The organism is Vibrio sp. R78045, assembly GCF_042466085.1.
GTDB lineage: Bacteria > Pseudomonadota > Gammaproteobacteria > Enterobacterales > Vibrionaceae > Vibrio > Vibrio cyclitrophicus.
Map to the genome: position 1 here is coordinate 1 of NZ_JAXHBS010000013.1, position 230,686 is coordinate 230,686.

Annotated in this window: 175 protein-coding genes, 2 pseudogenes and 1 riboswitch (1 of these 178 cut by a window edge); of the genes and pseudogenes, 76 read left to right on the top strand and 101 right to left on the bottom strand. The window is 42.7% G+C overall.

Features of this window, described 5'->3' with window-relative positions; genetic code table 11:
* Positions 1 to 974 precede the first annotated feature (974 nt).
* A complete protein-coding gene (locus SJY39_RS10660; protein ID WP_390241962.1) occupies positions 975 to 1,478 on the bottom strand; it encodes a helix-turn-helix domain-containing protein in 504 nt (167 codons plus the stop codon).
* A 121-nt stretch (positions 1,479 to 1,599) separates the two neighbouring features.
* Here SJY39_RS10660 and SJY39_RS10665 point away from each other — a divergent pair, with 121 nt between their 5' ends.
* Together SJY39_RS10665 and SJY39_RS10670 are read left to right on the top strand one after the other, a co-directional pair.
* Complete coding sequence (locus SJY39_RS10665; protein WP_371966335.1) at positions 1,600 to 2,898, top strand: phage/plasmid replication protein, II/X family; 1,299 nt, start codon at positions 1,600 to 1,602, stop codon at positions 2,896 to 2,898.
* An 83-nt stretch (positions 2,899 to 2,981) separates the two neighbouring features.
* A complete protein-coding gene (locus tag SJY39_RS10670) occupies positions 2,982 to 3,260 on the top strand; it encodes a single-stranded DNA-binding protein (RefSeq protein WP_371966334.1) in 279 nt (92 codons plus the stop codon).
* 1,021 nt (positions 3,261 to 4,281) lie between these two features.
* Here SJY39_RS10670 and SJY39_RS10675 read toward each other — a convergent pair.
* Positions 4,282 to 4,785, bottom strand: a complete 504-nt coding sequence (locus tag SJY39_RS10675) for a helix-turn-helix domain-containing protein (RefSeq protein ID WP_371966336.1) — start codon at positions 4,783 to 4,785, stop codon at positions 4,282 to 4,284.
* Positions 4,786 to 4,906: 121 nt separating this feature from the next.
* Here SJY39_RS10675 and SJY39_RS10680 point away from each other — a divergent pair, with 121 nt between their 5' ends.
* Both SJY39_RS10680 and SJY39_RS10685 read left to right on the top strand, forming a co-directional pair.
* Positions 4,907 to 6,205: a phage/plasmid replication protein, II/X family gene (locus SJY39_RS10680; RefSeq protein ID WP_371966335.1), complete on the top strand. Its 1,299-nt coding sequence runs from the start codon at positions 4,907 to 4,909 to the stop codon at positions 6,203 to 6,205.
* Between the two features lie 83 nt (positions 6,206 to 6,288).
* Complete coding sequence (locus tag SJY39_RS10685) at positions 6,289 to 6,567, top strand: single-stranded DNA-binding protein (RefSeq protein WP_371966334.1); 279 nt, start codon at positions 6,289 to 6,291, stop codon at positions 6,565 to 6,567.
* A gap of 242 nt (positions 6,568 to 6,809) precedes the next feature.
* Here the strand turns inward: SJY39_RS10685 and yciH are convergent, their stop codons facing one another.
* Both yciH and SJY39_RS10695 read right to left on the bottom strand, forming a co-directional pair.
* The gene (gene yciH / locus SJY39_RS10690) at positions 6,810 to 7,121 is read right to left on the bottom strand and encodes a stress response translation initiation inhibitor YciH (protein ID WP_008221404.1); all 312 of its coding nucleotides are present in this window, start codon (positions 7,119 to 7,121) and stop codon (positions 6,810 to 6,812) included.
* A 3-nt stretch (positions 7,122 to 7,124) separates the two neighbouring features.
* Positions 7,125 to 7,493, bottom strand: coding sequence for a DUF3319 domain-containing protein (locus SJY39_RS10695; protein WP_010429671.1), 369 nt, complete (start codon positions 7,491 to 7,493; stop codon positions 7,125 to 7,127).
* Between the two features lie 100 nt (positions 7,494 to 7,593).
* Between SJY39_RS10695 and SJY39_RS10700 the strand changes: the two genes are divergently transcribed.
* On the top strand, positions 7,594 to 8,562 hold the full coding sequence (locus SJY39_RS10700) for a tyrosine-type recombinase/integrase (protein WP_010429669.1): 969 nt from the start codon (positions 7,594 to 7,596) through the stop codon (positions 8,560 to 8,562).
* Positions 8,563 to 8,726: 164 nt separating this feature from the next.
* On the opposite strand, the gene SJY39_RS10705 is transcribed toward SJY39_RS10700, so the two are convergent.
* Positions 8,727 to 9,722 carry a D-alanine--D-alanine ligase gene (locus SJY39_RS10705; RefSeq protein ID WP_010429666.1) on the bottom strand — a complete coding sequence of 332 codons (996 nt, stop codon included), beginning with the start codon at positions 9,720 to 9,722 and terminating at the stop codon, positions 8,727 to 8,729.
* Positions 9,723 to 9,901: 179 nt separating this feature from the next.
* A complete protein-coding gene (locus SJY39_RS10710) occupies positions 9,902 to 10,465 on the bottom strand; it encodes an SPOR domain-containing protein (RefSeq protein WP_010429664.1) in 564 nt (187 codons plus the stop codon).
* A gap of 216 nt (positions 10,466 to 10,681) precedes the next feature.
* Here SJY39_RS10710 and SJY39_RS10715 point away from each other — a divergent pair, with 216 nt between their 5' ends.
* Positions 10,682 to 13,366 (top strand): bifunctional acetate--CoA ligase family protein/GNAT family N-acetyltransferase, encoded by a 2,685-nt coding sequence (locus tag SJY39_RS10715; RefSeq protein ID WP_010429661.1) that lies wholly within the window; start codon positions 10,682 to 10,684, stop codon positions 13,364 to 13,366.
* Here the strand turns inward: SJY39_RS10715 and SJY39_RS10720 are convergent.
* The gene (locus tag SJY39_RS10720) at positions 13,355 to 14,242 is read right to left on the bottom strand and encodes a LysR family transcriptional regulator (protein ID WP_010429659.1); all 888 of its coding nucleotides are present in this window, start codon (positions 14,240 to 14,242) and stop codon (positions 13,355 to 13,357) included. The genes SJY39_RS10715 and SJY39_RS10720 overlap by 12 nt on opposite strands.
* A 223-nt stretch (positions 14,243 to 14,465) precedes the next feature.
* Here SJY39_RS10720 and SJY39_RS10725 point away from each other — a divergent pair, with 223 nt between their 5' ends.
* On the top strand, positions 14,466 to 16,613 hold the full coding sequence (locus SJY39_RS10725; protein WP_016793698.1) for a TonB-dependent hemoglobin/transferrin/lactoferrin family receptor: 2,148 nt from the start codon (positions 14,466 to 14,468) through the stop codon (positions 16,611 to 16,613).
* 358 nt (positions 16,614 to 16,971) lie between these two features.
* On the opposite strand, the gene galE is transcribed toward SJY39_RS10725, so the two are convergent.
* Positions 16,972 to 17,985: a UDP-glucose 4-epimerase GalE gene (gene galE / locus SJY39_RS10730; protein WP_010429653.1), complete on the bottom strand. Its 1,014-nt coding sequence runs from the start codon at positions 17,983 to 17,985 to the stop codon at positions 16,972 to 16,974.
* Positions 17,986 to 18,317: 332 nt separating this feature from the next.
* Between galE and SJY39_RS10735 the strand changes: the two genes are divergently transcribed.
* The 3 genes from SJY39_RS10735 (at position 18,318) to SJY39_RS10745 (ending at position 20,902) form a co-directional block, all read left to right on the top strand.
* On the top strand, positions 18,318 to 19,061 hold the full coding sequence (locus tag SJY39_RS10735; protein ID WP_010429651.1) for a 5-oxoprolinase subunit PxpA: 744 nt from the start codon (positions 18,318 to 18,320) through the stop codon (positions 19,059 to 19,061).
* Between the two features lie 130 nt (positions 19,062 to 19,191).
* Positions 19,192 to 19,959, top strand: a complete 768-nt coding sequence (locus SJY39_RS10740) for an allophanate hydrolase subunit 1 (RefSeq protein WP_010429648.1) — start codon at positions 19,192 to 19,194, stop codon at positions 19,957 to 19,959.
* Positions 19,952 to 20,902: a biotin-dependent carboxyltransferase family protein gene (locus SJY39_RS10745; RefSeq protein ID WP_010429646.1), complete on the top strand. Its 951-nt coding sequence runs from the start codon at positions 19,952 to 19,954 to the stop codon at positions 20,900 to 20,902. Before SJY39_RS10740 ends, SJY39_RS10745 begins: the two co-directional genes overlap by 8 nt.
* Before the next feature lie 151 nt (positions 20,903 to 21,053).
* Here SJY39_RS10745 and SJY39_RS10750 read toward each other — a convergent pair whose 3' ends face one another.
* The 3 genes from SJY39_RS10750 to SJY39_RS10760 form a co-directional block, all read right to left on the bottom strand.
* Positions 21,054 to 22,508, bottom strand: a complete 1,455-nt coding sequence (locus tag SJY39_RS10750; protein ID WP_010429644.1) for an FAD-dependent oxidoreductase — start codon at positions 22,506 to 22,508, stop codon at positions 21,054 to 21,056.
* Between the two features lie 549 nt (positions 22,509 to 23,057).
* A complete protein-coding gene (locus tag SJY39_RS10755) occupies positions 23,058 to 25,496 on the bottom strand; it encodes an ABC transporter permease (protein ID WP_029203065.1) in 2,439 nt (812 codons plus the stop codon).
* Between the two features lies 1 nt (position 25,497).
* On the bottom strand, positions 25,498 to 26,172 hold the full coding sequence (locus SJY39_RS10760; protein WP_010429639.1) for an ABC transporter ATP-binding protein: 675 nt from the start codon (positions 26,170 to 26,172) through the stop codon (positions 25,498 to 25,500).
* On the opposite strand from SJY39_RS10760, the gene SJY39_RS10765 reads away from it, so the two are divergent.
* The 5 genes from SJY39_RS10765 (at position 26,171) to mrdA (ending at position 34,086) form a co-directional block, all read left to right on the top strand.
* On the top strand, positions 26,171 to 26,812 hold the full coding sequence (locus SJY39_RS10765; protein WP_010429638.1) for an arylesterase: 642 nt from the start codon (positions 26,171 to 26,173) through the stop codon (positions 26,810 to 26,812). The two genes, SJY39_RS10760 and SJY39_RS10765, sit on opposite strands and share 2 nt — an antisense overlap.
* Positions 26,813 to 26,893: 81 nt before the next feature.
* On the top strand, positions 26,894 to 28,093 hold the full coding sequence (fabV, locus tag SJY39_RS10770) for an enoyl-ACP reductase FabV (protein ID WP_010429635.1): 1,200 nt from the start codon (positions 26,894 to 26,896) through the stop codon (positions 28,091 to 28,093).
* 176 nt (positions 28,094 to 28,269) lie between these two features.
* Positions 28,270 to 30,177 carry a GGDEF and EAL domain-containing protein gene (locus SJY39_RS10775; protein ID WP_016792038.1) on the top strand — a complete coding sequence of 636 codons (1,908 nt, stop codon included), beginning with the start codon at positions 28,270 to 28,272 and terminating at the stop codon, positions 30,175 to 30,177.
* Between the two features lie 119 nt (positions 30,178 to 30,296).
* The gene (locus SJY39_RS10780) at positions 30,297 to 31,952 is read left to right on the top strand and encodes an ABC-ATPase domain-containing protein (protein WP_010429631.1); all 1,656 of its coding nucleotides are present in this window, start codon (positions 30,297 to 30,299) and stop codon (positions 31,950 to 31,952) included.
* 235 nt (positions 31,953 to 32,187) lie between these two features.
* Complete coding sequence (mrdA, locus tag SJY39_RS10785; RefSeq protein ID WP_010429629.1) at positions 32,188 to 34,086, top strand: penicillin-binding protein 2; 1,899 nt, start codon at positions 32,188 to 32,190, stop codon at positions 34,084 to 34,086.
* Positions 34,087 to 34,231: 145 nt separating this feature from the next.
* On the opposite strand, the gene SJY39_RS10790 is transcribed toward mrdA, so the two are convergent.
* A complete protein-coding gene (locus SJY39_RS10790) occupies positions 34,232 to 34,870 on the bottom strand; it encodes a DNA-J related domain-containing protein (protein WP_016767430.1) in 639 nt (212 codons plus the stop codon).
* Between the two features lie 157 nt (positions 34,871 to 35,027).
* Positions 35,028 to 35,867 carry an isopenicillin N synthase family oxygenase gene (locus SJY39_RS10795; protein WP_016785231.1) on the bottom strand — a complete coding sequence of 280 codons (840 nt, stop codon included), beginning with the start codon at positions 35,865 to 35,867 and terminating at the stop codon, positions 35,028 to 35,030.
* Positions 35,868 to 36,066: 199 nt separating this feature from the next.
* Between SJY39_RS10795 and SJY39_RS10800 the strand changes: the two genes are divergently transcribed.
* Positions 36,067 to 36,675, top strand: coding sequence for a DUF2238 domain-containing protein (locus SJY39_RS10800; RefSeq protein ID WP_016793694.1), 609 nt, complete (start codon positions 36,067 to 36,069; stop codon positions 36,673 to 36,675).
* A 107-nt stretch (positions 36,676 to 36,782) separates the two neighbouring features.
* Here SJY39_RS10800 and SJY39_RS10805 read toward each other — a convergent pair whose 3' ends face one another.
* The 5 genes from SJY39_RS10805 to SJY39_RS10825 all read right to left on the bottom strand — a co-directional run bounded on the left by SJY39_RS10805 (position 36,783) and on the right by SJY39_RS10825 (position 40,607).
* On the bottom strand, positions 36,783 to 37,034 hold the full coding sequence (locus SJY39_RS10805; RefSeq protein WP_016788247.1) for a hypothetical protein: 252 nt from the start codon (positions 37,032 to 37,034) through the stop codon (positions 36,783 to 36,785).
* Positions 37,035 to 37,055: 21 nt separating this feature from the next.
* Entirely contained in the window at positions 37,056 to 37,976 is a 921-nt protein-coding gene (locus tag SJY39_RS10810) for a DMT family transporter (RefSeq protein WP_016788246.1), read from the bottom strand.
* A 30-nt stretch (positions 37,977 to 38,006) separates the two neighbouring features.
* A complete protein-coding gene (locus tag SJY39_RS10815; protein ID WP_016793693.1) occupies positions 38,007 to 39,698 on the bottom strand; it encodes an SgrR family transcriptional regulator in 1,692 nt (563 codons plus the stop codon).
* Positions 39,699 to 39,861: 163 nt separating this feature from the next.
* The gene (locus SJY39_RS10820; protein WP_010429612.1) at positions 39,862 to 40,095 is read right to left on the bottom strand and encodes a DUF3389 domain-containing protein; all 234 of its coding nucleotides are present in this window, start codon (positions 40,093 to 40,095) and stop codon (positions 39,862 to 39,864) included.
* Between the two features lie 86 nt (positions 40,096 to 40,181).
* Entirely contained in the window at positions 40,182 to 40,607 is a 426-nt protein-coding gene (locus tag SJY39_RS10825) for a hotdog fold thioesterase (protein WP_010429610.1), read from the bottom strand.
* A gap of 138 nt (positions 40,608 to 40,745) precedes the next feature.
* Here SJY39_RS10825 and SJY39_RS10830 point away from each other — a divergent pair, with 138 nt between their 5' ends.
* On the top strand, positions 40,746 to 41,534 hold the full coding sequence (locus tag SJY39_RS10830) for a M48 family metallopeptidase (RefSeq protein WP_016792035.1): 789 nt from the start codon (positions 40,746 to 40,748) through the stop codon (positions 41,532 to 41,534).
* Positions 41,535 to 41,637: 103 nt separating this feature from the next.
* On the opposite strand, the gene SJY39_RS10835 is transcribed toward SJY39_RS10830, so the two are convergent.
* The gene (locus SJY39_RS10835) at positions 41,638 to 42,720 is read right to left on the bottom strand and encodes a site-2 protease family protein (RefSeq protein WP_016793692.1); all 1,083 of its coding nucleotides are present in this window, start codon (positions 42,718 to 42,720) and stop codon (positions 41,638 to 41,640) included.
* Between the two features lie 356 nt (positions 42,721 to 43,076).
* Here SJY39_RS10835 and SJY39_RS10840 point away from each other — a divergent pair, with 356 nt between their 5' ends.
* From SJY39_RS10840 to SJY39_RS10850, 3 genes and pseudogenes are all read left to right on the top strand, one after another.
* Positions 43,077 to 44,330 (top strand): outer membrane protein transport protein, encoded by a 1,254-nt coding sequence (locus SJY39_RS10840; RefSeq protein ID WP_010429604.1) that lies wholly within the window; start codon positions 43,077 to 43,079, stop codon positions 44,328 to 44,330.
* Between the two features lie 18 nt (positions 44,331 to 44,348).
* A pseudogene (locus SJY39_RS10845) lies at positions 44,349 to 46,869 on the top strand (VolA/Pla-1 family phospholipase).
* 227 nt (positions 46,870 to 47,096) lie between these two features.
* On the top strand, positions 47,097 to 47,654 hold the full coding sequence (locus SJY39_RS10850) for a PhnA domain-containing protein (protein ID WP_004730927.1): 558 nt from the start codon (positions 47,097 to 47,099) through the stop codon (positions 47,652 to 47,654).
* Positions 47,655 to 47,743: 89 nt separating this feature from the next.
* Here SJY39_RS10850 and SJY39_RS10855 read toward each other — a convergent pair whose 3' ends face one another.
* The 7 genes from SJY39_RS10855 to aspT form a co-directional block, all read right to left on the bottom strand.
* On the bottom strand, positions 47,744 to 48,904 hold the full coding sequence (locus tag SJY39_RS10855) for a BamA/TamA family outer membrane protein (protein WP_016793690.1): 1,161 nt from the start codon (positions 48,902 to 48,904) through the stop codon (positions 47,744 to 47,746).
* A 259-nt stretch (positions 48,905 to 49,163) separates the two neighbouring features.
* Complete coding sequence (locus tag SJY39_RS10860; RefSeq protein ID WP_016767437.1) at positions 49,164 to 50,069, bottom strand: LysR family transcriptional regulator; 906 nt, start codon at positions 50,067 to 50,069, stop codon at positions 49,164 to 49,166.
* A gap of 155 nt (positions 50,070 to 50,224) precedes the next feature.
* The gene (locus SJY39_RS10865; protein ID WP_029203009.1) at positions 50,225 to 50,650 is read right to left on the bottom strand and encodes a hypothetical protein; all 426 of its coding nucleotides are present in this window, start codon (positions 50,648 to 50,650) and stop codon (positions 50,225 to 50,227) included.
* Positions 50,651 to 50,666: 16 nt separating this feature from the next.
* Positions 50,667 to 51,839, bottom strand: a complete 1,173-nt coding sequence (locus tag SJY39_RS10870; protein WP_016793688.1) for a patatin-like phospholipase family protein — start codon at positions 51,837 to 51,839, stop codon at positions 50,667 to 50,669.
* 218 nt (positions 51,840 to 52,057) lie between these two features.
* Positions 52,058 to 52,915 carry a pyridoxal kinase PdxY gene (pdxY, locus tag SJY39_RS10875; protein ID WP_010429583.1) on the bottom strand — a complete coding sequence of 286 codons (858 nt, stop codon included), beginning with the start codon at positions 52,913 to 52,915 and terminating at the stop codon, positions 52,058 to 52,060.
* Positions 52,916 to 53,133: 218 nt separating this feature from the next.
* Complete coding sequence (locus SJY39_RS10880) at positions 53,134 to 54,732, bottom strand: bifunctional aspartate transaminase/aspartate 4-decarboxylase (RefSeq protein ID WP_016793687.1); 1,599 nt, start codon at positions 54,730 to 54,732, stop codon at positions 53,134 to 53,136.
* Between the two features lie 163 nt (positions 54,733 to 54,895).
* Positions 54,896 to 56,611, bottom strand: a complete 1,716-nt coding sequence (gene aspT / locus SJY39_RS10885) for an aspartate-alanine antiporter (RefSeq protein ID WP_016792029.1) — start codon at positions 56,609 to 56,611, stop codon at positions 54,896 to 54,898.
* Between the two features lie 472 nt (positions 56,612 to 57,083).
* Between aspT and SJY39_RS10890 the strand changes: the two genes are divergently transcribed.
* From SJY39_RS10890 to SJY39_RS10915, 6 genes are all read left to right on the top strand, one after another.
* Entirely contained in the window at positions 57,084 to 57,296 is a 213-nt protein-coding gene (locus SJY39_RS10890; protein ID WP_010429574.1) for a DUF1656 domain-containing protein, read from the top strand.
* A 10-nt stretch (positions 57,297 to 57,306) separates the two neighbouring features.
* Positions 57,307 to 58,173: an HlyD family secretion protein gene (locus SJY39_RS10895; RefSeq protein ID WP_016785222.1), complete on the top strand. Its 867-nt coding sequence runs from the start codon at positions 57,307 to 57,309 to the stop codon at positions 58,171 to 58,173.
* Positions 58,174 to 58,182: 9 nt separating this feature from the next.
* A complete protein-coding gene (locus SJY39_RS10900) occupies positions 58,183 to 59,538 on the top strand; it encodes an FUSC family protein (protein WP_016796778.1) in 1,356 nt (451 codons plus the stop codon).
* A gap of 321 nt (positions 59,539 to 59,859) precedes the next feature.
* Positions 59,860 to 61,518, top strand: a complete 1,659-nt coding sequence (locus SJY39_RS10905) for a hypothetical protein (RefSeq protein ID WP_010429568.1) — start codon at positions 59,860 to 59,862, stop codon at positions 61,516 to 61,518.
* Positions 61,519 to 61,647: 129 nt separating this feature from the next.
* On the top strand, positions 61,648 to 63,744 hold the full coding sequence (locus tag SJY39_RS10910; RefSeq protein ID WP_016796777.1) for a carboxylesterase family protein: 2,097 nt from the start codon (positions 61,648 to 61,650) through the stop codon (positions 63,742 to 63,744).
* A gap of 81 nt (positions 63,745 to 63,825) precedes the next feature.
* Positions 63,826 to 65,277, top strand: a complete 1,452-nt coding sequence (locus SJY39_RS10915; protein ID WP_016796513.1) for a phospholipase D family protein — start codon at positions 63,826 to 63,828, stop codon at positions 65,275 to 65,277.
* A 300-nt stretch (positions 65,278 to 65,577) separates the two neighbouring features.
* Here SJY39_RS10915 and SJY39_RS10920 read toward each other — a convergent pair whose 3' ends face one another.
* The 6 genes from SJY39_RS10920 to SJY39_RS10945 all read right to left on the bottom strand — a co-directional run bounded on the left by SJY39_RS10920 (position 65,578) and on the right by SJY39_RS10945 (position 73,726).
* A complete protein-coding gene (locus SJY39_RS10920; RefSeq protein WP_016796776.1) occupies positions 65,578 to 67,296 on the bottom strand; it encodes an autotransporter assembly complex family protein in 1,719 nt (572 codons plus the stop codon).
* Positions 67,297 to 67,482: 186 nt separating this feature from the next.
* On the bottom strand, positions 67,483 to 68,769 hold the full coding sequence (locus SJY39_RS10925; RefSeq protein ID WP_016785217.1) for a DEAD/DEAH box helicase: 1,287 nt from the start codon (positions 68,767 to 68,769) through the stop codon (positions 67,483 to 67,485).
* A 143-nt stretch (positions 68,770 to 68,912) separates the two neighbouring features.
* Positions 68,913 to 69,653: a DUF1223 domain-containing protein gene (locus SJY39_RS10930; RefSeq protein WP_016793681.1), complete on the bottom strand. Its 741-nt coding sequence runs from the start codon at positions 69,651 to 69,653 to the stop codon at positions 68,913 to 68,915.
* Positions 69,654 to 69,835: 182 nt separating this feature from the next.
* Positions 69,836 to 70,024 (bottom strand): hypothetical protein, encoded by a 189-nt coding sequence (locus SJY39_RS10935; RefSeq protein WP_010429554.1) that lies wholly within the window; start codon positions 70,022 to 70,024, stop codon positions 69,836 to 69,838.
* Between the two features lie 312 nt (positions 70,025 to 70,336).
* Complete coding sequence (locus SJY39_RS10940) at positions 70,337 to 71,338, bottom strand: TerC/Alx family metal homeostasis membrane protein (RefSeq protein ID WP_016793680.1); 1,002 nt, start codon at positions 71,336 to 71,338, stop codon at positions 70,337 to 70,339.
* 648 nt (positions 71,339 to 71,986) lie between these two features.
* A complete protein-coding gene (locus tag SJY39_RS10945; RefSeq protein ID WP_016767452.1) occupies positions 71,987 to 73,726 on the bottom strand; it encodes a bifunctional UDP-sugar hydrolase/5'-nucleotidase in 1,740 nt (579 codons plus the stop codon).
* 238 nt (positions 73,727 to 73,964) lie between these two features.
* On the opposite strand from SJY39_RS10945, the gene SJY39_RS10950 reads away from it, so the two are divergent.
* Positions 73,965 to 75,710 (top strand): ATP-dependent endonuclease, encoded by a 1,746-nt coding sequence (locus tag SJY39_RS10950; protein WP_010429541.1) that lies wholly within the window; start codon positions 73,965 to 73,967, stop codon positions 75,708 to 75,710.
* 229 nt (positions 75,711 to 75,939) lie between these two features.
* Here SJY39_RS10950 and SJY39_RS10955 read toward each other — a convergent pair whose 3' ends face one another.
* Positions 75,940 to 76,434, bottom strand: coding sequence for a DUF1097 domain-containing protein (locus SJY39_RS10955; protein ID WP_016793679.1), 495 nt, complete (start codon positions 76,432 to 76,434; stop codon positions 75,940 to 75,942).
* A 203-nt stretch (positions 76,435 to 76,637) separates the two neighbouring features.
* A complete protein-coding gene (locus tag SJY39_RS10960; protein ID WP_010429535.1) occupies positions 76,638 to 77,543 on the bottom strand; it encodes a LysR substrate-binding domain-containing protein in 906 nt (301 codons plus the stop codon).
* A gap of 259 nt (positions 77,544 to 77,802) precedes the next feature.
* Here SJY39_RS10960 and focA point away from each other — a divergent pair, with 259 nt between their 5' ends.
* Positions 77,803 to 79,254, top strand: a complete 1,452-nt coding sequence (gene focA, locus SJY39_RS10965) for a formate transporter FocA (RefSeq protein ID WP_016768772.1) — start codon at positions 77,803 to 77,805, stop codon at positions 79,252 to 79,254.
* A 307-nt stretch (positions 79,255 to 79,561) separates the two neighbouring features.
* On the opposite strand, the gene SJY39_RS10970 is transcribed toward focA, so the two are convergent.
* The 3 genes from SJY39_RS10970 to SJY39_RS10980 all read right to left on the bottom strand — a co-directional run bounded on the left by SJY39_RS10970 (position 79,562) and on the right by SJY39_RS10980 (position 81,105).
* Entirely contained in the window at positions 79,562 to 80,131 is a 570-nt protein-coding gene (locus SJY39_RS10970) for a YceI family protein (RefSeq protein ID WP_010429532.1), read from the bottom strand.
* Positions 80,128 to 80,667 (bottom strand): cytochrome b, encoded by a 540-nt coding sequence (locus tag SJY39_RS10975; protein WP_010429530.1) that lies wholly within the window; start codon positions 80,665 to 80,667, stop codon positions 80,128 to 80,130. The genes SJY39_RS10970 and SJY39_RS10975 overlap by 4 nt, the downstream gene beginning before the upstream one ends.
* 192 nt (positions 80,668 to 80,859) lie before the next feature.
* The gene (locus tag SJY39_RS10980) at positions 80,860 to 81,105 is read right to left on the bottom strand and encodes a DUF2164 domain-containing protein (protein WP_010429527.1); all 246 of its coding nucleotides are present in this window, start codon (positions 81,103 to 81,105) and stop codon (positions 80,860 to 80,862) included.
* 307 nt (positions 81,106 to 81,412) lie between these two features.
* Here SJY39_RS10980 and SJY39_RS10985 point away from each other — a divergent pair, with 307 nt between their 5' ends.
* Both SJY39_RS10985 and SJY39_RS10990 read left to right on the top strand, forming a co-directional pair.
* Complete coding sequence (locus SJY39_RS10985) at positions 81,413 to 82,048, top strand: hypothetical protein (RefSeq protein ID WP_010429523.1); 636 nt, start codon at positions 81,413 to 81,415, stop codon at positions 82,046 to 82,048.
* A 574-nt stretch (positions 82,049 to 82,622) separates the two neighbouring features.
* A complete protein-coding gene (locus SJY39_RS10990) occupies positions 82,623 to 83,360 on the top strand; it encodes an EAL domain-containing protein (protein WP_016793678.1) in 738 nt (245 codons plus the stop codon).
* A gap of 160 nt (positions 83,361 to 83,520) precedes the next feature.
* Here the strand turns inward: SJY39_RS10990 and SJY39_RS10995 are convergent, their stop codons facing one another.
* The 3 genes from SJY39_RS10995 to SJY39_RS11005 are packed head-to-tail and all read right to left on the bottom strand — an operon-like array spanning position 83,521 to position 88,720.
* Complete coding sequence (locus SJY39_RS10995) at positions 83,521 to 86,580, bottom strand: efflux RND transporter permease subunit (protein ID WP_016793677.1); 3,060 nt, start codon at positions 86,578 to 86,580, stop codon at positions 83,521 to 83,523.
* Positions 86,577 to 87,632, bottom strand: coding sequence for an efflux RND transporter periplasmic adaptor subunit (locus SJY39_RS11000; RefSeq protein WP_010429514.1), 1,056 nt, complete (start codon positions 87,630 to 87,632; stop codon positions 86,577 to 86,579). Before SJY39_RS11000 ends, SJY39_RS10995 begins: the two co-directional genes overlap by 4 nt.
* Positions 87,632 to 88,720 carry an efflux RND transporter periplasmic adaptor subunit gene (locus SJY39_RS11005; protein WP_016768768.1) on the bottom strand — a complete coding sequence of 363 codons (1,089 nt, stop codon included), beginning with the start codon at positions 88,718 to 88,720 and terminating at the stop codon, positions 87,632 to 87,634. Before SJY39_RS11005 ends, SJY39_RS11000 begins: the two co-directional genes overlap by 1 nt.
* Positions 88,721 to 88,876: 156 nt before the next feature.
* Here SJY39_RS11005 and SJY39_RS11010 point away from each other — a divergent pair, with 156 nt between their 5' ends.
* On the top strand, positions 88,877 to 89,605 hold the full coding sequence (locus SJY39_RS11010) for a TetR/AcrR family transcriptional regulator (RefSeq protein ID WP_016785211.1): 729 nt from the start codon (positions 88,877 to 88,879) through the stop codon (positions 89,603 to 89,605).
* 146 nt (positions 89,606 to 89,751) lie between these two features.
* Here SJY39_RS11010 and SJY39_RS11015 read toward each other — a convergent pair whose 3' ends face one another.
* The 3 genes from SJY39_RS11015 to SJY39_RS11025 form a co-directional block, all read right to left on the bottom strand.
* Positions 89,752 to 91,023: a DEAD/DEAH box helicase gene (locus SJY39_RS11015; RefSeq protein ID WP_010429504.1), complete on the bottom strand. Its 1,272-nt coding sequence runs from the start codon at positions 91,021 to 91,023 to the stop codon at positions 89,752 to 89,754.
* A gap of 57 nt (positions 91,024 to 91,080) precedes the next feature.
* On the bottom strand, positions 91,081 to 91,692 hold the full coding sequence (locus SJY39_RS11020) for an ACP phosphodiesterase (protein ID WP_010429502.1): 612 nt from the start codon (positions 91,690 to 91,692) through the stop codon (positions 91,081 to 91,083).
* A gap of 191 nt (positions 91,693 to 91,883) precedes the next feature.
* Positions 91,884 to 92,012, bottom strand: a complete 129-nt coding sequence (locus SJY39_RS11025; RefSeq protein ID WP_010429500.1) for a hypothetical protein — start codon at positions 92,010 to 92,012, stop codon at positions 91,884 to 91,886.
* 447 nt (positions 92,013 to 92,459) lie between these two features.
* Here SJY39_RS11025 and SJY39_RS11030 point away from each other — a divergent pair, with 447 nt between their 5' ends.
* Complete coding sequence (locus SJY39_RS11030; protein WP_016793676.1) at positions 92,460 to 93,683, top strand: aromatic amino acid transport family protein; 1,224 nt, start codon at positions 92,460 to 92,462, stop codon at positions 93,681 to 93,683.
* Between the two features lie 148 nt (positions 93,684 to 93,831).
* A complete protein-coding gene (locus tag SJY39_RS11035; RefSeq protein ID WP_010429493.1) occupies positions 93,832 to 95,256 on the top strand; it encodes a methyl-accepting chemotaxis protein in 1,425 nt (474 codons plus the stop codon).
* A 596-nt stretch (positions 95,257 to 95,852) separates the two neighbouring features.
* On the opposite strand, the gene SJY39_RS11040 is transcribed toward SJY39_RS11035, so the two are convergent.
* The 3 genes from SJY39_RS11040 to SJY39_RS11050 form a co-directional block, all read right to left on the bottom strand.
* On the bottom strand, positions 95,853 to 96,578 hold the full coding sequence (locus tag SJY39_RS11040; RefSeq protein ID WP_016768765.1) for an HAD-IA family hydrolase: 726 nt from the start codon (positions 96,576 to 96,578) through the stop codon (positions 95,853 to 95,855).
* A 325-nt stretch (positions 96,579 to 96,903) separates the two neighbouring features.
* Positions 96,904 to 98,748: an HD domain-containing phosphohydrolase gene (locus SJY39_RS11045; protein WP_372275372.1), complete on the bottom strand. Its 1,845-nt coding sequence runs from the start codon at positions 98,746 to 98,748 to the stop codon at positions 96,904 to 96,906.
* Between the two features lie 60 nt (positions 98,749 to 98,808).
* The gene (locus SJY39_RS11050) at positions 98,809 to 99,303 is read right to left on the bottom strand and encodes a hypothetical protein (RefSeq protein ID WP_010429480.1); all 495 of its coding nucleotides are present in this window, start codon (positions 99,301 to 99,303) and stop codon (positions 98,809 to 98,811) included.
* Positions 99,304 to 99,551: 248 nt separating this feature from the next.
* Here SJY39_RS11050 and SJY39_RS11055 point away from each other — a divergent pair, with 248 nt between their 5' ends.
* The 4 genes from SJY39_RS11055 to SJY39_RS11070 all read left to right on the top strand — a co-directional run bounded on the left by SJY39_RS11055 (position 99,552) and on the right by SJY39_RS11070 (position 105,684).
* Positions 99,552 to 100,028, top strand: coding sequence for a CreA family protein (locus SJY39_RS11055; protein ID WP_010429477.1), 477 nt, complete (start codon positions 99,552 to 99,554; stop codon positions 100,026 to 100,028).
* A gap of 143 nt (positions 100,029 to 100,171) precedes the next feature.
* Positions 100,172 to 101,476, top strand: coding sequence for an inosine/guanosine kinase (locus SJY39_RS11060; protein WP_010429474.1), 1,305 nt, complete (start codon positions 100,172 to 100,174; stop codon positions 101,474 to 101,476).
* Between the two features lie 300 nt (positions 101,477 to 101,776).
* On the top strand, positions 101,777 to 103,525 hold the full coding sequence (locus SJY39_RS11065) for a formate--tetrahydrofolate ligase (protein ID WP_010429472.1): 1,749 nt from the start codon (positions 101,777 to 101,779) through the stop codon (positions 103,523 to 103,525).
* Between the two features lie 254 nt (positions 103,526 to 103,779).
* Complete coding sequence (locus SJY39_RS11070) at positions 103,780 to 105,684, top strand: diguanylate cyclase (RefSeq protein ID WP_010429468.1); 1,905 nt, start codon at positions 103,780 to 103,782, stop codon at positions 105,682 to 105,684.
* 65 nt (positions 105,685 to 105,749) lie between these two features.
* Here the strand turns inward: SJY39_RS11070 and SJY39_RS11075 are convergent, their stop codons facing one another.
* Complete coding sequence (locus SJY39_RS11075; protein WP_016793674.1) at positions 105,750 to 106,355, bottom strand: beta-phosphoglucomutase family hydrolase; 606 nt, start codon at positions 106,353 to 106,355, stop codon at positions 105,750 to 105,752.
* Between the two features lie 87 nt (positions 106,356 to 106,442).
* On the opposite strand from SJY39_RS11075, the gene arfB reads away from it, so the two are divergent.
* Positions 106,443 to 106,853: an alternative ribosome rescue aminoacyl-tRNA hydrolase ArfB gene (gene arfB / locus SJY39_RS11080; protein ID WP_016768716.1), complete on the top strand. Its 411-nt coding sequence runs from the start codon at positions 106,443 to 106,445 to the stop codon at positions 106,851 to 106,853.
* 142 nt (positions 106,854 to 106,995) lie between these two features.
* Here the strand turns inward: arfB and SJY39_RS11085 are convergent, their stop codons facing one another.
* Positions 106,996 to 107,313: a helix-turn-helix transcriptional regulator gene (locus SJY39_RS11085; RefSeq protein ID WP_010429462.1), complete on the bottom strand. Its 318-nt coding sequence runs from the start codon at positions 107,311 to 107,313 to the stop codon at positions 106,996 to 106,998.
* Positions 107,314 to 107,512: 199 nt separating this feature from the next.
* On the opposite strand from SJY39_RS11085, the gene SJY39_RS11090 reads away from it, so the two are divergent.
* Complete coding sequence (locus SJY39_RS11090; protein ID WP_016768715.1) at positions 107,513 to 107,836, top strand: hypothetical protein; 324 nt, start codon at positions 107,513 to 107,515, stop codon at positions 107,834 to 107,836.
* A 108-nt stretch (positions 107,837 to 107,944) separates the two neighbouring features.
* Here SJY39_RS11090 and SJY39_RS11095 read toward each other — a convergent pair whose 3' ends face one another.
* The 3 genes from SJY39_RS11095 to SJY39_RS11105 form a co-directional block, all read right to left on the bottom strand.
* Positions 107,945 to 109,009 (bottom strand): trypsin-like serine protease, encoded by a 1,065-nt coding sequence (locus tag SJY39_RS11095; RefSeq protein WP_016788233.1) that lies wholly within the window; start codon positions 109,007 to 109,009, stop codon positions 107,945 to 107,947.
* Between the two features lie 251 nt (positions 109,010 to 109,260).
* Positions 109,261 to 110,394, bottom strand: coding sequence for a glycine cleavage system aminomethyltransferase GcvT (gene gcvT, locus SJY39_RS11100; RefSeq protein WP_010429454.1), 1,134 nt, complete (start codon positions 110,392 to 110,394; stop codon positions 109,261 to 109,263).
* 447 nt (positions 110,395 to 110,841) lie between these two features.
* Positions 110,842 to 111,465 carry a helix-turn-helix domain-containing protein gene (locus tag SJY39_RS11105; protein WP_010429452.1) on the bottom strand — a complete coding sequence of 208 codons (624 nt, stop codon included), beginning with the start codon at positions 111,463 to 111,465 and terminating at the stop codon, positions 110,842 to 110,844.
* 441 nt (positions 111,466 to 111,906) lie between these two features.
* Here SJY39_RS11105 and SJY39_RS11110 point away from each other — a divergent pair, with 441 nt between their 5' ends.
* The 3 genes from SJY39_RS11110 (at position 111,907) to gcvP (ending at position 116,600) form a co-directional block, all read left to right on the top strand.
* Complete coding sequence (locus SJY39_RS11110) at positions 111,907 to 113,199, top strand: serine hydroxymethyltransferase (RefSeq protein ID WP_010429450.1); 1,293 nt, start codon at positions 111,907 to 111,909, stop codon at positions 113,197 to 113,199.
* Positions 113,200 to 113,250: 51 nt separating this feature from the next.
* Complete coding sequence (gcvH, locus tag SJY39_RS11115) at positions 113,251 to 113,631, top strand: glycine cleavage system protein GcvH (protein WP_004730871.1); 381 nt, start codon at positions 113,251 to 113,253, stop codon at positions 113,629 to 113,631.
* Positions 113,632 to 113,720: 89 nt separating this feature from the next.
* A complete protein-coding gene (gene gcvP / locus SJY39_RS11120) occupies positions 113,721 to 116,600 on the top strand; it encodes an aminomethyl-transferring glycine dehydrogenase (protein ID WP_016793673.1) in 2,880 nt (959 codons plus the stop codon).
* 365 nt (positions 116,601 to 116,965) lie between these two features.
* Here gcvP and SJY39_RS11125 read toward each other — a convergent pair whose 3' ends face one another.
* The 3 genes from SJY39_RS11125 to SJY39_RS11135 form a co-directional block, all read right to left on the bottom strand.
* On the bottom strand, positions 116,966 to 117,583 hold the full coding sequence (locus SJY39_RS11125; RefSeq protein WP_372264111.1) for a hypothetical protein: 618 nt from the start codon (positions 117,581 to 117,583) through the stop codon (positions 116,966 to 116,968).
* Between the two features lie 138 nt (positions 117,584 to 117,721).
* Positions 117,722 to 118,159 carry a hypothetical protein gene (locus tag SJY39_RS11130; RefSeq protein ID WP_010429440.1) on the bottom strand — a complete coding sequence of 146 codons (438 nt, stop codon included), beginning with the start codon at positions 118,157 to 118,159 and terminating at the stop codon, positions 117,722 to 117,724.
* 146 nt (positions 118,160 to 118,305) lie between these two features.
* A complete protein-coding gene (locus SJY39_RS11135; protein WP_016793671.1) occupies positions 118,306 to 118,902 on the bottom strand; it encodes a DJ-1/PfpI family protein in 597 nt (198 codons plus the stop codon).
* Between the two features lie 392 nt (positions 118,903 to 119,294).
* Here SJY39_RS11135 and SJY39_RS11140 point away from each other — a divergent pair, with 392 nt between their 5' ends.
* Positions 119,295 to 120,677 carry an MATE family efflux transporter gene (locus SJY39_RS11140; RefSeq protein WP_016793670.1) on the top strand — a complete coding sequence of 461 codons (1,383 nt, stop codon included), beginning with the start codon at positions 119,295 to 119,297 and terminating at the stop codon, positions 120,675 to 120,677.
* Positions 120,678 to 120,774: 97 nt separating this feature from the next.
* Here the strand turns inward: SJY39_RS11140 and SJY39_RS11145 are convergent.
* From SJY39_RS11145 to SJY39_RS11155, 3 genes and pseudogenes are all read right to left on the bottom strand, one after another.
* Positions 120,775 to 121,321, bottom strand: a pseudogene (locus SJY39_RS11145) (type II secretion system protein).
* 385 nt (positions 121,322 to 121,706) lie between these two features.
* Complete coding sequence (locus SJY39_RS11150) at positions 121,707 to 123,233, bottom strand: methyl-accepting chemotaxis protein (protein WP_016768838.1); 1,527 nt, start codon at positions 123,231 to 123,233, stop codon at positions 121,707 to 121,709.
* Between the two features lie 411 nt (positions 123,234 to 123,644).
* Positions 123,645 to 124,529: a LysR family transcriptional regulator gene (locus tag SJY39_RS11155; RefSeq protein WP_016793666.1), complete on the bottom strand. Its 885-nt coding sequence runs from the start codon at positions 124,527 to 124,529 to the stop codon at positions 123,645 to 123,647.
* Positions 124,530 to 124,682: 153 nt separating this feature from the next.
* Here SJY39_RS11155 and SJY39_RS11160 point away from each other — a divergent pair, with 153 nt between their 5' ends.
* Positions 124,683 to 125,288, top strand: a complete 606-nt coding sequence (locus tag SJY39_RS11160) for a short chain dehydrogenase (protein WP_010429409.1) — start codon at positions 124,683 to 124,685, stop codon at positions 125,286 to 125,288.
* 141 nt (positions 125,289 to 125,429) lie between these two features.
* Here SJY39_RS11160 and SJY39_RS11165 read toward each other — a convergent pair whose 3' ends face one another.
* The 7 genes from SJY39_RS11165 to SJY39_RS11195 form a co-directional block, all read right to left on the bottom strand.
* The gene (locus tag SJY39_RS11165) at positions 125,430 to 126,056 is read right to left on the bottom strand and encodes a LysE family translocator (protein WP_016784203.1); all 627 of its coding nucleotides are present in this window, start codon (positions 126,054 to 126,056) and stop codon (positions 125,430 to 125,432) included.
* Between the two features lie 246 nt (positions 126,057 to 126,302).
* Positions 126,303 to 127,163, bottom strand: coding sequence for a delta-class carbonic anhydrase (locus SJY39_RS11170; RefSeq protein ID WP_010429404.1), 861 nt, complete (start codon positions 127,161 to 127,163; stop codon positions 126,303 to 126,305).
* A gap of 358 nt (positions 127,164 to 127,521) precedes the next feature.
* Entirely contained in the window at positions 127,522 to 128,001 is a 480-nt protein-coding gene (locus SJY39_RS11175) for a hypothetical protein (RefSeq protein WP_016768836.1), read from the bottom strand.
* A 133-nt stretch (positions 128,002 to 128,134) separates the two neighbouring features.
* Positions 128,135 to 128,536, bottom strand: coding sequence for a hypothetical protein (locus tag SJY39_RS11180; RefSeq protein WP_029203042.1), 402 nt, complete (start codon positions 128,534 to 128,536; stop codon positions 128,135 to 128,137).
* A gap of 199 nt (positions 128,537 to 128,735) precedes the next feature.
* On the bottom strand, positions 128,736 to 129,800 hold the full coding sequence (gene trpS, locus SJY39_RS11185) for a tryptophan--tRNA ligase (protein WP_010429395.1): 1,065 nt from the start codon (positions 129,798 to 129,800) through the stop codon (positions 128,736 to 128,738).
* Between the two features lie 251 nt (positions 129,801 to 130,051).
* Positions 130,052 to 130,861 (bottom strand): hypothetical protein, encoded by an 810-nt coding sequence (locus tag SJY39_RS11190; RefSeq protein WP_010429392.1) that lies wholly within the window; start codon positions 130,859 to 130,861, stop codon positions 130,052 to 130,054.
* Between the two features lie 221 nt (positions 130,862 to 131,082).
* On the bottom strand, positions 131,083 to 132,414 hold the full coding sequence (locus SJY39_RS11195) for a D-serine ammonia-lyase (protein WP_010429389.1): 1,332 nt from the start codon (positions 132,412 to 132,414) through the stop codon (positions 131,083 to 131,085).
* 133 nt (positions 132,415 to 132,547) lie between these two features.
* Here SJY39_RS11195 and SJY39_RS11200 point away from each other — a divergent pair, with 133 nt between their 5' ends.
* Positions 132,548 to 133,741 (top strand): MFS transporter, encoded by a 1,194-nt coding sequence (locus SJY39_RS11200; RefSeq protein WP_010429385.1) that lies wholly within the window; start codon positions 132,548 to 132,550, stop codon positions 133,739 to 133,741.
* Positions 133,742 to 133,755: 14 nt separating this feature from the next.
* On the opposite strand, the gene SJY39_RS11205 is transcribed toward SJY39_RS11200, so the two are convergent.
* Both SJY39_RS11205 and SJY39_RS11210 read right to left on the bottom strand, forming a co-directional pair.
* A complete protein-coding gene (locus SJY39_RS11205) occupies positions 133,756 to 134,568 on the bottom strand; it encodes a helix-turn-helix transcriptional regulator (protein ID WP_016768831.1) in 813 nt (270 codons plus the stop codon).
* Between the two features lie 97 nt (positions 134,569 to 134,665).
* Positions 134,666 to 135,199: a YbhB/YbcL family Raf kinase inhibitor-like protein gene (locus SJY39_RS11210; protein WP_016789850.1), complete on the bottom strand. Its 534-nt coding sequence runs from the start codon at positions 135,197 to 135,199 to the stop codon at positions 134,666 to 134,668.
* 365 nt (positions 135,200 to 135,564) lie between these two features.
* Between SJY39_RS11210 and SJY39_RS11215 the strand changes: the two genes are divergently transcribed.
* Entirely contained in the window at positions 135,565 to 136,422 is an 858-nt protein-coding gene (locus SJY39_RS11215; RefSeq protein ID WP_016793664.1) for a polysaccharide lyase family 7 protein, read from the top strand.
* 172 nt (positions 136,423 to 136,594) lie between these two features.
* Here SJY39_RS11215 and SJY39_RS11220 read toward each other — a convergent pair whose 3' ends face one another.
* Entirely contained in the window at positions 136,595 to 137,506 is a 912-nt protein-coding gene (locus SJY39_RS11220; protein WP_010429377.1) for a LysR family transcriptional regulator, read from the bottom strand.
* A 127-nt stretch (positions 137,507 to 137,633) separates the two neighbouring features.
* Between SJY39_RS11220 and SJY39_RS11225 the strand changes: the two genes are divergently transcribed.
* Together SJY39_RS11225 and SJY39_RS11230 are read left to right on the top strand one after the other, a co-directional pair.
* On the top strand, positions 137,634 to 138,698 hold the full coding sequence (locus SJY39_RS11225) for an HlyD family secretion protein (protein ID WP_010429374.1): 1,065 nt from the start codon (positions 137,634 to 137,636) through the stop codon (positions 138,696 to 138,698).
* Between the two features lie 3 nt (positions 138,699 to 138,701).
* Positions 138,702 to 140,252 (top strand): DHA2 family efflux MFS transporter permease subunit, encoded by a 1,551-nt coding sequence (locus SJY39_RS11230; protein WP_010429371.1) that lies wholly within the window; start codon positions 138,702 to 138,704, stop codon positions 140,250 to 140,252.
* A gap of 113 nt (positions 140,253 to 140,365) precedes the next feature.
* On the opposite strand, the gene SJY39_RS11235 is transcribed toward SJY39_RS11230, so the two are convergent.
* From SJY39_RS11235 to SJY39_RS11245, 3 genes are all read right to left on the bottom strand, one after another.
* Positions 140,366 to 140,776 (bottom strand): phosphate ABC transporter substrate-binding protein, encoded by a 411-nt coding sequence (locus SJY39_RS11235; RefSeq protein WP_016768828.1) that lies wholly within the window; start codon positions 140,774 to 140,776, stop codon positions 140,366 to 140,368.
* Between the two features lie 9 nt (positions 140,777 to 140,785).
* Positions 140,786 to 141,934, bottom strand: coding sequence for a hypothetical protein (locus SJY39_RS11240; protein ID WP_016789851.1), 1,149 nt, complete (start codon positions 141,932 to 141,934; stop codon positions 140,786 to 140,788).
* 131 nt (positions 141,935 to 142,065) lie between these two features.
* Positions 142,066 to 143,679 carry a methyl-accepting chemotaxis protein gene (locus SJY39_RS11245; protein ID WP_016788221.1) on the bottom strand — a complete coding sequence of 538 codons (1,614 nt, stop codon included), beginning with the start codon at positions 143,677 to 143,679 and terminating at the stop codon, positions 142,066 to 142,068.
* A 361-nt stretch (positions 143,680 to 144,040) separates the two neighbouring features.
* Here SJY39_RS11245 and SJY39_RS11250 point away from each other — a divergent pair, with 361 nt between their 5' ends.
* The 3 genes from SJY39_RS11250 to SJY39_RS11260 all read left to right on the top strand — a co-directional run bounded on the left by SJY39_RS11250 (position 144,041) and on the right by SJY39_RS11260 (position 147,322).
* Positions 144,041 to 145,624: a response regulator gene (locus tag SJY39_RS11250; RefSeq protein WP_016784196.1), complete on the top strand. Its 1,584-nt coding sequence runs from the start codon at positions 144,041 to 144,043 to the stop codon at positions 145,622 to 145,624.
* Positions 145,618 to 145,950, top strand: coding sequence for an Hpt domain-containing protein (locus SJY39_RS11255; RefSeq protein ID WP_010429358.1), 333 nt, complete (start codon positions 145,618 to 145,620; stop codon positions 145,948 to 145,950). The genes SJY39_RS11250 and SJY39_RS11255 overlap by 7 nt, the downstream gene beginning before the upstream one ends.
* A gap of 475 nt (positions 145,951 to 146,425) precedes the next feature.
* Complete coding sequence (locus tag SJY39_RS11260; RefSeq protein ID WP_016788220.1) at positions 146,426 to 147,322, top strand: RNA polymerase sigma factor RpoD/SigA; 897 nt, start codon at positions 146,426 to 146,428, stop codon at positions 147,320 to 147,322.
* Positions 147,323 to 147,527: 205 nt separating this feature from the next.
* Here the strand turns inward: SJY39_RS11260 and SJY39_RS11265 are convergent, their stop codons facing one another.
* Together SJY39_RS11265 and SJY39_RS11270 are read right to left on the bottom strand one after the other, a co-directional pair.
* Positions 147,528 to 147,875 carry a hypothetical protein gene (locus SJY39_RS11265; RefSeq protein ID WP_010429354.1) on the bottom strand — a complete coding sequence of 116 codons (348 nt, stop codon included), beginning with the start codon at positions 147,873 to 147,875 and terminating at the stop codon, positions 147,528 to 147,530.
* A gap of 217 nt (positions 147,876 to 148,092) precedes the next feature.
* Positions 148,093 to 164,745 carry a tandem-95 repeat protein gene (locus tag SJY39_RS11270; protein WP_016793663.1) on the bottom strand — a complete coding sequence of 5,551 codons (16,653 nt, stop codon included), beginning with the start codon at positions 164,743 to 164,745 and terminating at the stop codon, positions 148,093 to 148,095.
* A 186-nt stretch (positions 164,746 to 164,931) separates the two neighbouring features.
* Between SJY39_RS11270 and SJY39_RS11275 the strand changes: the two genes are divergently transcribed.
* From SJY39_RS11275 to SJY39_RS11320, 10 genes are all read left to right on the top strand, one after another.
* Positions 164,932 to 165,294: a hypothetical protein gene (locus SJY39_RS11275; RefSeq protein ID WP_016793662.1), complete on the top strand. Its 363-nt coding sequence runs from the start codon at positions 164,932 to 164,934 to the stop codon at positions 165,292 to 165,294.
* Between the two features lie 2 nt (positions 165,295 to 165,296).
* A complete protein-coding gene (locus tag SJY39_RS11280) occupies positions 165,297 to 166,646 on the top strand; it encodes an HlyD family type I secretion periplasmic adaptor subunit (RefSeq protein WP_016793661.1) in 1,350 nt (449 codons plus the stop codon).
* A 3-nt stretch (positions 166,647 to 166,649) separates the two neighbouring features.
* Positions 166,650 to 168,881: a response regulator gene (locus SJY39_RS11285; protein WP_016793660.1), complete on the top strand. Its 2,232-nt coding sequence runs from the start codon at positions 166,650 to 166,652 to the stop codon at positions 168,879 to 168,881.
* Entirely contained in the window at positions 168,856 to 170,280 is a 1,425-nt protein-coding gene (locus SJY39_RS11290; protein ID WP_016793659.1) for a TolC family protein, read from the top strand. The genes SJY39_RS11285 and SJY39_RS11290 overlap by 26 nt, the downstream gene beginning before the upstream one ends.
* Positions 170,270 to 171,853: an ABC transporter transmembrane domain-containing protein gene (locus tag SJY39_RS11295; protein WP_016793658.1), complete on the top strand. Its 1,584-nt coding sequence runs from the start codon at positions 170,270 to 170,272 to the stop codon at positions 171,851 to 171,853. The genes SJY39_RS11290 and SJY39_RS11295 overlap by 11 nt, the downstream gene beginning before the upstream one ends.
* Positions 171,853 to 173,991, top strand: coding sequence for an ATP-binding cassette domain-containing protein (locus SJY39_RS11300; protein WP_016793657.1), 2,139 nt, complete (start codon positions 171,853 to 171,855; stop codon positions 173,989 to 173,991). Before SJY39_RS11295 ends, SJY39_RS11300 begins: the two co-directional genes overlap by 1 nt.
* A gap of 109 nt (positions 173,992 to 174,100) precedes the next feature.
* Positions 174,101 to 174,475 carry a hypothetical protein gene (locus tag SJY39_RS11305; RefSeq protein WP_010429308.1) on the top strand — a complete coding sequence of 125 codons (375 nt, stop codon included), beginning with the start codon at positions 174,101 to 174,103 and terminating at the stop codon, positions 174,473 to 174,475.
* A gap of 214 nt (positions 174,476 to 174,689) precedes the next feature.
* Positions 174,690 to 177,872 carry a response regulator gene (locus SJY39_RS11310; protein WP_016793656.1) on the top strand — a complete coding sequence of 1,061 codons (3,183 nt, stop codon included), beginning with the start codon at positions 174,690 to 174,692 and terminating at the stop codon, positions 177,870 to 177,872.
* Between the two features lie 9 nt (positions 177,873 to 177,881).
* Positions 177,882 to 178,358 (top strand): hypothetical protein, encoded by a 477-nt coding sequence (locus tag SJY39_RS11315; RefSeq protein WP_010429302.1) that lies wholly within the window; start codon positions 177,882 to 177,884, stop codon positions 178,356 to 178,358.
* Between the two features lies 1 nt (position 178,359).
* Complete coding sequence (locus tag SJY39_RS11320; RefSeq protein WP_010429299.1) at positions 178,360 to 179,427, top strand: ABC sulfate transporter permease; 1,068 nt, start codon at positions 178,360 to 178,362, stop codon at positions 179,425 to 179,427.
* A 136-nt stretch (positions 179,428 to 179,563) separates the two neighbouring features.
* On the opposite strand, the gene SJY39_RS11325 is transcribed toward SJY39_RS11320, so the two are convergent.
* The 3 genes from SJY39_RS11325 to SJY39_RS11335 all read right to left on the bottom strand — a co-directional run bounded on the left by SJY39_RS11325 (position 179,564) and on the right by SJY39_RS11335 (position 182,717).
* Positions 179,564 to 179,974 (bottom strand): phosphate ABC transporter substrate-binding protein, encoded by a 411-nt coding sequence (locus tag SJY39_RS11325; RefSeq protein WP_010429296.1) that lies wholly within the window; start codon positions 179,972 to 179,974, stop codon positions 179,564 to 179,566.
* A gap of 9 nt (positions 179,975 to 179,983) precedes the next feature.
* Complete coding sequence (locus SJY39_RS11330; protein ID WP_016768816.1) at positions 179,984 to 181,120, bottom strand: outer membrane beta-barrel protein; 1,137 nt, start codon at positions 181,118 to 181,120, stop codon at positions 179,984 to 179,986.
* 130 nt (positions 181,121 to 181,250) lie between these two features.
* Entirely contained in the window at positions 181,251 to 182,717 is a 1,467-nt protein-coding gene (locus tag SJY39_RS11335; RefSeq protein ID WP_016768815.1) for a methyl-accepting chemotaxis protein, read from the bottom strand.
* Positions 182,718 to 183,338: 621 nt separating this feature from the next.
* Here SJY39_RS11335 and ggt point away from each other — a divergent pair.
* Positions 183,339 to 185,069 carry a gamma-glutamyltransferase gene (gene ggt, locus SJY39_RS11340; RefSeq protein WP_016789859.1) on the top strand — a complete coding sequence of 577 codons (1,731 nt, stop codon included), beginning with the start codon at positions 183,339 to 183,341 and terminating at the stop codon, positions 185,067 to 185,069.
* Positions 185,070 to 185,215: 146 nt separating this feature from the next.
* On the opposite strand, the gene SJY39_RS11345 is transcribed toward ggt, so the two are convergent.
* A complete protein-coding gene (locus SJY39_RS11345; RefSeq protein WP_016793655.1) occupies positions 185,216 to 186,274 on the bottom strand; it encodes a tetratricopeptide repeat protein in 1,059 nt (352 codons plus the stop codon).
* 87 nt (positions 186,275 to 186,361) lie between these two features.
* Complete coding sequence (locus SJY39_RS11350) at positions 186,362 to 187,693, bottom strand: anaerobic sulfatase maturase (protein ID WP_016789861.1); 1,332 nt, start codon at positions 187,691 to 187,693, stop codon at positions 186,362 to 186,364.
* Positions 187,694 to 187,830: 137 nt separating this feature from the next.
* On the opposite strand from SJY39_RS11350, the gene SJY39_RS11355 reads away from it, so the two are divergent.
* Both SJY39_RS11355 and SJY39_RS11360 read left to right on the top strand, forming a co-directional pair.
* Positions 187,831 to 188,619: an SUMF1/EgtB/PvdO family nonheme iron enzyme gene (locus tag SJY39_RS11355; RefSeq protein ID WP_016789862.1), complete on the top strand. Its 789-nt coding sequence runs from the start codon at positions 187,831 to 187,833 to the stop codon at positions 188,617 to 188,619.
* Positions 188,620 to 188,725: 106 nt separating this feature from the next.
* Complete coding sequence (locus tag SJY39_RS11360; protein ID WP_010429274.1) at positions 188,726 to 190,408, top strand: alkaline phosphatase family protein; 1,683 nt, start codon at positions 188,726 to 188,728, stop codon at positions 190,406 to 190,408.
* A gap of 168 nt (positions 190,409 to 190,576) precedes the next feature.
* Here the strand turns inward: SJY39_RS11360 and yegS are convergent, their stop codons facing one another.
* The 10 genes from yegS to SJY39_RS11410 all read right to left on the bottom strand — a co-directional run bounded on the left by yegS (position 190,577) and on the right by SJY39_RS11410 (position 203,452).
* Complete coding sequence (gene yegS, locus SJY39_RS11365) at positions 190,577 to 191,485, bottom strand: lipid kinase YegS (RefSeq protein WP_010429272.1); 909 nt, start codon at positions 191,483 to 191,485, stop codon at positions 190,577 to 190,579.
* 18 nt (positions 191,486 to 191,503) lie between these two features.
* Positions 191,504 to 192,409 (bottom strand): LysR family transcriptional regulator, encoded by a 906-nt coding sequence (locus tag SJY39_RS11370; protein ID WP_010429270.1) that lies wholly within the window; start codon positions 192,407 to 192,409, stop codon positions 191,504 to 191,506.
* Between the two features lie 78 nt (positions 192,410 to 192,487).
* Entirely contained in the window at positions 192,488 to 193,840 is a 1,353-nt protein-coding gene (locus tag SJY39_RS11375; protein ID WP_010429269.1) for a BatD family protein, read from the bottom strand.
* On the bottom strand, positions 193,837 to 195,561 hold the full coding sequence (locus SJY39_RS11380; RefSeq protein WP_016793654.1) for a VWA domain-containing protein: 1,725 nt from the start codon (positions 195,559 to 195,561) through the stop codon (positions 193,837 to 193,839). Before SJY39_RS11380 ends, SJY39_RS11375 begins: the two co-directional genes overlap by 4 nt.
* Positions 195,554 to 196,633: a VWA domain-containing protein gene (locus SJY39_RS11385; RefSeq protein ID WP_016793653.1), complete on the bottom strand. Its 1,080-nt coding sequence runs from the start codon at positions 196,631 to 196,633 to the stop codon at positions 195,554 to 195,556. The genes SJY39_RS11380 and SJY39_RS11385 overlap by 8 nt, the downstream gene beginning before the upstream one ends.
* On the bottom strand, positions 196,626 to 197,186 hold the full coding sequence (locus tag SJY39_RS11390) for a DUF4381 domain-containing protein (protein ID WP_016793652.1): 561 nt from the start codon (positions 197,184 to 197,186) through the stop codon (positions 196,626 to 196,628). The genes SJY39_RS11385 and SJY39_RS11390 overlap by 8 nt, the downstream gene beginning before the upstream one ends.
* Entirely contained in the window at positions 197,186 to 198,148 is a 963-nt protein-coding gene (locus SJY39_RS11395; RefSeq protein ID WP_016793651.1) for a DUF58 domain-containing protein, read from the bottom strand. Before SJY39_RS11395 ends, SJY39_RS11390 begins: the two co-directional genes overlap by 1 nt.
* Positions 198,149 to 198,160: 12 nt before the next feature.
* The gene (locus SJY39_RS11400; protein WP_372275517.1) at positions 198,161 to 199,144 is read right to left on the bottom strand and encodes an AAA family ATPase; all 984 of its coding nucleotides are present in this window, start codon (positions 199,142 to 199,144) and stop codon (positions 198,161 to 198,163) included.
* Positions 199,145 to 199,310: 166 nt separating this feature from the next.
* Positions 199,311 to 201,707 (bottom strand): tetratricopeptide repeat protein, encoded by a 2,397-nt coding sequence (locus SJY39_RS11405; RefSeq protein ID WP_010429257.1) that lies wholly within the window; start codon positions 201,705 to 201,707, stop codon positions 199,311 to 199,313.
* A 197-nt stretch (positions 201,708 to 201,904) separates the two neighbouring features.
* The gene (locus SJY39_RS11410) at positions 201,905 to 203,452 is read right to left on the bottom strand and encodes an arylsulfatase (RefSeq protein ID WP_010429255.1); all 1,548 of its coding nucleotides are present in this window, start codon (positions 203,450 to 203,452) and stop codon (positions 201,905 to 201,907) included.
* 345 nt (positions 203,453 to 203,797) lie between these two features.
* Between SJY39_RS11410 and SJY39_RS11415 the strand changes: the two genes are divergently transcribed.
* Entirely contained in the window at positions 203,798 to 205,360 is a 1,563-nt protein-coding gene (locus SJY39_RS11415; RefSeq protein WP_010429253.1) for an arylsulfatase, read from the top strand.
* Positions 205,361 to 205,648: 288 nt separating this feature from the next.
* Positions 205,649 to 206,314, top strand: coding sequence for a DUF2057 family protein (locus tag SJY39_RS11420; RefSeq protein WP_372275515.1), 666 nt, complete (start codon positions 205,649 to 205,651; stop codon positions 206,312 to 206,314).
* A 116-nt stretch (positions 206,315 to 206,430) separates the two neighbouring features.
* On the opposite strand, the gene SJY39_RS11425 is transcribed toward SJY39_RS11420, so the two are convergent.
* The 5 genes from SJY39_RS11425 to SJY39_RS11445 form a co-directional block, all read right to left on the bottom strand.
* Positions 206,431 to 206,574 (bottom strand): hypothetical protein, encoded by a 144-nt coding sequence (locus SJY39_RS11425; RefSeq protein ID WP_010429247.1) that lies wholly within the window; start codon positions 206,572 to 206,574, stop codon positions 206,431 to 206,433.
* A gap of 153 nt (positions 206,575 to 206,727) precedes the next feature.
* Positions 206,728 to 207,447: a Crp/Fnr family transcriptional regulator gene (locus SJY39_RS11430; RefSeq protein ID WP_016789867.1), complete on the bottom strand. Its 720-nt coding sequence runs from the start codon at positions 207,445 to 207,447 to the stop codon at positions 206,728 to 206,730.
* A gap of 403 nt (positions 207,448 to 207,850) precedes the next feature.
* Positions 207,851 to 208,849 carry an adenosine deaminase gene (locus SJY39_RS11435; RefSeq protein ID WP_010429242.1) on the bottom strand — a complete coding sequence of 333 codons (999 nt, stop codon included), beginning with the start codon at positions 208,847 to 208,849 and terminating at the stop codon, positions 207,851 to 207,853.
* Positions 208,850 to 208,937: 88 nt separating this feature from the next.
* Positions 208,938 to 209,037, bottom strand: a riboswitch (purine riboswitch).
* A gap of 90 nt (positions 209,038 to 209,127) precedes the next feature.
* A complete protein-coding gene (locus tag SJY39_RS11440; RefSeq protein ID WP_010429239.1) occupies positions 209,128 to 209,622 on the bottom strand; it encodes a GNAT family N-acetyltransferase in 495 nt (164 codons plus the stop codon).
* 162 nt (positions 209,623 to 209,784) lie between these two features.
* Positions 209,785 to 210,768 (bottom strand): DUF2860 family protein, encoded by a 984-nt coding sequence (locus tag SJY39_RS11445; protein WP_016766793.1) that lies wholly within the window; start codon positions 210,766 to 210,768, stop codon positions 209,785 to 209,787.
* A 202-nt stretch (positions 210,769 to 210,970) separates the two neighbouring features.
* On the opposite strand from SJY39_RS11445, the gene SJY39_RS11450 reads away from it, so the two are divergent.
* Positions 210,971 to 211,468 (top strand): fasciclin domain-containing protein, encoded by a 498-nt coding sequence (locus SJY39_RS11450; protein ID WP_010429233.1) that lies wholly within the window; start codon positions 210,971 to 210,973, stop codon positions 211,466 to 211,468.
* Positions 211,469 to 211,569: 101 nt separating this feature from the next.
* On the opposite strand, the gene SJY39_RS11455 is transcribed toward SJY39_RS11450, so the two are convergent.
* The 5 genes from SJY39_RS11455 to SJY39_RS11475 all read right to left on the bottom strand — a co-directional run bounded on the left by SJY39_RS11455 (position 211,570) and on the right by SJY39_RS11475 (position 214,373).
* Positions 211,570 to 211,866, bottom strand: coding sequence for a hypothetical protein (locus SJY39_RS11455; RefSeq protein WP_010429230.1), 297 nt, complete (start codon positions 211,864 to 211,866; stop codon positions 211,570 to 211,572).
* Between the two features lie 106 nt (positions 211,867 to 211,972).
* Positions 211,973 to 212,452, bottom strand: a complete 480-nt coding sequence (locus SJY39_RS11460) for a GNAT family N-acetyltransferase (protein ID WP_016793648.1) — start codon at positions 212,450 to 212,452, stop codon at positions 211,973 to 211,975.
* 91 nt (positions 212,453 to 212,543) lie between these two features.
* The gene (locus tag SJY39_RS11465) at positions 212,544 to 212,858 is read right to left on the bottom strand and encodes a cupin domain-containing protein (protein WP_010429225.1); all 315 of its coding nucleotides are present in this window, start codon (positions 212,856 to 212,858) and stop codon (positions 212,544 to 212,546) included.
* A 90-nt stretch (positions 212,859 to 212,948) separates the two neighbouring features.
* On the bottom strand, positions 212,949 to 213,452 hold the full coding sequence (locus SJY39_RS11470; protein ID WP_010429221.1) for a YgjV family protein: 504 nt from the start codon (positions 213,450 to 213,452) through the stop codon (positions 212,949 to 212,951).
* Between the two features lie 120 nt (positions 213,453 to 213,572).
* Positions 213,573 to 214,373, bottom strand: coding sequence for a PhzF family phenazine biosynthesis protein (locus tag SJY39_RS11475; RefSeq protein WP_016766790.1), 801 nt, complete (start codon positions 214,371 to 214,373; stop codon positions 213,573 to 213,575).
* 646 nt (positions 214,374 to 215,019) lie between these two features.
* Here SJY39_RS11475 and SJY39_RS11480 point away from each other — a divergent pair.
* Positions 215,020 to 216,051, top strand: coding sequence for a PotD/PotF family extracellular solute-binding protein (locus tag SJY39_RS11480; RefSeq protein WP_016766789.1), 1,032 nt, complete (start codon positions 215,020 to 215,022; stop codon positions 216,049 to 216,051).
* 3 nt (positions 216,052 to 216,054) lie between these two features.
* Positions 216,055 to 218,487, top strand: coding sequence for a bifunctional diguanylate cyclase/phosphodiesterase (locus tag SJY39_RS11485; RefSeq protein WP_016793647.1), 2,433 nt, complete (start codon positions 216,055 to 216,057; stop codon positions 218,485 to 218,487).
* Positions 218,488 to 218,886: 399 nt separating this feature from the next.
* Here the strand turns inward: SJY39_RS11485 and SJY39_RS11490 are convergent, their stop codons facing one another.
* The 3 genes from SJY39_RS11490 to SJY39_RS11500 all read right to left on the bottom strand — a co-directional run bounded on the left by SJY39_RS11490 (position 218,887) and on the right by SJY39_RS11500 (position 222,420).
* Positions 218,887 to 219,912 (bottom strand): diguanylate cyclase domain-containing protein, encoded by a 1,026-nt coding sequence (locus tag SJY39_RS11490; RefSeq protein WP_010429209.1) that lies wholly within the window; start codon positions 219,910 to 219,912, stop codon positions 218,887 to 218,889.
* Positions 219,913 to 219,922: 10 nt separating this feature from the next.
* Positions 219,923 to 220,378, bottom strand: a complete 456-nt coding sequence (locus SJY39_RS11495) for a hypothetical protein (protein WP_010429206.1) — start codon at positions 220,376 to 220,378, stop codon at positions 219,923 to 219,925.
* A gap of 503 nt (positions 220,379 to 220,881) precedes the next feature.
* The gene (locus tag SJY39_RS11500; protein WP_010429203.1) at positions 220,882 to 222,420 is read right to left on the bottom strand and encodes a bifunctional GNAT family N-acetyltransferase/carbon-nitrogen hydrolase family protein; all 1,539 of its coding nucleotides are present in this window, start codon (positions 222,418 to 222,420) and stop codon (positions 220,882 to 220,884) included.
* 579 nt (positions 222,421 to 222,999) lie between these two features.
* Here SJY39_RS11500 and SJY39_RS11505 point away from each other — a divergent pair.
* From SJY39_RS11505 to SJY39_RS11535, 7 genes are all read left to right on the top strand, one after another.
* Positions 223,000 to 224,253, top strand: a complete 1,254-nt coding sequence (locus tag SJY39_RS11505; RefSeq protein WP_372275513.1) for a GGDEF domain-containing protein — start codon at positions 223,000 to 223,002, stop codon at positions 224,251 to 224,253.
* A gap of 478 nt (positions 224,254 to 224,731) precedes the next feature.
* A complete protein-coding gene (locus SJY39_RS11510; RefSeq protein ID WP_010429197.1) occupies positions 224,732 to 225,142 on the top strand; it encodes a cytochrome c in 411 nt (136 codons plus the stop codon).
* Between the two features lie 65 nt (positions 225,143 to 225,207).
* Positions 225,208 to 226,632 carry a cytochrome-c oxidase, cbb3-type subunit I gene (gene ccoN / locus SJY39_RS11515; protein WP_016789872.1) on the top strand — a complete coding sequence of 475 codons (1,425 nt, stop codon included), beginning with the start codon at positions 225,208 to 225,210 and terminating at the stop codon, positions 226,630 to 226,632.
* Complete coding sequence (locus SJY39_RS11520; RefSeq protein ID WP_010429193.1) at positions 226,633 to 227,247, top strand: cbb3-type cytochrome c oxidase subunit II; 615 nt, start codon at positions 226,633 to 226,635, stop codon at positions 227,245 to 227,247.
* Entirely contained in the window at positions 227,244 to 229,400 is a 2,157-nt protein-coding gene (locus SJY39_RS11525) for a c-type cytochrome (protein ID WP_016789873.1), read from the top strand. Before SJY39_RS11520 ends, SJY39_RS11525 begins: the two co-directional genes overlap by 4 nt.
* Positions 229,401 to 229,661: 261 nt before the next feature.
* Entirely contained in the window at positions 229,662 to 229,889 is a 228-nt protein-coding gene (locus tag SJY39_RS11530; RefSeq protein WP_004730426.1) for a PAS factor family protein, read from the top strand.
* A 207-nt stretch (positions 229,890 to 230,096) separates the two neighbouring features.
* Positions 230,097 to 230,279 (top strand): hypothetical protein, encoded by a 183-nt coding sequence (locus SJY39_RS11535; protein WP_004730424.1) that lies wholly within the window; start codon positions 230,097 to 230,099, stop codon positions 230,277 to 230,279.
* 168 nt (positions 230,280 to 230,447) lie between these two features.
* Here the strand turns inward: SJY39_RS11535 and SJY39_RS11540 are convergent, their stop codons facing one another.
* Positions 230,448 to 230,686: the final stretch of an alpha/beta fold hydrolase gene (locus tag SJY39_RS11540; protein ID WP_016793645.1), read on the bottom strand. The gene runs 1,054 nt beyond the window's last position; the window shows 239 of its 1,293 coding nt (coding positions 1,055–1,293); its start codon lies off the right edge, out of view; it ends in the stop codon at positions 230,448 to 230,450.

The following is a 230,686-nucleotide window of genomic DNA, read 5'->3' on the forward strand; positions in this document are numbered from 1 at the left end:
GTGCGTATTATGGATATGAATTATGTTGAGTGGTTTGCTTGCTTAACTGAATAAGAACGTGGGCGAGTAACATGCTCAATGAGGAGGTCAGCTTGTCTGGCCTTTTTGATGCTCGTTAGGAAAATCGTTGTTAAAGGTTAACCCGTAACATAATTCGCATAATACGTTTGGGATAGGAATAATGATAAAGAATCCTTTACAATGTAATAGAGGCTTGTATTATTAGGGGGCCACCTAATAGTAGGATACTAGGTGGCCTATAAAGTTTTATGATATTGAAACTAGAAGCTCGACGACTGCCTGAAGCAGTTCAACGAGCTTGATGATGATATCTATATATCTCATCTTTATCTCCTATGCTGAATGACCATTTACTAGTACCGACGCCAATCAATTAGTAAATGGGAAGTTTAAAATAAAAGCCACTTAATTGTGGTTTTTGTCGTTTCTATAGATAAATGTGATAGTTCGTATAATCCCATGCTTTTAAGCTGTGAGCAAATACGACACACTTATTGTCTTTTGGTCTGAGACCAAAGACTTAGGTATTGATGATTTTTGTTTATATCGTTTTGTCCTCCTTACCAAGGTTGTATCTACTTTATCATACTTATCAAGGGTAAGTTGAAGCTATTTTTAGCGCTTAGTTTTTAGCAATTAACTCGATTTTCACTGCTATAAGCTTGCTTGTAGAGTGAAAATGAGTAGCCAAGCGCTCGCTTAAATTAAGTATTCGTTTTAGTCAATCGCGCGGCAGTTTTTACTGTCGCTTTTTTATATCTGTCATTCAGCTTGGCCTGTAACGAATGCTGACGAGCGGAGACTGAGCGAGGAGAAATGAGGAGCAGGTCAGAGCAAGACATTTCGAATGGAAGGGGCCCCGTTTCGTCGGGGAAGGAGCCATTCGTAAATGGCTCGTTCTTGGCGAAGGTACACTATCTTTAATAGTGTACTCTTGTCTCATTTTGAGACATTCAACTCTTAAGTGCTTCTTCCCAAGCACTTAAACAACAATCTTTTTCTTCTTCATTGTTGAACTGAATAGAACCATTTTTATAAAGCTCTAACATCGTCTTAGCTTGTTCTCTTTGTCTTTCTTTATGAGTAAAGAAAGGGGTGTTAGATTTTTCTGAAAGGGCAAATATAAACTTTTCTGGATCTTCTAGATGCTCATAGATCGTCAGTATTAGATCTGTTTCTGATGCATCGCGTATGCATGAGCTAACCAATTTTAAAAAATCGAAAGGGTCGATACTGCTTGAGCTGCGCTTACCTTGACAAATTTCTTTTTCATTTAATTTAAGGATGCTAGATAACTCAGCTACTTGGCTAGCTTTAGGTTCTGTGATTCCACGTTCCCATTTACTAACAGTTTGCACTGTAACATCCATTCTATCTGCAAGATCGTCTTGTTTGATTGATAGTTCAATTCTGCGGTCTTTTAAGACCTCACCAATACTCATGTTTACGTTTTCCATATAAGAACCTTACTTTAGTTTAAGTTTACACCCACTTTTGTGTTGCCAATCATTAGCTCATACTTTAATGTATGTGTAAATACACAAAAGTAGCTGTTAATCTTCTTGACAGGTTTTTAGAGTGATAGACAAACTTAAGATATCAATACCGTTTAAGACTGAATTTACCCATACGACTCATCAAGAGAAGTCGGGTGAAGCCGTGTCTTACGCAGATATCAAGGAATGCTCTCGTCGAGGAATTGGCCTTGAGGCAAAAACGATCTTTTTTACTGGTGAGGTTGGGGCGGCTCAATATGAAGTTGCTGATCTACGCCATCCATTTGAGTCATTACCAACTCACTTTACAGGTATGGCATTCAAAATTTACCAAGGTACAAAATACCGTTCACCTTGCATTGAGCTGAAAGCGTCGCCCGCAAAAATCCTTCAAGGTCATAATGTATATGGCCCAACTTCTATCGAAGTCGGTGCTATCGAAATGCTTATGGCGTTCTACAACAGTTACCCTGATGTGTACGACATGCTAAATGTTCCATCATCAACACTTGATGCTGTAGACGCTACATATTCGGCGCGAGTAAAAACAGAATTAGAAGCCCGTCAAGTTATCCAACAACTCAAAAATGTCTCTAACAAACAAATGCGTACAGCTGTTCGCAATGAGCACGAAACAACAGTTTACTTCAGCAAAAACTCACGACACTGCGACAGAAAGGCTTATTTAAAGGGACCTGAGTTTAACCGTCAGTTACGTGACTTCCGCGCACAACAAGAAAAAGGTAATCGTTCATATGATCGGGTCATAGACGTCATGTCTGACCCAAAGCTCATTAATTATGCTCGACATTTAGTTCGTTTTGAAGCCGGAGCACACCGTAGATACTTAGACGCAATGGACATCCCAAAGAATTTATTTGACGCAATTAGCTACCAAAAAGAATACGAATCGACAGGAAAAAACTTAATTGCAGACATCTGGAAGAGATCATTTACACCATTACTTGAAGCGCTAGAAGGACAACGTATGAACATATTTAACGATGAAGAAGTGCATCAAAAACTCAAACAGACTTATTTTCGCTATACACCTAAAGGAAATATTTCATATGCCAAAGCCGATAAGTTGTTCCGGTTCTATCGCTCACTTATCTCAGATGGTTATAAAGCGGTATATCAATCATTTACGTCAAGACAAACTTTTTCTAGGCATTTGAATGACTTGCTATCAATCGGATTCTCTAAAGCTCAATTACAAAACTTGCAAGGCAATGGAAGTGACAATGTAGTTCCTTTACTTCAAGTCATTAATATTGATTTCTCACAACAACATCCGACTGATTATGTTGAGCCAATAGCAGGCCATATATCAAAACTGTACGGATACGGTGGTGACAATGTTATTCGTTTATCCGCTTAGTTTTATGTATGTACTTGGTACGCGCAGCGCACCAGGTACATACATAGAGCTAAGTAATTACCCAACCAAAGGAAATCAACCATATGTTAAAAATCGAAATATTCCCAGAGAACGCACAAGTCGAAAGTCGTTCAATCCCAGCCAAAGACAATAAGCCACCACGTAATATCTATGAACAAATAGCTTACGCATACTTAGGCGGGAAGTTCCCAGTTGAAATGAAACTGCAACTCGAACAAGGGCAACCGGCTTACGTTGCCGGAACTTATACATTGCATCCATCGAGCTTTGTCATAAATCAGTACGGCTCACTAGAGCTGAAACGCTTCGGTATACTGATAACACCAACTAATGATAAATAGAAAGCTAGATGAATCCGCACTAAAGCCCACAAATCAAATTAGTCTAAGTGCGTATTATGGATATGAATTATGTTGAGTGGTTTGCTTGCTTAACTGAATAAGAACGTGGGCGAGTAACATGCTCAATGAGGAGGTCAGCTTGTCTGGCCTTTTTGATGCTCGTTAGGAAAATCGTTGTTAAAGGTTAACCCGTAACATAATTCGCATAATACGTTTGGGATAGGAATAATGATAAAGAATCCTTTACAATGTAATAGAGGCTTGTATTATTAGGGGGCCACCTAATAGTAGGATACTAGGTGGCCTATAAAGTTTTATGATATTGAAACTAGAAGCTCGACGACTGCCTGAAGCAGTTCAACGAGCTTGATGATGATATCTATATATCTCATCTTTATCTCCTATGCTGAATGACCATTTACTAGTACCGACGCCAATCAATTAGTAAATGGGAAGTTTAAAATAAAAGCCACTTAATTGTGGTTTTTGTCGTTTCTATAGATAAATGTGATAGTTCGTATAATCCCATGCTTTTAAGCTGTGAGCAAATACGACACACTTATTGTCTTTTGGTCTGAGACCAAAGACTTAGGTATTGATGATTTTTGTTTATATCGTTTTGTCCTCCTTACCAAGGTTGTATCTACTTTATCATACTTATCAAGGGTAAGTTGAAGCTATTTTTAGCGCTTAGTTTTTAGCAATTAACTCGATTTTCACTGCTATAAGCTTGCTTGTAGAGTGAAAATGAGTAGCCAAGCGCTCGCTTAAATTAAGTATTCGTTTTAGTCAATCGCGCGGCAGTTTTTACTGTCGCTTTTTTATATCTGTCATTCAGCTTGGCCTGTAACGAATGCTGACGAGCGGAGACTGAGCGAGGAGAAATGAGGAGCAGGTCAGAGCAAGACATTTCGAATGGAAGGGGCCCCGTTTCGTCGGGGAAGGAGCCATTCGTAAATGGCTCGTTCTTGGCGAAGGTACACTATCTTTAATAGTGTACTCTTGTCTCATTTTGAGACATTCAACTCTTAAGTGCTTCTTCCCAAGCACTTAAACAACGATCTTTTTCTTCTTCATTGTTGAACTGAATAGAACCATTTTTATAAAGCTCTAACATCGTCTTAGCTTGTTCTCTTTGTCTTTCTTTATGAGTAAAGAAAGGGGTGTTAGATTTTTCTGAAAGGGCAAATATAAACTTTTCTGGATCTTCTAGATGCTCATAGATCGTCAGTATTAGATCTGTTTCTGATGCATCGCGTATGCATGAGCTAACCAATTTTAAAAAATCGAAAGGGTCGATACTGCTTGAGCTGCGCTTACCTTGACAAATTTCTTTTTCATTTAATTTAAGGATGCTAGATAACTCAGCTACTTGGCTAGCTTTAGGTTCTGTGATTCCACGTTCCCATTTACTAACAGTTTGCACTGTAACATCCATTCTATCTGCAAGATCGTCTTGTTTGATTGATAGTTCAATTCTGCGGTCTTTTAAGACCTCACCAATACTCATGTTTACGTTTTCCATATAAGAACCTTACTTTAGTTTAAGTTTACACCCACTTTTGTGTTGCCAATCATTAGCTCATACTTTAATGTATGTGTAAATACACAAAAGTAGCTGTTAATCTTCTTGACAGGTTTTTAGAGTGATAGACAAACTTAAGATATCAATACCGTTTAAGACTGAATTTACCCATACGACTCATCAAGAGAAGTCGGGTGAAGCCGTGTCTTACGCAGATATCAAGGAATGCTCTCGTCGAGGAATTGGCCTTGAGGCAAAAACGATCTTTTTTACTGGTGAGGTTGGGGCGGCTCAATATGAAGTTGCTGATCTACGCCATCCATTTGAGTCATTACCAACTCACTTTACAGGTATGGCATTCAAAATTTACCAAGGTACAAAATACCGTTCACCTTGCATTGAGCTGAAAGCGTCGCCCGCAAAAATCCTTCAAGGTCATAATGTATATGGCCCAACTTCTATCGAAGTCGGTGCTATCGAAATGCTTATGGCGTTCTACAACAGTTACCCTGATGTGTACGACATGCTAAATGTTCCATCATCAACACTTGATGCTGTAGACGCTACATATTCGGCGCGAGTAAAAACAGAATTAGAAGCCCGTCAAGTTATCCAACAACTCAAAAATGTCTCTAACAAACAAATGCGTACAGCTGTTCGCAATGAGCACGAAACAACAGTTTACTTCAGCAAAAACTCACGACACTGCGACAGAAAGGCTTATTTAAAGGGACCTGAGTTTAACCGTCAGTTACGTGACTTCCGCGCACAACAAGAAAAAGGTAATCGTTCATATGATCGGGTCATAGACGTCATGTCTGACCCAAAGCTCATTAATTATGCTCGACATTTAGTTCGTTTTGAAGCCGGAGCACACCGTAGATACTTAGACGCAATGGACATCCCAAAGAATTTATTTGACGCAATTAGCTACCAAAAAGAATACGAATCGACAGGAAAAAACTTAATTGCAGACATCTGGAAGAGATCATTTACACCATTACTTGAAGCGCTAGAAGGACAACGTATGAACATATTTAACGATGAAGAAGTGCATCAAAAACTCAAACAGACTTATTTTCGCTATACACCTAAAGGAAATATTTCATATGCCAAAGCCGATAAGTTGTTCCGGTTCTATCGCTCACTTATCTCAGATGGTTATAAAGCGGTATATCAATCATTTACGTCAAGACAAACTTTTTCTAGGCATTTGAATGACTTGCTATCAATCGGATTCTCTAAAGCTCAATTACAAAACTTGCAAGGCAATGGAAGTGACAATGTAGTTCCTTTACTTCAAGTCATTAATATTGATTTCTCACAACAACATCCGACTGATTATGTTGAGCCAATAGCAGGCCATATATCAAAACTGTACGGATACGGTGGTGACAATGTTATTCGTTTATCCGCTTAGTTTTATGTATGTACTTGGTACGCGCAGCGCACCAGGTACATACATAGAGCTAAGTAATTACCCAACCAAAGGAAATCAACCATATGTTAAAAATCGAAATATTCCCAGAGAACGCACAAGTCGAAAGTCGTTCAATCCCAGCCAAAGACAATAAGCCACCACGTAATATCTATGAACAAATAGCTTACGCATACTTAGGCGGGAAGTTCCCAGTTGAAATGAAACTGCAACTCGAACAAGGGCAACCGGCTTACGTTGCCGGAACTTATACATTGCATCCATCGAGCTTTGTCATAAATCAGTACGGCTCACTAGAGCTGAAACGCTTCGGTATACTGATAACACCAACTAATGATAAATAGAAAGCTAGATGAATCCGCACTAAAGCCCACAAATCAAATTAGTCTAAGTGCGTATTATGTACGTTATGTTAAATATGATTTGACGTTTATAAGGCAGGTATCTTTGTGTGATGCCCTGCCTTTATTTGGTGTCGGTATTCTCTGATTTATACTGTGTATTTAACCATGTTGGCTATTTACCATAAAATACCTAATAACCAGTGATAATAATCTTCGATTTTACCCCTGGCATTAGTTAGAGCTTAACCGCCAGCAAACTTAACTTTGTAGCCTTTCTTTTCAAGGTGCGCTTTAATCTTGTCGCGAGCGTCGCCTTGAATCTCTATGTTGCCATCTTTTACAGAGCCACCGCAACCACATACTTTTTTAAGTTCTGCAGCCATTAGTTTCAATGGTGCGTCATCTAGATCTAAGCCTGTTACGACAGAAACGCCTTTGCCTTTGCGGCCTTTGGTTTCTTTTTGGATTCGAACGATACCATCGCCTTTAGGACGTTGGACTTTCTCTTCTTCAGGTTTAATGCGACCTGTTTCTGTTGAATATACTAGGCTCATAAATTACTTCTTTTGTTGCTCTGCTTTTTGTTTAGCGAGTAAGTAAGCTTCTATATGACGTTGGATTGCAATTTTGCCGCCTTTAATTAAGCGACCGTTAAACATGCAATACCACGCATTAGGCTCTCCGGTGTCATTCTTTATCTGGTAGCCGTTAAAGTTTTCACTTGCGCCGCCAGCTCCTCTGGACTTACTTAACGCTGTGAACTCTTTTGGATCAATAATAGATGCGGTGTCAATCCACCAATCAATACTCTTCTTCACGGCAGCTAGATTGCCTTGAATAACATTGTTTTTTAACTTCGCACGCCAAACCGTGTTATTTGCATCTATCGACTGAAGATGGACGCTTCGGTAAATTGAATTAGCCATATCTATTAATCATCTTTTTGTTTTCACTGCATTAATCATAAGTATACTTTTAATGATATCAAGCATAATATGGTAAAAACAGCTGTTCAGGTACGGTAATTTGAGAAAAAAAGTCCCTATTTTAACTGACTTTGTGACAATTAATTCATTTGTTGAAAAATTAAACAGCAAAGCGACAATTGAAATTATAGATGAGTTAACAGGACATCAGTACTCTCATAATTCACTGTTAGGTATCTATAGTGATTGGAATCGCTACCATGCGTTCTGTACTAAACATCGTATCAACACACTCCCTGCATCTATTACTGCTGTTCGTCGTTTCCTCGAAACTGAATCCAATGACAGAAAGTACGCCTCTCTAAAACGTTACACTGCAACACTTAGTTTGTTGCATACTGTGCTTAACTTTGCCAACCCGATTAAACATAGGCAAGTTCGCTTTACCCTACTCCACTTGCAAGCTCAAATGGCCGGTGACGCTAAACAAACTAATGCGATGACATCTGCACACCTGACTGAATTGAACATGTTGCTTTCTCATCAAAAAGCAAACTTAAAAGAGGTTCGTGATATTGCTATCTATAATGTGATGTTCGAGTGTGCGTTAAAACGTTCTGAGCTTAAAGCGTTAAAGATGAATGATATCGAGAGTTACGATGAAGGCTATCAGATAACCATTAAGGATTCGGCTTACAAGCTGTCACAAGTGGCTAGTGTTGCACTACAGCGATGGCTTTCTTTTACTGGTTCAGAAGATGAACTTCCTATGTTTCGTGCAATAGATAAGCACGAAAATATTAGGCTTCAACCTTTGGATGATTCTTCTATATACCGAATATTAAGAAGAGCGAGTGATATACTCGGTTTAGCAGATAACCACCATTTTTCAGGTAACTCGATTCGTGTGGGTGCCGCACAAGAGTTATCAAAACAGGGTCTTAAGGTAAGAGAGATTCAGGATTTTGGACGTTGGCTCAGTCCTGCAATGCCCGCGCAATATGTGGGCTATACCGGTACTGCTGAGAGCGAGAAAATGAAATTTAAAGCGATTGTACCTTGGCAATAAGTTGATAATGCAAAGGTACAACCGCTAACGAGATCAGCAAACGCATAACGATCAAATTATCGCGTGACCCAAGGTATGACTTGTTATAAAACGGCTAGTACCTTGTTGATCAAGCTCAAGGCACTATGCAGATAACCGTTTAGATTCGTTTGGTATAAAGCGAACTAAGCAAGACTGGTTCTTACGCAGTTTTCTAAGAACTGGCTAAATTTATGTCCATCGTGTTCAACCATTTTAGGGAACATAGAAATTGGCGTCATACCTGGGAAAGTATTGACTTCATTTAGGTAGATCTCGTTGTCTTGCGTTAAGAAGAAATCAATACGAGACAAGTGACGTAGCTTCATTTGTGTAAATACTTTGCGTGCACTGTCTGCAATCAATTCACGCTGCTCATCCGTTAGATTACTTGCTTCCACTTCAGTGATTGAGTGACTGTCTGCGCTGTATTTCTCTTCATATGAGTAGAATGCGCCATTTGGTGCAATCACTTCGCCTGGCTTACTAATGTGTAGCTCACCATCGATTTCATATGCGGCAACTTCTAGCTCTCTTGGTACGACTGACTTTTCAATAAGTACTTGATCTGAGAAGGTAAACGCCTTATCGATCGCTTCACTCAGTTCTTCAACTTCATTTACCTGGTAACAACCAACAGAAGAGCCTTGGCGAGCGGCTTTTACGAAGACTTTCCCCCAAGTTTCAAAAGCTTGGGTTGCTTGTGCGTGTGTTTGTTCTGTGTTGTCTGATAGGAACAAGTAAGGTGTGTTTGGGATACCAAGTGCATCGTACCAAAGCTTTGAAGTGATCTTGTTAAAGCTATTGTTACTCGCTTCAGAGCCACAACCTAGATACGGAATCTTAGCCATTTCAAACAATGACTGGATGTCACCTGTTTCGCCAGGAAACCCGTGAATACAAGGTACAATGAATTCGACTTTAGACTCGAAGTTATCGCCACGTAGTGTTTGATCGTTAATATCAAGGTAAACTAATTCACCAGAATCTAGACACCAACCTTCACTCTTAATTTCAACTCTCACAACGTTAAAATCAGCAACGCTGTCGAGCTGTGCAAAAAGATAATTGGCTGAAACTAAAGACACTTCATGCTCTGAAGATCCACCGCCGCAAAGAAGAAGGATGTTTGTGGTGTTCATGGGTAAATTCGGTCCTTGAAACTAGGAATACTGACTTCAATGATAAACAAAAGTCGAAATAGGTACAGTGTTTTGAAAGCTAAAATCGCCATCTAAAGATCGAGCGATTAACTATTAGACAAAACGGCTCGTCATAAAAAAAAGAAGGAGCAATTTGCTCCCTCTTTCTGAATTAAAACTTAGTTTAACTTGTTAAGCGTTGGGTATTCAGAGTTCTTGATGTCATCAATGCTCTTAACGAATGGTTTCAGATTTTGGAAAGTTGCTGGCAGGGTCGAAATTGCTTTCTTAGCTTCTAAGCGTGTCGCGTAGTCACCATAAAGAACTGTGAACCACTTAGTACCGTTAACCATTTTGTAGTTTTCCCAAACGGGTTGTGAAGTCGTTGGTAGCATTTTCACGAAAGAGTCGACCTTGCTCTGGCTGCCAACAGCAACAACTTGAACCGTGTAACCAAAGCGCTGGTTCATATCTTGTTGTTTCTGAGTTGGACCAGTCACTGTTGCTACTGGCTTAGTTCTCGTTGTTTGAGTCACTTTTTGTTCAACAGGCTCTGACTTAATAACGTTGACGACATTTTCTTCTACAACGCCTGTTTGCTCAGACTGAGATACAACTGGAGCTTCAACTTTGGCAGTTTTGTACTCTTCTTGATAGCTATCTGAAGTTACATTTGTAACGTAATCGTCTGATACACATGCAGCCAAGAGCAGTGGCAAAGTCACAATTGCAAATTTTTTCATGGAAAGCTCTATATCCTTAATAATAATTACTATAAATCATGCCGATACGTCGGTTTAGAATCAAGTTAACTTTGATATTATACACCATTAGTGGGTGACCTATTTCACAAACTTTATGCAGTGTTTGCTTATTCATCTTAATTCGGTGAATTTGCCATCAACCCGCAAAGGGAAAGTAAGTTACGATGAACTTACGTGCATTGCTAGGATATGTCTATGAATCATCTTGATCCCCTACTTAAACCCCGTTCGATTGCCGTTGTTGGTGCTTCCCAACAAGAAACACGAGCGGGATATATCGTTATGAACAACCTATTACACGGGGATTTCAAAGGTGCAGTGATGCCTGTTACGCCAAAATACGACTCTGTTGCTGGCGTACTTTCTTACAAGAACATTCTATCGCTTCCTATCGTTCCTGACCTCGCGGTTTTATGTACTAATGCTATGCGTAATGTGGCCATTTTTGAAGAGTTAGCTGAGAAAGGCATTGCCTCCGTGATCGTTCTGTCATCAGACATGCACCAAATAAGTGACAACGGCGAAACAATTGATTCTCGATGCCTAACTATAGCCAAAAAACATAACATCCGAGTGCTTGGCCCAAATAGCCTTGGCATCATTGTTCCGTGGTTAAAGTTGAATGCCTCTTTCTCTCCCGTGACTGCGCTGCCCGGTAAAATTGCTTTTGTTTCTCAATCTGCCGCTGTTTGTACCACCATTCTCGATTGGGCGAACGACAAAGAAATCGGTTTTTCTGCATTTATCTCGATCGGCAACGGCAGTGATATTGAGTTCTCTGAACTGTTGGATTATCTCAGTACTGATTCTCACACTGAAGCCATCTTGCTTTATGTGGACAGCATTAAAGATGCAAGACGCTTTATTTCGGCTGCGCGTGCAGCATCTCGTAACCGACGAATTCTGGTGTTGAAAGGAGGTCGAACAGCGAAAGGTCGAGCCGCTGCCATAGCGCATACTGGTGGTGCTGACACATTAGATATTATCTATGACTCAGCTATTCGACGTAGCGGTATGTTACGAGTTAAGAACTTACATGAGCTGTTTGCCGCGGTAGAAACACTGACTCATTCGGTGCCCTTACGTGGCGAGCGTCTTGCTATTGTTACCAACGGTGGTGGCCCCGCAATTATGGCCGTGGATACTTTATTTGATCGTGGCGGCAAACTCGCTGATTTATCAGAACAAACACTAGAAAAATTAAACAAAGTCTTGCCATCGAGTTGGTCACACAGCAACCCGATTGATATTGTTGGTGATGCGGGTGATCAGCGTTATATCGATACACTAAATGCACTACTCGACGGGGATGAAGCTGACGCAATTCTTATTATGCACAGCCCTTCTGCGATTGCTCATTCAGCCCAGACAGCTGAGCGAATTATTAAAGCAATTAAAAAACACCCTCGACATAAGCGATTTAACATTCTAACCAATTGGTCGGGCGAGCTGACAGCAAGGCCTGCAAGAAAACTTTTTACAGAAGCCGGGATTCCAACGTATCGAACACCAGAAAGCTCAGTCGTTGCTTTCATGCACTTGGTCGAATACAGACGTAACCAACGCCAATTGATGGAAACACCGACCACAGCTGAGAAAGTTCATATTGAAGATTTAGCTGATGCGAGAAATTGGATAGAACGACAACTACTGGATAAAGAAACAGTTAGTCTTGATACTCACCAAAACAGTCAGTTTTTCAAACACTTCAATCTTGATGTCTTACCAACTTGGATTGCTTCCGACCCAAGTGAAGCGGTACACATTGCTGAAACGATTGGTTACCCAGTTGCCGTTAAACTTCGTTCTCCAGACATTGCGCATAAATCAGATGTGCAAGGTGTAATGCTCAACTTACGAAACAGTAATGAAGTGGCTAATGCTGCTCAAGCGATCCTTGATCGTTCTCAGCTGTCGTACCCTACGGCGCATATACATGGTTTGTTGATTCAAGGAATGGCGAAACTCGCGGGCGGGCAAGAACTACGTGTAAAGGTCACCACCGATGAGACTTTTGGCCCTATTATTTTACTTGGTCAAGGAGGTTCAGAGTGGGATGAATCGATTGATGCGGCAGCTGCATTTCCACCACTTAATATGACACTGGCTCGTTACCTAATCATTCGAGCAATAAAAAGTGGCAAAATTCGTCTGCAAAAGCTTCCTAATCCGATTGATATAGAGGGACTCTCAGAACTGCTGGTTCGTATATCTCAAATGGTGGTTGATTGCCCTGAAATACATGATTTGGATATCCATCCAGTACTAGCCAATGGAGACAAGTTCACAATATTAGACGCAGATATTATCTTGAAAGCTTATGAAGGTGATCCTCAAGAACGGTTGGCAATACGTCCTTATCCTGTAGAGCTCGAAGAAAACATTCAACTCAAGGATGGCACAGAGGTGCTGTTACGCCCTATTCTCCCTGAAGATGAACCACTTCACGCAGACTTCATTAATAGAGTATCGAAAGAAGATCTTTATAAGCGTTTTTTTAGTGATGTGGGTGAATTCAATCATGAGGCATTGGCTAATTTTACTCAGATTGATTTCGACAGAGAAATTGCTTTTGTGGTTGTTCGCAAAGAACAAGGTGTTCCGGCTATTATCGGTGTATCAAGAGCGCTAATTAACCCAGAAAACACAGATGCAGAGTTTGCGATATTAATTAGGTCTGATCTGAAAGGTGTCGGATTAGGTCGAATTCTTCTGACTAAAGTTATCGACTACTGCCGAGCAAAGCAGACCAAGCAAATGTCTGGGATGACGATGCCAACGAACAGAGGCATGCTAACACTAGCTCAAAAGTTGGGGTTTGAGCTAGATATTAGTTTTGAAGACGGTACTGCGGATATGGTGTTGCCGTTACTTGAGTGACCATGTCTTTTTAATGTGCTGAATACACCATGATTTGGCGTCGCCCATTTTATTGCGTCGCCAAGCCATGACGATATCAATAGCTTGGGGTTCCGTTCCTACAATTCGCTGAAGCACACCAGATTCAATCAGTGGTTCCGCGATAACACTCGGTAAAGTGCCTATGCCTAACCCTGTTGTTAGAGCTTCTACTTTTGCTGGGAAACTCGTTACGGTTAAGCGTGGTTGTTTTTCTAATATATTAATACTTAGTGCGGGTTGATCGCGTGCTGTATCGGCAATTGCAATAACCCTGTAACTTTCTCTGGCCTTCTGGTCGAACTCACCAGAACGTTTGTGAACATAATGGTTTGATGCTGCCACCCAAACCATTTCTATTTTACCTATTACGTCACTTTTAATGTCGTTTGGAATCGTATCAAGCTTTGGGCACACAAGTAAGTCAGCTCGGCCATCGGCCAGAGATTCCCAACATCCGGCTAAGATTTCTTCTTGTAAACGAACGCGTGTTTTACTGATTTTACCTAGTTCATCAACCAGTGAGAAAAAATTACTAATCGGAATAATACCATCAAAGGCGATAGTTAGATCTAGCTCCCAACCATTAGCAAGAATACTCGCATCGTTAACGAGTTGTTCAGTCGCACCAAGAATTATCCTGCCTTGTTCTAGTATTAACTGCCCCGCTTCCGTGAAATTTGCACGATGCCCAGACCGATCAAAAATCATGATGTCTAGATCTTGCTCCAACTTCTGAATTTGGTAACTCAATGATGATGGCGCTCGGTCCATTTCATTCGCTGCTGCGGCGAAACTTCCACGACGATCGATAGCATCTAGTATGTGTAATGCTTCAAGTGTTATTGGGCTATGCATAGCTTTCCTACTATAAATTGAGATTTACATCACAAAAACAGAAGCATTCACAAAATGAATGGAACTGAATAAGTCTTTTTAATACAAGTGATTAAGAGCATTAATTATGAATTAGTTGATAAAGTTGAAAAATTAATTAAATGCAAATAATAGTAATTATCATTTAGATCCAATATCATCTTCGCAAATCAAGATAATACTATGGAACTAAGGTAACTATCAGATGTATAAGCAATCCCTACTCTCTGCTTCAATCGTTTTAGCGCTTTCATCAACGTCAGCCTTTGCTGAAGATTATGCCCTATTTGATGAGGTTGTTGTATCCTCGACGCGCACGAATCAAACACTTATCAATACAGCGGCTTCTGTTGCAGTCATCTCCGATGAGCAAATCGAAGAGAACATGGCAAAAAATGTTAACGAAATCTTCGAATACACTCCAGGTGTAACGATGAACTCGAGCTCTCGACAAGGTGCACAAACCATCAACATTCGTGGCATGGAAGGTAAGCGCGTAAAGATTTTAGTGGATGGCTCATCGCAACCAGGTTCATTTGATGGTGGCCCTTACGCATTTATTAACTCTAGCGGTATTTCAATCGATCCCGATATGCTGAAAAGTGTCGAAATTATCAAAGGTGCGGCTTCAAGTTTACACGGAAGCGACGCTATTGGTGGTGTTGTCGCCTTTGAAACTAAAGACCCTTCTGATTTCTTAAAAGATGGAGAAGACTTTGGCGGTCAAGCGAAACTGTCTTACTCTTCAGAAGATAACTCTTTCAGTGAGCACGTTGCATTAGCTAATCGATTCGATGACCTAGAAACATTGGTAGCCTACACTCGTCGAGATGGTGAAGAGTTGCAAAACTTCCGTAACCCTAACGACTTAGAGAACTACGCTGTAGAAGGTCAAGATACTTCAGCAGATAATCTTTTGGTTAAGTTGCAATATCAGTTAAACGAAAGTCATCGTATCGAGTTTTTAGCTGAGCTAATCAAAGATACTTCAGACTCTGACATCTACCACTCAAGCTACGATAGCTATACAGGTGCTGATGACACAACGCAAAATCGATTCGCTATTAAGCACATTTGGTTCGCTGATGGCACAATTGCCGATACTGTAACGAGTAAAGTATCGTACATTTCTAAAGAAGAGAATGGTGTAACTAAGCGCTTTAAACCTGCAGGCCCAGGTATGCCACCTTGGGTACCAGCTAACAACGACAACTTACAAACAAAAGACTACGAGTACACTGAAAATAAGCTTGAAATCGAGACTCAGCTAGATAAAGAAATTAACAACCATTACCTAGTGTATGGTGCAACTTATACACATAGTGACATCAGCAACACCAATATGGAGTATAACTCTGATCCTGCTACTGATAACCAACTTTATGTATATACTCCAGATGCTAAGGAGCAAAAATTTGGCTTGTTTATTCAAGACGAAATTAGCTTAGTGAATGACAAACTTATTGTTACCCCTGGTGTACGCTTTGACTATTTCTCAACTGATCCTGGTAACAACACCACTGAGACGTTGAGTGATTTCTCAGATTCTGCGGTAACTGGTCGTTTAGGTTCAACATACAAACTTACAGATACAGGCACTATTTTTGGCCAAATTAGCCAAGGCTTTAGAGCCCCTTCTTTTGATGAACTTTACTATACATATGATAACCCTGGACATGGGTACGTAAATGATCCAAATCCAGATCTTAAATCAGAAACCAGTATTTCATACGAGCTAGGCTATCGTCACAACACTCAAGCTTCATCATCTGAAATCGCGGCCTACTACAGTGACTACGATGACTTTATCGAGACAGTGGTTACGAAAAAGGTTGGTGGAACAACGCACTATTCTAACGTTAACTTGGATTCGGCAACGATAAAGGGGATTGAATTCTCGAACACGTTACTTTGGGATGTCTTGGTTGGTGCGCCTAAGGGTATTTCAACTCACTTCGTAGCTTCATACACAGAGGGTGAGGACGGAAACGGAAATGCACTAAATAGTGTTAACCCTTGGAATGCGGTGTTAGGTCTTAACTATGATGCGCCAAACCAAAATTGGGGTACTAGCGTTAAGTTAAACTACACAGCTGACAAATCTGGTTCAGACATCAACTTCGATGACGAAAGTGGCGGTAACGCAGGCCAGGCTGAGCTTCCAAGCGCAACAGTTGTTGATTTAACAGCTTACTACAAACCAATGAAGGATCTGACGATTCGTGGTGGTGTGTTCAACTTAACTAACGAAGAGTACTACCGTTGGAATGATATTCGCGGTGATGATGAACTTTACAAAGAGAACACTCAAGCGGAAAGAAACTACGGTATTTCAGCTAAATACGAATTCTAACTCGTTAGAAAACTTAACGACAGAATCTGATACAGCAGAAACTAAAAAGCCAGCTTAATTGCTGGCTTTTAATTTATTTCACTAAAAAATTGTATAAAAAAGGTAATAAGTGAAATTACTTCTCTGCCATCTCTTTTTTAACCATTACTGCAGCAGCAACGATGAAAGTGATGATTAGGCCTAGTTCCATGATTAACTCCAAAGAAAATTAACATTAAACATATAATTCGCGAGCATAATAACACAGCGGATACAGAATGATACTTTTTAACCACTAATTTACTTTTTATTCGATTAAGATCAAAAAAGATGCCCGAAAGCATCTTTTAATTTTTGAATTATTCACGAAACCACTAGGTTAACCAGGGAATCCATTCGGGTTTGTTGACTGCCAGCGCCATGTATCTTCGGTCATTTCAGCCAATGTGCGGCTTGCATTCCAGCCCAGTTCTTTCTGAGCTTTAGCTGGATCTGCCCAACACTCTGCGATGTCACCAGGACGGCGTTCAACTAGCTTGTAAGGGATCTCTTTACCGCTTGCTTGTTCGAATGCTTTAACCATGTCTAACACACTTGAACCGTTACCCGTACCAAGATTGTAGATATGAAGACCATCTTTGCGCCCTACTTTCTCCAGTGCTGCAATGTGCCCATCAGACAGGTCCATAACGTGGATGTAATCACGTACGCCAGTACCGTCTTTTGTTGGGTAATCGCTACCAAATACAGACAGGAATTCACGTCGGCCAACAGCTACTTGAGATACGAATGGCATTAGGTTGTTTGGAATACCTTGTGGATCTTCTCCTAACTCACCACTGGGATGAGAACCAACAGGGTTAAAGTAACGCAACAAAGTGATGCTCCAATCTGGGTTTGCATTTTGGAAATCTGTTAAGCACTCTTCAACCATTAGCTTACTGCGCCCGTAAGGGTTAGTCGCACTTGTTGGGAAGTCTTCAGTAATTGGTACACTTGCAGGATCACCGTAAACGGTCGCTGACGAACTAAAGACCAACGTTTTAACATTAGCCTCGCGCATCGCATCAACAAGAACTAACGTACCATTAACATTGTTGTCGTAGTATTCAAGAGGCTTAGCAACTGATTCACCAACTGCTTTTAAACCCGCAAAGTGAATAACTGCTTCGATGTCGTGTTGTTTCATCGTCTCAGTTAAAAGCGCTTTATTGCGAATATCACCTTCAATGAAGTTAGGGCGAACACCAGACACTTTCTCGATACGTTCTAGAACGCTTGGTTTGCTGTTGTACAAGTTATCAAAAAGCACAGGCGTCATGCCTGCATTGATCATTTGGATACTTGTATGACTACCAATGTAGCCCATGCCACCTGTAACTAAAACATTCATGTTTAGCAGACCTTTTAATTAAAATATTCAACCTATCACTTATGATACAACAACTTACAGTGAGTTCACAAACGCCTAGTTTCATTGATGCTCTTTAAAGAGCATCAACTGGCCACATTCTTTTCATTTGGCTCAATATATCGTGTGATTATGTTGAGTGGTCCAGTCACAAAATTTAGAATCGAACATTCTTTAACCGAACATTAAGCGTTCACTCTGCATTAATAATGAGTGCTAGATTAACAGTAGTAAAAATTTGAATTCGGTCACTGTTTAATTTATTCATATATACGAGTGTCATCAGATACCCAAACCTAAAGGAATAGCGACAAGTGACGACGAAGATTTTGCTTAATTGCGATATGGGAGAGAGTTTCGGCAACTGGAAAATGGGCGATGATGAGTCGGTTATGGAATGGGTCGATATGGCAAACATTGCTTGTGGCTTCCATGCGTCTGACCCTCACGTGATGTCAAAGACAATCAAACTTGCGCAGCATTACCATACTCAAATTGGTGCTCATCCGGGCTACCAAGATTTGGTTGGGTTTGGACGTCGCTCAATCCCGCATACCATGGATGAAATAAGTGAATTAGTTTGTTATCAAGTGGGCGCATTACAAGCGCTTTGCCGCTATCACCATACCTCTATTGGGTATGTGAAACCTCATGGTGCCCTTTATAACGATATGATGGCGAACACCGATGTTTTTAACGCAGTCGCTCAAGCGGTAGCTGAGTTTAATATTCCTCTGATGATTCTCTCTTCTTCTGATAACCAACAGTATTTAGATATTGCTGATGATCAAGACTTACCTCTTTTGTTTGAAGCTTTCGCAGATCGAGCGTACTTGAATAATGGCCAACTTGCGCCGCGAACCCGGAAAGGTTCGGTTTACGTTAATCAAGATGACATCTATAACCAAGTCATGCAAATTGTTAATTATGGTTCAGTAACGACGATTGAGGGTGAAAGACTGCCCATTGAGGCAGATACAATTTGCGTGCATGGTGATAACCCTCAATCCATCGCTCTGATTAGAAAAATCAGACAAGATCTTAATACGTTTAATTAGTACGAAGCGTAAGTCTATCGCACGCTAATTATTAAGTAATGATTGTTAAATCCTATGTGACTTAGGACATGGAAGTTAAAAAGCTAAAGCTAAGTTGAAAAACAAGAATATCAAAATGTATGGAAACGAAATGACGACGAATCCGATTGAATTTAATATAGCGCCGGTTGCCGAATGTAGCGTTTTAATCACGTTAACGTTGCCGCATTTAAAAGGTGATACTAATGCGATCAATGCGCAGTATATGGCTCATTTTGCTGATGCCATTCGCCAGAACTTAACAACCGTATTGATGAATGTGACACCCGCTTACCACACTATATTGGTTGACTACTTACCTTATCGAATCTCAGAGCAACAGTTTATCAAACAGCTTAATTCGCTATTAGCTGCAGCGCTTTCTTCCTTCTCAGAGACTCAAGAAACGCTCAATGTTATTGAACTACCCGCCTATTACTCACCTGAAACCGCGCTTGATTTAGATAGGTATCAGGAGAAAGGCTTATCGATTGAGGATATCATTGAATATCACACCTCTCAGACCTACAGTGTCAGCGCGATAGGATTTATTCCCGGCTTTGCCTTTATGTCGGATGTGGTGAGTAGGCTTGCGTTACCACGTCACTCAACCCCGCGTTTAAGTGTTCCTAAAGGAAGTATCGCAATTGCAGGATCAAAAACGGCGGTTTACCCATCGGAGTCACCAGGTGGTTGGAACATTATTGGCAACTGCCCTTTGTCGCTGTTTGACCACAGCCAATTGAAGAACGCAGATACTACACAAGTTCCGCTATCACTGCTGAATGTAGGTGATACTGTCCGTTTTAAAGCGATATCAAAACATGAGTTTATGGATCTTAGGTTTATAGCGCTTGGTGGAGATATCACATATGGGTAAATTAAATAATAAACCGACGCTTACAGTAGTTAAACCAGGCCCTTTGAGTTTGATTCAAGACTTTGGCCGATTTGGTGTCGCTCACCTTGGGTTGACACAAGGCGGGCCAGTTGATGATTACTCTTATAGTTGGGCTAATTATCTATTAGGAAATGCCGTTAACTTAGCGGCGTTGGAAATTACACTCGGTCAATGTGCGTTAAAAATAGATTTTGATTGTGAGATGGCGTTATGCGGCGGCGATCTACAAGCGAAGTTAGATGGTATGCTTTTAGGGAACTGGAGTACTTTCCAAGCTTTTAAAGGACAAGTCCTCTCATTTGGTCTACCTAAAAATGGATTAAGAGCGTATTTGGCAATTAAAGGAGGCTTCGATGTTCCTTCCACCCTTCATAGCTGTTCGACTGTAACGAGAGAACAGATTGGTGGGCTTGATCAAGATGGAGAACCCTGTAAACAAGGGCAACAAATTGGTTTTTCCAAGCATCGTATTACTCGCCCTTTTAAAGCGTTGAGTGTGACCTTCCGCTATAAACCGGATTACAACCTACCAGTAAATTTAAGAGTTATTGAAGGTTACCAAAGCAACCTCTTCTCAGAACCAGCAAAAGAGACGTTGTATAATACGCAATATAACGTTGACCAGAATTCGAATCGAATGGGCTATCGACTCAATGGCGAGCCAGTCGATTCCCCTGATATTTCTCTATTGTCCGAAGGTATCGCCCTTGGTGCGATTCAAATCCCACGAGATGGGCAACCGATCGTATTGCTCAATGACAGACAGACCATTGGGGGTTATCCAAAGATTGGATGTGTTGCGAGAATCGACTTACCGCGCTTGGCACAAGCCAAACCAGGGCATCCAATTTCGTTTAGTAGAGGCGATCGCTTAGGGCTTCAAGATGTATGGTGTCAGTGGGCGCAGTTTTTTGGTTATTGATCTTTTCTGTTTAGAATGGCTATTCGAAGCTTCCGCGACTATGTTCGCATAAAAAGGCGTTTAAATTATAAACCCAGCTTACTACTTGCTAGTAAGCTGGGTTTGACTTTTGGCATCTTGGTTTGGGTAACAAACAAGGCTGAATAAGCTTTTAGTGGTGCTCTTGCCCTGATATTTTAGCAAGAGCGTCCGGGTAACCACGTTCCTTGGTCAAGTCTATCGCTCTGTTTTCAATATCATTTATGTTAAGTGACATTGTCACTGAGTGTGCGCTTTCAATCGGCATAGTCTCGGTCACACCAAACCAACGTTGAGCAACCTTCTGCGCGGCCTCTAGTGTTGAAGACGCCTTTACGACTTCAAGTCGAGCATAGCGATCACCACAGAATGAAACATCTGAAGCTCTTAGACTCGGATCGGTTCCTGGAATCTGCTGCGCGCCAAACAGAGGTTTGCCACCAACCATTGCAGAACTAAAACTTGGGATGAACTGAGACATATGCGTAATTGCAGCACGAGTTCTTAATTCAAGTTGCTCTTCGCTCCAACCGGATACGATTTTCTTAAGAAGCTTTGAAGGCAACTGTGGCTGGGACGAATCTGTTGATGAAGAAACTAGCCCACCCTCAAACAGAGTAATCCCTTCTGTCATACCGTGAAGTTGGAACACACCATCAGCATACGGCGTTAATTGCGCCATACCTTGCGGGGTGCCTCTCGGGCCATGGAAGATTACCTCTGGCCACTCTTCTTTGCATTCTTGAGAATATGGCCACTCTGTCACGTATGCAGCTTTGAACTCAACAAGTCTTTGTTGTTTCGAACCGACAAAATCATCCACAATACCTGTTTCAAACCCACTAGCATTGATCAAGTAGTCAGTCGTCAGATGTTGGTTTTGGTTTTCATGGTCTGAGTAAGTCAAAGACCAGCCTTGTCCTGTCGATTCAACAGACTTTAAGCGACTGTTGGTCAACACAGTACAATTCGGTTGCTTACCTAAAGACAGTTGAGCCGTCGCCGAAAGTCGAAATACACTCCAGCCATACTCTTGAACCATTGCGACCGGGTATTTAAGCGTATCTAAATTAGTATGCTTAGCAAAAGGAATGCACCAGTCGTCGAGTGAAATCGGTTTTAGAGGCTGAGTTTTTGTAGAAAGGGCTAACAACTCATCTTTGCTATAAAGTTTGTAGTACTCATCCGGGTCACCAAGCACTTGATTGCTGTTATCTTGTTTAACAAGCTCAGCGTAAGCGTTTTTGATTATCTTTAAACGAGGAAGTAGATCCATTGGTTCCCCACCATCACTATGCGGCACAGCAATGATTGTTGGGCGTATATTGATGGTGTGTGGGAATAAACGGACGGTATCAATAGACTGAGTGAGAAGTTGTAGACATTGCTCTACAGAAATATCTCGATACAAATTGCCGCCCGCGTGCAGGTGGCAAATAGGTGGGCCATTAACCAAACTCGGCCCTTTTTCCAAGATAGTGACATTAAAACCCAACTCACTAAAGTGAATCGCACTTGTCGTTCCGGCAATGCCGCCACCAACAATGGCAATAGAAGGTTGATTTGTATCCGTTTTGTTGTGGTTCATCGTGTTCTGTAGAATATGATTAACTGTCTCTATTCTACTTTTGTTCTGCGACGAATTAAAACACATTTTTATCAAGGTCTTAGTTGGGCACTTATTAATATCTATGTAAAAAATATAAATAATCTCTTGACTCAATAACTCCAGATAGAGTTTTAAAGGTTATTCTAACAGTCGAATTTGCCCTAAGTGACGCCACATAAAGGCTGCCTCAATACTTGTAAAACAATGATGTTAACTTATCCCTAAAGTTATCCACCGTTTTTGTGGATAACTGTTGATAACGTTCTTGCTAAGTTGCGCAAACCCTTTGTTTACAGGGACTAACCGTTGTTCATTAAATCGGCATTATTGCTCAATAACTTTTAATTAATGCTAAAAAATGTCGATTTTAAGGTGTGAAATTTTTTACTTATACTACGAGTTGGTCAAATAAAAAACGATCTAAAGCGGTGTATTATAGATAGTGCATGACTAAGTATAAAAAATTCACTTTAGACCGTTTGACTCGATTTCGTTAATTTTTAATCTTTACTTGCCGTCTGTTGGTTTTTAACCAAAATCTTTGTTCATTGGCGCTAACAATCGTTTAATCAAACTATTCACGACAGCAGCTAGCGTGATGAAAGTAAGAATTGGTAAAACAACCCAGAGCATTGGGTGAAGCGATGGTTCTAACTCAAAACCAAAGTTCATTACACCGGCTACGCTAAGTTCTGAACCTAGAGCAGCAATAGAACCCGCGACTAAAGCCATTAAGCCATATTCACACCAAATCGTGTTGAGAATCCGCTTCTTACTTGCCCCTAGAGTTCGATACAAGCGTATTTCTTGTTGTCTTTGGGATAAACTCAACCTTAGTAAGGTAAAAATGAGTAACAGCCCCGCTACAACACCCAAAGCCGCAAGCACGGTAATAGACCAAACAATCTGCTTGAGTAGTTCCTGGATCTTACTACCCATTTTACGAATATCCATCAAACTGACGGTTGGATGCTTTCGGGACAGTTCGTTGAGCATTTGATTGTGTTGCTCTTCGAGCCTGAAGCTCACTAGCCAGGTTGACGGAATCGAACTCAAAACATCAGGAGTAAAGATAAAATAGAAGTTCGGTTTCATTTCGCGCCACTCTACTTCTCGGATGCTATTCACTTTTGCGGAAACGCTTTGGCTATTAATGGTAAACGAAAGTTCATCATCAATCTTCAATCCAAGTTGATCAGCCACATCAGATTCAACAGACACGCCCTGCCCTTGTGTCCAACTGCCTTCTAGCACCTCATTGTATTCAGGCAAACTATCACCCCAAGTGAAATTAATCTCACGACTAAGAGCGTCGGTCTGATCAGATGTATCGCTGTATTCTGCTGCCTCTACGCCATTGATTGTCGTCAATCGTCCACGAATAATTGGAAATGCTTGAGTACGCTCTACTTCATTCGAGTCAATGGTCGCGAGATAACTGTCTTTTTCATAGCTCGCAATATTCAGTGCGAAAGCATTGGGTGCGTTTTCAGGTAAGGTTTGTTGCCAATCGGATAATAAATCGCTTCTTACTAACCAAATAATCGATAACAACATTAAAGACAAAGCCAAAGAGCCAAATTGGATGCCCGTTGCTAATGGTGTTCGATTAATTCGGCTTAACGCCAAGCGCATCGATGTTGACGTTGGCAACTTACTGAATAGGCGAAGAACAACCGTACTCACTATTGCTAGCACTAGGAACAGGCATGCAATACCCACTAAGACTATCCATACCAACAAGTTATCGCCGTACATCAACATCATTGGAATAATAGGAACGAGCAATAACAAGTACTTCTTATAACTTTCGTTTGACTGGTGGCTCGATTGAATCACGCTGATTGCTGAGGTCGAGACCAAGCCAATCAATGGAATTCCGAGTGCAGGAACACCAATCAAAAGACTAGATAAAATGGCCAAAATAGCAGGTTCTGCACCATAGCTAGGAAGCGGCGTTGGCAGTAAGTCTCCGAGCGGAATTCGAAGCAAAAACTCTAGGCCTATACCTATAGCGATGCCTAATACTGCGCCAATAACCACAAGTAGAAAGACCTGTACTGACAGCCATTTAATGATCCATTGCTTACTCGCCCCCAAGCTTTTAAGCATCGCGATGGTTTTACGACGACTCGCCACATAGTGCTGGCAAGTTAAAACTAAAGTCGTTGCAGCCATAATCACCACGATGGCAACGGTCAGTGACAGGTATTGCGTGGTGCTTTCAAACATCTCATTGGTGCGGCTTGCTGAATCTTGCGTGCGCCATCGATCGCTTGGTGTTAATTCGATACTGTCTTGAGCGGATTGAAGCTGTGTTTCATCGCCGTTCAAAAACAATCTAAAGCTAACGCGACTGCCCGGTTGAATTGCACCTGTGGCATCGATATCACTTTCGTGTATCAATACTGCAGGCATCTGTTGGAATGGGTTAAAGCTCAACCCAGGCTCTTGGGTGATTCGCCCTGTTATCGTTAAATCCGCATCGCCAATCGTGACATTGTCACCAATTTCAACTTCAAGTTGAGCAAATATACGTTCATCCAGCCAAAGTTCCCCCGGCTCTACGTGATTTCTAAACGTATCATTAGCTTGCTGAAGTATCATTTCGCCGCGTAATGGATAATTGCTTTCAACAGCCTTAACCGTGACTAACTGCATTGAGTGGTCACTAAATGCCATGGTTGAAAAACGGGTTAATTGGGAGCTTTCTAACTGCTCAGCTTCAGTGAGTTCGAGTAAGAGCTGTGGGATTGGGTTCGCCGAAATAAACACACTGTCCGCTGTTAAAGCATCCTTTCCCTGCTTAACAATGACTTGTTCCATACGCTCCGCCAACGCTGACAACGCGAATACACAGGCAATAATTAGCGTTAAAGCGATCGATACTGGCCACAGTTGTCCGTGTCGAATCTCTTCTATACTCCATGAAAACAGGCGTTTGTTGAGTCCCTTTGATGAATTCAATTTAGACTTCCTCTATATGACCGACGTGCATTTTCAAAGTTCGCTGGCAACGTTGTGCAAGCTTAGGATCATGTGTCACTAAGACTAACGTTGTTCCGTGGGAAGAGTTGAGCTCAAACAACAGCTCGATAATTTTTGCTGCCGTCTGTTGGTCTAGGTTGCCGGTAGGTTCATCGGCAAACAAGATTTTTGGTTTGATCATAAAGGCACGGGCTAAAGCTACTCTTTGTTGCTCGCCGCCAGATAGTTGAGATGGTAAGTGATCGAGCCTGTCTTTTAATCCGACAGACTCTAATAAAGCGGTCGCACGTTCGATGTCTTCGTCTTCACCTTTAAGCAAACAAGGTAGTGTGACATTTTGCAGTGCAGATAAACTTGGGATTAACAAAAAGCTCTGAAATACAAACCCGACAGATTCACTGCGGATTTTTGCTCTAGCTTCATCATCAAGTTGTGATAGAGGCTGACCTAATAAACTGATTTCGCCCATTGTTGGTACATCAAGACCCGCAAGCAAAGTCATTAAGGTCGATTTACCAGCACCGGATGTCCCCACAATCGCCACAGTTTCGCCTTCACGAATATCGATATCGACGTGTTCTAAGATTGTTAAATGTTCTTGATTAGTAGACACTGTCTTGGAAACAGCTTCTGCTTTTATGATGGATGTATGCATGACTCGACTAATTTCCTTTTTATTTTTTATTTTATTTTCAACCGCTTCGTTGGCTCAAAATACTGACCTAGTTCGAAATCCTACGTTAGCTCCAAGCGCTACTTTATTGATACTTGGCGATAGTTTGAGTGCTGGCTACAACATGGATATCAAACAGAGTTGGCCAAGTTTGCTGCCGGACGCTCTTACGAAGCATGATAAAGCGATTACCGTGGTTAATGGTAGTATCTCTGGTGACACAACAGGCAACGGTTTAGCACGTTTACCGCAGCTACTTGAAGAGCATGCGCCTGACACCGTTCTTATTGAGCTAGGAGCGAATGACGGACTTCGTGGCTTCCCACCTAAGCTGATGTCTGCAAATTTAGACCAAATCATTGAGCAGATAAAAGCCTCGGGCGCCACACCAATCATGATGCAGATAAAAATCCCACCTAACTACGGTAAGCGTTATAACCAACAATTTGAATACGTTTTCACGTCACTTGCTGATCAAAAAAATGTACCGCTTTTGCCATTTTTCCTGGAGCATATCATCCTTAAACCTGAGTGGATGATGAACGATGGATTGCATCCAAAACCTGAAGCTCAACCTTGGATCGCTGAATTTGTCGCCGAAGAATTATATCAGTATCTTTAGGTTTTAATGGTCTAGCTCAATAAATTTTACACAGCTTTACGTTAGCCTGAGTGCATATCACCGTTAACTGTAAGGTTATTTATGCTGATCGAACCTATTATCAAGGGTGTGGTAGCCAAAAGCGCACACCCTCTCGGCTGTCAAGAAGCTGTCAAGCAACAAATTAAATTTGTTAAGAGTGCGCCGCAAATCAAAGATGGCCCTAAACGAGTACTGATTCTCGGCGCTTCCTCGGGCTTCGGCCTCGCCTCTCGTATCGCTCTTACTTTTGGCGGGGCTAAAGCAGACACCATCGGTGTTTCATTTGAACGTGGTCCTAATGAAAAATCGCTAGGGACCGCCGGTTGGTACAACAACATCTATTTCAAAAAAGAAGCCGAACGTGAACAACGTACTGCGATAAACATCGTTGGAGATGCTTTTTCAAAAGAAACACGTGCACAAGTTGTCGAAGCCATTGAAACTTACTTCGAAGGTGAAGTCGATCTCATTGTATACAGCTTAGCTGCTGGCGTTAGACCTAAACCCGATTCCGATGAATTCTGGCGCTCCGCGATTAAACCTATTGGCGAAAGCGTTACTGGCGCCACCATCTCTCTTCAACATGACAACTGGGTGACCAATACGCTTGAAGCTGCGACGGAAGAAGAAGCCGAAAGTACACTCAAGGTAATGGGCGGAGAAGATTGGGAAAACTGGATAGATGAGCTCATTAACGCAGAATCTATTGCCCCAGGGTGTAAGACAATTGCGTTTTCTTATGTTGGCCCAGAAGTGACACACCCTATTTATCTAGACGGCACTTTAGGTCGTGCCAAGATAGATCTTCACCAAACCAGCCACGCGCTCAACCTTGAGTTGGCAAACTTTGATGGTAACGCTTACGCGACGGTTTGTAAGGCATTGGTGACTAAGGCAAGCGTATTCATTCCAGGATTAAGTCCTTACCTACTTGCTCTGTATAAAGTAATGAAAGAAAAGGAGACACACGAAGGTTGTATCCAGCAGATGCAGCGTCTTTTTAGCAGCAAATTATATGGCCAATCAAAAGTACCACTTGATGGTGAACGCCTGATAAGAATGGATGATTGGGAGTTAGATCCTGAGACACAAGCGCATGTTGCAGAGTTACTTGATGTTATGGATGGAAATAACTTCCAAACCCTGGGTGACTACAAAGGGTTTAAAGAGGAGTTTCTGCAGTTAAATGGATTTGCTCAGCCATCCGTAGACTATAATCAGAAACTTAACACTGAAGATTTTATAAAGTTAAAGCCTTAATTGAAACTTATCTCATTACTGAGACCCAGATTCATATTTGAAAACCTCTGTGAAATTGCAGAGGTTTTTTTCTATAACATTTCTTATACTTAGTTTACGTAAGATTCACAGTTTTTGGTTCATCATAATTGACACAGGATGTGTTGATGCATTTAGCATAATAGACTCGGAGTCATATGAAGAAAATCAAAACTCTAGATTTAGACATCCCAGACGATATGGAGTCTAGTTGGCAAAATATTGTTGACCTTTTAGCTCAAATCACTCAAGTGCCCGCTGCACTCATCATGCGTGTTCACACCAATTACCTTGAAGTATTCTCTACTAGCAGCAGTGAAAACAACCCATATAAGAAAGGCGATACAGAAATATTGGGAAACGGGCTTTATTGTGAAAGCGTTATGGAGTCTCAACAACAGCTCGTTGTGCCCAACGCTTTGGCCGATCCAAAATGGAAAAACAACCCAGATGTCGAGCTCGGCTTAGTTTCTTACTGTGGTATTCCGCTGCTATGGCCTAATGGTGAGCTTTTCGGCACCATATGTATTTTAGATTCTAAAGAAAACCATTACACACCTACCTACATCAAGCTGTTAGAAAGCTTTCGAATCTCTATAGAATCTCAGCTAAAAACCCTGTTTCAACACGCTAAGCTGACTCAAATGAATCGAGACTTGAAAAATCGCGTTTATACTCGAACCAAGGATCTCGCAAGCCTCAACTATTCCTTAAATCAAGAAATTGATAAACGAAAAGCCGCTGAGCAAAAGATAAACTTTCAAAAGAATCATGATTTAGGAACCGGTTTTTTAAACCGCAATGCGTTTGAATCCCGCTTAAACAACAAACTTTCAGCCAAAACAACGCTAACTAGCCGTTCATTCGCTGTCGTCCATATTGGATTTACTAACGGAAGACGCATCCAAGCACGCTATGGTTACAACGCATTAGATCAAGTGCTCGTCGAATATCGACAACGAATCGACAGCATAGCCGATCTTGAGGTATTAACCGCGCGCCCTACTTCGATTGACCTCGTACTTGCGTTCAGTGTTAAAGATTTAGACCATCGCCTTGAAGAGCTTTGTCAAACTTTGGTTAGAGTGGGACATTCCGAGTTCGATATTGAAAACGATAAAATTCACTTACATGCATTTATTGGGATTGCGGTAACGGATAGTGAAGACGATGCGGAAAGTGTATTGCAAAAGTCATCAGAAGCGATGCTTGCTTGTAAAGATTCAGGACAAAAATTTGCTTACTACTCGCAAACCCATGCCGAAGAACAAAGTCACATCAATAAGATTGAGAGTTACCTACTACAGGCCGTTCGTAATGATGACCTCATGCTCTATTTTCAACCCAAAGTCTGTCCATTAACTCATCGCTGGGTTGGTGCAGAGGCTCTACTACGTTGGCGTCACCCAGTTTTGGGAGACATCTCCAACGAAACTTTGATACACATGGCTGAGCAAAACGGTTTGATTTTTGAAGTCGGTAGCTTTGTTCTACGTCATGCGATCGAAAAAGCCAAAGAATGGTCGAAACACGTTCAAGACTTCAAAATGGCTGTTAATGTTTCAGCAGTCCAACTCAAGAACGTCCACTTTGCAGAACAAGTCGTTCACCTATTAGAAACTTACCACCTTGAGCCCTATTTATTAGAACTGGAAGTCACTGAAAGTGGACTGATTGCAGATGAAGTTGTTGCCAAGAATACATTGGAATCACTACACGACATTGGCGTTACATTGTCACTAGATGATTTTGGTACCGGTTACGCATCATTCAGTTACCTTAAGAAATTTCCGTTTGATGTTATTAAGATTGATAAGAGTTTCATCGACCAAATGCTCAACTCAAATGAAGACTCAGAAATTGTCCGATCTATTGTTCAAATAGCCAAAAAGCTCGACTTAAAAGTGACGATTGAAGGAGTAGAATCTGAAGTTCAAGAGAAGTTTATTATTGATGAGGGTTGTGATGTGGCTCAAGGATATCTTTACGGTAGACCAATGCCGAGCCAAGAATTCGAACACAGCTTAATCAATCAAAACTATTTAGGGACAACTCGTTACGCTTAAAGCGAAAAAGATCAGTTAGTTTTGGATTTAGGCCTACTTTCTCTTTACTCTAAAGGTGGTGATTTTTATAATCGCCGCCTTTCTGTTTTTATCTTCCCTTTATATAGGCATTCCTCGTTATGGATCAGTTGACTGCAAAGCTTAAAAAGCTCGAAAAACAAAACTTCCGCGCATATCAACAAATTAAAGGTCAATACGACTTTGCTGATTTCGAATTACACATCGACCACGTTCAAGGTGACCCGTATGCATCATCTTCACGTTTTCGCGCAACACGCGCCTGGTCGTTAACAGGGTTAGATTGGCTTAAAGAAAAATCTTATGAATACCAAGTAGCAGCTCGTGATTTTATTGCACGCAGCTTCTCTGAGTTTGCTAAGCAAGAAGCGACGGTCTCTATTGCACTGACAGGTCAAACCGTTTTAGACAATACTGCTGTTGTTTTCACTGATCACGGTATCGAAATTCGTTTTCGTATCAACCTACCTGCTGATGGTCGCAGTATTCTTGCAAAGAAAGCAATTAACATCATTACATTCTATTTGCCTAAGTTTATTCGTCGCGCAACGCTTGAACGCGAACTCAACATTGAAGCGATGATTAAACATTGTGAAGCTGTTGAAGACCAAGACGCATTACGTGCTCAATTAGAAGAAAACAACCTAGCGGCATTCGTTGCAAATGGCAGTGTATTACCTCGTATTGCAGGTAACTGTGACCTGCCAATGAAAGGTGCGGTTCCTTTCCTAGCACCAGAGTCTTTGAGTGTGACGCTAAACACACCAAACCAAGGTGATGTGACAGGCCTAGGTATTCCAAAAGGTATCACACTGATTGTTGGTGGTGGTTTCCATGGTAAATCTACACTATTGAACGCCGTAGAACGTTCTATCTACAACCATATTCCTGGTGATGGTCGTGAAGGCATTGTTACTGCTACGGATACAATGAAGATCCGAGCGGAAGATGGCCGATGCGTACATAACTTGAACTTATCTAACTACATCAACCATTTACCGATGCAAAAAGATACGTCTGATTTTAGTACTCAAGATGCTTCTGGCTCTACATCTCAAGCTGCTTGGTTACAAGAATCGATTGAAGCGGGTGTACAAACGCTCCTTATCGATGAAGATACGTCAGCGACTAATTTCATGATTCGTGACGAGCGTATGCAAGCGCTGGTATCAAAAGGGGCTGAGCCTATCACTCCACTTGTTGACCGTATTGGTCAACTTCGCGAAGAGATGGACATATCAACTATCGTAGTAATGGGTGGTTCTGGCGATTACTTAGATGTGGCAGATACTGTGATTCAAATGCACGACTACCAAGCCGTAGACGTCACTGAAAAAGCTCAAGAAGTGATCGCTCAACATCCTACTCAGCGAACTAACGAATGTGAGACGGCATTAGAAACGTTTGTTCCTCGCTCGTTAAACCGCGCTGCACTAATGAACATTCTTACTGACGGAAAATTCAGAGTTAACGCGAAAGGCAAAGAGTCACTGCGTTTTGGTAAGGAATTTGCTGACCTTTCAGCATTAGAGCAATTAGAGTCGACTTCAGAAGTGAACGCGATTGGTTGGGCTTGGTTCCAGTTTGCACAAACGCCGGGTTGGTCAAACAACCCTGCAAAAGAATTCAACGCAATTCTAAGTGATGAATGGTACGCAAACATGCCGAAATATGGTGACTTAGCAAAACCAAGAATACTCGATGTAATGGCGGCTCTAAACCGTATGCGTAAATCTCAGTTCAAACCTTCGAACTAGATATACCCAACAGCACTAATACATATCTTCGGCTCTCACTCATGAGGGCCATTTTTTCGCGTGTATTCTCTAAATTTCTCGTGGATCCCCGTCTAATTTAATTCAGTTTTCTTTATTGCATTCGTAATATCAGACAATCTTGTAAATAATGACACAGCTTTTACAAAGCCATGGTGATATTCAGATAAAGTCCTGCCTCGACAAATGTAACTAAATGTAACTGACTGAGGTTTTGATGAACCACAAACGCGTAAAAATGCGTGATCATAAAAGCGAAGTAAATTTATTCAGAAATCGTGTCATCGTGGCATTTCTCGGGATTGTGATCTTCACCCTCGTCTTGATTGGAAATCTTTATAGACTCCAAGTCCAAAATTTTGAGAGCTACCAAACTCGCGCCGATGGTAATCGAATCAAAGTACTGCCAATCGCTCCGACTCGTGGGCTGATATACGACCGCAATGGTGTGCTATTGGCTGAAAACCAACTCGTCTATGATTTGACAATGATTCCTGAACAAACGGATGACGTTGAGTTGATGATCGAAAAGCTCAATAAGTTTATTCCTCTAAATGAGGAACAAATCGCTCGTTTCACAAAGCGCTTTAAGAACACTCGCCGTTTTAAGTCGGTAACAATACTGGAAAACCTCACAGAAGAAGAAATCGCTAAGTTTTCTGTTCATCAATATCAATTTCCGGGTTTATCCATCAATACCAGCCTAAAACGTTTTTACCCTAGCGGTGAAATACTAACTCATGTTTTAGGGTATGTTGCTCATATCAATGATAGCGATCTAAAAAAGCTAGAAGAACAAGGTAAAGACGCTAACTATCAAGCCACTACCACCATAGGTAAACTCGGCGTGGAGCGATATTACGAAGACTTACTCCACGGACAAAAAGGTTATCAAGAAGTTGAAGTCAATAGCCGTGGTCGTGTTGTGAGAACAATCCAATACGTCCCCCCCGTCGCAGGTAAAGACATCGTTCTCAACATCGATATCGAGTTACAAAAGTACGTGTTCGAGCAACTCGAAAATCGCACTGGTAGTGCTGTGATTCTTGATCCGAAAGACAACAGTGTTTTAGCGATGGCATCGAGTCCTAGTTATGACCCAAATCTGTTTGTTGATGGTATATCGAGTAAAAACTATCAAGTATTACTGAACGATCCTGCTCATCCCTTGGTGAATCGCACAACGTTAGGCGTGTACCCGCCCGCCTCTACAGTTAAACCATTTATGGCCGTTGCTGGGCTACAAGAGCATGTCATTTCAGAAAATACCGTTCGTAATGATCATGGTATATGGCGAATTCCAGGTTCTAAATCCAATTCGAAAGCATGGCGAGATTGGAAGCGTTGGGGACATGGTCCTGTCGATGTGACACAAGCGATTGAAGAATCGGTTGATTCATTCTTTTATCAAACCGCTTTTGATCTGGGCATCGATCGTATTTCAACTTGGATGAATCGCTTTGGCTTTGGCAAACCAACAGGAATTGATATCTATGAAGAGAGTAACGCCAATATGCCGACACGTGAGTGGAAAATGATGCGCTATCGTACGCCTTGGTATCAAGGTGATACAGTTCCAATCGGTATTGGCCAGGGCTACTGGACTTCTACACCTCTACAATTAGCTAAAGCAACGTCAGTTTTGGTTAATCACGGTAAAGTCATGCCTCCCCATATTTTACGAGCAACGTTAGATCACGGAGAAGATTTTGACACGCAACAACTTGTTAAATCTGATTCAATGCCGTCTATCACTGAGGTGCCAGATAATATATGGGATGTGCCGATCAACGCAATGCGACTCGTAAACCACGGTAGTAGAGGCAGCGGCAGACGTGCATTTAAGGGAACTAATTATACTAGTGGTGGGAAATCAGGGACGGCACAGGTGTTTGATCTGGCGAAGGATCAAGTTTACAACTCTAAAAAGCTCGCAACGCACCTACTCGACCACGCTCTTTACACAGCCTTTGCACCTTATGAACACCCTGAATATGTCGCAACTGTTGTAATTGAACATGGTAACGGTGGTTCAAAAGTAGGTGCGCCTTATATCCGCAAAGTTCTGGATTATGCTTTTGAGCATAAAAGTGGTCAGAACAAAGATCACTCCTAGCACTAACAAATAAAATAGCACCAACACATAACGTATGTTAAAGCACATAGACGTAATGACGACAAAGCCCTACTTGTTTCACTCACTAGGTAGGGCCTTCTATTTTGGGCTTCAAATCAACTAGGTATCAAAAAGTTACGTTCGATTACGAGCTTCGCAATACATGCCACGCTTCACAGAGCGTTTGAAATTTTGCCGTGTTGCCTTCGTCTCTGTCTGGATGCCATCTCAACGCCAGTTGTCTCCATCGTTTTCTAATCTCATGGTGAGTGGCGTCTAAAGGTAACTCAAATAAGCTCAACGCTCGGTTTCGATCCATATCGAGCTCATCACCACCAACAAACTTCCTGTATCGAGTCCAAAATTCGTTCAACAGCCTTTTGACTTCGCCTTCATCAGCTTCATAGTTAACCCAGTTAATGTAGTAGTCTCTAAGTGGGTCTTGATGATCGATGCAGTGACTGCTTTCGTGATAACGACCATTCATCAATTCGATATCCATCGCTTGGACTTGCAGCCAGCTATCAGGGTGTAAGGTTTCTTGAAGCTGATAAAGCGCATTCATGATGAGGAAGTTCTTTTTGAACAACTCTTTCTCAGCCACAGCATCTAACACTGGAACAAGCCCAAGGTCATTGAGGTGCGCTGCTAGTGTATGCACTTTCCAGCCACTTGGCTTATGTTTGAGTACTTCCATAATTGGCCAAAGCAAAGGGTTTTCCATATGAGCTTGGAAACTACAGCTTATGTCTTGATTGCTCGATGTATTTAGCTTGTCTAGCATAATGAATGGGCCCGTGGCCAAGTACCTGAAGTTCTTTAATTGAAAGCGATTTATGGAAATTTGTCGAGTTTCAAATAAAAAAAATTCAAACAGTTAAACGTATATAAGCAAAAGGACCAGCATTACGCTGGCCCTTTAGAGAATAAAACTTATTTAATTAGATAACGCCAAGCTCTCGTAGACGTTCCATTAAATATTCATTCGCAGTGTATTTTTCTGATAATACCACTTCTGGTTTCGGGTGTAAGAATAGCGGAAGAGAGATACGTGACTTCTCTTGGCGCTCGCCCGATGGGTTAATCACGCGATGTGTCGTTGATGGGAAGTAACCGCCTGACGCTTCTTGAAGCATGTCGCCGATGTTGATGATCATGTTACCGAAGTCACATGGAACATCTAACCACTCGTCATTTTGAGCTTTAACTTGAAGGCCCGGCTCGTTTGCAGCAGGAAGAACAGTCAGTAGGTTGATATCTTCGTGTGCTGCTGCACGGATAGCGCCTGGCTCTTCGTCACCTTGCATTGGTGGGTAGTGAAGTACGCGAAGTAATGTTTGCTCGCTACCGTTAATCATTTCAGACAGAGCAATTGAAAATTTCTCTTGTACTTCTTTAGGAGCATGCGCTTCAACCCAACCCAATAGCTCTTGAGCAAAAGTGTTAGCACGTTGGTAGTAATCTAGAATCTGTTCTTTCAACTGATCAGGAATCTGGCCCCAAGGGTATACGTGAAAGTACTCTTTGATATCTTTTACAGTGTGGCCCTTTGCAACTTCAGACACTGAAGGTGGAAAATATCCATCTTGTGTTTCAACATTAAAGTGGAAGTTCTCTTTCTCTTCAGAGATGAAAAATTGGTACCAGTTTTCGTAAATAGACTCAACAAGCTCTTTCGGAATTGGGTGGTTTTTTAGTACGCCAAATCCAGTTTCACGTAGAGAGCGAACAAATTGTTCTGCTGCGTCGTCAGCAAGATAATCGACAGTTTCCAGTTTCATGACTTTCTTTCTTGTTATGTAGTGATTGAGAGATTTTATGGTTCGCTTTGTTGTAAATCAAACTTTTGTGAAACTCTCGCAATCGTTTGTCTAGATACTGGGCTACAACACTAATTTTCAACAAATTTGGTAATACACCCCAATTGAACAGTGTTCAAAACTGTGTAACTATTAATGAAACTTATATTGGGATCTGATGATGACAACTACACCACTTGTTCAAAATAGACCTTTACTTACGTTAACCGCCTTCTATTTGGTTATCTTTCTATTCTCTGCATTTTCGCCTTCTTCGAGAGCTGTGTGGATAGCGGAAATTGTACCTGCATTATGTATTCTCGTTGGTATTTGGTGGCTTTCGACTAAGCTTACTTTCTCAAAAATGTCTTATGCTCTAATGTTTATCTGGCTTATCTTGCACACGATTGGCGCGAAATATACTTTCGCAGAAGTGCCATTTGATTGGTTCAATAACATGATAGGTTCTGAACGTAACAACTTTGACCGCGTGGCGCACTTCTCTATTGGTCTTTATGCTTACCCACTCGCTGAGTACTTGATTCGTAAAAAGCTGGCTCAACCGATATTGGCCTGTTTCTTTGCGCTATTTGCGATCATGAGTGTGGCTGCAGGTTATGAAATTATAGAGTGGTGGTACGCGGAGATTGCAGGTGGTGATGAAGGTATCTCGTTCCTTGGTTCACAAGGTGATATTTGGGATGCACAGAAAGACATGCTGTGTGATACCACGGGTGCAATTGTTTCACTACTGCTTCTTAAGCTTCAAGGGATTGTCAGAGCTTATTGAGCTCAATCTTTTATTCTGAGTATCAAAAGCAACGTTGAAATGCCAAACACAAACAGTGTTTTGGCATTTTTAGTGGGTCATCATACTTGGTATTTGATAATGACTGTTTATTTCATTGTGACCTTTCCACCAACAAATTTGTAAGCAGGCGTCCCTCGAACCAAGGTGTCTCGCGCAAATTCAACCCCGCATTCAGGGCACACACATGGCTCTGTCGTGAAGTCTTCAACAATACGCTCCTTAAAACACTTCATGAGTGCACCTTTGCCACCTTTGCGATACTTAAAAAGTTGCGTTTTACATTTCGCACAGAAAATGTGAACCGTTTTGATCGGTTGTTTCTTATTTGGTTTAGCCATAGAAGTTAATGATTCAACTCTTTATTTCTTAAGTTTAGGTGCGACAAGAACCAAGCTGATCCCAAGTAAAATAACCGTAGATGAAACAACAAACTGCATGGTTACTGGTTCAGATAGTAATAATACGCCTCCAAGCGTTGCTATTACTGGCACAGAAAGCTGCGCGATCGACGCAACCACAGTATTGAGCTTTTTCACGACGTAATACCACACGCTATAACCCACTCCCGAAGCAACAGAACCTGACATAACCGCGTAAATCATGCCTTGTTCGGTGATAGATATTTGAGGTAACACGCTAGGTAGAACAACAAATATACTTAACACTACGATAATGGCTAGTGAACCGAATGCAAAATTGGCAGTCGTTGATTGAAGAGCGTCTGTGGATTTTTTACCTGCTAACGTGTAAATACCCCACGCGATTCCTGCTAATGACATCAATACAATAGAGAGCAAATCTGGTGAACGAGCAGATCCTGTCGGCATCAATAAGTAAGCGAGACCTGCGACAGACAATAGACATCCCCCCCACTCAAGTGATGACATTCTATTTCCTGACAACAAGTGTGCCGCAATCATAGTAAATTGCACAGCGACAAAGAGCACGAGAGCACCAAGCCCGGCTCCAAGTTCCAAGTAAGCAAACGAGAAACCAAACATATAAACGAGCAGCGACAATATTGAAGTCAATTGAAATTGAGACCTAAGCTTTGTGAGAGCGGATGCACTTGTTTTTGACTCCACAAGCTTAGGTTCAGATGTCGATTTAGATTGGGAAGATAAGGTTAATAAAATCAGAAGTGTCGCCGCACCAGACAAGATACGCACGATCGAAAAACTCAAAGGATCAATCGTTTGATCCATTAATGCCCAGCGACACAAGACTGAATTGGCAGCAAAGGCCACCAGCGTAATAAGTGTGATCATCGCAGTTTGCATTGTTTTGTCCTAATTGCATTTTCTAGTATTTCAATCAACTTCAGGCTTAACCCAAACTTGGCTAAAGTCGAACCAACCAAGTGCATTGCACTTGGCATTTTGCAGCGTACCGCATTGATCTTTATTAACACCTAACCAGCAATGGAACATAGGTATCAATTGATTACTTTGTACGAGTTGTTTACCAAGTTGTCTTGCAGGGAATTGCTCAAATTCACCGGACCGCCAACGATCAATCATATGACACCACTGGTCAAAATCGTCCGCTGGGCTAGATTCATCGAGAAAACTGTAATCCATCAACCAACCCGCCAACGCATCGTCTCGATTATTAGCAATACCCATTGGGTTGATCCAAATATCAACGTCATCGGCATGTGGTGGTTCTGTTTTGTAACCGTGAAGTTCAACATCAACATTGTATTGCTTTAATACTGTGACAATCGCTTTTGCTAACGTTGGAAACATTGGATGCTGGCATTGGTACGCCAGTCTTATAGTCGGTTTACTGTTTGCTGGTGGACAAACTGGAGTCTTCAATTTGATGTCATACCAACCAGGCTTGATTCCATATGCGTGAAGTACGCCCAGGTCTATGACAGTTTCTTTGGGAATATGCACAAACAGATCAGCCGCATTCAAGGTGTTCGATAAAAACTCTGCCCACGCCGGATCTTTTGCAATACCCTTTTTTCTGTTCAGTAACAAATACGTACAACCAGGATCAAGTTCAACTTCATCACTGTCGCCACGGTCTGCCATCACAGGCTTAGAAAGACTTGGATAAACCATTGATGAATACGCCTCATCGACAACCCAAACTTCAACACGGTCTATCAGAGGCCTAAAACCAAAGTATCCATTAAAAGCATTTAACACGAGTTGCTTTTCGTCGTTCTTCTCTACGCGATACGGGCCGGTGCCGATAGGTCTAATATCATAATCTTCGCCACGTAAAGTCATCGGTAACGTGACTTTAGCAACCGATTCAGTGAGAGCGAGGGGGAAATGCCTATCCGGACGCGTTAAAAAAACATCGACGACGCAATTTGCTGGCGATGAGACATCTTTAATATGAGAGAACATATTGAGCGGCTCAAGTTGTAAAAGCGTATCCACTACATGATAAGTTAATAGCGGTTCTCCGTTATGAAAGCGGACCCCCGGTCTCAAGAAAAATCGCCATTGATAGTCATTTATTTTTTGCCAAGAGTGAGCTAAATCCGGCTGTAGTTGATCATTTTCGTCTAGGCGGGTTAAACCACTAAAAACCTGACAAGCAATGTGTTGTTCAGAACGGCGCATTGATTTGGTAGGGTTGAGCATTGATAGTGGACGATAATAAGGTAAACGTATGACCTGTTCACCCTCTTGATACTGTACACCTAAATAGTTCTGTATAACTTGAGTGAGTTTTGCAGCATTGTGGTCGAGCACTGAAAGTGCCTGTCCAATTTTGCCTTCTTGTAAATAGCGCGTAGCTAAGTTTTCGCTTACATCACAACGATTCTGCTTAAAGATAAGTTGAGATAATTTACCCCGCCCCGCAGCAGGTAACCACTCTACCCACCCTTCTTCTTCGAGCTTGTTGAGAACCATTCGGGCATTTCGGCGCGTACAACAAAGGACATCTGTGATGTCGTCTAACTGAACATCAGAATCTTTACCGTCAAAATGTTCAAATAGAGTTTCAAATTGAACACGAAGTCTTGGGCTACTCATAAAGAGGAAAACTTATTCAAAGGATATTGAATTCAGTTTCCCTATTTTACGAGTCAAAATCAATCGAACTTATGATTTATTACGAAGAGATTATGAATGTGAGTCGGTTTAGTATCCTTAACAGAAAGCGAAAGGTTTGAATAAACGCTGTCATAGCCAGTAATTACATCACATCGCAGCCAATTTCATTGGCGATGTCACGGAGCTGTTGTTCATTGTCTAATTTAATCGACCATTTACATTCTGAACCGTTGGCAGAAATAACGTTTGCCCCTTTTCCGATCAGTTGAATCGCATCAACTTGCGCTTGCAGTGTGACTCTATGCTCACCATTCAGACGAACAACTAGCTCATGTGCTGTTGCGATGACTTTTCCACTTTTAAACGTTATGACCATGGATTTCTCTAACTAAAATAAACAGTTTATATGAGGTTCATAAGCTGAGGATGGATTGATTCCTGTCCCCAGCCTTTCTTATCGAATTAACGTTTGTGCTTCTTCACTGCAATAGTTAGCCGGCTTGTACAGACTAAGCGTTGACGCTCATCAGTAATGTTTATCTGCCATACTTGGGTAGACACGCCAAGGTGAATAGGCTCGGCAGTGCCGATAACATGGCCCTCACGCATTGAACGAACGTGGTTGGCATTAATGTCTAATCCAACGCAATAGTAACCATCAGGAACGCAGAAGTTTGCTGCGAGTGAACCTAGCGTTTCGGCTAAAACTACCGATGCACCGCCATGAAGCATGCCCAGCGGTTGGTGCGTAAAGTGACAAACCGGCATCGTCGCCACTAAAGAACGATCGTTAACTTCAGTGTAAACAATGTCGAGGTGCTCAATTAAGGTATTCTTTGAGGTCGCGTTGAAAATATCGAGGTCAACGGGCTTTTTCCAGATCGTCATGTTGGGTCCTTAATTATTGATTTTGCTATCGCGTGAGCCGCTTTTTTTGTCTTAAAGCTATAAGTTATCTTACAACTATTAGTTATTACGCAAGTTGATGTTAACATGCATAAAAACCGAATATACAGAGGATATTGTATGACGTCATGGATGAAGTTTGCCTTGCTTCTCACACTTGCAGGCCTAACCGCATGTAGCGCTTCCCCGACAGGAAGAAACCAATTGCTGCTTTTTTCAGATCAAGACATGTCTCAGCTTGGAGCACAGTCTTTTGAACAAATGAAGAAAGAACAACCAATCAGTAAAGATGCAAAAACCAACGCGTACGTTCAATGTGTAGCGAACAGTATTACTCAACACATTCCTAAACAAGGCTTTAGTGAATGGGAAGTCGTTGTTTTTGATAGCGACCAAGTGAACGCCTTTGCGCTACCTGGCGGAAAAATTGGCGTATACACGGGTTTGCTCAATGTTGCGGTTAACCAAGACCAATTGGCGACAGTTATCGGCCACGAAGTTGCACACGTATTAGCGGATCACAGTAATGAGCGTCTTTCTCAGTCTCAAATAGCTAATACAGGTTTATCTATCACTAGCGTCGCCTTGGGAGCTTCGGAGTACAAACAGTACCAAGGGATGACGATGGCAGCCCTAGGTTTAGGAGTTCAATACGGTGTTATTCTACCTTATGGCCGAACTCAAGAGTCAGAAGCCGATGTCGTAGGTTTAGAGTATATGGCTCAGGCCGGCTTCGATCCTAACCAGAGCGTCGACTTGTGGCAAAACATGGCAAAAGCATCAGGTGGAAGTCAACCGCCAGAACTGTTGTCTACGCACCCTTCTCACAGCACGCGTATCAAGGATCTGCAAGCAACCATCAAAACGTTACCTCAGTCTGGTGCCACGAAACCAAATTGCAAAGCATAATTTACCCATCAGTAACATGGCTTAATACAAAAGCGCCCTATCCATTTTGGTTAGGGCGTTTTTGTTGGTTTCATGAGCTATTCGAACGGGTTCAACTCACAGATTAAGTGCCTAGAATTTGTAACGGAAGGCTTAGTAGTTCATCACCTGTTGACGCGAAGTACCAAATAACGCCAATCAAGCTACTCACCAAACCAACATACCAGACGAATGACACTACTTGTCCATACCTATCTAACGGCAGCAAGTGACTGTGATGACGCCCTTTCCATTCGAACAGAATCTCAACACTACCCATAATTAATAGGAAACCAAACAGGGTTAAGTTCAATTGGTAACTCAACACGACACCTGCAACGGCGGCTGCGACACAGAGTACAATACCCAACACGCTGTTCATCGAAAAGCTGATACTTTTCAACACGTGGCCGCCATCAAGAGGCAAGATCGGTAGCAGATTGAATAAGTTTAACAAGGCATTAAATACTGCAAGCCCGGCAAAGAACATCTCACCAGTTGCCCAATACAACACCATAAATACCAACGACAATATCAACCCAAACAGTGGTCCCATAATCGAGATCACCACGTCTTGCCAGCGTGTATTAATCTTTTCGTCAGAGAGCGCCAAGCCACCGAGGAATGGTATTAAATAGATGCCTTTAGTCTTCATACCAAAGTACTTCATCGCTCTGATATGACCATATTCATGAAACATTAGACAAGCGATCAAGGCCAAAGCGAACTGAATAGAAAACAACCATGAATAAGCCGCTAAACTTGCAGAGGCTAAAACTACTTTAATCAACTTAGCGCTTTTGAGCGCTTTCATACCAAGTGATACTAAACCGATTAAGCTAAAACGCTTCTCTGTTTTAGGTGCTACAACGGGTGTTTGTTGCTCGATATCTTTAGTATTACGAGTGCCTTCAGTAATGGTTTGGCCATTAACTGACGCTTTATACGTCATCTCAAACGGTTGCCATTGAACCAAGGCTTCAACGTGACACTGCAACGTATCTTCACCAGCACGTAACGTAAATGTATGAATTCGAGCGTTATCTAACTCCGTAGTTGCATCAAGTTGCGACACTAACGTATTGTCCCAAAATAATTGCTGCCATCCTGCCATTGACCCTTCTAAACGAAGTGGCTTCCCAAGAAATTCTACAGCGAGTAATTCCAAATTTAAATTCCAATCTAATGACTTTCAAAACGAATCAACATTATGCCGATTTAGTGATAAACGGTAAACATAAACAAAACTGTTACATATTGAGCAATTGGACACTATTTATGCCGATAGTGTGCATAAACATTCTGGTCACACCTCCAACCACGAATAAATCATTGATTACATGCATATTATTGATGTTAAAGTCCCGCCCCCTAAAAATATAACTTCACAAAATGACAACTCATTCTTTGACTTTACATGAAACATGAATTTAACATGTTATTTACATTAGAGCATCGTTCACAAGAATGCTCCCTGTGTTTTCAACAATAAGAATGAGATTTGATGCCCTAGGAGGGTCAAGGATGAAAACAATACAACGCTCTCTCGTTTCACTTTCTGTGCTATTTGCATGTAACTCACTTGCGGCTGGTTTCCAAGTTGCTGAGCACTCTGCCTCAGGTCTTGGTCGCGCATTCTCAGGTGAAGGCGCGGTAGCGGACAACGCAAGTGTACTAGCGAGAAACCCCGCCGCGATGACCCTATTTGATACAGCCCAATTTTCAGGCGCGGTTTCTATCGTTGATCCAGAGGTTAACGTCACTCAAACCAAAATTAATGATAGCGATTTCAATCAGAAGTCTTCTGACGTAGCCCCTTTGCAAATAGTCCCGGCCGCTTACTACATCAGTCCAATCAATGAAAAGTGGGCATGGGGGATTGGCATGTTCACTACATATGGCGTTGCTACTGATTATCCCGACGATATTTATGCAGGTGATTTAGCTGGTGACACATCTTTGGTGTCCGTAAACCTAAATCCAAACATTGCTTACAGAGTAAATGAAAGCTTAAGCCTTGGTGCTGGTATCAATCTGGTATATGCGGAAGCTGAGTTAAATAGACACAAAGGAAGCCTGCCTGTTGGCGGATCGCCAAGTGATAAACTGATATCAATGACTGGTGAAACGTTCGCTTTTGGCTGGAATGTGGGTGCGTTGTACGAACTGAATGAAAATAACCGTTTTGGTTTTGGCTATCGCTCATCTGTTGAACTTGATTTTGATGACGGAGAGTTCACGGATTACACCGGCTTAAAAATGGAGAGTGGTGCTCCAGGTAAGACAACCGGACGCTTAGAAATTGAACTACCCGATATCTTTGAACTATCTGCTTTTCATCAACTTAGCGATGCTTGGGCAATACATTATGGTTGGCAATTAACCAAATGGAGTAAGTTCAAAGAATTAAAAGCAACGAGTTCAGATTGTAAAAATAATGAGTGTTTCTTAAAAACCGAGCATTACGAAGACAACCAAAGATGGTCTATAGGTGCTACTTACATGGTTAACCAAAGCTGGACTCTACGTGCCGGTTTGGCATATGACGAACAAGCTGGTGAAGCAACGTTAAGCATCCCCGATAGCGACCGTATGTGGTATTCAGCCGGTTTAACTTATGCAGTTTCTGAAAACATGACTGTCGATGCAGCATTTGCGTTAGTACAAAGTGAAAGTGGTTCGTTTACCGAAACCGATGCAGCAGGACAAAAGCTTACATTTGATGCTGAAGGCGTTGCTTACCTTTCAGCGATACAACTTAACTACACGTTCAACTAACCGTACGGGAATAATTACATGAATAACAAATTTTCTTTATCTCTCGTATGCTCAGCTTTACTTCTTGCTGGCTGTGGGGACAACAGTGAAAGCTCTGGCGATTCAACGGCTGCACCTTATTCCGATGCAATCAATCAGTCATTGGCTAGAAGTTCTAAAATTAGCTTTACGCTTTTAGGTAGTGAAGCGGATGTTCCTCTTCCCTCTTTCTTTCTATTCGATACCAATGATCACACATTGAACATTCCGTTAGATTCAAATTCAACGGGGTTATTGAATGATCCAAAAGTAGCGATGGGAGAAGCAGATGGTTGGAGTACTATCATGCCGTTCACCATCAATGTGAACCTTTCTAATGACAGAACGTTGAAGAATGATGTCGTAATGATGGGTACGACACCGTTTAGCGCGCACTTAAATGCTGGCGTAAAAGTCGCTAAAGTGGATGTTGATCTGGGCACCGGTGTAATGTCTAACTTTACTGCGCTAACTGCTGGAGTTGACTATTTAGTGGCATCTAGCGATTTTAAGACCATACAAGTTTTACCTCTTAAAGGTTTAGATCCTAGCTCTGACTACATCTATGCATTAACTGACTCAATTGTTGATAGCGCAGATGAACCACTAGGAACATCAAGCTCCTACGCGTCTTTAAAAACTACAGATATAGACCAAGCAGGCTCGCTCGATTTACCACAAAAAATCATCCATCAAGTTGAAGCGTTATTCGCTGGCTATGGTGAAGTGTCAAGTTCAGATGAGATCATCTATTCATCTTGGTTTACGACTGCTTCAGCTGGTAACGTTATGAACGGTGCTAAAGCTGCAATTGCACAAACGATTAGTCCCGCAGTTACCCCTTCTGATATATGGAAGAACCTAGCGAATCCAAATAATATTTCGGTAGCTGATCTCGATAAGCTATATACTTTTACAGTTGATGGAGCGAAACAGGATTTTGCTACAGCTGTACAAGCTGACGCGATGTTTAAGAGCGCATTTGGTGACGATGCTGCTACACAATTAGCGGCTGGTTACAACGCTAACTTCTCAGCACCAGCTGCTGCTTCTATTCAAGTTTATCGCGGAACAGTTGAACTGCCATATTTCTTGTCTGATTCATTAACAGACGATGAATGGAAAACAACGCCTTGGCGCAGTGCTATGCCTAGTGTTTTAACTATCTTAAGCGTACTCAGCTCAGGAAGTGACGCGGACAAAACAGCCGTTGCTACACAGCTAGCAGGTTTAGGGATTACTGAGCCTACTACTCAACTCTATCAAGCAGAGTACCAACAATTACTCATTGGAGAAAAGTTAACCCTCGCAGATGGAGAACAGTTAGACAGCGCGCGTATCATGACTAAATACAGCGCTGTACCGCAAATTCGAGCAGTAACGTCAGTGCCGTTCGTTATGTTTGTGCCTGAAGGAGTAGCTATCGACAGTAGTTTACCAATTTTACAGTATCAACACGGTATCACTAGTATCAAAGAGAGTGCTTATGCTTTCGCGATTCAGCATATTGGCGGCGCACTTACTGGAACAGCGCCATACAAACCCTATGCAATTATCGCTATTGATCAACCACTTCACGGTCAACGCGCACTAAGTGCGGATGCCGTGACGACACCAACGTCACCTACCGTATACATGAATCTTGAGTACTTGCCTGTTGCTCGAGACAATATTCGCCAAAGTGCAATTGATGGGCTTGGGGTTCGATTTGCTTTAAATTCAGCTACCGATGCTGCATTCAGTAACCTAGATAAAACAAATGTATCTCTATTTGGGCATTCCATTGGGGCTATTACAGGAATCAACTCTTACACGGTAGGTAATACTGTGTTGAACCCTGCTATCGATTCTATGTTTAGTTATACAAGTGCAACCCTTGCTAACCCAGGTGGTGGTATTGCTCCTTTCTTGCTTAACTCAGGTTCTTTCTCTCCTGAGATCAAGCATACCGTTAGCCTATCAAGTGTAACAGAGTACCAAGCACACTATTCAAGTAACTGTGTTCCAGTGAGTAAATCTGGTGGCCTTTGCTTTAATGAGTATTACACGACCTTAAGTAGTGACAGTGCGCCTAGTTCAGATAAAGCAATTAAAGCGACAATTGACTCTACTCTTACTTCATTCATGTATGCTGCGCAAACAGTTCTAGATAACGTTGACCCATATAATATTGCATCTACAACTACCGGACCTGTACTTGGTATTCAAGCAGATGGTGATGGAACAATACCAAAACTCTGTTGCTGAGATCCCAACAGCCGGAACTGAACCACTGTTTAAGAAATTATCCTTGGTTAATACTGCAATCGATGCTTCAGGGACGAGAGTTGCTTCTTACTTTGACGCAAACTCTTCAGCTGGGCATTCAACTGTAATTTCAGCGAGCACTACTGGTACAGATGTTGCTGCAAATACAGAAATGACCTCTCAAATCATCCAGTTTACTCTTACTCAAGGTAACGCTACTGGAACGTTAGCAGTAGACGATACTCTACTGGATGCTTCTAAAAATGTTCAGTAGACGCATACGGAGATAAACCACCCTCTAATGCCAGCTTAACCGCTGGCATTTTTGTATCTGTCGTTCGAACAATCTCCCTCGTTAACCGTTTGCATAGAACCTTAAAACACAAATGGTTGATCTCAGCTAAAATTAATCAAGACAGAATACCGTACGACCTCTTTCTTTATTGTAAATAAAGTGGATAATAGCCTCGTAATTTAATACCTAATAAATGTGAGTCCATTATGTCTTCTGAAGCTACTATGCTAGAACGCTGCCAATCTAAATGTGAACTATGTGGTTCTGATTCTTCTCTTACTGCATACGCAGTGCCGCCACACAGCCACGTAACAGTGGATCACGGCATCATGGTATGTGACAAATGCCTTGGTGAGATTGACGATCCTAAAGACATCAACCACTGGCGTTGCCTAAGCGACAGCATGTGGAGCCAAGAAGCGCCAGTTCAAGTAATGGCGTGGCGTCAACTAACACGTCTGAACTCTGAAAGCTGGGCTCAAGACGCGCTAGATATGATGTACCTTGAAGAAGAAACATCAGTTTGGGCACAAATCGGTATGTCTGCTGATGACAAGCCTCTTGATGTGAACGGCGTTGAACTAAAAAAAGGTGACGACGTAACAGTAATTAAAGATCTGCCAATCAAAGGTACTAACCAAGTGATTAAGCAAGGTACTGTTATCCGTGGTATCAGCGTTGGTGACGATCCTAAGCTTGTTTCTGGTAAAACAAACGGCGGTCAATCAATGTACGTAATCGCTGAGTTCTGCCGTAAAAAGTAATTATTCTTTTAGCTGAACAAAATCTAAAAAGGCGCTAATGAATAATTAGCGCCTTTTTTATTAGAAAAAATCAAACCGATTTAGTAGTTCTAGAAACCACTGCCTATATTAAAGTAGATAGCGCGTTCTTCATGGCTTTGCGCGTAGTCCATACCAAGGTGTAAACCATAACGTCTCGCAATTTGATATCTGAAGCCCACTCCACCCGCATTCACCTTGTTACTTTGATCAGCTCGCTCCGTTGCTTTTCCTGAACCATAGAAGCCTGATACTTTCCAACGATGATTGATACTGTAACTCAGCTGCCCTTGAAGGGTTTCAACTTCATCCCCTTGATAGCGAAATGAAGACACACCTCTTAATTCAACATAGGGCTTAGCTGTGGGAGACACAAATCCATCACCTTGCTCATAATTTTGATAGTTACCCGCTAACCCAAGTGTCCACTTTTCTGACACTGGAATGTAACCTTCCCCTTCAATATTTAAGTTTCGATAGTTTGAATCACTACCAATCACCTCGTCAAATACCATGTAGTCTGCAGAAAATCGATATCCTTTTGTTGGATAAAACAAATTGTTCCTTGTATCGAACTCAGCTTCAATACCTAAACCAGATGTCACTGATTCAGTGCCTAGGGTAAACTCCATGAGTTTGTCGACCAAACGATTATCAGATTCAACTTTAGACTTGGCGAATAACTGTTTCAAACCTATCATCCAAGGTGTATCACCGATTCTAAATTGCACCTTTTGTGAAAGTACCGCGACCGACGTTGATGTGCCAAATTTCAAGTCTAATTCTTTGCCACCAAAAGAAAGTTGCTTATATAAATCGATATTCGCAACACCGAAACCACCGCCACCGGTATAACGAATTGAATCATTCATCCATGAACGTCTGTGGCCACCAAAAACAAACCAGGTTTCATTTTCTGTTCCTAAAGCACCAACAACACTCATCGCAGATGGAACAAGTTGCGCACCACCATCAATAGCCTTTAACGCTGCTTCTTTACGGATTCGTTTTTCTTCTTCGTCCTCGTGTAAAAACAACCCAGCAACACCACCACCATAACCAACCGCAGGCTCGGTAATTAGTATAGGTATAGGTAAAAACCCCGTTGCATTTTCTGCAATGTGATGTCCCATATCAAATTGACTATCAACAGGATCATAAAACGATGCAAAGGAAGGTGTTATCGTAAGCAAAGAGCAAGAAAAAAGAGCAAAGCCGCCGCAGCGATTCATAAGATTGGCCTCAATAAAAAGGCCGGGTAATTACCCGGCCGAAAGTTTGCTTCCTTGCAATAAACATAGAAATTAAACACTTATTGCCAATAAAGGGGGTCCTTAATCGACTGGGTTAGAGTAGGTCAAACTGTGGCATTGCCCTACTCTCATATGGAGGATCTAGCCCTACAAAATCAAATCATTCTAAAGATGACAAAGACGAAAAAGGCTCATATAAATGAGCCTCTGTGAACAAGTAAACTGTGTTATTGGTTCATTAATCTCGCTTTAGCAATCGCTCTACGTTTTCTTTGATAACTGATAATACTGATGACTTAACTTCGCTAATTTGTTTAGAATGAGGGCACCATAGTGCAAAGCCAAATTTAAATCCTTGTTCCATTTCAGACGATTGTATAGGTTCGATGTCGTAATGCGAAAATTCAGAATGAGCGAACGTTTTTGGTAGAAGTGCCCATCCTAGACCTGCTTCAACCATTTTGATAACTAGCGCTAATTGGTCGACTTCTTCATTGTCAGAACTAACGGTTATTTTTTCGGACATTCCTTCTTCAATGAAGGATTTTAAGACAAACTGCTTCGCATTTCTTAGCGCTAAAAGTACATCTTCTTTTGCCAAAGATGAAAACTCACCATTTTTTTGAACGAAAGGAAAAAATTCTATATGGCCTAAAAAGGTGGCATCAAAACTGTGTATTCCACGACTGTCATGCACGTTGACCAATCCAAAATGATACTCACCGCTCTGAAGGCCTTGCTTAATGTCTTTTTTATTTCGTACAAGAAAATTCACTCGCATCATCGGGAAATCACGACGCAACTTCTTTCGAATATCCACAAGGATTTGATGAGGTATCACACTTGAATAAGCAAAAGTAATGTTTTCCAAACCGCCATAAGACAAGCTCAAGGCTACCTTGTCGAAAGTGCGTGCTTGTTCAATCGTTTGCTTAGCATAGTGATAGAGATGGTGCCCATCTTCTGTTGGCTTAACCGATCTTCCAACCCTTTCAAATAGACTTACCGCGAGTTGGTCTTCAAGGTTAGTAATAACCTGGCCGATTGTTGTTCTGTGCTTGTTAAGCTTAACCGCAGCCTTGCTAAAAGACAGTTGGTCATAGACAGTCACAAACGCGAGAAGTTGTTCAATGCTGAAATTCATTTTGTTGTGCTTACTTTTAGTTGTTATGTATTTAAATTATCACAGGTTGACGAAATATCTACTTTGTCAGAATAATAATAGTGAAATGAATTTGTCTGGTTTAAAAAAAAACCTACTTAAGTCAGTAGGTTCTATCATTGACGTGTAACGAATACTTAAATGTATTCGATAATTCGTGCTAAGTAGTTAAAGTCGCCTGAATCACCGTGGTAATTGCGGTAAACATCGACACTAAAATATCTAGGTTGATCCGCTTGAATATGTTCAGCAATACGCTGCTCAATGGACTCTAGAGTTTCACCCGTTTGCGAGTAAATGTATTTTTTGGTGTTTTTTTGAAGCTGGCGTTGCTTGGCTTCTTTGTGTGTAACGTAATTGTTCACTTCACCCCACAGACCAATGTAATCAATCGCCACATAGTCTGAATTTTCTTCAATCATGATCAACGCCGCTTCTTGCTGAACGTCGGCCAGTTGTAGCATGTCATTATCGACTTTCTGTTGTTCCATTAAGGTTGCGTTTTGGGCTATTACACAGGTAGACGTTGTCATTAAAAGTATCGCTAATGTTGTTTTTCTCATTTTCTAATATCCCTAACTAAGGTAATTCGGTTACCCAAGGTTTCCCGCGTGTTGCTTTGTGATAACCATATTTGTATATGGTTAATAGGTAATGTTCATCAAACATGTCTTTGGTGCGTTTTGCATAACTAAAGTCGTGTTCCATATAAGTAAATTGCATATCGATATTGTTGATTTCGCAGATGTATTTCATTCGATATAGGTCACCACGTGTTTGAGCAAGAGTCAGGCTTGATACGCTCTTTGCTACCAAATCGAGCCCCTTATCTCTGAGTGAGTGATACGGTGCTTTCAGCGAGCCATTTCGAATAATATCGAGTTGTGGTGATGTCTCTAACCCAAGTGAATCTGAGATCTGTTGATAATCGAAGTTAGATGGATTGAAGAACACTTGAGTCGCTAAACCGCCATCGACATGCAACTCTTCAAAAATTACACCTTCATGTTCCACATTAATAAACTGCGGTGGGAATACTCCGGGAATGGAAGCACTTGCCGCCAAGACCTTATAAATGAGTTCAGACTTATTTGGCATGTCACTGTTTGCTATTGCGCCCACATTCCAAATGACAAGCTCGCCAGAATCAAAATGTGTGGTGCCAATAAACAAACGTTTGCCGCTGCGATGTTGCGTTGCAATTTGCTCAATCATCGGTTCAGGGAAAGCCTCAGCAATAAACTGGTACAAGTGTTCTCCATCGGTAAACGCATCTTTAAAGACAGTGTTTAAAAAGTTCTTTTTTCCGAGCACTGATTTATCATTGATGTTCAACATTACTTTTTTCATCTTCGAAAACGCATCTCCCCCGATAAACACAAACGGTGCCATTAATGCTCCTGCGCTGATGCCAGTCACTATCGAGTAGTCCTTCAGTTGGCCTGATTCTTCAAGCCCTATTAAGATACCCGCACCAAAAGCTCCGTTTGCGCCACCTCCTGACAATGCCAAGATGTTCAGTTGATCGCCTGATACGGTAATCGGCGTGGTTTGATCGTCTGCAGAGTATAAGAAGTCTGGCGCCTCACTCGCCCAAATACGCAGTGGCTCTTCTACTGATGATGCATCTTCTACAATGACGTCTTTGTAATTGTCTTTGTTTACGCGTACATCCAGTGTGTGAGGTGAACTACAAGCCACTACTAGAAATGACAAAGCAACGGTAAGACCCGAAGAGATTAGACGGTTCATATTTAGGCTCATTTAATTTTCTCTAACGTGATTCAGAGACTCTGTTTAATAAAATTAAAAAGCAGAGAAGTTAATAAATAGGATAAAGTGAAGTCCATCTCTTTGTGGTCGTAATATAGCTAGAATCGGGCTTAACTCGTAATCTCGTTTGTAGGACTCTATCCATCGAATAGTCACCCTGTTAGCCTTCGTCTTAAACACTGTTGGAGTTAAACGCTCTAGCCTATTTTAACTACGTTGAAGTCGTGAGTAGGCTCAACAAATTCATATTGAGCATTAATCGTTTGTAGTTCCCAAGTGCCATAGCTCTTAGTCAGCTCCAATACACCGTAGACGGCGTTGTTTGCGTGACGGAGTGCAGCCACCGGAGACATTTTTTTCATTAATCCTGCAGTAAATAAGCCCGAAATAAGATCGCCAACACCAACCGGTTGTTTATCAAATTCGATGTTCGGTCGTTGAGCTAAATAGCATGCTTTTTTCGTTGCGAGGATCATACTGAATGCGTCGTCCGGTAATGAGTGTAGATGTTTCACTAGCACGATTTTTGGCCCAAGCTCCAGAGCTTTCTTACAGGCTGTAACCGCATCATAAAGCGAGTGAATTTTGGTGTCGGTCAATTCACTCAGCTCAAATTGGTTTGGTACGATCACATCAGCTATAGGTAGCAAATGCTTAGCAATAGCCGCTTTAACGCCTACATCAACAATGCAACCTTTGTCCGGGTCTCCCATTACAGGGTCACAAATATAGAGCGCACTGTGGTTCTTTTCTTTGATGAGGTTCACCGCCTCGGCAACCGCTTTGCATTGGTCTGCACTTCCCTGATAGCCCGATAAGACCGCCCCACAATCTTTCAACGCACTGATGTTGTCTAAGCCTCGAACTAAGTTTCGAATATCGTCCGAACTAAATGTTTGCCCCGTCCAACCTTGTTCATATTGAGTGTGATTAGAGAACTGTACAGTATGGATTGGCCACACATCGAGCCCCATTCTTTGGATTGGAAAAACCACAGAGCTGTTGCCTGCATGCCCATAAACCACGTGAGATTGAATAGAAATAATGCTTTTCATACGCCGCTCTTTTTTTAATTTTAATTAGATTTTGGATTACTAGGGTAAGACGACTAAATAAACGCAACGGAACGTCAAGATAGGCAGTTTTTGCCTTCTAACCACTGTGCTTATTTGGTCGGAATAGCCTCGACATCGCCGAGGCTTATTCTTAGTGAGTTGAACGTCATTGACTTAAAATCGAGTCTTCAGTTTTAAGTTTTAAGTTTGACTAAAACTTATTCGCCTTGAAACTCAGCGAAGTGTTCGTCTAACACCTTGCGTGTTGCGCGGCCAATCAGTTCGTACTCGTGGTGAGTCAAGTTAGCCAGTGACACACGAACAGAAGCGTGTACTACATCGAAGCCTTTGCCAGGAAGCAAGATAACGCCAGTTTCGTGTGCAAGGCGGAACAGGAAGTCTTTACCCTTCTCGTTCGCTTTGAACCATTCAACGAAAGCTGGGCCATACAATTTGCCACCCAAAGTGTCGAGCTCAAGCAATGTGTAGTAGTCCACACGGTCTTTGTTTTCTTCAATTTCAATACCCATATTTTTGTACAAAGTTTTGTAACGCTCGCGAATAATACGTTTGCACGCTTCTTTGTAGTTTTGCTCTGAGTCCATTAGGCAGTTCAATGAGAACAGCGCCATTTGAACTTGTTGTGGTAGTGAAAGACCGGCAGTGTGGTTTAATGCAACACTTCGGCTGTCTGCAACGATACGGTCAATGAACTTAATGCCGCGTGGTTCCGGGTCTAGCGTCTTGTAGCGATCATCCAGTTCCAGCTGACGAGTTTCTGGTTGGCTGCGCATTGCATCATCGAACACGTTGTTGTGCTGAATCGCAATCGAGCCAAGGCGCCAGCCTGTCGCACCGAAGTACTTAGAGAATGAGTAAACACAAAGCGTGTTGTATGGAAGTTTGGCAAACAGTGAAACGAAATCGTCTGCGAATGTACCGTATACATCATCGGTGATAATGAACAGATCACTACGTTGTGTGTTAACGAAGTCTGAAAGGTTATTCAGAGTCTCATCGGAGAACTTCACTGATGCAGGGTTTGCTGGGTTTACCACACATAGCAGTTTGATGTCTTTGTCTTCAAGCTTCTCGATTTCAGACATAGGTAGCTGCCATGTTGTCTCATCTAAACGAAGTTCTACAATCTCAAGTTCGTATTCTGAAAGCTCAGGGATTTCTAGGTAAGGTGTGAAGATTGGTGTGATTAACGCAACCTTATCGCCTTTCTTTAGTAGACCGTTGTGAAACATGGTTTGGAATGTGTACGTCATTGATGCCGTGCCACCTTCCGTTGCAAACAGATCGAAATCTGTCGTCATTGGCATAGGACCGTACATCTCTTCTGCAATGTATTGTTTTACAACGCTTTCGATATTCGTCAGCATTCGTGGTGGTACTGGGTAGTTACACGCTAAATACGCATTCACTAGCTCATTTAAGAACACTTGCTTCTCGATACCTAATCGATCTTTTGCGTAACTCAGAGCTTTTTCAATGAATTGAACACCTGGGTTCTGTTGATTGTTGTTTGCGTAAGAATCAAAGCGCTCAACAATACCAACACCATCTGGAATGCCGCCAAAACTTCCGTCTAAGTAAGAGTATGTGCGCTCCGCTTCCATTACTGCGAATTCACCCAAGCGAATAAATGCTTTACGTGGCAATGTTGCTAGGAAGTTTGGATTACCACGACCTGCATCTAATAAAGTACGGTCTGGCACTGTTTGCGCAACTTCAATTAATTTGTCTTTTAATTCAAACGGGCTTAAATCAGCGAATTTAGAAAAGTCGATAGTTGTATTTTGTGTAGTCATGATATTTGCCTAATAATTTAATCTTAAACACTTTCAATTAGAATGAAGTGTTTTACTTAAGTGTGATTATTCAGGCCTACCCTATTTCGTTATTGGGCAGGTCTTTTAATAAGGTGATAATTTTTTAGTGTCTTTTAAATCTGTAATGAATTCTTAGGTTCAATTACATACCCGCATTAACGGTAATAATGCCGACGATAATTGGTCCCCATAGAGTCAGTAACACGTTGGCTACAGCGTAAGTCACGGTGAACGAAAATACTGGCGTTGCATTGCCTGTTTTCTCCATCAATGCTGCGAATGCTGGGTTTGCACTTCGACCACCAGTCACACAACCTAAAGCTTCTACTGGGTTCTTGATCTTCAACACAAAGTACGAGAAGAAGAATGAAATAATCTGTGGAATGATGGTGACTGCCATACCCAAGAACAGAAGTGACATTCCGTGTTCTTTGATGGTATCAACCGCTTGAGGGCCTGCTTGTAGGCCAACAATACCTACAAATGCCGCTAGACCAAAGTCACGAATGAAGTTTGCTGCACCCACTGGGAACTGAGCCACATGTGGGTTTCGGCTACGTAACCAACCAACAAGTAAACCAGAGATCAAACAACCTGCACCAGAACCAATCGTGACGGGAATGCCTGCAATCTTGAAGCTAATTAAGCCAATAAGAAGGCCCAACACCATACCGAAACCCAGTACGATGAAGTCAGTCATAGTCGCAGAACCCATGCGCTTACCGATGTATTTTTCAACTCGGTTAATGTCTTGAGCGGTACCCGTTAGCTGGATAACATCGTTCTTCTCAACAATAAGGTCTTCAGTAATCGCCACTGAAGTACCTGCACGCATGTAGTCTGTCACATACACGCCACGGAATGAGCGTTCGTTTGAGCTGTCTTTGATTTTTTTTAGCGAGCGACCTATTAGCTTGCGGTTATCAGCGATAAGTTGACGATTTTCTTCAATAACTTCATAGCTTTCCGGTAATGCTACTTCATTGCTTTGTGCCTTGCTCTGTAGCTCATGAACCGCATTTCTACGGCCGGTAACCACAACAAGGTCGCCGGCTTTAAGCGCAGTGAACTTGTCTGCACTTAGCTCTTTTCCATCGCGCTCAATAAGTTCGATACACGCAGCAAGTGATGATTGATTCAGTTGTGCTAGCGTTTTCCCAACCAATTTATCGTCGTGAGTTACTTTAAAAGCACGTGTCACTAGAGCGGTGACTGCGTTAAATTCGCCTTCTGCTAAATCGCGTTTGCCGTTAGAGTTTTTCTCTTCTAGGGCTATCGCTTCAGCTCGAATGTCCCATTTCATCAGTGTTGGGAATACCCAAGTCACCATCAAGATTGGTCCTAAAGAACCAAAGATGTATGTTACCGCGTAACCAACCGCTACGTTTGTTTGCATCAGGTGTTTGGCTTCTTCAGATACGCCGCCTAAACGTGCAATCGCATCGCCTGCAGTACCAATGATCGCGGATTGAGTTAAGCCACCAGCCGCTAGACCTGCAGCTGTACCTCTATCTAGATCAAATAACCACGCGGCAGCAAGCACACACAATAAGCCTGAAACCGTCATAACAACCGCAGAGAGCAGAATGTTAATGGTTCTGAAGTTAAGGGCTTTAAAAAATTGCGCGCCGCCTTGATAACCCACAGCATAAATAAAGAGCGCAAAGAAAATACTTTTTACGCCGGGATCAATCTGAACACCAAATTGCCCAATAATTACACCCATTAATAATGTTCCGGCTACCCCGCCTAAAACAAATCGGCCGATAGTAATTTTACCAACCATATAACCCAATGAGAGTGTAATAAATAGTGCGACAAATGGTGCCATGTCAAACAGATTAGAAATAATGTCCATGACAAATTTACTCTTGTTACTAAATATAAGGAGTAAATAATCTAACGAATAACTTAATAATGATATTTGTTGGATTATTAAAAATAAATAAAGCATCTCGTTGCTTCGAACCGAATATTAAGAACAAAAGGTTTTAATATGTAATCTCATTTGATGGATCAGATCATCACTTTGACTATTTGGATAACTCTTAAAGCGTAATTTACTTCTAAAGTCGTTGTTTTAACTGCATTAATCTGGCACCAGCAGAAATGAGTTATTTTCGAAATAAATTGCGATTAATTGTTTTTAAACCCTGAACGGTAACCTACCTGGCCTTGTTCTAATGGCTTGCGATACTAAAGAAAGACATGGCTGGCATAGCTACCTAGTAAAGTCGATTTTTTGATGGATCCGGTCCTCTATACGCGATTATCACAATAAATCGAATTCCGTTATCTTTGTATTCATCAAACAAATAGAGAAAAGAACCATGAACACAATGCCACATGAACTTGTGTGGGGTGAAGTCTACTTCCCACCGCTGTTATTGGTTATCGCACTGGCTTACATATTGACAATGCTAACAGGGTCAATCGCTACCAGGTTTGGCCTTCATAAGTACGTCGCCTTTCCTGCAATAGCAGAACTGAGCTTGATCGTGATTTTTACTGGCGCTATCGGCCATTTTATTACCATTTTTTGAGGCACTTACTTTGATCAAACGTTATCTCATCACACTTTTATTATTGGCTGCTGCGGGAACTGTGGTTTATAGCTATTACCAGTCGTACTCAAGTAACCCGTGGACCAGAGACGGGCAAGTGAGTGCTTATATTGTCTCGATTACACCTCGAGTAACGGGTCAAGTGATTGAAGTACATGTCGAAGACAACTCTAAAGTGAAAAAAGGCGATCTTCTTTTTGAAATCGATCCGAGTATTTACAAGGCGACCTACAGAAAAGCACTTGCCACACAAAAACAAGCGTTTGCCCTACTCGCCAAAGCCAAAAATGAAGAACAACGCGCCTTGAATTTAGAGAAAAGAACGCCCGGTGCCGTGCCCGTGCTCACTCTAAACAACTTAAACAACGCGGTAGAAACAAGCGCCGCGAATGTCGAACTGGCAAAAGCTAACGTAGAAGAAGCACATCTTAACCTTGAGTACACCAAGGTATATGCACCTACTAACGGCTATATTACTAACCTGACCCTACGCGTGGGTTCTCAAGTCGTCGCAAATTCACCTGTGGTTGCGCTAATTGATGAAGATAGCTTTTGGATTGAAGGTTATTTCAAAGAGACTGATTTAGTCGGCGTCGACGTTCAGGACACTGCCTATGTGACCTTAATGATGCACAACAATGTTCAACTAGAAGGACATATCAAAAGTATTGGCTTTGGTATTGCCAAGCAAGACGGCAGCACTGGTAATGATTTATTGCCAAATGTGAATCCAAATTTCCAATGGATACGTCTCGCTCAACGCATTCCTATCAAAGTTAAGTTAGACAAAATACCTGAGGACGTACAACTGCGTGTTGGTATGACTGCCTCGATTAAAATAATCAAAAATAGCTAGGTGGTTCTAATGTTCACTGCATCGACTAAAGACGCGATTAAAGCCGCACTGTCTATCGTTATCGCAATCTGCCTAGCGTTGTGGTTTGGCTGGGAAAAACCCTATTGGGCTGCGATAGCCGTTGCAGTGATGACATTGAACGAAAGCTTCGCCCATTCAATAAACAAAGGCCATAACCGGTTAATGGGAACCTTGTTAGGGACCGGTTATGCCTTTTTCCTTATCGCCATGTTTTCTCAAGATCGTTTCTTGTTTCTAGCATTTTTTACGCTGTTCCTTGGGGTGTGTATCTTCATGTCGAACGACGAGAAGTACGGTTATATCTTTTCAATTGGATTTGCCGTGTGTTCAATTGTTTCATGCATGGGCGGGTTTGATAGCCAAACCACCTTTCACTTTGCTGTTCTTAGGCTTCAAGAGACACTACTAGGAGTTGTGGTCTTCTCTTTTGTGTATCGCATCGTGTGGCCTGTGAATACTGAGCTCAACTTTGTACAACGTTTCGAAACAAGTAAACAAGCGTTGTTAGATGCAATGGAAAAATCAGACGACATCGATATTGCCGCACTTGAAAGCAACACCGCAAATATTGATAAGCTGTATCAACTTTTAGATTTACCACTGACCGGAAGTTATCATCTTAAAGAGAACATCCAAACATGGCGTTTGCGTATCGATGAAATGGCGCATATCCAAGATGCATTAATCAAACAAAGTAACAGTGAACCTAACTTGGGTATCCAGTGGTCGGTTATTATTAAGAACTTGAAGACGTTCGATGTCTTAACACCAGAACAATCTCTTGTTGAAGGCGAACTCAATGTAATGGGCGATCATAAAGAAGTTTCTTGGCATCATGCTCATCGCACGTTTGTTGAACATTTGAATGAAGATGGGCGCAAAGTGCTGCAAGGCGTGTCGATGTTTATCACATCACTATTGATTTGGATTTATCTTCCAGTGCCGGGCGGGTTTATCTTTCCTATGTTAGCCGGTGTATTCTCTTCTATGGTGCCGACAATGCCACCAAGCGTTATTAAGGATGCCTTCTATGGTGTATTGGGCACAGGATCGGTGATTCTGTTGCAGTACATCTTTGTGATGCCCTCAATGACGGAGTTATGGGCGCTCGGTCTATTCTACTTCCTTAACATTATGGTGATATGGAAAGTGTTCGCCACGCCTAAACTCATGGTGCATCGAATACTAGGTGTTAATTTGTTAGTCGTACTGACATCTGGAGCTCTCAACCTTACGCCCGTTTACCAAATTGAAACACCGCTATTAATGTTGGTTAATATCTTAATCATTTTAATGATAGCCAAGCTGTTTACTGATCTATTTAGGGTGAAGGTCACCGCTTAAAGCTCAATACATAAACCACTTCAACAATACGGCCTGCCCAGCATTTTACTTAGCAGGCCGTTTTTTATCTTATAAAAATCATATAAATCAGAATGTTAGAGTAGTTATTCATTAAAGTAGGATAGCGTCCATCAAACGCGATTAACGCGATCTGCCACCTCCTCTTAAAATCCTCTCATTGATTGACGCAATGCATTTTTAGTCGCGACATTCACACTAGCAATCCTAACGGATAAATACATAACAACTGAACACGACGTTCAGTATTACATCGACTGTTTGAGTCTCGAAGGTTTGAGGCCACTCAGCGTGGAAACCGTCATGAGTTTTTTTGAAATACGCACCAGCGCCTGTAAGACCCATACTCTTTCTGTGTTAGCGAGCGCCCTATTACTTATTACTCCCACTTTTGCGTCAGCAGCAAAAACCAAGACTTACACCGAAGTCAAAGAGCAAGGTCGAGTACTGTTTGACAAATATGGCATAAGTCATGACTTGCCAAAGCTAGCAATAAGCTCACTAGTACAAGGTCAGCACCTAGTTGAACACGCACATCGTACACTGCAAGTTGGTGATGATGTTCGTGACTCAAGCGTCTACCTCGTCAAGAACACCGACACTAAAGGCAACATCGACCTTCGTATCAAATATAACCCAGATGAGCTGGATGATAACGAAAACCTACTCGATGAAATAGAAGCCTTCACACGTACCGAATATCGCTTACGTCACTATGCAGAAAGCTTTGATTCATCTTCGGTTCGAGTAAAAGAAATCGACGATAACAAAGTAATCATCAGCTTCGATTATTCGAAGTATGGACTCCCTCAAGATATCGCATATTTCCGTTTTTTGAATGTCGACATTGAGTTAGTCGACGGTGAACCAAAACGAATGCTGATCAGCAATGACAAGCCGTTCAAACACCATACCTACAAGGTAGAAAGCTATAAGCAAGAGATTGAGTTTCACACTTTACCGACGGATAAGTTAGTCATCGCAAATAAAACAACTGAAGTGGTTGGTACAACCAAGAACAAGCCAATGAAGATGACGAGCATCATCGAACCAGTCGCGTTTTATGAAGAGGATAACGGCGTACAAGTGGTCAACGAAGCGAGGCTTCAAGAAGTATCAGACCCAAGAATGTTAGAAGCGAGCGTCAAGCTAGACCGAGTTTTTCCGTTAATGGGTGACATGGTACGACGTCAAGGCATTGATTTACCTCTTCCATTCGGCGTATCAGTGGCTTATCGCAACCAAGACATGGACATTCCAATGACTGATTACGTGATTGGTGGTGTTCGCTTGAACGACTTATTTGATCCTGAAGATAGCGTTGCGACGGTTAAGGCTGAGAGTCTTTCTATACGTGGTGACGTTAATATCCTGCCATTCTGGAATGTATTCGGATATGTAGGAAAGGTAAACGTTGATGCGAATGTGGATGCGGCTTATACCGGCGCAGCAGGTGAATACCTAAAAGACAAACTCAATGACAAATTACCTGGGCTAGGTAACGCACTTTGCGAAGGTGTCTCTGCCTTATGTAACAGTGGCCGTTTGAATGTACCACTTCATCTTGAATATGACTTACGCGGTGCGGGCACCACATTATCTGTTGGTTACAAAGAGTTCTTTGCCTCAGTCACAGGTACCTATTCACAAACACGCCTGAAAGGAATGGATGATTGGGGCGATGGCATTGTTACGGTTCAACCTATGTTGGGTTATCAATTAGTCGATTATCGAGCTCAGTTTTTCGTTGGCGCTGAATACCAAGGTTTAAATTCTCGTATGCAAGGCACTGTAAAAACTGATGACATCGAATTTGATTATGACGTTGGTGTCGACATCGATCAGTGGGCATTCCTAACAGGGGTTAACAAACAGATCGGCAAGCATTACAACATGACCGTGTTGTACAACAAAGGTGAAACTCGTTCGGCTGTAACGCTGAATCTTGGCTACCGATTCTAGTCACTGAGCTTGGGATACCAGCCTAACCTTAAAACTAGGTTGTTCTTAATAAGAAATTTTGTAGCTCTGTTATCTACGTAGATGACGATTAAACAGACTACGCCGAATACTATTGTGGAAACTCTTTTTATGACTATTGCATACCGCTCTACGATCGCCCTTACTATTGCTGCTGCGTTAGCAGGTTGCGATACTGATACTGCCCCTACAGTTCCATTGCCAGACAAACCAGAACCGCTAGTTCCGGCACCTGTTGAACCTTTTACCGCTCAAATCGGTGACGTAACGATTAAAGCGACCAAAGAAGAACTGGTTATTACTTCAAATACCGAAGACAACAAACTGACTTCTGTTGAGTCTTTTAAAGGTATTAAATTTGCTGAGGCAGAGCGCTTTGAGCACAGTGAACTTATCGATCTTGGGACTGACATTGATGCGACTGCGTTTGGTGATGCTTGCCCTCAATTGAAGACCGTTTCACAGACACAATCTGAAGACTGTTTGAACCTTAACATTTGGCGTCCAGTAGACTTAGATGCTGATGCAGATCTACCGGTTTATGTATTCATCCACGGCGGTGACTTTGAATATGGCTCAGGTTCTGAAGCACTTGTGCACGGTGATACCGTGGTTGCTCAAGGAAGCGACGATGGTAAGCCTTTCATCTATGTAAGCTTGAACTACCGTCTTGGTCAGTTAGGTACTCAATGGATTAAAGGCGCAAACGAAGATGGCAACTATGGCCTAGGTGACCAAAAGCGCGCCTTAGAGTGGGTACACAATAATATTACCGATTTCGGTGGTAATGCTCAAAATGTAACCGTTATTGGGCAAGGCTCAGGTGCTATGTCTATTGGTTTCTTGCAGCAAGATGACGATATCGCAGGTCAATATTTCCAACGTTCCATCATGCAGAGCAACCCGTATGGTTTTGAGTACGCTAGCTATGACGTGGCTAAGGACCGCAACAATGATTTTGATGCAAACACTTCGATCGACGAGATCATGGCGTCGCAAGAAACAGCTTTGAATGGTATTGAACAGCTAAAAAATTGGTTGTTAGGTTCTTTGCAAATCCCAATTCTGAGCCCAGCAGCAGATGAAACTCCAATGTCAAACCTGATGCCTTTTGCTCCCTACATCTTGTGTGAAAAAACTAGCTTACTTGGTAGCTGTAGCGAATCAGCAGAATCACCAATACAAGCAGGCTTCTCAGTACCTACTGTCCTCGGTGAAAATGCACATGAAGCGAACAGCTTTGGCATGCTCTTTACTACAACGTTCTTGATTCCGACAGTCATTGAACTACTAGCAAATGATGAGCCTGAACTGCTTACTAACGAAGAGCCAGCACAGCTTGCACTTGCAATGGTTAACTGGTTAGAAGATCAAAACAACATCGTTCTTCTTCAGCAAAAACTATCTGAGCGAGCAAGTGATGAAGTTTCAGCAGAGCTTGTATTGCCAAGCAGCGCTTACAGCGCTGTAACGAGTTTATTTTATGGTGCCAAGCTAGAAGGAGATCTACTTGAAATGACTGGATGCATTGATACCAGTGATATTGCGGGTACCTTAGGTTGCTTGGTCGACATTGTTGATATAACTAGCCACCAACAAACCCAAGACATTCTGGCTCTAACTGATTTTTACCCTAACTCAGAAGCAACTCTGGGCGACGCAACAGCGAACATGAAGCAATTTAAAACCTTGCTAAATGACACACTATTCAATGGCCCTGCTCGTTATATGGCAGCAAACAGCGAAGTACAAGCAACGTTATACTACTTTGAGCACAAACCAAGTTTTAACATGTGGAACTTTAAAACAGCTCTAAATGAAGAAACAGGCGAATACGACCAACTGTCAATCATTGATCTATTCAAAACGATTGGTTGCATCAGCGGTGCATGTAACGGTTCAGAACTACCATTTATGTTCAACAAAGCTGTACGTTTTGACGGTAGTGAGATTCACCCAACAAGTAATGAGAAGGCATTAATGAACGAAATGTCACGCCTATGGTTTAGCGAAGAACTATTCACTAACTACCAGTACAGCGATTCTGCCGACAATGTATTAGTTATCGAATCTCAAGGCTTTAGCGATAACACAACCTATGACTGGGACTATGTCACAAACCCAGGTGTTGATCCTAAGCTTCGTGAAGGTCGCTTAACGGGTCTAACAGAGCAAGGTCTTATGCCTTGGGACTGGTACCTAAACTAAACATATTCCCCCCCTCCTACTTTAACGGCCAGCTCGCTGGCCGTTTTTATATCCAATTTTACGCTCAAACGCAGGTTAGTTATGACACTTAGCAAACTAAAAACAGCATGCACAATGATGTTAATTGCTTTGGTCACAGGATGTGCCCAACCTTACCCCGATGTTGAAACAGACTTCGAAGCAAACTGGCAAAGCACCGAACACCAAGCAGAAGTGTATTTGATTCCTTCTGCGCCAGAAGCCTTCGCTCGTCGTATCGACCTCGTTCGCCGAGCACAACATTCGATAGATATGACTTACTTCTCTTGGGAACGTGACACGCTAGGTTTGATGCTTCTAAACGAGCTAAAGCAAGCAGCGGATCGTGAGGTTCACATCCGACTGACCTTAGATGACCTACTGGTTTTTAATGATAAATGGTTAGCGGAATTGGACTCACACCCCAATATTGAGATTCGACTGTTTAACCCTTTTGAGTCACGTAAAGCTGGCTGGGTTGGCCGTGCGTTCAACTTCTCGACTCACCAAAAGCGACTGGATAATCGACTTCACGAGAAGTACTTCAATGTTGACCATCAATCGATGATTTTGGGCGGAAGAAACATCGGTAATGATTACTTTGGTTATAGCGAAAATGCCAATTTCTTTGATATGGACGTTCTATTTCGAGGTACGGTAATAGCGTCTTTCGATCGCAACTACCAAGCACTTTGGGAGAGCGAATATGTTGTGCCAATTCAAGAACGAATTAAAGTCAAAGGTCAATACAAAGCATTTATTAAAGCAATGAACAATGGCGAAAAGAATAAAGAACAGATCACGTTCGATGTTGAGAAACAGATAAATCACCTAGGTGAACCAAACTTTATTGAAGCATCGGTTACTCCTCTATTTGATTCGTTAAAGAAGCTCGATGACAACAAACCCTACTTTCGTCAACGTACAGAGTACTTAATGAAGCAAAAAGTAGCGACCCCATCTAAGGCTATAATTTCTACGCCTTATATGGTGCCAAGCGATAACCAGTTTGTGTTTGTCGGTGCGCTTAGAGAGAACCAAGCTGAAGTAACCTTACTAACCAACTCATCTGCTTCCAATGATTCAGGCTTTGTGCCAGCGTATTACGAAAAACACCGTGAGACTTTACTCGACAGAGGCGTAAGTATCTATGAGTACAAAAGCCAAGCTATCAATGATGATCACTACTTTCATGTTGATACCTACTACCATAACAAGACCGTCATTTTAGATGAACGAGTGACCTATATTGGCTCTTCTAACTTCGATCCAAGATCAGACTTTTTGAACGTTGAGTTTGGTGTGTTGATTGAGAGTGAAGAGTTTGCGAAGCAAGTGACACACTACTTAACGCGTCAGAAAGAGGATTTGTTCTGGGCTGTTTCGCGAGCCCAATCAGGCGAGACTATTTGGATTTCAGGCGAACAAACACACACAAAGAGCCCAAACTACAGTCCATTGAATAAATTTCCGGATTGGTTGTTTCGAAAAATGAACGGCGAGTTTGAGCTGTAATCCAATGGCTGAATGCTTGTCTTAGCTAGAGCAAAACTCTGTAAACTAATCTCTGAACCATAAAACAAAGAAACCGCGTCACATGCGCGGTTTCTTTGTCTGAAGAAAAACTAATCTTACATGCTTGGTGTAATGGTTCTATTGTCCACGTTATTGACCATTCTAACGTAGTTTAGTAGGTCCGCATCGTAAGTATGCCCACATCCTCCTGCCGTTGATAAATACCGACTTTCAACTCTGGATTCGACTCTTTAATTGGCTTGAATACCCATTAGCGAGAGCTCAAACAAAGTACGAGCATCAGAATTGAGTACCCAAAGAAAAGTGAATACGAAACTCATCACCTTCAGGGGCATCTAAACCGTATGCAAAATCGAGTTTTACAGGAATGAATTGTGATTTCCAAATCAAGCTAAGGCCTGTGCCACGCTTCCAATCTGCTTCATCGTCAAACGCATCACCAACATCGAGAAACGCGCCCATCCAAATTGACTGATACACCTGATGCTGATATTCAAGGCCTGCCGTTAACATGTAGCGCGCGCCGGTTAGTTCGCCGTTATCGTCTTTCGGAGAAATCGATTCATAACCATAACCTCTTAAGCTTCCATCACCACCAGCAAAATAACGCAGTGAAGACGGTACGTCCAACAATGATTTCGCAATGTTAATGCCAACGTTTGAACGGAAATGGAGCTTCTGATTATCACTAATATCCCACGAAACTACACTGTTTCCTTCCAACCGCAACAGCCTTGAATCAGAGAACAGATTAGGGTCAGAATATTCAATAGAATAGATGTGTCGATGATTAATCTCCAATTGATCATTTTTACGATCAACCTGAGAGAAGCTGATGCCAGGTAGCAACAATTGCGATTGGTCTTCCTCAGACGCCTGAATGTACTGTTCGTGCAAGTACTTGACGTAAATGGTGCTTTGCCAATCACTATCTAATTGCCAGTAACGTTCGAACTTAAGATCGTTTGTAAGACTATTGGTGTCTCGATGATCAATTCGTTTCGATTCAAACTGAATACCAAAGTAATCAGTTGTGACCTTTTCCGCTGGGATTTTGTACCCCAACTGCAGTGATTGCTCTTGTTCAGACAAATATGTCTGTGTTTCAAAGCTATGGCCTCTTCGGTTATACCAAGGCTTTGACCAACTGAGCGAGGCTCGTAAACCGAGATCGGTAGAATAACCGCCACCCACCTGCACAATATTACGAGAACTTGGCTCGGCAATGATATCAATTGGAACTTCTAGGTTGTCATCAAGCTTATCAAAGTCACCATGTACGATGACACTTCGAAACCATTGAGTGTCAGACAAATCGGATTGCAGTTCACCTAACTTGATGGTGTCAAAGTCGTCACCTTTTTTGAAAGTTGGTATTTTCTCGATACGGGTAGGATCAACGCCATCATCTGGAATACTTATAGAACCAAACTTGTATCGTGGCCCACTTGAAAAGTGCAGGTAAATGTTGGCGATGTTCTCGCTGGGAATAACTTCAATCTTTGACTCGATAAACCTACCGTCAAAATAACCTTTCCGCTTCGCTAAAGAAAAAATCGCACGCTTAGTATGGTCGTATTCTTGATGAGACAAAGTTAAACCTGAGCCTAACTTGCTATGATTGAGTATGTTGATGAACTCTTTATCTTTACTCGCTTCGCCTGTGACTTTTACTATCGATTCTGCGATGCGCATGACAGGGCCAGAATCGATGTTAATGATCACGTTATCAGAATCATTGAATTCGATATCTAGCTGAGGGTGATAATAACCATAAGGATTGAGCGCATCTTGAATACGTTTAGATAGCTTAGTTTTCGATAGCTGTGAAGCAGGAACATCAACCAAAGGTTCTAAGTATAATTCTACGTTTTCGGTGAGAGTTTTATTAACCCCTTTAGTCTCAAATTCAGCAGCTCTCGAAGAGTGTTGGGTAAACAGGAAAAATGAAGCTACCAGCACTAATTGTTTAATCGAGGTCTTCACGCGGTTACCCAATTTGCTCAAAACCCGAACAGGTTATGAGCAAAGCGTTAAATCGCTGAATCTCTTATGGAGGATCTGACCCTACGAACTAGCGACCGGGCTTTTTGCTAAGATTAGGTTATTACCAGAGCCAAAATGTAAGTACAAAAAAGGCGCAATTAAGCGCCTTTATAAATTTTATTTTTTACTGACTCTATATTAGTTATTTCTCAACCAAACATCTTGGTTTTTAGGTGCTTTCTTCTTTTTCTTCTTGCCTGTGCCAGCAGGTGGCGCAACAGGTTTGAGCGCTGCAACCAGCTCAGCAACCGCTTCGGAATCTACTTCAAAGCCTTCGATTTGCTCACGCTCAAGACGGATTTTGTTCTTCTTCTCAATGATTGTGAAGTGATGGTAATCTTCGTGGTCGATCAAAGATAGCGCTAGACCAACCTCACCCGCACGACCACTTCGGCCAATACGATGCATGTAGTCTGATGGGCTACGCGGTAAATCAAAGTTGATTACTACTGGTAGCTTTTCGATATCCAGACCACGTGCCGCGATGTCTGTCGCGATAAGAACGTCAATCTCGCCAGATTTAAAATCTTCAAGAATACGAGTACGTGAACCCTGCCCTTTATCGCCGTGGAATACTTCTGCGATGATACCGCGCTTGTATAGCTTGTCTGCAAGGTGCTCACAGCTGTTTTTCGCGTTTACGAAGATAAGAGCTTGGCGCCATTCGTGCTGTTGAATCAGGTGCGCTAACAATGCTGTCTTACGACCTTTTTCTACTTCGAATACACGCTGAACCAATGTGCTCGCATTAGCACTTTGAAGTTGAACTTCAATTGGATCATTCAGTAGTTCGTGAGTCAGCGTTTTAACTTGCTCGGGGAAAGTCGCAGAGAACAACAAGGTTTGTTTTTTGCTTGGCAGAAGTTTCAAGATCGCGTCTAGTTCTTCTGTAAAACCAAGGCTTAACATTCGGTCAGCTTCATCAAGTACTAACGTTTTTGCTTTATCGAGTTTGATAGCGTTGCTTGAGATCAGGTCAAGCAATCGGCCTGGTGTTGCCACCAAGATATCTGTACCACCACGTAGCGCTTGCATCTGAGTGTTCACCGACACACCACCGAATACACAAACGGTTTTAATTGCACCGTTGAAATGCACTGCGTAAGACTTAACGCTATCGGCAACTTGCTTAGCAAGCTCACGTGTTGGAACCAAGATAAGGCCAGAAACATAGTTACCTTTGCCCGAACGACGGTCTAAAGGTGCATCTTCATGGATCTGCTGTAATAGTGGAAGTGCAAATGCCGCGGTTTTACCTGAACCGGTATTTGCGCCTGCAATTAGGTCGCGTCCTGCTAACACACTCGGAATAACTTGCGCTTGGATAGGCGTTGGCTGTTGGTATTCAAGCTCGGTAAGACGAGCCATCAATGGTGAAATTAAGCCAAGATCAGAAAAGTTGGTTGGTGTTGTGGTGTTAGTCATTAATTGCAGGAACTCAAAGCTAAAATAATAGCGCGCTATACTAACGTATTTCAGCCGTATTACGTAACTAAATCGCCCCTTTCTCCCGTGTTTCAGCGATTAAGCCCCTCTAAAACACATCCAGATACCAAGTTATCGCAAATTTAGTTCAGCCACCCTGCTACTGTTTGTTCCGGTTCATACGAGTTAGGCTCTGTTAACCACACGGCTACTGCATCAGGTGTGGCAACTAACGGGGAGAAGTCGATATTGAATTGCCATTCAGACTCACCACGTTGGTAGCCATCGTAAACCACGACAAAATCGTGCTCAAGTTTCTTATCTCTGTTCTCGCCCGCTTTAACGCTGGTGACTTCGTTCATCGCCAACAAGGCAATATGAGCGACATAGTCCCCTTTTCCTTCATAACTGACACTGAACGTGTCGCCTTTATGATTGACTGTAAGCTTGGGGTTATTTTGTTGGGGGAGCGAAGGCAGCGTTCTATCAAGCCAATTGAAATAACCGCGCCACTCTTTACCGTCGACAACGAAGCCTGGCGTATAAACGCCACTTGTTACCCCATAAGCTTTGTATAAACGTTGCTTCTGACTGAACGCTTTGCTGGCAAACTTGTCTCCCCAACCTAGGTAATCCCAGTAGTCAACGTGATAAGCGAGCGGAATAACTTGTGTCCAGAGTTTCGGATGTTCTTCAAAAGTGCTGAGGTATTCATCAGCAGGCGGACAACTCGAACAACCTTCAGAGGTGAACAGTTCGATCACCTGAGCAGGTTGCCCTTCATTACTCCAGGTTTGTGCAAGCGACACTGAGGAATACAAACTGATCGGTAAGGCAAATAAACAAAGTTTAATCAATGATGGATTGAGTTTGGCGTGTGACATACCGAGCTCCTTGTACAAAGCGAATTGATTGGCGCTCAAATACAGACCGTTATGCCTAGGTTTTTCTTTCAGGAGCTTAGTTTGCGAAAAGATAGAGTTTATTTCAGATACAAAAACGCCAGCTTCAAAAGCTGGCGTTTCTTAATTCTGTATTTCTTTAATTCTATGCATTTACGCTGAGATTAACGGTTGATACCGATATCGCGCTGCATGTGACCCGATAGGTCGCTTGCGTAGTAACTACGTGGAGAGTTGTCTACGAAAAGAATATCGAAAATGTGTGCAATCAATCCTTTGAAGTTAACCGAGTAGGTCTTCTTATCCATAGAGTTAGGAACAGCGATAGTATTCATTTGCATTGCTTGAGCCATGATTGCCTCTCTATAAACTTGTTTAAGTATTTCGTTCTGATGACAAGAATAATAGGTGATATTTTACCCGTTAAAAAATGACTAAAATTGAAAATTCAGATTAGTTTTTCTAATAAAACAAGCCATTAACAAGCTGGGAGAATACATATTCACTCACCATGCTTATAAATTCAATAAGACATCAAAATCATGCATTTAGTTCAAATAACCCCCTATACAAAGCGGCCAATGTCACAGAAAATTTACATAAATAAATTATCCACTTCATCGGCCACGGACTTACTATCGAGTTTTCGATAAGTTATATTTGGTTTAATTTACTTGTTCAATGGCAGGTTTCTTCGCATAAATCGACGCTATAATAGCAATGGCCATCGTAGAGATAAGTACCAAAAGTGACCAATGCGTAGGGATTGCCCACTCACTATCAACTAGCAGCATTTTCACACCAATAAAGACCATGATGAATGAAAGCGCTGGCTTCAAGTAGATGAACTTGTCCATCATACCTTGGAGTACAAAGTACAGTGAACGAAGGCCAAGTAACGCAAAAACGTTTGCAGCCAGCACTAAGAATGGCTCTCGCGTAACGGCGAAAATCGCAGGAATCGAATCCAATGCAAACATTACGTCCATCACTGCAATTGCACCGATCACCAACATCATTGGAGTGAATGCCCATTTAGCACCCTGTTTAACCATTAATGCAGGACCATGGAAATCCTCGGTTACGGGCATCACTTTACGAAGTAGCTTTTCAGGCAGTGTATTTATACTCTCTTCTTCGTCTTTATCTAACGCCAGTTTAATACCTGTACCAATTAGGAACGCAGCGAACACGTAAAGTACCCAGTGGTATTCAGCTAATAATTGCGCGCCTAACGCGATCATGATTGCACGAAGTACCAACGCACCAATAACCCCCCAAAGAAGCGCACGCGGTCTTAAGTGCTCTGGAACTTGATACTGAGCGAATATCATCGCGAATATAAATAGGTTGTCTACGCTAAGGGATTTTTCTAGCAAGTAACCGGTAATGAATGACACGGTTGCTTTTTGAGCTGTGTATTCACTATTCGGCGCATAGAGGTCCCAAAACAAGTAAATAGAACCAGCGAACAAAAATGCGAGCACAAACCAGAAAACACTCCAGATCGCCGCTTTCTTGATGGTGACATTACCTCCGCGAGTCTGATAGATATCAATAGAAACAAGAATCACAGTCAGCAGGAAAAAGCCCGCATATGTCGTCATGACTGGCGATGAAAAAAAGGATTCACTATTGGTAGATAATAGAGATTGAGTTGAGTTCATTATTCCTCCGGGCGGAAGAACTTTACAAAGACCTTCCGCAAACAAAACATATCAAGCTCCACGACGGATCTTGATTGTGATTGCGTTGGTCTCGTTGAAGTGAAATATGGGATTTCACCTTTACATACCGGATAGACTCTTGGCCTAACGAGATGACGATATGTAAACTTGCGCTAACTACTCCCCAAACGCGTGGATAATATTCCTCTAACATTGTTTCGTCTAGATAAATTTTAAAAATAAATAAAAAAGAAGCACAAGGCTCCTTTTTTATTGCTGTAAGCTTATCAAAGCGACACTTGTATTGATTCAAATAATCCCCCTAAGAGGTTCACCGATTTTTGAAACTGAGTGTCATTCCAAGCCTGCAACCCTTATGTTGTTGTGGTTTGAAAATCGCGTTCAAACCGAATCATCTTATAGCTTTGTTAAGTTATAAAATCGACAAGTTATAAACCTGCAGTAGGTACTAAGTACACCAATGCAGACCAAACAGACACCCAACCGACAACAGCTGCAGCGTCGAACCAATCTTTCTTATCCATGCTTTGCCTCCACAGAAAGTTACCTGGAAAACTAAGCATAAACAGTGCCAATTTTATAGATTTACTTAAGCAATAATAATACGTCTAAATAGGCTAAATGGGATTACCTAAAACACTCCATGCAATTCAATATTTCGCTCTGCTGAAGTGACTCTGGGTTGTCTTGAAGAAACGCAATAAAACAGTCTGACATTGAATCGGTGGTCACTGTACCATTCCCTATCATATCTAATACAGCATCATAACCTTCTTTACCTTTCATTGTGTAGGCAGACGATGCGCCGCGGTATACCTGTTCACGATCAACATCTTGCCAACCAGCCTCATCAGTGTGTATTTCTAGGTGGTGAATTCGGTGCCCTAATGGCGCCTCTTTGTGATAACAAAACCTCAAGTTGTGAGTATAAGGAAAGCTACCTGAGCCAGTACCAACAACGCCATTGTCTAACGCATTATTGATCGCACCTTCTAACATACCCGCGATCGTTTCACCTTTTACGTCATATACACCAATAGGTACGGCAAACGGTAGCAGTTTTCCGGCAATATCGGCAACCGAAACATCACCACTGTTGAGCGAATTTCTAACGCCGCCAGAATTGTGAATAGCGAAGTCTACTTGATGACCTTTTTCGTTCATCAAGTAATGGAAAGACTGAGCAACCAACGGTGCCAGTTGGCTTGGCCCTTTTTCATCAGGAATGCGCACATGACGCAGTTTCGTATCTGCATGAGCAATAACCTGTTTCTGCAGTTTTCGAACTCTAGGCTGATATTTGTCAGTAAGTATGCTTTGCAGTTCAGGATCTTTTTTACATACCGCAATATTCTGGTGGTTGTTCAAGAACTCACACGCCATATCATGGGCATCGTCTTGACCTACTTCACTTAATTTAGCGTCTATAAACAGTCGACGCCCCAACAGCAATTCGTTTTTGCCATTAAAGTGAGTCACCTTACCTTTAGAATCGAACTCGATTTCACAGTGCCCTAGGCTCATTGCGTGAAAACCAGATTGAACCACATACGTGTCGCCAACTTTCACACCATAATCGTCATCTTTAACTAAACCAATATCAGAGAAGTCACCTTGCAGGCGGTGACTATGACCACCAACAATCACGCCAATGCCTGTAACGTTTGCCGCTAATTCTAAATCAGCTTCATAACCAAGGTGACTGAGTAATACGATCTTATTAATACCCGTTTGGTGAATTTGCTCTATTGTGGCTTTTGCCGTTTCTAATGCATTTTCAAATGGTGTGTCAATATCAGGGTTAGCGATACCCGCCATCTTGTCGATGCTTAAACCGAATATCGCAACTTTCTCTCCATCAAACTCTTTCGTTATAAAAGAAGCACTTCGGGTTTCAGTCAGGAAAGGCTTAACAATGTCGTTGTCCGCTAAAGTATGAATTTTATTGATATCCTCATTCGATAAGTTCCAGTTACCCGCCAACAGTGGGAATTTGATTCGTTTGGCGAAGATTGCAACTGGCTCGTTACCCATATCAAGTTCATGATTACCGAGCGTCATGGCGTCAATATTAAGAGCATTCAACAGATCGGCGTTTGCTTTTCCCTTAAATAATGAAAAGTATAAGGTGCCCTGGAAGCAGTCTCCAGCATGCAAAAACAAGGTTCCAACCTTTTGTCGTTGCGCATCTTGTTCTATCTGTTTAAAGCGCGTTGAGATTCGAGCAAAGCCACCAGCACTGACATAAGGTTCAATGATGTGGTTATTCATTTTAAGTGATAGCTGTAATGACGTTGGTTCAAAGTATGAGTGGGTGTCGTTAATGTGTGCCAACACTATTTTGGTCGGCTTATTATTTTTAGTCATATTGTGTTCTCTCTTTGTCCCTTCATACTAGGTCGAGAATCATGACAGAATCGTGAATTTTATGAAACTGCACTGCAAAAAAATACTCGATATAGATCAAAAATCTGATTTTGCACCGTATTAATAAAGAGCGGTTTTTGTGACAAGCGAACATACTGAACACGTGTTTTTCGATTATGATTAAAGATATCTGTTAGCTTTCAAACAATTAGCAGAGCCTTCCGTTAGGAGTAAGCCTATGCAACTAGAAAGAATCGAGATTTCTGGCTTTCGAGGTATAAAGCGCATGTCTCTTGCGTTTGATGAGTTAACCACGCTGATTGGTGAAAACACTTGGGGCAAGTCTTCATTATTGGATGCTCTATCCGTCGTACTTCCATCAGATGGCGTTCCATATCATTTTAAAATGACCGATTTTCATGTCGATTACTCTGTTTCACACCCACAATCTCAACACCTCCAAATAGTTCTCGCATTAAAAGCCAGCGATAAAAGTGAACTAAATGCCGGGCGTTATCGCAAACTAAAACCCATTTGGGTTCAAGATGAGTTCGGTGTGTTCCGTATCTATTACCGAATCAGTGCGACGTTAGAGCAATATGAAGCCACCACTCATTATGCTTTCTTAAATATAGAGGGAAACCCACTAAAGTTGCACCATTCTGAAAAGCTCGCTCAAGAGTTGATGACATTGCACCCAGTGATCCGTCTGCGTGATGCAAGACATTTTGATCGTCCTTTCAATAGTAAATCACTCAACCACAATGCTCATCTCCATACCAATGGGCATAATGGTAACGGCAACAACGAAAATGGTAGCGCGAATAGCCACGCCAGTACTGGTCATGGAAACGGGCACAATGGCAATGGGCGTCAAGCTCGAATAGAGAAACGAATTGATAATACATGCCGACGATTGATGGCGATCCCTGGCCATGTAAACAAAGGCGAAATGCGTAGCAGTCTAGAGTCTATGCAAAGCCTAATTGAGCATTACTTTTCTTTCAAAAGCACTGCTCGCCGCAACCCTAGAAAACAGAGGGACGGTTTACTCTACTCTGCAGGCGCAAACGATAAGAGCATTCATCAGCTTGTAGAAGAAACTAAAAACAAACAAACTCGCCTATTATTCATGGGTTTGCTCAATGCCTACCTTCAAGCAAAAGGGCCGAATGAATTAAGGCGATGTGCACGCCCCCTTTTGATCCTCGAAGATCCAGAAGGCCGCTTACACCCAACGCACTTGGCAAGGGCTTGGAGCTTGATGCAGAAATTACCGATGCAGAAAATCCTCACCACCAACAGTGGTGACCTTCTAGCTGCGGTACCTCTACAATCGATTCGTCGATTGGTTCGCCATTCAGACAAAACCATCGCTAACCAACTCAACATGAATCACTTCAGCAAAGATGAGTTGAGACGAATTGGTTTCCATATTCGTTTCCACCGCTCTGGTGCATTGTTTGCCCGCTGCTGGTTATTAGTGGAAGGTGAAACCGAAGTTTGGTTATTCAACGAATTAGCTAACCAATGTGGCTATAACCTTGCCGCTGAAGGTGTTCAAATTATCGAGTTCGCTCAGTCAGGTCTTAAAGCGCTCATTAAGGTTGCACAAGAGTTTGGTATCGACTGGCATGTAGTGACCGATGGCGACGCGGCAGGTAAAAAATACGCAGCGACCGTTTTATCAAAGCTTGGTAATGACCAAGAACGACACCGCTTAACTGAATTACCTGATAAAGACATAGAACATTACTTGTATATGAACGGCTTCGAGAACTTTTTCCGTGACATGGTGAAAATTCCATACGATCACCCTATTCCTCCAAAGAAAGTAGTCGCTAAGGTACTCAAAAAACACGCAAAACCCGACCTTGCATTGGCGATAGTTTCTCATTGCGAAAATCAGGGGCAAGAATGTATTCCATTATTGCTGAGGTGGACCCTAAAACGCGTCATCACTATGGCAAACGGGAATACTTAAATAACTAGCACCTAGCACCTAGCACCTAGCACCTAGCACCTAGCATTCAATTTGTCTGATCGATGTTATAATTTCAATTTTAAACAAATACTTAAGCTTATTATCACAATAACAATCAAACAAAAAAGGCACACCAAACGGTGTGCCTGTATAAATCGATATACAAATTAATTGGGGATTATCTTGCAAGAGTTAACCGTGACTAAAGCGTCAATACTTAACGTATTTATTAAGCCTTTGCCTGTTTAGCGTGTTGTTCAACAACTTCCGAAGATTGAGTCGATTTCTCGTGAAGCCATAGCCCCGTTGCTTTCATCAAGTATCCGAATACACCACCAAGCAGCAAAGACGGCACTACAAGTTGCCAATCGCCACCTGCAGCAAACGTAGCACAACAACCAATAAAGGTGCCGGGGATATAACCTAGCCACGCTTGTTTCGCTTGAATACACATAAAGAAAGCAACGATAGCGGTAATCATATAGCCTAAAATCTCTAGACCTGCGAAGGTTGAGCTTTCGATAATCACCATTGCCCAGAATACACCTGTCATATTGGTTAATAAGCTGCTTGCTAGCCCTTTTACACCGCCCATAGGCGAAGCAAAGTAACTGGTGCAACCTAAGAAACCTGCCCATGACAACAGACCGAAAGAGATAGCAATCCATCCCCATAGACCTGACAAGATACCTGTTGTTAATGAAATCGCGACTAATGTACTCATACTATTTCTAAAGCCTAACTGTAGGGTTTCTACAACCGGATTTAGCCTCACTTAAAATCAAGTGAGTATATTATGTGAAGAGAGCTCTGATTTAGCCGATCATGATCACATTAATAATGTATGCAAATGTGCATTTATCACGATATAGAGACAGAAATCGCTTATTCAACATATTTGGTTATTAGTATTTTATCAAATCTAGGTTACAGAACCGACCGTTTACCTTTCATCATGCGTTTACCTTCACGCTTAATGCACTCAGCGAGTGGGTTCTCTGCCATGTCAGCACGCCAAATAAAGGACAGCGTTCTTTCCATTTCTAGCTCAGGAACATTCAACGTCACCAGTTGGCCTGACTCAACAAATTGTTCGACATCTAGATAAGGTAAACACGTTAAATATGGGCCGTTTGCAACCAAACTTCTTAAAACAGGAACGTGTTCGTACTCTCGCCAAACATCGAGATCGCCAATTAAATGATGAATAGAGCTATCAAAAACTTTGCGGGTACCTGAGCCGTGCTCGCGTAATACCCACTTCGCTTGCTCTAATTGCGCCAAACTTACTCGTTCTCGCTTGGCAAACGGGTGATGAGCCGACGCAACCACCGTTAAATGGTCAGTACACCATACTTCTTGGTGAACACGGTTGTCGTCACAACGACCTTCGATTACGCCCAAGTCGTATTGATAATCTAATACGCCATCTATTACTGCATCCGTACTTTGCACCCCAAGTGAGATTCGCATCTCAGGAAAGTCGTTATCAATAATACTGATGAGATCTGGGACGAGGTGTTCCGCAGGGGTTTGGCTTGCACCTAATTTGAGCTCACCACTCAGTAAATGCTGCTCATAAAAACCCATCTCAATTTGCTGCGCATCTTGCAGTAAACGCTTCGCTTTTGGTCTCAACCACATGCCCCAATGAGTAAGGGCCATTTGCTTGCCTTGCCTTTCAAACAAAGGCCTGCCAAGCATTTTTTCCAACTGTGCAAGAGACATACTTGTCGCCGACTGAGTTAACGCCAACTTGTCTGCTGCCTGACTAACACTCCCGGAATCTGCTACTGCATCAAATACCGCGAGTTGCTTCAATGAATAACGCAAAATTGATCCTTAATGCTTCTAATTATTTGTGTCCAAATGCTCGTTTTTTATAAAGCCGATGAGCAATCAATTTCATTCTACGCGTAACCAAATCTATATCAATAAATTTGATGTGGTTTCTAAAAATTATCAATTTTACCTCTACCTCTCAACCCCCTAATCTGTAATGGCAGGACACAACGAGCCCTGTAAAACACTACTGATTAACTCAGTCATTAACACTAGGAATTAAACATGACGGATTGTTCAAGGGGGGAATATGGCAACAGGCACTTCTGAAAATCATCAACTGTTCTCACCAACAGAAATGATGGCGGAAGCAGAGAAGTTTGCACTAAGTAAGGCAAGTAAAACCAGCAGCATGACATTGAGTTTGGCAATCATGGCTGGTGCATTCATAGGGCTTGCTTTTTTATTCTACATCACGGTTACCACCGGTAGCGCTGATGCGGGATGGGGATTAAGTCGCTTAGCTGGCGGCCTAGCATTCAGTATGGGTTTAATCTTAATTGTTATTTGTGGTGGTGAGCTGTTTACCAGTTCGGTGTTATCAAGCATCTCATGGGCAAACAAGCAGATTACTTTCACCAAGATGCTTTCAATCTGGGGCAAGGTTTACGTAGGTAACTTTGTTGGTGCGATGTTCCTTTTGGCGTTAGTCAGCGCCGCAGGCTTGTATCAACTTGATGGCGGACAGTGGGGCTTAAACGCTCTTAACATTGCTCAGCACAAGCTACACCACAGCCCTGTTCAAGCTTTTGCTTTGGGTGTGCTTTGTAACTTACTGGTGTGTTTAGCAATTTGGTTAACGTTTAGTTCTGCGAATGCGATGACTAAAGCAATGATGACCGTATTACCCGTAGCGATGTTCGTTAGCTCAGGCTTTGAACACTGTGTGGCAAATATGTTCATGGTTCCACTAGGCATCACGATTCAAGCGTTCGCACCAGAGAGTTTTTGGATGCAGATTGGCGCGACACCAGCTCAGTACGCAGACCTTAATGTCGTGCAATTTGTTACCGCAAACTTAATACCAGTGACAATAGGCAACATCGTAGGTGGCTCGGTATTAGTCGGCTTAGCTAATTGGAGCATCTACCGTCGCCCACAACTTAAAGCAACAAAAATTACAGCAATTACACAAACAACAGAAATCACGTCAGTTAAGGAAATCACTATGAACACAGCAACTACTATCAAGCAAATCATGAACACTCAACCAATTACACTTAGCGTAGAAATGCCTACCTCTGTTGCAATTGATACACTTTTAGACGCTCAACTTGTTAGCGCTCCTGTTTGTGATGTTGAAGGCCGCCTTGTAGGTATCTTCTCTGTTCATGACGTAATGGTTGACCTATGGTGCCAGGATTACATCCCTACTAAAGGTCAAAAAGTGGTAGACCTAATGAGTCGTGACGTAGTCGCTATCGATGCTAACGACAAGCTAGTCGATGTTGCTGAGTTCTTATGTATCGACAAAGAGCAACTATACCCAACAACAAGTATGGGCTTCGCCACTCGCCTGACTTCTCTTTCTCTAGAAGAGCGTGCAAAAGCGATGAAAGTAAGCCAACCACACATGCTTCCAGTACTAGAAAATGGCGTGATGGTAGGTGTACTGACTCGCATTGAAGTTATGCAAGCACTGCGTCCTATCTATGGCGACCGACTAAACGTGGTTCCACAAGCTGAGCTAGAAACGGCTTAACTAACGGCTACTTGCAAAGCTAGAAACAGATTAACGAATCTAAAGCTGAACTATTAGGGATTAGTAGTTCAACTGGATAACTCAGTCATAGCAACGTTGACTGGCTAGAGGCAAATGGTGGCTTTTGACGTAATAAAAGGTTTGACACAAAACAGACCTAAACGCGTTGCCATTTATCTCAATAAAAAAGGCGCAAAGTGAAAACTTTGCGCCTTTCTCTATTTCTAACTGTCGCTTTCTTGATATCAATTAAACTTTTGATACTTTTTAAAATGTTGATATCAGACGACCATTGTGAATAGCTAGATTACTTCTTTACACCTTCAACGTGCAGGTCCATATCGACATAGCTTGAAGCTCCCATTACAGGAATATTGAAGTCAGCAAGTTCTAGGCGAGTCGTACCAACAAAACCAGCACGCTCACCACCCCATGGGTCTTGGCCAGCGCCAATGAATTCAGCTTCGATAACGATAGGCTTAGTGACACCATGAAGTTTAAGGTCACCCATTACTTCAAGTTTGCCGTCGCCTTTATCAACCACTTTTGTGCTGTTGAAAGTGGCATCTGAAAATTTGCTTGCATCAATGAAGTCAGAGCTACGGATGTGCTTATCACGTTCTGCGTGGTTTGAATCTAGGCTTGTTGTATCAATAGTTACATTTATTTTTGATGCTTCAATATTGCTTTCATCAAATGAAAAATCACCTGAGAACGTATTAAAACGACCCTGGATAAAGCTGTAACCTAAGTGGCTAACTTTAAAATTAACTGAAGCATGTGCGCCTTTTGTATCAATCACGTAATCAGCGGCGTTCGCAGCGAAAGGCATTGCCATAGCAAATGCTAATCCTGTAGCGATAATTGACTTATTCATTTTGAAGCTCCTATCATTTTTCGTAGCGTATCGTCTTTGTCGATAACGTGGTGTTTTATCGCCGCTAAGGCGTGTACTGATGCCATAATGATCAGTACCCATGCAGCGTAGTAGTGAATCGTTCCTGCAAGATCAGATTGGTTTGCAAACAGTTCGCCCATACTTGGGACAGTGAACCAATTGAATACCTCTATCCCGCGACCATCTGATGTAGAAATCAAATAACCTGAAATAAATAAAACCGCTAAGTTTATGTACATAAAACCGTGAGCAATCTTAGCAGCTGCGACTTCATAGCTTTTACCTTCCACCTTGGGTGACGTGGTAACTAGTTTCCAAAGCAAGCGAACAACGGTCACTGTAGCTAAAAGAATACCTACCGAACGGTGATAGTCTGGTGCTGTTTTGTACCACTCGCTGTAGTACGAAAGATCAACCATCCACAGGCCCACACCAAATAAGCCAAAAATTGCTAGAGCTGAAATCCAATGCATCGCTCGTGCTAAAGGGTTGTAATTTCTAACGTTGTTGTCCATGCATCTTTTCCGAATGTTAACGAGTAGTGTAGTTTTAAAAAGCGTACCCTACACCAAGTTTGTGTAACATATTATTTACCAAGCTTTACATTAGTTACATCATTTCAATCTAAACGAGTTATTCAAATTTTTTGAACAAGTGGCTATTTTCTTGAACCAGTCACTCTTTTACCTGAACAACGCGCATTGTTTTTAAATTTCAACGATTTGTTCAATCTCGTAAAGCTCATCTGCAATATCTAACATTTTACGTTCCATCACTTTTTGAGCATCTTCTATCCCTTTGTTGTAATAAATCGCGCCAAATTTTTTACTGATGAAGTCCACTATAAACTCGGTATCAAATTGCCCTACTTCTATATCGATCTCATCCTGCAGATACTTTTGAAGAGCATCAGTAAGCTCAGACTTTTGTTTTGAATCTAATTGAATAGTCATAAATGTTTCCGAATAAATACGAGTAGAAGAACTGTGATTAGCTGACTAAGATTAGGTGAGCTAAACGCAATTGATAATGAGAGATGGCTACAATTCTGGTTGCTCACTGTAATCCTAGTAACTCACTATAATTCCACATAATTTAGAAGACAGACCACTAGACTGCCAGTGCTATCCATAAAAAAGACTTGGAATAGCTAATTTTGATAGAGGGATCAAGAACTCGCGTTTTGCTCATAGGTAATGGCACACAAATTACCGTACTATTGCCCATCAATAAGATAGTAACTATGTATAAGGGACTTCATTGTTATTAGATCTCGTGATTAAAAGCGTTAATCAATTTCAAGACGACTGTCTAAAGCTCTGTGAACACCATTACCCTACCGTACACAACCAAGGGATCAGTGAACACCACATAGGAAAAGCGTTTGCTCGACGAATGGAACACACCTTCGTGAGTTTTAATCATGTGAGCAACATCAGCCCACTCGAAATGTTCTCTTCTGGTGATAGCCCTCGTCACTTCCGAATTTCTTCTGAAATTGGTACGGTTTGGATGATTAGCCATCATATGGTGAGCGCCGGAAAAACGTGCCGCAAAAAGTTAATGCTAGACATTCATAAATGGCAATCAGAGTACGGATTTGCCATTCAACCTAACGATCTTTTGATTATTGTCTCTGACCATTGGATCAGCAGAAGTAAGACTAGCGGTGAGCTTTTGCACTGGTGGATGGGAGAGTTGCCTGACGAAATATCCGAATACAACCAACAGGGAATCACATTAAGAGAGAGTGAATCTCAGTTTGCTACTGATTTGAATCGTAATTTTAGAATTAGCCCGTGCTTTATTAAATTCGGACATCCATTAAAACGGTCAGGAAATCAACAATTAGTTCGTAAATACTTACAACTTTATGCAGTACTTCAATGGCAATAAGAATACGAGTCAATTTTTAAATTTAATATTTAAAGTAAATTTTTGACTTTCACAAAGTATTTTATAACCGAAAACTTTTCTTGTGTTCATTAATTATCCAAATGTCAATTTTGAATGATTAATAACCTTTACGCTAACTTTATCGATTATGAGAGATAGATATCATTTCTATGTAACTGGTACAGTCTCTTTAATTCTTAACTTTGATGCCCTCCCAAAATCTAAGTCTTTAACCCTAGTTTTCTCTGGTGTACTGGTGCTCTAGCCTTATATTAGTTGTGGTTACTATGCGATAGGTTCCTTAGCTATTAAATTCAGTGCAGCAATGAAACGACAGGAAGTGATAATTGAGACTAATTACTGATATCATTTATCATCCTGATTTTTCGTTAATTATATTTATTTAAATATTGACGCTGTAAATGAATTTTTATTAATTGACAATTTACTAACACCTGTCAATATTGTGACAGCCATGGCGAATGTTTTCGTCACTGAATAAACACCTTTACTAACGACTATGATTCTATCAAACAGAAGTGAATTTATTAGCTGTATATCCGTGGATACCGATATGCAGTTTATTGCTAAATACCAAGATCTAACACTTAAAAGTGTCTATCAACCGATATTTGATTGTTCTATGGCTCAGATAGGCGTAGAGGCTTTAGTTCGCCTATCGAACGGCAAGGGTGAAATTGTTCGTCCTGATCACTTCTTCCATTCCGACGAAACTTTATGCGTTGATAAGATCAATGTAGAAAGGCTGAGTAGAGCTATCCATATCCGCAACTTTGCACAATCAAAAATTCGTCACTTACACCTGTTTTTGAACGTGCTCCCGAACGTTGGTGAGCTGTTTGCCGCAGAAAAAGTAAGCGACAGTCTGTTGGCTAAACGCCTCCATGAACTTAACCTATCATCGTCTCAAATAGTAATGGAATTGGTTGAACTTAATGCAGAAAGTGAAGAGCGCTTGAAAGATGCTGCTCACTCTCTTGCAGAGAACGGCTTTCAAATTGCTGTTGATGATTTTGGAACACAAGCGTCAACAGAACAGCGCGTTCGTCATATCAATCCTCATATAATAAAAATAGACCGATCTGTTATGCTCGACTTCGAAAAAGGCAACACTCGTGAAATGACCTTAGTACTAGAGCTTGCTAACCAAATTGGCGCCAAGACCGTAATTGAAGGAATTGAAACTCAGCAACAACTCGTTGCAATGCAAAGTTTAGGCTTCGATATGTATCAAGGCTACCACTTAGCCATGCCACAGCCGATTGAGTTGGATATACGCCTCGCTATCTAAAACCGCTTATCTATAGAAGCTGCTTTTCCATTAATTAGCGGCTTTTTAACTCCTGTTGGTTAACTCTCTTTTATAAACTTAACGCTTAGCCTTAGCACTTATAAAAAAGCCCAGTCAAGATGACTGGGCTGGCTTAAAAGAATCTGTTTTATATCAATCCCTAATAACCCGCAGTGGACGGTTTGATTCTATAAAGGATAGCGAACATCACTGGTACTACTATTAGCGTTAGTACTGTAGCAAAACCTAAGCCTGCCATGATGGTGATCGCCATCGAGCCAAAAAATGCATCAAATACCAAAGGTATCATGCCTAAGATAGTCGTTAACGCTGCCATAGAAACCGGTCGCACACGGCTGATCGCGCTATCCACAACCGCTAAGTATGGGTCTTTACCGGTTGATAATTCAGTGTTGATCTGGTCAAGCAATACAATACCATTCTTCAAAATCATGCCACTTAGACTTAGTAAGCCTAAGAACGCAGTGAAGCTGAATGGCATATTGGTACCTAACAAACCAATCGAAACACCAATGATTGAAAGTGGAACGGTAAACCAAATCACAAGCGGCTTACGAACCGAGTTAAACAGAAGCATTGTGATGATAAACATCAGCAAGTAACCCATTGGTAGTGAACCAAATAGAGATTCTTGCGCATCTTTGGAACTTTCGTACTCGCCGCCCCAACTAATCTCGTAACCTGCAGGTAGAACGAGTGCTTCAACCTTTGGTTTTACCCTAGCGAACAAGCTAGCTGGCGTTTCGTCACCCAACACATCGTGGTCGGCAAGTACGGTTAACGTGCGTTTTCTGTCACGACGTTGAATCAGCGGTTCAGACCATTGAAGTTCAACCCCATCGATCACTTGTTCAACGGGAATGTATGTTTGCAACGATGGACTCCAGATTTTCACATTATTCAGTGATTCAAAATCAAAACGTTCGGCTTCAGGCAAACGCGCTACGATAGGCAACATATGAGTACCATCACGCAATAACCCAATGTTGTAACCACCAAATGCCATTTGTAACGTCTCAGACAAATCAGTCTTTGAAATGCCAAGACGACGAGCCTTTGATTCATTGAACAGTGGCACTAACTCTTTAGTACGTTCACGCCAGTCATGACGAACATTTCGAGATCCCGGATCCGCTAACAAAATATCTTCTACTTGAACCGCGATGCTGCGAAGTATCTGTGGGTCTGCGCCACTAATACGTGCTTCTATTTTTGAAGCTGGTGACGGGCCAAACTCAATCAATTTGAATTGGAACGTCGGTTGTTCAAATTGGTTGGCTAAGTCCTTGTCTAACTCTTCTAGCACTTCAAACATGGTGTCACGGTCAGTCGTTCGAATTTGTAGCTGACTGTACGCTTCGTAACTTTTCTCTGGTTGATATGTAAGCGCAAAACGTTGCATACCCTGCCCAACCGTTGTTGTCACAAACTCCACGTTATCTTGCTGGCGAATATAACTTTCAACCTTTTCGGTCTGCTTGATCGTTTCACGAACATCAGTGCCTTCCGGCATCCACATGTCTACATAGAACATTGGTGTGTTTGATGGTGGAAAGAACTGCTGTTTCACCATCCCAAAGCCGACTACGGAAACTGCTAATAGCGCAACCATACTGACAACAGTAAGCCATCTAAATCGAAGCGCTACTTTCAGACACACACCAAATACAACGAACAAGATGCCTTTGTAAGGGTCTTCGTTTTCATCAACTTTGTCTTCTTCTTTAAGCAACATTTCAGCAAGGAAAGGCGTTAATGTTAGCGCCGTTACCCAACTTAAGAATAGCGAGAAGCACAGTACCCAGAACAACGAGCCCATGAACTCACCTGTTGCATCTTTCGACAAGCCGATAGGCGCAAAGGCTGTGATAGCAATAATGGTCGCACCCAATAGTGGCCATTGTGTTTGTGTCACGATGTCTTTCGCTGCTTGAAGTTTGGTCTTACCTTTTTTCAAGCCAACCAGAATACCCTCAACAACAACAATCGCATTATCCACCAGCATACCCAATGCGATAATCAGTGCACCCAGTGAGATACGGTGCAGTTCTACATCGTTGTAGTCCATAAGAATGAAGGTACCAAACACCGTCAATAAAAGTACCAAACCAATGATTAAGCCACTGCGTAAACCCATTGCAAACAGCAGCACAATGATAACGATAGCAACCGCTTCAACTAAGCTAATCAAAAAGTCTGCAACTGATTTGTCTACTTCTTGTGCCTGGTTATAGAAGTAGTTCAATTCTACACCGGCAGGTTTAATGCTTTCTAAGCGATCCAACTCCGTATCAAGCGCATTGCCAATTTCGACTACGTTTACACCTGACGAAAAGGCGATACCTAGGTTTATAGCCGGCTTGCCGTTGTAAGTAAGCACATTGCCAGGCTTTTCTTGAATGCCACGCGTAACATCAGCGACATCTTTAAGGCGAATTAAGTTACCCGTGTCACGACCATGAATGATCAGGTTTTCAAGTTCTTCAACGGTATTGAGCGTACCATTAGGTCTAATCGTTAAGCTTTGACCGTTTAGCATCACTTCACCAGCCGATACCACACTGTTTTGCTGTGCTAATAAGGAGGTTACGGTCGACATATCTAAGTTCAACGCAGCTAAGCGTTCAAGTGACATTTCAACAAACATTTGTTCTTGTTGATCACCGGCAATGCTGACTTTCCCAACGCCTTCTACAAGTTCAATTTCACGTGTTAGATAGTCAGCGTATTGCTTCAATTCAACAGAATCATAGCCGTCCCCCGTTAGCATAATCATGACACCGAACACATCACCAAAATCGTCGATAATCTGAACAGAATTAACACCACTTGGAAGCGTAGGTTGAAGATCATTAATTTTACGACGCATCTCATCCCAAATCTGTGGTAGCTCGTCCGGACCGTAATCCATCTTCATACTGACCATTATTTGAGACATGCCACTCGATGAGGTCGACGTAATCTTATCGATATAAGGGAGCTGTCTTATCTCTTTTTCAAGTGGATACGTCAGCTCTTCTTCAACTTCCATTGATGTGGCGCCAGGGTAAGTTGAAATAATCATGGCATCTTTGATGGTAAAAGCTGGGTCTTCTAAACGGGATAGATTACCAAAAGATGTGACACCACCGATGGCCAAAATGACGAGAAACAACCAACTGATTACTTTGTTCTTTATTGAATATTCTGCGATGTTCATTCTGCTTTTCCTGACAATTTGATTCCGTCACGGAGTTTTCTTAAATTTGAATTTACGAGTTGATCACCTTGCTCAACACCGTGAGCGACAAGTGCGCCTTTACCACTGATCTTTTCAACTTCAACTTCGCTTTTGAACGCTTGTCCATCTTCGAGTTTCCATACAAAAAACTGGGTTGCTTCACCCCCAGCTTGTAGCGTTGTCATGGGTAATTCATAGCCTTGAACATCACTTAGACCCGCTTTAGCCATATCTACATTTACCGTAACACTTGTACCTGGTAAAACTTCGTTCTTAGGCTGTGGCATCTGCATCCAAAATTCATAAGTACGAGATTGTGGGTGTAATTCACTGGTGTGTTCTAAATACGTCAATGGATATTGACCAGTATGCCCACCGAAAGTCGCTTGAGGGCGGTAACTGTTTGACCGCATATTTGGGCTGATTGACGCTAAGATTGAATCTGAGACTTGAATTCGCACATACACCTTTTCGTTTTGATACAAGCTCAATAAAGTTTCACCCGGTGTTACATTTTCAAAGCGCTGTTTATCTACTGTTGAAACCGTTCCAGAAAATGGTGCTAAAAGCTCGGTGTAACTCAGCTTACGCTCTGCCGCAGCCAAGTTAGCCGATGCCAATTTGTAGTTAGCGGTTAGTTGATCGTGTTCAGATTGAGATAGCATCTTGCTGCTGAACATCTCAGTACCACGCGCAAGTTGCTTACTCGCTAGCTCAAATTGAGATTTAGCGTCCGTCAAACCTTGCAGGTAGGTATCGTTATCAAGCGTTGCGAGCAATTGCCCTTTTTCTACTCTGTCTCCGGCCTCGACCAAGACTCGCTTAATTTCACCAGGCAGCTTAAAAGATAAAGGCGTTAACTCAGCAGGCATCACTTGACCGTTAAAGCTTCTGAACTGTTCAGTGAGAGGAGCACCAACTTCAAAGGTAGAAACGAAAAGAGAAGGTTGCTCGCGGTGATCAGCCTCGCTGTTACAGGCTTGAAGAAACAAAGTAGATGCTACGACAAATGATAATTTAGAAAGGTTCATTAAATACCGCCCTCACGTTGCCACGCCTTGACTTGCTGGCCCTCAGATAAAACATCGACACCCGCTTCAACGATAAGGTCGCCAGGAGACAAGCCATCAATAACGTTGCCTTGTGGGTCAAGAGATACTTGTACTTTAGAAATCAATTGAGACTCTGGGCTATAACGCCAAAGCTCGCCGTGGTTCGTTTCTCTGCTTAACCATGCAGAGTCAACGATTCCGATGCCTAGCTGAGATTTACTTTTCTGAACTTCAACTTGGGCAGTCATGCCGGACAACAGATTTATCCCGTCAGGTTTTACGATAGACACAACCGCTTGATAGCTGTTGGTGTCTTCGTCGGGCTGAGTCGATATCTCTTTAAAACGAGTGGGAATACGAATGCCTCGGTGGCTATCCATCACTACCCACATGTTTGAACTGGTTAGGTCTTGAATAGAACGGTCTTCAAGCTTTGATACCGGGATAGAGAACGTCACGTCCATTTCGCTGTGATTCAAAATGTTAAGCACTGGCTGCTTTTCTGCGATTAATTGGTATTGCTTACCGAACACCATAGACACTACGCCATCGAATGGAGCAACTAATGTGGTGTAACCAAGGTTTGTTTTTGCTTGGTCCAATTCAACTTCAGCGGCAGTAAATGTATTTAAAGCTTGGTCATAGTAATCAGTGCTTACTAGCTTTTTCGCGTATAACTTTGAAGCTTGTTTGAACTGGCTATTCGCCAAGTCAAATCTTGCTTGAGCCGCATCAAGCGCAATTCGGTAATCCGTTGCATCCAACGCTGCTAATACTTGGCCTTTCTTCACTTCCTGCCCCATTCGAACAGAAAATATTTCAATGTCTCCACTAACTTGGAAAGAAAGCGCAGCACGATCGGTTGCGTCAACTTTGGCGATAAAGCTATCTAGGTCAACATCACTTTGTTGAGGAATTTCAAAAAGCTTTACAGGTTTAACAACTTGAATAGTTTCTTCGGACTGGGCTTTATTACACCCAGTTAGAGAACCCGCAAGCATGATCGTGGCGATCGCTAGCAACGCATTCTTTCTTAAACTGGTTTCGATAGACAAATTGGATTGCATGATGCTTCTCCATTTAATTATTATGTTTTATTACACAGGCGGGCAGTATATTTAAAATTAGATAATTCTCAAGCTTTACTTTCCACCTGTGCAGTATTTTTTATTTTAATAAAAACAGTGTAGAATGTGGTAATCAGGTAAACGTGTGAAGTAAAGATGACAGAAAAGAAACAAGGTAGAAGAAGTGCAAAAGACGCGGAGGAGACGCGATTTTTGATCATGACGGTTGCTGCGGATATGTTCTGTGAGCATGGTTATGATAGCGTTTCGCTTCGTAACATCAGTGAAAAAGCAGGCGTATCGCATAGCCTTATCCGCCACCACTTTGGTAGCAAAGAAAAGATTTGGCATGCTATAAGCGATTGTTTACATGGCTATTTTCAGTCTTATATTGCTAAAATCATGGATGAGCTTCCAAAAGATGCAGCGCCAAACATTACTATCTATTTATTTAGTATGCGCCTCTTTAGCAACATGATTCACTCACGTAAGCCGATGCAACTTATCACCGACTCTGTTCGCCAAAAAGATAACTTAGTTGATTACTTTATCGACAATGTTGGCAATGTTGAAAAAGAAATCAATATGCTAGCTGAGCAGTATAATGAGGCGAATCCTGAAAACTTGATCAACATTTATGAGATTAAGTGGCAAATGATCATGTACGCGCATGGAGCCGTATGCCTAACTCCGTTCATGGAAAGCACATGGAACGAAGGCGAGATGCAGTCAACACCTGAAGAAGCATTATTAAAACATTGGCAGTTATTCAACACACAAATGCTCAGCACGTTCAACATCAATGAAGAATGGGCACTGAATCCTACCTCGATCGAAGAATTAGTTTATGACGTACCTTGCGTATGGAAGTGCGAACAAGACTAAGTAACGCTGAGGCCTTTGTACTCGACATTTAAATTGCCTTGATACGAAAATGCCCCATGACTGATCACAGTCATGGGGCATTTTTATATTGGCTCAGGTTAATACTTTCGAATTAATAAACGCGATAAACATCAACTCCAACAAGACTAGCGTCGCGCTTTACCGCGGTTTTGGTGAATTTTTAGCTTTGCTTTCATCTTACGTTTTTCTGATGAACGACTCTTACTACGCCCCCCTCGTTCTGGTGCCACGTCTTTTTCAAGGCTTGGTTCAAAGCCCTCTAACCACTCTTGAGGCAAGCGTGTATCAAGTAATCGCTCAATGTCACCCAGGAGATAAGCTTCATCCTGACTCATCAAAGATATCGCTAAACCGCTGTTGCCTGCACGGCCAGTTCGTCCAATACGGTGAACGTAGTCTTCTGCTTTGAATGGCAGGTCATAATTCACAACTTGTTCTAACTGCTGAATATCGATACCACGAGCTGCTACGTCTGTCGCAATAAGCGCTCGTACTTTACCCGATTTAAAATCGTCTAATGCTTTTTGGCGCGCGCCTTGGCTCTTATCACCATTGATAGATGCCGCTTTAATGCCATCTAGCTTAAGTTCTTTAACTAGAGCATCAGTGCCCTGCTTAGTTTTCGTGAACACCAACACTTGTTGCCAGTTCTTCGATCCGATTAAGTAAGCCAACAGTTCACTCTTACGCGATTTATCTACAGGGTAAACCATTTGGGTAACTGTCTCTGCTGTACTGTTTTTTGGCGTGACTTGAATTTCACTTGGCGACTGCATCATACGATGTGCAATCGCTTTGATTTTGTTATCAAACGTTGCTGAGAAGAACAAGGTTTGACGAACTTCGTTCATGCGAGAAAGAATGCGCTTAATGTCCGGCATAAAGCCCATGTCTAACATGCGATCCGCTTCATCCAGTACCAATACTTCGGTATGGCTTAGCATGATGTTCTTGGTAAACATATGGTCAATAAGACGACCAGGCGTCGCTACAAGAATATCAGCGCCGCCGCGCAGGTTATCAGTTTGAACCTTCATGCTAACGCCTCCATAAGCCACAACGACTTTAATATCGGTACCTTTTGCGTACTCGGTTACGTTATCAAACACCTGTTGTGCTAATTCACGCGTTGGCACTAACACAAGCGCACGCACTAACTTTGGATTTGGAATAATGTTGTCTTTGGTCTCGATTAATCTTTGAATAATCGGCAAACCAAATGCCGCTGTTTTGCCTGTACCCGTTTGAGCACCAGCTAATACATCTTTGCCTTCTAATACCAATGGAATCGCTTGTTCTTGAACACTGGTAGGAGCCGTAAAATTAAGCTCTGCTAACGTAGCAAGAAGGTGCTCAGATAATCCAAGTTGGTTAAAAGATTTGGTAGATTCAGACATAGTATGATGCTCAACGATTAAATAGGCGCGGATTGTAGCAAACCTGCATTACGCTGTTTACCTTTCCTTTTGATTTTTCTTCAATTGAAGCGTACTAAACTGGTTAGCTTGCTCTAAAACCAATGGATAAAGCTCATTAAAGTGACACTGCAACGTATCATAGTGGTACTCAAGGTCAGCATAACAGTTTTTGAGCATGCCTAGTTTGGGCCTTCTTATAGCCATTCGTTGCAGTACCATATCGATTGAAGACATGTCTTGATAACTTTCTAACCATCGTTGTTCCGCCATTTTCTGATGGATAGTAATAAAACTCTCAGGCCAATGTGGTTCTTGATGTGCGAAAATTTGTTGGTGGGAATCCAGGCAAAAACGTTCCAGTGTCTGTTGTGAGAATTGCTCCCAATGATTGGCTAAGCAATGATCCCAAAATACATCGAGAGCAATAGGAGCAAAGCGTCGTGTTTGAACTGAAAAGAGTGATTTGGCTGAGCGCGACACATCATGGAGGTCGGTGTAACTGTCCACGAATCGATGAAGTCTGATGCCATTTGCAAGCGAAGTTGAATAATGCTTATTCGGATCGCCTTTAACAAAATCACCTAACAGATTTCCTGCCAAGTTACTCTTGCAATGTTGCGCGATGTGAAGATGTGCGAGAAAGTTCATTGAACCTCATTAAAGTATCGAGAACTAAGTAATATGGTAAACGTACTCGTTTATCTTCGCGAACTTTAATGAGGATAGTTTTGATTGACGTGTGAGCAAATGAGGTTTGCTCAGTTTAAGAGTTGTCTAATTTGGGAAACATTGAGCTATGGAAGTATTGAGCTTTAGTATACCCAAAACTTAATAAAACTTTAGTTTGAAGAGTTAAAAAGTTCTTCTGCTAATTGTTTAACCGTCTGCTCATAGTCAGATAAATCAATACCAATTTCCATGGCATCTAACAACTCAAGACTTTCGTCATTAAAAGATTGGTCACTCATAGTGCCCCCTCTATTCCTTGGTGTGGACATAATGTCCTGTTAACTAGTGCACCATCTTGGACTTATATTATGTCACTTTGATGAACGCACTCTACTTTACCCATTCCATATTTATAGCTTAAAGCTACTCGCGGTCATCAGCGCCTTTTTACGCTAAAGGGGTATACGCGAACGACATATGTACTGCCACCTTACACTAAGTACAACCATTTACTCTAACAATTTTGAACCAGATCATAGTCAAACGTTTGCTTAGGCCATCAAGTTTTTGAAAATACGCCTCAGTGTAAACCAAGATTTACACTGGATGTTTTTAATTACACAAAGCATTGCATTTGGAATTAAACTCAATCAGAATACTTGAAAATCGAGATATTCTTTGGGTTTATGCACTTAAGCTAGAAGAATTACAATGAAAATACACTCTAACGTAAAGAATTATATACAATGAATAAATCAAAGGTTTTTGGTAGTACTTTGATCATTGCTGGTACCACAATTGGTGCTGGCATGCTCGCTCTTCCCCTTGCTTCTGCAGGTATCGGCTTTTCCACTTCACTTTTCTTGATGTTGGGTTTGTGGGCATTAATGGCATTTACGGCTCTATTAATGGTAGAGCTTCATCAATTCGCAGAATCTGACGCAACCCTACACACTTTAGCTCACACAATTTTAGGGACAAAAGGAAAGTGGATTGCGAGCTTCGCGGTGATGTTTCTGTTTTACGCTTTATGTGCGGCATACATCGCGGGCGGTGGTGCCCAGTTTAACCAACGTATTTCGGATATCGCGGGTATCGAGCTCAACTCTCAAATCACCACTCTTCTATTCACACTGTTAGTTGCAGGCGTTGTAACTATTGGTACACACAGTGTCGACAAAGTTAACCGCGTTTTATTTGGGTTAAAGCTAATCGCAATGGTTTTAGTTCTAAGTTTCTTAGCACCAAACATTACCTCTCAGTACCTAATGAGTATGCCATTGCAGCAAGGTCTTATTGTTGCAGCAATTCCTGTCGTATTTACTTCTTTCGGTTTCCACGGCAGCATTCCATCGATCGTTCGCTATTTAGATGGCGATGTTCGCTCTTTACGTAAAGTAATGATTATTGGCTCAGCACTACCTTTAGTTATCTACGTTTTCTGGCAGAGTGTGACTTTAGGTGTGATTAGCCAAGAACAACTATTGTCAGATACAAGCTTGGGCGCGCTTTTAGTATCTCTATCGCAAACCGTTCACCAATCCAACCTGAGCGTGATCGTCGGTGTATTCGCGGACCTTGCACTACTGACTTCTTTTATTGGCGTAAGTTTAGGGTTATTTGAATTCATGGGTGATTCTCTTAGCAATAAGCTTGGCAACGGCAAACGTGCAAAAACAGCGGTTATCACCTTCTTACCACCACTTGGTTTTGCTCTGTTTTACCCTCAAGGATTCATCACAGCATTGGGCTACGCAGCTATTGCGCTTTCTGTGCTGGCAATCCTTTTACCTACCGTCATGGTTTACAAGATTCGTTACACTGACTTCTCTGTTCAATCGCAAGGGACAGGAACGACTTACCAAGTATTAGGTGGAAGCAAAGCACTGTTTTTAGCTGGCACTATTGGTATATTTATCATTGCTATCCAAATCTTGATTTCAGTAGGGTTATTACCGTCACTTGGCTAATAAAGGGATCTGAGATTGAATAAGTTGATCGATATCTCATAATTGATATCTCCATATCATTAATTTTCACAGTTACCTGGATTAGATCACATTTTTATTAGGGTCGGTTATTTAGAGTCCACGGTAAAGGATTTACCGTGGAGTTTTTATGAAAGAAGTACAGTTTCGAACGATAGACAAGTTGTTTATCAAAATGTCTATTAACGATAAGTTTTGGGTCATTTTCTTAATATTTTTGGCCGCAGTGGTAAGCTTATCTGGTTTAAACTACGTCAGTAAAATGGACCAAATTGACGCTAGTGCAAAACAGCAGGTTGAGTATCAACTTAAAGGTATTTTGTCTGCATCAGAATCACCTGCCTCTATCGACTCAGTTCGCCAACAATCACGCCCTCAAGAAACCAATGTACTCAACAATGGTTCTGTTACGGCAACCGCGTTAGCGAAAGATGGTAACTACTACTCACTGACTGTTTCCGATATCAATACACAAAATCAAAAGCAACAAGCACTATACACCTTCTTACTCAGTCTCTTATGGTGTGTCCCTTTTGGTATTTTCTGCTATTGGGTAGCGACCTTCTTAGGCGGCGCGCTTTGGGTACTTTATTCAACCACTCAAAAGATTGGTGACGGTGACTTAACCTCACGACTTGGTTTCCACCCAGGCCGTGATGAGTTTGGTACGATTGGTTGTGCACTCGACCGCTCAATGGACACACTTAGCGAGCTCGTAGACAATGTAAACCACAGCGCTGCGACACTAAGCGAAACGTCTGCATCTTTTGAAACAGAGATGAAACGCAGTGAAACTCAAATTATGAGCCAAAACGCGTCACTGGATTCCGTTGCAACAGCAATGGACCAAATGACCGCTTCAGCCAATGAAGTTTCTAATATTTCAGCTCGTTCAACAGAACAAACAGAACAAGACGCACAACAAATTAACGATAGCCACGCTAAGGTTCAGCAAGCCATCTCAGAGATCACCACCCTTTCTTCTTTGATTGAGCAAACTTCTTCTTCTGTTACTAGCCTCAACGTAAACACTAGTCAAATTAATGAAGTCATCACGACGATCAACGCTATTTCAGAGCAAACTAACTTACTTGCATTAAATGCTGCGATTGAAGCGGCTCGTGCGGGTGAACAAGGTCGTGGTTTTGCTGTTGTTGCTGATGAAGTAAGAACCCTGGCAAGTAGAACTCAGTCTGCTACAGTTGAGATCCAAACAATGATTGAGCGTCTTCAACAAGAAAGCCAAAATATTGCAAAGATTACCGAACAAACCGTTGACCAAGCACAAACCAGTAGTCATCTAATTTCGGATATTGGCCATGACGTTCACTCTATCGCTGACTCAGCGCAAGCGTTAATGGACATGAGTATTCAAATAGCGACCTCGGCCGATGAACAAAGTAATGTTGCGAACACGATTGCTGCAGAGCTTAATGATATTCGCAGCCAATCTGATGTAATTAAAGACGTCGCACAGAATTCTTCAAATGGTGTATCTAAGCTGACAGAAGCATCGGTTTCTCTGTCTCAGACACTAGCGAGATACCGCACTTAACGACGAGATATACGAGACAAGCAGCGTGAAGCAACTTGTTCCAAAACCAGTTAACCCAAAAGGACTCGTAAGAGTCCTTTTTTATTGGGGTTTTGTGTATCTAATTAACCATTGATAACTAAGCTTAGCGTCGCAAGATACTAAGTACTGGGGATATAGCGGGTAAAGGAAACAGAAAATAAACAAGAAAAATTGGTCCAGAATGCTTCAAAGAGACATCGTTAGACTGCTAAGCAACCCATTACTCAGAAAACTCACAGAGTAAAAACAATGCAACATGGCCACCTGTATGCCCGTTAACTATCAGATTATCATTACCATGAAGTTAGTCGCAAAGGAGAGATTATAAGCAGTCAAAACTGTCTAATAATCGAGCTTAGGAGTAATCTAATAGTACGGGTCTTATTTTCGCTTACCCTCTTGCTGCAGGTGACACATAATGAATAAAACAGAAGCACCGAACACCGAAAACATCACGTGCCCTTTATGCCAACACGACGAATATCTGCTTTCAGAAAGTGGAGAGAAGTTTACTTGCGCATCTTGCGGTTTTCATACCAAACAATTTAGTAAAGTCATTAGTCTTGAGCTCGGCTCTACCCCACCAAAGCTCCCGAACTCGGTATACCCCCACTTGAACAGTGCTTGCCATTAATCCAAACCGAAATTTCTTCCAAACTGTATATATCCTGAGCCGCTAGTTCTGTAGAGCCGGCTTCTGGATATACGCTTAATTCTTCAATACTTGGGCGCAGTCGGAACGATTGAATACCAGCACGCACACCAGCCTCAATCCCCTTCAAAGTGTCATCCACATAAATACATTCATTGGGTAAAAAGCCCATATTCATAGCTGTATACATAATAAGGTCAGGTTCTGGCTTCCAGCTATTGGCGTCAAAAGCCGAAAACACTTTGCCTTTGAAGTCGTCAAGCATACCTGTCATCGCTAATGAAGATTCAACTCGAGATTTAGGTGCATTGGAAGCAATACAAAATTCGATATCTTGTCGCTTAAGGAATTCAATAAGCTCTATAGCACCATCCATTGGCTTTAAATGGCGCTGGAACAATGCTTCTAGTTCTGTTCGATATAACGGCTCAAGCGTATCGATCGAGATAGAAAGCCCTAAACGTTCCTGTGTATCCATCAATATATCGGCTAACTTCCCGCCTTGAAAGTGAGCATAACAATCATTGACGTTTAAACTAGCTCCAAAATCAGCAAACACATTCACTAAAGCTTGGCAGCAAAGCTTCTCACTATCAATCAGCGTTCCATCACAATCAAAAATCACACATTTAGTCTGTTCTAGCCGCATAGGTATTTCACTCACATCAAATCCAAGCTTTATCCTATAGGGTTATCTTAATGCTAGAGATGACTTAGGTAACAGTTTACCGATGCGCACTTATTTATCTTCGCAAAATATGCAGCTGATCACTTAATAGCTAAAGTTAAGCAACAGGTTTCACCAAATTAAATCAACTTTATTAGAACCAAATGCTGCCATGTTTACAAAAGCAAATGAATATCAGTTCAAAATATAAAGGGACTTGGCTAATGTTCTGAAGAAAAAGGCCAACTGGAGAGTGTTATAAAGGTTAAAGAGAGCATCTGCTTAAGCTAATGATGGCGACAATCGCCTACACAGTACTTAACTCACTCTTTGCAGACACTGTTTGCTGTAGGTCAGTTGCATCTTTTGGAGCGACAGTAGCTTGTAAATTGATCACGTGACGTGAATCCTCGGTATCAGGATAAGTATCTCTTATCGCGACGAACTCAGCTAAGTGATTCAATAAGATCTTGGTCAGCTTCGGGTCGAATTGATAACCACACTCTCGCTCAAACAAGTCCACAACCATCTCTAATGGCCATGGCTCTTTGTAGCAACGAGTACTAAGTAGTGCATCAAATACATCAGCCACTGCAGTAATGCGAGCAAACAGATGAATTTCCTCACCAACCTTACCACTAGGATAACCCGCTCCGTCCCAACGCTCATGGTGCTCGTTAGCAATGATCGCAGCAAGGTTAGTAATGTCACCAGCACCGCTTTTCAATAAGTTGTAGCCAGCTGTAGTATGTAATTTCATCACCTCCCACTCTTGTGGCGTTAACTTGCCAGGCTTATCCAAGATCGATTCCGGTACCGAAATTTTTCCGACATCATGCATCGGGCTGATTATCTCAATCATCTCGACCTCACGATGACTTAAGCCGTGATGCTTGGCGAGTAATGCTGATAATTTAGCGACACGTTTAACGTGATTCCCTGTCTCACCAGAGCGGGTTTCAATGGCCTCACCCAATACATGAATCATGTCCTTTTGAACATTTAGTGTCTGCTTCTGAAGGGCTAGGATTCGTTTGTTCTTCTTCGCTAACTCTTTCTTCTGACGTAAAGTAATGAACTGCATTACGATAATCAGACTCAACCCTGCAATCACCATGATCAAACCCAACAGTATTTGGAAATTCTTACGTATGAAAGAAGCTGGTTCATTGATGACTACCGATTGTTCAGGAAGTGCACTCTTGTTAATACCAAACTTATTCATTGCAGGGTAATTAAAGACAAAACGTATATTATCACCCGGAATTAAAGGGGCAGAAAATCCGAGCGGCACGTATTTATCCAAAGCATTGACCGCCTCTTCCCCCATACTTTGTGAATGATTTACATAGCCACCGAATACATCACCTAAGATGTTAAATTGCCAAAGCGCAAATACAGGTGCCGCGCTCGAAGTTGACAGGATCTCCGCTACCTCTTTGTAAGAGTGGTAAATTGCTTTATGTAGCTCTGTGTTGTAGTGACTGAGTAACACAGCGTCATCAACAGAAATTGTCTTTAAGTATTGGCTCGCTTGTTCAAGCGTTTGACTTCCAATTTCAATCAAGTTGATATGCGGAAATTCAGCCATTACTTTATGCACTTCTTTTCGTATCAACTCAGACATGACACTGTAATCATTTACAAAATATAAGTTCTTAAGGTTTGGTCTTAATTGCGCAATAAGCGCAATATTAATATCAATATGGTCATTCTCATACAGCACGGTCGCCTTGTCGGTGACCGCGTACATATCAGTACTAATATCATTGATACCAGCAGCAACAACAGGTGTCGAACGATCAATCACTGAGCTTAACGACTTAAGAAAATTTGCTGCGTTATCGTCAGTGACAATGACGCCATCAAACTTATACTCCGAATATTTAGTTTCGAAGTATGCTGCCAAAGCGTCGTAATACTCAGGGCTATGGATACGCTTGGTATCTAAGTATTCTACAGAGAGCTTTATTTCAGCTTTTGAGTGTTTGAACGCGTTTTCGATTCCTTTTTGGAAATCCGCGGTCCATTGGTAGGAAGGTTCGTAGGAGTGCAGAACTAGAATTTGTTTAATATCCCAGTCTTTAGCATGTGTAACAGGAGAAAAAGCGCTAACACACAATACAGCGATTGATATCAATAGCTTGTACATACAAAACCCTTTTTAAAAGATGGGGTATTGTACTCAGATTAACGCTTTCTCAAAGAATCTTTAGTTCTCAACCCATACTTGATCGCCAGAAGCATGATCTTGTGCCCAAAAATCATGTAACTGTTTAGCAAAGCCGTTGATATCTTGATCATTCTTATTAACAACATCCGATATCAACAGACAACTTGCACCTTGAGTCACAATCGCACTCGCCACAACATCGCCTTTTGTTGTCCCTACATAAAGCTCATGTTCGTCCGACAGCATTATCTGGCTTAAGAATTCCAACATGTGCGCTCTTTCGGTTTCATTTTGATAGGCACTGGCTTGGTTAAGAGAGAAAAGTACGGTCAGTTTATGGAAGTCGACTTTGTGCAATTCATCAATTTGAGTAGGAGTTTGGTCTTGCGGGAGGAGTTGGTAAGTCTTTTGAGAAAGTTGGTTTTTATAGATGTCTCGACCGAGGAGGCTCTCTTTTGCAGGATATGCAATATCGAGTTGACTAAATAGCCATTTATTTTTCTGGTGTGCAATTTCAGGTATTTCGTTATTCATTCTTTTAGTACCCACGGTTAGTATCCCCAAATATCACAGTTATTTGGAAGACATATGGTCGACTGAGGTGCCGAACTACAAGCAGAAAGGATACAGAGCATGATCAAAGCCAACAAGTACTTTAAATGCTTCATCTTTTTCATTATCCAACAACATCCTTTAAGAACTTAACGAAAAGCTCTACACTCGTATTCAAGCTTTCAATATCCTTATAGTAAACAGAACTATATAAATAAAAAGGACTTCTTATGAAAAAAGCCTTAATAACAGCAGGTATCATCGCAATGTTAACTGGCTGTTCGGACAACGAGGTTGGCGACGTCTCACTGGGTTTCTTCACAATGAAAGATATCAAGATGTCTTCTTTAGATGACGATAAGATCGCAGGTGTGACTTGCCATATCGCATCAATAGAGGCAAACCTCAGCCTTTCTGATCCAAGTGATAGCTCTATTTCTTGTCGTCAAACAGGTGAAATCACACCAGAAATGATTGCTCAAATTGACAAAAGCAAGTCAGGCGAAGTGGTATTTAAGAAATCAAAGAGTATTTTCTTCAAGACAATGAAGGTTCGCCGTATTTACGATGCAGAGAATCAATCACTGCTCTACTTGTCTTACACTACAAAGGAAACAGAAGGTAGCTTCAAACACAGCCTTTCAACTGTTCCGCTATGGGGTACAAAGGCTTACGTTGATCCCGCAACGTTAGTACCAACAGAATAGCGACAAGCGAATAGTCTTACGTAAATAGTCAAGCGAATCACCTGTACAGACATTGTACAGGTGATTCAAAATGTAATAAAAATGAAAGAAACAGAAATAAAATGTGATATCATGCGGCAAAATTTTTTCACTGTATTTTTCATATGAAGTTTCCTGGACAGCGTAAATCTAAGCACTACTTTCCAACTCACGCACGTGATCCGTTGGTCAACCAAATTCAACAAACACCCAAGCTACACCGCGCAACAATTGTCGGTGTTGGTCAAACGATTGTTGATATCGAAGCCCGTGTTGATAACGCGTTCTTAGAAAAATACGAGCTGAGTAAAGGTCACTCGCTAGTATTGGAAGAAAGTAAAGCAGATGCGCTATATGAAGAGTTAGTTGAGCGTGGTTTGATCACACATCAATACCCTGGCGATACTATTGGTAATACACTGCACAATTATTCCGTACTCGCAGACAGCAAATCTGTTCTGCTTGGCGTCATGTCTAAGAAAATTGAAGTTGGCTCATTTGGTTATCGTTACCTATGCCGCACTTCTTCTCGTATGAACTTAAACCACCTACAAACTGTTGATGGTCCTATTGGTCGTTGTTATACGCTCATTACCGAAGATGGCGAACGTACATTCGCGATCAACGAAGGACACATGAATCAACTGCTTCCTGAAAGCATTCCTGAGCAGGTTTTCGAAAAGGCCTCAGCGTTAGTCGTCTCTTCATACTTAATGCGCGGTAAGCCAGAAGATCCAATGCCAAAAGCCGTGCAAAAAGCAATTGAATACGCGAAATCGCACAATGTGCCTGTTGTACTCACGCTTGGTACTAAATACGTGATCGAAGGAAATGCTGAATGGTGGCAAGAATACCTAAAAGAAAACGTTACTATCGTTGCGATGAACGAAGATGAGGGTGAAGCTCTAACTGGCGAGAAAGATCCTCTACTTGCGGCTAATAAAGCACTTGAATGGGTAGACCTAGTGCTATGTACTGCTGGCCCAATCGGTCTTTACATGGCTGGCTACACAGACGAGTTAGCGAAGCGTGAAACGACTCTGCCATTGTTACCAGGTAACATCCCAGAGTTCAATAAGTATGAATTCAGCCGTGCAATGCGTAAGCAAGACTGCCAAGACCCAGTGAAAGTATACTCTCACATCGGCCCTTACTTAGGTGGTCCACTAGAGATTAAAAACACCAACGGTGCTGGCGATGGCGCGCTTTCTGCTCTATTACACGATATGGCAGCGAACAGCTACCACCACGTGAACGTGCCGAACTCAGAAAAACATGAATACACGTGCCTAACGTACTCGTCATTGTCCCAAATTTGTAAGTACGCAAACCGTGTAAGCTACGAAGTGTTGACTCAGCACTCTCCTCGCCTTTCTCGCGCGCTACCAGAACGCGAAGATAGTTTAGAAGAAACATACTGGGATCGTTAATCAGGCTTTAGCTAATTAGATGATTAACTAATTAGCTTTATTAGCTGGTGAGACTTTCCAGAACTAAAAGGGCTGCTATATGCAGCCCTTTTTGTATCAAACGATAATGTAAGTACAACCGAAGGTAATCAAATCGAATATTTTGCTCGTTTAAGATTTGATCTCGCGCAATGACTCTTTAGATCTGTTATCTTCCAGCACATAATTCGTGTGGTTTGCCTTTACTTGGCAAATTTATACAGTACTATCGCCACGCAAACGTTTACGTACCACCTTTCTGTTCTGATATAAGGATCAAATATGCTATCTGATATTGATATTTGTCGCTCAACTCCCCTTAAAAACATCAGTGAGGTTGCCAAACACGCTGGCTTACAAAATAACGAACACCAGCCACTAGGGCAATATAAGTCAAAGGTGTCTCTAACGTCACTGGAGCGTCTCGCTAACCAACAAGATGGTAAGTTGGTTGTCGTAACAGCGATTACTCCGACGCCGCTCGGTGAAGGTAAAACCGTTACCACAATCGGACTAGCACAAGGGCTCGCTAAGATTAACCAATCGGCAATGGCCTGTATTCGTCAGCCTTCAATGGGCCCAGTATTCGGCGTTAAAGGCGGTGCTGCAGGCGGTGGATATTCTCAAGTAGCCCCAATGGAACAATTAAACCTGCATCTGACTGGCGATATTCATGCTGTAACAGCTGCTCACAACCTCGCATCTGCCGCGATTGACGCACGTTTGTATCACGAGCAACGTGAAGGTTTAGGAGCTTTTGAAGCGCGCTCTGGCTTAAAAGCCTTAGATATCGATCCCAACAGAATCGTGTGGCGTCGTGTGCTCGATCACAATGACCGCGCACTTCGTATGCTCACCGTTGGAAAAAATGAAGCCGGTAAAACGATTAATGGCTTTGAGCGTGAAGACGGATTTGATATCTCAGCAGCTTCAGAGTTAATGGCAATACTCGCATTGGCGAATAACCTTCAAGACTTGCGTAAACGTATCGGTCGAGTGGTACTTGCGTATAACCAGCACGGCTTACCGCTAACGGCAGATGACTTCAGCGTTGCAGGGGCGATGACCGTAACAATGAAAGATTCTATCGAGCCTACATTGATGCAAACCCTTGAAGGCGTTCCTACGTTAATTCACGCTGGGCCATTCGCAAACATTGCACATGGCAACTCATCCATCATTGCCGATAAAATAGCATTGAAGCTTAGTGACTTTGTTGTAACTGAAGGTGGGTTCGGCTCAGATATGGGCTTTGAAAAAGCGTGCAACATAAAAGTGAAGGCGTCGAACAAGAAACCTGACTGCGCAGTTGTCGTTGCAACATTACGCGGCTTAAAGGCGAACTCTGGATTATACGATTTAAGACCAGGGAATCCCTTACCAGATTCAATTTTTAGTGATGACCAAGACGCGCTGATAGCAGGCTTTGAAAACCTTAAATGGCATATCAACAACGTCAAGCAGTACGGCGCACCTATTGTCGTTGCAATCAACCGCTTCCCACAAGACTCAATTCAAGAGCTAAACGCTTTAAAACAGATGATCATCGATTTTGACCCAAGTGTTCGCGTTGAAATAAGCGAAGCATTTGGCAAAGGCGGTGAAGGTGCCACTCAACTAGCGCATGCCGTCGTAAAAGCTTGCCAAGATAACAATGAGTTCAAGCCGTTGTATCAATCTGAACAGAGTTTGGAAGAGAAACTGATGGCAGTTGCTGAAGTTGGCTACGGGGCATCAAGCATTACATTATCAGCTCTTGCGAAGCAACAGCTTGAAGAATTTAACAAACACGGCTTTAACGGCCTATCGGTTTGCTTGGCAAAAACGCCGTTGTCTATCTCGACAGAAGCACACATAAAAGGAGCGCCGGCTCATTTTGACGTTCCTGTTAGAGAATTAAAACTGTGTGCTGGTGCGGGCTTTATTTATGCTTTGTGTGGCAATGTGATGACCATGCCTGGGTTACCTGATAAACCTGCATTTATGTCGTTGGATATTGATGACAAAGGGGACATCATCGGGTTAAGTTAATCAATACAATATCTTAGTTCAATTGAGAAGCTCACCAACGATTTGCCTACTCGCCATCTAACGAATTAGCCTGTTACGAGTAGGCATCATTTAGCGTTGTTTATTATTACTTAATCAATCAATTATCAACCCCAATTGCAAAAAGTTGCACTAAAACCATAATAATATGCAAATCTTGTTTTAAGTTCTGGGTCAAGATCACATTAAAAACCCTATAAAATATATAGTATTGCGCTGATTCTTTAAGGACAGCGATGAATACGAGTATAAAAAAGCTAATCAGTCAATTTCTGTGCACCTTATTTGCGCTAGGATTAGTCCCTGCCCTCTATATTAACTCCGAGCTTGATAGGGTCGAGGCTCAGCACGCGTTAAATATTAAACAGTCTAGCCAAAATCAAATCGAATATAGCTTCAATGAGCTTGCTGTTATTGTCGATCAAATCTCAAACTCTGTTCCTGCCATTGCCGATTCACGGACGCTGCTACGCGCAATTGAAGAGCCTTCAACTATCAATAGAGAAACATTAGAAGATCTTTGGGTAATGCTGGCTCGTGGCCAACAATATTACTCTCAACTTCGCTATCTCGATCTAGAGGGTAATGAAGTTTTTCGTATAAATTACAACAATAAAAAAGCAAAGATAGTTCCAAATAACAAGTTACAAGACAAATCAGCTCGTGGTTACTTTAAAACACTTCAGCAGTTAAAAATTGGAGAAGTTAGCTCTAATGGGATTGATCTGGAGATTGAAAATGGTGAGATCGTCCACCCACTGATCCCAGCACTGCGAATAATGACGCCAGTTGCTTCAGGCAACCGTATTCTCGGATATTTTATTGCCAACCTAAACATGCTTGAAATATACGACCGCCTTCTGTATCAAATCGGCACATCGTATGCTGTTCCCGTCATACTCAACCAAACGGGACATGTCATCATGGGGCCCGATATTGAAGAATCATTTGGACACCTTATTGAATCTCGTGCTGATAAAACTTACGCCAAGCTTTATCCAGAACTTTGGCGAGCGATTCAAGATGATCGCTCTTCAAGCTATTTTGATGGCAAAAACTGGTATTTCCATTCAAACATTAGTCCAAAAATAAAACAGTTTGAAGGGCCTATTTATATGGTTCTTCATATAAAAAATCAGCAAGTAAACAGTCAATACCAACGAGAGCAACACTCAATCCTGGTTCAGACGATTACTTTAGTTGTATTAATATCAATGATTTCAATCGGTTTCGTGCTTTGGAATATAAACCATAAAAAAAATAGTATTGAAAGCCAATTAGCCAAGGCAGCAATGAACGGTATGTCTGCATTGGTTATCACCGACAGAAACAACCGAATCATCAAGGTGAACCAAGAGTTTACTCGTGTCAGTGGCTACGAACTGGAAGATGTAAAAGGCCGCCAACCATCAATGTTTGCTTCTGGACGCTATAATCAAGAGTTTTACATTAAAATGTGGAGCGTAATTCAGAAAAAAGGCATGTGGGAAGGTGAAGTAGTCAATCGTCGCAAAGACGGGTCCTTAATTACTGAAATACTTCGAATTCAGACCATTAAAGATTCTAAAGGTGTCATCCAATTTTATGTCGCGTCTTTTGTTGATATCAGTAAACACAAAGAACTTGAGAAAAGGCTGCGAAACCTGAGTGAAAAAGATGCACTAGCAGAGTGTTGGAATCGACGTAAATTCGATCTTGAACTTCGCGATGAATGTTCCCGTGTCAACCGTTACCCAACCCGAGAGCAATCTTGCTTGGCGATCTTAGATATTGATCACTTCAAACGTATAAATGACAGGTTTGGGCACGATTACGGTGACCGCGTCATTCAAACAGTCGCTCAGGTACTACAACGTGAGTGCCGTGAAACCGATGTTGTTGCGCGCATCGGCGGTGAAGAATTTGGCATCATTCTGCCGCATACCACAACCGAAGAAGCAGAATACGTACTCAACCGTTTAAGAATCGCTGTGTGCATCGAACTGGACAACGTCGTTACCATTAGTGGTGGAATTACCAACCTAACGAACGACCCTGCCCTCAATTACAAGTGTGCTGATCTTGCCCTATACGAAGCGAAAGCTGCGGGTCGAAACAACGTATGTTTATTCCTAGACAGTGAGATGAGTGAAATCGCCTAACAGAAAATCAAGGCCGTTCCTTTAGGTTGTTAACCAAAGCGCTTGCCCACCTATTAGTAATTCATTCAACTTGGCGCAGGATAAAACTCTAAGTTATTCCCTTCGACCACAAGAATACAGTCCATGTTCGCCGCGTGAGCTGCCTGCTTACCAAGATTTGTATCTTCAAACACAACACACTGTTCCGGCTTCAAACCCATTCCAAAACAAGCATCAAGGAATGTATCTGGGTTTGGCTTGTGATTTTTAACGTCCGTGGCGGTCACTAAAATATCAAGCTTGTTTAGAATATCGGTTTTCTCTAACAATTGCTCGGCACTTTTACGTTGGCTCCCCGTCCCTACAGCGATTTTCTTACTACCCAAGTGTTCTAACAACAAAGAATGCGTACAAGGAATAATATCGCCTTTGTCTTCAATAGCCGCAAATGAAGCCATCTTAAAAGTAGATACAGCCTGTGGGTCAAGCGATAAGCCATATTTACTGTTCACTTCACCTGCTATTTTATAGCTAGGCATCCCGCCTAAACTGTGCAGCCAAGATGCCTCAAAATGAAAGCCGAACTGCTCTGCCGTTTTTTGCCATGCTTGTACATGGGCAGGCATCGTATCGATCAGCGTACCGTCCATATCAAAGATTAGTCCTTCATATGCAGCCAAATCTATTTTCATCACTACTACCACTCTTTAAGAAAGTTACTGATACCATAACCAATATTCAGTATCATGACCCCATATTACCGTTCAAAATGGATGTTTATGTTACAAATCTCAAACTCTGTTTCAATTCAAGACTGGGAAATTCAGTTAACTGCGATCAGAGCACAAGGAGCTGGCGGTCAAAACGTCAATAAAGTATCCAGCGCGATACACTTGCGTTTTGACATTAACCACTCAACACTACCTGATTTCTATAAAGAAAAACTGTTAGCACATAAAGATAACCGCATCACCAAAGATGGCGTGATTATAATTAAAGCTCAACAGTATAGGACTCAAGAACAAAATCGAGATGATGCCCTATTGCGTTTGAAGGAGTTGATCTTGGAGGCGACTAAAGTGCAAAAAGTCAGAAGAGCAACTAAGCCGACGCGTGGATCTCAAAAGAGACGTTTGGAAAGTAAGAAGCAAAGAAGTACAACAAAACAACTCCGTGGAAGAGTAAGTTAGGCGATTCTAAGCCGTCTATAGAACACCACTCTACTGCAGCACAGCTCTGTTTATTCAAGTAAATCGAACCATCAACACAATCACTAATATTGAATATCTAAACATAGTAAATCAACGTTCCTTAAGAATAACTAAACCGACACTACTGCTGCTTTTTGACAGACAAAATCAGTTTGATTAACAACATTCTTTCTTCACTGCTTAACAAGCGACTCGCCGCGGCTACGTCTGCCTCTGTCGGTTGAGATGCCCCAACAACATCAAGAACGACATCCAAATCCGTTACTTTCAAGGTTCTCATAATCGAACGATATTGAGACATTTTGATATCCGCTTCACCGCGCTCGATACGTTGGTACGTTTTTAAACTCATTCCAGAACTGAAAGCTAATTTTTCTTGCGATAAATTGGCTTGTTTTCTACGTTCAATCAGCGCTATCACGATAGGTTCTTGAGACATTATCTATTCCTAAATGGACAGTTATGACCTAATTTCAGCAAGAAACAGACCATATTGACGAACAACAGTTTACATAAGCTATCAAAGGCATATTATTCGCCCTATAAAAAGCGTTATGTTTCATAAACCTTCACACATTAACCGTGATGAACGAGCAGTCTAAAAACTTGAATATTCGAGTATTGGGAAGTAGTTAAAATTGCAAATTGCGAATAAAAAAAATGTCGAATGGGAAATTGCGAGTCAATATGAATTGGCTTTTTCTTGTATCAAACAGGCTTTAAAATCAAAGTATGCGCTAAGTGAGATCAGAGCAATACAACATAGGCTTCTAACTTATAAAGAAGTATTACTTCACCAGAGTATGCTAGATGACAAGGAAATGAAGCAAGCTTTTGAAGCACTCAATTCAACAGAGAAACAGATAGTAAAGAGTGGTATCAAGACAATTAACGATACTGTTAAAGAGATCGATGAGATCATTGAGAAATACGGCAGGAAATCGACCCTAGAATTGAACTAACAGAGAAGGTTTGAGCTACCATCTGGGGATGGTGCATAGTCGACAGAAAAAGCGAACAACAGGTAAGTCGACGATATCCAGAGACATCATGTCGACTTACACATTACATTAAGTTCTGCGTGATAGAGTAGATCTCAAGCCTGCAAGCAACATCAGCATCCCGAGCAATCCAAATGAAACACTACCACCACTGCTACCAGAGCCAGTCGATGTATGTGCATTCACATAAGCTGTTCGCTTAGCATCAGTAGAAACGAACTTAGCGGTTTCAGTACCAGCAATAACACTGTCAATCCAAGCTTCATAGTCTTGGATTTCCGTAAATACAGACGTTACGGTTGAATTTCCACCACAAGTATCTGGTCCAAAGCTGGTAATACCAACTTGTCTATAATCAGCACCATCTTTCCAATACACTGGGCCGCCTGAATCGCCTTGACACGTACCACCGTACAAACCAGAAGTAGCCCTGTCACCAACAAAACAGATTTGATTATCAGTTAACGATGAACCGTCAGTAAAGGCTAAAGCACAAGTAGCGTTGTCTACGTAATTCAAGTCAGCCTTCTGCAACAAAGTTGTCCCGTCAAAGCCTGATCGTGTATCACCATGCCCAACAGCAACAAAGTCATTAACACCAACACGGTAACTCTCATCGGAAGGACGCTTAACCACATCGTTAACTGAATCAATATTAAGTGCGCTTTCTAACTTAAGAATAGCAACATCATTGCGTAATAGATCACTCAACGCATTTGAATAATCACTGCGATAGTAAACTTCTGAGACTCGCGCTTTTTGAATATTCCCATTAGGAAACTGAGAAGTATCTTCAATTTGAGGAACGACAACCGTAAATAACTGCCCTTCTTCATTGCCGTAAATACAGTGTGCTGCCGTCAGAATATGCGTTGGATCTAAAATTGTTGCTCCACAGTATGGGCCTGTAGAGTAAACACCGTCATAATCAATACGATCAATGAACAAGCTCGCCATCGAAGGGAAATCAGTTACTGATGCATTACTGCCATTCACAATATAAGGTGTTACACCTGCATCAGGAGTAATTTCGAACGCACTTTCCGTTGCCATTACACTGGATGTGTAAATCAATGGTACTAAAAGTCCTAAAACGGCCTTACGAACCGGGCTCATTGTATGGTTCACATTCATAGTTAACTCCTTGTAACCCCTACCACTTATACACAAAAATAATGAGTCGCCACCATAACACGCCATAACCATCAGTATAGTAAGTATTTATAACGAAATGGTCACACATCTCACTATTTAAGCTGATTTTCGAACCAAGCTGAGTGGATTAGATACGCTCCAAATAACAAAAAAGCCCATTGTCTTATTTCTCCATCCAGAGAAAACACAATAGGCTTTTTGTCAATGTGGAATAATTCTCTCAGAAGAGATTAGCCACGATAATAACGCTGAGGTACAAACGGCATTTTTTCTACTGTCATTGGTAGCTTCTTACCACGAACTTCAGCGAATACTTCAGTACCGATAACTGCTAGGTCAGTGCGAACGTAAGCCATAGAAACTGGCTTACCAGCGTTAGGACCCGCAGTACCACTTGTTACTACGCCAATCTTGTTGTCTTCAGCATCAAACAACTCAGCGCCTTCACGTACTGGCGCTTTAGTCTGACCAACAAGACCAACACGCTTACGTTGTACGTCTTTCGTTGCGATTTGCTCAAGGATGATATCAGCGCCAGGGAAACCGCCAGCACGTTCACCGTCAGTACGACGCACTTTTTGGATACCCCATAGAAGGCTAGCTTCTACTGGTGTTGTCGTTGTATCTAGATCGTGACCATATAGGCAAAGACCACACTCAAGACGAAGTGAATCACGAGCACCAAGGCCGATCCACTCAACTTCAGCTTCTGAAGTCAGCTTACGCGCTAACGCTTCTGCGTGATCGTTCGGTACAGAGATCTCGTAGCCATCTTCGCCCGTGTAACCACTACGGCTCACGATGCATTCAACGCCATCGATATCGACTTTTTGAACGTCCATAAAAAGCATATCTGCAACACTAGGTTGGAAACGAGCAAGAACTTCAGACGCTTTAGGGCCTTGAAGTGCTAATAAAGCGCGATCATCAATAACTTCAATTTCCACGTCAGCTGGAAGGTGCGCCGTTAGGTGGTCGATATCTTGTGTCTTGCATGCTGCGTTCACAACAACAAACAGGTGGTCACCTAGGTTTGCCACCATCAGGTCATCCATAATGCCGCCCTGCTCGTTAGTAAAGAACGCGTAGCGCTGCTTACCAGAAGGAAGGTCAATAATATCTACAGGAACCAAAGATTCTAAGACAGCAGCTGCGTTTTCACCATGAAGACGAAGTTGCCCCATGTGAGAAACATCAAAAAGACCGGCAGCATCACGAGTGTGTAAGTGCTCTTTCTTTACACCTAATGGATACTGAACTGGCATGTCATAGCCAGCGAAAGGAACCATTTTTGCGCCCTCTTCAACGTGAAGTGCATGCAGTGGTGTTTTTAGTAGGTCTTGATTTGCGTGTTCTTGAGTCATTTTATTCTCCATGAAGCGTTGCAGGCTTTCCTAAATCGAATCTGCCGCTTATATCTCTATTTAGAGTCGCCCTAACGATAGTGATTACCGTTAGAAACAGTAGATAGTAAAAAGTGATGTCTTTTATATAGGTTTATAAAGCTAGCGTTATAAAAACAGACAGCAGTACAAAAACTCTACAACTCACTTTCTAAGAATTCACTTCAGTAAACTTCAATCAACATGAGTAAACCGTGTTCACTATAATAAACAAGGCTGAGTCAGTTTTACACCCTTAACAAGATTAAAACAGCTCAAAATGTGACATTTAACAATTTAAAAACAATTATTCGATGCATACAAAAACGCGATATTGATGATTTTCACATCAATATCGCGTCATTTGGCAAACGTTAGAAACAAAAGCAAACGTTTGCATCCACTATAAGAAATTCGACCTTTGTTAATTTATTTTGCTGTCACCCACAAAATGAGCGCGTCTTCTGCGCTAGTCGAGATAAGCATGTGACCCATATTGGCATCGTAATACATGCTATCACCTTCACTCATAGGCACCGGTTCGTAGAACTCTGAGTAGAACATCACATCGCCGGAGATAATCATTAAGAACTCTTCACCGTCGTGACGAACCCAATCATTGTACTCTTCAAAAGTACGAGCTCTCACGCGGCTCTTAAATGGCATCATCTTCTTATTAGACAGCTCTGTTGCAAGCAGTTCATGCTCGTATGTTGGGGTTGGATGAGGTTTACCCTGACCGACTTTAGTTAAATCTCGCCGACCTGTTGCAACTTTTTTTCTAGGTGGTTCAAATAGTTGCGGCATATCTATTTGCAAACCCATCGCTAATTTTTGCATAGCTTGAAAGGTTGGCGAAATTTGTTCGTTCTCGATTTTACTGAGCGTAGAACGAGCTAAGCCAGTACGCTGACTCGCCTCTTCTAGCGTAATCCCAAGCTTGCTGCGAATATCTTTAATACGCTGACCGAGCCTAAGTGGTTCAATATTCTGGTCTAACGTTTCTTTCGCCAACGTTAAAGATGGGTACTCATCATAAATGTCTTCTGACATAGGTCCCTCATTAATTTCTTACTTCCTGTCTATTAAACTCATTGTTGCATGAAGCGCTTTGTTGATTAAAGAGCGCACACAGAAATAAAGCGTGCTCCCCGTAGCAAAACCAGAAAAGTTGTTTCCTATTGGAAATTTTTGTTGAAAATTGAATTTAACGGAGCTATGTTATCGACTTGTTAGATGAAGAGATGCTACTTCAGCTTGCTGCAAATGATAAATTTAACATTTGTAAGAGCTGTTTTTACCCGAACTTTTTTGGGAAACAATTCGTGCTGCATTGACCCTACAACGATCGCTTAGACGCTGTAAGAGTATATTTATAACGCTATTCACGTTTATTTATACCTATATAGCGCAAACGATACCGATGCAGAAATCAACGTAAGACCTAATGGACTATAAAAACAATCACCATTAGCTTAATGAAAGGTCTCGACAATGAACGCTTACCAAAACCATAGCTTAGACAGTTTTTTCTCTACAAACCTATCTGGTACTGACGACGCTGTATTTGCTGGAATCCAAGCAGAGAACACTCGTCAAAACGAACAAATCGAACTTATTGCTTCTGAGAACATCGTTTCTAAAGCAGTAATGCAAGCTCAAGGCACTTGCCTAACCAATAAATACGCGGAAGGTTATCCAGGCCGTCGTTATTACGGTGGTTGTGAGCACGTAGATACCGTTGAATCTATTGCGATTGAACGCGCTAAACAGCTGTTCAAATGTGAATACGTAAACGTGCAGCCTCACTCTGGCGCTCAAGCAAACGGAGCAGTTAAACTTGCGCTACTTCAACCTGGCGACACTATCCTAGGTATGTCTCTAGACGCTGGTGGTCACCTTACACACGGTGCACGTCCTGCAATGTCGGGCAAGTGGTTCAACGCAGTACAATACGGTGTAGACCGCGATACTCTAGAAATCGATTATGAAGCGGTACGCGCTTTAGCTATCGAAAGCCAACCTAAAATGATTATTGCTGGTGGTAGTGCTATCCCACGCGTTATTGATTTTGCCAAGTTCCGTGAAATCGCTGACGAAGTTGGCGCAATCCTAATGGTAGATATGGCACACATCGCGGGCCTCATCGCAACAGGTGCTCACCCTAGCCCACTACCACACGCACACGTTGTTACTACAACAACTCACAAAACACTTCGTGGCCCACGCGGCGGTATGATTCTTACTAACCACGAAGACATCAACAAAAAGATCAACTCTGCAGTGTTCCCTGGCCTTCAAGGCGGCCCACTAATGCACGTTATCGCGGCTAAAGCTGTGGCGTTTGGCGAAGCTCTTGGCCCAGAATTTAATACTTATATTGATTCAGTGATCGACAACGCAAAAGTTCTCGCTGAAGTGTTGCAAACTCGCGGTTGTGACATTGTGACTGGCGGTACAGACACGCACCTGATGTTGGTTGACCTTCGCCCTAAGGGCTTGAAAGGTAACGTAACTGAAGAAGCATTAGAACGTGCAGGGATCACATGTAACAAAAATGGCATACCATTCGATACAGAGAAGCCTATGATTACTTCTGGTATCCGTTTAGGTACGCCAGCTGGAACCAGTCGTGGTTTTGGCACTGAAGAATTCAAACTTATCGGTGAATGGATCGGTGATGTACTTGATGGCTTAGTTGAGAGCCCTGAAGGCAACGCTGAAGTTGAGCAACGTGTTCGCAAACAAGTTAAAGAGCTTTGCAAGCGCTTCCCTCTTTACCGTTAAACCGTTTTTAAGATTTAAATTAAAACCTCATAAATTTTTGGAGAATAAGCAATGGACAATACACTAAAGTTTGCAGACAGCCACGAGTGGGTAAAAGACAACGGTGACGGTACTGTGACTATCGGTATTTCTGAGCACGCTCAAGAAATGCTAGGTGACGTTGTGTTTGTTGACCTGCCTGACACTGGAGACGAAATAGAAGCTGGTGAAAGCTTCTCTCTCGTTGAATCAGTGAAAGCAGCTTCTGATATCTACGCACCAATCTCTGGCGAAATCGTAGAAATCAACGAAGAATTAGAAGATAGCCCTGAGTTAATTAACGAAGAATCTTATGAAGGTGGCTGGATTGTTAAAGTGAAGATGTCTGATGCGTCTGAACTAAACAACCTTAAAGATGCGGAAGAATACCTAAGCTCTATCGAAGAAGATTAATAGGTAACCTCATTACGATAAAGCTGCTCTTGTGAGCAGCTTAATTTTAGGGGCTAGCTCACGGCTCCAGAGAGAAAGTAGAACATATCATGACTGAATTACTTCAAAGCCAATTACTGAAAGACCTGGGTACTCAAAACGAGTTTGTTGCTCGTCATAACGGCCCTAATAAAGCAGACCAGCAAAAAATGCTTGAAGCGATCAACGCGACTAGCTTAGACGCACTGATCGATGAAACGGTTCCTGCACAAATCCGTCTTGAAAAACCAATGACACTTGCTGCGCCACTGAGCGAAATGGACATGCTGACCTCTCTTAAGGAGATCGCGAACCTAAACCAAGTAAAACGTACTTTCATTGGCCAAGGCTACTACAACACATTCACTCCAAACGTTATTCTGCGTAACGTTTTAGAGAACCCAGGCTGGTACACAGCTTACACACCATACCAACCAGAGATTTCTCAAGGTCGTCTTGAAGCTCTACTAAATTACCAACAAATGGTAATGGATCTAACAGGTATGGAAATCGCGAACGCATCCCTTCTTGATGAAGCGACAGCGGCTGGCGAAGCAATGACACTGTGTAAGCGTGCTGGCAAAAGCAAGAGCAAAGTATTCTTCGTTGCTGACGATGTTCACCCTCAAACACTAGAAGTTGTTAAAACTCGTGCTGAGTACATCGGTTTTGAAGTAATGGTTGGCGCTCTTGAAACACTTCCTGAGCAAGACGTATTTGGTGCGCTTCTTCAATACCCTAGTACAACGGGTGAAGTTCGCGACTTAACAGACATCATTGCGAAAGCTCAAGCTAACAAAACACTGGTAACAGTTGCTACTGACCTACTTGCTTCAGCTCTACTCAAGCCAGCTGGCGAAATGGGCGCAGACGTAGTCATCGGTTCAGCGCAACGTTTCGGCGTTCCTATGGGTTACGGCGGTCCACACGCTGCATTCATGGGTACTCGTGAAAAGCATAAGCGTACAATGCCAGGTCGTGTAATCGGTGTATCTATCGATACTCACGGTAACCAAGCACTACGTATGGCAATGCAAACTCGTGAGCAACACATCCGCCGCGAGAAAGCGACATCGAACATCTGTACAGCTCAAGCACTTCTAGCAAACATGGCGTCTTTCTACGCGGTTTACCACGGTGCAGAAGGCCTACGCACTATTGCTCGTCGTACACACCACATGACAGCTATCCTAGCGGCTGGCCTGACTAAAGCGGGTTACGAGCTAACAAACAACAGCTTCTTCGATACCATCACGATCAACTCTGAAGAGAAGACAGATGCACTGTATGCGAAAGCACAAGCAGCAGACATCAACCTTCGCCTTCTCAAGGGTAAAATCGGTATCAGCTTAGATGAAACTACAACGATCGACGACGTGAACTCACTGTTTGCAATCTTCGACGTGAAAGAAGACGTTCAAGCACTATCTTCTGACATTGCATCAAACGAGTTTGCAGCAATTCCAGAAAACTGCCGTCGTGAATCAGAGTTCCTAACTCACCCAGTATTCAATACGCACCACAGCGAAACGCAAATGATGCGTTACCTAAAACAGCTTGAGAACAAAGACTTCTCACTAACGCACGGCATGATCCCACTGGGAAGCTGTACGATGAAGCTGAACGCTGCTGCTGAGATGATTCCAGTAACATGGCCTGAGTTTGGTTCAATTCACCCATTCGCACCTCTAGAGCAAGCTGCTGGTTACACGGCACTAGCAAAAGATCTTAAAGAGAAGCTATGTGAAATCACTGGTTACGACGATTTCTCACTACAGCCTAACTCTGGTGCATCTGGCGAATACGCAGGTCTAATCGCAATTCAACGTTACCATGCAAGCCGCGGTGAAGCTCACCGTAACGTTTGTCTGATTCCAAGCTCTGCGCACGGTACTAACCCTGCTACAGCATCAATGGTTTCAATGAAGGTAGTGGTTGTTAAGTGTGATGAAGATGGCAACATCGACATGACAGACCTAGCAGCGAAAATCGAGAAGCACAAAGAAAACCTATCAAGCATCATGATCACTTACCCTTCTACGCACGGCGTATACGAAGAGCAAGTGAAAGAAGTGTGTGAACAAGTTCACGCAGCGGGTGGTCAGGTTTACCTAGACGGCGCGAACATGAACGCTCAAGTAGGTCTAACTTCACCTGGCTTCATCGGTTCAGACGTATCTCACTTGAACCTACACAAAACATTCTGTATTCCACACGGTGGTGGCGGTCCGGGTATGGGTCCTATCGGTGTTAAATCGCACCTAGCACCTTTCCTACCGGGTCACATCGAAAACGGTGTCCAAGGTTCTGACTACGCGGTATCAGCAGCAGATTTAGGTAGTGCTTCAATCCTACCTATCTCTTGGGCTTACATCGCAATGATGGGCGAACCTGGCCTTACGGACGCGACTAAAGTTGCGATTCTAAACGCGAACTACGTGATGGAGAAACTACGTCCTCACTACCCTGTTCTTTACCGTGGCACTAACGGCCGCGTAGCTCACGAATGTATTATCGATATTCGTCCGCTTAAAGAAGACACAGGCATCAGCGAAGAAGATATTGCTAAGCGTCTAATGGACTTCGGTTTCCACGCGCCTACTATGTCTTTCCCAGTAGCTGGCACACTAATGGTTGAGCCAACTGAGTCAGAAGATTTAGAAGAGCTAGACCGTTTCTGTGAAGCGATGATTGCAATCCGTCACGAAATGGCAGCTGTGAAAGCGGGTGAATGGCCACTAGACAACAACCCTCTAGTGAACGCACCGCACACACAAGTTGACCTAGCTGGCGCAGAATGGGATCGCCCTTACTCTCGCGAACTGGCTTGCTTCCCATCGAAAGCAACTAAGAACTCGAAGTACTGGCCAACAGTTAACCGTGTAGACAACGTATACGGCGACCGTAACCTAATCTGTTCTTGCCCAAGCATCGATAACTACGAAGACTAATTCGTAGCGGCGCTAAGCAGCGAAACATAACAAAGGCGAACCAAACGGTTCGCCTTTTTGTTTTCTGAAATCTGAGCCTGACAAAAGCATTGACCTTACCGTAAGGGAAAGGTTTATGGTTGTTTTAAACCAACACTGAATTAGGAATCAATGATGGGATGTTGTAACAAGGCTCCAAAAGGTGGTGCCCCTCTTGGCTTACTTTTGAAGGTAACGTTAGGGATTGGGCTTTTGGTGTTTCTGCTGGCTCTGTGGCAGTAGAAGCTAATGTAACTAGGTTTGAATCTAAGAAGTGATGGTTAAGTAAGGGGTAGATAGCGCCAAATTGCTATTGGCGCCATAGTCGTTTGTTATAAGTACAGTTTCTACGTTACTTGATTTGAACTGAGCACTTTAGCTAAGTGTTCAGAGTAGTCGATGACAGCTTTCAAGATAAGAGTTGTTACACCAAACTCATGTTGTTCAATCTCAAATATGTCGATCATACCAATTAACTGTGAGTCGCTATATTGATTCGCGCTGTACATTAGCTTCAAGCTTTCAAGAGATAGGTTCGAAATAAATTTAACAGTCACATCAAATTCACCATACTTGTCAACGAGTGTCCTAACTTTCATTGATTTCTGACTTAGTTCACTGTTCGAAATGTGAACATTATAGTTTCTTAACAACTTTATCATGTGAAGAATAGGGTTCTTAGATTTATATATAGCAAACTCCGCATTGCTCAACGTCGGATATAGTTGTTTCAATAAATCTTCAAGACCAACAAATTCACATAAAGCTGACCGTATATGAGTCGCTTCCTTTGCACTCAAAGGTATACACTTTTTTACTGGCTCACCAGATACCATCGAACAATGGTAAATGACACTGCAAACTCGATCATAGACATCTGGAAAATCTACCAACCTTTTTGCTGGCTCAGGGGTCAATAAGTACCCATGTTCAACTTTTGTAGCAAGATTAAAATCTAATTTCATACTGAGAACTCAACGTACTTATAACGCCCAATTAAGGTGTGAGCCACGCTACCACTAAACTAGACTTAGACACCGTAATCACTGAACTTGACCCAAACCAAAAATGCCAAGCGTGGGGAGTCACTCTTAAATTGTTTGTTATAACGTTTCAAAATCCAAGCGCAAATCTAATAAGTCGCTTGTTGCATGAAGTTCAAACACAATTTGTGTGCAACCTACCGTACCTGTTTTGTGAGTAGCTGTATCTTTACACATCTCATACGCGACAAAATTTAGGTTTTTGCAAGCATTAAGTAAATCTACTTCACGAGGAAGCTTCAGCAAGCGTGCCACTTTTGAATAAAATGGGATTGCTTCTTTTTTTGATAAAATTGTAGATATTATCTGGCGCAGCTCATTTTGATCATCTAGAGAAGCGTTTGCATTAGTAATTTTTGCACGATTTTTTAGGCAAAATGCTGACAGTGAACCAAGAGCCTCTTTAAAGGAAACTATCGGTTCTAGCACTAATTTCAAAACAAACTGTCCCAAAACAAAAACTAAGAAACCTGAAACTACTGTAAGTAAAACTGACACTTTAAACCCTCTAAGTTATAACGCCTTGTTAAGGTGTGAGGCACGCAATACTGACGCCTCTGCATACCACCTTAATCACTGTACCTACCGCATAGTAAAAATGCCACGCGTGCCGAATCACCCTTGAACAATTTGTTAGGCAAATTTTAAAAATATGCACCGACTACTGACATGCAGTGCTGAACCGTGTTCTCTTTTTCACCGACTGGCGCGACATAATGAATTGCCGATTCAGCATCCGCCCTACTCGACAACTTACTAATAACCCACGCAGCTAAGTACTTTGATGACAAACAACCACCTGCTGTTGCAAGATTACCATTAGCATAAAATGGCTGCTCTAGAACGGTCACTCCTGATTCGACAACCCAAGGTCTCGTTGTTAAATCGGTACAAGCTGGTATTTGATGCAGTAAACCAAGCACAGACATGAGCAAAGTACCTGAACATTGCCCACCAATTAACTGAGTTTCAGGGTTTAGCTTTAACCTTGAAAGTATATCTCTATCTTGAGCAATATCGCGCGTTAGTACACCGCTACCAAACAATACAACGTTGGCTTGATTCGCAAACTCTAGAGGCTGTTGAGATTGAATTGTAACTCCGTTCATTGAAGTGACGTACTGAGATGGACTCGTTATTTGCACGTTCCAACCTGCGTCTTTCATTCGGTTTAAAATTCCCGCGGCTATAAATGAATCAAGTTCATTAAATCCGTCAAATGTTAGTACTGCGATATCCATATCTACTCCTATTTGCCTAACAGCTATTAGATAGAAAATTCTGCATTTAAATATAGAATATTTCTATCTAGTTTCTTATGCCATCAATTGTACTAAATTTGGTTCATCTATAACAGTGACTTATGATGTGCGCATTGAAATTCAACAAGCAAATATAGAAACTTTCTATCTAGTATGATTCACATTAAAATCATCAGGTTATGTACATAGAAACAGTATCTAACACCATGTAAATCTGGCGTTCTTCCAGAGCAAATTAGCCCCTATAAATCCAATGCTTGACCCTATACGGTAAGGTGTTTATATTGTCGCCCGCCCAACGGGCACATCCTAAAATACACACCGGCCATCCTGCCATCATTCGTGTATTTATATTGGTGTTGTGAACTTCCATGCTAACGAAATTTCGTCCTTTTACTCGTGAATCGGGTGCGCTTATGCATCTTTCGATTCCAATCATTTTGACTCAAATAGCTACCCAAACCATGGGATTTGTCGATACGACAATGGCTGGCCAAGTAAGCCCTGCCGATCTCGCCGCTATTGCACTTGGCACTAGCCTTTGGATCCCAGTGTTACTGCTACTGCGTGGCGTGATTATGGCGTTAACGCCTGTTGTCGCTTACCACCGCGGCGCACGTGACTTTCAAAGTATCTCTGTTGAATTCTTCCAGATGGTTTGGTTGGCATTAATTTCTAGCGTATTACTCATCGCTTATTTGGTGAGTGCAAAACCGATCTTAGAATGGATTGGTGTAGCCGCTGAGATCATTCCAATTGGCAGTGACTATGCGTTCGCCCTAGCCTTTGGTGTACCGGGTATTGCTCTGTTCTACACCTTAAACGGCTTCTGTGAGGGTATGAACAACACCAAAGTACCAATGATCATTTCGGTGGTTGGTTTGTTGGTGAATATTCCGGTCAACTACGTGCTTATCTACGGAAAGTTCGGCTTCCCTGAAATGGGCGCTGTAGGTTGTGGCTGGGCAACAAGTTTGGTGTATTGGCTGATGTCGGGAATGCTGTATTCCTACATAAAAGGTCATCACCACTATAAAACCATCATCAGCTTTGCAGACGCTAAGCCAAAAGCAAAAGAGATGCTTCATCTTTTAAGACTAGGTTTGCCTATAGGCATGAACATCGCAGTATGTGGCAGTATCTTTGCGGTAATCGCACTGATGATTGGTCGTATTGGTGCAGAGAACGTGGCAGCAGCACAAATTGCTCTGAATATATCGAGCCTGACTTACGTGATTCCAATGAGTATCTCATTTGGCATTACAATTCGTGTTGGGCATGCACTAGGCGAGCAAGATGAACTAGGCGCAATTGAACGCAGCAAAGTCGGTATCTTAGTTGCAGCATTAATCTCACTTCTTTCAGTAGCGATGTTCTTACTGTTCCCTGAGTGGATCATTAGGCTTTACACCACCGACCCTGCGATAAGCGCAACGGCAGCGGTATTGTTGACCTTTACAGCTATGTATCAATTCAGCGATGCATTGCAAACGTCTGCTAACGGCGCACTGCGTGGCTATAAAGACACTAAGATCCCGATGATCTTAGCTATCGCTTCATATTGGGGCTTGGCACTACCACTGGGCATGGTGTTGGGCTTAACAGACCACATTGTACCTGCAATGGGTGAAGAAGGCTTTTGGATTGGTATCCTAACGGGATTGAGCGTTTCAGCGACGCTGATGTTAATTCGCTTGCGATACGTGATTAAGAAGCGTGACTTGCCGCCAGCAGATGCAGCAATAGCAAACTAAGATAGACCATTAAGCTAATACAAAAAAGCGCGTTATTGCTACTCGGCAATAACGCGCTTTTTTATTGAATTTCTATAAGTCAGTTAATGTATTTGGGTTAACATTCGTCATTCACTACACGAACGGTGCATTCACAACCACCAGCAGGACATTCATTTCCGGTTACTCGCCCACCAAAAGAATCGTAAAGAACATAACAACCTTGGCGCGTTTCTAGATCCGCGTCAGTTATGTTCGTACTATCTAATTCAGCTTGGGTAAAATCGTAGTCATACCCGACCACAGTGTGTCGATTACCAAAATCAGAAGTTAAGCTGTCATCATCTGACAAAGTCATAAAGTCGATCATCGTCAATTTGTCGCCCGACTCTCCCCGGCTCTCTGGGCAAAGCGTTCCCCCAATCAACCTCAACGCTACCGATACCAAAATCGATTACATAGTTACTCTGATCACCTGGATTTGATGCGTCAGGATCAAGCCCTGCGATAATAGCTTTAGAAGTCACCTGCGTGATCACGCCTTCCATCGCACCCGCAACACCTTCAAGTACTGCTTCTCTCGCTGACTCTTGAATATTGAGGAACCTCGGGGCTGTTGTAACGGCCAATACTCCAAGTATCACGATCACAATGATTAATTCCATTAAAGTAAATCCGTTTTTCTTCATAACACCCACATCAACTGACAACTACAGATACAATTACTGAATGAATTATCAATAACTATACATCGTGATGAGATGCGGGACACCTTATGTGTCGCGTCAGAGTTGTTGTTTAGTCGATTTTTAGACCTTGCGCATGAGAGGATGAAAATTAACGCCTTGTTGTCGCTGTCTTATTTGATCGCGTTGTTTTGAATGAGCTAAATTGTCACGATATTACACTGCAGGTACATTCTTCATTTCTGTTGCGCTCTATCGGAGTATCTGCGTCTGCATATCGCAAAAAAATAGCGCTCATGTATGACATAAGCGCTATTCAATAACTGGAGACTCACACATCTCTTAAAGAGGTATGTTGGGAAGTCTAGATTTTAAATGAACCAACATAACGATCGAGAACTTGTGACAACTCTGCCAGCTGCTGGCTTGATTGCTCTAGCTTCTCACTTGCGCTCAAACCGTTTTTGACTGAGCTATTAACCGTATCCATGTTCATATTAATTTCATTCGCCACCGCTGATTGCTGCTCAGTTGCTGTGGCAACTTGAGTGTTAATATCGAGAATGGCCAAAACTTGCGTGGAAATTTTTTCCAAAGCTTGGCGAGCCATTTCTGTTTCAGTCGTACCGTCTTCAATTAAGCTCTTACTATTACTCATCGAGCTAACAGCGTTCTTAGCTTCGGTTTGAAGTTGGTTGATCATGTTGTCAATTTCATCGGTAGACTGCGCAGTTTTTGTCGCAAGATTACGAACTTCATCAGCAACGACAGCAAAGCCTCGGCCAGCCTCACCAGCACGCGCAGCTTCAATTGCAGCGTTTAGTGCAAGCAAGTTTGTTTGCTCAGAGATACCTCGAATAACGTCAAGAATCGTACCGATGGACTGTGTATTATCAGCAAGGCTCACGATGATGTCAGAAGCACTATTCATCTCTGCTTCAAGATTCAAAATTGAAGTCGACGTTTTTTCGATTGTCTTATGACCTTCTTGAGTTTCACTCGCAGCCATATTTGCCGCACTGGCCGCACTGGCCGCGCTAGATGCAATTTCATTGACCGTGGCAATCATTTCATTCATAGACGTCACGACCAACATAGTTTGTTCGTTCTGTTCTTGTCCTCTTTGCAATGCTTGCTGCGATTGCTCACGAAGACCAATAGCGGTGCTATTTAATTCAACACCCGTATTCACCGTTTGGGTAATTATCTCGTGGACCTTACCAACAAACACATTGAAAGCCGTTGAGATTTGAGCAACTTCATCATTCCCTTTGATCGGCAGACGTACTGATAGATCGCCATCACCTTCAGAAATATCTCGTAGTGTGTTTTTTAGTACCAAGAGAGGCTGCATCAGTTTGTTCAGAAGAAACGATAGAACAACGAGACAAACAACAAAAATGAAAACCATCGAAGCGAGCTGATAGCTAATAATGCCATTCGTTGCTTGGCTAACCTCTGTGATCGGGATACCGATATCAAAAGTACCGTACAGCTCACCGTTGACGTAGATCGGTGCCATGATGTCAAACACCCACACTTGTTGAACATCTGCGTACCACTTCGAATACTGTTGTACGCCTTTGGTTGCACCTTCAACGGTATAACTATCTTCATAAACTTTATTGAGCTTATTTTTATCGCTGTGTGCGATAGCACTTACGTTGCTATCAATAACAATGGCATAAGTCACATCAGATCGCTGTTTCAGCTCACCCACCAGCTTTTGTAAATCTTGAACTGGGTTGTCCGAATTCTCTAAGATATACCCAGCGTTCCCAGCCAAGAACTCAGCTTGAACTTGAGATTTGTTCAATATTATCTCATCAATTTTTTCGCTTGAGATGAAATAAGTTGACGCCATACTCGCAGCGACGGCAATGCCAAACATTATAAAAACGGCAAATAGGATTGTTTTCTTCATTTCGGTTGTCTCGACGCAAGTTTGTTAAAATTTCTCTAAAGGTTTCAAAAAATGAAACCAAAGCTCGCACGTTTTCTCTCGTGTTCAAGCTCACCACTATTCCTTTATCTGTTAAAAGCCCGATAACTTTAGCTGAAGAATATAAAAAACATATGCTGATCACATTTGTGCAACACGAAAAATCATTCAAAAAAGTCAATTAATTGGAAATCAAGTAGTTGGATATCAAGTTAAAGGGAAGAAATATCGCTTAATAAATAAGTGCAAAAACACCCGTTAATGTAGCGTCAGTTCAGGTAGGAACAACATAATCAAATCACATAGACAGCCCAATAAGAGCCTTCCTTGATGCGTTGCGATGCAAAGACACTCTTCCCACTAATCGATTTCTAATAAAGATGTAACCCATTTTTGTAGCGGATCGTCATTATATCTCGGGTGCCAAGCGGCTATCACATCGAAACTCTCAGGCGATTGTTCCATTGGAAGTTTGACTAGGTTCAGCCCTTCTATCGCTCTGGATGGTAAGAAAGCAATCGAGTCAGTGGTGTTTAAATACATAGGTACAATCGAGAAACACGGGGCGGATACTACGACATTGCGCTTTAATCCGAACTTCCCAAACCATTCGTCAATCGACCCTTTAAAGTTTGGCCGTGATGGTGATGCAATTATGGTTGGGTAACTTGCAACCTCTTCTAGTGAAGGCGTGGTTTGTGCGATAGATGAATGAGGTGAAGTGACACAAACATGGTTCTCTTCAAACAGCTTAATGACTTTATAACTATCTGGAATGTAATCAGGAAACGCGATCGCTAAGTTCACCTTACCGCTTTCCATTAGCTCCTGCAGATTATCGATTTCGAAGTCACGCACAATCAACTTTAACTCTGGCGCTTGCTCCCTTAGCTTTGCAATTAAGCTTGGTAGGATGATCTGCTGGGCATAATCCGTCGCCGCAATTACAAACGTCCCGTTAGCTTTCTCCGGCACAAAGTTGGTCTTTGATAACAACAAATTGAAATCGATAAGTAAACGATCCACTCCTATCGATAGCTCTTGTGCAAACGTCGTCGGGACAAAGCCATTAGTTTTCCTTACAAATAACCTATCGTCGAACACTTCTCTTAATTTCTTCAAATGCTCACTAACAGCTTGCTGAGTCAGCCCCAATTGATTGGCGGCTTTGGATGCGTTCTCTTCACGTATTAGCGCTTGGAAAACCCTGAGTTGCTTTATGTCTAATCGATCTAATTTGCTCAAACTTACCTACCGCTCTGAAATTGGATTCTTTGTGAGTGTAACACTGCACAAGAAAAACCAGTAACACTCACAATTAAGCTTTGTTTCTACTTGTTTAGTTATTTGGTTAAAGTTCTTCCATCGAAACGAAACACATACAGATCGGAGAACAACATGAAAACAATCATTCTAATTGGCGCACGTGGCAAGATGGGTCAAGCAGCATTAATGGGCTTAGGCAATCATAACGTTATCACTGCGGGTCGCTCTGGCGATGTAGACCATATTGTTGACATCACTGACCCACAATCAATTGAAGCGCTGTACAAGAACGTTGGACACTTTGATGCGGTTGTGAACACCGTTGGCCTCTGCGAATACAATACCTTTGCGGATATGACGGAAGAACAGTGGATGACCACGGTAATGAGCAAGATGATGGGACAAATTAACCTTGTTCGTATCGGCCAAAAGTACATCGCTGACGGTGGTTCATTTACGCTGATTAGTGGCATATTGAACGTTAAACCAATCCCTTTTGCAATTGCCGACGCAACCACTAGCGGTGCGATAGACACCTTCGTAAAGTGTGTCGCTTATGAAATGCCAAGAAATACTCGTATCAATGTCATTAACCCGACCGTTCTTGCTGAAGCATGGGATGTTTACGGTGAAATGATGCCAGGCTTTGAACCTGTACCAAGCAAATTAGTAGGCAAAGCCTTCGAGCGTTCAGTCGATGGCTTCCTTACTGGTGAAGTAATTTTCGTAGACGCTTAGATCTCGTCAGTAAACGTTTTTGTAAGCGCTAGATTTTTATGAAAATTGCTTTGATCGATACCTAATCCGTCTATGTCTAATAAAAAAGGCGAACCATTTGGTTCGCCTTCTTGTTTGAAAATCGTGCTTAAAAAGTCATGTTTATCGATTTATCGCCAAATATGATCCAGCCGCAATCATTATTCCACCTGCACTTTGGTTTAATCTTTTATGTGCGCGTGGCGTTTTAAGTAAACTTGCCATTCTGCCCGCCCCCATTGCAATTAGCATTAAACCGGACATCAGAGCAACAGATGCTAAAACAGAAACCAAGACGATATCTTGTGAACGCAAAACCGTTAGATCAACGAAAGTTGGCAAGAACGAAATATAGAACAAAATTACTTTGGGATTTGATGCCGAAATTAAAAACCCTTGCGCAAAACTGGCGAGTTCTGATTTCTGACTTTGCTTGGCCGCGAGCTCCGCTGAACCTTGCACTTCAGGTAGGCTCTTAAACATCTTGTAGCCTAAGTAAATCAAATAAGCGGCACCAACGTAGCGAATCACCTCGAAAGAAAACGACCAATTCTCAGCAATCGTCGCGAGACCAAAACAGGCAAGCGTAAGATAAATAAGATCACTGCATATCATTCCTAACGAAAGAGTGATGCATTTTCGCCATCCCTGAACCATGCCACGAGCTAAAATGGCAAAGACTCCAGGTCCTGGAGTGATACCAAATATAAACATGGCAATAAAGAATGTAACTGCACCTTCCAATGACATCGGCTTGTCCTTACTTATAAGTCAGCGTGATTGATCCAGAACGTACCATGCAGCCTTGATTCTGGTAAAGAACGTTTTTGACTAACAACGATTCGCGCTGCGCATGTTTTGAATAAGTGTCACACGTAATTTACCCACTAAGCATGTCTAGTAAGCAAGAACCAAGGTATTTTTCGTTAAGACATAAAAAGGCAAACCTAGTGGCTCGCCTTTGAAAAATATTGATTACAAATCAACGTGACAAGATTAGTTCGCTATTGGTGACAACAACTCTGGGTTTACAACTATGTTTCTCACTCCATGCGCGTGATCTTCGTTGAAGTCATTGCCTTCACACCAGCTGCCAACCGTCGCAATGTTTACTTTCGCTACTTGTGGTCTCACGCTCCATGTTACTTGGAACGGCGAACCTTGTTCATTATAGCCAGGGCCCGTTGTAGAGCCAGCGTATTGAATAGCTGACCCCGTATTTTGTGGAATATTTGGAGCTTGGTTTAAACCGTTGACTTTAGAGTGCTTCGCTAATGCTTCGAAGTCGAGAGCTTTGCCGTCATTGACTAGCACGAAAACTTGGGTTTCTACACGCAGCTGCGGGTTGGTAATTGCATTATTAAAACAAGCGCCCAATGTTTCACCCGGTTCAACTTGCGCCGTTGAATATACGTAATGCACCTCAATAGTATCTCCCGAGTGAAGAGAACCATGGTCACTTGGACAAACCTTTTGATCGAATGGTTTAAGTTCAGCCGCACTTAGCTTACCTGTGTATTTGAAACCACTTTGGAAGCCCTTACCATCACCGTTGCCGGCGTATTGAGTAAACTCTCCACCTTTGTGCTCAGCGTTTTTGTGGAAGTGAATATTACACAAGTTCATTGCGGTAGAATCTGGTGCATCCGAAAACAAACGTGCGTTGGTCCCCTTTAAAGACCCCAAATCACGAGGGGCTTGCGGACCGAAACCTTTCCCTTGAGTATTTTCGGACAGGTTCGCTCTTTGTTCAGCGATAACACTGTCTGCCACAGACTCATGACTCGCATCTGATGCGTTCGCTTGAGCTGACAACATCACCATCGCGACGCTTAAAAATAGACTCTTATTCTTCATATCTCTTCCCTAGAATATTGATAACTAAACCCAAATACACGTTACAGCAAAGATTTTACTATGCTCACCAATGAATATAAGGGTTGTCTCTGTAAGATTAGATTTCATTGCTTAATTAGGGAGGAATATTAGAACCCTTGATGCATATAACAAGTCAAGTACAGCAAATTCCGCGAGTCCCTTCCATAACGAATAAATTCCTACTTTCGTTGACGGTCTCGTGACTCAAACTCGTAGAATACTGATTGACGAAAACCAATTAGAGCAATGAAAAAGAATGGTAAGATCTAAAAAGCGAACCCATGGCTCGCTTTCATCGTTTGATTTGTTCTGTAGAGTTGGAGCTAATGTGTAACCGCTACCCGTGACCTGTAGCAAATATCCCAAATGTCATGACGTTCAATGCGTCTGTCACGCCTTCTAGAGATTTAATCACTTTCTGGGTCGGTGTGTTATTGCGCAAAAAGTAACTTCCGATACCTTTTTCACTTCCAGCTTCAACACTATCTTCTGAGGCCAGTTTCGCATCGGCTTGAGAGTTTTCGACAGATTCAGCTTCTGTATTTGTATTTGAATTAGAGTCTTGCTTTGAGTCAGACTGCGTGTTGGAGTCTAAAGTCACATTAGAATCGTGGCTAGCTACCTCGTCATGTAAAAGCGCAACACTTGTGTCAGCATGTATCTTTATGACATCGAGATGACTTTCTTCCTCTACTACACCTTTTGACACAGTATCTTCGTTGCTCAGAGCCTTGTCTTCGAGCTTGTTATTACTCGCAGTCGAACAAGCAGTTAAGAAAAACAGGCTAACGATGAATGTGGTTAAGTTTCTAACCATAATGACAACGCATGAATCAATAAAACATTGTTCGATTGTATTTTATTTAGTTGACGACATCCAGTGATAAGACAAGTAAATATGAAAAGTCCGCTTTCGAAAGAGTATACGGGTTTAGTGCTCATTATTAAGCTTAATAATGAGAGTCCTCAATCAGATTGCTTTCAGGATCTTCGAGCTTACCAAGTGTATAGGTAATTAAATCGTCGTCTCCAACCTTGAATACCCAAACATTGTCGCCTTTGATAAACTGAAATTCGCTGTTAGATTCATTCGGTTCCAATGTTGCAATAAATTCCGATAATTCAGGAGCATTGATAATAAAGCGCCCATCTGATGTGTTGCTATCTAGGTTGTTGTTCACTTCAATCTTTTTAGTTGAGGCAGGAAGAATATCGGGTAACCAACCTCTATCAAATAATCGCTCTTTTTTGGCTTGCGCATAAATCGCATATTCACTCCTAACGACATCTGAACAGCCAGACATTAAAGCCAGAACCGAAAATGAGATGGAGAGTAATGCCCTATTTTTCATTTAATTACCAACACTTGAAGATATGGCTTTGACAGTGTGCTTGGTCATATCAACATCAAGAACTAATCACAAAGGCGATTTTATAAATCAATCGCCCTCTTCATTCAAATCAATTGACTTTATTTACATATCAGTCGCTAGAATTACGGAACCTGCTAGTAAAAGCACTCATACCTTATCGATAATTTAAGCCCGTATGCTAAAGTATATTTAAACCGAATACCTCTCTCACATCGAACAATACCTTTTGCGTTCTTTCTCTGGAGACTTGTGTGCCACTGCGTAAAATATCGATGAGTTGCGCTTTGTCATTCAGCAACTCAGATCTTCTTTCGCGAATCGGACGAAGCATTTCTTGCAAGCACTCTTCCAATACTTTTTTGGTTTGACCATCGCCCAGCCCACCTTTTTGATAATGCTCTTTTAGTTGACTGACATAATTAGCGTCTGCGTGAAAAGCATCAAGATAAGTGAACACGATATTCCCTTCTACCTTGCCAGGGTCTTCAATTCGTAGGTGATTTGGGTCGGTATACATGGATTTAACTGCAGCTCTGATCTCTTTCTCTGTCGCACCCAAATTAATGGCGTTGCCCATCGATTTAGACATCTTACTTTTACCGTCAGTACTAGGGAGACGAGATGCATTACTGAGAAGTGGCCTGCATTCATTCAAGATTGGCTTACCCGCCAACGAATTCATTTTCCTCACTATCTCATTGGTTTGTTCTAACATCGGTAGTTGGTCATCGCCGACAGGTACTAAAGTTGCGTTGAAAGCGGTGATGTCTGCCGCCTGAGATATGGGATAAGTGAGAAAGCCTGCTGGAATTGAGCGTCCAAATGCTTTGTTTTGAATCTCGCTTTTGACCGTTGGATTACGTTCCAAACGAGCGATAGAAACAAGATTGCTGTAGAACATCGTGAGCTCAGCTAACACAGGCAATTGTGATTGCAGACAAATCGTGGTCTTGGTCGGGTCGATACCCACCGCAAGATAGTCAGCGACCACATTGAGAATGTTGGAAGAAACCTTCGAGGGATTATGGGCATTGTCGGTAAGCCCTTGCATATCAGCGACCAAGATCGTTTGGTTGTGAATATGCTGCAAAGAGACTCTCTGTTTAAGTGAACCGACATAATGACCCAAATGCAAAGGCCCAGTTGCCCTATCCCCAGTCAGAATGATTTCAGGCTTGTTGGTATTGTTCTTACTGCCAGTATTATTGTTGCTGTCGATATGGCTTTTTGAGTTGGTATTCATGGTGTATCTCCAAGTTAAAAAGGCTACTGGAGATAAAAAGAGGCGACATTTTTGATGACATTCTTAGCTACCGTCCAGCAGCTAAAGAATGTAAGTATTCCGTGCTGCTCTATTGAGAGCACCACCAAAAGAAAATTGAAGTTGAAACAGAATTAAATTTCATGGTTAAAACCTATCAACAATACAGACGAGCGACAACTGTTATTTACGCGCACAAAGAAAATAGGTCATAAGATTAACCGGTTATAGTCTTAATCTTTACTGGAACACAGTTCAGTGATTCGGTCACACATAGCTTGGTTAACTGTGAAGTGGGTGTTGAGAAACACTAGTTGGGCAAGTGCCGATTCCGCCGTACGCTCGTAACCTTGGGTAAAGGTTGGTAGTAATTGAGCAAACTTAGGAAAGCGCGCTTCTAGCCTTCTATCCGACATAAACTTATCGACGAATTCAGGCTCAGAATGTTCAGTTTGATCCACAAGATCGATCAAACGATCAAGTGCGTAAGATTGAACGAACCGACTCCCAGCCAGCTTTTCGCCTCGATTGTAACGAGACATGCCGACATAAAGATTGGTTAGTGCCTCACCAATGATCCACTCTTGCGAATTAGCGTCTGACTCCCCTTTTACTGGTGGAACACAACACTGCGTATCAAATTCAGGTTGCTGCCAAACAATGCGCCCTTCAGCAAATGGAATATGCGCTAACTCATGGGATTCAAACACCGCAAATTCACAAAAGATACCGTCAGCGTAAAGCACTTTATAACCATCCACAGTATTTCTTACGGCATAATCGATAGGATGAATATCTGAGAGCCAATGCAAACTGTCTAGGAAATACTGCTTGTGCCCCGTTTGCACTATCGCGAAAAAATCGACATCTGAATACTGATCAAGTCGTTCTGTTTCAATACCGACTGAACCTAACCCTAATAGAGCATGAGCTTTACCTGACGCTTTTAAAGACTCGCCAATCGCATCTAAACGCTGTAGTAATTTTTCTGGTGTGTTTGGCTTTGGTGTTTGTATTGCTTTCAGCGCTTTATCTGTTTGCATCTCTATGTCCCTATCAAGTTGAATGCCATTCAACCTAACTGATAGTTAGAACATCTATGAAGTTTAATTTATAAAATATGTGTTTTGTATAACGATCTGCGCAAGTTATTGTTTGATTGAAAACTAAAGTGAGGAGAAAAGTAGATTAAGGACAGAGAGTGTATTTCGCAGGCAGGGAAATAACACTCTTCGATAATATCTGTTATCTAGAAACTCAGGAACTAAACTGCTGACTTAGCCAAGTACGCTGCCATTTCTTGCTCTGGCACCATACCTCCTCCGGTCGCCCACACAAGATGCGTTGCATTCGCTAGCGTCGACTCATCAATTTGTAGACGAGCAAGGTATTCGCTATTTTGCTCAACATGAATCGCACCTGGCATACCCGCGAGTGCTGAAGGCTCAAGTTGAATACCCTCTGCTTGGTTCAGTTCGCCTAGCAATTGATACATGCGTTCATCGGTTAATGTGTAATAGCCATCAAGCAAGCGCTCCATCGCGCGACCCACGAAACCTGAAGCCCGACCAACCGCTAAACCGTCTGCGGCGGTGAGGTTATCAATACCCAGATCTTGCACTGCGATCTCATCATGCAAACCCGAGTGAACACCGAGCAACATGCAAGGCGAATGGGTCGGCTCAGCAAAAATACAGTGCACGTTGTCACCAAAAGCCATCTTCAATCCAAATGCAACACCACCGGGGCCTCCACCTACTCCACATGGCAAGTAAACAAATAATGGATGTTCTTTATCCACTGAAATGTGTTGTTGTTCAAATTGCTGTTTGAGCCTTTGCCCTGCCACCGAGTAGCCAAGAAACAGAGCTTGCGAGTTTTCATCATCAATGAAAAAGCATCGAGGATCTTGTTCTGCCTCTTTCCGTCCTTGTTCTACTGCAACGCCATAATCTTCTTCATATTCAACAACGTTGACGCCATGCTCACGGAGTTTGCTTTTCTTCCAAGCTCTCGCGTCTGCCGACATATGAACAGACACTGTAAAACCTAGCTTGGCACTCATGATACCGATCGACATGCCTAGGTTACCCGTTGAACCTACCGCAATGCTGTATTGTGTGAAGAAATCACGAAACTCAGGTTCAAGCAGTTTACTGTAATCATCATTTTCGCTGAGCAAGCCCGCTTTAATAGCAAGTTGTTCGGCATACGTTAATACTTCATAGATACCGCCACGCGCTTTAATTGAACCCGAAATCGGCAAATGACTGTCTTTCTTCATCATCAAACGCCCTTTTATTGGCTGCTGATAATGGGTTTCTAACGCTAATTTCATCGAAGGAATATCGATAAGTTCAGACTCGATGATGCCATTGGTCACTTGAGTTTCAGGAAACGCCTTGGCTAGATAAGGAGCAAACCTTTGTAACCTCAAACTCGCATCATGAATATCTTGTTCGCCCAATCCCACATAAGGTAAACCGCGCTCCAGAGTCGTCACGTTTGGGTTAAACCAAACCACCTCTTCCAATGCAATCAATTGTTGAAGTAATGGGGAATCTGAGATGAGTTTATCGATATTCAATTCAGTCATGGGTGACCTTCTCTGGTAAAGCGCGTACTGCGCACGTTCAATCATTAGTAAACCTATTTAAACGGTATTTGTGTAATCATTCAATGACCTGTAGGCTAGCTTTTCTTCTCATAAGCAAACAGTAGAACAACCTATGAGCGTCTCTCTTCGTAATAGCATTTTCGTCATGTTAGGGATTCTATTTCTAGCACTTAACCTGCGTGGGCCTTTTACGAGCTTAGCTCCTGTGCTTTCTCAGGTTATGGAAGGCCTCAACCTTACGTCGTCGGCTGCTGGCTTCTTAACAGCTTTGCCACTGTTAACTTTTGCCTTATTTTCACCATTAGTCACCAAAATATCCGAACGAATTGGTCTAGAACCAAGCTTGCTCTTAGGCTTAGTTTTGATCACTACGGGTATTACACTGCGTTCTTTTGGAGCAATTCCGACGTTATACATCGGCACAGTAATGATTGGACTTGGTATCGCGATTGGTAATGTGTTGTTGCCCGTAGTAGTGAAAATTAGCTTCCCTACTCGTATTGCGACAGTCACTTCTTTGTACATTTTTACGATGGGCATCGGTTCGACGTTAGGCTCAAGTTTGATGGTGCCGTTTTCGAATCTAACCTTATTCACGATTACGGGTTGGCAATTAGCACTGTTAATGAACCTAATATTCCCAATATTAGCTTTGATGATTTGGTTGCCTAAGATCAGAAAGCGCTCTTCTTCAGCAACCAATAACAAGTATCAAGAAAAGCCTATTCCGATGCAGAAGATGATCAAGAGTGGCGTTGCATGGCAAGTGACACTAGCTCTTGGGCTTAACTCATTTACCTTCTATTCTTTGGCAGGCTGGCTTCCACAGATCTTGAACGACCTTGGCTACAGCGAAATCGACGCGGGCTACATTTATGGATTTCTACAATTTTCGACCATGGTTCCGGGATTGCTGTTACTGCCGTTCTTAGGTAAAAGCGATAACCAACAATGGCTCATCACGCTTTGTACTTCGAGTGTATTTCTTGGATTAATTGGGCTGTTGTATTTGCCTGAGTTTGCAATCTTTTGGGTGGGACTCTTTGGATTAGCCAACTGCTCTACGTTTATTATCGCGCTTTCTTTTGTTGGCCTGAGAACATCGAATAGCAGCCAAGCCGCATCGCTGTCGGGTATGGCGCAAGGAATTGGTTATGCTTTAGCAGCAACAGGCCCAACGCTGGTGGGTAAGCTTCATGCTCAAACCGATTCTTGGAGTGTTCCCATTCTGCTGATCGCATCTGTTGCTTTCGCGTGCACGATTTTTGCGGCATTGGCAGCACGAGATAAGAAAGTGAGCGTTTAGGACAAACCGAATGGTTATGGCGTCGCGACTTTATTGCTCGCGACTCTATTGCTGACGACTGTCTTGATGTATTCGCTTGGCGACAAACCAAATTTGCCTTTAAAGCGCTGACTAAAACGACCTTCTGATTGGTAACCGCAAGATTGAGCCAACACAGCAACATTCTGCTGTCCGTTTTGCATCAGATAAAGCGCATGACTCAACCGAACTTCAGCCAGTACCTCACGATATTGCATTCCTTCAAGTTTCAATTTACGGATAAGCGTGGCGCGGCTCATCGCAAAGCGTTCCGCTACCGACTCTAGCGGATGTTTCTCATCAGGTGAATGAGAAAGGTAATGACTGAGCTTTTGGCTAAACGAAACGTTGGCACTGGCAAACAATCGATGCAATACCCCTTTTTCGGCTAATTGCTGGTATAAGCCCTGCAACCAAAACTGTTGGGTCTCTTTACTCATGCTTTGTCTATCAAAGGAAAACAGAGCGTTGAGTGAGTCTTGTAAGCTTCTGTCCGCTTGTACTGTCGGCAGCCCCAGATCATTCGAGCGTTCCTCACTTAAACCAAGCATCGCCTGAGAAGGTTGGAATTGAAAGCTGAACACTCGTGATAAGAAGCGCCCTTTGTGGGGCATGTTCTCAAAACTTAGTGAAGCTGATGCCTCACACAACAACAGCTCAGAATGTGAGAGTTCTGCCGCTGAATCTTTCCAAAACAGGCGCTTACTGCCTGTAATGATCTGAATGATACTAGGAGATAGAATCCTCACATTACGTAGCTTTTGTAACTGCTCTGCACGAAAGATCGTCACTTGATATTGATGATTCATCTCATCCCCCTTGTTTACTTATTATCAACGACCAGCTATCGCATCAATAACTGGTCGCTTTATTAGCGTGTGTAAATTATCAACGTGTATAAAGCTATTAACGTGTATAAGTTGCCGTCAGTTTCGCTTTGTCTAGAGCCATGCTGTTCAACGTGAATCCAACCACAGCCGACGGCGTGTTTTCGTCTAAGTTGAGCTTATCCGTTGGCAATGCCCAAACCGTGAACTGGTAGCGGTGCATGCCACCTTTTTCAGGAGGACAAGCGCCACCGAAATCTACCGTTCCATAATCTATGCGGCCTTCTTTGCCACCCACTTTAGAGATGTCGACACCACGAGGGAGCTCGCTCACTGTTGCTGGAATATCAAACACGACCCAGTGCCAGAAACCACTTTCAGTCGGAGCATCTGGATCATAAGCCGTGATTGCAAAGCTTTTGGTTCCTGCTGGAGCATCTTTCCACATCAACTGCGGTGACAAGTTCTCGCCGTTACAACCCCAACTTGAATATTCAAACGTCTTCGCCATTGGGTGACCTTCTTGAATATCATTACTCGTTAATTCGAATGCCTGAGCCGAGCCAGCTGTTAAGATACTAAGTGCCAATACTGATTTGTTGAGTGTTTTCATGGTGGTTCCTCTGATTAGGTATGATCCCAGTATAGTCCCCTCCATCCGTTCGATAATGACAGTAAGTACACAATTATCTAGTTTAATTCATTAAGATGATACTTACTGTATGTTCCAGTTTTCTTTGGAAAATATTCCGTTTAACAGGCTCTATAACCTCGCTTATCTCAACCACGATTTAACTAAAGCAAAAATCCACCTTTTGGCTTTCAAGCATCAATCCCTATCGAGACCTAATTCTCTCTATTTTTGTGCAAGAAAATTGGATACCGACCACAATTTCAAACACAGATATTTTCACATAAACCTCAAAAGTGATATCAATATCAATATTGACCGATAATAATACAAAAGAGATATTTTTGATGAATAAGACCCTACTCGCTTGCTACGCCCTTCTTGCTTTTTCTTCTGCGGCAACGGCTAATGTTCAGTTTTCGAACCCAGAAGGAGCTTTAGGCGAACCTTCTAATTACTCTCAATACCAAAATGTTTTGTCAGAATCTGAACTTCAAATTTCAGATCCTAACGGAAAGAAAGGCAACAAAGGCTATTTTGCACTCGATAATAACTACGACGGCATAGTGAACAAAAATTTCTATGTCGACAAAGAAAGTGAAGCGCTAGTCTTTACCATGAAAAATGACCACCTGCGTAACGAGCTACGCGTTCAGGAGAACTTCCGCACAGACTTAGCAAATGAAACATACATATTGAGTTCGGAAGTGGAGATCATAAACCCTGAAGAGTCGATGAAGAACTCAGACTCTAAACAAGACGAGATTACTTTTCTACAAGTACACAACAAAGGCCTAGATAACCTCGGTACTCACAATGTCCCTCACCCTTTGCTGCGTGTTGTGTGGAAACGTGACAATAATGGTATTGAAGGGCATTTCTGGGCAATCGTTAAAAACAACGCTGTCATTTGTAAAGGAACGTTTGGTAAGAAGAACAAAGATAAGGAAATGTGCAAATCAGACGTAGCATATTCTCAGTTCGACTTAGGTAAAGCGCCAGAAGGCAAACCAACAGCATTTGACCTAATCGTTGGTGATAAGAAACTCATTGTTGACGTAAACGGTGAACGTAAAGTTGAGCAGGATATTGATTATTGGCGCCACCTATTAAGCTACTTCAAAGCTGGCGTATATAACCAATTTACAAATGGACAAAGTGAAGCTCACTTCTACAAGCTAGAGTACACAGAGAAAAAGAGCTAATTTAAAATTTGGCTTACAACCACATTGAGTCATCAGAAACAGAAAAACGGACTTGTTAGAAAGTTCGTTTTTCTGTGAGCGCTGTTGAGCATTGTTAATGAGTTAACCCGAATATCTAGATAGCTAGAGTTAAGCAGCCGATTACTTTTGTTGCTTCCAATACAATATGCCTTTATTCAGTTCTTTCGTTAACTCTATTTTGAAAGGCTGTTAATAGGTAATCGATAAAGACTTTCTTGCGTTTTGGCATCAACTGCCTGTCTGCATACACCAAACTCACGGATACCTCAGGCATGTCATACTCAGGCAATAGTCGTACTAATTTGCCTGTTTGAAAGTGATCTCGACAGATGAACTCCGGTAAAACGGCTATCCCCAACCCATCGACACAAGCAGTAAGGCAGGCTGTAATCGTGTTTACCCTCAACTGACACGGCAACTCTATCAAAATCGACTCTCCATCCTCCAGCTGCAAATGCCATTTAGGTAAGCGTGCTGCTTTGTTAACGACTTCAATCAACCTAAATGGTGATTTTAGATCTGTAGGAGTTTTGATATCACCAAACTGTTCTAAATATTCAGGACTCGCTACCAGTACACGTTTTGATGTTGTCAGATATCGAGAAACCAAACTTGAATCCACTAGCTCACCAATTTGCGCGTAAAGGTCGATACCTTCCGAAATGATATCAACTTCGCGATTCGTCAGCTCTAAATTCAATGTGACATTTGGATGTTCTTTCAAGAAACTGTGTATATATTTAGCCAACACTTGGTGACCTAGTTCGACGGGGAGTACCACATTTAAAGGGCCACGAATCAGATCTTGATTTGCGGATACTTCGAGTTCGGCTTGGCTCATGATTTCATGCATTTGAATACTTGATTGATAAAATCGTTCTCCCTCTGGTGTTAGCAGCAAACTTCTGGTCGATCGAGTGATCAACCTCACACCTAAATGCTGTTCTAACTCTGCCAATTTTCGGCTTACGGTCGACTTAGTCATGTTAAGTGTTTCAGCAGCCTGCGTAAAACTCCCACAATCAACAACTTGTGTAAAAACAGTTACAGCATTTAAGTCCATCACGTATTCCTAAAACTATCATTAGTAAAATTTTTGCAACAGTGTTTCTCTTTTTTCCTATCTTATCAATTAATGATATTCATTTACAATTCGTTACATCTAAATAAAAACAAAATGAGAAAAAGAAATGACAGAGAAAAACAACGCTTCGCACACAGTAAGCAAAACAAGACGTAAAAAAGCTCCGCTTATTGCCACTGCGATCATGCTGTCATTGGGTTTAGCAGGCGCGGGATATTGGTACGGTTATGGTCAGTACTTTGAATCAACCGACAATGCCTACCTTCAAGGCGACATTACTAACATTAGCCCTAAAGTCTCAGGCTATATTGTAAAGTCTTACGTGAGTGACAACCAATCGGTAAAAGCTGGTGATTTGTTGGTGCAAATTGATGACCGTGATTACCAATCGGCTCTTGCTCAGGCCAGTGCCCATTTATCTGTCGTTCAATCCGATGTGAAAAATCTTGTAGCACAACAGACGTTACAACGTAGCAAAATAAACCAAGCTGAAAGCCGTGTTGATTCCGCACAAGCTGAATACGAACGTGCGACTCAACAAGTAGTTCGTTCTCGTAGCCTATTAAAACGCAATTACGCCTCTCAAGATGAAGTCGACAGCATGGTAGCACAACAAAAAGTGACCCAAGCCGATTTGGAAGAAGCAAAAGCTAATCTCGTTGCGACCAATGATCAGTTAATTGTAATTGCGAGTGAGATAGAGCAAGCCAATGCATCGGTAACAGAAGCTCAAGCACAAAGAGAACAAGCACAGTTAAACCTTGATTATACTAAAGTGTACGCTCCTACCGACGGTGTTATTGGTAAACGCAGTGTGCGTGAAGGTTTGTTGATTCAAGCTGGAGCACCGTTGATGAGTTTAGTGCCAAATAATCAAGTGTGGATTGAAGCCAACTTCAAAGAGACACAACTCAGTGGTATACACAAAGGTCAAACAGTTGAAGTAGAGCTAGACGCTTTTCCGGGTCAGCCGCTTGAGGGCGTGGTCGATAGCTTCTCCCCTGCTACTGGTGCTAAATTCGCGCTGCTTCCACCAGAGAATGCAACGGGTAACTTCACCAAGATTGTTCAACGTGTCCCAGTAAAAATTACGATTCCAGATCAGCAAGGGTTAAAAGGTCGTCTTCTTCCTGGTTTATCTGTGGTAGCGACCATAGACAAACGAGGCTAGACCATGAGCAACGCTGGTGTTGTCACCCAAACTAATGATGATCACGAGGTATCCACTCGCCATTGGATTGCCCTATTTGGCGGGCTAGTTGGCGCGTTCATGGCGATCTTAGATATTCAGATCACCAACTCGTCTCTTAAAGACATTCAAGGCGCACTATCTGCCACTTTGGATGAAAGCTCTTGGATCTCTACGTCTTACCTAGTTGCAGAGATGATCGCTATCCCACTCAGTGGTTGGCTTTCTAAAGCGCTCGGTAAACGCCGTTACATAACGTGGACGACGGCTATCTTCACCATTTCATCTTTGCTGTGTTCATTTTCTTGGAATATGACCTCGATGATCGTGTTCCGTGCGATGCAAGGCTTCAGTGGTGGTGCTTTAATCCCGCTCGCATTCTCATTGGTGATTCAGTTACTGCCGGTTAACAAACGGGCTGTGGGTATGGCATTATTTGGTGTAACCGCGACCTTTGCTCCATCGATCGGCCCGACATTTGGTGGTTGGCTGACGGAGAACTTCTCTTGGCACTATATTTTCTACATCAACATTCCGCCAGCCCTACTCGTGATCACCATGATCCGCTATGGCTTAGACGATGAAAAACTCGATCTTGGTACCCTTAAAAAGGCCGATTGGTTTGGTATCGCCACCATGGCACTCGGATTGGGTTGCTTAGAAGTGGTGCTGGAAGAAGGTAACCGCGAGGAGTGGTTCAGCTCAAGTTTCATCATTGGCTTGAGTATTGTGTCGGCGGTGAGTCTGGTTTACTTCGTGATAAACGAACTCCAACACAAAAAGCCCTTGGTTAATTTGCGGCTATTGCGGGATGCTCAATTTGCCATGTCGTGTATCGCCTACCTGATTTTAGGAATGGCGTTACTCGGGTCCATTTATGTTTTGCCATTGTACTTAACACAAATACAACAGTATAACGCGATGGAAATTGGTCAGGTGCTCATGTGGATGGGGTTTCCACAGCTACTGATTTTCCCGATTGTACCTAAGCTCACACAGATAATTAAACCTAAATACCTAGTGACCTTCGGTTTCGCAATGTTTGGTTTAAGTTGTTACGTAAACACACACATGACAATCGATTTTGGTGGTCAGCAGCTGATTCTATCGATGGTTCTACGCGCGATTGGCAGCCCATTTATTATGGTTCCACTGTCTTTGGTTGCGATGAAGAACATCAGTAAAATGGATACACCTGATGCTTCGACCTTAACCAATGTGATGCGTAACTTAGGTGGTGCTTTTAGTATCGCGATTATTGCGACGCTACTTGATAATAAAACACGTGAGCATTTGGCTCATATTAAGGAATCACTGCCTTCTGTTAGTCAATTAGGTTGGCAAACACTCAAAGATCAACAAGCGTTCTTTATCCAATCAGGAAGCGATGCCGCAACAGCAATGCAACAAGCTCAGGCTAGCCTGTTAGGAACCATGCAACGTGACGCCGCAATCATGGCCTACAACGACGTATTCCTAATGATGACAGCGTTTTTGGCATTAGCTGCGGTTCTAATTTTGAACATGCGCGATTAAAAGTAAACTGGCCCATCATTCAGGTTTACCTAGCATAGAAACACGAAAGCCCGATACCGCACTCGTTATCGGGCTTTGTAGATCTTTATTGAGCTATGTTGTATCGCCAGAAATTAGTACTTAAGAAGTACTTTGACATCGCCAGTAAGTGCAGCTTCATCAACATAACCAATCGCGTTCGTGTTTGAAGCGACTTGATTGATTACGGCACTGTAATCAGCAACTTGGACCGGCGCTTCAGCTTTACCAGTGAACACTAAGCGAGCCCAAGCGGATTGCAGTTGGGACTCTGAACGACCCGTTGCTACTTCATGAAAAGCAATACGACCTTCAGCGCCATCAACAAGCTCAACAATTTGAACTTTACTGCCATTACCCAGTTGGTTTGATTTACCCATGAATAATTTTTTCACATCAGCATTGGTTAACGCATCAACACCTGCGCTATTGCCGATAACAACCATACCCGCAGCAGCATTAAACGAAATAAACGTTGCTGCCATAAGCGTTAGTAACTTTTTCATACTGATACCTTAGAATACGAAGTCTAACTTAGCTGAATACAAGATTGAGTCATCTTCAAAGAAATTGCCTGTTGCGAAATATGTACCGACTGTTTCGATATTCTCTTGGAAGCCGCCGCTAGTACCTTTGTAGTCAACGTAAGTAACATCAACTTTAAGTGACATATTCTTAGCAAAATCCCAACGTGAACCAACAGAGTAAGATAGACGCTCGTAGTTTAAAGCCTCTCTAAGAGCAGACTGAACGCCTGTCATATTAGTACGCTCTTCATTGTCAGTCGTTTCTACCCAGTTGATTGATAAATAAGGAGTAAACTCATTGACTCTATAGCCAACTAAAGCAGAAATAGATTGATAGTCATAGAACTCACCATCTAGCTGCACATCCGCACCTTCGATGTTAGCGATTAAATCACCGTTGTCATACTGTGCACCAAGTGAAATAAACTGACCGTCTTTACTGTCTAACATTTTGCCCATTCGACAATATGGGTCAGCAAACAGACTATCGTCGTTAAAGTTACAAGATGGGTTCGATTCAGCAACAAAGTAAGAACCACGGAACGTCATATCCCCTACGTTCCAGTTCGCACTCACACCCATCAATTTGTCTAATTTAACTTCGCCAACAATAGAGTCGTCTTCGTCAATGGTGCCAACACCAATAACGGGTTGAATCAATAAACTTGAATTATCGAATTCTACTGGGATCAAGAGATCAGCACCGGTATAGCTTTTTAAAACGATATTTTCGTACAGCTCTTGCGAAGGACGAATCATCGGATAAGCGTAACCAAGATCCGTGTAATCTGAGTAGAAAAACAGCGGTAGGCGTAGCTTACCAGCACGAGCAGTAAAACGTTCAAAGTCGTATGATGCATACGCCATCTCGATCTTTGGTTCGTAGTCATAACGACTATTCGCAACAATCTGCGTTACAAATTTAGCTTTCTCATTCACATTAAAGTCAAACTGAAGTCCAGCAAGCGTCTCTTGCTCCCATTGCAGATTATCGCTGGTATATCCCGCATAATTGACATCATTGTTCGCTTTACCGATTCCAACCGAACCAAAACCACTAATATTAATATCTTCCATACTTGCAGCATTTGCACCACAAGCAACACTCACCAAAGCAGCAATTAGTGTCTTTTTCATAACGAACTCCACAGTTATGTTTTAGTTTTTATTATTTTCAGCCCCAAATTCGAGGCAAACTCCCGCTGTTCTTCTTGGTGAAAACCAAGAAAAACGTCACTTAAAAAAACAGCAGGAAGAATTGAGGAAAGCTAACGGATCTTAAAGTGACCCGTTAGTTCAGATAGGTTTCGTGTGATTTTTTGAATATCCTGAGCGACTGAATCGACTTGTTGAACACTGTCAGTAGTACCTTCAGCCATATCACGGATATCCGTTACAAACATTTCAATACGAGAAGAGGTCTGTTCTTGCTCTTCAGTTGCCGATGCAATGCTATCGTTACGTTGACTAATTTCCATCACATCATTGGTGATCTGAATAAGAGATTTCTCCGCCACCAACGACTGTTCAACACAATTCTCAGCTTTGATTGCACTTTCCGAGATAATTTTTGACGCCATTTTAGCTTGCTCTTGCAGCTGAGACAGCACGGACTGGATCTCTTGCGTAGAGCTTTGTGTTCTTGATGCTAATGTACGAACTTCATCAGCCACAACAGCAAAGCCTCTGCCCTGCTCACCCGCTCTGGCCGCTTCGATAGCCGCGTTTAATGCAAGTAGGTTAGTTTGCTCTGCGATCGCGCTAATTGAATCTAGTATCGATCCTGCACTTTGCGTATTGGTATCGAGTTGCCCAACCACTTGAGAAGCTTGACGTACATCTGTGGTGAGTTCTTGTACCGCAAGAATAGTACTCTTAACTTGCACTTCGCCCATAGACGCTTGCTCGCTCGCACTTGTAGCAGACAAAGATGCATCACTTGCATTGTGAGCAATATCTTTAGCCGCGCTAAATAGCTGCTGTAACGATTGGGATACTTCTTCAATAGCCAAGTGTTGATTTTTGGACAAAGTGCGCGTGTTTTGGCTTGTGCTCACTAAAGAACGCGAAATAGAATCCAACGCCACCACGTTTTCAATGGTGTCTGTCACATTACGTTGTAAGTGAGAAACAAATGAATTAAACGAATCAACTAGTGGTTTAAGTTCATCGTTTTTCTCATGCTTCAGCCTAACTGTTAGATCACCTTCGCCTTCTGCTATGTCTCTCATTTTGTCACTGATATTGGCTAAGTCTTTACGTATTGCATAGACAACAAACCAGCCAAATAAACACAATGAAATCAATGCAGCAACACCAAGCACTCTCATGATCCGGTTTGAACGAAGATTGTTTTCTTCAAGGGAAGTTACCGAGCTTTCGAAATCAGAAATTCGAGCCTCGGAAAAGTCATTAACCCCTTTGGTTAAACCTTCTAGTATTTCACTGCTCTGTTTAGCCAGTTGCCCTGCTTCACTTAATGAAATATCTTCGTCAATCATTCCTTTAGCTATTCGATACGCTGAATCAAAGTAAGCTTTCGTACTTCTTTGAAGTTCAGTAATCGAATATTTTATGGATGGATCTAACTCAGACTGCAGTTTAAAGTTCGCAATAATCGCCTTGTATGTTGTGACGTTCATTGCCAATAATTCTTCATCACCCAACGTCACCGCTAAATTAAAACGTTCGGCGAGTTGAGGTATTAACACTCGATTCATCGAAGATGAGTCCATTATCGGATAGATAACTTCATCAATTCGATTTACTTGTTGATTGTTATTACTTAAGGCCCTTTCGCCCACAAATAAAATACTACTGAAGCCAGCAAAAGAAAAAAGGCACAAAGCCAAAACTTTATTTTTTATAGAAAGGGAAAACATCAAATATCCTTATAAACGGAATAATATACCGTGTCTTATTTGTAAGAATACTTGCGCGTGTACGCGGCAACAATTCAGATAAAGCATGATTACCATAAATAATTTCGATTAAACACATAAATACGGTAAATCATATGCACCTAGATTTGTAACAGTTATTAGCGCTTAGCATCAAGACTTCTATCGCAGACCAAAAGCTATGGACACTAAAACTCAATTCAATTCAATTGCTCTTTTAACCCGTGAATAACTAACATAGAAGCAATAACATCAAGTGGTCTCATTAAAGAATACGCCATCTTGACAATGTGCAACTTGACACCTAAATTGACCTTATAATCGAATTTTTGGGAATGACAATTTGACCTTATCGCCAGACCTAAGGGTTTTGATTGTAGACGACTCTAAGAGCGCCACCATTCTTATCAAACAGCAGCTAGTTGGTTTGGGGATTCCGCATAGAAATGTTTTCATTGCGACCAACTACCAACAAGCGATCAAAGCAGTCGAAAGTCACTCTTTCCATGTCCTTCTCATCGATTATCATCTAGAACAATCTTTCACTGGATTTGAGCTGCTAGGGATTCTCTATCGAAACCGACTGATCGATCATACCGTTGCAATTATATTGCTCTCTGGTGATATGCGTCAGGAAACGGTATTGACAGCTTTATCCGGCGAAGCGCACCACTTTATTTCTAAACCAATCAATACACTTGCTCTTGGAAAGAAAATTCAAACCGCCGTCTTTGAAGCAAAGCAAATTAGCCAGCTTACAAACCTATATCCAATCAATAATCAAGTAGCACTCAATTCAGCATTAAACATTCCAGGAAAGGATACCAAGGTACAGTTCGAAGCAACGCTTATCGAACACTTGATAGCACGCAAAAAGTGGGAATTGCTCTCATATTTACTTAATAAATCTGGAACGAACATGCATCCAACCAAACTGGTAGCAGAAGCTTTAATTTTGGACGGGTTGGGTAAGCCAAAGTCAGCCATAGACAAACTGCACAACTACCTTGTTGCTCAGCCTCTTTCTTTGAACGTGATTGATTGTTTAAGCTGTATTTACGAAAAACACCAGATGTTAATACCAGCGTTAAAATTGGCGATACGAGCCTTTGAATTAACACCGAGCATCAGCCACCGTGCGATTCGCGCCATCGATTTAGCTGAGAACGTCGACAATACTCAAGTTCTGATCAAGTTAGGGGAGATTTACGCTAACAGTATTTCATTAGCAGACCTCGACGTTATTCACTCTATATCGACCTATTTCAACGCGTTGAGAGCAACATATGAACGAGAAATGCATGTAACCAACAAAAAATTGTTGATAGAGCATGCAGGACAATTTACGACACAGGTTAATCTAAAACTACCAAATCACTCGCAAAATCAAATACTTTCAAACCTAGCGATTTTCCATTGTCATATTCTGATATTCGAAAAAAATGAAAAACTTGCTCATCATAAATTGGTAAAAGCGACTACTTTGCTTTCTCATCGTTTTTACGATGGCCCAACGGATTTACTCAACCAATTGTTACCTTTACTAGATCACTTTGGGGAATACTCTATGTACCGTGCAGTGACGAAATGTATCCTATCTCGCGGTGATCCTGTATTGCATCAAATTCAACCAGCAACACTGTCTCCTTCCACTTTGATAAACCTAGAAAGTGTGGATTCAGTAAATGATCTTAAGAACTATATTCACAATTACCCATATTCTGTAGCCGCTAAACTTGACTATTTATATGCTGTAAATAAAACTCAAATACAAGAACAACTTAGTGACGATTTCGTACAAGAAATCACCCAGCTAGAACTTCCAGAAAAATGGAAGACATGGGTTAGCGACTTATCACTCAAGGGGTTTATCACCAAGCCACCTTGCCCATTTCCCACAATCAGCCGACGGGAGTCTATATGCTAGATTTTGACGCTTTAAACACCTATTTAGACAATGACCAAGAAGTCATTTTTGCAGTATTGTCTGTGTATCAAGAAGATCATGGCAACTCATTAGACGAGATAAAAGAGTTGGTACAACAACAAGATTGGGGCAAGCTTCATTTTACAGTGCATACTTTAAAAGGCATCTTAGCCAGTTTCGGCGAAGAAACGGCCACGGCGGCCTTGGAGCGAGTCGAGCAAAACACGCTCAATAAACTCGCACCTAAAGATGAGGATCTGTCCGTAATCTACAGCGAAGTGAAGATCATCAACAAACAGATTGATGAGGCGCTTAGCGCTTATTAACAGCCTCAATGTGCAACTAACCCGTTATTATCTTCTAGTTGTTCAGATACTCGATAGAATTAAACAAGCTAATAGAGTTTAGACTTGACTCGTTACACTTATCAGCAGGACAAGATAGAGAGTTGAAGTATTCTAAGTAGAACCTTAACTCTTGCCACTTTCTTTGACGCTAGCCTTCAAATCACACAAGCTATAAACGGCTATAAATTCACACCACCTATCTGGGAACACCAACGCATAGATCACGCGTTATAACCCATGCATGTTCATGTTTTCAATGAAAAAGCAGTACATTTAATGAAATGCAAAATAGCTAAATATTTGTAGATCTTTTTGTGACTGGAGTATACGAAATTGCATTTTATTTATTGGTAAACGAGAAACTGTTATCTACACTCTAATAAAATCGAGCGTTAATCACTCAGTAGCATAATAATAAAATAAAACGTTCAGTCGGCTAAATAAGGACAAGGAAATGAACAAAGACAGTTTTGCTGCGTTCCAGGAGCTCACGGATCACCCTCCTACTAAAGGCTCATTGACTACCACGACTGAACCCTATGCGTATTATCTAAAGGATCTTGTGGGCATTGACCTTCTATCTCGTGAAGATGAAGTGTATTACGCTAAATTGAATTGCGCTGGTGATAAAAAAGCGCGCGATGTAATGATCGAATCAAACTTGCGCCTGGTTGTAAAAATCGCAAAAAGTTACCTAAAGCGTAAAGGTAATAACTTCACTCTGCTCGACTTGATCGAGGAAGGTAATATTGGCTTGATCAAGGCCATCGACAAATACGACCCAGAACCCGGCTATCGTTTTTCAACCTATGCCGTATGGTGGATTCGCGAAAACATCGAAGCCGCATTAATGAATAAGGGTCGGACTGTCCGCTTACCGGCTCATGTGTGCAAAGAAATTAATAGCCTCGCATCAAAGAAGTTAGATATAAGCAAAAAAATGAGTAAAGAAGTTTCTATCTCAGAGCTATCATCAAGTTCTGGCGTTAAGGTTGAGCGTGTCGATAAATTGGTGGCGTTAAGCGGATTTATTGACGTAACAACAACAGTAGGCATTAGCCATGCTCCACTTGTGTTGGAACAATGCGAAAGCGAATGCATCCCCGACCCTCAACAAGACTGTGAAGATCAATCATTCACACACGCGCTTGAGCAAATCATCAACACACTGCCACCGAAATTGCAGAAAGTGCTCATTCACCGCTTTGGTTTCTTTGATAACAAGGTGAAAACACTTTCGGAGGTGGGAGAAATGTTGGATGTAAATGTGTCGAATGAACGTGTTAGACAAATGCAGAAAGAAGCGATCGAAAGAATTCAAAAACGACTGAAATTTGATGGCTGGGTCTAAGCAATTAAGAACACAAAACTTAGCAACTAGAGCGCTGAATAGCTAGATTAGACATTTAAAGAACAATCATAAGGGTGAGCTTCAAAGCTTGCCCTTTTTGTTTGCCTACTTCGTTAAAACGTTTGAACGATCAGAAGTATATAAAGCAAAGTGCCATTTTGTTGGCTAAACAGTCTTACAGAGAAACATAGGAGTATTGATTACTTCAAGAAGTAACACGTTCACTGCGTAAAATAAGGTAATTCACATAGGTAGTTTCAAGGCAGTTTTGTTCCCACAAAGACAAGATGCGCTTAGTTGCAAAGTAATAGTCTTTATTCCTCAATAACATGCCAACCGTACGACTTAGTTTCTCAAACCGTACTTGGTCGCTTGCCGAAATATAATCGTCTTCACTTTGAATAATCGGAGCCAAACCATCGGCAAACCAATTGTTCAGAATTTCTCGCATCTCTAACTCAGATTCAGGCACATCGATACTCGACAACTCTCGATGTTGAGGTGGTGGCACTATGTATCTAGATGCTTGTGGTGAACTGACATATCGATACATGTCGTCCCTCCTTTTAACTGACTCTTCTAATAATTAAGGACACTTTTATTCGTTCACAAGTTTTAATGTCCAGTTTTTTATAGCAGTTTTTAAATGAGAATAATGAACAATAAATGACAAATAAAAAGCCATGCAAACCCTCTCTGCATGGCTTTAATAAACGCAACGTTATGCGCCTATTTGCTTCTTAGTTCAAAAGACGACTGAACTCATTGGGTTAAATTTGGCTTTGGTCTAAGTCGTTGCCTTGATCAGTTCCAGTTTGAGAATCTGAATCGAAGCTGCCAGAATCGTCGGTGAAGTCAACACCTTGCTCTTGACCACCTGAACTTGTCCAGTCGCTGCCGCCAGACTCCATACCTGCCATGTCCGGTTGCTGTTCTTGCGTCGAACCTTGCATGGTGTATTGATCGTCGATCTCAACTTCAACAGAACCGCTTGCACCGTCTATTGAGCTACCCAAATCATCGTAACCTTGGAATTGCACCTCGCTAGTACCTTCGTACCCTTCTGGAAGTTCTACGGATACAGGCTGATCTAGGTTGCCACTGATTGTGAAGCTACCATCACCGTTATCCAGTGCGTTGCTCACAGTAGCGCCTTCAGGTAAGCCAGACATATCAGCGTAATCAACCGATTCGTTACCACTCACCTCATCTGGAACCGAGATAGAAATAGTATCGCCCGGTGCCGCTGTAACATCAGCCACGCTGTTCTCGACTTCAGTTTCAACATCTTGAACTTGGTCAACAGTTTGCTGAACCACATCTAGTTGTTGCTCTTCTGTTACTTGAGCAGCTTGAACTGGTGGTTCATCACTTTGTGCTGAGTTATCGGCTACTTGGATGCTTAAGCTGTGGCTTGATACTTCGCTGCCATCGTTGACTTCAACATTCATCGCTAAATTGCCATCGAAGTCTTCGTTTGGCCAGTATGTCCACTGACCTTCGCCTGATTCAGCGAAGAAGCCTGCATCATTCGCGTCGGCAACATCAGCAACTTGTGCAGAATCACTCACACCTAACTCATCCACCAGCTGTGACTCTGTGATGATTAATGAACCATCACCCGCTAAGACATAGCCTTCGCTTAGGGCTAATTCTTCGGCGTCTTGTATATCAACATTGAAGAAGCTTTCGATACGGTTTTCGCCATCGGTCGCTATAAATCCAACTTGAACATCGCCGGTGTAGTCTTCAGCCGGTGTGAATTGATAGTTACCTTGGTTATCGCTCTCAATTACGCCCTGACCTTCCATCAAGCTTACTGACTCAATGCTCAAGCTATCGCCTTCTGCATCGCTCAGGTTCGCTAACATGTCTTCATCAGTGAACGACAAGGTTGTATCCGCTGCTATTTCAGTGGTTGTGATGCTGTTAATTTCTGGTGTTGCATTCTCTCGCGAGTCACCTTCTTTCACGACTACGCCAGTTTGCTCATCATGAAGCACGCCGTCTTTATCAATCACGTAAGCAATGTCTGCTTCGCCAGTAAAACCTGATGCTGGCGTGAACGTCCAGGTGCCATCGCCATTATCGACAATCTCACCTTGGCTTCGGTCTGCTAGATGAACCAGTTTCACTTCATCATCGCTATCAGCATCCACATTTTCAGCTAAACCGATTAGGTCGTCCGCGGTTAGGATGATGGAATCACCCGCTAGGGTTTCGAAATCACCTGAATCGATGCCATCTTCGAACGCTTCTGGTTCATCTCCGTAATCAACCGTTGTTGCGCTAACAGTTACGAAGAACTCACCATGGAAGTCTTCAGGAGGCGTCATTTGAATGTTTGAGATATCCCAATCGAACAGGTCGATGTATTGACCCGGCTCGGTGATCATCACGGTATTTACACCATCCGTCACCTCAAATCCAACCGGAAAACCTGTCATCACCAAGTTACTGAGTGTTTCTGAATCATCGACTAAGCCAACGTTCAATCCTAAGTGACCCGTTTCATCTTCACCGAAGACTAATGGACCGTCATGGTCAGTTGAAATAACCGCACCATCTGCGGCAGGACGTACGTACACAGGAACATCGAGAACCGTTTCGAACTCACCGTCACTTACGACAACTTGTAGGTCTGAAACGCCTGCAAAGTCACCCGTTGGTGTGAATGTCCAAGTACCATCGCCGTTGTCTGTTACTTCTCCGCCATCTTCACCGTCTGCGGTGATGATGCGTGAAACCACAAGGTCAGCGGTATCAATGTCACCGAACAAGTTCATCAAGTCGCCAGCATCAAAGGTGAACGCGCCATCTTCGTTTGTGGTCATCATTGCGTTGCCGACGTTAAATGGTGCGTCGTTAACCGGAATGACATCCACATTAAGCGAGCCATCAACCACTTCTTCACCATCAGTTGCTTGATAACCCAGTTCTACCAAGCCATTGAAGTCTTGAGTAGTCACTAAGTGATACATGCCATCTGGCTGCTGAGTTAAGGTCGCATTGGCTGGAGCACGAACCGTGATGCTTTCGATGCTGATCTCGTCACCATCAAGGTCTGTGACTTGATCCGCGATGTAAGCAGGGTCAATCACCATGACCACATCTTCTTCGCCTTGCATCTCAATCATTGGCGCTTCAGGTGCATCATTCACTGGCGTGACATCGATGTTACCGTCGACTGAAATTGTCTCTTGGCCATCACTAACGTTAAACGTCATTGGCACATCGCCATTGAAATTTTCGTTTGGCGTAAATGACCAAGTACCATCTTCGTTGTCTAACAACTCACCCAAGCTAGGATCGATTTGTAGACCAGAAGCTGACAGCTCGTCTGCGGTGTTATCGATGTCGGTAGCTTGAGCTAACAACATATCTTGTGTGATAAGAATGGTGCTGTCTTCGGCTGTGGTTAGTTCCACTTCCTCAGATTCTGGTCCATCGTTCACAGCCAGAACTTCGATACCTGCCGTTGTTGTTGCAGTCGCACCGTCGTCATCGGTCACGACCACATCTAAGCTGATATCACCGTTAAAGTTCTCACTCGGCGTGAAGGTCACAGACCCGTTATCGTTTTGAACCAAGGAGCCGTCAGAGCCTGAATAAGTCACGCTTTCAAGCGACACTTCACCATCAACGTCTGAGCTATTAGCAATCAACTGCTCAGGGCTCAATGTGATGGTGCCATCTTCGTTCATTTGGTAAGACGTTGCGCCTGCCACTGGTGCATCGTTAACGTCTGTTACCGTTACGTCGATGTTTGCATCAACCGTCTCTGTACCGTCAGATACTGAGAAGTCCAGACTTACTTCACCGTTGAAGTTTTCGTTTGGAGCAAAGGTGTAAGTGCCATCGCCATTGTCGGTAAACACACCCTCTGCGCCAGTGTAAGACACATCAGCAACTGAAAGCTCATCACCATCAATATCAGAAGCACCCGCTAGCAGTTGCTCGTCTGTAAAGGTAAGTGAACCATCTTCTTCAATGGTGTAAGCGACATCTTCTACAACCGCGATGTCATTCACTGGATTCACAGTAAGGTCGGCCGTTGCAACAACCGTTTCAGTACCATCAGAAAGGTCGAAGCTAAGGTCAATATCACCATTAAAGTCGGCATCCGGTGTAATAGTAAATGAACCATCATCGTTTGCCGTAACGGTAGCGTTATCACCCGCGGTTAGATTAGCCGCGGTAAGATCATCGCCGTCCAAATCCGATGCTTGAGCAAGCAGTTGTTCTTGGCTTAGCGTGATTGAACCATCTTCATCGACTGAGTAAGCCAAGTCACCTGATACTGGTGCGTCGTTGACTGCGATTACATCAATACCCGCAGTAGTTTGAGCCGTTGCACCGTCGTCATCAATAACCGTCACATCAAGGTTGATGTTGCCGTTAAAGTTTTCATTTGCTGCGAAGCTGTAAGTGCCATCACCATTGTCAGTGAAGATACCGTCCGCGCCAGAGTAGGAAACGTCGCTAACGGATACATCACCTTCAATGTCTGAGCTGTTCGCAATAAGCTGCGCTTCAGAGATGGTAATCACGTTATCTTCGTCAACGCTGTAGGTCGTTGAACCTGCAACTGGCAAGTCATTAACAGCAATGACGTCGATACCTGCAGTTGTTTCAGCAGTTGCGCCATCTTCATCCATTACAGAGACATCAAGACTGATATCACCGTTAAAGTTTTCGTTTGGAGCAAAGGTGTAAGTACCATCACCATTATCAGTGAACACACCATCGGTGCCGCTGTAGCTGACATCGCTGACAAACACTTCCCCTTCAACATCTGAACTGTTCGCCAGTAGTTGCGTATCGCTTAGGGTAATGCTGCCATCTTCTTCAACACTGTAAGCAGTGGTTCCAGCAACCGGTACGTCATTAATTGGGACAACTTGCACATCAATGTTTGCCGATACAACATCGGTACCGTCACTGACATCGTAAGTTAGGTCAACGTTACCATTGAAGTTCTCGTTTGGAGCAAAGGTATAAGTACCATCGCCATTATCCGTGAACACACCGTCGGTACCTTCGTAATTAACCGATTCGACAGAAAGGTTCTCGCCATCAATATCCGTTGCACCAGCCAATAGCTGTTCATCAGTAAAGATCAACGACCCATCTTCATTAATGGTGTAGTCGTGGTCGTAAATAACAGAAAGGTCGTTAACGGCTGTAACGGTGACGTCTAGTTCTGCTGGAGTAACACCACCGTTGCCATCGTCCACGTTATAGCTAATCGAGAATTCACCGTTGAAGTTCTCTTCAGGAGTGATGGTGTAAGTGCCGTCACCATTGTCAGTGATAAGCGCGTTCTCAATTGAGACGTCTCCAACACTTGGTTCGTTACCACCCGTTTCACCAGAGTCTCCATCTTCATCACCCGTTAGCAACTCAGAGATATTAATGCCGTTTTCATTCGCGAGCGCTTCTTCAGCCGTTGGCAAATCAAACGCATTCTCGCTGCCTACATCTTGGCTTGGAACTACAACACCATTAACGATATCAAACACATGCCAATGCTCACCCGTTGGATTGTCAGGCAAGTCTGGAGTAAAGGTCTCAACCAAAGTATCGCCAACAAACACCTGAACCTGCACATCTTCAACACCATCTACATCCCAACTTCTGTTGGTGTAGTTGTGTACTGAATAGTGCATGTCAGCATCTTGATAATTTGGAATAGTGATGGTTTCAGGGCCACCGCCATTTGTGTCATCAACATCTTGTTGGACGACATTGCCTTCACCAAGGTCGTGGCTCATATCGCGGTAATAGATATGGTCTAACTCATTGCCATTCTCTGTATCGTAAAGCCATAGGTGATTATCCATATCACGAGGGCTCTCACCCCAGGTCACGACGATACGCATATCTGTTTCTTCAAGGACTTCAGATATTGCGGTTACGCCACCATTGGTATCTTCACCTGCTGGTATAAGGAAGCTGCTGGTAATAGAGCCTTCTTGTTCAATAGTTACGGTACCTTGGTCAACAACTGGACCACTCACAGAGTAGTGACCAAATTGGTCTGTCACCGTAGTGTATGAGTGACCGGCGTTATCGGTCATTGTGACGTCTGCACCAACGACTGGGCTACCCGTTTCAGCATCCAGCACCGTACCGGTTACGGTCGTTTCATCGCCCTGCTCTCCGATAATTGCGGTCATGTCATCGTCTTCGATGTCAGTCGCGAATTGTAGGAGTTCTTCTTGAGTAATGGTGTACGAACCATCTTCTTCAATGGTTATCGCAACATCAGCAGAAACAATTGGCGCATCATTAACTGGATCAACCGTCAAACCTAAGTTAGCCGCAATCGGTGTGTCACCATCGCTGATACTGTAAGCCACATCGATGTAGCCATTGAAGTTTTCGCTTGGAGTGATCGAGAATGTGCCATCGCCATTATCGACAATCGTTGCATCATCTCCCACCAAGGTTAAGTCGGAAGCGACAAGATCACCACCTTCAATATCAGCGGCATTCGCAAGTAGTTGCTCCTGCGTGATCGTGATGACATTATCTTCATCAACGTTCGCGTAAACATCAGATGTCGTTGGCAAGTCATTAACTGGGTTTACCGTCAGATCGGCGTTTGCCACAATTGACTCTGTACCATCCGAAATATCAAAGCTTAGGTCGATATCGCCATTGAAGTTCGCATCTGGCGTTACCGTAAAGGTGCCATCACCATTATCAACAACGGTTGCATTATCGCCCGCACTTAGGTTGCTTGCCGTAAGCTCATCACCATCCACATCAGAAGCTTGAGACAGCAATTGCTCTTGATTCAGAATAATCGAGCCATCTTCATCAATGCTGTACGCCAAGTCGCCCGATACTGGTGGATCGTTAATTGGCAAAACATCAATACTTGCGCTGGTGGCAACTGTCGCACCGTCTTCATCTGTCACCACTACATCGAGGCTCACATCACCGTCGAAGTTTGCATTCGGTGCAAAGCTGAATGTGCCGTTACCGTTGTCAGTAAAGATACCGTCAGCGCCTGTATAGTTAACGCTATCAATCGCCACTTCACCTTCGATATCAGAAGCGTTCGCCAACAGTTGCTCGGCACTGATGGTGATAACTTCGTCTTCGTTGACAGAGTAGCTGGTTGAACCCGCGACTGGTGGATCATTCACCTCAAGAACAGTAACTCCAGCTGTCGTTGCTTCCGTTGCCCCTTCTTCATCGGTAACAACAACATCTAGACTCACTTCGCCATTGAAATTTTCGTTTGGCGAGAAGGTATATGTACCGTTACCGTTGTCTTCGAATACACCATCGGCACCGCTGTAAGCCACACTATCAATCGCAAACTCACCTTCAATATCTGAAGAGTTCGCTAGCAATTGTTCGTTACTGATCGTGATGGAGTTATCTTCATGAACCGTGTAAGACGTGCTGCCCGCCACTGGTGGATCGTTCACCTCAAGTACACTAATACCCGCGGTGGTTGCTTCAGTTGCGCCCTCTTCATCGGTAACGACAACATCAAGGCTAACTTCGCCGTTGAAGTTTTCATTTGGCGAGAAAGTATACGTACCGTTACCGTTGTCTTCCAAGACACCATCGGCACCTGTGTAAGCCACACTGTCAATCGCGACCTCACCTTCAATATCTGAAGAGTTGGCAAGTAACTGTTCGTCACTGATAGTAATTGAGTTGTCTTCATGAACCGTGTAAGACGTGCTACCCGCAACAGGTGGATCGTTCTCTGGTGTCACGCTCACATCAATATTGGCTTGAACCGTATCGGTACCATCTGATACATCAAAACTGAAGTTCACATCACCATTGAAGTTTTCGTTTGGCGCAAAGCTGTAGCTTCCGTCGCCATTGTCAGTAAGAACACCGTCGGCGCCAGTGTAAGTCACACCTTCAACCGATAGGTCATCCCCATCGATGTCTGTCGCACCTGTTAGCAAGTCTTCGTCAGTGAAGTTCAAGACGCCATCTTCACCAATACTGAAGGCTTGATCTTGTGGTTGTGGTAAGTCATTAACCGGGTTAACAGTTAAGTCAGCGGTAGCAACAAGTGTGTCTACCCCGTCGTTGATGTCGAACGTTAGGTCAATATCACCGTTGAAGTTCGCATCTGGTGTGATGGTAAAGCTACCGTCATCGTTAGCGGTAACCGTCGCATCACCATCAACCATTAGGTTGGAAGCGGTTAAGTCATCACCGTCTACATCATTCGCTTGAGATAGAAGTTGCTCTTGGCTCAAGGTAATCGAACCGTCTTCCTCAACGCTGTATGCCAAGTCTCCTGATACTGGAACATCATTGATTGGTAAGACATCAACCGTAATATGAGTATCAACTTGAGCGCCGTCTTCATCTTGAATGGTCACATCTAACTGTACTTGGCCATTGAAGTTTTCATTCGGTGCAAAGCTACATGTGCCATCACCATTGATGGAGAAGATGCCGTCTGGGCCATCGTAGTTAATCTCGACGAGCTGTACATCACCTTCGATATCAGATGCGTTCAATAGAACTTGAGTCTCATTGAAGGTCAGTACAGAATCTTCATCGACAGTGTATGACGTTGGACCAGCCACAGGAGGGTCGTTTACCTCAAGGACTGTAATACCCGCGGTAGTCGATACGGCTGCATCGTCTTCATCCACAACAACCACATCAAGGCTAACTTCGCCATTGAAGTTCTCGTTTGGAGAGAAGGTATATGTGCCGTCACCGTTGATTTCTAGAACACCGTCACTGCCACTATAGGTAACACTATCAATCGCTACTTCCCCTTCAATATCTGAAGAGTTCGCTAGCAATTGTTCGTTACTGATCGTAATGGAGTTGTCTTCGTGAACGGTGTAAGACGTGCTACCCGCCACTGGAGGATCATTCTCTGGCGTCACGCTGACATCAATGTTAGCAGTTACCGTATCGGTACCATCTGATACATTGAACGAGAAGTTCACATCGCCATTGAAGTTTTCGTTTGGCGCAAAACTATATGTGCCATCGCCGTTATCTGTGAGAACACCGTCTGCGCCAGTGTAAGTCACACCTTCAACACTTAGGTCGTCCCCTTCAATGTCCGTTGCACCCGTTAATAGGTCTTGGTCATTGAACGTTAACACACCGTCTTCACCAACTGTGAACGCTTGGTCTTGCGCTTCTGGACCATCATTCACTGGTGAAACGGTTAACTCAAGATTGGTAGAGACAACATCATCACCATCCGATACATCAAATGTGAAGTTAACATCGCCATTGAAGTCAGCATCTGGCGTTAATGTGTAAGTACCATCACCGTTATCGGTAATCGTAACGCTCTCATCATCAGTTGCTAAATTCAGAGCGGTCAGCTGGTCGCCATCGAGATCACGAGCATTAGCTAACAAGTCTTCTTGCGTAATGATGATAGAACCATCTTCTTCCACAGTTGCAGCAACAGGAAGTGCTTCAGGTGCATGTTCAATGTGGGCGCCTGTCGCGTTAATGTAGATGGTTTGAGAGACCGTTTCAGAATCATCATTCGATAGCTCTGTTGCGGTTGCGGTTACATGAACTTCAAGCTGCTCGTTGAAGTCTTCTGGTAACTGGATTTGTAGCGCATTTTCGATTGCCGTTGTTGGTAAGTTCACCGTACCATCAGGACCAACCGTCACTTCACCGCTGTAGATTTGGCTGTTCACTTCACCCACATCGATTGTGAAGTTGAAGTCCGTGTAGTCAGCGTCACCACCGCCATACAAATCTTCAAAGCCGTAAACCAGCTCGCCGTCTTCATTAACCGTCGTACGAGTATGTTCGATACCATCTTGGTTTAGCTGAGAGCTTGAACCACCATGGAAGATCGCGTCACCGTTCTGCCCTTGCACTACGGTTTCGGTTCCATCTGCAGCAACAAAGACAAGTTGAGGATCAACCGTGTCCATGTTCGCTGGTGAACCATCCGCTGCACGGAACTCGTACTGACCGTCTTGCATCGCGTCAAAGTCATTGTGTTGATGTCCGTTTGGAATCAAGAACAAGTTGAAACTCTCACCTTCCTCGACTTGGAAGCTGAACTGATCTTGCCCAGGAACAAGGTCACCACCGCCATCAACTTGTGATGCGTTTTCATAAACGACTTCAACACCCGTGATGTTACCGTCTTCGTCAACTTTGTAGTAACCCGCGGTGTTTTGGTAACCTGCGGTTTCACCTTCAAACGTTACAGTGATTTCAGTATCGTTGTAACTGGTGATACCGTTATCTTGGTCATTCAGAACGCCTTCGTTATCGTATTGGATGACAGAACCTTCCGGCACACCATCAACCGTTACAGTCAGTGTTTCAGATAGATCTTGGTCGACAAGCGCCGCTGCAATGTTCAGTTCAACAATGCCGCCAGGCTCAACCAAAATAGCTTCATCATCAACGTTAACGCCGTCGCCATCGGTAATCACAAGATCTGGCGCATCCGCGACCGCTTCAATATGAACGTTTAGGTCTTGCTCTACTTCAGTTGTGCCATCGGTAACCGTAAAGCTGAACTGTAGGTCACCACTAAAGTGCTCTTCAGGAACAAAGCTGAACGTGCCATCGCCGTTATCGGTGACTGTGCCTTCATCGCCAGAATAATTGATACTGGTAACGCTTAAGTCATCACCATCAATATCAATCGCACCACTCAACAGATCTTCTTGAGTGAACAGGATGCTGCCATCCTCTTCAATGTGATACATGCCTGGAGCAACAATTGGAATGTCATTCACCGGATTAACGGTCAATGTCATGTCATTAGATGTGCTTAGCTCTCCGTCACTTACCTCATAAGTAAATGCAATATCACCGTTGAAGTTTTCAGAAGGTGTTACTGTGTAAGTACCGTCACCATTGTCTACAATGCTGGCATTTGGATCATTGGTTTCCAGCGCACTCGCAAACAGCTCATCACCATCTTGATCGCTCGCGCTTTCCAACAACATCTCTTGTGTAACGAGAATTGAACCATCTTCGTCGACATCTGCAACCATTGGCGTCGCTTCTGGCGTGTCATTGACGAACTCAACTTTTAGGTCAATGTTTGCAGCCACCACGTTGGTGCCGTCACTCACATCAAACGTTAAGTCAACATTGCCGAAGAAACCCTGCTCTGGCGTTAATGTGTATGTACCGTCACCGTTGTCCGTGACTTCTACCGTGTCGCTCGCGCTAGTCACATTCACAACAGACAGCGCATCGCCTTCAACGTCTGTCGCTTGTGCTAATAGTTCAGCTTCGGTAATGGTGATTGCTTGACCATCTTCCGTTGTGAAAGACATGTCTGGAACGTCTGGCGCATCGTTGATTGGATTTACGATCAGGTTAAGATCGGCTGCCACTGTCTCAATTGCGTCAGTGACATCGTAAGTGAACTCAATCTCACCAAAGAAGTCTGCACTTGGTGTGATTGTGAAGCTACCGTCTGAGTTTTCTACAATAACCGCATTTGGATCGTTGGTCGCAAAGTTAACCGCTTCAAGGTTGTCACCATCGACATCGGTTGCATTCGCCAACAAGTCCTCTTGCGTAATGGTGATTGAACCATCTTCATCAACCGCCGCTTCAATTGGGCCGCTAACTTCAGGGCCTTCGTTGACAATTTCAACGTCGACTGTTGCAATGCTTGGCGCGCTTGCTTGACCATCACTGATATCGAAGGTCAGATTCACTTCACCAGAGAAGTTCTCTGCAGGCTCGAAGGTGAAGGTATTATCACCGTTATCCGTTAAGGTACCTTGCGTTTGGTCTGCAAGTAGTAGGTTTTCAACATGAAGAATGTCACCATCAACATCGGTCGCACCAGACAATAGGTCTTTCGCTTCGATGATCATGGAGCCGTTTTCAAGCATTTGGGTGTGTAGCGGCTCACCTGGAACAGGAATATCGTTGACTGGTATAACTGTTAGATCTAGGTGCGTTGCTACTTCATCGGTGCCATCGAAGACTTTGTAATCGATGTCGATTTCACCATTGAAGTTTTCATTCGGCATGAAGGTAAACGTGCCATCGCCGTTGTCGACCAAGTCACCGTGATCACCACCGTAAGTGATGTCAGAAATAGACAGCGTATCGCCTTCCACATCTGTAGTGTTCGCCAATAAATCATCAGCACTGAAAGTAATACCTTGGTCTTCGTCTGTCGATAGCACCATTGGACCAGAAACGATTGGTGCATCATTCACCGACTCGAAGTTAATGTTAATGATGTTGTCGTCGGTCAATTCACCATCGGTAACTTGATAACCCAGTTCGATTTCACCATGGAAGTTTTCATCCGGTGTTACCGTCCAAGTACCATCACCATTATCAGTCAGTGTTGCATGCTCTGAGTTTTCACCCACCAGCTCTAGATTTTGAATATCAAGGTCGTCGCCATCAATATCAGAGGCTTGTGCCAGTAACTGTTCTTCTGTAATCACAACAGAAGCAAACTGAGCAGAACCTTCCGTATCGATAGTGATATTTGGAAGATCAGCCGTTAGCTCGATTTCGTTGTCACCCGCATGGATGTTCAACTCAACCGTTTCAGTGATTTCAGAACCGTCTACACCAATCGAAGTAAACACGGCTTCATCATGACAGGTTTGTGACACTGTCATGTTTTGAACGACGTAAGTACCATTTCCTTGTACCGTACCGAGTTCAAAGTAAGACACAGGTTCAGAGACGGTAAGCGTGTAATCAGTCTCATAACCACCACGATCTTCTTTGTGGTAAGTCATCGAGTCAATTAGGTCGCCATCCTCATTGAATGCTTTGATTTCTACTTCTGTAAAGTGACGTGAATCTTCCATGAACCAACCACCTAAACCATCTAGGTGGAAACTGATTTCGTTGATGTCTTGGCCTTCAACTGAAACAGTCAGTTTTTCATCACCACTCAGCCCTTGGCGATCGGTATCACCAAGGCCGTGACCAATGTGTGTGTTACCATTCCAAGCGCCAAGTGGATCATCGTTACTTTGAACCGTTACCGTTAAGTCGCCATCCGAGAACTCACGCGTGTATGGGTCTACTTCTGTGCCCCAATCGTCTACGCTCGCATTATCGTCGAAGGTACCAATTTGCGTGGTATGTGTTCCTTCAGCCAGAGCACCCTCACTTGGAACAAAGCGTACTTCTGTATCAGCAGGCACTTCTTGTCCGACTTCCAGTACTACCCACTCATTGTCAAGATTTGCTTCGATGATGCCGTTTTCTGGTGCTTGATCCAGGCGTAGTGCCGGCTCTTCACGAAGCGTCACACCAACCGTTTGGTCTTCTTGTGCTTGAATGAAGATTTCTTCGCCCGCTTCTGGCGCATCATTAACTGGGTTAACCGTTAAGTCGAGTGTGGTTAGAACTTCATTGTCACCATCACTGATGCTGTATGTAAAGTCCAACTCGCCATTGAAGTTCTCTGTGTGCGTGATGGTGAATGAACCATCGTCATTAGTAACAATTGTTGCGTCTGGATCGTTGGTTTGTAAGTTAGATGCCGTTAACTCATCACCTTCAACGTCAGTTGCATTCGCAAGTAACTGCTCTTGAGTAATGGTAATTGAATTATCTTCGTCTACCTCAGCCTGAATGTCCGAAGTTTCAGGTCCATCATTCACAGCAATAACATCGATGCCAGCGGTTGTTGTTGCGGTTGCACCGGCTTCATCAACGACAACTACGTCTAGTGAAATATCACCATCGAAGTTTTCATTTGGCGTAAAGGTGTAAGTACCATTACCGTTATCAACAAACGAACCGTCGTCACCAGCGTAAGTCACGCTCGATAGAGCAACGTCACCTTCAACATCGGAAGAGTTCGCTAATAACTGCTCATCACTGATCGTGATTTGGCCATCTTCTTGAACTGTATAAGACGTTGAACCTGCGACTGGAGGATCGTTCTCTGGCGTTACGCTGACATCAATAACAGCAGCCGTTGAGCCTGTGCCATCAAAAACATCGAATGAGAATTGAACCTCACCATTGAAGTTCTCGTTTGGAGCAAAGCTGTATGTGCCGTCACCATTATCACTAAGAACGCCGTCTGCGCCAGTGTAGAGCACGTTTTCAATCGACAGTTCATCACCATCAATATCTGATGCTCCTGCGAGTAGGTCTGCGTCTGTAAAGAGTAGTGTGCCGTCTTCTTCAATTGAGAACTGTTGATCTTGCGCTTGTGGCAAGTCATTCAGCGGATTCACGGTAATGTCTAGGCCAACTTGAACTGAACCACCGTCGTTATCGATGATATCGAAGTTCAGGTCTAGGTCACCGTTGTAGTCTGCGTCTGGTGTAATGGTGTAGCTGCCATCGTCGTTTTGTTGGATGGTCGCGTTTTCATCGGTCGACAGGTTAATAGCTTCTAGGTTTTCGCTATCAATATCACCCGCTCGAGCTAGCAATTGATCCTGGCTCAGAGTGATCGAGCTATCTTCATTAATGGTATAAGCCAATTCACCAGAAGTCGGTGGATCGTTGATAGGTAGTACATCAACATTAATATGAGTATCAACCGTTGCGCCGTCTTCATCTTTAATGGTCACACCCAGTTGAACTTGACCATTAAAGTTTTCATTGGGTGCAAAGCTACATGTACCATCACCATTTACGATAAAGATTCCGTCCGAGCCGTCGTAATTGATGCCGACTAGCTCTACATCGCCCTCAACGTCAGAGGCATTCACTAAAATCTGAGATTCGCTGAATGTAAGAACAGAATCTTCATCAATGGTGTAAGACGTTGGACCTGCAACCGGTGGGTCATTCACTTCTAGAACGGTAATGCCCGCGGTGGTTTCATCAATCGAACCATCTTCATCAGCAACAATCACGTCAAGGCTAATATCACCACTGAAGTTTTCATTAGGAAGGAAGGTATAACTGCCGTCACCGTTGTCTTGGAACACACCATCTGTGCCGCTGTAGGTCACGCTATCAATCGATACCGCGCCTTCAACGTCAGATGAATTTACTAACAATTGCTCATCAGAAATAGTAATGGCATTGTCTTCGTTCACCATATATGAGGTAGAACCCGCAACTGGCGGATCGTTCTCAGGCGTGACGCTAACGTCAATGTTGGCGCTGACTGTTTCTGTACCATCAGACACATCGAAACTGAAGTTCACATCACCATTGAAGTTTTCATTTGGCGCAAAGGTATAAGTACCATCACCGTGGTCGGTCAGTACGCCATCGCCACCTGTATAGCTAATACCTTCTACGGTTAGGTCATCACCATCAATATCGCTCGCACCAGTCAATAGATCGGCATCAGTAAATTGCAGCGTACCGTCTTCTTCAATACTGAATTGTTGGTCTTGAGGAGCGGGTAAATCGTTAACTGGATTAACAGTAAGATCTGCAGTTGCTTGAACCGTGTCAGTACCATCATTGAGGTTGAATTGAATATCAATGTCACCATTGAAGTTCGCATCTGGTGTAATGGTAAAACTACCATCATCATTAGCGGTTACTGTCGCGCTACCATCAACCGTTAGGTCGCTCGCAGTTAGGTCTTGGCCTTCAACATCAGACGCCTGAGACAGCAACTGTTCTTGGCTCAATGTGATTGAACCATCTTCGTTAACGTTGTACGCCAAGTCACCCGATACTGGCGCATCATTAATTGGCAGAACATCAACATTGATGACAGTATCAACTTCTGCACCATCTTCATCACGAATAGTCACATCAAGCTGAACTTGGCCATTAAAGTTCTCATTCGGAGCGAAGCTACAAGTACCATCGCCATTAACCGAGAAGATACCATCTGGGCCATCGTAGCTAATACCAACAAGCTCAACGTCCCCTTCAACATCAGAAGCATTAAGTAGCACTTGCGATTCATTGAATGTCAGTACTGAGTCTTCATCAATGGTGTAAGACGTTGGGCCTGCAACTGGCGGATCGTTCACTTCAAGAACGGTAATTCCAGCGGTTGTGGCATCGGTTGCACCTTCTTCATCGGCAACCACTACATCTAGAGCGATTTCACCATTGAAATTCTCGTTTGGTGAGAAGGTGTAAGTACCATTACCGTTGATTTCAAGGACACCATCGCTACCCGAGTAAGTCACGCTGTCTATCGATACATCACCTTCGATGTCTGAAGATGTTGCCAATAGTTGTGCATCAGAAATGGTAATCGAATTGTCTTCATTTACGGTGTAAGACGTAGAACCCGCAACTGGTGGATCGTTCTCAGGAGTCACACTAACATCAATGTTTGCAGACACCGTATCGGTGCCATCAGATACATCGAAGCTGAAGCTCACATCGCCATTGAAGTTTTCATTTGGCGCAAAGCTGTATGAGCCCTCACCCAGGTCAGTCAGTACGCCATCAGTACCTTCATAAGTGATACCTTCAACCGTTAAGTTGTCGCCTTCAATGTCTGTAGCACCTGTTAACACGTCCGCATCAGTGAAGATGAGTGTGCCGTCTTCTTCTATTTCAAAGGTTTTATCTTCTGGTACAGGCGCGTCATTAATAGGACGAACCGTTAAATCAATTGCGCTGCTTACGGTATCTTGGCCGTCGCTGATATCAAAAGTTAGATCAAGTTCGCTGTTAAAATCTGCAGAAGGAACAACCGTGAAAGTGCCATCACCATTATCTTGAACCGTTGCATCTGCGCCGACTTGAACGTTAGAAGCAACCAGTTCATCTCCATCAACATCACTTGCGTATTCGAGTAATTGTTCTTGAGTGAATGTTATGGAGCCATCTTCATCCATGATGTATGCCAGGTCTTGTTCTACTTCTGGCGCATCATTTTCACTTTCTACTTGGATTTTGAACGTTTCGCTTACTGTTTCAGAATCAAAGTCATCCTCTACTTCACTGATGCTCTCTTCATCAGAAGCTTGAACATCAACTGCAAACGTCTCTTCTATCGTTTGTGAATCTAAATCGTCATTAGCTTGTTGCTCACCAGAATCAGAAGAATCAGCGTTAAGCGAAGCAGATGTTGTTGCTGCTTGACCTTGCCCTTCATTACCTTCCGCATCTGTCCCACCGTCAGAAGACGTGCTTTCTCCACCACCTACAGCTTGAGCCCCTGCTCCTGAGCCGCCACTCCCAGCTGTGGCACCATCTGTGCCTGTCTCTGTTGCTGCACCATCAACCACGTTAGATTGAGCAGCATCTGAATCACTACCGCTTTCTGTTGTATCTTCTTGAACAGCCGCGCCAGAAGCAGAGGCATCTTCAGCATTGCCTGCACCACTCGGATTGTCTTCTAAAGCCTGATTAACCTCGTCGGCCGCATCCGTGTTTTCAGCACCCGTCGCAATTGTCGACGCAATCGTATTTTGTTGATTTTGTTGATTCTGCTGTTGGGAGGGCGTACCCGCGTCGTTCGTGTCCGTTTGTTCTACCGCGTCATTTAGATCTTCATTTTGGTTGTTTTGGTTATTTTCGCCTGCCATTACAGCCTCCGTTGCTACTAGCTAACTGATCGTATTTAGAGGCATTAAAGGACACCATTTTGAAAAACCAAGTTTTTATACAACATTTTTCATATTTTTCTTTTTATACATAAAGAATCAAAAAAAATTTGAAAACTACCTTTAAACATCCTTAGTTATTGTGATTAAAGCAATTACGGCGGTGGAATGATGATAGACATGACGAGTTTGCTGCGTTCAATCGACAACAACCACAAAGGGCTTCAATTGCTACTAGGCGATTTTTATAAGGACTTTTCAGACGCAGCGATCAACATAGAGACGCTTCATAAAAGTGACCGTTTTGATGAGCTCAACAACTACTCAAAGAGATTAAAGACCATCTTAACTTTACTGTGCGATCAAGACTTGCCACCCAAAATGGCCAAATTGGAACATTTGAGTAAGCACGAATTCCCTGCACCAGAAGATCTTTTAGAGGATGTAAAAACTGAATTGCACAACGTCAATCGACAAATCAATCACTTGTTGGACATTAAGGAAGTAATAGATGACAAGTCATCGAGGTAGTCATGAGCAATAACCAAATAGAACATCACTTAAGAAAAGCGCTCGTTTCTAATAATGAGGCTTCTAAGGTCACAGCTGATGACACCATTGTGCTTGCAAGTGCCATGACCAGTGTTCACAAAACGTTGCTCATCATATTTCTACTCGCTTTAGTCGCTATCGCCGTGGCATCACAAGCGCGTATCGACATCGTCGTTTCTGTACGTGGTGAACTGTTGTTGGAATCTGACGTTGAGAAGGTTCAACACCTAGAAGGCGGCATATTGGAAGAGATGTTAGTCCGAAAAGGAGAAGTCGTTTATGAAGGACAGCCGATCGCACGAATTCGCTCACTAGATCGCAACACACAACTCGATACCGTGAATACCGAAATCACTCAGCTAGAGCTAGACAAAATTCGTTATGAAAGCCTACGCGACATGGTAGAACCAAACTTCGCTTCTTATATCGAAAAATTTCCAGAACAAGTTCAGGTTAACATGAATACGTGGCAACAAGAGTTTTCTAAAAACCGCTCCAACGAAGAGCTCATTACCCATGATATTAAACACAAAAACTCTCTGATTAGGTCGATGCTTAAGCGTCGTAAAAGCTCAGAGAACCAACTCTCGCTCATTCGTAAACAACTCAACATCAAAAACACGCTGTATAAAGAAGAGATGGCCTCCTATGTAGACGTTCTCAATATGAAAGTACAAGAGTCCAATATGGTTCGTGAGATTGAGAACCTTGATGAGTCGGTCATGAACGAACGTTTCCAGCTCGACAAACTCGAGAAACAACATCGAGATTTGGTTGAGAACCGTAACTCCGAGTACCAAGCGCAAATCATTCAGGCCAATAAAGATCTCAAATTGAAACGGATCCTACAACCGCAGCATTCCGACAAGGTTGACCGCTTAATCGTCTACTCGCCAGTCGATGGTGTGGTCGACAAATTACACTTCAACTTCCGCTCTGCGGTAATACCACCCGGCGAGAGCATCGCTGATATTGCACCAATCAATAACTCCCTACACGGTGAAGCGAAGATCCCGCGTAAAGACATGGGGTTTGTTGAAATTGGCCAAGCGGTGAAAGTAAAAATGGATACCTATAACTTCGCAAAATATGGATTTGTTGAGGGAACTATCGCCTCAATCAGCCGTTCATCCTATGAAGAAGAAGATGCTGAATTCTATTTGGCAGAGATTGAGATTGATCGAAACTTTCTTGAACGAGGAGGCACTCAATACAAGTTATCGCCTTATATGGAATTTACCGCAGATGTAAAAACAGGTTCGCGTCGCGTGATCGAATACGCAGCGAAACCCGTGATGTCTGCCATCGAAGATGCATTCGATGAGAGGTAATCAATGAGCGGAAAACCTTCTTACAACATTTCCGTACCGGCTCTGCGTCTGAGCATACTATTTAGCGTGGTATTAGCTGCGCTCGCTTTCTATTTATACTTTTCTTGGTCGAAAGTCGATTCGGTTGCGCAAGTGCAAAGCGCCCCACTGCTCATACAAGCTCAGAAGCTTAATCAGACCATCGAACAAGATATTCAAACTCTGCAGCAATGCTTAAGTACCGACACTTGTGGTACTAACGAATTCAATCTAGTTAACTTGAAGCGTGAAATAGATGAATTTCGGTCTTTAGCCTCTTTGAACAAAACTGAGTTCAGTTTGGTTGGAGCAACTGAATACACGCAACTGGAATTAGCGATTAACCGCTTCTCCGATAGCGCTAAAGCACGTACCGATGTACTCGATTTATATCTATCACTGACCAACAACTATCTACAGATGGATGACAACTACCGCACCATGTTTAACAACCATGCGAGCGATTTGATGTCTGAGAAAAACGAGTTCTTTGTTTGGTTGTTTATGGTGGTCGTGATATTGGCCGTGATTGCCGTTTTTTCTAACTCAGTTGCCATGTTGAAACTGAAGAAATCCAGCTCTAACGAGCGAGAAATCGACTATGAGTTTGATGCCCTATATCAAGAGCTAAAGGAACTCGATTTACAAAGACTCGAAGAGCTTCTTAATGAAGTGAGCATCAACCCCAAACAACGCCAAATCTACTCTCACCTCAAGTTGATCTTCAGTAAACTGGAAGACCAAAAGCGCAATAACGATCTCTACAAACAGTTGTATGCACTCATCGGCTATGAGATTCGCGGAATCACCAATACCATTAACGGCGGTGTCCAGTACCTCGTTCAAGAAACCGATGAAAACGGCGTGTTGATGGCGAAGGACATTACCTCTGCATGTAGCACCCTATCTGAGCTAGCAGAAAACTATAATCGATTGATTTCACAGGGTACGGAAAGCAAGTCGAAAGAGTTTTCTCTGCTGAGCGTGTTATCTGAATTGATGATTCATATCAGCGCCAAAGTTCAGAGGAACGAAGGTCAACTTGACTGCTTTATTTCCGACAACTTACCTAATCGTGTTGAAGGCCAATCTACCAGCTTGTTCTGGATCTTGTTCCTGCAGCTTTCTAATGCCATCCAACTCAAATCAAACAAGAAGTTGTTCGTGACAATAGAGTCTGGCGCAGCTTCGGATATGGAAAATACGCGTGTCACCATCAACCTTAATTTCCTTTCAACGTTAGATGTCTCTGTCGCCAAGCTCAATAAGCTCCATTGGAGCGATCATAAACACTATACTGCTAACACAGACGACTTAGCGAAAAGCGTATTAAAAGATTACGGGTATTACGAAAGTCACTGGTTCCAATCGGGTACACAGGAACGTTTTCAGATCGAGCTTGATCTCAAGGCGAAGAATTTCCATACAGAGAAAACACGCTTCGATGGCAAACGTTTACTGCTGTGCGCCAATACACAAGTTCGTATCGATGTAATGAAGAAAATGCTCAACAACTTGGGGCTTGATATCACTGAAATCCGCACTGCAAATGAGTTGTTTTCAGCGGCGAAGACCTTTGGTGAGTACGATGCCATCATGCTGACCGATACCTTTGAACCTAACAAGCTGCCATCACTGAGCAAAACGGTGAAATCTCAACTTAAGAATCATCCAAATACCAAGCTGTTGCTATCAGTAACCAATACTCAGCATGCACAAGAGTGTCACAGCTTCGTCGATAAGATCATCAACTCCCCTGCGATTCCTTATGAGTTTATTCCGAACTTACTCACCATTATGGAAGCAGAAGCATCAGAAGAGCAGATGGAAAACAGTTCATTCCTTATCGTAGAGGATGACCGAGTTCAACAAATCTTACTTAAACGAATCCTCACCAAACAAGAGTATGAACCAGACACGGTTGGCGATGGTGCCGACGCAGTTGAGCACTTTATGAATAAACGTTCTGACATCATCTTCATGGACTGCATCATGCCAGGTATGGGCGGCATTGAAGCGACCAAACGCATTCGCCAGTTTGAACAAGAGAACGAGAAAAACCCTTGTACCATCATAGGGGCAACCGCATTGACCAGCAGTAACGAACACCAGGCTTGTATTGAAGCTGGAATGGATTACGTGATCAGCAAACCTTACAAAAGCGACCAAATCATCAAGGTGATCAACAAGTATGTGGCGGTACAGAAACTTAACTAGCAGCATTATGGCTGCGCTTGCATTCAGCACAACACCTTCAGCATCGGCGACGACCCTGCTTGAGGCGGTAGAACTCGGCCTGCAAAACAGCCTATCCCTTCGCGCCAGTGATAAAGGTGTGGAAGAGAACGAATACAACATTGGGATCAGCCGCTCTAAGTTTCTTCCTTCACTCAATGGTGCAGCCGATACCACATGGAATGAAAACGAAACCTTATTATCAAGCGTGCCCGATGAAACCTCTAGCTATAACTCAAACAGCTACAGCCTTTCTCTTTCCCAATCAATATTCAATCTTGGCGACATTTTTAAATACGGGACGGCAAAGCTCGATTTCAATATCGAAGAAGTGAAGCATGAGAACAAAATTCAAAGTACTATTTCGGAAATCGGTTCACAGTATTTTGAATACCTGAAAAACAACGCTCAAATCAAGGCAACCAAAGTCGAACTTAAGTCGTCTGAGACTCGTGAACATCAGATGCGACGTAACGTAGAATTGGGGAACACAGCCGCCAGCGAGCTGTACGAAGTTATCGCTCAGAAAGAAGGTGTGTCGAATCGATTAAGAACCTTGCAGAAAGACCGACGAGTCATTCTCAACGGACTATCTATTCAGATTCAGTACCCTATCACTCCATCGCAAGATATATACGAAAGTGTGCCATTAAAAGAGATAAACGAAAGCGAACAACACTCAATCATGGATCAAGCATTAAAGCTCAACAACGACTTGTTAGTGGCGAAGAAAAACGTCGAGAGAAGCCGTAGAAGCTTAAAAGAGAGCGGTACAAACTTCTTACCTACCGTGTCGCTTTCAGCCAGTTATCGTCACGATGACGCCAATAACTACGATAAAACCGACATCACTGCTACAGGCGAAAGCAACTCAACTAGCGTTGGCTTGAATCTAGCCTTGCCTATTTTGTCTGGTGGTTCTGATTACTATGGATATCAAAAATCATCGACGGCAATTGAACGTACCGAACTGCTTTATCAAGACTCGCTTTACACTACCCGTAACAGTGTGAACACCTCTGTGCTCAACATTAACGATTTCTCGCAGTCTATAAGCAGTTACGAAAATATCATTCGCGCCAACTATGCATCTTATAAAGGTATCCAAAGAGCTTACCAGTTAGGAACGCGTACCATCACCGATCTACTGGCCGCAGAAAGTAAGCTGTTCAGCGCCTTAAGAGACTACGAAAGCGCACGATACGACTACATCATCGAAACCATCAAGCTAGAGCAAATTAAGGGCATACTCTCTATTCAATCGATAGAGAGCATCATGCAATTGATGAGCGATATCGAAGGTCGCAACAATCAAGAACTCGTGCCGAAACACCTTCTCTCAACGGAGTCGTTGAAAACAGGAGGCCGCAATGCAAACTGAGCAGTTTTCACAAAAGATCAATATGGCAGATAAGTGCTATCTGACTTTCTCTACGATAATTTCCACCCTGTTTGGCTTGGTACTGCCCTTCTCTATTCTGATCATTTTTGACCGAGTGTTACCCAACCAAGCACAAGATACTCTGTTCTTATTGTTCGCGATTATCTTGATTTCCATCTTCCTCGACTATCACCTGAAAAATCAGGAAGAGAAGATATCTTCCGTCATCATGAGGCAGTTTGAGACCAACTTAACCAACAAGGTGTTCCAATCCATCTGTTTGGCTGAAATATCTAAATTCCGCCGTTTAGAACCGGGCGAATACTTAGAGCGAATCTCAACCATTCCTGAACTAAAAACCTTCTTTGGAGGAGAATCGGTTCGAGCGCTGATCAACCTTGCTGTCAGCGTAATAACCATCCTCATTATTGGCCTTATCAACGTATGGGCTGGCGTGACGCTTTTGATTGCCTCACTCATTTTAGCGATTTTCGCTTGGAGCCTTTCTAAACAAAAGATTGGTAGCTTGCAGAATAAATCAGACATCGAAGGGTTAACCACCTCTAAAATCATTGAAATCATCTCTAGTCCACTTGATATTAAAGCCCGAAACATGGAATACCGAGTTGAAAGTTTGATGACACAAATGGTCGAAGAGCGTGAAGTTGAGAACATCAAATACGAACAAATTGAATCGAATTTTGGTTTGATCTTGGCGCTGATACAACAACTCTCGATTGCTTGTGTGGTTGTGGTTTTAGCAACCGCGGTTATCAACATGGAATCAAGCCAAGGCATCATGGCAGCTATCATTATGCTGACTAACCGTTACTTCGCGCCTTACCAACAAGTAATGCGTACTGCGAGCCGCTGGGAATTAAACAAACTCCATATACAACGTATCGCGGAACTGCTTGAACTGGCAGCCTCTGTTGAGCATCAACATGAGACAACAGAAGTTGAACGTATTTCAATCAAGTACTCTGACAAACAACGTATCGAGTTTGAACTGGGACAAGCCTACCTGCTCACAGGTAAGAGTGGTGCAGGCAAGACACACTTAGCCAACTGTATTACGCGACAAAACAATGATAGCAAACTAGAAATAATGATTAACGACACGCGTCTAGATGATGTTAACTACAACGTGTGGCGTAACAGCGTGCTAATGGTAGATAAAACCAGTTCGTTCGTAGAAGGATCCATTATTGATAATCTGACCTGCTTTCGACCGAGTTTGAATAACACTGCGTTTGCGTTATGTGAAACCATGAACATCAAAGCACAAATAGATGCACTTCCGGCCGGCTTTTACACTGAAATCAAAGGCCATATGCGCAATCCATTCTCGCGCCAAGTCGGTTACGCTTTGTTGTTAGTCCGCGCTCTGCTCGCCAGTAAACGCGTCTTAATATTCGACGACATCGATTGTGTCTTTGATGATGAATTTGCGCGCGTGGTGTTAACCAGTACCGCTTATCGTGCCAATGACAAAATCCTGATTATCGCCAGTAATAAAATGGACAAACTTAACCATCGCCTCAAACGTGTCAAACTTACCGGAGGTGAATAATGAGTATCCTAGTAGACTTCAACAATGTTCCACAGCGCGTAGGAGATTTTGAATCAAGCGGGTATGACGAGCGCTACAGCCAATCACCTCTGATTCGAGGGTTGGCCTACACCTTAATAGCTCTTGAATGGGAAGGAACTCCTTCTATCCTCAGTGATGCCTTTATTCCAAAACCAAAAGACAGCGATAGCTTTACCGCAACCATAGAGCGCCTAGGGTACCGTTGTGATGTCACTAAGCTTAAAACACTCGAGAATATCGATAAACACCCTCACCCATGCTTTATTGAGATAGAAAACCTTAATGCCATCTTTTTGGGGACCAAAGATGGCAAGTTGCTTTTGTTCGATTACACGAACAACAACACCATTGAATATCCAATGTGTAAGAAGCCCTGCTTACTGATTGCAATTAGTGAATATTCTCGTCTGTTTCGCGAACCCCCACCCGAATCCCAAGATAGAAGTAATTGGATAAAATACGCTTTTTACCGCTACAACAATGAACTCAAAAGCCTAATCATCCTGAGCTTTGTGATCAGTATCTTAGGAGCGCTGCAGCCTTTCTTCATTATGAGCGTGTATAACTTCGCGCTAACTTCAAGTTCTCAAGCAACACTCTATTGGCTAACTTTATTTGCCATCATTGTGGGGTTTTCGGAATACTTTTTTAAGAAAATGCGCGTCAACATTATTGCGACCTCCGGTAAAGATCTCGCGGTGCACATCTCACAAGCCGTAATATCGAAACTTCTATGGCTGCCCTACGCGATGACATCAACCGCTGGGGTTTCGTCTCAGTTGGCTCGTTTGAAAGATATCGACACCTTCCGACGCTTAGTGACCGCAGAATCAACGCTTAGCTATTTTGATATGCCGTTTGTGATTGTATTTATCATCGCCATTGCCCTTATGTCGGGTACGGCAGCGCTTGTAGTGATGGGTGGCTTAATCTTGATGTTGGTGTTCTGTGTGTATTCTCGCTATATCTACTCGCAAGCCACATCCAAAAGCTCGCGCGCCAATGCAATGGTCTCGTATCAATGGAATGAAATCCTTCGTGGTATCAAGACCATTCAGGGTTTGCCTTTACTTCGTGTCGTTCAATCTCGTTTCAGTGCTTCACATATGCAAAGCACCAGTGATGCCGAGAACGTTGCCGTGACTAACAGTAAGATTCAGGCTGCTGGCGGCAGTTTGATTCAGGTGATTGGTACTGCAAGTATCGTGACCGCAGTAATCGGAGTAATGGAAGGGACTTCTGATGCTGGTGCAATGCTAGCCACCGTTATTTTGGTTTGGAAAGCATTAGGCCCGATCATGGGTATCTATAATTCAATTTCTAAGTTTCAATCCATAAAGGCGTCATCGGCACAAATCAACAATTTAATGTCGATGAATGATGACAAGCTGACTTTGGAGAAGAGCCCACCTATTCGCCTGTTCCAAGGCAGTATTGTGGGCAGCGGTGTAACTCATCGTTACACAGGCGCAGCAACCGGCTTAACCAACTTGGGGTTCAAGATACCCCCAAGCGCAAAAGTCGTCATTTGTGGCCCAACTGGCTGTGGAAAAACGACGCTAATTTCCATCATTGCGGGGCTAGAAGATCGCTATCAGGGCGCAGTGTCTGTCGATGGTTACAACATCAAGCAGTTCAACAGCTACCGCTATCGCACATCGATAAACTACATCCCTTTTAATTTACATATTTTCGAAGGTTCGCTAGAAACCAACTTCATTCTGCATAACGGACTCATTCCAACAGAGAAGATGCAAGAGATGGTGAGCTTCTTCGAATTAGATGAATGGCTCCCGGAAGGTTTAGCTACTCAGTTAAACGTGGACAAATGCAAAAGTCTTCCCAACGGCATTCAGCAAAAGCTTCGTTTAGCGCTTGGTTTAGGTAACTGTGAGCAATCTCTGATCATCATTGATGAACCGTTCAACGGAGCGGAAAATGAAAACTCGCAGTATTTTAACCGCTTGTTCAGCGATAAGTTGTTGAACAAAACAGTCATTTTTTCAACCAATGACCCCGGTTTGATCGCCACTTCCAACATGAGTTTGGTTCTGGAACTAGATGGCAATTTAAAATATTTTGGCTTAACAGACAAATACTTAAACAGTTTAAGTTAACTACAACGACGCTTATTCACAAATTACTCGTTAGATAAATGGATATAATTGACAAAACCATAAGTGAGAGAGATGATTCGGTCTCAAATTACGTTTAACAGGGAAGCAAATGTACACATTCGTTGCAGACAAGCTTGATGTAGCTTACTTATCCGCAATTCCTGAAAACCACCAACTTCAGGGCTGCGATGTGCCTGAAGAAGAGATCGAACTTAGAGAAATCGTTGAGATTTGGTATGAGTGTGCATTCCTACCCGCTTTCAATCTTCAGAAAATTGATATCGCAAACAAAGCCGAACTGACCGTAATACAAACACAAGTTCTAAATAACGATACAAGTACTCTCGCCTTCCTACTCAAAAACAAAGTTTATCGAGCAGCGTTAAACAGAATTTTGGGTATTTGGACACTAGAGCCTTCTGCTAAAACGGCGCTAGAACAACTTCTATTTGAAGTAAATCAAGACAACAATCACTCTCACTAAACTGTTTTCAAAGTTATTCCTCAATAAGCATATAGAATAAACCAACCACCCACCGCTATAAACGAGTAGAAATAGGATCCCTTTCAAAATAAGCTCTGGAATCACAAGAACTTATACCCCTCCCACACTTCCATTAAATATACCGTCTCAAAGTTTCCATATCGGCATTTTTATTCTACTGTTTTTATATAAAAACAGTTGGATGGATCCTTATATGGCGATTACGGTCTGGAATAACCTTTCAGTCAAACATAAACTCTTTGGCTTAGTTCTACTTCCCGTTTCACTACTGCTTTTTCTCGCAGGCAGACAAGCTTTTATCTTGACGACTCAGTTAACCGATTTTGAACGAACCAGTCAGCTATCTGCCTACCTCCAAGATATTTCGCTCCTGTATCGAAGCTCATCAGCTTCTAGCCCTGAAGAGTTCGCAGCACAAAGCAGCCAAGTAAAAGCAGAATTAAAAAACCTATCGCCAATCATTTTCTTAGATACTTCAAATGAAATGAATCAGTTAGTAGCTGACTTCAGCGAAGCAACACTTTCGACAATTCAAGCTATCGACAGTTACGATAAGTTGGATGCACTCGAATGGCAGAGCGATTTATACAAACAATTATTGCTAGAAGTCGAGAAGGTCCCGTTTGAAAACACCAAGCGTGAAATTCAACAACACCTCACGGCATTGCAGCAGCTAGAATGGTTAATGTTTTGGTCAAACGAGGAGTTCAAACTGGGCACCTCACTGATTGAGATATTTCAAAGCAGCCAAGAATACGATCCTGAACTTGCAGAGCAAATCGAGACTCTGAGTGAAAGGCAGCAACTGTTTTTAGAACGCTTTGTTTCGTTGAATGCCAATGAGCATCAGGTATCTTTAATGGTCGAAGTGTTTAGAAATGATGTCTTTGCTCAAAGCCAAGAAATCCGAACTGCTCTACTTGACCTGAACGCCATCAGCCAACTTACTCCACAAGAAATATCTGTTGGTCTAGAGGCCATGAGTGCTCGACTCAACTTATTGCAAAGCCTTGGCGGTGTCATTAAGCAAGAATTCCAAACAGAGGTTGCCCAAGCGATTTCAGACGCTCAAATGGAGCGAACCCTGTTTATTTCCATCGTAGCCTTACTCGCTACCCTTGTTATGGGTTTAACCTTAAGCTTAGCGAGACAAGTGACGAACAACCTTGGACTCGTCCTTAACTTTTTAAAAAGTGAAAACGATCAAACTCGCCCCTCTTTACAAAAACTCATTCAAGGTAAAGATGAGCTCAGTTTATTTGCTCAACAGGTCGAACGACTCACCATCGAAAGAGAGTACGCTAAAGAAAAGCTAACCCAAGCCAAAGAAGACGCAGAAAAAGCGAAAGATCACGCAATACAAGCCAGCAAAGCGAAAAGCAGCTTCTTAGCCAACATGTCTCATGAAATTCGAACACCTCTCAATGGCGTCATAGGTATTTCAGAAATACTGGCTGATACCCCACTAACACCAACACAACGCGATTACGTTGATACCATCGAAACCTCATCACAACTGCTGCTGAGCTTAATCAACGACATTTTAGATTTCTCCAAGATCGAATCTGGAATGTTACTGATAAGTCCACATTCAGCATCCATTAGAGAGTCGATATACGACATCGCTTCTATTGTTGCACCAAAAGCAAAAGAGCAGAAAATTTCAGTTGACGTCGACATCAGCCCTGATACCCCAGCTCGAGTGATGATAGACGATCACCGATTGAGACAGATCTTGATGAATTTCATGTCTAATGCCGTAAAATTTACGGCTGAAGGTGGTGTAACGCTGTCCATTCAGACGCTTAACAAGACTGAAAGCGAAGTCACGATTCGATTCGCAGTACGAGACACGGGTATTGGTATCGACAAACAGCAACAGAAACAGATATTCGAGCCCTTTGCTCAAGAAGATGACTCAACTACACGTCAATTTGGTGGTACTGGGCTTGGCCTAGCCATCAGTACTCAGTTAGTTGAGCTTATGGGCGGACAGATTCAACTTAATTCCGTAAAAGGTGAAGGTAGCTGTTTCTACTTCGATTTAGAACTACCGGTTGACTTAATATTACCAAAACCAAGTACCGCGAGCGCTGATATTTACGTGCTAGGTAAGGAGAATATGCTCTCTGAGCGAATAGAATGTAACCTTAATCTTTATGGCCTAAACGTAGTTCAGCGAACGAAGGACACAGTTAGGCTCACCGAACAACTCGCGACTCAGAAACACAATAAACCAATCACTGTCGTTTTCGCTGAAGACGATACTTTTCAAGCCAACAATTACTCAAATGAATTAAATCGACTGCATAATAATGGAATCACAATCTGTTTGATTCGCTCATTCTTAAGCGAGCCAGTAGATTTAGGCAATTGCATCACAGCTCAAGTATCACAACCTTTACTAGGCTTGCGATTAATTAAAGCCGTCGAGCTTTGTGATACACAAGGCTTAGCAGAGCTGTCTGAGACGACTCAACAACCTTTAGAGATACAACACAAAATCCTTATCGTCGAAGACAATAGAATTAACCAAAAGATTGCTGGTCTTCATGTGGGAAAAAGTGGTTTCGAATTCGAGTTTGCTAACAACGGCCAAGAAGCCATAGACAAGTTTACCGCAAATCCTCATTATGCAGCGATCCTGATGGACTGCATGATGCCTGTTATGGATGGTTTTGAAGCTACGAGTAATATTCGACGAATTGAACTAGAAACAAAAGCTACACGCCGTATTCCGATCATTGCCTTAACCGCCAGTGTGATTGATGACGATATTCAGAAGTGTTTCGACGTAGGCATGGACGATTACGTGCCAAAACCTTTCAAGTTCGAAATGTTAAAGGAGAAAATACTCACCGCTGTTGAAGCAATGCCGCTTGCCAACAGGAATGTTTCCCCGACCACATCAAAAACGTCTACGGTCACTCCCATTCACAACGCCAGCTCTGCTAAACAAACCTTACCGGAAGAACTCAAGCAAAAAACGATACCTAGAAAATCCGAAAGAATACTACTTGTAGAAGATAACCGAGTTAATCAGAAAGTGGCTTCTTTGATGTTAACTAAGGCTGGCTATGCTTTTGAACTTGCAGAGAATGGACAAATCGCCGTAGATATGTATCAAAACGACAGTGGTTTCGACGTTATTCTCATGGATTGCATGATGCCAGTGATGGACGGCTTCACCGCAACAAAAGAGATACGTGAATACGAGAAAAATCTAGGCTTAAGCAAAACTCCTATCATCGCGTTAACCGCCAGTGTTATCGATGATGATATCCAAAAGTGCTTTGATTCAGGCATGGATGGGTACGTAGCGAAGCCCGTGAGAAAAGAGAAACTATTCCATCAAATAGAAAGTGCGACTTGTTAGGAGAAACCAATGGATTGGATCAGAACGATTAAAGCACTCCCTTGCAGAGTTATGCTATCAACAGCAATTGGGCTGTTAGGGAGCCTACTCCTTGCCACCCCAGTGCATGCAGCGGAAGATTACGCCATATTTTCTTTAGATTCTGGGTTTGAAGAGATAACAATAAATAAAGCGAGAAAGCTATATCGAGGAAAAACCAAGCGTCTGAACGGCAAGCGTGTAGAACTATCAGATTGGCCTGAAAACAGTACCGAAAGAGAAGATTTTTATCAGTTACTTCTCGGCAAAAATGCAGCTCAAATGAATGCACACTGGGCTGGCTTATCTTTTTCAGGGAAAGCGCGTTACCCAAGAGAAATCAAACAGGCTTCAACAGACAGCCTAGTCGATTGGCTCGACGACAAACCCAACCGCATTGGTTATTCACCACTCTCGACGGTTCCTCAAAATGCCAACGTTTTGTACGTTATAAGTTCGGAGAAATAACATGAAAAAAATAATCACGTCAGTGCTATGTGCTTCAATAGCCTCTCCGGCCTTTGCTATTATTGAGTTTACCGATAATTTATCGTTGAGCGGATTTGGCTCTACATCTTGGGCAAAATCAGATAACGACAACCCCTTAATTATTACCCGCGGCTTTACCGATGAAAACTGTTACGACTGCGATACTACATTCGGGGTACAACTCGACTATTTTTACAATTCATTCAAAGCTTCCGTGCAAGTTGTCAAACCACCACAATACGATTGGAGTGAACCACAACTCGAGTGGGCTTATCTTGGCTATGAGTTTAACGACCTTGATGTAAGTGTTGGGCGTCTGAGGCTCCCGTTATTTCTCGCGTCTGAATACTATTATGTAGGCCAAGCTTACATGACAGCAAGGCCGCCTACAGAGGTCTACAACAGCGTACTTGGCATCACGGCGTTCAATGGTATTAAAGTGAACTGGACTCATGATGTGAGCGATGAAGCGACCTTGTTACTCTCCCCGTTTGTTGGAATTAAGGATAAGAATGATGTCGAGTTCAATTCATCAACCAAGCTTGAATTTGAAACCAATCGAATGTTCGGAGCGAACTTGCAGCTTAGTGGTGAAGATTATCGTTGGAACATATCTTTCCTAGATTCAAATTTTGACCAAACGGTTAAAATCAAAAACATTGGCTCTCTTCCAACAGATAACAATCAGCATATCCAACTTTGGTCTCTAGGTGCAGAATATGAGTTTGGTCAGGCCATCTTTGCCAGTGAGGGGCAAATCAGTGACTTCAATTCTTCTATGTATGCAAGCCTTGGTTATCATTTAGGTCAATTTACCCCATACCTTGTATACGGGGCGCAATTCGACGCCAATGAACACTTAAATGGTAACAGTTATCTTATTGGTGTGGACTACGATGTACTGCCAAATGTATCTATCAATGGTGAAATTCAGTACTTTGAAGCTCATAAATCAAGAGGTGCCTTTATCGAAGATTTCAGTTCACTCAATACTTTTGATGACAAAGACGCGATGCTTTATACCGTCATGTTGAGCTTCGTGTTTTAACCCACGATAAAAAATCGTATCCATCAAAACATTGGTCAACGCGGCTATTAGTCATCAATAACAATAGTGATTAAAACCAAAAGCCCAAGGTAATCAAATAACCTTGGGCTTTTTAATGCTGGTAAGTAAGCAACGCTTAGTATTTAAATAATACTTTCACGTCGCCTGTTAAAGCGGCTTCATCTACATAACCAATTGCATTGGTTTTTGAAGCAACCGTTATAATTGCTTCGTTGTAGTCTGAAACCTGGATTGGAGCTTCAGCTTTACCGGTAAATACAAGTCGCGACCACGCTGATTGAAGTTGTGATTCGCTGCGTCCCGTTGCCACCTCATGGAAGGCAAGTCTGCCTTCAGAACCATCAGCTAACTCGATGATCTGTGCTTTAGTACCATTCGATAGCTTGCTTTTCTTACCCATGAATAACTTTTTAACGTCTGATTTAGATAAAGAATCAACGCCAGCATTGTTACCAATCACTACCATTCCAGCAGAAGCGTTAAATGAAAGAACCGCTACGGTTATTGCTGCCAGTAAACTTTTCATATGGCCTCCTTAGAATACGAAATCAAGACGTGCTGAATAGACAATAGAGCTGTCTTCAAGGTAATTACCCGTTGCAATATATGGGCTTACTGTTGTTTCAACATTACTTTGGAACCCACCACTAGTATCGCGGTAATCGACATAGGTCACATCCGCTTTTAAAGACATGTTCTTAGCGAAATCCCAACGGCTACCAACAGAGTAAGAAAGACGCTCGTAATTCATCGACTCTTGAATAGCCGTCGTAGTCATGTTCTCACGTTCTTCGTTGTCTGTTGTTTCAACCCAGCTAACGGAAACGTAAGGCGTAAATTCATTGACTCGGTAACCAACCAAACCAGAAACCGATTGATAGTCATAAAACTGCCCTTCCAATTGAACATCTGCAGCTTCTACGTTAACTAACAGATCACCATTGTCATATTGAGCACCCAAAGAGATGAACTGACCATCTTGGCTATCTAGCATTGCACCCAATTGACAATACGGGTCTTGTGAGTTTTGGAAATCACAAGATGGATTAGATTCAGCAACAAAATATGAACCACGGAAGGTAAAGTCATCTACGTTCCAGTTGGCACTGATACCGAATAGTTTATCCAGTTTCACCTCACCAACAATTGAGTCATCTTCATCAATAGTACCTATACCAACCACTGGCTGAAGAAGAATACTTGAATCTTCAAGTTCAATCGGAATCAATAAATCAGCACCCGTGTAGCCCTTCAAAACAATGTTTTCATACAACTCTTGAGAAGGCCTGATCATTGGATACGCATAGCCAAGGTCTGTGTAATCTGAGTAGAAAAACAAAGGTAAACGCAACTTACCTGCTCGAGCTGTGAAGGCCTCAAAATCATAAGAGGCATAAGCCATCTCAATTTTTGGCTCATAATCATAACGGCTGTTTGCAACGATTTGCGTCACGAACTTAGCACGCTCATTTACTTGAAAATCAAATTGTAAGCCTGCTAATGTCTCTTGCTCCCAATCTAATTTTTCGTCGGTATAACCCGCATAACCTATCGCATTGTCTGACTTACCGATGCCTACAGAACCAAATCCACTAATTCGAAGATCATCCATGTTTGCAGCATTTGCTCCAAACGCCATACTTACTAGGGCAGCAACCACTGTCTTCTTCATAACTAACTCCAATTGTTATGTGATTTTTCGTTTTTATATAATTGTTTTTGTATAATCAGCCCATATTGGGGCATACTCCCGCCCTCCTTAAGGCATAGCCGAAAGGAGAGAGGGAATGATTCTAGGGAACTTAACTGACTTTAAAGTGGCCAGTTAGTGTTGAAAGGTTACGAGTCACTTTTTGAATATCTTGCGCCACGGCGTCCACTTGCTGAACGCTGTTACTGGTGCCTTCTGCCATCTTGCGAATTTCTTCGACAAAAGTTTCAATACGAGTGGAGGTTTGCTCCTGCTCTTCAGTCGCAGCGGCAATACTTTCGTTTCGTTGACTGATTTCGATAATATCTGAAGTAATTTTCTGCAGAGAATTTTCCGCGACAATTGACTTTTCAACACAAGTTTCGGCTTTAATTACGCTATCAGAAATAATCGATGACGCAGTTTTTGCTTGGTCTTGTAACTGTAAGAGTACAGATTGAATTTCTTGTGTAGATGATTGAGTTCTTGATGCTAACGTTCTTACTTCATCAGCAACGACAGCAAAACCACGGCCTTGTTCACCAGCGCGTGCAGCTTCAATTGCCGCATTAAGCGCAAGCAGGTTGGTTTGCTCTGCAATCGCACTGATCGACTCAAGTATCGAGCCAGCACTTTGTGTGTTGTCATTTAGCTGTTTAACCACTTGAGATGCATTACTTACATCATGCGTTAATTCTTGCACGGCTAAAATCGTACTCTTGACTTGCTTCTCTCCTAAGCTTGCTTGCTCACTCGCACTGGAAGCTGAAGTCGAAGCATCATTAGCGTTCGTAGCGATTTCTCTAGCGGCAAGAAACAATTGATTTAATGAACTTGATACTTCTTCAATAGAGAGATGCTGCTTAGTCGACAACTCACTTGTTACTTGACTTGATTTAACAAGTGAACCAGAGATCGTGTCCAGCTGAGTAACGTTACCTATAGTGTGTGTGACGTTCTGTTGTAAATGAGAGACAAAGTTATTGAATGATTCAACTAAAGGTTTCAGTTCGTCATTTTTTTCATGCTGTAGGCGAACCGTTAAGTCTCCATCCCCTTCAGCAATATCACGCATTTTGTCACTGATATTCGCGAGATCTCTACGTATACCTTTCACCACAAACCAACCAAAGATACACATCGCAAGCATGGCTACAGCACCAGACACACTCATGATTTGGTTAGCTTTTTTATTGTTTGATTCTAAATCTTGTACCGCGTTTTCAAACTCTGATTGACGAGCCAAAGAAAACTTATGCATACCCAAAGTAAGCTCATCTAAGATTGCGGTGCTCTGTTTTGCAAGGCGCCCAGCTTCGCTAAGGCTGATCTCTTCATCTATCATGCCTTGAGCAATTCGGTAAGCTAACTCAAAATATTGATTGGTTTGATCTTGCAAAAGTGCAGATGAGCTCTGTAATGAAGGATCGAGAGAGATTTGAATGTTGAAGTTATTTTGAATCTCAGCGAGAGTTTGCTTGTTCATCTCCAAAATCTCGTCATCGCCTAGAGTCACTGCCAAATTAAAGCGCTCGGCTAATTGAGAGATCAATACACTATTCAATGAAGCCGCATTCATAACCGGATAAGTAACTTGATCAATTCGATTAACCTGTTGGGTGTTACTGGTTAACGTATCCCCTCCGACAAATAGAATACTAGTAAATCCTACTAGCGACACTAAACATAAAGCCAAAATCCTATTTTTGATCGATAGTGTAAACATAAGCTCCCTTTGTTAAACAGTATGATGAACTGCACATGTATTTTGAACAATAACAGATCTGACCAGTATATCAATCTGTCACACCGAAAATAGTGACAAAAATGTTAATATTATTTATAAATTATTATGCAAGTAAGAATAACCATATAAATCAGCATGTATAATTAACTACTTTATTAAAAACGAGTTCAACATCAAACTGAACACCTCTCCATAAGACTGTAATTCATCATGTTCCAAAATCGCTTTAGTTATTCAAAAATTAGGATTTCAAGATAGTTAAATTAATATTGAGAACCCAAGTTTGCCCTTACATTTAGCTTCGCAATAAATTTAAGCCGCAAAATTCTCTACTATTTAATGATTCTGTCAGCAGCGTCAGTGTTGTGTAAAAAGGCTGCAAACTCACGAACTTCACCGCCCTTACTCGGTCAATCTTAGAGCGAATAAACAGATACCTTAAACGGAGAACGCATGCGAATAGCGACTTTATCTTTAAGTTTGGTTTCAGCGGTCGGTTTCGCGGCTGAGCCAAATCCTTTTCCAATTACGCCCGATGAAAGTGGCGAAGAGTTTATGGTAAGTGCAACTAACCCATACGTAAGCAGCACAGGGTATTCGATACTCAAAAAAGGCGGTAACGCAGTCGATGCCATGGTTGCGATGCAGATGACCATGTCGGTGGTAGAACCGGATATGACAGGGATCGGCGGTGGTACTTTTGCGCTGTTTTATAAAAAAGACAAAGACCAATTCCTTGCACTCGATGGGCGCGACGAAGCGCCCTCAAGTGCGACTCCAAATATGTTTATGGAAGATGGTAAAGCACTCAATCGAAATGAGATTTTAGGACCAAGATCTGTAGCCGTTCCCGGCACGCTTCGTTTGCTCTACAGCTCTCACCAACAATACGGAAAACTGCCATGGTCAGAGCTTGCTCAGCCTGCCATTGATCTTGCCAGTAAAGGTTATGCAATGAACAGCTACACCTATGACATAGTGGTTCGTGAGCAAGAACGATTGATTGAAGATCCAGAAATCAAAGCACTCTATTGGAATAACGGCGAGATTAAACCAACAGGCACTTTGATGACCAATTCAGAGCTGGCCAACACACTGACCAATATTGCTCAACAAGGCGATAGGTACCTTTATGGTGGCGAGTTTGGTAAGCACATCGTTGAAACGGTCAATAGCCGTATCGACTCAGACCACGCTAAGCTCTCTATCGAAGACTTTGAGCAGTACCACGTTAAACAACGTGATGTCATTGAGAGCGACTATCGAGGCAATAAAATTGTGTCGTTTGGCTACCCTGCCTCTGGTGGTGTGATGGTTGCTCAAAGCCTTGAAATGCTAGAGGCCTACGACTTGGCAGACATGTCCAAAACCGATGTGGAACCTTGGCGCTTGATGACAGAAGTAATGAGAATAGCCAAGGCCGATCGTATCGCTTATGCGGGCGACCCTGATTTCATTGAAGCACCAGTTACTGCCCTCCTCGACAAAGCCTATATCGACGAGCGACGTAAACTAGTCCCGGAAAGTGGCATAGCTAAAACCAAACCGAAAGCAGGCAAGTTGTCCAATACCGAATACGCTCAGTATCAGGGGTTTGAGAGCCAAGACACCGGGCATATTTCCATTATCGACAAAGACGGCAATGCTATTGCGATGACCAGTACCGTCGGCACAGGAATGGGTTCAGGGATAATGGTCGATGGCGTGATTCTCAATGCACAAATGGCAAATTTTTCTACAAAACCAACCATCAACGGTAAGCCAACTCAAAATGCTATTGAAGCAGGTAAACGTCCTCGTTCAGCAATCACCCCATTAATGGTGATGGACAAAAAAGACAACCTGCGCCTAGTAGTCGGTTCACCTGGAAGTTCACAGATTCCGGGGTACGTGTTAAAAACTGTGGTTGGCGTTCTTGATTGGGACTTATCCGCGCAGGAGGCAATTGACCTGCCAAACATCCAATATGGCACAAAGATCGACCGCACCAAGCCTTATGACCCAACGGGTTTGTTGGTCGAGAAGAAAACCTACGCTGAAATGCTAGTACCAGAGTTCATGCAGCTCGGTTATCCGGTGCATGTCATTCCAGTAGTCAGTGGTTTGAACGCCATTGAAATCAGAGATGGCAAGATCCATGGCGCAACAGACAGACGCCGTGCATCAAGCTCTATGGGGGAATGATAAAACGAAACGGGCAAGTAATAGGCTTGCCCTTGTTTTGTCTCTAGTCACTTGGCCTTGTATAAGCAGTTCATTGATACGAAAAATCCAGTCGAATATTTCGACTGGATTTTCATAAGCGGCTCATCTATTTACTCATTCAAATATTATGAACTTGGCGCTACTCGCTTCTCTTTCAACTGCTCAATAACATAGTCAGGAGCCACTTTACCTAGCTCACTTAAGCAATCATCGGTCTTGTCGTTGCCGTATCGCACGTAGATATCACATACCGCATATAACTGCTCTGGAGAACCAGAGATCAAATACGCCTTCTCGAACGATTTAGTCGATTTGTCGATATCTAGCTCTTCTTGTAGTACCCCATTCAAGTACCAGTAGTAGCTGTTATCTTTTGCAAGTTCTGCTGCTACTTCAATCTCATTGGCCGCAGCGCTCTTGTCTTCAAGACGAACCAGAGTCAAAGATTTAGAGTAATGCATTGCTGCGTTATCTGGCACGCTCTTCAAACCACGGTCTAACACTTCAACCGCTTGCTGGTCTTTATTCTGTGCACGAAAGTTATCGGCATAGCTCAACCAAACTTGTGGCTCTTTAGGATGAGTTTTAATGAGCTCTAAATAAACTGTTTCGGCCTTGTCCCACTCATTGTGCCAACGAAGCACATCAGCAAACAGCAGTTGAAATTTTTCAGATTCTTGCATTTCCAAAAAGCTAATCAACTCTGCGACTGGTGGTTCAATTTGTGCTTTCTGCTCGTCATCTAAAGCATTAAAGTCACGAATTAGATTGGATGTTGCCGTGTGGCGAACCATGGTATCGCTGTCTTTTAACAACGGAGATACCAATGCCCAGCGATGTTCTAGTTGATAAGGTTCAGAGCCAATCACCGATGCTTCACGAACTTCAGGATTTTGATCTTTTAAGCCTCTTGCAACCGCCACCAATGCATTTTGACTTGGATATGAAGCAAGCTCTTGCAATGCACCAGTACGATTTTCAACAGATTGATTCTGATCTTGTGCCATGTAAGACAACTGCTGAATACGGGTTTGAGTGTCCGTCATTTCAAGCACTTGATTGATATTTTGTGCTGGCGCGTCAACCGTTTGTTGAACGCTATTCGTAGCCATCGCAGACGTTGAAATCAATGCGGACGTTGATATCAACAAAGCAACAGCCGTCGCTAAACTCTTCTTCATCATAGTATTACCTTAAACTGGAGAACTTAGCCTGTCCTTAGACTCGTATCTAATTAAATTTGCATTGGATCTGTTGACCCAAAAAACGAGTTAAAACTTCGTCTCAAACGTAGCTTGTTGCGCCTGTTTTGCTCGATGCGCCAACAATACTGAATCGCTGAATTTGCCATGAGCCACTGGATGCCCCATCGCGCGAGCGATATAAGCCATTGATTTATCGACATGAGAAAAGAACTTGTGCCAACCTGCACACAAGTAGTTCAAGCCCGGTTCGCCTGCACGAGTTTTGATAAAGCGGTTCTTAGGACACTCACCATGACAAGCGAACTTGTAATCACACTGCTGACATTGATTGGTCAGTGTGCGTGATTTAGCAAAGCCAAACTTTTGCTGTGGTGCGCTGTACGCCAAATCATCAAGCTTCTCGTGATGAATATTGCCAATCTTGTATTCAGGGTAAACATAGTGGTCACACGAGAACACATCACCGTTAGGCTCCATCGCTAGGCCTTTGCCACATATCTCGTTCAAAGTACAAAGCGGGTTCGGGAGACCAATCCATGTTTCTACGCTCGCTTCAAAATATTGAACAAACACATTACCGATGTCGTTCTTAGCCCACTCATCAAATACAGAGATAAGGAAATTACCCCAAGCTAAGTCCGACACACACCAAGATTCCATGATCGAATCTTTGTGGCCGGGGATCAGGCGCTTGTCGCCTTGCTTGAGTTGCTCACTCACTTGGGATGTTTGTGGTGCAACCGTTCTGAACGTTTTCTGTTCAACGATAGGAATAAACTGCATTTGCGGTGATTTGACCACATCACGTAGGAAACGATACACCTCAAGTGCATTTTGACTGGTGAGGTTATTCACACAAGTCAGCGTTGCGAATTTCACTTGGTGTTTGTGCAGCAGCTCCACAGCCGCCATCACTTGTTTGAATGTGCCACGGCCTGCTCTGTTGACACGATAGGCATTGTGCAACATTTCAGGACCATCAATACTCAAACCGATCAGGAAGTTATTCTTCGCAAGAAACTCAGCCCAATCATCATTCAGCAAAGTGCCATTGGTTTGTAAATCGTTTGAAATCAATACACCTTTAGGTTGGTACTTTTTCTGTAGCTCAACCACGCGTTCAAAATACGCTAGACCTAGCATGGTCGGTTCACCGCCCTGCCATGAGAAGATGATTTCTGGCGTGTTTTGACCTTCGATGTATTGTCGGATGTAGGTTTCTAGCGTCTCATCATCCATTCTTGGAGAACTGCCTTTTTTGTACTCCAACAAATCTTGCTTACTTAGGTAGTAACAATATTTACAGTCAATGTTACATGCAGCGCCAATCGGCTTAGCCATGACATGCAAGCGCTTAGACGCTTTACCGTTATATTGTGGACCTTGAGTAATATGCATGATTTACCTACCTATTTTAGTATTCTGGACCCATCATAAATCCTATTCGATCAAGTGACATGTTATACCCTTTATAACCAATAGGAATGACCTTAAACGTTAGAATTAGACCCTATTTCGAACATCTGAGGCACGTGATGAAATTTTTTAATTACAAACAGTTAGCAACAATTAGCAGCGTCACCATGACTATTCTTCTGAGTGGCTGTGCAAGCGTGCCTACACACCCTATCGCCCAACAAATTGACCAAGAGATGGTATTGGTTGAAGGCGGCACATTCACCATGGGGTCGAACGATCCAGAAGCAACCAAAGCAGAGCGTCCTGCACGTAATGTAACTGTAGATAGTTTCTATATTGCGAAGTTTGAGGTGACTCAAGAATTGTTCGAATCGGTGATGGGTTCATCTCTCAGTTATTTCAAAAACCCACAAGTTCCAGTCAATAACCTTAGTTGGCAACAGGCGAACTACTTCGTTGAGCAGTTGAATGAACTAACGGGTGAAGAATACCGCTTACCAACTGAAGCAGAATGGGAGTTTGCAGCGAAAGGTGGTAACAAAAGTAAAGGCTATACTTACAGTGGTTCCAATAACTTAGATGATGTTGCGTGGTACTCGGCAAATTCTAAAAATAGCGCACACCCTGTCGGCCTAAAGAAGCCAAATGAACTAGGCTTATATGATATGACCGGAAATGTGGGTGAGTTTGTAATCGATGCCTTCGACGACACCTTTTACCGATTCGGTCCAACAGACAATCCTAACAACGCGAAACACAGTGACGTGGGTTTATCACACAAATCAGTTCGTGGTGGCAGCTTTGCTTATGACGAAAATGAATCTGAAAGTTACCGTCGAGACTTTGCAAGTCAGTCAATTACCATGTCTGACATGGGCTTACGTTTAGTTAAAGATACTAACTAACGATGCCAACGGTTACGGCTCAATAACCTTCACCAAAAAGATTAAAAATACAATTTTCACTATCCAAACGTTAAGTCGCTACGGCAATACTGAATAAGGAAACTCTATGCAATACACCAAGCTATCTGGGCTTACACTCGCATTACTCTGTGCTTTCCCTGCTTCGGCGGCGGATAAGCCAGATCTGGTCCTGCAAATTACGGTAGATGGCCTGCGCGCAGACCTTATCGAACGATATAAACACAACTTCGGTGACGGTGGATTTCGTTACTTGATGGATGATGGTACCTACTACACCAACGCGAACTACCAACATGGCAACACAGAGACCATTGTTGGTCATGTGTCGCTTGCAACCGGTGCTCCACCAAGTGTGCACGGCATGGTGGGGAATGTTTGGTATGATCGCAGTGAAGAGCGTTTGGTGTATAACGTAGAAGATGGCAACTATGAAATGCTAACTTCAGGGGCGGGCGTTGATAAAGCAACCGAGATCGATCCGACGCAGAAAACAGCACAAGGCGATGGCCGTTCTCCAGAGCCGATACTCGCTACCACGTTTGGTGACGAACTAATGATTTCCAATAGCGGAAAATCTAAAGTCTTTGGCGTATCAGTAAAAGATCGCGGCGCCATCTCACTCGCAGGGCATAGCGGCAAAGCGTTTTGGTTTTCGAAAGCACAATCTGAATTTGTTACCAGTAACTATTACTACGACGAATATCCAGACTGGGTATCACGTTGGAATGAGAAAGCCATTGCGAGCCAGTACTCTAAACAAAGTTGGGAACTTTCTTTACCACGTGAGAAATACACCCTTCAAGAACACAATACTGACCACAAGGTGAAGTTAGGTAATTTTGAACGTACCTTCCCACACCCTTATGGACCTGCGAGCTATAAATATTACAGCACAACATTAACCGTAAGTCCGGCTGGTGATGAAATTACAGAAAACTTTGCTAGCACACTATTGATGCAAGAGAAGCTTGGTCAAGGCGATGCGACGGATTACCTATCGGTTAGTTTCTCGTCGAATGACTATGTGATTCACCTTTATGGTCCTGAAAGCTTAGAGACCGAAGACAATTTAATTCGTTTAGACAGAACAATCGCCAAGCTTCTTAAGACCGTTGATAACCAAGTCGGCCTAAAGAACACATTAATTGTCTTGTCTGCCGATCATGGTGTTCCTGAATCTTCACCTGCGGCAAATGCACTTGGTTTCCAACAGGCACAATACTTCAATAAAGATACCCTGCTATCTCAAGGCGTAGAAAAGAGGTTGAAGAGTGAGTTTGGTTTGGACAAAGACGCCATTCGATTGTATGCACAACCTTACATTTATCTGGATCACGACGTGATTGCCAAGGAAAAGGTCGATCTAGCGAAAGTGCAGAATGCCATCGCAGATGAGATTGCGAAAGTAAAAGGCGTTGCGTTTGCCGTATCAAGTAGTGATATTGCAGCCAACCGAGTACCTGATACGCATGTCATGCAGCTCATCAAGAACAACTACCACCCCGCTCGTTCAGGTGATGTTTATGTGGTATTTGCCCCTCGTAGCTACATTAACGACATGGAAGGTCTTCAAATCGCCTCTACGCACGGCTCACCTTGGAAGTACGATACTCACGTCCCAGTCATTTTTGCAGGCTACGACGTTGAAGCTCAGAAGGTTTCGCGTGCAATCACTCCATACGACATTGCGCCAACACTTTCGAATAAAATGGGCATAACCCAGCCAAGTGGATCAATTGGAGAAGTGTTACAAGAGATCACTGAATAGGCTAAACCTCCGAGGTTCCGTCATCTAGATTTCGAATCCAATACCCGCTCAATAAAAAAGCCGTTTATCATATTCAGTCGAAACGGATAAACGGCTCTTTTTTACCCCAATTTTCTGCTCTTAAACCTTATCGACTACATCAATACCTTAACTAAACTTACATGCTGTTCAAGCTCGGTTCTTGCTCAAACAAAGGCTGTTTTCAGGCAACACCAAACTGATGCTTGATGGGACAACCTCAAATCGAATCTGATTTGAACGATACGGTTCTCCGTCTAAATTAATCGGTAAAGTTTGAGGAAAGTCGATATCAAGCCAACGAGCTTGCGTATGCACGACATATTTCCCGTCTTCAGCTGGGCTCTTTAATTCTTCAATCACTTGCGGTAATTCTGTCGCGACGAACGACTTTACTAACGTCAAATCCATCAAACCATCGTCAATAAGCGCATTCGGTGCTAACTCTTGTCCACCACCTGCTAAGCGTCCATTACAAAAAGCGCCAACCAGAATTTCACCGGTAAAGGTACCTTTATCTATGGTCAAAGTACCGCTGTAAGGTTTAAAACCAAGCGCTTTAACTACACCTGTCAACGTATATGCCCCACCACCGAGAAAATCTTTTAATTCAATAGGGGTTTCTGCCGTCACCTCAGCGCCGAAGCCTGCCGCAGCCACGTTCATAAAGTAACGGTCGTTCGCCCTCACGCTATCGACCGCGTAAGCTGAACCTTTTATTGCCAAATCGAATGCCGAAGGTATATCGCTTGGGATGCCGGTAGCGGTAGCAAAGTCGTTCGCAGTTCCCATTGGAATAATTGCAAGCTGTGGTCTTTCGCTAGCGCGGAATTGGTTGAGTGCATTGACTGCTTCGTTCACCGTTCCATCACCACCAGCGATAATCAACCGCTTCACACGATCGCATATGGCCTCGCTCACTAAACGAAACATATCCGCGGATTCCCAAGTAACTCTGACTTGTAGGTCGATATCCCTGTCTCTTACTGCAAGAATGGCTTGCCTCAATTCAGGGATGTTGGCCTTCTTTCCATTTAAAATAGCGCGGATACTTTCCATGGTTATGTCCTTTATAAGCTAACTAGAGATATCTTTTGCTGCGGCTTTGAGCTTAGATCGCAACCACTTGTGGCTTGGCTCGTTAGTACGACTTGGGTGCCAAATCATACACATATCAAGGTTTTCTAAGTCGAATGGTAAAGGCAGTGTTTTCACATCGTACTTCTCGGAAAAACAACGAACTGAAGATAGAGGAAGCACACCAATATAGTCAGAGCCTTCAATAACAGGAAGCATCTCAACCACGCCAGCAGCTCGATACACAATCCTGCGCTTTTCCAAATCGCTAAAGTGTTCAGAACTCAATAGGCTTTTTCGAGCGTGCCATTTAGAAACAACTACATGATCAAGCGCTAGAAACTGCTCCATATCAATAGTATCGCCAATCTCTGGGTGGCCAGAGCGGCATACGACGACAAGCTCCTCAGTAGAAATAACTTCATGCTTAAGCATGGTTCTACCCCTTGGCGTCATATCTATGATCACATCGTGTCTTTGTAACCTAAGATCGGATTCGTAATCTTCCGTAAACAAAGGATGAACTTCCAATGCAATACCAGGTGCGATTTGGCTGATCAACTGCATAACTCTTGGCATCAATTCGTAGCTTGCGGGTGATACACAAGCAATGGAAAACACGCGACCTGATGTTTTAGGATCAAAATCTCTCGAGGCCGATAGCGTAGAAGTGAAGTTTTTTAATGCAGCGGCCATTGCTGGATAAATATCGATCGCAAATGTCGTCGGCTCAACGCCTGAAGTGGTTCTGTGAAACAGTGGCTCATCATAAATATCACGAAGCCTAGCGAGCGCTTTACTCACTGCAGGTTGGCTGATGTTCATACGATTCGCAGCCCTAGACAAGTTCTGCTCTTCATAGATCGCGACAAATATAGGAATTAAATTGAGTTCAGTACTTTTCATACAGTTCCATATTAAAGAAGCAGGTTCTCCATAGTAGAGAACCTGCCGATTATGTTCGATGCGAATGACTAAAGTTTGCTACTTAGTTCTATCTTTTAAGTCAGGCAAGGCTTTAGGGATTTTCAAGCGGTCGAAAATTGAACGAGAATTGCTTGAGTTTGATGTGTCACCGGGAAAATTACGTATGCCTTTCCACAAACGAGTAAATACGCTTTTATCTTCACGCCCTTGTTGGAGGGATTCACTATCTTCTAACCAACGTTTCTCTGTGCTCACTTTACCCAATTCTAACTGAGTGGTTTCAATGCGCAATTGACGATAGATAAAGGTTCTTAATGCAGCTCCATTACCTTGCTTAAGTAAACGACGTAATACCAACCAACTTGGTGTTGGACGGTCGCGATAATAACGCTTAAGGGTGAAGACAGAACCAATAAGAACAACCAAACCAGCAACCGCAAAAACAACAACGTTTATGTAGGCCTTTAAGAACGACTTTAGCGTGTGGCGCGCTTTAAAAACCTGACCTTCAATAACAGCACTTTCAAGACGCTGATTTTTGCTGTCCCACCACTGGAATGAAAATTCAGGCAAGGTAAACTCACCACCTTGTTGAATCACATAGACCGTTTCTTCAATTCGACTTGAACGGTAATCACCACGTTCTTGTGTATCATCTAAACGATTGGGTTGTGGGTAAGCTTGATACTGCAGCGTCGCTTCATTAGTCAATACATTCGGCAGCAAAACAGACAAGCTATCTTTCGCCTTTATTGTCACGGTACGAGTAATGGCATCACCCACTTTCAACTCTTCGCTTGAACGTTGCCATTTCTGATCAATATCCACATCTGTCGCAGAAAACCAAGGCGATTGTTCGCTTAGTAAACCAGAAGGTAGTGAGGCTTCGAACTTAATTGGCTGCGTGTATAGCGTGCCACCAACGTTTGATCCGTCAGGAGCGGAAACTTGAACACGAACAGGCAACCTAGGAATGACAAACTCACCCGATGTCATTGGATAGAGCGTCACTTCCCAGCGTTGACGTGACCATGTAGTACCATCCACTCGTTCCGTGTAATTCGTCGCAAGTTGGTTACGCTGCTTAGCAATCACATTAGGAATTTCTACGCCGCCAATTCGAGTTCCGCCCGTTAACCAGCGAGGTGTCGCAACCTCTATGTTCAAAATCACTTGCTCATTAACGCTCACTTTGGTCGGCGTTATTTTATCGCCAGGCTTCGGTTTCTCGCCTATCCAAGCGATCAATTCAACATCACCACTCTTTTGTAGATCGAAGATATCGGCAGCCGGAGCAACAGCGGAAAAAATGCAGCTCAACATAAGAGTAATAGGCAATAACCACTTACGGGTTCTGAATCGCACTCTCTTTGATTGAATGGCTTCAAGAGCTAAGTCATATCTACTCATTGGGTTTGCTCCTGTTTTGATGCCTGTTCCTGTTTTGGCGTCTGTTCGTTCGAAGGGGCAGGTTCTCGTAGCTGAATTTGGAATTTCGATTTCAAGAAGAACTTAGGGTCCGCTTCTACTCGTTTTAACCACTTGTCGGCAAGCTCTTGGCTACCCAAAATTTCATTGGCATTAAGCGTTTCCTTGAGCATCAATTCCGCTACAGTTTCTTCTTCAGCGCCATCACCCGTTCGCGGCTGATCATCATCTAACTCTAACGACTCCTCTGGACCATCTGTCGTTCCAGATTGACTTTCGCTGGTGCGATTGACTTCTTCGACAATACCGCCGATTACCGCTAAGTTATGCTCAACGTCAGGCCTTAATTCTGGTGAAAGGTCAGGCTTTTCACTCAGAGATTTGAGGAGATCTCGCGCGGCAAGATACTCACGTTGGCGAGCCAAAGCACTTGCGGCATTATACAAACCATAATCGGTTTTCATTTGTAAGAACGCACTGTGAGCGAGCTTAAAATCACGAGCATAGTAATAAGCCGCGCCCTTTCGCATCGGGTCAGTAAAATGTTTGGCAGCTTGAAGGTAATCTTTCTGGTTCAACAAGCGTTGACCTTGTTGGTCGGGCGTTAGCCATAAGTCCCACCACCATTGAGTGGTCTTATCCCAAGCTGTAAGCGACTCCACCACAACGGGTTTCTCAGCGGTTAAATTGACTGTTTTCGCCAAAGTGCTTGGTGAATAGATGCTGCCCGAAATCATCAAACCAACGACACACCACTGTACCAACCACCCTTTTCTGAACCACAACAACATGATGATCGCCATTGGAATAAGCAGGCCATAGCCCATGTCTTTCCACGGCATAGAGGATTCACCGTTAAGTTGCATATTTCTTTCAACGGCTTGATTCAGTTGTTGAATATCCGAATCGTCAACAGTCACTTCAATCACTCGACCACCAGTCTTATTCGCTAAATTACGCAATGAATCGAGGTCAACAGGGTTATCGCTCACCACATCGCTATTTCCGGCAGCCAAAATAAGCAACTGATATGGGCTTTCGTTGAAAAAGGTTTCAAAAGCTCGTGTCGTACTTGGATTCACACCATCTGATACCAACAACACTGACGAACCTAACTCACCGGACAATTGTTGATTGATGAGTGGCAATGCCTCTTCCGCTGACTTACCGGATACAGGCATGATATCGGGCGTGATAGCCGCCAGAAACGGTTCAAATACCTTGCTGTCTTGAGTTACAGGCATCGCAACGTGCGCACTGCCTGCATACACAACCAAACCTGTATTACCGCCTTTGCGCGCTGCGAGTAAGTCTCTAATTTTCTGTTTAGAACGTTCCAAACGACTCGGTGGTAAGTCTTTAGCCAGCATGGAGTCACTGTTATCAAGCACCACTAACATTGAGGCTTTGTCTTCACCAAAAGGCGAAGCTTCACGCTGCCATGTTGGGCCTGAACAGATAATAATAGCGATGGTCACAATCACCATTAATAGCTTTAGTGGTAACTGTTTACGCCAGCCGGTTTCACCAATGGTTAATGCATCACGTAAATGGGCAGGCAGGATGTCTTTCCACGTTGGTTTGGTCTCTTCTCTCCAACGAACCCATAACAAGAAGAACATCGGAATAAAGGCCAACAACCACAATGGTCGGATAAAGTGAAACTGGGTAAAGAACTGTTGCAACATGAGAGAATCAGGCATCGTTCTCTCCTTTCAAAGGTTTCATTGAAGAAGCCAAAAGCGAGCGTCGGCGGATTGTTGCTAAACTGAACGCAGTCAAATACATCACAACAACAATGGCCATCAAGTAATGGTGTAATCCCTGTTTAGGACGATAAGTCGTACTCTCATACAACTGGGGCTCTAGCTCACCAATTTGAGCATAAGCTTTCGTCAGTTCATCACGGTTAAGTGCTTCAAAGGCTTCACCACCAGACTCTTGAGCCACACGGTTGATGGTCTCCATATCCAAAGCCACTTCGCCTACGGTTTGCGGATCACCCATGGCGATGACGTGAATACGAACACCTTTTGCCTTAGCCACTTTGGCCGCATCGATAGGTTCAACAAAGCTGCCAGTGTCATTGCCATCGGTTAGCACAATCACGACCTTCTCTTTTGCGTTGGCATCAATGCTTGAATCTTGGACTGCAGCACTCTGCTTCTCACTTTGTTCAAACACCTTAATCGCTAGGCCAATGGCATCACCTAAATGCGTGCTTTGCCCTGCCATTGCCACGTCCGTTTGATTGAGTAGCTCAAGCCACACATCTTGGTCAGCAGTGAATGGCGTTTGTACAAATGCTGCATCACCAAATAGAATCAAACCAAGTCGGTCACCCTTTCGAGTTTTAGCAAAGTCAGCTAACACCTCTTTAGTCGCATCTAAACGTGAGATTTTATCCCCTTGTTTAGACGTAAAATCTTGTTCAGCCATTGAGCCCGACAAATCGACCACCACCATGACATCGCGGCCTAATTGTTCACGAACTTGCGGCTCACCTAAGATGGTTGGTTTAGCTAACGCGCAAACCACTAATACCCAGGTAATAATCAACGTGGTGCGTTGCCACCAGCTTGGTGTTAACTGGCTTGCGCCCTCGGATGGCGCCTCGCCAATCGCTTCGACCAACTCACTGAAAAATGGCACCTTAATGGCCATTTGCTTGCTGCGATAAGCAGGTACAGCCAAGTAGACCAACAAAGGCAGTGGTAACGCGATAAACCACAATGGATGTGCGAACTCAAAGCTGGCAGATAAACTATCAAACACTATCTTGCCCCTCTGTTGTCGCTTGTACATTCGGTTTTGTTTGTACATCGGGTTTATGAAGTTTTAACCACATCATGGCGGTTTGAATTACCTCTAAACGCTGTTCAAAGGTCAAACGCACCTTTGGATCAATTAAGCTTTGCATCCACAGCCCCGACACTTCATCGGTAAAGAAAGCATTGCTCTTTGCACTCGTGCCAGCGTTAACAGGAAGATAAGCGTTCAAGCGGTTTACATAGGCTTGACCAAACAACTTAGCATTGCCGCTGTCTAGATAACGAAGCACTACTTTGAGCACCTTGAAGGTTCGCTCGGTTGAGTTTTTGTCTCGAGCATCCAATACCATCAGCTCTTTAAGTGCTTCTTTACGATAACGATTATTCCACCATCTTAGCGCCAAGCGATAAGCCAGATAGAGCGCAACCAATAACAAGGCAACACCGAGGATCTTCCAACCGATCGTTTGGGGAAACCAGCTAACGCTGTCGGGAATCGTTACATCGCGCAGTTCGCGAAGGATATAAGTACTAGGAGGCGTATGTTCAACGGCCATTAGCGCCCTCCTACTAGCTTTTGAAGCTGTGAAATATGATTACCCGACGTGTCTAATTCGATATAAGGAAGGTTCTTCATCGCCATTAATTTAGCAAGAGATTGTTTTTGAAGTGCCGCTTTTTGAGCAAGGCTCTCACTCGCAAGGTTAACCTTAGATTGGCTATCGAGGTTGAGCTGAAAACGACCATCACCCACCACCCAATTCGCGCTAGCGAGATCATGAGGCAGTGATTGTTCTAACGGATCGGTCACCATAATGGCAAGGATGTCATTGTGCTGCTGTAGCTGCTTGAGTCGATCAAGGTGCTGTTCTTGGCAGTCACGCCAATCGCTAATAAAGATTAAGGTCGACTGTTTTAGCCTCATACGCTTGATGAGTTCGATCCATTGACTGAACCCGACACCCTCGCTGTCACTCACACTCACACCTAAGCTTTGATTCGCTTTAGTAAGGTGCTTAAGTTGAGCGAGTAAATCAGACTGTGAGCGCTGTGCTTTGGTATGGAACAGCTTTTGATGTGAGGCTAAAACGAAGCCGACACGGTCACCATCTTTCAGCACTCGCCATCCACATAATGCAGCGACTTCCGCCGCCACAACGGATTTCATGGTGTTTTGAGAAGCAAAGAACATAGAACTGCGCTGATCGACACAGATAATCACATTACGGTCTTTCTCTTCGGTATAGCTGCGAACATGAGGCTTCCCCGTTCGCATCGTAACTTTCCAATCAAGATTGCGAATATCATCACCCAGTTGGTAATGACGCAACTCCTCGAAATTCAACCCACGACCACGGAATAGAGAGTTATGTCGACCCGACAATACACTGCCCGCCTTTAGATGTGGCAGCAGAGAAAACGACTCAGCTTGAGCCTGTATTCGCACTAACCTTGAATAGTCGCAGTATAAACGTGGATCAAGGCCTTGCGATTTGGGAGCTTGTGTTGGCTTCGCCATGACGCCCCCTAATTATCCGATCTCAACATTATCAAGCAGTTCTTCAACCACTCTTTGATGGTCAACACCATCGGCCAATGCGTCATAAGAGAGTGAGAATCTATGACCTAATACGGTAGGTAGCATCGCTCGCACATCGTCTAACGTGACATGGTCACGCCCTTGTAGCCACGCATAAGCGCGAGCACATTTATCCAAAGCGATTGAAGCACGTGGGCTTGAGCCAATTTCAATCCACTTTGATAGATTTGATTCTGGATAACGTTCTGGCTTACGTGTCGCCATCACCAAGGCAACAATGTAGTTTTCGACTAAATCAGAAACCGCTATTTCTGGAAGCTGGCGACGCGCTTCAAGCACCAATTCAGGTTCAATGTGTTGCGGTGTGACTAGCTCAGAGCTCGTTTCGCTGCCTAGCTCTTCGCTACGCACCAATCGAATAATGTCGCGTTCCGCTTCGTCTTCTGGATAATCGACCGTCACTTTCATGATGAAACGGTCCATCTGCGCCTCAGGTAGCGGATACGTACCTTCTTGTTCAACTGGGTTTTGAGTCGCCAATACCATGAACAAGTCAGGAAGGATGTGAGTTTGGCCGCCCACGGTTATCGTCCCTTCCGCCATCGCTTCAAGCAGTGCCGCTTGTACCTTTGCAGGCGCACGGTTCACTTCATCGGCTAGAACAATGCTATTAAAAATAGGACCCGGTTGGAAATACAGTTGCGGCTTGCCATCCAGCTCTTGATACACCTCGGTACCCGTCACATCTGATGGCAATAGGTCAGGCGTGAACTGAATTCGACCAAAGCTTGTGTTCAATAAATTCGCTAGCGACTTGACCGAACGCGTTTTCGCTGTGCCGGGAAGGCCCTCTAGAAGCACATGGCCATTGGTCAATAACCCGATCACTAGAGCACGTATGACGTGACTCTGACCGATGACACTTTTTTCTGTCTGTTCAATCAGTTGGTTTATTGCTTGTTGCGCATGGTTCATAGATCTTCCCTTAATTCAATCTGGCTGTGAACATCCTACTCACAAGCCCTATAACTATTAGTTATAAACGTGATAATTAGTTATAAGCACCATAATTTATGCGTGCCATAGACAAGTTTTTGCTAACCCTTTATTTCAGCTAAGCTTTCTACTGGCTCATCGCTATTTACTTACTAAGTGCTCTCAATTGGTTAATGGCTTCCGGTGGTGCCACCTTACTCAATGACGAAATACATTGTTCAAACGCTTTTACTACGCCTGGTTTCTGGTAATTTCGAGCCAAAATCTCACACTGTGCGTACAAATGTTGTGGGTTACGGCTAAATTGGTAAGCCTTATTCAATGACTTACTCGCAGCAAGTACATCAGACTTCTCTAAAGCCAAGCCGTACACATACCAATATTGTGGGTCGGTTTTTGCTGTTTCTGCCGCTTGTTTTAGGTAGTCGGTTGCTTTGTCGTAATCTTTCACACGAAGCAAAGATAAGCCTGCGCTGTATGGCAACACACTCGATTTTGGTTGCGCTTGAATACCTTGTTTCAATATCGCTAATGCCTTTGGTTCGTCACCAAGTGCACGATACAAGTCGGCCAAGTTGGCGTAGCTGTTTTCGAAGTAAGGTTCAATTTCGATAGCGCCTTGATAGAGCTCCATCGCTTTTTGATACTGCCCTAGATCTCGATAAACGTTACCTAAATTAGTACGACCAAAACCTCTGTCAGCATTGAAGCGTTGTATCTCGATGTACTCTTCTAATGCTGGCTTGATTTGATCTTTCTGCAGAGGATTCATTTCTCCCCAGTAACGCACTAATGCACCTGCGGTTTCTGAACGAATCGACAATACAGGGTCTTTCAATAGCGGCTCTAGAATCTGCCAACGGTCAGTAAATGGAAAACCAGATGAGCCTTGAACAACACCCAATCGAATCATTTCATCGTCATGTTTCACCGCTCTTGCCAATGAGATAAGTGTATTTTTGCCCGTGTTACCACCCAAACGCTCTAGGCTCGATGCTCTAATAATATTGCTTAAGCTGGAATCCTGAGCCGAATACGCCAAGGCATCTTCAGCCCCACTATGTCCAATTGAGTCAGCATAAAAGGCAACAGAAAAATGCTGCTGATTACGATACTTAGAATCTGGGAACCACTCACCAATTTGCTTATCGGCCCACTGGTCAGTTTGATCTTCATGACAACTGGTACACACGTTTGGTGTTTTAATGTGTTGGCTAATATCAGGACGCGGGATATGCCAACTGTGGTCACGCCTTGGATCGACCTCCATGTAAGTCGTCTCTGGCATGTGACAAGTCGTACATTGTGAAGCTTCGGTATTGGCTTCGTGGAATGTGTGCTTTTCAGGCGCGTATTCAGATGCAATGTGACATTGACCACATACGGCTTCTTCGGCAATTTTCAGTTCTGCAGTATGGGGATCGTGACAGTTAGTACAAGTGACGCCTTTCTCTGCCATCACTGATTGTAAAAAAGATCCGTAAACGTAATCTTCATCGTAGATTTGACCATCGTTATGGTAAAGCTCAGGGGTAATCAAACTCAGACGATACTTATCAAAAAATGAACCGTTAACATGGTCGCCTGTTTCATTCAACTGAGTGCGTCGGCTGTGGCACTGAGCACAGGTTTGAACTTGATTGGTATGGATGATGTCTTTTGGTTGCAGGGTTGAGTTACCCTCTTGATAGATCCACTCTTTCACCGACCTCGACAAGTCACGATCAAAACCATAATGCGCCGAAATCTGGGCATCTTTTCCACCTTTGGCTGTGGCTTGCTTGTTATTTGTTCGCTGAGCTTGTTCAACATGCTCACTCGCTGGCCCATGACACGCTTCACAACCGACATTAATCTCAGACCAAGTGGTGTTGTAAGTATTACTTGCGCTGTCGTAGTTCTTTTCTAGGTTTGTTGAATGGCAGTCAGCACACATGAAGTTCCAGTTCTGACCACTATTGGTCCAGTAGAATTCATCAGTGTTGGTGGTATCTGGGTAGAGGTGAAACCAACGCTGACCGCCTTGTGCCTTTTCTCTTGAGTCCCAAGCAAAAGGAATCAATTGCACGCGACCATCCTCAAATTCAACCATATACTGTTGTAGAGGTTCAAAGGCAAAGGTATAGCTGATTTTGTAATCTTTGAATTGGCCGTCTGGCCCTTCGATATTTACCCAGAACTCACCACCTTTGCGAAAAAAGCGATTGGGTTTCCCTTTGTGGGTAACGGTTTGATTATTGAAGTCGCCCAATACCGACTCGTCAGTAGCGTGCTTCATTGCCATATCATGATTAGAACCTTGCCATGCTTCCACCTCTGCGCTGTGGCAATCAACACAAGCATCAGAGCCTATATATGTAGCCTGAGAACTGAAAGGCGCTGCTTCTGAACCTGTAGCTGCTGAGCCAACTGACGAAATTGGCTCACTGGCATAGACATTAAGACTGACTATCAACAACATAAATAACGACAACATTCCGGATAATACTGCAACTCTCTGGTGTTTCAATCCGTTCACTAGTGAGCACAACCATGCAGACATAACATTCCTTGTTTTTATACATCCTTATGCTTAATAAGATAGACGTAAAAACACCTAAAATACAATTAATTAGTGTCTCGGGTATCGAATACTTGTGATTTGTATTTACATCGGTTAAGTGCCTATAAAAAAAGAGCTCCGGAGAGCTCTTTCAATCATAAATTTTCGCTTGTGAATATTTACTTTTGTAATAAGAGTTACTTGTTATGGTTCTCTTGCAGTTTCTCCATTACCTGATCCAAGCTAAAGCTTGCCGCTTTTTGGCGTGGTGGGTACTCGGCAAACGTTTCTAAGAACTCACCAACATACGCTTGTGCAGGAACGAACATATATGCATGGTCTAACAACCAGTCATAATAGGTATTCGATGTGATATCTGCATTTTCATATGGGTCCATGCGTAGGTTAAATAACTTAGGTAAACGTAACGTCACAAACGGTTCTGACCAAATCTGCATAGTGCCCGTTGCACGCTGCTCCATGAACACCGCTTTCCATTGGTTATAACGAAGCGCGGCCAAATCACCATCATCAGTAAAGTAGAAAACTTCAGAACGGCGACCTTTTTCTTCTTCACCTGTTAGGTAAGGAAGGAAGTTGTAACCATCTAAATGAACCTTAAATGTTTTATCACCCGCAGTGTGACCTTTCAGAAGTTTCTTTTTGATTTGATCATCGCCGGCAGCTGCAACAAAGGTCGGCATCCAGTCCATGTGATGCATAATTTCATTAGAAACCGTACCTGGTTCAATCTTACCTGGCCAACGAACCATTGCAGGTACACGATATGCACCTTCCCAGTTGGTGTTTTTCTCACCACGGAACGGTGTTGTACCCGCATCAGGCCAAGAGTTCATGTGTGGGCCGTTATCCGTTGAATAAAAAACAATGGTGTTGTCTTTGATACCCAGATCATCCACTTGTTTCAATAACTGACCTACATGTCTATCGTGCTCTACCATGCCGTCAGCATAGTTACCTACCCCTGTCACACCTTTGCTATCAGCTTTGACGTGTGTTCTAAAGTGCATACGCGTTGCATTCCACCAAACGAAGAATGGTTTATCGGCTTTCACCGCACGGTCCATAAAATCAAGCGCTGCATCGAGCGTTTCTTCATCGACAGTCTCCATACGCTTACGCGTTAGTGGGCCGGTGTCTTCAATCTTACCGTCAGCGAAAGATTTGATTACACCACGAGGGCCAAACTTCTTACGAAATTCTGGATCGGTTGGGTAATCTTCATTTTCTGGCTCTTCTTCAGCATTTAGGTGATAAAGGTTACCAAAAAATTCGTCAAAACCGTGTGCTGTTGGAAGGAATTCATCTTTATCGCCAAGGTGGTTTTTACCAAATTGACCCGTCATGTAACCCATAGGTTTCAACATTTCTGCGATTGTCGCGTCTTCTGCTTGAAGGCCAATGTCTGCACCTGGTAAGCCTACTTTACTCAAACCTGTTCTTAATACACTTTGACCAGTAATGAACGTAGAGCGACCAGCTGTACAAGATTGCTCGGCATAGTAATCTGTGAACATCATGCCTTCTTTAGCGATACTATCGATATTCGGAGTTTTGTAACCCATTAAACCAAAGGTATATGCGCTGACATTAGATTGCCCAATATCGTCCCCCCAAATCACGAGAATATTCGGTTTTTCTGCTGCGAATGTGGTGGTGGAAGCCGCCATCATCGCCGTACCCAAAATCGCTAAACGACGTTTAACGCCATATTTCGCTGTCATAGAAACCTCTTCGTTAGTTATTTGCATCCTGCCTTACAACATATAGTCCATTTTTTTAACTCTCGCGACCTTGGTTAAACTATTAATATTTTTATCATTTTCATAACGAACAGTATGCGTAAACACGCGATAAAATGACGTAGAAAAACATGACGAAGATCACGCATAATATTCGAAGATAAATCGAGGTAAGCATATAAAACCAAATTGAATCATAAAGTTAGATCTGCTTCATAACAATTGGTTATAACCACTATAAAAAGACACCATCAGTTTTTGAGATTAATGTTTGCCCAACGATGTGTTGCTCTAACGCATTAATCTTAAAAGTGAATCGGAGTCCTTATGGGTACTAAAATTAATAAACTGGCATTAGGTGTTGGCTTATTAGCAGCTTCTTCAGCAGCAACCGCAGCAGAAAAGCCTAACATTCTTGCTATCTGGGGAGATGACATTGGTGTGTTCAACATCAGTGCATACAACAACGGAATGATGGGGTACGAAACCCCTAACATTGACCGTATTGCTAACGAAGGCGCACTATTTACTGACCACTACGGTCAACAATCGTGTACTGCTGGTCGTGCTGCATTCCTAACAGGCCAAGAACCTTTCCGTACTGGTCTATTGACTATCGGTATGCCAGGTTCAGACCACGGTATCCCAGATTGGGCTCCAACGATCGCAGACCTCCTCAAAGAACAAGGCTACATGACAGCTCAGTTCGGCAAAAACCACATGGGTGACCAAGACAAACACCTTCCAACGAACCACGGTTTTGACCAGTTCTTCGGTAACCTGTACCACCTGAATGCGGAAGAAGAGCCAGAGACATACTACTACCCTAAAGACCCTGAGTTCCGTAAAAACTTTGGCCCTCGTGGTGTAATCAAATCTACTGCCGATGGTAAAATTGAAGATACTGGTCCTATGACGCGTAAGCGTATGGAGCATGCGGATGAAGAGTTCCTAGAGGAATCTCTAGCGTTCATGGAAAAGGCAGTGAAAGCTGACAAACCATTTTTCATCTGGCACAACACAACACGTATGCACGTGTGGACTCGTCTACAAGAAAAATACCAAGGCGCATCGGGTATCAGCATTTACGCTGATGGCATGTTAGAGCACGATGACCAAGTGGGCGTGCTACTAGATAAGCTTGATGAATTGAAGATCGCAGACAATACGATCGTAATCTACTCAACAGATAACGGTGCAGAAACTGTATCTTGGCCTGATGGTGGTGCGACTTACTTCCACGGTGAGAAAGGTACAACTTACGAAGGTGGTATGCGTGTTCCTCAGCTCGTTCGCTGGCCTGGTACAATCAAACCGGGATCTAAGATCAACGACATCATGGGTCACCAAGACTGGATTCCTACTCTACTAGCAGCAGCTGGTGATGATAAAGTGGTTGAAAAGCTAGCGTCTGACAAAGGTGCAACTTACAACGGTAAGAACTGGCGTGTACACCTAGATGGGTACAACTTCCTACCTTACTTCCAAGGTAAAGAAGAGAAAGGCCCTCGCGACAGCATGCTTTACTTCTCTGCTAACGCTGAGCTAAACGCTGTACGTTGGAATGACTTCAAGATTTCATTTGCGGTACTAGAAGGTAACATTGTTGATGCAGTACGTTTCCAAACGAACTGGCCTCAAGTTGTTCACCTACGTGCAGACCCATTCGAGAAAGCACCACACGAATCTGGCATGTACTTACGCTGGATGGCAGACAACATGTGGCTATTCGTACCAGTAGGCGGCAAAGTACAAGAGTTCATGAACACGCTACCTGACTACCCAATGCAACAAAGCCAAGTATTGAACCCTGGTAACTTCAACCAGAACGTTTACATGCTTCAGGGTAAGCTTCAACAACTAGAAGCGGCTGCATCGCAAGCTAAGTAACCAATTAGCTAACGCTACGAAAGTAAACAAAGCCGTGATAAATCACATTTATTACGGCTTTCTTGTTTCAAAAATAAAGCATATATCTGCCATAATATGACGAATGACTTTATCGAGATTCAGCGTGTTTGTTGGATGATAATTACCCACATTGGTCTTTAGTTATCTCGATATATGACCGTTGCGTTAAGATTTCGCAAATTTTTTTAAAACACTATGACATGACTTGAAATACATACATTTGCATGCGATTGTAATTCATCTAACCATAACAACAACTGTATGATTATGAAGACAATCCAAAGTATAGCCCTACTTTCAGCTATCGTTGCTGCACCCGCAGCATTGGCTGATGTAACCATTAAAATCCCTTCTAGCGCAGATGCCTTAGTTGACGTCGTAGCAGTTAACGAGGCTAAGCCTGACCTTGAGGGTGGTTTTTTCTCTTCAAGCAAAACAATAACCGTTCCAGACGGTGTAAACCAAATCGTTTTCCAATATCAGCTTGCTTTTAGTCAAGGTAACGATCGTGAGTTTGTCGATAGCGACGTCATAATTGCAACTTTTGATGCAGCAGACACTACATTGACGTTTGAAATGCCTAAATTCCGTAATGTATCGGAAGCGAAAAAAGGCTTTAATAACCTTGATTGGAAACTGATTGATGAGAACCAAAATGTAATCAGTGTTAATCAAGATAAGCTAATCAAAGATGGAATGCAGATTGGTCGTAAATATCCTCAAGAAGCGAAAGAATACAACCAGAAAGGCGGTATTGCTGCATTAACTATGGGTACATCAGCAGTTGCAACAGCAGCGGTTGTACAACCTGTCACTCTACCAGCAAAGATTGATACGAACGCGGCGAATACTGCGGAAGAAATGCTGTATTTCTGGTACGAGAAAGCCGATGCTGAAACCAAGCAGAAATTCAAAGATTACGTGAACAAATAGATTTATTCTGCTCACTTTAAAGCAAGAAGCTGACATCAAGTCAGCTTCTTTTCTATCTCTAGGATTATTTCATAAGAAAGGGAAAGGTTATTCCGAATTCATAGGTTAAGCCTCATCTATTGCGATTTCCCATCCACCTTAGCTGGCCAACCCAAACCTTTATACTCAGCAGCCAACAAATAGGCACAACGACTCGAAATCGTTGTTCTAATCCAGTCACCGACCCCATACACTTTGTATTCCAAAACAGCCATTTTCATAACAGTACTACTCACTCAATTTTAAATTTATAAATCTTGAGTTAACGTTACCGATTTCCGTGATTCATGTATGTTCCTAAAGGAACAAAAGTTGAGGATTTAGCCACAAATAGCCGCCTATTTGAGTCTTTTCTCGAGAAATAAGTATTTTAATTATAATGCGTTCATCGTCGATATAGGGTCGCGGATCATTAAATTCATTGGTGAAATACGTTCGTACAAACCTTCAAAATCTGAGATGGACACCTTACCTCTTTGTATCGTCACTAGACCTTGTTGTTCGATACTTTTTAACACCTCATTTAACCTCGGCCTTGATATACCAGTAATGGTACTCAATTGGGTTTGCGAAATATTGATACTCACCTTTGCCCCTGTAACATTTGTCTGGCGAGCAGCGAGCTCTAAAAGGACATAAATCGTTTTTTGCTCTTTTTCATGGATGGAAGATAAGAAAGCCTGCATCCAGATAGATTGCGATTTAACTCCACAATGGAGTAGCCATTTGAAGACCATGCATTTCTTTTCAGCGAGCTCCAATACCTTGTCCGCGGGGAAAAATACCATGGTAATCGGCTCAACTTCTTCTGCGACAGCAAATAAATTGTAGTTCGCATGAATGGTCAAAGCGCCGATCCAATCGCCTTTACCTATCACACCACCCGACAAGCTTTTCATGTTTTCAGTTGAAAAGCAGATACCCGCTGAGCCTTTAAGAATATAAAAGACCCCCGGTAAATTTTGGAATTTTTTCGTAATCTCTAAGCTATGAACACCCGTTTTGAAGAGCGCAATCTCGAGCAAGCTGTGGATCAAATCTTGTGACAAATCACATGGCCACTGTATTTGTTCGCATATTTTAGGGTCTAACAACGATTAACTCCTTGTCTAACAATATCTGCATGAGTGCAACGCATCTCACTGAACCTTTTCTAAATGTAGTCTAATACTGCTAACACCCAACAATTATTTATCAAAAAAGTTATATTTTTTAGTACTTTAAGATAATATCGTAGCTTACAAGCTGTAAGTGAACCATTTGTCTCGTTAAGAGGCGACTGAATTTCCAGTCATGGAGTCATAATGCTCAGACCATTGAACTTCTTTGATTAAACAGCCCATTTGCTAGGTACTCGGTTTGACTAATCCTCCCACCTTTAAAGAACCAATTTGGTGGTTTCTGGAAACATCAAAGCCAGCCCAAATAAAACGACCAGTCATTGCCAGTCGTTGGGCAATTCAAATAGTGAAACGTTGGATACTAGCTAACATCATTCTAGGCAATATAGGCTAATACGACATCGCGATATTGCTGTTTCAACGACTCTTCAATAAAGCTCGCGTCAATTGCATTCAAGCTAAACTGGGCCAACTCTTTATGTGTAAGCGTATGAGCATTGTTTACTGCGTTAAAGTTATCCGACATATAACCACCAAAGTACGCAGGATCATCCGAATTAATCGTAACGGAAACGCCCTTTCTTAGTAGATCAACAATATTGTGGTCTTCCATTACATCAAACACTCGTAGTTTAATGTTAGACAATGGACACACGGTCAGCGGCATTTTAGTCTTAATCAATTCCGATATTAACGCTTCGTCTGTCATGCACTGCACGCCATGGTCTACTCGGCTAACACTGAGCATTTCAATAGCGTCGACAATGTTCTGTGCGGGGCCTTCTTCACCAGCATGAGCCACTGTTAGAAAGCCCGCTTGTTTGGCTTGTTCGAATACGCGTTTGAATTTCTCTGGCGGATGCCCGAGTTCTGAGGAGTCTAATCCAACCCCAATAATTTTGTCTTGGTGCTTGAGAATATCAGCAAACGTTTGAATAGCGCTCTCTTCAGATAAATGTCGTAAGAAACAAGCTATGATTTGAGAAGTAATCCCTAATTCTTTCTGACCACGTTTGAGCGCACGATAAATACCATTAATCACAGTATCAAAAGCAATTCCACGATCGGTATGAGTTTGAGGATCAAAGAAAATTTCAGTATGAATAACATTGTCAGCTATAGAGCGTTCTAGGTAAGCCCATGTTAAATCGTAGAAATCCTGTTCTGTGCGCAGTGCATCAGCACCTTGATAGTAAATATCGAGAAACGACTGCAAATCATCAAATTCGTATGCGAGTCTTAACTGCTCTGGAGATGAATAAGGCAAATCTATGCCATTACGTTGAGCGAGTTTAAACAGTAATTCAGGTTCGAGTGAACCTTCAATGTGTAAATGCAACTCTACTTTTGGAAGCCCTTGAATAAATGCGTTCATATTCCACCTACTATGGATTTTAGGTGTGCACTTACTCTGAGTAATAGACAGGATATTTTTGAACGCCATTACAAAGAGTAAGAACACAATTGTGATCTAAACCCTTCGTAATCAGCACTTTTCGGGAGCTGGTAGAGACCCCCAAACCATATCATTGGGGTTATACGAAGCAAACGATTGCTACTATACCAAATTAAGCTGCGATGAAAAGGTTTAACGAGTGACGAACCGAATGAAACCGCTTTGAACAAAACCAATCAACAATCAACAGCTCACTATCAACGATAATCATGCCTAATTCTCGACATCAAAAGCATATCAACGTATTTCCCACCTTTGAATGTACTAAGCTTTTTGGTTCCTTCTAATTGAAAACCAACGCTTTCATATAAAGTAGTCGCACCGTGATTATCGGCATGAACTTCTAATTCAAGTCGAACGAGGTTAAGCCAATTATCGGCCTGATTGATCGCTTCTTGCATTAAGACCTTGCCGACCCCTTTGCCTTGCATATCCGGATTGACCGCTATCGCAAGGCCTGCACAATGTCTGTCTCTCACTTTGGTGGTCATGAATAAAGTGATGTGGCCCACGACTTTTCCGGACACTTCAGCAACCAAAGTAAAATGGTCAGAATGCCCAAACAATCTCTCAACTTGATCAGAACTAAGAAAAGGCTTCTGTGATGTATTCTCAGAGACTGAAGGGTGACGATAAATATCAAAAATATCTTGGTAATCTGTTAGTTCGAGGTGTCTAATTTGTATTTCCAAAGCGCTTCCTTGTTATCTGATCCTATATTCTCGCTGATTTTTATATTACGGATAGCGATAAGCACCTACAACCTTAAATATGATAAGTGCCAGAAATAACTGAACAAATAATAAAGTTAAATCTTAACGCTAGTTTGGCTGACTTTTGGTTAGGTATGACCGTTAAAATTTGTAGTCGATACCAACACTCGCTAACACTTGTTCAGAATTGTAAAAGTCGATGTTAGAGTCAATGGTTCTTAGGCCAAGTAACGTAATAAACGACCAACCATCATATCCCATAAAACCACTCAACTCGTAAGCTAAAAAAGCACCGTATTCATTCTCTTTACGCATTTTTCCATAAAGAGGGTTTACTTCATCGTACTGACGATCATGTGCGTCTAACGTGACGACGAAACCATGACGACCCATTCTTTTTGCGTAATTAAGTTCTACGCCGTAGCTATCAAAACTGATCGCGTCTCCTTTCGCATCTGAACTAAAGTAAACCATAGAAGGGACCAGTAACCCAACTTGGTCCGGCAATATAAAGCGGTATCCGGCCTTTGCGTACAAATAGGTTCTTTCCCTATCTAACAAGGCTGCGTCTTGGGCAGATAAGTTTTGAGTTCCCGACAGTTCATCGTCAACATCAGATTCACCAATTGCAAAATCCGCTTGAAAACCGGTGCCTCCAACGCTCGTCAATTGCAGTCGTCCCACATTACCTTTTACGTCCGTTTCGTTTCGATTAACGCCAACCGCGTACGGATCAGCCCAAGCTTTACCCGAGATAAACGTAGGGAGCACCGAGAAGTCGATAATGGTGCCACCAGAGAACTGATGTCGATAACCAATCTCAAACGCTATTGTACCTGTCGCAATATCCTCTCGAGTAGTTCCCGTATAAACTTGGTGGTTCAACGATTCCCCAAAGGTGTATTGAACCGTTCCGAGAAAGCCGAGAAGCCCCTGGTTTTCACTACTCCCTTCTTTCGTGTTGTTTGCTTGAATAGAATCTTGCTCGGTACTCAAGTTACTGCTATCTGAATAAGAACCAGCCAAAATACTAAAGTTTCCGCTGAAACCATCGCTTGGAGCAAGTCCACTATATGCAGGCATCGAAGCAAATGCCGTAAACACGACTGGTAAAAAAAACCTCATATTCACATCCGTTAATTGAATAATCACCAATTAACTATAAGTAACAAAATGGAATTATAACAATTATTTAGCCAGCGAAATTATGTGTTTGATGGCACAACCAAACTAAAGAAGCCACCTAAACGTGCAATAAGTTGATCTATCGCTTTTGAGCTCTCGTAATACATCTCGGAAATAACAGATAAACTCAAAGGACTAAAATATGTTTAATAAATTAAGCAAGACTCTGTCAGTACTAGTTGCAACACTCCTTTTCACCACATTTGCTCACGCTAATCACCACGGAATGAAGAAAGACATCGTGGACGTAGCGGCTGAAAACGGTTCATTCAACACTTTAGTGGCGGCAGTAAAAGCAGCAGGTTTAGTGGAAACTTTGAAAGGTGATGGCCCCTTTACTGTATTTGCACCCACAGATGAGGCGTTCGCGGCACTTCCTGAAGGAACAGTTGATATGCTCCTGATGCCAGAAAATAAAGATAAGTTGGTTGCAGTACTGACCTATCACGTAGTCGCGGGGAAAGTGATGGCTGCCGATGTGATAAAAATAGACAGTGCTGATACGGTTCAAGGACAAGCTGTTATGGTCAGTGTCAGTGATGGCACTGTTATGATTAACAACGCTAAAGTAATTACAGCCGACGTCAAGGCAAGCAACGGTGTTATCCATGTAATTGATACTGTATTACTTCCTAAATAGTGCAGTTGAAATTCTTTTAACAAATTCAAATTGAATTTTGTTTAGGGTGTGACAAGTTCACACCCTTTTATTTGCCTGTTTCAAATCAAATTAGGTCTTCGTTACACAAACAGTCGACCGAATATTAGAAATGCCGCCATAGACACTACTTTTGTAAATACCACCACCCAAATGCAGTCACCAATACTCGCATGCGTCGCCTTCCCAAGCAGGAAGACAAACAGAATCACCCCCAAAACCCAGCCAACAGTCGGAATCAGTGATACCAAAGCAACGATAACGGCAATAACAAGAAGAGATTTAAAGTCAGCCACGACAAAAGACATCTTTGACGCAATATACATACAACATGTTGTCATTAATGCATCCATCACAAACGCTAAAGCTTCAATTCCCACGTTACTTCTTTCACTCAAATTAGTTGCAGTGAATATTATCGCTAAAGTGATGATTTTTCTTTAAGAAGAGAACCAAAAACAGGTGAAAACTGTAACAAAAATGAGATTACCGTTCGTTTGAAGGCACTACCTTCTCCATCACGTAATTGGTGAGTTTCACGCCACGCATTTCAACTTCCTGCTCATTAACGACCTTAAAATCAAGGTGTTCATAGAAAGGCCTTGCGGTAATACTTACTTCAGAGAAATACCGCGATACACCACGAACACGACCAACAGCAAGAACATGTTCCATTAGCGCTCTTCCAACGCCTTTACCCTGGCATTCATGATGACAGAAGAAATGATCAATCAAGCCATTGGGTTGCAGGTCAGTATAACCAACAACGCAACCATCTAGCTCAGCCACAAAAGGTAGTAACTCGTTCATGCGCTTTTGCCAAAGCTCAGAATCAAAACCGTTTGGAGCCCAAGCCTCTACTTGCTGCTGAGAATAATCTCGAACATTAATGTTACGAACAGTATGAAAGTAAATCTCCCACAACGCCTTAGCATCACTGGTTTGGTAATTTCGGATTCTAACCACGACATAGTCCTTTCATGTATTTAGCGTATTGGACAGGTGACGTATTGTCCCTAGGTTCTCTCTGAATGAGTCGACTTTAGAACAAAGAGTTTCAACGATAAAACACAGCCAACCAGATCGTCACCATGTCTTTATCCGTACCAACAACCTTGTGCTTTTCTCTTGCTGCAATGTTGATATAATCCCCTTTTGATAAAGTCACAACGCGTCCATCTTCAAACTCAATCACACCTTGACCTTCGATCACCATTACCCACTCATTTTCATCTTGGTCATACCAACCCTCTTCTGGGGAACTGTGACCATGAGACAATATTCTTTCGATTCGAACACTGTCGTTCGCAAGCAGGTCATTGAATATTTCATTGGGCATCGACGAAGGAACATCAGCGTAAATATTAGACATCGAACTCTCCTAATCCTTGTTAACTGTAATCTGGTGCTGCGCTTTGAATCTTGTGGTTCTTTAACTTAATAAACCGTAGAAAGCCGAAACCTAAGCAGCGACACTCTTTTTGAAGTAAAAACGGTAATAGCCCACTAAGTTACTGCATATAAACAGCGCTTCCATCACTACAGCAGTAGGAGAACCAATCAAATAGTTATGCACCAACCAAAAACTGGTTCCGATGATCATCAATTCACGTAATCGACGATCGTCTTTATTAAAAGCGGCAAAGGTTTGAAACACAGAAGCAAAACAACTTAAAACACTCGTTAGCCCCGAGTAGGTAACGGCTGTCGCAACGACAGACATAGAACAAAACAGGTACTTAAACTTGGAAGATGTTGAGAACACGCTTGTTAAATAACGAGTAGTGGCAATGATCATCAAACACGCGGCGGTCCATTGCTCTAACAAAATGAAGTGACTCGAAATAAGCGTTCCTGCAAAAAATAGACAAGTGACGATTTTCTTCCTTTCTTTAAACTGGAATGACAACAGATCGAAACAGATGGCAATCGCAACTAATACTTGAGACAGATAAAATGCTGACACGGTAATTCCTTCAAAAATGACACTACATCGACTTCGTTCAACCAGAAATGAACGAAGCCGCTATTTAATTCAAGCATATAAGACAACCGCTTTGGTCTAACATTAAGCCAGTAATCAACGTTAAACCTTCAATACACCACAAATCACTGTTGTAGCCGTACCAATGATTTTTATTCTTCCGTTCGCTAGTAACTCTGTCGACATAGACCCACCACGACGGGATGCTTGATAAGCGTTAAAGCTCCGTTTGTTGAGCTTTTCTGCCCAGTGCTGCGTCAATGCACAATGTGCCGAACCAGTGACGGGGTCTTCATTAACACCCACCCATGGCGCAAAGTAGCGAGAAACAAAATCAAGTTCAGGATTTGATGGAACTGCCGTTACCACAACACCTCTACCATCCATGCGTTTCAAGGAGTCAAAGTTTGGAGACAAATCCAATAGAACGCGCTCATCAACGACTTCGATTAACTGCTTTGAATCAAACTCTCTAAATGAAACAACTTGGTTGAACTCCAAGCCAAGGTGTTCGAGCAATTCTTGATCGGGTTCCAGACTCGGCGATAAATGAGTGCTAGGAAAATCCAGCTCGATAGACGATTCACGAACCGTGGCAGATAACTCACCAGACAAAGTATCAAATACTACCTTATCACCCGTTTTCACTAACCCTTGCTCTTTCAATACGTGGACGGTTGCCAAGGTTCCATGTCCACATAGTTTCACTTCTACTTCTGGCGTGAACCATTTAAGCGTCATAGTGTTAAGCACAAGAAAAGCCGTTTCTGATACCGCCATCTCTTCCGCTATTGAAAACATTAATGCTTCATTCAAAGGCTCTTGAGAAATACAAACCCCAGCAGGATTTCCCCTAAAGGTCTGGGTTGAGAAAGAATCTACTTGGTATACCTCTAATTCCATAACAACTCCTTGGCTGACGTAGGTTTTCTACTGTTCGAAAAAGCTAAGCAACGCTCAAATGCGTTAAACATAAACCACAAGTCTAAGTTTAAATATCAACCACTAGCCTAAGTATTAATGCTACACCGACGTATTACTCGCACGTTTAAGTGTTACCCACAAACCAAAGCAAGACTCGTCTAACTTAAGCTATTGCGGCCTACAATAAGCACAAACACACCGTGCTACAAGAGTAAATAATTGCAAAGTCCTGAACCAAAACCATGATGTTTATCCGAACACATAACTTCCCGTTAGTCTAAACACAAACCAAGCCGTCATTAAATGCATTAAAATTGCATAAATAGTTGCATCAACCCCCACTATGTTGAATATTAATCTATAACATCAGGTTAAATCTGACCCAAAACCCCACTTAAGGTAAAAGATCAAAAATAATTTTTTCACTAACGAGTGGGCACAAAGAACCTTTAATTAATTCAAGGCATTACATCAGACCCAGATCAGTCATATGGAATTAACAAGGACTAACAGAGCATTTTAATACTGTGCAACGAGTTTAATTATAATTAGATACCTAAATTTGAAACATGTCCCAAATTTTGGGCTACGATTTAATTAATCACAGTACGAAAGGAATCCGTCGGTGAAAATATTTTATATATCATTACTTGCATCAACATCCTTTATAACTGGCTCTGCTTTTGGCCAACACCATGATATTTATATCTATAATTGGGATGCATTTCTGTCTGAACGCGTTGTTGAACAACTCCTAGATACTTACGATATATCCCTAAAACAACAGTACTTCTCTGATGAATCAATAAGAGATGAAGTATTGTTGAGCGAGCGTCGAAGTGCGTTTGAACTCGTAATTGTAGAAAGCGTAAAACTTAAAGCCTTAGCAAAACAAAAGCTGTTCCATAATCTTCGCGACTTGCAAGATTCCATTGCCGGTCACCTTGATCAAAGATGGGTTGAAGGGTGTGGTGAATATGGCATCCCCTATGCTTGGGGAACATCAGGAATTCTATATCGAAGCGACAAAGTTGCCGAACCTCAGTCTTGGAAAGCCTTGCTTGCCCCGGAACCAGAAAACAGCGGCAAAATCAGCATGTATTACGATCCCACAGACCTTGTTGGTGCTGCCTTGCTAATGAATCAATTTGCCCCTTTTACGAATAATGAACAAGAACTGCGAGTAGCGTACAAAACTCTAAAAGAACAAAAACCACACCTTGAAAGTAACGAGTACATCCTTGATTATCTCAACCATCCAGAGCGCCTATCCAACATCAATCTCGCATATGGATATTCAGGCGATACATACGTACTCAACGATTTAGAACCTGAAAGCACATGGGCTTACATTGTCCCTCAAGAAGGAACAACCTTATGGTTAGAATGCATTGCTGCAATTAATAATGGAGAACTATCTACTCAGTCAGTTACTGCCATATCATTCCTGTCTCAACCCAATATTGCCGCTCAAAATGCGATGGATGCATGGTTTGCTACCCCAAGTACAAAAGCAAAAGAGCTGACATCTCAAGAATATCAAAATGATCCGGAGCTGTTCCCAAGTAATGAAGTATTAGATCGTAGTTACCTTTATCAACAATTAGAACCCAGTAGCCTTCAAATTCGAAACCGAATTGTCGACAGTTTGAGATAGTTAATGCCAATATTAAGAAAGTTGTATTTAGTACTCATACCAACCTTGCTCCTTGTCGCTACAATAGCAGGGGTGGTGACATATAATTTTGCATCACACCATGCTAAGCGTATGTACTTAGACAAAGTTCAATCTGACGTGAATACGGCTCTAGTTGCAGCAGAATACGAACAACTCGGTTTGTCGTTGCTCGTTAAAGATATTGGTTCTTCATTACAGTTTCTCCGTTACATCCAAACTCCCGATGACTACACTACCTTATCTCTACTAGAGAAACGGGTTCTTCGTGTCCTCAATCAGAATCACGTCAATCAATTTGGACAGCGTAATGTCTATATAGTAGATCCCAAGTTCAATCTAACGCTATCGACGTTAAGAGCCGACCCATTTGAAAGGCTAAAAATTCCTGATAATATTTATGAAAAGGTTTTCGATTTATACACGTCACTGGTCAACAAAAAAGAGCTATCTCCAAAAGGCTTCTCTTATATATCGGTCAGTGGTGAGCTCAGATATGCTTATGTCGCTGCAATTGACCCGTACTTACTGCCTCAAGATAAGCGTTCGGGTAACAGTTTAAATCGATACATATTAATCGCAGACGGCTCTTTAAAACAGCTCTCTAGATTACTGATTAAGTATAATGATGACGACAATATGCAGCTCTTAATAGAGCCATCATCAGACGTTGCTAACATTGAAAATACACAGTTTGTGATTAAGTCCATTGAACAAACGAAAGAAAGCATCAATGTACAGATGACAAGCCGACACTTTATAGCTCAAGTGAATATTCGCGAGCAAAAGTTCAACGAGGAAAAGGCAATCATCGTCAGACAGACTCTGGTTGGTTGCTTTACGACCCTTTTTGCAATCATGCTAATCATACATATGGTGGTACGTTACCAGCTCGTTCGCCCACTCAAAGACTTACTTCACGAGATCTCTATTGGTGGATTAAAGCTGCGATATTTCAAACGCTCATCTGGGCAAAGCGAAATCGATGGTTTGAAGAATGCGTACATTGACTCCTTGACGGAATTGAAGTTCGAAGCCGAATTCGACCAACTCACTAAATTAGCCAACCGACGCTCATTCATTCGCCACTTAGATGTCCGCCTAAAAAGCTCAATGAGCCCACATTGTTATTTGGTTTGTTGGGACATTATTGATTTCAGAAAGATCAACGACTTATATGGAGCAAAAGTCGGTGACAATGTATTGGTGAGCTTAGCTAAGGCATTGAGAGAAACGCTGCAACACCAACAGTCCTCTTTAGGGTTTAGCTGCAGTGATTATTCTTTGGCAAGACTTGGCGGGAACCAATTTATTGCCATACTAGAGATGGATGAACGCAAATCGATAAACGAAGAAATTGAGAACATCAATAACACCCTGACCGGAACTACATTCCTTGATTATTATGGATTTAGGCTCTCAATCGCTACAGCTGTCTTGCCTGTGGACACTCCAAAATTCGAAGAGATATGGCATAGATGTGTTGATGAAATGCTGATCAATGCTAAGTCTCACAGTGATGGAGAAAGTCGCATCATGTACGGTGAAGAGTTGCTGCATACATTAGAGCGACATGACACGCTCGAGAAAAGGCTATTAGAATGTTGTGAGAGCGACAATTTCGAACTTCGCTTTATGCCCATATTCAACGCTCAAACACTTCACATCGATGGTGCTGAATGCCTCATACGCTGCCCTGCGTTGTTTGATATTAACGCTGGGCCCGACGAGTTCATTCCTGTCGCGGAAAAGAGTAATCTAATCTCCAAACTTGACATGTGGGTAATTAAAACAGCAATCAAGTGCTATAAAGAACTCGCAGAAGTTCACAATTATCAAGGCACCTTATCGATCAACATTTCAGCTATGGAGCTCTATAATCGTAACTTTGCCGATAATATACGTAAAGTTCTTGAACGATATCAGGTCACTCCAGGTAACATAATTATAGAAATCACAGAAACCAGTTATGTAAAAAGCACCAAACTTACCGTTCAAACCATTGAGAGCCTCAGAAGCTTGGGGTTAAAAGTATCCCTCGATGATTTTGGTACCGGTTATACTGCATTTAACCAACTTCTTCATTACCCAGTAGATGAACTAAAAGTTGATAAGAGCTTTATCGACAATATAGTCAACGACAAAGCAGGCCGTAAAATGGTTGAATCAATGGTTAACTTAGGCCACTCTTGTGACACGTTAGTTGTCGGTGAAGGGGTAGAATCAATAGAGCAGTATCAATACCTCAAAGAGGCAAACTGTGATTTGATACAAGGCTACCTATTTAGTCAACCGCTAACCTACCTGCAATTCATCGAGTTTGTCAGAGACCACGACCCCCAAGCTATTTTAGACGCTCAACGCCATCTCAAATCTAGTTCTAGTGAACGAATAGTCTCATTAACTCAGAAAAAATAACGTAGATATTCATCTGTTGTTGTTTTTTGAATGCTTACGGCGACCACTATGAAGTAGCAAGGTCCTAATCTATAACGACTACTGCCCCTTTCTATTTTCAAATCATCCTATCTGTCTTAATCTGCCCTAGCTATTAACCTTATCTAGATTAGATCTATGCAAACCAACTTTATCGACTTTTGCGACTTCACATCAAACAGATGAACAGATAAACAGATGAACAGATAAACAGATAAACAGATGAATCAGGACGAAAAAAATATGATTCGGCTAGAAGGTAAACGTGGGAAATTACAGTTACGATTGCCAAACTGACAGCCGCCGATTTGATTGAGTGTAGGGATAGGGAGAAAGATGAGTTAAATAATAGAGGTCAGTATTCGCTCAGATAAAAGAGTATTAACCTTGCATATTAGTTAATAGCTCCATCATATCTTGAAAACTGATGTTCTTTTTATGCCTCACGACCGCATCAATCATCAACTCTAAGTTACCTGCCGCTATATAGTCACTGAGCACATCGTTAAATTTCTCCAATATTTCATCACTCGTGCACTCATGGTCTGGAATGAAGAACAAAAACTGACTACCGCTGCTACGAAACGACATGGTATTTTCAGGAATCTTTGCTATCAGAGACTTAGCTGCCGAGCTAACAACTAAATCACCATATTCGAGTCCATATTTTTGATTAATCTCACTAAGATTTCGGATTCGCACGAAGTACAGATCGAAATTATTATCCTTTAGGTAATTATTTTTAACAAACTTCATTAACGAAGCTCGATTACGAAAGCCAGTGGTGACATCAGTCGAGAGTAGTCTTCGCTTAGTGGTAAAGTCGACATAGAAAATAATACCTGTAAGCATCAATATCAGGGTAAGAAATATACTACTTATTTGATGAGTCATGACTAATTTATCGACCATGAAAGTATTTTCTTCGATAACGGGACTTTGTAACCGGAATTTTTCGTTAATAAAACCAACTAATGTATGGTAACAAATATCAATCTTTTTTTGTAAAGACTCTTGAGCTAGGATGCCTTCGTTCACTAATTTAATTGATGGCTCCAACGCCTTAAATTTATCAAACTCTGTCGTAAAGTATGGCTTAAAGTTAGCGGATTTAATGAAATTCGAAGATTCTGTACTGTTGATTAAAATATCAAACCGGCTCCAAGTGATATCATAAGCGAGCCACAACTTTTCGTAATCAATTTTATCAGATTGGCTGATCATCAAAAAGTTGGCGTATTCCTTTACTAATTGAAAAACAAACCATGTAGCTTCATTTTGCCGATTAGAAAAACTCTTGTTGATATCATTTATCCGAGTAACACTATAGATATTGATAGTAAGAACGGCTACCGCTAAAGACAACACAACGACTTTCACGACAGCCAAAGACAACAGCTTTTTCATAATCGCTCCTCTAAAGGTGAATATCTCTTATCTGCCAAATCATCTTTGCATGGAAATCCGTACTATCGATCTCTGGGTTCGAAGATAATGGATAAACCAACCAGTAAGGGCCTTTATCTCTTACCGACATAAGCTTTCCATTTTGCTTGATCGCGATAATTGGTTGATAGTCCAAGAAATCTTCTTTGGGCACGGCAATCTTGTAGTCATTTAACGCCACAAATGTTACTTGAGAGGGGATTGGCTTATCTAGCGTTTCAAGAACAGTCTGCAACGTCACTCCACTGTATACCGACAGTCCATCAACCCAAGGAAGCGAAGTCTCGATTTCTTTTTGAGGCAAAGATAAAAGCTGCTCCGTACTTAACTTATGCTTTTGCCCTAAGTGATCAAACACAGTGAGTTCAGAGGCGGCAAGATTAGAAAACGAAAAAAGAAAAATTATAAACAGAAATACAGTTCTCATTTTAAACTCCATTTTAAAAAGTCACTAAATTGAGTCTAGACCAAATTGACCATTTGACTTAACTAGTGATTGTCTAATTTTCAATCATATAGCTTTCGACTTAATCACCTCACTGCCACCTAATTTATAAGTCAGGGAGACCGTATGAATGCCTATTTTTTACCACCTAAGTAAAAGCACTCAATACAGCCTCTAGCATGGCTATATTCATCATGCAGCGCTTTTGCTCTGCGCTTAGCACTTTAGATCTAATGTAATAGCGACACTCTAGATAGGTTTATAAATTGATACCTAGGTTATCACGGCGTACATCATTGCCGTATGTTGCGCATCAATCTACACATTGACGGTGCCACTTCAAAGCGTAACAACCCCCTCTAATAAGGTAGCAAATAGACGATAGGTGAAATGAACAACTCAAGTGAATTATCGATAGTACAGTCAACGCAATGTAGCCTCCCCTCAGTCACTCGCAACACCCAATATCAACATTCTCCGCCTTATTAAGACTTGTTGTTTTTGGTAAAGCCTCCGTACAAGTCAAGTCTACGGTGTCGTAAGTTGGTGACCGAACCTTCCATATTGAGCTGCTTAAGCTTGGTTAAATCGACATCCGCAAAAATGATCATTTCGGTATTGGCACTGGCTTCCGTCAACGTGGCATCGTGCGGGAAATAAATATCTGAGGGTGAGAACACCGCTGACTGCGCATATTGAATATCGACATTATCGACACGTGGGAGATTGCCCACACTGCCACCAATCGCCACGTAACACTCATTCTCAATAGCTCGCGCTTGAGAGCAAATACGAACGCGCTGATAGCCATTTTTGGTATCGGTCCAAAATGGCACAAACACAATTTGTGCTCCTTGCTCTGCCATCATTCGACCCAACTCCGGAAACTCACTGTCGTAACAAATGAGTATTCCCACTTTACCTGCGTCCGTATCAAATACTTGTACCTTGTCGCCCCCATCAATCACCCAATCCTTTTGCTCATGAGGCGTGATGTGTATTTTGTACTGAGCGTTAATGCTCCCGTCACGCTGCAATAGGTAAGCGACGTTATACAGTTTCCCATCCTCTTCAATAATCGGCATGCTACCGGCGATGATATTGATGTTGTAAGTAACGGCCAATTGGGAAAAGCGTGATTTAATCTCTTCAGTGAAACTAGCAAGAAAACGGATCGCCTCAACAGAGTTTTGTTCCTTTTTTAGCCCCATCAGCGGCGCGTTAAAAAACTCAGGGAAAAGTGCAAAGTCAGCTTGATAGTTGGCCAGAGAGGAAATAAAGAACTCCGCTTGATCGAGCAGATCTTCTAAATCGTTCATGGCACGCATTTGCCATTGCACTACGCCAATACGGATCAGGTTTTTCTCGACATCGTGCACCGATTGAATGTCTTCCTCATAAAAAAAGTTGTCCCACTCCAGAAGCGTTGCATACCCTTTAGACGCATCGTCTTCAGGCAGGTAACCGCGCATGATTCGTTTGACATCGAAGTCGTTGGCCAACTGAAACGACAAAATAGGATCATGCAGTTCGCGACGTTTTACCTTGTCGATGTATTCCGCAACACTCAGGTCATCTGCATGCTCGTGGTAAAGAGGGATGCGCCCCCCTGCCAATATCGCTTTGAAGTTTTTGCTCCGGCACAGTTCTTTGCGGGCATTATACAAACGGCGACCTAAACGGAGGCCTCTATAATCAGGGTGTACAAAAACATCCAAGCCATACATGGCATCGCCTGTCACTTGATTCTGAATCACGTTATTTTCCGTGATGATGTCCGTGTAAAGGTGAGGCAGTGAGAAGCGGTTGTAGTTCACTTTTATCGTCAAAGCCGCGCCGATGATCTTGCCGTTATCTTCAATACAAATTTGACCATCAGGAAACTGATGGATTAGATCCAAGATAGTCAAGCGGGGCCATGCACCTCCCACATCGGGGAACACGAGATTCATTAATGCCGCCAATTCGGTGTAATCCGATGGCTCAATAGTGCGTAAAGAGAGTTGATGCGAGTTGGTATCCATATCCGACGGTCCGTGTGTCCTTTTTAAATGATAGGCTTGAGGATGCCATATTTTGAGCCATACATACACCCAAAGGCAGCCGTTAGGGGTGACAAGCCGAGGGAAGTCGTCTCCCCCTTTAACTGATAATTTGCTGGGGTTTAGAAACTGTCATATCAAGCCGACTTAGTATCATTGATCGGTTTTATGATGGGCAACAACATGTCGTATGAGCGGTAAACTGTCACAGGCCCAATTAGGCATCATTATCGCTGAATGAGGTAAAGCGAACTACACTCGGCTTGAGTAAGCGGTATCCACTCACTTGATGTTAAACACTATTTGTCTGTAACCGCGAGCTTTGCAACAATGAACTCTACACCATTCGATAGCTAACCTAGTTCTAGGTTTTTGTTGGTAGTGATTTTAACTCTAATGAAGCACTGGAAACTTGTTTTTAAAAGAAATAGTTGATAATTTCCATTATATAGATCGCATCTATTCACGTAATAAATAAACGTCTCCACGACGAGGCCATGATTAGCCAGATAACGATTCTTATTACCTCTCAAACATCGCTGTCAATATTACAGGAAAATAATGGTATCACTGTACTCGGTTCCCCTGATCGTTGCTTCTAGTATCAGCCTCATAGCGGGTCTGTTCTTTAACGTGCTTTACCACCATTTACATTCTCGCCATGAAGAAAAAATACAGTACTATCTAATTTTTTCTTTATTCGCTTTCGTTAGCGGCGTGTTTCTGGCCGCCTTTTTTATTCTCATTAACAGTAGCGATAACCTCGATTATCTTGATATTGCTAATCGTGTGACGGTTATTACTGCAATGTTCACTGTTGTATTGGGTTTACATTTCTACGTTTCATTCTTTGAGTATGACGCTCCTGTTTACTTAAAGCGCTGTTACACCATTTGTACTCTGTTCGCAGTGATCGCTTTATTTCCTAACGAGTACTTCTTAGCTAAAGAGCTTTACCCGACGTCCACTTACTATACCGGGCTGTCTTTTGGACCACTCTTTCAATTATGGGGAGCTGGGGCAATATTATTATTAGGATATTGCGTTCTCATTCTGGCTCGAATTTACCAACATCAGTGCAAGATAAATCAACGTGTTGGCATAGTGCTACTGCTTTTACTTACAACCATCTTTTGGGCAGTAACCGGGGTTTTGGATGCCCTAACCGGAATTCAGGTTATCGACCTTCCACCACTGACATGGATTGGATCTTTCCTCGTCACTTTTTGCATTGCATGGATTTTAGTACTTCATATCGACGAGCTGTATCAGGAAAGAAATCAGTTAAATAGCCATTTGATGTATGACTATTTGACGAAGGCGTTTTCACGCAGTTACTTTGAAGTTCGGTATTCTGATGCCCTTGAAGCCTTTTCGGCTAATAGAGCGCCTCGACTTCATTTATGTATGTTCGATATTGACGACTTCAAGTCCGTTAACGACCAATATGGACATTCGAGTGGTGATGAGCTTTTAAAGACAGTGTCGACTATAACTAAACGTTTTATTGGCTCTGAGGATTGCTTTGCCCGGTTCGGTGGGGATGAATTCGTTATACTGTTTTCGGGGCAGGAGGAAGAACAAGTAGTACAAAGACTAAAATCAATCAAAGAACAAGTATCCAGATACACTTTTGGACTACCGCCTTATCAATTTCACGCGACTTGCTCCTTTGGCCTAACAGGTGTTGATACGACTCACCACTTTCACAAAGACCTTTCAAACCAATTACTTTCCCATGCAGATGAGGCACTCTATAAAGCTAAAAACACGGGTAAGAACACCATCGCTGTATCTAGTTTAACGGCACCTTAACGTTGGTCGGTGTTCTTTCAAGTGGTTAATGTGCATGATTCCCCCTCCTAAAAAGGAAGCATATGGTCATAGCTAAATGTGCTCGTCAAATCGACCGTAATTTTGTCTAAGAAACACTCACGATCTCACCCTGATTTACAAGTTATCTATCCCTCTTCGCTCCTCCTCCGAATTTAAAGCTCATTGACTGAATTGCTACCATTAAGATAGGTATCATTTCATAACGATGGCGATTAAAACTCTACTTTTTAAGCTCGATAAGTAAACCAATCGACTAGGTAAGTACGTATTAAGATACGAAATTACTAATAAATATGGCTCAACAAGTAGCGAGAATGTGCAACGCTGCATAACCTTTAATCGAACGTAATTCGTTTTTTACGATTTTTTAATCGCTTTAGGTCAGGTAGTCGTAGCCAAATATCACCGTTCTATAATCACGAAACGCTTGTTAACTTTAGAATCAAGGGAATCAGTAATGAGTTTGAATAAACATAAGTTTAACTCCATAGCCGCACTTTCCACCGTTTTAATGATGCTCGTAACGTACCCAGTTTATGCAGGAATCGATGATGAGCAGTTCGAATTAGGTAAGAAAAAAGCCAAGGTATGTATGACCTGTCATGGTGCTGATGGTATTTCAACACAAGATCCCTACCCTAACCTTCGTGGACAAAAGGTGGGATATCTCATTTCTTCTTTGAAAGATTACCAAACGAGAGAAAGAACGAGCGGCCTGGCGATATTGATGCAGCAACAAGCTGACACGCTTTCCGATCAGGACATCCGTGACATTTCCTATTTTTATTCTCAATTGGGTCACGAAGCACAGATGGATAATGGCTTCCAGCAAAGCAACGACTCTCAAGCAAGCCAAGCTTCTAAATAGAGATGTGCAGACCGGCAATAAAATAATAAATAGACGATTTAAAATTTTAGGCAAGGAGCCTTGTTATGGAAAACGTGACAACGCAATACAGTATCAAGGTAGTGAAATGCTTTATTATCGCCTCCTTAGTCTGGGCTATTGTAGGCATGATCATCGGCGTAATTCTCGCCGCGCAACTGTATTGGCCAGTGTTAAATTTCGACTCTCAATATTTTCAATTTGGTCGTCTTCGCCCTCTTCATACCTCAGGTGTAATCTATGGGTTTGTAGTCAACATTCTAATGGGGACATCACTTTATATTGCCCAGCGAACTGGTCATTGCGATCTGTTCAATAAAAGCCTGTCATGGATGGTATTTTGGGGCTGGCAATTCATTTTGTTACTCGCTGTGATTTCCTTGCCTGCCGGCCACACCAGTTCAAAAGAATATGCGGAGCTTGAATGGCCAATCGATTTATTGATTGTGTTGGTTTGGGTGCTCTATGCGGTACTGTTCTTTGGCACCCTTGCTAAGCGTAAAGTGAGTCATATCTTCGTGGCTAACTGGTTCTTCGCCGCTTTCATTATTGTTGTCGCAATGATCTTCATCGTGAACAATCTCGCGATGCCAGTCTCGGCCATGAAGTCCTACTCTGTGTTTGCAGGAGCTCAAGATGCAATAGTTCAATGGTGGTGGGGACATAACGCCGTCGGTTTCTTGCTAACAGCCGGTGTGATTGGAATGAATTACTACTTCATCCCCAAGGCCGCAGAACGCCCTATCTACTCGTACCGTTTGTCTGTGATCCATTTCTGGGGCTTGGTCGGCTTTTATACGTGGGCCGGAACGCACCATCTAGTTTACTCGTCCATTCCCATCTGGATTCAGAACATCGGCATCGTGATGTCATTGATCCTGTGGCTCCCTTCTTGGGCCGGTGCTTTCAATAGCGCAATGACCCTGCTGCAAAACAAAGAAAAGTTGAAGTCCGACTACATTCTATTATTCTTTTTCTCAGCAATTCTTTACTACTGTTTGGCGACGTTCGAAGGTCCTCTACTTGCCATTCGCTGGTTCAACATGGTGGCACACAACACCGAATGGATCATCGGTCACGTACATTCTGCTGCACTTGGATGGGTTGGAATGTCAGGGATTGCGGTTTTTTACTACTTCATCCCACGCTTATGGGGCCAAACCGGTCTTTGGTCACGACAACTGATTAAATGGCACTTCTGGCTCGCTCATGCAGGTGTCGCCATCTATGCCATAGCGCTTTGGGTCGCGGGTATCGGTGAGGGCTATATGTGGCTCGCTCAAAATGAAAATGGAGAGCTGATTTATAGCTTTGTTGAAGCTATGGACTTCAAAGCACCTTGGTTGTTCTTACGATTCTTTGGTGGTGCATTGTTTGTTCTGGGTTTATTCCTTATGGCATTTAATTTGTTTAAAACGGTTCGTATGCCAGTCATGCATGACGCTAAACATGCCGTTAATGAGGGAGCTTAAATGATGAGTAAAGACTTTACACATTCAATTATCATTTTAATTTTGACTACCGTTATTGTCGCCTCTTTCTCTTTACTGGTCTGGGTAGTGCCAAGCATTGTCCGTGGAGACGATATTGCGAAAGACAGCTTAGCGATGCCGCTGACACCTATCGAATTAGTAGGACGAGACATCTATATCAGTGAAGGCTGTCATGTATGTCACACTCAGATGGTTCGCCCTCTAGAACCAGAAGTGAAACGTAATGGTCGTCCGAATAAAGAAGCAGACGATATCTATGAGTTTCCTAACTTGTGGGGTTCCAAACGTACGGGTCCCGACTTAACCAACTTAGGCAGAAAGTATTCTGACCAATGGCATGTTATTCACCTAATCAACCCTCGACAAGTTGTACCGACATCTATCATGCCGTCTTACCCATGGTTGTTTGAGCAGACTCTCACTGGCGACGATATTAGCGCCAAAATGGAAGTGTTACGTACCTTAGGTGTGCCTTATACCGATCAAGAAATTGGTGACGCCCGATTGCAAGTAAGAGGCAAAACCAAAGGTGAAGCTTTGATTCGCTACTTACAAAGCCTTGGTAAAGATACGTCACAGGAGGTATCACAATGAGCACATTTTGGAATCTATGGGCGGTAATTTTAACCTTAATTTTTTTCGCTCTTATGGTGTCCGTTGTTGTTAAATATTGGCGTAGCAATCACAAAGCCGATCACGACCACACCCTTGGTACCTTTGATGGCATAGAAGAGAAAGATGCACCTCCACCCAAATTACTGTTTGTCAGTTATGCAGTGGCATTTCTATTGTCTGCGGGTTATTTGGTACTTTACCCTGGTCTTGGCGAATGGGAAGGGTTAGTCGATTGGAAACAAAGCGACGATAAGCTAAGCTCGCCGACCACCAGCCTGAATGAACAATTCTCTCAAACCAGTGAAACCACTTTAGAAGGATTATCTGCAGTACCAGAGATCGTTAACAGTGGTCAGATCTTGTTCCAAACTCATTGTGCAGCCTGCCATCGAGATAATGCTCAAGGGCAAAAGCATTTCCCTAACCTAATAGATCAAGAATGGTTATATGGCGGCAGCGACGAAGCCATTATTCATTCCATCGTCAAAGGTCGCAACGGTGCAATGCCAGGTTGGAGCGAAATAGTACGTCCTGATGAAGTGGCTAAGATGTCGTACTATCTAGCGTCTCTCAACCAACGTCATACTGATGTGCCCGAGATTAAAGTCGAACTCGGTAAAACCTTATTCACGAAATACTGCTCGTCTTGTCACGCCGATGGTTCAGTTGCAAACCCGTTAATAGGTGTACCGGATCTTTCTGACGATATCTGGCTACACGGCGGAAGCATTGAAGAAATTCAGCACACCATAAATCACGGTTTGAACAACGTAATGCCAGCGTTTGATAAGCAGCTTACCGAAAATGAAATACTCGCTCTTGGGGCTTATATTCGTCACGCTGGTGAGGTGGAACAACAAAGGCTCGCGAGTTTGAAAGCTTCATCTGTTGAGCGCGGCGAATACCTAGCGTACGCCGGTGACTGTGTGGCTTGTCATAGTGCGGAAGGTGGCGAACCTTTTGCTGGCGGCCTACCATTCGTTACCCCTTTTGGTACTGTGTACTCAACCAACATTACCCCACACACAACAGAAGGGATTGGAACATACAACTTTGAAGACTTTCGAGCCGCGTTAGTCGCTGGCAAGGGTAAGGAGGGCTATCTATACCCTGCTATGCCTTACACCTCATATCAATATCTGACCGACCAAGATATGGTGGATTTGTGGGAATACATGCAGTCAATCACCGCCGTACCACGACGTAATGATGACAACATCATGATGTTTCCATCGAACATTCGCTTAGGTTTGCTTGGTTGGAACATTGTGTTCATGGATACCGATCCCGTTGATTATCAAGTACCTGAAGAGTTAAAAGACAAAGTAGACAACGTTGATAAATGGCAACAAGGGAAATATTGGGTCACTGGTCTTGGCCACTGCTCTGAGTGCCACACACCACGAAACATTGCTCAAGCTCTGATACCTGAACGTATTTTCCAAGGTAACTTGATTGACGGTTGGAATGCGCCAGATATCACAGCCAATGAGCTTTATATCGATGGTTGGGATGAAGCAACACTCACCGATTTCCTACACACAGGTCACTCTGACAAAGGCACCGCTTTTGCAGGGATGGCTGACGTAGTGAAAAACAGCCTGAGTTTGATGACGCGTGAAGATATCGAGTCGATGTCCTATTACCTACTCAGTGGTGACATCAACAACACCATTGCCAGTGGCGCAGTTCAGTTACAGCCTAAAGGGTTTGATGAAGCCGCGTATGGCAGTGAAATCTACACCACGTATCGTCAAACCTGCGGAGCGTGTCATGGTGACGATGGTAAAGGTCGCGCCCCTATCGCCCCTACTCTGTTGAATAACGGCATTATCATGCACAGCGACCCATTCAATACCATTGCCGTGACGGTGAGAGGTTTACAACCCACCTATCTCGACAAAGACCGAAACTTCATGCCAATGGCAAGTTTTGAAGATGTGTTGTCGGATCAACGTTTGGCTGAGTTAATTACCTTTGTACGCTCTAACCTTGGGGATAGAAACGATCCCGTCACGGCTGAGCACGTTCGAGAGGTAAGAGAAACACTAGAAGCAGCAGGTTATGCGGGCGGCTTGCATACCACCCCAGATATGTATGACCGTAGAGACAATACGATCAACATAAAATAGAAGCTGTGTACTTAGTCGATTAGCCCCAAAAGCAACGCGACAAATGTGATTTTTATCACTGTTTACCAAATCGAAAGGAGGCGAGCGAGCCTCCTTTCTTCTATGTGACCGTCACAACGAAACCGTTTAAAGACAACACAATCGCAACCATCTGGTTACACAATTGAGCAGAGCTGCACATAATGCGATCAATCTCGCAGAACAAAGATGATACCAAGTGCATAATATACAAAATTTTATAAAGATGTACTAAGGACAGATATGGACACAACTACACTCATTTACGATACGTTGGAAGGCCTGTCGAGCGCAAAGCCACAGCAACACGCTCAAATCCGCCAAAATCTATATAACCAATTAGATTTATCATTTGAGAAACAGTTGGCTTTGTATTCATCAGTTCTTGGTCCAGCGAGTGCTGGTAGATTGACAGACTTGGATAGTGCGGTGATGTCTGCACGCAAGATTGTTGGCTTAGAAAACAGCTAAGCAATCTCCAACATATCTCAACTTTAACGCTGCCATTGTGCAGCGTTTTTTTATGTTCATCGTTTGTTATATGTGTAAGTTAGTCTTATTTTCAAGCGGCACTTCACCTCATTTAGTTAATCTTATGTTTCATAATTAACAGGTGTGCAACCAAAACAAAGTCGCTAATGTTAGTAGCACGTTAACCACACACCGGATAGAAGAATCATGAGAGTACTTATTGAATATACACAAACAGGCAAATATCGTGATCATGCGTGGGAAGCATTGACGATACGTTCAAAAGGCGAAATTCAAGCTGTGACTCCTTCTTATGCAGCTCAACTTATCGAACAGAACCGCGCCAGCTTATCGACCACTGAAAATCAAGATATCGTCATCCAACCTTAATGGCTTCAAGGGCTACCCCTCCTAGTTCCTTAAATCGAATAGTTCGATGACATAAAAAAAACGCTGCACGGATGCAGCGTTTTCTTGTTTTTGACGTATATTGTCTCTAACGTAAGAGCTTCTAACATAGATAGCTTCTAACGTAGATAATCTACGCTAATAATTTGATTATTTTGGCAAATTTTCTAATGCTTCAACCATCATCATTAGCTTATCGACAATTCGTTCACCATCCACTCTCAAACCATTGTGCTCATACTCGTTGGTAATCCACGCTTTCGAGTTTGGAATGTTGGCAAGCGTTTCACGGCTGTAATCCAGCTCCACGTACATGTCGTCAGCGTAAACTGCGCATGCCATTGGAACGGTATTCTTACTCAGCTGCTCTGCGTTGTACAAAGTGCCCC

What these genes read in the sequence shown, in the direction of transcription:
- SJY39_RS11180 (WP_029203042.1), bottom strand. Translation starts at nt 128,536, where the DNA reads ATGAAAAATAGGGCATTACTCTCCATCTCATTTTCGGTTCTGGCTTTA.
- SJY39_RS10765 (WP_010429638.1), top strand. Translation starts at nt 26,171, where the DNA reads ATGACTCGACTAATTTCCTTTTTATTTTTTATTTTATTTTCAACCGCT.
- SJY39_RS11435 (WP_010429242.1), bottom strand. Translation starts at nt 208,849, where the DNA reads ATGAACGCATTTATTCAAGGGCTTCCAAAAGTAGAGTTGCATTTACAC.
- SJY39_RS11070 (WP_010429468.1), top strand. Translation starts at nt 103,780, where the DNA reads ATGAATACGAGTATAAAAAAGCTAATCAGTCAATTTCTGTGCACCTTA.
- SJY39_RS10915 (WP_016796513.1), top strand. Translation starts at nt 63,826, where the DNA reads ATGACACTTAGCAAACTAAAAACAGCATGCACAATGATGTTAATTGCT.
- SJY39_RS11395 (WP_016793651.1), bottom strand. Translation starts at nt 198,148, where the DNA reads ATGGCGAAGCCAACACAAGCTCCCAAATCGCAAGGCCTTGATCCACGT.
- SJY39_RS11360 (WP_010429274.1), top strand. Translation starts at nt 188,726, where the DNA reads ATGCAATACACCAAGCTATCTGGGCTTACACTCGCATTACTCTGTGCT.
- SJY39_RS11165 (WP_016784203.1), bottom strand. Translation starts at nt 126,056, where the DNA reads ATGTCATTGGAAGGTGCAGTTACATTCTTTATTGCCATGTTTATATTT.
- SJY39_RS10855 (WP_016793690.1), bottom strand. Translation starts at nt 48,904, where the DNA reads ATGAATCGCTGCGGCGGCTTTGCTCTTTTTTCTTGCTCTTTGCTTACG.
- ccoN (WP_016789872.1), top strand. Translation starts at nt 225,208, where the DNA reads ATGGAAAACGTGACAACGCAATACAGTATCAAGGTAGTGAAATGCTTT.
- SJY39_RS11400 (WP_372275517.1), bottom strand. Translation starts at nt 199,144, where the DNA reads ATGAACCATGCGCAACAAGCAATAAACCAACTGATTGAACAGACAGAA.
- SJY39_RS11465 (WP_010429225.1), bottom strand. Translation starts at nt 212,858, where the DNA reads ATGTCTAATATTTACGCTGATGTTCCTTCGTCGATGCCCAATGAAATA.
- SJY39_RS11220 (WP_010429377.1), bottom strand. Translation starts at nt 137,506, where the DNA reads ATGGACTTAAATGCTGTAACTGTTTTTACACAAGTTGTTGATTGTGGG.
- SJY39_RS10825 (WP_010429610.1), bottom strand. Translation starts at nt 40,607, where the DNA reads ATGACGATCTGGAAAAAGCCCGTTGACCTCGATATTTTCAACGCGACC.
- SJY39_RS11420 (WP_372275515.1), top strand. Translation starts at nt 205,649, where the DNA reads ATGAAGACAATCCAAAGTATAGCCCTACTTTCAGCTATCGTTGCTGCA.
- trpS (WP_010429395.1), bottom strand. Translation starts at nt 129,800, where the DNA reads ATGAATACCAACTCAAAAAGCCATATCGACAGCAACAATAATACTGGC.
- SJY39_RS11450 (WP_010429233.1), top strand. Translation starts at nt 210,971, where the DNA reads ATGTTTAATAAATTAAGCAAGACTCTGTCAGTACTAGTTGCAACACTC.
- SJY39_RS10955 (WP_016793679.1), bottom strand. Translation starts at nt 76,434, where the DNA reads ATGAGTACATTAGTCGCGATTTCATTAACAACAGGTATCTTGTCAGGT.
- SJY39_RS11535 (WP_004730424.1), top strand. Translation starts at nt 230,097, where the DNA reads ATGAGAGTACTTATTGAATATACACAAACAGGCAAATATCGTGATCAT.
- SJY39_RS10945 (WP_016767452.1), bottom strand. Translation starts at nt 73,726, where the DNA reads ATGACTAAAAATAATAAGCCGACCAAAATAGTGTTGGCACACATTAAC.
- SJY39_RS11305 (WP_010429308.1), top strand. Translation starts at nt 174,101, where the DNA reads ATGTACACATTCGTTGCAGACAAGCTTGATGTAGCTTACTTATCCGCA.
- SJY39_RS11380 (WP_016793654.1), bottom strand. Translation starts at nt 195,561, where the DNA reads ATGCCTGATTCTCTCATGTTGCAACAGTTCTTTACCCAGTTTCACTTT.
- SJY39_RS10805 (WP_016788247.1), bottom strand. Translation starts at nt 37,034, where the DNA reads ATGGCTAAACCAAATAAGAAACAACCGATCAAAACGGTTCACATTTTC.
- SJY39_RS10705 (WP_010429666.1), bottom strand. Translation starts at nt 9,722, where the DNA reads ATGAACACCACAAACATCCTTCTTCTTTGCGGCGGTGGATCTTCAGAG.
- SJY39_RS11140 (WP_016793670.1), top strand. Translation starts at nt 119,295, where the DNA reads ATGCTAACGAAATTTCGTCCTTTTACTCGTGAATCGGGTGCGCTTATG.
- SJY39_RS10990 (WP_016793678.1), top strand. Translation starts at nt 82,623, where the DNA reads ATGCAGTTTATTGCTAAATACCAAGATCTAACACTTAAAAGTGTCTAT.
- SJY39_RS11255 (WP_010429358.1), top strand. Translation starts at nt 145,618, where the DNA reads ATGCTAGATTTTGACGCTTTAAACACCTATTTAGACAATGACCAAGAA.
- SJY39_RS11490 (WP_010429209.1), bottom strand. Translation starts at nt 219,912, where the DNA reads ATGAAAAAGCTGTTGTCTTTGGCTGTCGTGAAAGTCGTTGTGTTGTCT.
- SJY39_RS11525 (WP_016789873.1), top strand. Translation starts at nt 227,244, where the DNA reads ATGAGCACATTTTGGAATCTATGGGCGGTAATTTTAACCTTAATTTTT.
- SJY39_RS11095 (WP_016788233.1), bottom strand. Translation starts at nt 109,009, where the DNA reads ATGAATGTGAACCATACAATGAGCCCGGTTCGTAAGGCCGTTTTAGGA.
- SJY39_RS11025 (WP_010429500.1), bottom strand. Translation starts at nt 92,012, where the DNA reads ATGAGTGACCAATCTTTTAATGACGAAAGTCTTGAGTTGTTAGATGCC.
- SJY39_RS10935 (WP_010429554.1), bottom strand. Translation starts at nt 70,024, where the DNA reads ATGGCTCAAGCAATGCAAATGAATACTATCGCTGTTCCTAACTCTATG.
- SJY39_RS10790 (WP_016767430.1), bottom strand. Translation starts at nt 34,870, where the DNA reads ATGCTAGACAAGCTAAATACATCGAGCAATCAAGACATAAGCTGTAGT.
- SJY39_RS11230 (WP_010429371.1), top strand. Translation starts at nt 138,702, where the DNA reads ATGAGCAACGCTGGTGTTGTCACCCAAACTAATGATGATCACGAGGTA.
- SJY39_RS11290 (WP_016793659.1), top strand. Translation starts at nt 168,856, where the DNA reads ATGTGGCGGTACAGAAACTTAACTAGCAGCATTATGGCTGCGCTTGCA.
- SJY39_RS11160 (WP_010429409.1), top strand. Translation starts at nt 124,683, where the DNA reads ATGAAAACAATCATTCTAATTGGCGCACGTGGCAAGATGGGTCAAGCA.
- SJY39_RS11445 (WP_016766793.1), bottom strand. Translation starts at nt 210,768, where the DNA reads ATGAGGTTTTTTTTACCAGTCGTGTTTACGGCATTTGCTTCGATGCCT.
- arfB (WP_016768716.1), top strand. Translation starts at nt 106,443, where the DNA reads ATGTTACAAATCTCAAACTCTGTTTCAATTCAAGACTGGGAAATTCAG.
- SJY39_RS11005 (WP_016768768.1), bottom strand. Translation starts at nt 88,720, where the DNA reads ATGCAATCCAATTTGTCTATCGAAACCAGTTTAAGAAAGAATGCGTTG.
- SJY39_RS11295 (WP_016793658.1), top strand. Translation starts at nt 170,270, where the DNA reads ATGCAAACTGAGCAGTTTTCACAAAAGATCAATATGGCAGATAAGTGC.
- SJY39_RS11530 (WP_004730426.1), top strand. Translation starts at nt 229,662, where the DNA reads ATGGACACAACTACACTCATTTACGATACGTTGGAAGGCCTGTCGAGC.
- SJY39_RS10880 (WP_016793687.1), bottom strand. Translation starts at nt 54,732, where the DNA reads ATGACTACACAAAATACAACTATCGACTTTTCTAAATTCGCTGATTTA.
- SJY39_RS10780 (WP_010429631.1), top strand. Translation starts at nt 30,297, where the DNA reads ATGGATCAGTTGACTGCAAAGCTTAAAAAGCTCGAAAAACAAAACTTC.
- SJY39_RS10970 (WP_010429532.1), bottom strand. Translation starts at nt 80,131, where the DNA reads ATGAATAAGTCAATTATCGCTACAGGATTAGCATTTGCTATGGCAATG.
- SJY39_RS11275 (WP_016793662.1), top strand. Translation starts at nt 164,932, where the DNA reads ATGATGATAGACATGACGAGTTTGCTGCGTTCAATCGACAACAACCAC.
- SJY39_RS10685 (WP_371966334.1), top strand. Translation starts at nt 6,289, where the DNA reads ATGTTAAAAATCGAAATATTCCCAGAGAACGCACAAGTCGAAAGTCGT.
- SJY39_RS11315 (WP_010429302.1), top strand. Translation starts at nt 177,882, where the DNA reads ATGGATTGGATCAGAACGATTAAAGCACTCCCTTGCAGAGTTATGCTA.
- SJY39_RS10660 (WP_390241962.1), bottom strand. Translation starts at nt 1,478, where the DNA reads ATGGAAAACGTAAACATGAGTATTGGTGAGGTCTTAAAAGACCGCAGA.
- SJY39_RS11015 (WP_010429504.1), bottom strand. Translation starts at nt 91,023, where the DNA reads ATGTCTGAATCTACCAAATCTTTTAACCAACTTGGATTATCTGAGCAC.
- mrdA (WP_010429629.1), top strand. Translation starts at nt 32,188, where the DNA reads ATGAACCACAAACGCGTAAAAATGCGTGATCATAAAAGCGAAGTAAAT.
- SJY39_RS10865 (WP_029203009.1), bottom strand. Translation starts at nt 50,650, where the DNA reads ATGAGAAAAACAACATTAGCGATACTTTTAATGACAACGTCTACCTGT.
- SJY39_RS10795 (WP_016785231.1), bottom strand. Translation starts at nt 35,867, where the DNA reads ATGAAACTGGAAACTGTCGATTATCTTGCTGACGACGCAGCAGAACAA.
- SJY39_RS10710 (WP_010429664.1), bottom strand. Translation starts at nt 10,465, where the DNA reads ATGAAAAAATTTGCAATTGTGACTTTGCCACTGCTCTTGGCTGCATGT.
- SJY39_RS11390 (WP_016793652.1), bottom strand. Translation starts at nt 197,186, where the DNA reads ATGGCCGTTGAACATACGCCTCCTAGTACTTATATCCTTCGCGAACTG.
- SJY39_RS11350 (WP_016789861.1), bottom strand. Translation starts at nt 187,693, where the DNA reads ATGCATATTACTCAAGGTCCACAATATAACGGTAAAGCGTCTAAGCGC.
- SJY39_RS10925 (WP_016785217.1), bottom strand. Translation starts at nt 68,769, where the DNA reads ATGACTAACACCACAACACCAACCAACTTTTCTGATCTTGGCTTAATT.
- SJY39_RS11345 (WP_016793655.1), bottom strand. Translation starts at nt 186,274, where the DNA reads ATGATGAAGAAGAGTTTAGCGACGGCTGTTGCTTTGTTGATATCAACG.
- SJY39_RS11335 (WP_016768815.1), bottom strand. Translation starts at nt 182,717, where the DNA reads ATGAATGCGGCTTCATTGAATAGTGTATTGATCTCTCAATTAGCCGAG.
- SJY39_RS11325 (WP_010429296.1), bottom strand. Translation starts at nt 179,974, where the DNA reads ATGAAAAGTTTACTGGCAGCAATAACCGTAGCGGTTCTTTCATTTAAC.
- gcvP (WP_016793673.1), top strand. Translation starts at nt 113,721, where the DNA reads ATGACTGAATTACTTCAAAGCCAATTACTGAAAGACCTGGGTACTCAA.
- SJY39_RS11510 (WP_010429197.1), top strand. Translation starts at nt 224,732, where the DNA reads ATGAGTTTGAATAAACATAAGTTTAACTCCATAGCCGCACTTTCCACC.
- SJY39_RS11370 (WP_010429270.1), bottom strand. Translation starts at nt 192,409, where the DNA reads ATGAAAAGTACTGAACTCAATTTAATTCCTATATTTGTCGCGATCTAT.
- yegS (WP_010429272.1), bottom strand. Translation starts at nt 191,485, where the DNA reads ATGGAAAGTATCCGCGCTATTTTAAATGGAAAGAAGGCCAACATCCCT.
- SJY39_RS10995 (WP_016793677.1), bottom strand. Translation starts at nt 86,580, where the DNA reads ATGAACATCGCAGAATATTCAATAAAGAACAAAGTAATCAGTTGGTTG.
- SJY39_RS11150 (WP_016768838.1), bottom strand. Translation starts at nt 123,233, where the DNA reads ATGTTTGGCATTGCCGTCGCTGCGAGTATGGCGTCAACTTATTTCATC.
- SJY39_RS11225 (WP_010429374.1), top strand. Translation starts at nt 137,634, where the DNA reads ATGACAGAGAAAAACAACGCTTCGCACACAGTAAGCAAAACAAGACGT.
- SJY39_RS11075 (WP_016793674.1), bottom strand. Translation starts at nt 106,355, where the DNA reads ATGAAAATAGATTTGGCTGCATATGAAGGACTAATCTTTGATATGGAC.
- SJY39_RS11055 (WP_010429477.1), top strand. Translation starts at nt 99,552, where the DNA reads ATGAAAAAAGCCTTAATAACAGCAGGTATCATCGCAATGTTAACTGGC.
- SJY39_RS10890 (WP_010429574.1), top strand. Translation starts at nt 57,084, where the DNA reads ATGAACACAATGCCACATGAACTTGTGTGGGGTGAAGTCTACTTCCCA.
- SJY39_RS11060 (WP_010429474.1), top strand. Translation starts at nt 100,172, where the DNA reads ATGAAGTTTCCTGGACAGCGTAAATCTAAGCACTACTTTCCAACTCAC.
- SJY39_RS10715 (WP_010429661.1), top strand. Translation starts at nt 10,682, where the DNA reads ATGAATCATCTTGATCCCCTACTTAAACCCCGTTCGATTGCCGTTGTT.
- SJY39_RS10745 (WP_010429646.1), top strand. Translation starts at nt 19,952, where the DNA reads ATGGGTAAATTAAATAATAAACCGACGCTTACAGTAGTTAAACCAGGC.
- SJY39_RS10820 (WP_010429612.1), bottom strand. Translation starts at nt 40,095, where the DNA reads ATGGTCATAACGTTTAAAAGTGGAAAAGTCATCGCAACAGCACATGAG.
- focA (WP_016768772.1), top strand. Translation starts at nt 77,803, where the DNA reads ATGGCAACAGGCACTTCTGAAAATCATCAACTGTTCTCACCAACAGAA.
- SJY39_RS10930 (WP_016793681.1), bottom strand. Translation starts at nt 69,653, where the DNA reads ATGTCACACGCCAAACTCAATCCATCATTGATTAAACTTTGTTTATTT.
- SJY39_RS11475 (WP_016766790.1), bottom strand. Translation starts at nt 214,373, where the DNA reads ATGGAATTAGAGGTATACCAAGTAGATTCTTTCTCAACCCAGACCTTT.
- SJY39_RS10860 (WP_016767437.1), bottom strand. Translation starts at nt 50,069, where the DNA reads ATGAATTTCAGCATTGAACAACTTCTCGCGTTTGTGACTGTCTATGAC.
- SJY39_RS11105 (WP_010429452.1), bottom strand. Translation starts at nt 111,465, where the DNA reads ATGTCAGAAGACATTTATGATGAGTACCCATCTTTAACGTTGGCGAAA.
- SJY39_RS11505 (WP_372275513.1), top strand. Translation starts at nt 223,000, where the DNA reads ATGGTATCACTGTACTCGGTTCCCCTGATCGTTGCTTCTAGTATCAGC.
- SJY39_RS10750 (WP_010429644.1), bottom strand. Translation starts at nt 22,508, where the DNA reads ATGAACCACAACAAAACGGATACAAATCAACCTTCTATTGCCATTGTT.
- SJY39_RS11520 (WP_010429193.1), top strand. Translation starts at nt 226,633, where the DNA reads ATGATGAGTAAAGACTTTACACATTCAATTATCATTTTAATTTTGACT.
- SJY39_RS11260 (WP_016788220.1), top strand. Translation starts at nt 146,426, where the DNA reads ATGAACAAAGACAGTTTTGCTGCGTTCCAGGAGCTCACGGATCACCCT.
- SJY39_RS10900 (WP_016796778.1), top strand. Translation starts at nt 58,183, where the DNA reads ATGTTCACTGCATCGACTAAAGACGCGATTAAAGCCGCACTGTCTATC.
- gcvT (WP_010429454.1), bottom strand. Translation starts at nt 110,394, where the DNA reads ATGACTCAAGAACACGCAAATCAAGACCTACTAAAAACACCACTGCAT.
- yciH (WP_008221404.1), bottom strand. Translation starts at nt 7,121, where the DNA reads ATGAGCCTAGTATATTCAACAGAAACAGGTCGCATTAAACCTGAAGAA.
- SJY39_RS10670 (WP_371966334.1), top strand. Translation starts at nt 2,982, where the DNA reads ATGTTAAAAATCGAAATATTCCCAGAGAACGCACAAGTCGAAAGTCGT.
- SJY39_RS10775 (WP_016792038.1), top strand. Translation starts at nt 28,270, where the DNA reads ATGAAGAAAATCAAAACTCTAGATTTAGACATCCCAGACGATATGGAG.
- SJY39_RS11045 (WP_372275372.1), bottom strand. Translation starts at nt 98,748, where the DNA reads ATGTACAAGCTATTGATATCAATCGCTGTATTGTGTGTTAGCGCTTTT.
- pdxY (WP_010429583.1), bottom strand. Translation starts at nt 52,915, where the DNA reads ATGAAAAGCATTATTTCTATTCAATCTCACGTGGTTTATGGGCATGCA.
- SJY39_RS10940 (WP_016793680.1), bottom strand. Translation starts at nt 71,338, where the DNA reads ATGAACTCAACTCAATCTCTATTATCTACCAATAGTGAATCCTTTTTT.
- SJY39_RS10950 (WP_010429541.1), top strand. Translation starts at nt 73,965, where the DNA reads ATGCAACTAGAAAGAATCGAGATTTCTGGCTTTCGAGGTATAAAGCGC.
- SJY39_RS11425 (WP_010429247.1), bottom strand. Translation starts at nt 206,574, where the DNA reads ATGAAAATGGCTGTTTTGGAATACAAAGTGTATGGGGTCGGTGACTGG.
- SJY39_RS11240 (WP_016789851.1), bottom strand. Translation starts at nt 141,934, where the DNA reads ATGAAAAAGACACTAATTGCTGCTTTGGTGAGTGTTGCTTGTGGTGCA.
- SJY39_RS11235 (WP_016768828.1), bottom strand. Translation starts at nt 140,776, where the DNA reads ATGAAAAAGTTACTAACGCTTATGGCAGCAACGTTTATTTCGTTTAAT.
- SJY39_RS11175 (WP_016768836.1), bottom strand. Translation starts at nt 128,001, where the DNA reads ATGGTTAGAAACTTAACCACATTCATCGTTAGCCTGTTTTTCTTAACT.
- SJY39_RS10740 (WP_010429648.1), top strand. Translation starts at nt 19,192, where the DNA reads ATGACGACGAATCCGATTGAATTTAATATAGCGCCGGTTGCCGAATGT.
- SJY39_RS11205 (WP_016768831.1), bottom strand. Translation starts at nt 134,568, where the DNA reads ATGAATCATCAATATCAAGTGACGATCTTTCGTGCAGAGCAGTTACAA.
- SJY39_RS11300 (WP_016793657.1), top strand. Translation starts at nt 171,853, where the DNA reads ATGAGTATCCTAGTAGACTTCAACAATGTTCCACAGCGCGTAGGAGAT.
- fabV (WP_010429635.1), top strand. Translation starts at nt 26,894, where the DNA reads ATGCTGATCGAACCTATTATCAAGGGTGTGGTAGCCAAAAGCGCACAC.
- SJY39_RS10725 (WP_016793698.1), top strand. Translation starts at nt 14,466, where the DNA reads ATGTATAAGCAATCCCTACTCTCTGCTTCAATCGTTTTAGCGCTTTCA.
- SJY39_RS11000 (WP_010429514.1), bottom strand. Translation starts at nt 87,632, where the DNA reads ATGAACCTTTCTAAATTATCATTTGTCGTAGCATCTACTTTGTTTCTT.
- SJY39_RS10870 (WP_016793688.1), bottom strand. Translation starts at nt 51,839, where the DNA reads ATGAACCGTCTAATCTCTTCGGGTCTTACCGTTGCTTTGTCATTTCTA.
- SJY39_RS11040 (WP_016768765.1), bottom strand. Translation starts at nt 96,578, where the DNA reads ATGCGGCTAGAACAGACTAAATGTGTGATTTTTGATTGTGATGGAACG.
- aspT (WP_016792029.1), bottom strand. Translation starts at nt 56,611, where the DNA reads ATGGACATTATTTCTAATCTGTTTGACATGGCACCATTTGTCGCACTA.
- SJY39_RS10810 (WP_016788246.1), bottom strand. Translation starts at nt 37,976, where the DNA reads ATGCAAACTGCGATGATCACACTTATTACGCTGGTGGCCTTTGCTGCC.
- SJY39_RS10760 (WP_010429639.1), bottom strand. Translation starts at nt 26,172, where the DNA reads ATGCATACATCCATCATAAAAGCAGAAGCTGTTTCCAAGACAGTGTCT.
- SJY39_RS11210 (WP_016789850.1), bottom strand. Translation starts at nt 135,199, where the DNA reads ATGAAAACACTCAACAAATCAGTATTGGCACTTAGTATCTTAACAGCT.
- SJY39_RS11135 (WP_016793671.1), bottom strand. Translation starts at nt 118,902, where the DNA reads ATGGATATCGCAGTACTAACATTTGACGGATTTAATGAACTTGATTCA.
- SJY39_RS11065 (WP_010429472.1), top strand. Translation starts at nt 101,777, where the DNA reads ATGCTATCTGATATTGATATTTGTCGCTCAACTCCCCTTAAAAACATC.
- SJY39_RS11050 (WP_010429480.1), bottom strand. Translation starts at nt 99,303, where the DNA reads ATGAATAACGAAATACCTGAAATTGCACACCAGAAAAATAAATGGCTA.
- SJY39_RS10980 (WP_010429527.1), bottom strand. Translation starts at nt 81,105, where the DNA reads ATGACTATTCAATTAGATTCAAAACAAAAGTCTGAGCTTACTGATGCT.
- SJY39_RS10840 (WP_010429604.1), top strand. Translation starts at nt 43,077, where the DNA reads ATGAAAACAATACAACGCTCTCTCGTTTCACTTTCTGTGCTATTTGCA.
- SJY39_RS11030 (WP_016793676.1), top strand. Translation starts at nt 92,460, where the DNA reads ATGAATAAATCAAAGGTTTTTGGTAGTACTTTGATCATTGCTGGTACC.
- SJY39_RS10905 (WP_010429568.1), top strand. Translation starts at nt 59,860, where the DNA reads ATGAGTTTTTTTGAAATACGCACCAGCGCCTGTAAGACCCATACTCTT.
- ggt (WP_016789859.1), top strand. Translation starts at nt 183,339, where the DNA reads ATGCGAATAGCGACTTTATCTTTAAGTTTGGTTTCAGCGGTCGGTTTC.
- SJY39_RS10815 (WP_016793693.1), bottom strand. Translation starts at nt 39,698, where the DNA reads ATGAGTAGCCCAAGACTTCGTGTTCAATTTGAAACTCTATTTGAACAT.
- SJY39_RS10720 (WP_010429659.1), bottom strand. Translation starts at nt 14,242, where the DNA reads ATGCATAGCCCAATAACACTTGAAGCATTACACATACTAGATGCTATC.
- SJY39_RS11110 (WP_010429450.1), top strand. Translation starts at nt 111,907, where the DNA reads ATGAACGCTTACCAAAACCATAGCTTAGACAGTTTTTTCTCTACAAAC.
- SJY39_RS11410 (WP_010429255.1), bottom strand. Translation starts at nt 203,452, where the DNA reads ATGACAGCGAAATATGGCGTTAAACGTCGTTTAGCGATTTTGGGTACG.
- SJY39_RS11285 (WP_016793660.1), top strand. Translation starts at nt 166,650, where the DNA reads ATGAGCGGAAAACCTTCTTACAACATTTCCGTACCGGCTCTGCGTCTG.
- SJY39_RS11190 (WP_010429392.1), bottom strand. Translation starts at nt 130,861, where the DNA reads ATGCAAACAGATAAAGCGCTGAAAGCAATACAAACACCAAAGCCAAAC.
- SJY39_RS10675 (WP_371966336.1), bottom strand. Translation starts at nt 4,785, where the DNA reads ATGGAAAACGTAAACATGAGTATTGGTGAGGTCTTAAAAGACCGCAGA.
- SJY39_RS10910 (WP_016796777.1), top strand. Translation starts at nt 61,648, where the DNA reads ATGACTATTGCATACCGCTCTACGATCGCCCTTACTATTGCTGCTGCG.
- SJY39_RS11085 (WP_010429462.1), bottom strand. Translation starts at nt 107,313, where the DNA reads ATGTCTCAAGAACCTATCGTGATAGCGCTGATTGAACGTAGAAAACAA.
- SJY39_RS11270 (WP_016793663.1), bottom strand. Translation starts at nt 164,745, where the DNA reads ATGGCAGGCGAAAATAACCAAAACAACCAAAATGAAGATCTAAATGAC.
- SJY39_RS11245 (WP_016788221.1), bottom strand. Translation starts at nt 143,679, where the DNA reads ATGTTTTCCCTTTCTATAAAAAATAAAGTTTTGGCTTTGTGCCTTTTT.
- SJY39_RS10800 (WP_016793694.1), top strand. Translation starts at nt 36,067, where the DNA reads ATGACAACTACACCACTTGTTCAAAATAGACCTTTACTTACGTTAACC.
- SJY39_RS11485 (WP_016793647.1), top strand. Translation starts at nt 216,055, where the DNA reads ATGCCAATATTAAGAAAGTTGTATTTAGTACTCATACCAACCTTGCTC.
- SJY39_RS11265 (WP_010429354.1), bottom strand. Translation starts at nt 147,875, where the DNA reads ATGTATCGATATGTCAGTTCACCACAAGCATCTAGATACATAGTGCCA.
- SJY39_RS11310 (WP_016793656.1), top strand. Translation starts at nt 174,690, where the DNA reads ATGGCGATTACGGTCTGGAATAACCTTTCAGTCAAACATAAACTCTTT.
- SJY39_RS11195 (WP_010429389.1), bottom strand. Translation starts at nt 132,414, where the DNA reads ATGACTGAATTGAATATCGATAAACTCATCTCAGATTCCCCATTACTT.
- SJY39_RS11330 (WP_016768816.1), bottom strand. Translation starts at nt 181,120, where the DNA reads ATGAAGAAGACAGTGGTTGCTGCCCTAGTAAGTATGGCGTTTGGAGCA.
- SJY39_RS10850 (WP_004730927.1), top strand. Translation starts at nt 47,097, where the DNA reads ATGTCTTCTGAAGCTACTATGCTAGAACGCTGCCAATCTAAATGTGAA.
- SJY39_RS11355 (WP_016789862.1), top strand. Translation starts at nt 187,831, where the DNA reads ATGAAATTTTTTAATTACAAACAGTTAGCAACAATTAGCAGCGTCACC.
- SJY39_RS11280 (WP_016793661.1), top strand. Translation starts at nt 165,297, where the DNA reads ATGAGCAATAACCAAATAGAACATCACTTAAGAAAAGCGCTCGTTTCT.
- SJY39_RS11200 (WP_010429385.1), top strand. Translation starts at nt 132,548, where the DNA reads ATGAGCGTCTCTCTTCGTAATAGCATTTTCGTCATGTTAGGGATTCTA.
- galE (WP_010429653.1), bottom strand. Translation starts at nt 17,985, where the DNA reads ATGAATGTTTTAGTTACAGGTGGCATGGGCTACATTGGTAGTCATACA.
- SJY39_RS11020 (WP_010429502.1), bottom strand. Translation starts at nt 91,692, where the DNA reads ATGAACTTTCTCGCACATCTTCACATCGCGCAACATTGCAAGAGTAAC.
- SJY39_RS11320 (WP_010429299.1), top strand. Translation starts at nt 178,360, where the DNA reads ATGAAAAAAATAATCACGTCAGTGCTATGTGCTTCAATAGCCTCTCCG.
- SJY39_RS11125 (WP_372264111.1), bottom strand. Translation starts at nt 117,583, where the DNA reads ATGAAATTAGATTTTAATCTTGCTACAAAAGTTGAACATGGGTACTTA.
- SJY39_RS10975 (WP_010429530.1), bottom strand. Translation starts at nt 80,667, where the DNA reads ATGGACAACAACGTTAGAAATTACAACCCTTTAGCACGAGCGATGCAT.
- SJY39_RS10830 (WP_016792035.1), top strand. Translation starts at nt 40,746, where the DNA reads ATGACGTCATGGATGAAGTTTGCCTTGCTTCTCACACTTGCAGGCCTA.
- SJY39_RS11495 (WP_010429206.1), bottom strand. Translation starts at nt 220,378, where the DNA reads ATGAGAACTGTATTTCTGTTTATAATTTTTCTTTTTTCGTTTTCTAAT.
- SJY39_RS10695 (WP_010429671.1), bottom strand. Translation starts at nt 7,493, where the DNA reads ATGGCTAATTCAATTTACCGAAGCGTCCATCTTCAGTCGATAGATGCA.
- gcvH (WP_004730871.1), top strand. Translation starts at nt 113,251, where the DNA reads ATGGACAATACACTAAAGTTTGCAGACAGCCACGAGTGGGTAAAAGAC.
- SJY39_RS11170 (WP_010429404.1), bottom strand. Translation starts at nt 127,163, where the DNA reads ATGAAGAATAAGAGTCTATTTTTAAGCGTCGCGATGGTGATGTTGTCA.
- SJY39_RS11405 (WP_010429257.1), bottom strand. Translation starts at nt 201,707, where the DNA reads ATGTCTGCATGGTTGTGCTCACTAGTGAACGGATTGAAACACCAGAGA.
- SJY39_RS11010 (WP_016785211.1), top strand. Translation starts at nt 88,877, where the DNA reads ATGACAGAAAAGAAACAAGGTAGAAGAAGTGCAAAAGACGCGGAGGAG.
- SJY39_RS11415 (WP_010429253.1), top strand. Translation starts at nt 203,798, where the DNA reads ATGGGTACTAAAATTAATAAACTGGCATTAGGTGTTGGCTTATTAGCA.
- SJY39_RS11500 (WP_010429203.1), bottom strand. Translation starts at nt 222,420, where the DNA reads ATGGATACCAACTCGCATCAACTCTCTTTACGCACTATTGAGCCATCG.
- SJY39_RS11215 (WP_016793664.1), top strand. Translation starts at nt 135,565, where the DNA reads ATGAATAAGACCCTACTCGCTTGCTACGCCCTTCTTGCTTTTTCTTCT.
- SJY39_RS11035 (WP_010429493.1), top strand. Translation starts at nt 93,832, where the DNA reads ATGAAAGAAGTACAGTTTCGAACGATAGACAAGTTGTTTATCAAAATG.
- SJY39_RS11375 (WP_010429269.1), bottom strand. Translation starts at nt 193,840, where the DNA reads ATGAGTAGATATGACTTAGCTCTTGAAGCCATTCAATCAAAGAGAGTG.